This window comes from Pseudomonas sp. NY11955 (assembly GCF_048068035.1).
Taxonomy (GTDB): Bacteria; Pseudomonadota; Gammaproteobacteria; order Pseudomonadales; family Pseudomonadaceae; genus Aquipseudomonas.
This window is the reverse complement of the sequence record NZ_JBLUPS010000006.1, coordinates 1-230686: the sequence shown is the minus strand read 5'-3', so window position 1 is coordinate 230686 and position 230686 is coordinate 1. Positions and strand designations below refer to the sequence as shown.

At 63.1% G+C, this 230686-nt stretch carries 201 protein-coding genes, 1 pseudogene and 1 riboswitch (1 of these 203 cut by a window edge); of the genes and pseudogenes, 104 read left to right on the top strand and 98 right to left on the bottom strand.

What is annotated here, in order from left to right:
- From madL to mdcA, 8 genes are all read right to left on the bottom strand, one after another.
- Positions 1–146, bottom strand: partial view of a malonate transporter subunit MadL gene (gene madL / locus ACNFBR_RS13965; protein ID WP_416735443.1) — the 5' end (the start) only. 277 nt of this gene lie to the left of the window's left edge; the window shows 146 of its 423 coding nt (coding positions 1–146); its start codon is at positions 144–146; its stop codon lies off the left edge, out of view.
- A 65-nt stretch (positions 147–211) separates the two neighbouring features.
- Positions 212–1132: a malonate decarboxylase subunit epsilon gene (gene mdcH, locus ACNFBR_RS13960; RefSeq protein ID WP_416735442.1), complete on the bottom strand. Its 921-nt coding sequence runs from the start codon at positions 1130–1132 to the stop codon at positions 212–214.
- On the bottom strand, positions 1129–1743 hold the full coding sequence (locus tag ACNFBR_RS13955) for a malonate decarboxylase holo-ACP synthase (RefSeq protein WP_416735441.1): 615 nt from the start codon (positions 1741–1743) through the stop codon (positions 1129–1131). Before ACNFBR_RS13955 ends, mdcH begins: the two co-directional genes overlap by 4 nt.
- A 1-nt stretch (position 1744) precedes the next feature.
- Complete coding sequence (gene mdcE, locus ACNFBR_RS13950; RefSeq protein WP_416735440.1) at positions 1745–2536, bottom strand: biotin-independent malonate decarboxylase subunit gamma; 792 nt, start codon at positions 2534–2536, stop codon at positions 1745–1747.
- On the bottom strand, positions 2533–3381 hold the full coding sequence (locus tag ACNFBR_RS13945; protein WP_416735439.1) for a biotin-independent malonate decarboxylase subunit beta: 849 nt from the start codon (positions 3379–3381) through the stop codon (positions 2533–2535). Before ACNFBR_RS13945 ends, mdcE begins: the two co-directional genes overlap by 4 nt.
- Positions 3374–3673: a malonate decarboxylase subunit delta gene (locus ACNFBR_RS13940; protein WP_416735438.1), complete on the bottom strand. Its 300-nt coding sequence runs from the start codon at positions 3671–3673 to the stop codon at positions 3374–3376. Before ACNFBR_RS13940 ends, ACNFBR_RS13945 begins: the two co-directional genes overlap by 8 nt.
- A 1-nt stretch (position 3674) precedes the next feature.
- Positions 3675–4580 carry a triphosphoribosyl-dephospho-CoA synthase gene (locus ACNFBR_RS13935; RefSeq protein ID WP_416735437.1) on the bottom strand — a complete coding sequence of 302 codons (906 nt, stop codon included), beginning with the start codon at positions 4578–4580 and terminating at the stop codon, positions 3675–3677.
- Positions 4580–6241 (bottom strand): malonate decarboxylase subunit alpha, encoded by a 1662-nt coding sequence (mdcA, locus tag ACNFBR_RS13930; RefSeq protein WP_416735436.1) that lies wholly within the window; start codon positions 6239–6241, stop codon positions 4580–4582. Before mdcA ends, ACNFBR_RS13935 begins: the two co-directional genes overlap by 1 nt.
- 234 nt (positions 6242–6475) lie before the next feature.
- Between mdcA and ACNFBR_RS13925 the strand changes: the two genes are divergently transcribed.
- Entirely contained in the window at positions 6476–7546 is a 1071-nt protein-coding gene (locus ACNFBR_RS13925; protein WP_416735435.1) for an enoyl-CoA hydratase/isomerase family protein, read from the top strand.
- Positions 7547–7562: 16 nt separating this feature from the next.
- Positions 7563–8714, top strand: a complete 1152-nt coding sequence (locus ACNFBR_RS13920; RefSeq protein WP_416735434.1) for an acyl-CoA dehydrogenase family protein — start codon at positions 7563–7565, stop codon at positions 8712–8714.
- Positions 8715–8848: 134 nt separating this feature from the next.
- On the opposite strand, the gene ACNFBR_RS13915 is transcribed toward ACNFBR_RS13920, so the two are convergent.
- Positions 8849–9781, bottom strand: a complete 933-nt coding sequence (locus tag ACNFBR_RS13915) for a LysR family transcriptional regulator (RefSeq protein WP_416735433.1) — start codon at positions 9779–9781, stop codon at positions 8849–8851.
- A gap of 124 nt (positions 9782–9905) precedes the next feature.
- Here ACNFBR_RS13915 and ACNFBR_RS13910 point away from each other — a divergent pair, with 124 nt between their 5' ends.
- The gene (locus ACNFBR_RS13910) at positions 9906–10166 is read left to right on the top strand and encodes a DUF2790 domain-containing protein (RefSeq protein WP_416735432.1); all 261 of its coding nucleotides are present in this window, start codon (positions 9906–9908) and stop codon (positions 10164–10166) included.
- Between the two features lies 1 nt (position 10167).
- Here the strand turns inward: ACNFBR_RS13910 and ACNFBR_RS13905 are convergent, their stop codons facing one another.
- Positions 10168–10860 (bottom strand): tRNA (adenine(22)-N(1))-methyltransferase, encoded by a 693-nt coding sequence (locus tag ACNFBR_RS13905; protein WP_416735431.1) that lies wholly within the window; start codon positions 10858–10860, stop codon positions 10168–10170.
- A gap of 138 nt (positions 10861–10998) precedes the next feature.
- Here ACNFBR_RS13905 and ACNFBR_RS13900 point away from each other — a divergent pair, with 138 nt between their 5' ends.
- The 3 genes from ACNFBR_RS13900 (at position 10999) to ACNFBR_RS13890 (ending at position 14306) form a co-directional block, all read left to right on the top strand.
- Entirely contained in the window at positions 10999–11379 is a 381-nt protein-coding gene (locus ACNFBR_RS13900; RefSeq protein WP_416735430.1) for a RidA family protein, read from the top strand.
- A gap of 174 nt (positions 11380–11553) precedes the next feature.
- Positions 11554–13554: a peptidase U32 family protein gene (locus tag ACNFBR_RS13895; RefSeq protein WP_416735429.1), complete on the top strand. Its 2001-nt coding sequence runs from the start codon at positions 11554–11556 to the stop codon at positions 13552–13554.
- 194 nt (positions 13555–13748) lie between these two features.
- Entirely contained in the window at positions 13749–14306 is a 558-nt protein-coding gene (locus ACNFBR_RS13890; RefSeq protein ID WP_416735428.1) for a TetR/AcrR family transcriptional regulator, read from the top strand.
- A gap of 89 nt (positions 14307–14395) precedes the next feature.
- Here the strand turns inward: ACNFBR_RS13890 and ACNFBR_RS13885 are convergent, their stop codons facing one another.
- The 3 genes from ACNFBR_RS13885 to ACNFBR_RS13875 form a co-directional block, all read right to left on the bottom strand.
- Entirely contained in the window at positions 14396–17533 is a 3138-nt protein-coding gene (locus tag ACNFBR_RS13885) for a multidrug efflux RND transporter permease subunit (protein ID WP_416735427.1), read from the bottom strand.
- A 15-nt stretch (positions 17534–17548) separates the two neighbouring features.
- Positions 17549–18691: a MexC family multidrug efflux RND transporter periplasmic adaptor subunit gene (locus ACNFBR_RS13880; protein WP_416735426.1), complete on the bottom strand. Its 1143-nt coding sequence runs from the start codon at positions 18689–18691 to the stop codon at positions 17549–17551.
- A 621-nt stretch (positions 18692–19312) separates the two neighbouring features.
- On the bottom strand, positions 19313–20638 hold the full coding sequence (locus ACNFBR_RS13875) for a sigma 54-interacting transcriptional regulator (protein WP_416735425.1): 1326 nt from the start codon (positions 20636–20638) through the stop codon (positions 19313–19315).
- Between the two features lie 342 nt (positions 20639–20980).
- Between ACNFBR_RS13875 and ACNFBR_RS13870 the strand changes: the two genes are divergently transcribed.
- Positions 20981–21247, top strand: coding sequence for a hypothetical protein (locus ACNFBR_RS13870; RefSeq protein ID WP_013972506.1), 267 nt, complete (start codon positions 20981–20983; stop codon positions 21245–21247).
- Positions 21248–21352: 105 nt separating this feature from the next.
- On the opposite strand, the gene ACNFBR_RS13865 is transcribed toward ACNFBR_RS13870, so the two are convergent.
- The 4 genes from ACNFBR_RS13865 to cobW all read right to left on the bottom strand — a co-directional run bounded on the left by ACNFBR_RS13865 (position 21353) and on the right by cobW (position 27865).
- Positions 21353–21919 (bottom strand): vWA domain-containing protein, encoded by a 567-nt coding sequence (locus ACNFBR_RS13865; RefSeq protein ID WP_416735557.1) that lies wholly within the window; start codon positions 21917–21919, stop codon positions 21353–21355.
- Between the two features lie 101 nt (positions 21920–22020).
- Entirely contained in the window at positions 22021–23031 is a 1011-nt protein-coding gene (locus ACNFBR_RS13860; protein ID WP_416735424.1) for an ATP-binding protein, read from the bottom strand.
- 1 nt (position 23032) lies between these two features.
- Positions 23033–26794: a cobaltochelatase subunit CobN gene (cobN, locus tag ACNFBR_RS13855; protein WP_416735423.1), complete on the bottom strand. Its 3762-nt coding sequence runs from the start codon at positions 26792–26794 to the stop codon at positions 23033–23035.
- A 3-nt stretch (positions 26795–26797) separates the two neighbouring features.
- Positions 26798–27865, bottom strand: a complete 1068-nt coding sequence (gene cobW / locus ACNFBR_RS13850) for a cobalamin biosynthesis protein CobW (RefSeq protein WP_416735422.1) — start codon at positions 27863–27865, stop codon at positions 26798–26800.
- A 99-nt stretch (positions 27866–27964) separates the two neighbouring features.
- A riboswitch (cobalamin riboswitch) is annotated at positions 27965–28182 on the bottom strand.
- A 101-nt stretch (positions 28183–28283) separates the two neighbouring features.
- Between cobW and ACNFBR_RS13845 the strand changes: the two genes are divergently transcribed.
- The 3 genes from ACNFBR_RS13845 to ACNFBR_RS13835 all read left to right on the top strand — a co-directional run bounded on the left by ACNFBR_RS13845 (position 28284) and on the right by ACNFBR_RS13835 (position 30260).
- Positions 28284–28661: a glyoxalase superfamily protein gene (locus tag ACNFBR_RS13845; RefSeq protein WP_416735421.1), complete on the top strand. Its 378-nt coding sequence runs from the start codon at positions 28284–28286 to the stop codon at positions 28659–28661.
- Entirely contained in the window at positions 28658–29020 is a 363-nt protein-coding gene (locus ACNFBR_RS13840) for a hypothetical protein (protein WP_416735420.1), read from the top strand. Before ACNFBR_RS13845 ends, ACNFBR_RS13840 begins: the two co-directional genes overlap by 4 nt.
- Before the next feature lie 220 nt (positions 29021–29240).
- Positions 29241–30260: a branched-chain amino acid aminotransferase gene (locus tag ACNFBR_RS13835; RefSeq protein WP_012272061.1), complete on the top strand. Its 1020-nt coding sequence runs from the start codon at positions 29241–29243 to the stop codon at positions 30258–30260.
- A 157-nt stretch (positions 30261–30417) separates the two neighbouring features.
- On the opposite strand, the gene ACNFBR_RS13830 is transcribed toward ACNFBR_RS13835, so the two are convergent.
- Entirely contained in the window at positions 30418–30846 is a 429-nt protein-coding gene (locus ACNFBR_RS13830; protein WP_346645716.1) for a multidrug/biocide efflux PACE transporter, read from the bottom strand.
- A gap of 92 nt (positions 30847–30938) precedes the next feature.
- Here ACNFBR_RS13830 and ACNFBR_RS13825 point away from each other — a divergent pair, with 92 nt between their 5' ends.
- Complete coding sequence (locus ACNFBR_RS13825) at positions 30939–31790, top strand: LysR family transcriptional regulator (protein ID WP_416735419.1); 852 nt, start codon at positions 30939–30941, stop codon at positions 31788–31790.
- Between the two features lie 57 nt (positions 31791–31847).
- Here the strand turns inward: ACNFBR_RS13825 and ACNFBR_RS13820 are convergent, their stop codons facing one another.
- Complete coding sequence (locus ACNFBR_RS13820) at positions 31848–32867, bottom strand: RHS repeat-associated core domain-containing protein (RefSeq protein ID WP_416735418.1); 1020 nt, start codon at positions 32865–32867, stop codon at positions 31848–31850.
- Between the two features lie 202 nt (positions 32868–33069).
- Here ACNFBR_RS13820 and ACNFBR_RS13815 point away from each other — a divergent pair, with 202 nt between their 5' ends.
- The 3 genes from ACNFBR_RS13815 (at position 33070) to ACNFBR_RS13805 (ending at position 38018) form a co-directional block, all read left to right on the top strand.
- Complete coding sequence (locus ACNFBR_RS13815) at positions 33070–34815, top strand: hydantoinase B/oxoprolinase family protein (RefSeq protein WP_416735417.1); 1746 nt, start codon at positions 33070–33072, stop codon at positions 34813–34815.
- Positions 34816–34828: 13 nt separating this feature from the next.
- Entirely contained in the window at positions 34829–36913 is a 2085-nt protein-coding gene (locus ACNFBR_RS13810; RefSeq protein WP_416735416.1) for a hydantoinase/oxoprolinase family protein, read from the top strand.
- A 148-nt stretch (positions 36914–37061) separates the two neighbouring features.
- Complete coding sequence (locus tag ACNFBR_RS13805; RefSeq protein ID WP_416735415.1) at positions 37062–38018, top strand: helix-turn-helix domain-containing protein; 957 nt, start codon at positions 37062–37064, stop codon at positions 38016–38018.
- Positions 38019–38160: 142 nt separating this feature from the next.
- On the opposite strand, the gene ACNFBR_RS13800 is transcribed toward ACNFBR_RS13805, so the two are convergent.
- From ACNFBR_RS13800 to ACNFBR_RS13790, 3 genes are all read right to left on the bottom strand, one after another.
- Entirely contained in the window at positions 38161–39054 is an 894-nt protein-coding gene (locus tag ACNFBR_RS13800) for a DUF2950 domain-containing protein (RefSeq protein WP_416735414.1), read from the bottom strand.
- A complete protein-coding gene (locus tag ACNFBR_RS13795; protein WP_416735413.1) occupies positions 39051–40517 on the bottom strand; it encodes a DUF3300 domain-containing protein in 1467 nt (488 codons plus the stop codon). Before ACNFBR_RS13795 ends, ACNFBR_RS13800 begins: the two co-directional genes overlap by 4 nt.
- Positions 40518–40654: 137 nt before the next feature.
- Positions 40655–41314: a VIT1/CCC1 transporter family protein gene (locus ACNFBR_RS13790; protein WP_416735412.1), complete on the bottom strand. Its 660-nt coding sequence runs from the start codon at positions 41312–41314 to the stop codon at positions 40655–40657.
- Between the two features lie 129 nt (positions 41315–41443).
- Between ACNFBR_RS13790 and ACNFBR_RS13785 the strand changes: the two genes are divergently transcribed.
- Positions 41444–41695: a hypothetical protein gene (locus ACNFBR_RS13785; protein WP_416735411.1), complete on the top strand. Its 252-nt coding sequence runs from the start codon at positions 41444–41446 to the stop codon at positions 41693–41695.
- A gap of 155 nt (positions 41696–41850) precedes the next feature.
- Here ACNFBR_RS13785 and ACNFBR_RS13780 read toward each other — a convergent pair whose 3' ends face one another.
- Entirely contained in the window at positions 41851–42723 is an 873-nt protein-coding gene (locus ACNFBR_RS13780; protein ID WP_416735410.1) for a DMT family transporter, read from the bottom strand.
- Between the two features lie 109 nt (positions 42724–42832).
- On the bottom strand, positions 42833–43243 hold the full coding sequence (locus tag ACNFBR_RS13775; RefSeq protein ID WP_416735409.1) for a RidA family protein: 411 nt from the start codon (positions 43241–43243) through the stop codon (positions 42833–42835).
- A 189-nt stretch (positions 43244–43432) separates the two neighbouring features.
- Here ACNFBR_RS13775 and ACNFBR_RS13770 point away from each other — a divergent pair, with 189 nt between their 5' ends.
- A complete protein-coding gene (locus tag ACNFBR_RS13770; protein WP_416735408.1) occupies positions 43433–43759 on the top strand; it encodes a hypothetical protein in 327 nt (108 codons plus the stop codon).
- Positions 43760–43802: 43 nt separating this feature from the next.
- On the opposite strand, the gene ACNFBR_RS13765 is transcribed toward ACNFBR_RS13770, so the two are convergent.
- Positions 43803–44015 carry a PLD nuclease N-terminal domain-containing protein gene (locus ACNFBR_RS13765; protein ID WP_416735407.1) on the bottom strand — a complete coding sequence of 71 codons (213 nt, stop codon included), beginning with the start codon at positions 44013–44015 and terminating at the stop codon, positions 43803–43805.
- Between the two features lie 216 nt (positions 44016–44231).
- Between ACNFBR_RS13765 and ACNFBR_RS13760 the strand changes: the two genes are divergently transcribed.
- Positions 44232–45239, top strand: a complete 1008-nt coding sequence (locus tag ACNFBR_RS13760) for a GlxA family transcriptional regulator (RefSeq protein WP_416735406.1) — start codon at positions 44232–44234, stop codon at positions 45237–45239.
- A gap of 2 nt (positions 45240–45241) precedes the next feature.
- On the opposite strand, the gene ACNFBR_RS13755 is transcribed toward ACNFBR_RS13760, so the two are convergent.
- Together ACNFBR_RS13755 and ACNFBR_RS13750 are read right to left on the bottom strand one after the other, a co-directional pair.
- Positions 45242–45925, bottom strand: a complete 684-nt coding sequence (locus ACNFBR_RS13755; protein ID WP_416735405.1) for a TetR/AcrR family transcriptional regulator — start codon at positions 45923–45925, stop codon at positions 45242–45244.
- A 102-nt stretch (positions 45926–46027) separates the two neighbouring features.
- The gene (locus tag ACNFBR_RS13750; RefSeq protein WP_416735404.1) at positions 46028–46912 is read right to left on the bottom strand and encodes a hypothetical protein; all 885 of its coding nucleotides are present in this window, start codon (positions 46910–46912) and stop codon (positions 46028–46030) included.
- Between the two features lie 315 nt (positions 46913–47227).
- Here ACNFBR_RS13750 and ACNFBR_RS13745 point away from each other — a divergent pair, with 315 nt between their 5' ends.
- From ACNFBR_RS13745 to ACNFBR_RS13730, 4 genes are all read left to right on the top strand, one after another.
- Complete coding sequence (locus ACNFBR_RS13745; RefSeq protein WP_416735403.1) at positions 47228–48208, top strand: aliphatic sulfonate ABC transporter substrate-binding protein; 981 nt, start codon at positions 47228–47230, stop codon at positions 48206–48208.
- A gap of 16 nt (positions 48209–48224) precedes the next feature.
- Positions 48225–49616, top strand: a complete 1392-nt coding sequence (locus tag ACNFBR_RS13740; RefSeq protein ID WP_416735402.1) for an LLM class flavin-dependent oxidoreductase — start codon at positions 48225–48227, stop codon at positions 49614–49616.
- Positions 49617–49722: 106 nt separating this feature from the next.
- Positions 49723–50559: a bifunctional allantoicase/(S)-ureidoglycine aminohydrolase gene (locus tag ACNFBR_RS13735; protein ID WP_013972924.1), complete on the top strand. Its 837-nt coding sequence runs from the start codon at positions 49723–49725 to the stop codon at positions 50557–50559.
- An 88-nt stretch (positions 50560–50647) separates the two neighbouring features.
- Entirely contained in the window at positions 50648–51247 is a 600-nt protein-coding gene (locus ACNFBR_RS13730; protein WP_416735401.1) for an START domain-containing protein, read from the top strand.
- Positions 51248–51270: 23 nt separating this feature from the next.
- Here ACNFBR_RS13730 and ACNFBR_RS13725 read toward each other — a convergent pair whose 3' ends face one another.
- Entirely contained in the window at positions 51271–51474 is a 204-nt protein-coding gene (locus ACNFBR_RS13725) for a hypothetical protein (protein WP_416735400.1), read from the bottom strand.
- Between the two features lie 198 nt (positions 51475–51672).
- Entirely contained in the window at positions 51673–52095 is a 423-nt protein-coding gene (locus ACNFBR_RS13720; protein ID WP_416735399.1) for an Lrp/AsnC family transcriptional regulator, read from the bottom strand.
- A gap of 182 nt (positions 52096–52277) precedes the next feature.
- On the opposite strand from ACNFBR_RS13720, the gene ACNFBR_RS13715 reads away from it, so the two are divergent.
- The gene (locus ACNFBR_RS13715) at positions 52278–53330 is read left to right on the top strand and encodes an ornithine cyclodeaminase (protein ID WP_416735398.1); all 1053 of its coding nucleotides are present in this window, start codon (positions 52278–52280) and stop codon (positions 53328–53330) included.
- Positions 53331–53413: 83 nt separating this feature from the next.
- Here the strand turns inward: ACNFBR_RS13715 and ACNFBR_RS13710 are convergent, their stop codons facing one another.
- The 3 genes from ACNFBR_RS13710 to pobA all read right to left on the bottom strand — a co-directional run bounded on the left by ACNFBR_RS13710 (position 53414) and on the right by pobA (position 57420).
- The gene (locus ACNFBR_RS13710) at positions 53414–54295 is read right to left on the bottom strand and encodes a LysR substrate-binding domain-containing protein (RefSeq protein WP_416735397.1); all 882 of its coding nucleotides are present in this window, start codon (positions 54293–54295) and stop codon (positions 53414–53416) included.
- Between the two features lie 44 nt (positions 54296–54339).
- Positions 54340–56130, bottom strand: coding sequence for a gamma-glutamyltransferase (gene ggt / locus ACNFBR_RS13705; RefSeq protein ID WP_416735396.1), 1791 nt, complete (start codon positions 56128–56130; stop codon positions 54340–54342).
- A 102-nt stretch (positions 56131–56232) separates the two neighbouring features.
- Positions 56233–57420 carry a 4-hydroxybenzoate 3-monooxygenase gene (gene pobA, locus ACNFBR_RS13700; protein WP_416735395.1) on the bottom strand — a complete coding sequence of 396 codons (1188 nt, stop codon included), beginning with the start codon at positions 57418–57420 and terminating at the stop codon, positions 56233–56235.
- A gap of 172 nt (positions 57421–57592) precedes the next feature.
- On the opposite strand from pobA, the gene ACNFBR_RS13695 reads away from it, so the two are divergent.
- The 3 genes from ACNFBR_RS13695 (at position 57593) to ACNFBR_RS13685 (ending at position 59930) form a co-directional block, all read left to right on the top strand.
- The gene (locus tag ACNFBR_RS13695; protein ID WP_416735394.1) at positions 57593–58471 is read left to right on the top strand and encodes a helix-turn-helix domain-containing protein; all 879 of its coding nucleotides are present in this window, start codon (positions 57593–57595) and stop codon (positions 58469–58471) included.
- 141 nt (positions 58472–58612) lie between these two features.
- On the top strand, positions 58613–59011 hold the full coding sequence (locus ACNFBR_RS13690; RefSeq protein ID WP_003247847.1) for a MerR family transcriptional regulator: 399 nt from the start codon (positions 58613–58615) through the stop codon (positions 59009–59011).
- 19 nt (positions 59012–59030) lie between these two features.
- Positions 59031–59930, top strand: coding sequence for a hydroxymethylglutaryl-CoA lyase (locus tag ACNFBR_RS13685; protein WP_416735393.1), 900 nt, complete (start codon positions 59031–59033; stop codon positions 59928–59930).
- 532 nt (positions 59931–60462) lie between these two features.
- Here the strand turns inward: ACNFBR_RS13685 and ACNFBR_RS13680 are convergent.
- Positions 60463–60984, bottom strand: a complete 522-nt coding sequence (locus ACNFBR_RS13680) for an MgtC/SapB family protein (RefSeq protein ID WP_416735392.1) — start codon at positions 60982–60984, stop codon at positions 60463–60465.
- A gap of 156 nt (positions 60985–61140) precedes the next feature.
- Here ACNFBR_RS13680 and ACNFBR_RS13675 point away from each other — a divergent pair, with 156 nt between their 5' ends.
- The 5 genes from ACNFBR_RS13675 (at position 61141) to ACNFBR_RS13655 (ending at position 68208) form a co-directional block, all read left to right on the top strand.
- A complete protein-coding gene (locus tag ACNFBR_RS13675; protein ID WP_416735391.1) occupies positions 61141–61380 on the top strand; it encodes a DUF3203 family protein in 240 nt (79 codons plus the stop codon).
- A gap of 121 nt (positions 61381–61501) precedes the next feature.
- Positions 61502–62905: a cytochrome c oxidase accessory protein CcoG gene (gene ccoG, locus ACNFBR_RS13670; protein ID WP_416735390.1), complete on the top strand. Its 1404-nt coding sequence runs from the start codon at positions 61502–61504 to the stop codon at positions 62903–62905.
- A gap of 50 nt (positions 62906–62955) precedes the next feature.
- Positions 62956–64365, top strand: coding sequence for a GntR family transcriptional regulator MpaR (mapR, locus tag ACNFBR_RS13665; protein WP_416735389.1), 1410 nt, complete (start codon positions 62956–62958; stop codon positions 64363–64365).
- Positions 64366–64422: 57 nt separating this feature from the next.
- Positions 64423–66078 (top strand): ATP-binding protein, encoded by a 1656-nt coding sequence (locus tag ACNFBR_RS13660; RefSeq protein WP_416735388.1) that lies wholly within the window; start codon positions 64423–64425, stop codon positions 66076–66078.
- A 63-nt stretch (positions 66079–66141) separates the two neighbouring features.
- The gene (locus ACNFBR_RS13655; RefSeq protein ID WP_416735387.1) at positions 66142–68208 is read left to right on the top strand and encodes a PAS domain-containing protein; all 2067 of its coding nucleotides are present in this window, start codon (positions 66142–66144) and stop codon (positions 68206–68208) included.
- Between the two features lie 9 nt (positions 68209–68217).
- On the opposite strand, the gene ACNFBR_RS13650 is transcribed toward ACNFBR_RS13655, so the two are convergent.
- The 7 genes from ACNFBR_RS13650 to ACNFBR_RS13620 form a co-directional block, all read right to left on the bottom strand.
- Positions 68218–68964, bottom strand: coding sequence for an SDR family oxidoreductase (locus tag ACNFBR_RS13650; protein WP_416735386.1), 747 nt, complete (start codon positions 68962–68964; stop codon positions 68218–68220).
- 84 nt (positions 68965–69048) lie between these two features.
- Positions 69049–69243, bottom strand: a complete 195-nt coding sequence (locus ACNFBR_RS13645; RefSeq protein ID WP_416735385.1) for a hypothetical protein — start codon at positions 69241–69243, stop codon at positions 69049–69051.
- Between the two features lie 835 nt (positions 69244–70078).
- Positions 70079–71614, bottom strand: coding sequence for a DHA2 family efflux MFS transporter permease subunit (locus ACNFBR_RS13640; RefSeq protein ID WP_416735384.1), 1536 nt, complete (start codon positions 71612–71614; stop codon positions 70079–70081).
- Positions 71611–72804: an HlyD family efflux transporter periplasmic adaptor subunit gene (locus ACNFBR_RS13635; RefSeq protein ID WP_416735383.1), complete on the bottom strand. Its 1194-nt coding sequence runs from the start codon at positions 72802–72804 to the stop codon at positions 71611–71613. Before ACNFBR_RS13635 ends, ACNFBR_RS13640 begins: the two co-directional genes overlap by 4 nt.
- A gap of 30 nt (positions 72805–72834) precedes the next feature.
- Positions 72835–73308, bottom strand: coding sequence for a MarR family winged helix-turn-helix transcriptional regulator (locus ACNFBR_RS13630; RefSeq protein ID WP_051094854.1), 474 nt, complete (start codon positions 73306–73308; stop codon positions 72835–72837).
- Positions 73309–73545: 237 nt separating this feature from the next.
- Positions 73546–74187, bottom strand: coding sequence for a response regulator transcription factor (locus ACNFBR_RS13625; protein WP_416735382.1), 642 nt, complete (start codon positions 74185–74187; stop codon positions 73546–73548).
- 9 nt (positions 74188–74196) lie between these two features.
- Positions 74197–75603, bottom strand: a complete 1407-nt coding sequence (locus ACNFBR_RS13620) for a sensor histidine kinase (protein WP_416735381.1) — start codon at positions 75601–75603, stop codon at positions 74197–74199.
- A gap of 194 nt (positions 75604–75797) precedes the next feature.
- Between ACNFBR_RS13620 and ACNFBR_RS13615 the strand changes: the two genes are divergently transcribed.
- The 4 genes from ACNFBR_RS13615 to ACNFBR_RS13600 all read left to right on the top strand — a co-directional run bounded on the left by ACNFBR_RS13615 (position 75798) and on the right by ACNFBR_RS13600 (position 81380).
- Positions 75798–77420 (top strand): acyl-CoA synthetase, encoded by a 1623-nt coding sequence (locus ACNFBR_RS13615; protein ID WP_416735380.1) that lies wholly within the window; start codon positions 75798–75800, stop codon positions 77418–77420.
- A 156-nt stretch (positions 77421–77576) separates the two neighbouring features.
- On the top strand, positions 77577–79346 hold the full coding sequence (locus ACNFBR_RS13610) for an acyl-CoA dehydrogenase C-terminal domain-containing protein (protein WP_416735379.1): 1770 nt from the start codon (positions 77577–77579) through the stop codon (positions 79344–79346).
- 280 nt (positions 79347–79626) lie between these two features.
- A complete protein-coding gene (locus ACNFBR_RS13605; protein WP_416735378.1) occupies positions 79627–80634 on the top strand; it encodes a FecR family protein in 1008 nt (335 codons plus the stop codon).
- Positions 80635–80963: 329 nt separating this feature from the next.
- Complete coding sequence (locus ACNFBR_RS13600; RefSeq protein ID WP_416735377.1) at positions 80964–81380, top strand: hypothetical protein; 417 nt, start codon at positions 80964–80966, stop codon at positions 81378–81380.
- A 119-nt stretch (positions 81381–81499) separates the two neighbouring features.
- Here the strand turns inward: ACNFBR_RS13600 and ACNFBR_RS13595 are convergent, their stop codons facing one another.
- Positions 81500–82819: a Na+/H+ antiporter family protein gene (locus ACNFBR_RS13595; RefSeq protein ID WP_416735376.1), complete on the bottom strand. Its 1320-nt coding sequence runs from the start codon at positions 82817–82819 to the stop codon at positions 81500–81502.
- A 506-nt stretch (positions 82820–83325) separates the two neighbouring features.
- Here ACNFBR_RS13595 and ACNFBR_RS13590 point away from each other — a divergent pair.
- The 7 genes and pseudogenes from ACNFBR_RS13590 to ACNFBR_RS13560 form a co-directional block, all read left to right on the top strand.
- Positions 83326–84612 (top strand): annotated as a pseudogene (locus tag ACNFBR_RS13590) (HAMP domain-containing protein); the annotation flags it as partial.
- Between the two features lie 102 nt (positions 84613–84714).
- Positions 84715–85470, top strand: coding sequence for a methyl-accepting chemotaxis protein (locus ACNFBR_RS13585; protein ID WP_416735556.1), 756 nt, complete (start codon positions 84715–84717; stop codon positions 85468–85470).
- Between the two features lie 85 nt (positions 85471–85555).
- A complete protein-coding gene (locus ACNFBR_RS13580; RefSeq protein ID WP_416735375.1) occupies positions 85556–86572 on the top strand; it encodes an ABC transporter substrate-binding protein in 1017 nt (338 codons plus the stop codon).
- Positions 86569–87417 carry an ABC transporter permease gene (locus ACNFBR_RS13575; RefSeq protein ID WP_416735374.1) on the top strand — a complete coding sequence of 283 codons (849 nt, stop codon included), beginning with the start codon at positions 86569–86571 and terminating at the stop codon, positions 87415–87417. The genes ACNFBR_RS13580 and ACNFBR_RS13575 overlap by 4 nt, the downstream gene beginning before the upstream one ends.
- 73 nt (positions 87418–87490) lie before the next feature.
- On the top strand, positions 87491–88354 hold the full coding sequence (locus tag ACNFBR_RS13570) for a LysR family transcriptional regulator (protein WP_416735373.1): 864 nt from the start codon (positions 87491–87493) through the stop codon (positions 88352–88354).
- Positions 88355–88476: 122 nt separating this feature from the next.
- A complete protein-coding gene (locus ACNFBR_RS13565; protein WP_416735372.1) occupies positions 88477–89394 on the top strand; it encodes an AEC family transporter in 918 nt (305 codons plus the stop codon).
- Between the two features lie 34 nt (positions 89395–89428).
- Positions 89429–90040: a cell wall hydrolase gene (locus tag ACNFBR_RS13560; RefSeq protein WP_416735371.1), complete on the top strand. Its 612-nt coding sequence runs from the start codon at positions 89429–89431 to the stop codon at positions 90038–90040.
- A gap of 15 nt (positions 90041–90055) precedes the next feature.
- Here ACNFBR_RS13560 and ACNFBR_RS13555 read toward each other — a convergent pair whose 3' ends face one another.
- On the bottom strand, positions 90056–92224 hold the full coding sequence (locus ACNFBR_RS13555; protein WP_416735370.1) for a TonB-dependent receptor: 2169 nt from the start codon (positions 92222–92224) through the stop codon (positions 90056–90058).
- A 257-nt stretch (positions 92225–92481) separates the two neighbouring features.
- On the opposite strand from ACNFBR_RS13555, the gene ACNFBR_RS13550 reads away from it, so the two are divergent.
- Positions 92482–93333: a CAP domain-containing protein gene (locus ACNFBR_RS13550; RefSeq protein WP_416735369.1), complete on the top strand. Its 852-nt coding sequence runs from the start codon at positions 92482–92484 to the stop codon at positions 93331–93333.
- On the opposite strand, the gene ACNFBR_RS13545 is transcribed toward ACNFBR_RS13550, so the two are convergent.
- Positions 93300–94298, bottom strand: a complete 999-nt coding sequence (locus ACNFBR_RS13545; RefSeq protein WP_416735368.1) for a GlxA family transcriptional regulator — start codon at positions 94296–94298, stop codon at positions 93300–93302. The genes ACNFBR_RS13550 and ACNFBR_RS13545 overlap by 34 nt on opposite strands.
- A gap of 102 nt (positions 94299–94400) precedes the next feature.
- On the opposite strand from ACNFBR_RS13545, the gene ACNFBR_RS13540 reads away from it, so the two are divergent.
- Positions 94401–95012, top strand: a complete 612-nt coding sequence (locus tag ACNFBR_RS13540; protein ID WP_416735367.1) for a LysE family translocator — start codon at positions 94401–94403, stop codon at positions 95010–95012.
- Between the two features lie 45 nt (positions 95013–95057).
- On the opposite strand, the gene ACNFBR_RS13535 is transcribed toward ACNFBR_RS13540, so the two are convergent.
- Positions 95058–96257: an MFS transporter gene (locus tag ACNFBR_RS13535; RefSeq protein ID WP_416735366.1), complete on the bottom strand. Its 1200-nt coding sequence runs from the start codon at positions 96255–96257 to the stop codon at positions 95058–95060.
- 105 nt (positions 96258–96362) lie between these two features.
- On the bottom strand, positions 96363–97268 hold the full coding sequence (locus ACNFBR_RS13530; protein ID WP_416735365.1) for a LysR family transcriptional regulator: 906 nt from the start codon (positions 97266–97268) through the stop codon (positions 96363–96365).
- Between the two features lie 115 nt (positions 97269–97383).
- Between ACNFBR_RS13530 and ACNFBR_RS13525 the strand changes: the two genes are divergently transcribed.
- The 4 genes from ACNFBR_RS13525 to ACNFBR_RS13510 all read left to right on the top strand — a co-directional run bounded on the left by ACNFBR_RS13525 (position 97384) and on the right by ACNFBR_RS13510 (position 103586).
- A complete protein-coding gene (locus ACNFBR_RS13525) occupies positions 97384–97731 on the top strand; it encodes a cupin (protein ID WP_416735364.1) in 348 nt (115 codons plus the stop codon).
- Positions 97732–98037: 306 nt separating this feature from the next.
- Entirely contained in the window at positions 98038–100455 is a 2418-nt protein-coding gene (locus tag ACNFBR_RS13520) for a glucose/quinate/shikimate family membrane-bound PQQ-dependent dehydrogenase (protein WP_416735363.1), read from the top strand.
- Between the two features lie 108 nt (positions 100456–100563).
- Positions 100564–101832: a carbohydrate porin gene (locus ACNFBR_RS13515; RefSeq protein ID WP_416735362.1), complete on the top strand. Its 1269-nt coding sequence runs from the start codon at positions 100564–100566 to the stop codon at positions 101830–101832.
- Positions 101833–102083: 251 nt separating this feature from the next.
- A complete protein-coding gene (locus tag ACNFBR_RS13510; RefSeq protein ID WP_416735361.1) occupies positions 102084–103586 on the top strand; it encodes an amino acid permease in 1503 nt (500 codons plus the stop codon).
- A gap of 114 nt (positions 103587–103700) precedes the next feature.
- Here ACNFBR_RS13510 and argE read toward each other — a convergent pair whose 3' ends face one another.
- A complete protein-coding gene (gene argE, locus ACNFBR_RS13505) occupies positions 103701–104861 on the bottom strand; it encodes an acetylornithine deacetylase (RefSeq protein WP_416735360.1) in 1161 nt (386 codons plus the stop codon).
- The gene (locus ACNFBR_RS13500; RefSeq protein WP_416735359.1) at positions 104854–105531 is read right to left on the bottom strand and encodes a DUF1028 domain-containing protein; all 678 of its coding nucleotides are present in this window, start codon (positions 105529–105531) and stop codon (positions 104854–104856) included. The genes argE and ACNFBR_RS13500 overlap by 8 nt, the downstream gene beginning before the upstream one ends.
- Positions 105532–105870: 339 nt before the next feature.
- Between ACNFBR_RS13500 and ACNFBR_RS13495 the strand changes: the two genes are divergently transcribed.
- Both ACNFBR_RS13495 and ACNFBR_RS13490 read left to right on the top strand, forming a co-directional pair.
- Positions 105871–107190 carry a flavin-containing monooxygenase gene (locus ACNFBR_RS13495; protein ID WP_416735358.1) on the top strand — a complete coding sequence of 440 codons (1320 nt, stop codon included), beginning with the start codon at positions 105871–105873 and terminating at the stop codon, positions 107188–107190.
- Positions 107190–107606: a RidA family protein gene (locus ACNFBR_RS13490; protein ID WP_003247763.1), complete on the top strand. Its 417-nt coding sequence runs from the start codon at positions 107190–107192 to the stop codon at positions 107604–107606. The genes ACNFBR_RS13495 and ACNFBR_RS13490 overlap by 1 nt, the downstream gene beginning before the upstream one ends.
- A 52-nt stretch (positions 107607–107658) precedes the next feature.
- Here the strand turns inward: ACNFBR_RS13490 and ACNFBR_RS13485 are convergent, their stop codons facing one another.
- The 4 genes from ACNFBR_RS13485 to pgm form a co-directional block, all read right to left on the bottom strand.
- Entirely contained in the window at positions 107659–110064 is a 2406-nt protein-coding gene (locus ACNFBR_RS13485) for a TonB-dependent siderophore receptor (protein WP_416735357.1), read from the bottom strand.
- Between the two features lie 66 nt (positions 110065–110130).
- Entirely contained in the window at positions 110131–111075 is a 945-nt protein-coding gene (locus ACNFBR_RS13480; protein ID WP_416735356.1) for a FecR domain-containing protein, read from the bottom strand.
- On the bottom strand, positions 111072–111584 hold the full coding sequence (locus ACNFBR_RS13475; protein ID WP_416735355.1) for a sigma-70 family RNA polymerase sigma factor: 513 nt from the start codon (positions 111582–111584) through the stop codon (positions 111072–111074). Before ACNFBR_RS13475 ends, ACNFBR_RS13480 begins: the two co-directional genes overlap by 4 nt.
- 78 nt (positions 111585–111662) lie before the next feature.
- A complete protein-coding gene (gene pgm / locus ACNFBR_RS13470) occupies positions 111663–113300 on the bottom strand; it encodes a phosphoglucomutase (alpha-D-glucose-1,6-bisphosphate-dependent) (protein WP_416735354.1) in 1638 nt (545 codons plus the stop codon).
- A 256-nt stretch (positions 113301–113556) separates the two neighbouring features.
- On the opposite strand from pgm, the gene ACNFBR_RS13465 reads away from it, so the two are divergent.
- From ACNFBR_RS13465 to ACNFBR_RS13455, 3 genes are all read left to right on the top strand, one after another.
- Positions 113557–114204 carry a DUF1345 domain-containing protein gene (locus tag ACNFBR_RS13465; RefSeq protein ID WP_416735353.1) on the top strand — a complete coding sequence of 216 codons (648 nt, stop codon included), beginning with the start codon at positions 113557–113559 and terminating at the stop codon, positions 114202–114204.
- Positions 114205–114259: 55 nt separating this feature from the next.
- Entirely contained in the window at positions 114260–115222 is a 963-nt protein-coding gene (locus ACNFBR_RS13460) for an RHS repeat-associated core domain-containing protein (RefSeq protein ID WP_416735352.1), read from the top strand.
- 377 nt (positions 115223–115599) lie between these two features.
- Complete coding sequence (locus ACNFBR_RS13455) at positions 115600–115860, top strand: DUF1652 domain-containing protein (RefSeq protein ID WP_416735351.1); 261 nt, start codon at positions 115600–115602, stop codon at positions 115858–115860.
- Here the strand turns inward: ACNFBR_RS13455 and ACNFBR_RS13450 are convergent.
- From ACNFBR_RS13450 to ACNFBR_RS13410, 9 genes are all read right to left on the bottom strand, one after another.
- A complete protein-coding gene (locus ACNFBR_RS13450) occupies positions 115857–117944 on the bottom strand; it encodes a putative bifunctional diguanylate cyclase/phosphodiesterase (RefSeq protein WP_416735350.1) in 2088 nt (695 codons plus the stop codon). The genes ACNFBR_RS13455 and ACNFBR_RS13450 overlap by 4 nt on opposite strands.
- Before the next feature lie 230 nt (positions 117945–118174).
- The gene (locus tag ACNFBR_RS13445; protein WP_416735349.1) at positions 118175–119665 is read right to left on the bottom strand and encodes an efflux transporter outer membrane subunit; all 1491 of its coding nucleotides are present in this window, start codon (positions 119663–119665) and stop codon (positions 118175–118177) included.
- Positions 119662–122769, bottom strand: a complete 3108-nt coding sequence (locus tag ACNFBR_RS13440) for an efflux RND transporter permease subunit (protein WP_416735348.1) — start codon at positions 122767–122769, stop codon at positions 119662–119664. Before ACNFBR_RS13440 ends, ACNFBR_RS13445 begins: the two co-directional genes overlap by 4 nt.
- Complete coding sequence (locus tag ACNFBR_RS13435) at positions 122766–125864, bottom strand: MdtB/MuxB family multidrug efflux RND transporter permease subunit (RefSeq protein ID WP_416735347.1); 3099 nt, start codon at positions 125862–125864, stop codon at positions 122766–122768. Before ACNFBR_RS13435 ends, ACNFBR_RS13440 begins: the two co-directional genes overlap by 4 nt.
- Entirely contained in the window at positions 125861–127171 is a 1311-nt protein-coding gene (locus ACNFBR_RS13430; protein ID WP_416735346.1) for an MdtA/MuxA family multidrug efflux RND transporter periplasmic adaptor subunit, read from the bottom strand. Before ACNFBR_RS13430 ends, ACNFBR_RS13435 begins: the two co-directional genes overlap by 4 nt.
- A 377-nt stretch (positions 127172–127548) precedes the next feature.
- Positions 127549–128049 (bottom strand): thiol peroxidase, encoded by a 501-nt coding sequence (gene tpx, locus ACNFBR_RS13425; protein WP_012052082.1) that lies wholly within the window; start codon positions 128047–128049, stop codon positions 127549–127551.
- Positions 128050–128216: 167 nt separating this feature from the next.
- On the bottom strand, positions 128217–129497 hold the full coding sequence (locus tag ACNFBR_RS13420; protein WP_416735345.1) for a serine/threonine transporter: 1281 nt from the start codon (positions 129495–129497) through the stop codon (positions 128217–128219).
- A gap of 210 nt (positions 129498–129707) precedes the next feature.
- The gene (locus tag ACNFBR_RS13415; RefSeq protein ID WP_028698825.1) at positions 129708–130904 is read right to left on the bottom strand and encodes an aromatic amino acid transaminase; all 1197 of its coding nucleotides are present in this window, start codon (positions 130902–130904) and stop codon (positions 129708–129710) included.
- 129 nt (positions 130905–131033) lie between these two features.
- Positions 131034–132059: an Ldh family oxidoreductase gene (locus tag ACNFBR_RS13410; protein ID WP_416735344.1), complete on the bottom strand. Its 1026-nt coding sequence runs from the start codon at positions 132057–132059 to the stop codon at positions 131034–131036.
- Positions 132060–132202: 143 nt separating this feature from the next.
- Between ACNFBR_RS13410 and ACNFBR_RS13405 the strand changes: the two genes are divergently transcribed.
- The 11 genes from ACNFBR_RS13405 to ACNFBR_RS13355 all read left to right on the top strand — a co-directional run bounded on the left by ACNFBR_RS13405 (position 132203) and on the right by ACNFBR_RS13355 (position 144899).
- The gene (locus ACNFBR_RS13405; RefSeq protein ID WP_416735343.1) at positions 132203–133075 is read left to right on the top strand and encodes a MurR/RpiR family transcriptional regulator; all 873 of its coding nucleotides are present in this window, start codon (positions 132203–132205) and stop codon (positions 133073–133075) included.
- 22 nt (positions 133076–133097) lie between these two features.
- Positions 133098–133850: a transporter substrate-binding domain-containing protein gene (locus tag ACNFBR_RS13400; protein ID WP_416735342.1), complete on the top strand. Its 753-nt coding sequence runs from the start codon at positions 133098–133100 to the stop codon at positions 133848–133850.
- Positions 133851–133933: 83 nt separating this feature from the next.
- The gene (locus ACNFBR_RS13395) at positions 133934–134653 is read left to right on the top strand and encodes an ABC transporter permease (RefSeq protein ID WP_416735341.1); all 720 of its coding nucleotides are present in this window, start codon (positions 133934–133936) and stop codon (positions 134651–134653) included.
- Positions 134650–135360: an ABC transporter permease gene (locus ACNFBR_RS13390; protein WP_346646370.1), complete on the top strand. Its 711-nt coding sequence runs from the start codon at positions 134650–134652 to the stop codon at positions 135358–135360. Before ACNFBR_RS13395 ends, ACNFBR_RS13390 begins: the two co-directional genes overlap by 4 nt.
- Positions 135361–135376: 16 nt before the next feature.
- Positions 135377–136621 carry an NAD(P)/FAD-dependent oxidoreductase gene (locus ACNFBR_RS13385; protein ID WP_416735340.1) on the top strand — a complete coding sequence of 415 codons (1245 nt, stop codon included), beginning with the start codon at positions 135377–135379 and terminating at the stop codon, positions 136619–136621.
- Between the two features lie 22 nt (positions 136622–136643).
- Positions 136644–137426, top strand: a complete 783-nt coding sequence (locus ACNFBR_RS13380; RefSeq protein WP_416735339.1) for an amino acid ABC transporter ATP-binding protein — start codon at positions 136644–136646, stop codon at positions 137424–137426.
- 442 nt (positions 137427–137868) lie between these two features.
- A complete protein-coding gene (locus ACNFBR_RS13375; protein ID WP_416735338.1) occupies positions 137869–138678 on the top strand; it encodes a gamma-glutamyl-gamma-aminobutyrate hydrolase family protein in 810 nt (269 codons plus the stop codon).
- Between the two features lie 559 nt (positions 138679–139237).
- The gene (kdgD, locus tag ACNFBR_RS13370; protein ID WP_416735337.1) at positions 139238–140149 is read left to right on the top strand and encodes a 5-dehydro-4-deoxyglucarate dehydratase; all 912 of its coding nucleotides are present in this window, start codon (positions 139238–139240) and stop codon (positions 140147–140149) included.
- Between the two features lie 104 nt (positions 140150–140253).
- Positions 140254–141618 carry an MFS transporter gene (locus tag ACNFBR_RS13365; RefSeq protein ID WP_416735336.1) on the top strand — a complete coding sequence of 455 codons (1365 nt, stop codon included), beginning with the start codon at positions 140254–140256 and terminating at the stop codon, positions 141616–141618.
- Positions 141619–141695: 77 nt separating this feature from the next.
- Complete coding sequence (garD, locus tag ACNFBR_RS13360; protein ID WP_416735335.1) at positions 141696–143249, top strand: galactarate dehydratase; 1554 nt, start codon at positions 141696–141698, stop codon at positions 143247–143249.
- A gap of 69 nt (positions 143250–143318) precedes the next feature.
- Positions 143319–144899 (top strand): aldehyde dehydrogenase (NADP(+)), encoded by a 1581-nt coding sequence (locus ACNFBR_RS13355; protein ID WP_416735334.1) that lies wholly within the window; start codon positions 143319–143321, stop codon positions 144897–144899.
- 144 nt (positions 144900–145043) lie between these two features.
- Here ACNFBR_RS13355 and ACNFBR_RS13350 read toward each other — a convergent pair whose 3' ends face one another.
- Positions 145044–145793 carry a FadR/GntR family transcriptional regulator gene (locus ACNFBR_RS13350; RefSeq protein WP_416735333.1) on the bottom strand — a complete coding sequence of 250 codons (750 nt, stop codon included), beginning with the start codon at positions 145791–145793 and terminating at the stop codon, positions 145044–145046.
- A gap of 198 nt (positions 145794–145991) precedes the next feature.
- On the opposite strand from ACNFBR_RS13350, the gene ACNFBR_RS13345 reads away from it, so the two are divergent.
- Positions 145992–146642 (top strand): DUF998 domain-containing protein, encoded by a 651-nt coding sequence (locus tag ACNFBR_RS13345; RefSeq protein WP_416735332.1) that lies wholly within the window; start codon positions 145992–145994, stop codon positions 146640–146642.
- Between the two features lie 74 nt (positions 146643–146716).
- Complete coding sequence (locus tag ACNFBR_RS13340; protein WP_416735331.1) at positions 146717–147046, top strand: hypothetical protein; 330 nt, start codon at positions 146717–146719, stop codon at positions 147044–147046.
- Positions 147047–147190: 144 nt separating this feature from the next.
- Here ACNFBR_RS13340 and ACNFBR_RS13335 read toward each other — a convergent pair whose 3' ends face one another.
- The 3 genes from ACNFBR_RS13335 to ACNFBR_RS13325 all read right to left on the bottom strand — a co-directional run bounded on the left by ACNFBR_RS13335 (position 147191) and on the right by ACNFBR_RS13325 (position 150454).
- Positions 147191–148111, bottom strand: coding sequence for a LysR family transcriptional regulator (locus tag ACNFBR_RS13335; RefSeq protein WP_416735330.1), 921 nt, complete (start codon positions 148109–148111; stop codon positions 147191–147193).
- A gap of 40 nt (positions 148112–148151) precedes the next feature.
- Entirely contained in the window at positions 148152–149126 is a 975-nt protein-coding gene (locus ACNFBR_RS13330; protein WP_416735329.1) for a quinone oxidoreductase family protein, read from the bottom strand.
- A gap of 113 nt (positions 149127–149239) precedes the next feature.
- Complete coding sequence (locus tag ACNFBR_RS13325; RefSeq protein ID WP_416735328.1) at positions 149240–150454, bottom strand: YeeE/YedE family protein; 1215 nt, start codon at positions 150452–150454, stop codon at positions 149240–149242.
- Between the two features lie 138 nt (positions 150455–150592).
- Here ACNFBR_RS13325 and ACNFBR_RS13320 point away from each other — a divergent pair, with 138 nt between their 5' ends.
- Positions 150593–151501 carry a LysR family transcriptional regulator gene (locus tag ACNFBR_RS13320; RefSeq protein WP_416735327.1) on the top strand — a complete coding sequence of 303 codons (909 nt, stop codon included), beginning with the start codon at positions 150593–150595 and terminating at the stop codon, positions 151499–151501.
- Here the strand turns inward: ACNFBR_RS13320 and ACNFBR_RS13315 are convergent, their stop codons facing one another.
- Positions 151502–152020, bottom strand: coding sequence for a DMT family transporter (locus ACNFBR_RS13315; RefSeq protein WP_416735326.1), 519 nt, complete (start codon positions 152018–152020; stop codon positions 151502–151504).
- Positions 152021–152221: 201 nt separating this feature from the next.
- Between ACNFBR_RS13315 and ACNFBR_RS13310 the strand changes: the two genes are divergently transcribed.
- Positions 152222–152986 carry a hypothetical protein gene (locus tag ACNFBR_RS13310; RefSeq protein WP_416735325.1) on the top strand — a complete coding sequence of 255 codons (765 nt, stop codon included), beginning with the start codon at positions 152222–152224 and terminating at the stop codon, positions 152984–152986.
- Positions 152987–152990: 4 nt separating this feature from the next.
- Here the strand turns inward: ACNFBR_RS13310 and ACNFBR_RS13305 are convergent, their stop codons facing one another.
- Positions 152991–153572, bottom strand: a complete 582-nt coding sequence (locus ACNFBR_RS13305) for a hypothetical protein (RefSeq protein ID WP_416735324.1) — start codon at positions 153570–153572, stop codon at positions 152991–152993.
- Between the two features lie 225 nt (positions 153573–153797).
- Here ACNFBR_RS13305 and ACNFBR_RS13300 point away from each other — a divergent pair, with 225 nt between their 5' ends.
- The gene (locus ACNFBR_RS13300; protein WP_416735323.1) at positions 153798–155930 is read left to right on the top strand and encodes a TonB-dependent receptor; all 2133 of its coding nucleotides are present in this window, start codon (positions 153798–153800) and stop codon (positions 155928–155930) included.
- Between the two features lie 195 nt (positions 155931–156125).
- Here the strand turns inward: ACNFBR_RS13300 and ACNFBR_RS13295 are convergent, their stop codons facing one another.
- The gene (locus ACNFBR_RS13295; RefSeq protein WP_416735322.1) at positions 156126–157418 is read right to left on the bottom strand and encodes a PQQ-dependent sugar dehydrogenase; all 1293 of its coding nucleotides are present in this window, start codon (positions 157416–157418) and stop codon (positions 156126–156128) included.
- Positions 157415–157843 (bottom strand): DUF2231 domain-containing protein, encoded by a 429-nt coding sequence (locus ACNFBR_RS13290; protein ID WP_416735321.1) that lies wholly within the window; start codon positions 157841–157843, stop codon positions 157415–157417. Before ACNFBR_RS13290 ends, ACNFBR_RS13295 begins: the two co-directional genes overlap by 4 nt.
- 182 nt (positions 157844–158025) lie before the next feature.
- Between ACNFBR_RS13290 and ACNFBR_RS13285 the strand changes: the two genes are divergently transcribed.
- The 5 genes from ACNFBR_RS13285 (at position 158026) to ACNFBR_RS13265 (ending at position 163596) form a co-directional block, all read left to right on the top strand.
- Positions 158026–158325 carry a hypothetical protein gene (locus tag ACNFBR_RS13285; RefSeq protein WP_416735320.1) on the top strand — a complete coding sequence of 100 codons (300 nt, stop codon included), beginning with the start codon at positions 158026–158028 and terminating at the stop codon, positions 158323–158325.
- A 312-nt stretch (positions 158326–158637) separates the two neighbouring features.
- Positions 158638–161628 carry a T6SS effector BTH_I2691 family protein gene (locus ACNFBR_RS13280; RefSeq protein ID WP_416735319.1) on the top strand — a complete coding sequence of 997 codons (2991 nt, stop codon included), beginning with the start codon at positions 158638–158640 and terminating at the stop codon, positions 161626–161628.
- A 2-nt stretch (positions 161629–161630) separates the two neighbouring features.
- On the top strand, positions 161631–162524 hold the full coding sequence (locus ACNFBR_RS13275) for a DUF6708 domain-containing protein (protein WP_416735318.1): 894 nt from the start codon (positions 161631–161633) through the stop codon (positions 162522–162524).
- A complete protein-coding gene (locus ACNFBR_RS13270) occupies positions 162521–162712 on the top strand; it encodes a hypothetical protein (protein ID WP_416735564.1) in 192 nt (63 codons plus the stop codon). The genes ACNFBR_RS13275 and ACNFBR_RS13270 overlap by 4 nt, the downstream gene beginning before the upstream one ends.
- Before the next feature lie 2 nt (positions 162713–162714).
- Complete coding sequence (locus ACNFBR_RS13265) at positions 162715–163596, top strand: DUF6708 domain-containing protein (RefSeq protein ID WP_416735317.1); 882 nt, start codon at positions 162715–162717, stop codon at positions 163594–163596.
- Here the strand turns inward: ACNFBR_RS13265 and ACNFBR_RS13260 are convergent.
- Entirely contained in the window at positions 163580–164395 is an 816-nt protein-coding gene (locus ACNFBR_RS13260; protein ID WP_416735316.1) for a class I SAM-dependent methyltransferase, read from the bottom strand. The two genes, ACNFBR_RS13265 and ACNFBR_RS13260, sit on opposite strands and share 17 nt — an antisense overlap.
- Before the next feature lie 233 nt (positions 164396–164628).
- Positions 164629–166815, bottom strand: coding sequence for an OsmC domain/YcaO domain-containing protein (locus tag ACNFBR_RS13255; protein ID WP_416735315.1), 2187 nt, complete (start codon positions 166813–166815; stop codon positions 164629–164631).
- Between the two features lie 257 nt (positions 166816–167072).
- On the opposite strand from ACNFBR_RS13255, the gene ACNFBR_RS13250 reads away from it, so the two are divergent.
- Genes ACNFBR_RS13250 through ACNFBR_RS13240 form a run of 3 tightly spaced genes read left to right on the top strand, consistent with a single transcriptional unit; the run spans position 167073 to position 171139 of the window.
- Positions 167073–167528, top strand: a complete 456-nt coding sequence (locus ACNFBR_RS13250; protein WP_416735314.1) for a (2Fe-2S)-binding protein — start codon at positions 167073–167075, stop codon at positions 167526–167528.
- Positions 167528–169777 (top strand): molybdopterin cofactor-binding domain-containing protein, encoded by a 2250-nt coding sequence (locus tag ACNFBR_RS13245; RefSeq protein ID WP_416735313.1) that lies wholly within the window; start codon positions 167528–167530, stop codon positions 169775–169777. Before ACNFBR_RS13250 ends, ACNFBR_RS13245 begins: the two co-directional genes overlap by 1 nt.
- 18 nt (positions 169778–169795) lie before the next feature.
- Positions 169796–171139 carry a c-type cytochrome gene (locus ACNFBR_RS13240; RefSeq protein WP_416735312.1) on the top strand — a complete coding sequence of 448 codons (1344 nt, stop codon included), beginning with the start codon at positions 169796–169798 and terminating at the stop codon, positions 171137–171139.
- Between the two features lie 118 nt (positions 171140–171257).
- Here the strand turns inward: ACNFBR_RS13240 and ACNFBR_RS13235 are convergent, their stop codons facing one another.
- From ACNFBR_RS13235 to ACNFBR_RS13220, 4 genes are all read right to left on the bottom strand, one after another.
- Positions 171258–172046, bottom strand: coding sequence for a substrate-binding periplasmic protein (locus tag ACNFBR_RS13235; RefSeq protein ID WP_416735311.1), 789 nt, complete (start codon positions 172044–172046; stop codon positions 171258–171260).
- Positions 172047–172123: 77 nt separating this feature from the next.
- Positions 172124–172765 (bottom strand): LysE family translocator, encoded by a 642-nt coding sequence (locus tag ACNFBR_RS13230; protein WP_416735310.1) that lies wholly within the window; start codon positions 172763–172765, stop codon positions 172124–172126.
- A 49-nt stretch (positions 172766–172814) separates the two neighbouring features.
- Positions 172815–173015, bottom strand: a complete 201-nt coding sequence (locus ACNFBR_RS13225) for a DUF1289 domain-containing protein (protein ID WP_416735309.1) — start codon at positions 173013–173015, stop codon at positions 172815–172817.
- An 8-nt stretch (positions 173016–173023) separates the two neighbouring features.
- Positions 173024–173341, bottom strand: a complete 318-nt coding sequence (locus ACNFBR_RS13220) for a hypothetical protein (RefSeq protein ID WP_416735308.1) — start codon at positions 173339–173341, stop codon at positions 173024–173026.
- A 316-nt stretch (positions 173342–173657) separates the two neighbouring features.
- Here ACNFBR_RS13220 and ACNFBR_RS13215 point away from each other — a divergent pair, with 316 nt between their 5' ends.
- Complete coding sequence (locus tag ACNFBR_RS13215; RefSeq protein ID WP_416735307.1) at positions 173658–175403, top strand: BCCT family transporter; 1746 nt, start codon at positions 173658–173660, stop codon at positions 175401–175403.
- A 113-nt stretch (positions 175404–175516) separates the two neighbouring features.
- Here the strand turns inward: ACNFBR_RS13215 and ACNFBR_RS13210 are convergent, their stop codons facing one another.
- Together ACNFBR_RS13210 and ACNFBR_RS13205 are read right to left on the bottom strand one after the other, a co-directional pair.
- The gene (locus ACNFBR_RS13210; protein ID WP_416735306.1) at positions 175517–175996 is read right to left on the bottom strand and encodes a VOC family protein; all 480 of its coding nucleotides are present in this window, start codon (positions 175994–175996) and stop codon (positions 175517–175519) included.
- Between the two features lie 131 nt (positions 175997–176127).
- Positions 176128–177471, bottom strand: coding sequence for an OprD family porin (locus ACNFBR_RS13205; protein ID WP_416735305.1), 1344 nt, complete (start codon positions 177469–177471; stop codon positions 176128–176130).
- A 270-nt stretch (positions 177472–177741) separates the two neighbouring features.
- Between ACNFBR_RS13205 and ACNFBR_RS13200 the strand changes: the two genes are divergently transcribed.
- Positions 177742–178392 carry a TIGR04211 family SH3 domain-containing protein gene (locus ACNFBR_RS13200; RefSeq protein WP_416735304.1) on the top strand — a complete coding sequence of 217 codons (651 nt, stop codon included), beginning with the start codon at positions 177742–177744 and terminating at the stop codon, positions 178390–178392.
- Positions 178393–178540: 148 nt separating this feature from the next.
- Here ACNFBR_RS13200 and ACNFBR_RS13195 read toward each other — a convergent pair whose 3' ends face one another.
- Complete coding sequence (locus ACNFBR_RS13195; RefSeq protein ID WP_416735303.1) at positions 178541–178813, bottom strand: hypothetical protein; 273 nt, start codon at positions 178811–178813, stop codon at positions 178541–178543.
- Positions 178814–178907: 94 nt separating this feature from the next.
- Positions 178908–179828 (bottom strand): LysR family transcriptional regulator, encoded by a 921-nt coding sequence (locus ACNFBR_RS13190; RefSeq protein ID WP_416735302.1) that lies wholly within the window; start codon positions 179826–179828, stop codon positions 178908–178910.
- A gap of 124 nt (positions 179829–179952) precedes the next feature.
- Between ACNFBR_RS13190 and ACNFBR_RS13185 the strand changes: the two genes are divergently transcribed.
- Complete coding sequence (locus ACNFBR_RS13185) at positions 179953–180687, top strand: SDR family NAD(P)-dependent oxidoreductase (RefSeq protein WP_416735301.1); 735 nt, start codon at positions 179953–179955, stop codon at positions 180685–180687.
- Between the two features lie 18 nt (positions 180688–180705).
- Positions 180706–180912 (top strand): tautomerase family protein, encoded by a 207-nt coding sequence (locus ACNFBR_RS13180; RefSeq protein ID WP_416735300.1) that lies wholly within the window; start codon positions 180706–180708, stop codon positions 180910–180912.
- A 23-nt stretch (positions 180913–180935) separates the two neighbouring features.
- Here ACNFBR_RS13180 and ACNFBR_RS13175 read toward each other — a convergent pair whose 3' ends face one another.
- Entirely contained in the window at positions 180936–181817 is an 882-nt protein-coding gene (locus tag ACNFBR_RS13175; RefSeq protein ID WP_416735299.1) for a LysR family transcriptional regulator, read from the bottom strand.
- A 107-nt stretch (positions 181818–181924) separates the two neighbouring features.
- Here ACNFBR_RS13175 and argC point away from each other — a divergent pair, with 107 nt between their 5' ends.
- Positions 181925–182866, top strand: coding sequence for an N-acetyl-gamma-glutamyl-phosphate reductase (argC, locus tag ACNFBR_RS13170; protein ID WP_416735298.1), 942 nt, complete (start codon positions 181925–181927; stop codon positions 182864–182866).
- Positions 182867–182946: 80 nt separating this feature from the next.
- On the top strand, positions 182947–183633 hold the full coding sequence (locus ACNFBR_RS13165) for a GNAT family N-acetyltransferase (RefSeq protein ID WP_416735297.1): 687 nt from the start codon (positions 182947–182949) through the stop codon (positions 183631–183633).
- Positions 183634–183743: 110 nt separating this feature from the next.
- Here the strand turns inward: ACNFBR_RS13165 and ACNFBR_RS13160 are convergent, their stop codons facing one another.
- From ACNFBR_RS13160 to ACNFBR_RS13140, 5 genes are all read right to left on the bottom strand, one after another.
- Entirely contained in the window at positions 183744–184499 is a 756-nt protein-coding gene (locus ACNFBR_RS13160) for an ABC transporter permease (protein WP_416735296.1), read from the bottom strand.
- The gene (locus ACNFBR_RS13155) at positions 184499–185704 is read right to left on the bottom strand and encodes an ABC transporter substrate-binding protein (protein ID WP_416735295.1); all 1206 of its coding nucleotides are present in this window, start codon (positions 185702–185704) and stop codon (positions 184499–184501) included. The genes ACNFBR_RS13160 and ACNFBR_RS13155 overlap by 1 nt, the downstream gene beginning before the upstream one ends.
- Entirely contained in the window at positions 185691–186512 is an 822-nt protein-coding gene (locus ACNFBR_RS13150) for an ABC transporter ATP-binding protein (protein WP_416735294.1), read from the bottom strand. The genes ACNFBR_RS13155 and ACNFBR_RS13150 overlap by 14 nt, the downstream gene beginning before the upstream one ends.
- On the bottom strand, positions 186509–187573 hold the full coding sequence (locus ACNFBR_RS13145) for an acyl-CoA dehydrogenase family protein (RefSeq protein ID WP_416735293.1): 1065 nt from the start codon (positions 187571–187573) through the stop codon (positions 186509–186511). Before ACNFBR_RS13145 ends, ACNFBR_RS13150 begins: the two co-directional genes overlap by 4 nt.
- 76 nt (positions 187574–187649) lie before the next feature.
- On the bottom strand, positions 187650–188210 hold the full coding sequence (locus tag ACNFBR_RS13140; protein ID WP_416735292.1) for a carboxymuconolactone decarboxylase family protein: 561 nt from the start codon (positions 188208–188210) through the stop codon (positions 187650–187652).
- Between the two features lie 102 nt (positions 188211–188312).
- Here ACNFBR_RS13140 and ACNFBR_RS13135 point away from each other — a divergent pair, with 102 nt between their 5' ends.
- Positions 188313–189224, top strand: coding sequence for an AraC family transcriptional regulator (locus ACNFBR_RS13135; RefSeq protein ID WP_416735291.1), 912 nt, complete (start codon positions 188313–188315; stop codon positions 189222–189224).
- A 9-nt stretch (positions 189225–189233) separates the two neighbouring features.
- Here ACNFBR_RS13135 and ACNFBR_RS13130 read toward each other — a convergent pair whose 3' ends face one another.
- The 7 genes from ACNFBR_RS13130 to ACNFBR_RS13100 all read right to left on the bottom strand — a co-directional run bounded on the left by ACNFBR_RS13130 (position 189234) and on the right by ACNFBR_RS13100 (position 197555).
- Positions 189234–189773 (bottom strand): RrF2 family transcriptional regulator, encoded by a 540-nt coding sequence (locus tag ACNFBR_RS13130; RefSeq protein ID WP_416735290.1) that lies wholly within the window; start codon positions 189771–189773, stop codon positions 189234–189236.
- 94 nt (positions 189774–189867) lie between these two features.
- Positions 189868–190986 (bottom strand): succinylglutamate desuccinylase/aspartoacylase family protein, encoded by a 1119-nt coding sequence (locus ACNFBR_RS13125; protein WP_416735289.1) that lies wholly within the window; start codon positions 190984–190986, stop codon positions 189868–189870.
- Positions 190987–191166: 180 nt separating this feature from the next.
- Positions 191167–192420: an OprD family porin gene (locus ACNFBR_RS13120; protein ID WP_416735288.1), complete on the bottom strand. Its 1254-nt coding sequence runs from the start codon at positions 192418–192420 to the stop codon at positions 191167–191169.
- A gap of 107 nt (positions 192421–192527) precedes the next feature.
- Entirely contained in the window at positions 192528–194171 is a 1644-nt protein-coding gene (locus ACNFBR_RS13115) for an ABC transporter ATP-binding protein (protein ID WP_416735287.1), read from the bottom strand.
- Positions 194172–194173: 2 nt separating this feature from the next.
- A complete protein-coding gene (locus tag ACNFBR_RS13110) occupies positions 194174–195058 on the bottom strand; it encodes an ABC transporter permease (protein ID WP_416735286.1) in 885 nt (294 codons plus the stop codon).
- Positions 195055–195996: an ABC transporter permease gene (locus ACNFBR_RS13105; protein ID WP_416735285.1), complete on the bottom strand. Its 942-nt coding sequence runs from the start codon at positions 195994–195996 to the stop codon at positions 195055–195057. Before ACNFBR_RS13105 ends, ACNFBR_RS13110 begins: the two co-directional genes overlap by 4 nt.
- 2 nt (positions 195997–195998) lie before the next feature.
- Complete coding sequence (locus ACNFBR_RS13100) at positions 195999–197555, bottom strand: ABC transporter substrate-binding protein (RefSeq protein ID WP_416735284.1); 1557 nt, start codon at positions 197553–197555, stop codon at positions 195999–196001.
- Positions 197556–198005: 450 nt separating this feature from the next.
- Between ACNFBR_RS13100 and ACNFBR_RS13095 the strand changes: the two genes are divergently transcribed.
- The 6 genes from ACNFBR_RS13095 to ACNFBR_RS13070 all read left to right on the top strand — a co-directional run bounded on the left by ACNFBR_RS13095 (position 198006) and on the right by ACNFBR_RS13070 (position 207204).
- The gene (locus tag ACNFBR_RS13095; protein ID WP_416735283.1) at positions 198006–198923 is read left to right on the top strand and encodes a LysR substrate-binding domain-containing protein; all 918 of its coding nucleotides are present in this window, start codon (positions 198006–198008) and stop codon (positions 198921–198923) included.
- Positions 198924–198976: 53 nt separating this feature from the next.
- On the top strand, positions 198977–200455 hold the full coding sequence (locus ACNFBR_RS13090; protein ID WP_416735282.1) for a serine hydrolase domain-containing protein: 1479 nt from the start codon (positions 198977–198979) through the stop codon (positions 200453–200455).
- A 65-nt stretch (positions 200456–200520) separates the two neighbouring features.
- The gene (acnA, locus tag ACNFBR_RS13085; protein WP_416735281.1) at positions 200521–203238 is read left to right on the top strand and encodes an aconitate hydratase AcnA; all 2718 of its coding nucleotides are present in this window, start codon (positions 200521–200523) and stop codon (positions 203236–203238) included.
- A gap of 30 nt (positions 203239–203268) precedes the next feature.
- The gene (locus ACNFBR_RS13080; protein ID WP_416735280.1) at positions 203269–204003 is read left to right on the top strand and encodes a transporter substrate-binding domain-containing protein; all 735 of its coding nucleotides are present in this window, start codon (positions 203269–203271) and stop codon (positions 204001–204003) included.
- Positions 204004–204147: 144 nt separating this feature from the next.
- Complete coding sequence (locus ACNFBR_RS13075) at positions 204148–205347, top strand: NAD(P)/FAD-dependent oxidoreductase (RefSeq protein ID WP_416735279.1); 1200 nt, start codon at positions 204148–204150, stop codon at positions 205345–205347.
- A gap of 231 nt (positions 205348–205578) precedes the next feature.
- Complete coding sequence (locus ACNFBR_RS13070; RefSeq protein WP_416735278.1) at positions 205579–207204, top strand: methyl-accepting chemotaxis protein; 1626 nt, start codon at positions 205579–205581, stop codon at positions 207202–207204.
- A gap of 139 nt (positions 207205–207343) precedes the next feature.
- Here the strand turns inward: ACNFBR_RS13070 and ACNFBR_RS13065 are convergent, their stop codons facing one another.
- Positions 207344–208750: a purine-cytosine permease family protein gene (locus tag ACNFBR_RS13065; RefSeq protein WP_416735277.1), complete on the bottom strand. Its 1407-nt coding sequence runs from the start codon at positions 208748–208750 to the stop codon at positions 207344–207346.
- 316 nt (positions 208751–209066) lie between these two features.
- On the opposite strand from ACNFBR_RS13065, the gene ACNFBR_RS13060 reads away from it, so the two are divergent.
- From ACNFBR_RS13060 to ACNFBR_RS13010, 11 genes are all read left to right on the top strand, one after another.
- Positions 209067–209552, top strand: coding sequence for a flavin reductase family protein (locus ACNFBR_RS13060; protein WP_416735276.1), 486 nt, complete (start codon positions 209067–209069; stop codon positions 209550–209552).
- A gap of 75 nt (positions 209553–209627) precedes the next feature.
- On the top strand, positions 209628–210668 hold the full coding sequence (locus ACNFBR_RS13055; RefSeq protein WP_012271912.1) for an LLM class flavin-dependent oxidoreductase: 1041 nt from the start codon (positions 209628–209630) through the stop codon (positions 210666–210668).
- Positions 210669–210930: 262 nt separating this feature from the next.
- Positions 210931–211527 carry an amino acid synthesis family protein gene (locus tag ACNFBR_RS13050; RefSeq protein WP_003256068.1) on the top strand — a complete coding sequence of 199 codons (597 nt, stop codon included), beginning with the start codon at positions 210931–210933 and terminating at the stop codon, positions 211525–211527.
- Positions 211528–211595: 68 nt separating this feature from the next.
- Entirely contained in the window at positions 211596–212429 is an 834-nt protein-coding gene (locus tag ACNFBR_RS13045) for an alpha/beta fold hydrolase (RefSeq protein ID WP_416735275.1), read from the top strand.
- Positions 212426–213907, top strand: coding sequence for an aldehyde dehydrogenase (locus ACNFBR_RS13040; RefSeq protein ID WP_416735274.1), 1482 nt, complete (start codon positions 212426–212428; stop codon positions 213905–213907). The genes ACNFBR_RS13045 and ACNFBR_RS13040 overlap by 4 nt, the downstream gene beginning before the upstream one ends.
- A 13-nt stretch (positions 213908–213920) precedes the next feature.
- A complete protein-coding gene (locus ACNFBR_RS13035; protein ID WP_416735273.1) occupies positions 213921–214406 on the top strand; it encodes a flavin reductase family protein in 486 nt (161 codons plus the stop codon).
- Positions 214407–214557: 151 nt separating this feature from the next.
- Positions 214558–214947, top strand: a complete 390-nt coding sequence (locus tag ACNFBR_RS13030) for a carboxymuconolactone decarboxylase family protein (protein WP_023535056.1) — start codon at positions 214558–214560, stop codon at positions 214945–214947.
- Between the two features lie 88 nt (positions 214948–215035).
- The gene (locus tag ACNFBR_RS13025) at positions 215036–215788 is read left to right on the top strand and encodes a GntR family transcriptional regulator (protein ID WP_416735272.1); all 753 of its coding nucleotides are present in this window, start codon (positions 215036–215038) and stop codon (positions 215786–215788) included.
- Between the two features lie 2 nt (positions 215789–215790).
- Positions 215791–216354 carry an NUDIX hydrolase gene (locus ACNFBR_RS13020; protein WP_416735271.1) on the top strand — a complete coding sequence of 188 codons (564 nt, stop codon included), beginning with the start codon at positions 215791–215793 and terminating at the stop codon, positions 216352–216354.
- Positions 216355–216459: 105 nt separating this feature from the next.
- Complete coding sequence (locus tag ACNFBR_RS13015) at positions 216460–217647, top strand: M12 family metallo-peptidase (RefSeq protein ID WP_416735270.1); 1188 nt, start codon at positions 216460–216462, stop codon at positions 217645–217647.
- Positions 217648–217748: 101 nt separating this feature from the next.
- Complete coding sequence (locus tag ACNFBR_RS13010) at positions 217749–219932, top strand: ATP-binding protein (RefSeq protein WP_416735269.1); 2184 nt, start codon at positions 217749–217751, stop codon at positions 219930–219932.
- Between the two features lie 22 nt (positions 219933–219954).
- On the opposite strand, the gene ACNFBR_RS13005 is transcribed toward ACNFBR_RS13010, so the two are convergent.
- Positions 219955–220587 (bottom strand): LysE family translocator, encoded by a 633-nt coding sequence (locus tag ACNFBR_RS13005; RefSeq protein ID WP_416735268.1) that lies wholly within the window; start codon positions 220585–220587, stop codon positions 219955–219957.
- Positions 220588–220653: 66 nt separating this feature from the next.
- The gene (locus ACNFBR_RS13000) at positions 220654–221268 is read right to left on the bottom strand and encodes a LysE family translocator (RefSeq protein ID WP_416735267.1); all 615 of its coding nucleotides are present in this window, start codon (positions 221266–221268) and stop codon (positions 220654–220656) included.
- A gap of 111 nt (positions 221269–221379) precedes the next feature.
- Here ACNFBR_RS13000 and ACNFBR_RS12995 point away from each other — a divergent pair, with 111 nt between their 5' ends.
- Positions 221380–221832 carry an Lrp/AsnC family transcriptional regulator gene (locus tag ACNFBR_RS12995; RefSeq protein WP_416735266.1) on the top strand — a complete coding sequence of 151 codons (453 nt, stop codon included), beginning with the start codon at positions 221380–221382 and terminating at the stop codon, positions 221830–221832.
- Positions 221833–222243: 411 nt separating this feature from the next.
- Positions 222244–223656: a purine-cytosine permease family protein gene (locus ACNFBR_RS12990; RefSeq protein ID WP_416735265.1), complete on the top strand. Its 1413-nt coding sequence runs from the start codon at positions 222244–222246 to the stop codon at positions 223654–223656.
- A 110-nt stretch (positions 223657–223766) separates the two neighbouring features.
- Here the strand turns inward: ACNFBR_RS12990 and ACNFBR_RS12985 are convergent, their stop codons facing one another.
- The 4 genes from ACNFBR_RS12985 to glnT form a co-directional block, all read right to left on the bottom strand.
- Positions 223767–225086 (bottom strand): FMN-binding glutamate synthase family protein, encoded by a 1320-nt coding sequence (locus tag ACNFBR_RS12985; RefSeq protein WP_416735264.1) that lies wholly within the window; start codon positions 225084–225086, stop codon positions 223767–223769.
- A 15-nt stretch (positions 225087–225101) separates the two neighbouring features.
- Positions 225102–225776, bottom strand: coding sequence for a protein glxC (locus ACNFBR_RS12980; protein WP_416735263.1), 675 nt, complete (start codon positions 225774–225776; stop codon positions 225102–225104).
- Between the two features lie 27 nt (positions 225777–225803).
- Positions 225804–226709, bottom strand: a complete 906-nt coding sequence (locus ACNFBR_RS12975) for a class II glutamine amidotransferase (RefSeq protein WP_416735262.1) — start codon at positions 226707–226709, stop codon at positions 225804–225806.
- Between the two features lie 66 nt (positions 226710–226775).
- On the bottom strand, positions 226776–228110 hold the full coding sequence (gene glnT / locus ACNFBR_RS12970) for a type III glutamate--ammonia ligase (protein ID WP_416735261.1): 1335 nt from the start codon (positions 228108–228110) through the stop codon (positions 226776–226778).
- A 347-nt stretch (positions 228111–228457) separates the two neighbouring features.
- On the opposite strand from glnT, the gene ACNFBR_RS12965 reads away from it, so the two are divergent.
- Positions 228458–229051, top strand: coding sequence for a helix-turn-helix domain-containing protein (locus ACNFBR_RS12965; protein WP_416735260.1), 594 nt, complete (start codon positions 228458–228460; stop codon positions 229049–229051).
- Positions 229052–229346: 295 nt separating this feature from the next.
- Positions 229347–230276 (top strand): DMT family transporter, encoded by a 930-nt coding sequence (locus tag ACNFBR_RS12960; protein ID WP_416735259.1) that lies wholly within the window; start codon positions 229347–229349, stop codon positions 230274–230276.
- The last annotated feature ends 410 nt before the right edge of the window (positions 230277–230686 follow it).

Below are 230686 nucleotides of genomic sequence, written 5' to 3'. Positions count from 1 at the left end.
TACAGGCGGGCGCAGATCAGCAGGATCATGGCAATGCCAACCCCGCCCACATTGGATTTGACGCCCAGCAGCACGCCCAGGAAGTCGCCGACGATGACGCCGGCCAGCGTGCAGACCGCCAGCAGTGCCACACCATAAATAATCATTGTTGTTTCCTCAGGTAGTTGCCGAAGTTGCTTGTTGTTGTTCTTCGCCATCCGCAAAGCCGCCCTCATCGATCGTCGGCCACCTCCTGGCGCAGCAGCGCATCCAGGGTGTCCCAGCGGGTGCCTTCTACCGCCACCACCCTGCCCTGTTCGAACACCGTCCGGGCCAGCCCGCTGAGTACGCTGCCGGGGGGCATTTCAAGGTGCAGGCGTACGCCACGCTCATAGGCGTTGCGCAACGTAGCACGCCAGTCGACCACCCGCGCCATGTTGCCGGCCAAGTCATCACGCAGGTGCCGTGGGTCAAACACCGGGCGTGCGCGGCTGCCGCTGAGGTAGGTAATGCGTGGCCGCTGCAATTCGACCGTTGCGAAGGCACTCGCCAGTTCCGCCGCCGGGCCATCGAGCAATGGGCAGTGCGATGGCACACTGATCGCCAGACGCCTTGCCACGCCCTGCCCCATGCGCCGAGCTCTGGCAGCCACCTCAGCCATCGCCCTATCGCTGCCGGCAATGACGATCTGGTTATCACTGTTGAGGTTGGCGAGGTAAACCTCACCGCCCACTTCAATCAGCAAACGCTCGACACTGGCCAGGTCCAGGCCACTGAGCGCTGTCATCCCGTAGCCTTGCGGATAGGCCCCCTGCATCAGTTCGCCACGCAAGGCGACCAGGCGCACGGCATCGGCAAAGCCCAAGGCGCCCGCCACGACCGCAGCCGGATAGGCCCCGATCGACAAGCCAGCCACGTAATCCGGCGCTGGGCTGCGTTGCATCAGCCAGCGCGCCCAGGCCACGCCGCTCAGCAGCAGGCACAGCTGCACGGCGCGGGTACTTTGCAAGGCTTGCTGGCTGTCCATGCCCAGCACCTGCTGGCCAAGGGTATCGCTGGCCTCTTCCAACAGTTGCTCGCAACCTTCAGGCAGGCGTTGCAGCATGCCCACCTGCTGGGCGCCCTGGCCGGGGAAGGCGAACAGGCTGCTCATGCGGCACGCTCCAGCGCTGCCCAAGGGTCGCTGACCAGGCGCGGGCCATGGGGCGATTTGAGCAGCACGCGGCGGGCGAAACCGGCCCATTCACGCAGAGCGACCGCACCCAGCGGGGTTTCCAGCTGCACATCGATACGGCACGGCGCGCAGTCGAGGATATCCAGCAGCTCACGCGCCTGGGTGCGGGCCAGTGGTCGTGGTGTGCGCATCAGCAGGTCCAGGTCACTGCCGGCATGCACCACTTCAATGCCGGTCGCAAGCTGGTACCCCACCCCACCCGTCGGTCCCCAGGCCAAGCCGCTGGCCTGCATTACCGGGGCGACCGAGGCCAAAGCCTGCAACGCAGGCCATGGGCTTTGCACCTTCACGCGCAGCACCTCAGGGCTTTGCTGACGCTGGATGTCGGCTACGCGCATCAAGGCGCCCAAGCGCTGCGCCCGGCCCTGACCACGCAGCCCCACGGCCACCCAGCCCTCCTCGCAGGTGGAACGACGCACCACCACCGGTCGGCCGTTCGCCAACACCTCCAGCGCCCACTGCGGCGCATCCGTGGGCAAGGCCGTTGCAGGCATCCCCCACAGCAGGTCGTGCGGCCTTGGCGCGTTCATGTCAAACGCCCTGCCACTGGCGGCGCAGCTGTTCGCGAACCTGACGCGAGGCGCTGCGGTGTTCGCCCGCCAGCCGTGACGACAGGTCGGTCGAGCTGCCGATGTCACGCACCGCTTCCGCCAGGCAGGCCCGCACCTGCGCAATGTCAGCGCTGCTTGGCACCTCGGCGTTGTCCACGGTCAGGCGGCGCCACAGCAAACCCAGCGAGGCGTAGCTACCCAAGTCATAGGCCATGGGCGGCACTTCGGCGGCCAGGGCCTCCAGTTGCTCGATGCTGCGCAGGGTAATCCGCGCCGCCGCCGCCTTGCCCATGGCGTGCACCATCACCCCGGCATCGTCCAGGGCGATCAGCCGCTGGGCTTGATAGCCGTGGGCCAGGAAGGCACCGGACATGGCCTTGCCGACCAGCAGGCCGATCACCGGGTGCCCCGCCAACCGCGCCTGGGCATAGGCCTGCACGGCCGCGGCCAATGCCTGGTAAATGCCCAACGCCTCCTCACGGCGGCCATAGGCCTGGCTGGGTACGTCGATCAACGCAACAATGGCGCGCTTCTGGCCATTGCGATCAGCCTCCACCGCATCGCTGACGGCCTTGGCCAAGCCCCAGCCTTCCAGCAGGCCGACCTCGCCCGAGCGCGCCCGGGGGAATGGGTTGTCGGCATCCGGCACCACGGCGATGAAGCGTGCCAAGCGGTTGTCCAGTTCGCCATCGATGACCCGCAGCGAGGCGGGATAGCCCGGCAAGGCTTGCCCATCGGCCAGGCCCGGCAGCCAGTTCAAGGCTCGATTCATTGGGTTTCTCCTTGGTAAAGGGCGCGCACGGCAGCGGCATCCAGTTGCGGGCAGTCAGCTCCCAGCCGCGCCAGCCGTTCAAGGAACCAGGCGTGTTGGCCGGCGCGGTCCCTGGCAGGCTCGTCCAGCAGTTGCAGCAGGCGCTCGCGCAGGGCCTCGCTGTCGTCAGCCACGTAGGCGTCCACCAGCCCACTGGCATGGCGCTGCTCACCACCGCTAAGGCTCCAGATGAAGGGGCGGTCCTTGGCGTCGTACTCGCCAATGCCCGCCTCCTGTTCGATTACCTGCGGGCCATTGAGGCCCAGACGGGCTTCGCGGGTGACCAGCAAGTGGCTGCACAGGCCAGCGGCGATGGACATGCCGCCAAAACAGCCGACCGACCCTGCGATCAGCCCGACCACCGGCTGCCAGGCACGCAGCTCGACAATCGCCGCCTGGATTTCGGCAATCGCCGCCAGGCCCAGGTTGGCCTCCTGCAAGCGCACGCCGCCGGTTTCCAGTAGCAATACCGCGCAGGTGGGGATGCCGTTGCGGTTGTCTTCGATGGCCAGCTCCAATGCACCTGCGATCTTGGCGCCGCCCACCTCGCCCATGCTACCGCCCTGGAACCCCCCTTCGATGGCAGCGACCACGGCATTGCGCCCATTGAGCCGGCCCTTGGCGATAACCACGCCATCATCTGCCTGGGGCACGATGCCCTGGCGCGGCAGCCACGGCGACATCAGCCGGTCGAACGGGCCCAATAGTTCGCGGAAACTGCCCGGGTCGAGCACGGCGCGGGCGCGCTGGCGGGCGCCCAGTTCGACGAAACTGCGGCTGCGCAGCAAGCGTTCGGTGTCAGTCATGGGCAATCTCCTCAAAGCCTTGCTCCAGGCGCAGGCGCACCACGCCTGGGGTGGCGCCGAAATCATGGATGTCGATGTTCACAGCCGGCCAGGCGCGGCCCTCGAACAGGCGCTGGAACAGTTGCGCCCAGCGGGCAGCACTGCCGTTGACCGAGGTCACCACCTGGATCTGCAGGCTGCCCACAGTGCCGGGCTCGATCAGCACTTCGAGGTCGCCGGAGCTGACGCAGCCCACCAACGTGCGGCCACGCCCAGGTTCAGCGGCGGGGAAAGTAAAGGTCAGGGTTTCCATGTCACAGGCTCCCGGCTTTGTCGAGGAACAGGCAGGCGGCCAGCAAGTCGGCGGCGCCGCCCGGTGAGGCATTCAGGTGCAGCAGTTGCTGGTCCAGCCGGCGCAGTTGCCGGCGCCCTGCCAGGCTGGCGCTGCCGCCTTCGTCGAGTACGGCGCGGGCACCGTGCTGCACGGCGGCCAGCCCGGCTGGGCCGCTACGCCAGAGCACGCAGGTGTCACTGAGCACGGCCATGATCGCCAGCAACGCGTCGAGCCGGGCGTGCGGCTCGCTGGCCCCGGCTGCGCGGCTACGTTGCAGTTGTGGCAAGCCATGGCCGATGACGGCGGGGAAGCCTTGTTGCGCCTGCTCGCGGGCGCCGCCGGTGCCGTAGCGGTGACGCACCTGCAGGCCGTGGCTGTCTTGGCGCGACATGGCTGGGTCGTCGATCAGGGCGATGCGCCCGGCGCGGGCGGCCAAGGTGGTAGCGTTGGCCTGAGGGGCAAGGGCCTTGGCGGCTACCAGCAAGCCCAGCGCCCAGATCGCGCCACGGTGGGTGTTTACCCCGTGGGTGGTGGCCAGCATCGCGGCTTCACCTTCGCGGCCGAGCTGTCCCAGGGTGGCGCGCAGGGGCTGGCCGATTGTTCCGAGGGATTGGGCGGCTTCGGCCATGCTGCGCAGGCATGGCCACAAGGCCAGGGCCGAGGCGTGCATCAGGGCCAGCGTCATGTCGCGGTGGGCACCGTTGCTGCGGCGGTCGACCAGGCCGGGTTTGGGGGACAAGTCGGCTTCGTCGATCAGGGCTTCTACGGCCAGGTCGGCGAGGTGGTCTGGCAGTGAGATTTGCGTTGCCTGGGCTGGCCACTTCGCGGGCACGCCCGCTCCCACAAGGACCGAGGTGGCTTCAAGATTCAGGTTATGTGCCTTCATCACCAGCTCCTGAACCGTGCAGGCGGGTTGTAGAGGCCGCCGGACCACTCGACCAGGTCGGCGATGCTACGGGCGGCCAGCAGTTCGCGGCTGGCGTCGGTGCGGCGGATGCCGAGGTCTTCGGGCAAGGCGACCAGGCCTTGCTGGCGCAGGCGCAGGGTGTCTTTCGGGTCGTGGCGCAGGCCGATGGCGGTAACCCCGGCCACGGCGGCGATCATTTGCTGACGCTCCTCCAGGCTGCGGGCTTTGTAGAGGTAGGCTATGCCCTCCTCGGTCAGCAGATGGGTGACGTCGTCGCCGTAGATCATCACTGGCGCCAGCGGCATACCGGCCTTTTTCGCCACCTCCACGGCGTCGAGGGTTTCCACGAACGTGGGCTTACCGCCTTCCTGGTAGGTCTCGACCATCTGCACCACCAGCTTGCGGCCGCGCTCCAGCAGGGTTTCCGGCACGGTCATGTCGAGCCAGGCCGGGGTGGCGTGACGCCGCCCACGGGGGTCGTGGCCCATGTTCGGTGCGCCACCAAAGCCGGCCAGGCGACCGCGTGTCACGGTCGAGGAATGGCCATCACCGTCCACCTGCAACGTGGCACCAATGAACAGATCGACCGCGTACTGCCCGGCCAGCTGGCACATCATGCGGTTGGAGCGCAGCGAGCCGTCACGGCCCGTGAAGAACACGTCCGGGCGCTGGGCGATGTAGTCCTCCATGCCAAGCTCGGTGCCGAAGCAATGCACGCTTTGCACCCAGCCGGTCTCGATGGCCGGGATCAGCGTCGGGTGCGGGTTCAGCGTCCAGTTACGGCAAATCTTACCCTTGAGGCCCAATGACTCGCCGTAGGTGGGCAGGATCAGTTCGATGGCCGCAGTGTTGAAGCCAATGCCATGGTTCAGTGACTGCACCTGGTGTTTTTCGTAGATGCCGCGAATGGCCATCATCGCCATCAGCACATGCACCGGTTTGATATGGCGCGGGTCGCGGGTGAACAGCGGTTCTATATAGAAGGGCTGGTCGGCGACTACCACGAAATCGACCCAGGACGCCGGGATGTCGACCCGTGGCAGGTCGTCCACGCAATCCACCAACCGGTTGACCTGGGCGATGACGATGCCGTCGCTGAACGCGGCGGGCTCCACCAGTGCCGGGGTGTCTTCGGTGCTGGGGCCGGTGTACAGGTTGCCGTCGCGGTCGGCCATGAACCCCGCCACCAGGGTGACGTTGGGGATCAGGTCGACCAGCAGCCGCGAGTACAGCTCGATGTAGGTGTGGATGGCGCCGACTTCGAGCAGGCCGTCTTCCAGCAACTGACCGATGCGCAGGCTCTGCGGGCCAGCGAAGGAAAAGTCGAGCTTGCGGGCGATGCCGCGCTCGAACAGGTCCAGGTGCTCGGCGCGGCTGACGCTGGGCATGATCATGTGCAGGTCGTGCAGGCGCCCTGGGTCGACCTTGGCCAGCGAGCGCGAAAGGAAGTCTGCCTGCTTCTGGTTGTTGCCTTCGAGCACCACCCGGTCGCCGGGGGCCAGCAGCAGTTCGAGGGCTTCGACGATACGTTCGGTGGGTAGCACCACGCCGTCGGCGAGGTGGCGGACCCGGTCGAGGCGGCGCTGCTTTTCGGCGCGCCGCCGCGACCATTGCGGCGGTGGATTCTGAGTTATTGTCATGGTGACTCCACAGGTTCGCTGTCGTGGAGGTCACCTTAGGGCGGTGCTGCTTGGTGGATCAATCAAGCTCCTGGCGTGTTCATTACGGCCAGGTTAATGAACCACAGTAAAAATGCACGATGCCCCTGCATAATTGTCGATTGTGCAAGGTAAATTTGCATGACAGGATCACGAGATCCTCCAGCGAACTCCAGACTTCACTTGGAAAATCAATAACAAAGCAGGGAGAACGCAATGACTGCGCATGCTCAAACCCCGGCAACTGGTGCTGTATTGGCCGAGGTCCGCAACCAGATCGGCCACCTGACCCTGAACCGCCCTGCCGGCCTCAACGCCCTGACCCTGGACATGGTGCGCAGCTTGCGCCAACACCTGGACCAGTGGGCTGAAGACCCGCAAGTACGCGCCGTGGTCCTGCGTGGCGAAGGCCCCAAGGGGTTCTGCGCGGGTGGCGATATCCGCTCGCTGCACGACAGCTTCAAAGCCGGCGACACGCTGCATGAAACCTTCTTCGTCGAGGAATACGCCCTCGACCTGGTCATCCACCGCTACCGCAAGCCAACACTGGTGTTGATGGACGGCTACACCCTGGGTGGTGGCATGGGCCTGGCCCAAGGCTGCGACCTGCGCGTGGTTACCGAACGCAGCCGCCTGGGCATGCCCGAGGTCGGCATCGGCTACTTCCCTGATGTTGGCGGCAGCTATTTCCTGTCGCGCATCCCGGGTGAGCTGGGCATTTACCTGGGCGTCAGCGGCGCCCAGATCCAAGCGGCCGATGCCCTGTACTGTGGCCTGGCCGACTGGTACCTGGCCAGCGACCAACTCACCGCCCTCGACCGGGGCCTGGACCAACTGAGCTTCGGCGACAACCCGCTCAAGGACCTGCAAAGCCTGCTGGCCAAACTCGGCACCCAGGTGCTGGGCGATGCACCCTTGGAACAACTGCGCCCGGTCATCGACCACTTCTTCGCCCTGCCCGACCTGCCTGCCATCGTCGAGCAACTGCGCGCGGTGAGCATCGGCGACAGTCACGCCTGGGCCGTGGCCACCGCCGACCAGCTGGAAAGCCGCTCGCCATTGGCCATGGCGGTTACCCTGGAGATGCTGCGCCGAGGCCGTCAGCTGAGCCTTGACGACTGCTTTGCCATGGAGCTGCACCTGGACCGCCAGTGGTTCCAGCATGGCGATATCGTCGAAGGCGTGCGCGCCCTGATCATCGACAAGGACAAGCAACCGCGCTGGAACCCGCCGACCCTGGCCGCGCTGCATCGTCAGCGGGTCGACCAATTCTTCGAAGGCCTGTGAGCCCGGGAGTACACAGATGCAAGACCTGGAACTGAGCGAAGAACAGATCATGATCCGCGACATGGCCCGGGACTTCGCCCGTGGCGAAATTGCCCCGCATGCCCAGGCCTGGGAAAAGGCCGGCTGGATCGATGATGGCGTGGTGCGCAAGATGGGCGAACTGGGCCTGCTGGGCATGGTGGTACCGGAAGACTTCGGCGGCAGTTACACCGACTATGTCGCCTATGCCCTGGCGGTGGAAGAGATCGCCGCCGGCTGCGGCGCCACCGGGGCGATGATGAGCATCCACAACTCGGTAGGCTGCGGCCCGCTGCTGGCCTATGGCACTGCCGAACAGCAACAGCAATGGCTGCCACGGCTGGCCAGCGGCGAGGTCATCGGCTGTTTCTGCCTGACCGAACCGCAGGCCGGCTCCGAGGCGCACAACCTGCGCACCCGCGCCGAGCTGGTGAATGGCCAGTGGGTGATCAACGGCGCCAAGCAGTTCGTCAGCAACGCACGCCGTGCCGGCTTGGCCATCGTTTTCGCAGTGACCGACCCGGAGCTGGGCAAGAAAGGCCTGTCGGCGTTCCTGGTGCCCACCGACAACCCTGGGTTCAAGGTAGACCGCAGCGAGCACAAGATGGGCATCCGCGCCTCCGACACCTGCGCGGTCACCTTCGACAACTGCAGCATCCCTGCCGCCAACCTGCTGGGTGAACGTGGCAAGGGCCTGGCCATTGCCCTGTCCAACCTCGAAGGCGGCCGTATCGGCATTGCCGCCCAGGCCTTGGGCATCGCCCGCGCCGCATTCGAGGCTGCGCTGGTCTACTCACGTGACCGCGTGCAATTTGGCAAACCGATCAACGAACACCAGAGCATCGCCAACCTGCTGGCCGACATGCAGGTCCAGGTGAACGCTGCGCGCTTGCTGATCCTGCATGCCGCTCGCCTGCGCAGCGCCGGCAAGCCGTGCCTGTCAGAAGCGTCACAGGCCAAGCTGTTCGCTTCGGAAATGGCCGAGCGGGTGTGCTCGATGGCGATCCAGGTGCATGGCGGGTATGGCTACCTGGAAGACTACCCGGTGGAGCGCTATTACCGGGATGCGCGGATCACCCAGATCTATGAAGGGTCGAGCGAGATCCAGCGCATGCTGATTGCGCGGGAGCTAAAGCACTACCCCCTGTAACACCCTCCCCTGTAGGAGCAGCCTTGTGCTGCGAAGAGGCCGGTACTGGCAAAACACTACGTTGTCAGGACCGGCCTCTTCGCAGCACAAGGCTGCTCCTGCAGGCTACCGATGCAACCTGGTCGATACAGCTGTCAGCGCCAGTACCGCGTATCGTCCACCACCCTGGCATGCCCCTCGAACAACGCGGGCAACTGCTCCTTGAGGTAGTCGATCCAGGTCCGCACCTTGGCATCCAGGTAATGCCGCGACGGGTACATCGCGTACAGCGCACTTTCCCGCAGCCGGTACGGCGCCAGCAGCCGGCACAAGCGCCCTTGCTCGATCGCCTGGCTGGCGGTATAGAACGGCAGCAGGCCAATTCCCATGCCTAACTCACTGGCCACCAGCATGGCGTCGGCAACGTTGGTGGAGAAATTGTCGCTTGGCGTGATCACGCATTGGTCCACCCCCTGAGGGAACACCCAGTCGCCTTCATACATCGGGTAAGCCATGCGCAGGCAGCGATGCGCATGCAGGTCCTCGGGGCGCTCAGGCACGCCATTGCGGTCCAGGTAGCTGGGTGCTGCGCAGGGGATACTGAAGATATTGCCAAGCGGTACGGCAATCAGCTGTGAGTCCGGCAGCGCCCCATCCACGGTGATCACCACGTCATGCCCTTCAGCCAGCGGGTCAGGATTGCGCTGTGACAGCGTAAGCTCGATCACCACTTCCGGGCACAACGCGTTGTAGCCGGCCACTAGCGGCATCAGCAACAGCCCCAGGCCGTGCGGGCAATGCAAACGCAGATGGCCCCGAGGTGTAAGGTGCGCGCCTCGGGCTTCGCCCACCGCTTCTTCGGTCAGCAGCATGATCTGCCGTGCGCGCTCCAGAAACCGCTCGCCCGCCTCGCTCATGCGCAAGCGCCGGGTGGTGCGGTGCAGCAGTCGGGTCTGCAACTGGTTCTCAAGCTCCGCGACGATCCGCGAAACCTGCGCAGCAGAAATGTCCAGGGCATTGGCGGCTGCAGCGAAGCTGCCACATTCCACCACACGGGCGAAGGTACGCATGGCATGCAGCATGTCCATGAGGGAGTGCTCCTTGTTCGGCCTTATTCTTGCGTTACAGGCAGGAATCTATCACGGCTTAGCCCATTTATTGTGGATGACCAACGAATAGATCATTAGCCATACATTGAAAAAGGAGCCTGCCATGAAACGTTCGATCGCTGTCCTTGCCGTTGCCGCTACCTTCGCTACGTTCGGTGCCCTTGCCGACACGGCCAAGAACCCGCCAGTCGATAGCACCTATGAATACGGCATGCCGCTGGACGTGGCCAAAGTCATCTCCATCACCCCAGCCAGCAATGCCGCCGATTGCCAGGTGGGCACCGCACACATGGTGTACGTCGACCATCAGGGCCAGAAGCGCGAAGTCGACTACCGGGAAATGGGCAACTGCTCGCAGCAGTGAGTCAGGCCAGCACTTGGGTGATCCAGCCCACCTGCTGGTTGAAATCGTCGACTTTGCCCTGCGGCACCGCATCACGGGCCCGCTGGAAATTGACCAGGGTCTGCTGCTTCTGCCGTAGCATGCGCCGCCACTTGACCAGAAACGCCTCGCTTTTTTCCTGCATCAGCACAGGGCCGAAATACAGCTGTTCAGCGCTATAGACGCCCTTGCCCGGCTCGGCGACGATGATTTCGTAGTCGAAGCGGTTCTCCCGTAACAGCTCTTCGCTGACGATCTGGTAACCATTGCCCGCCAGCCACTGGCGCAACTCGCGCTCGCCGCCATTGGGCTGCAGTACCAGGCGCGTGACGCCGCCCAGGCGCTGCTTGCCGGCCTCGAGGATCTCGCACATGGTGTCGCCGCCCATACCGCAAATACTGACCACAGAGATACGGTCTTGCGGCTCGACCGCAGCCAGGCCGTCGGCCAGGCGCACGGTTACCCGTGCTTGCAGGCCGTTTCTGCGCACATTGCGCTGGGCCGAAGCGAACGGCGTCTGTGCCACTTCACCCGCCACGGCGGCCTCGAGCACGCCACGCAGCATCAGGGCCACAGGCAGGTAGCCGTGATCCGAGCCAATGTCGGCCAGGCGCGCGCCCTGCGGCACATGAGCGGCCACGCGTTCCAGGCGTTGGGACAAAGTCTGTTCGTTCAACATAAACCTCTGGGTTCAGCAATCGGCCGCGATTCTGACGGCGAACGCCGCACATTTCAAACACCGGGGTACCCTCGACCGAGCGGGTGCGCTCGCGTAGGCTTGCCGTTTTCCTTCCGTTGCAAGGCAAAACACACCATGGCAAATGCAGACATCATCTACACCCCGGACCCGGACGCCGAGTCGATTTCCTCCGACGTCGCCGAGTACAACGGCGTGCTGGTCACCACCCAGATCCCGACTCACGCCGATGGCAGCCTGGAGCTGGGCGACATCGTCGCGCAGAGCGAATGCACTTTGCAGGCACTGAAAGTGGCCCTGGAAAAGGCCGGCAGCGGCATGGACCGCGTGCTGCACCTGACCATCTACCTGACCGACATGGCCGACCGTGCCGCGTTCAACGAGGTGTACCAGCGCTTCTTCAGCAAGCCCTGGCCGGTGCGTGCCGCCGTGGGCGTGGCCTCGCTGGCGTTCGAAGGCATGCGCGTCGAAGTGACGGCGATGGCCGCCAAGCGCTGATCCACCGGTAAGGGCCCTATCGCCGGCAAACCCTGTGCAATCTTTATGGGAGCCCGGCTTGCCGGCGATAGGGCCGGTACAAGCAATACACCTCCCAGCACCCCGATGATGCCGTCAGCCCGTTTCGCCGCTACAATGCCCGCCTAAACCGTGACAGCCCGAAAATATAACGACATGTCCCTTCCAAAGAATCACCTGGAACTGCTCAGCCCTGCCCGTGACGTGGCCATCGCCCGTGAAGCGATCCTGCACGGCGCTGACGCCATCTATATCGGCGGCCCGAGCTTCGGCGCGCGCCATAACGCCTGCAACGAAGTCAGCGATATCGCCGAACTGGTCGAGTTCGCCCATCGCTACCATGCACGCGTGTTCACCACCATCAACACCATCCTCCACGACAACGAGCTGGAACCGGCGCGCAAGCTGATCCACCAGCTGTACGACGCGGGCGTCGACGCACTGATCGTGCAGGACCTTGGGGTAATGGAGCTGGACATCCCGCCCATCGAGCTGCACGCCAGTACCCAGACCGACATCCGTACCCTGGAGCGGGCCAAGTTCCTCGACCAGGCCGGCTTCTCGCAGCTGGTGCTGGCACGTGAGCTGAACCTACAGCAAATTCGCGCCATCGCTGCCGAAACTGATGCCGCCATCGAGTTTTTCATCCACGGCGCGCTGTGCGTGGCGTTCTCCGGCCAATGCAACATCTCCCACGCGCAAACCGGCCGCAGCGCCAACCGGGGCGACTGCTCGCAGGCCTGCCGCCTGCCCTACACCCTGAAAGATGACCAGGGCCGCGTGGTGGCGTTCGAGAAACACCTGCTGTCGATGAAGGACAACAACCAGACCGCCAACCTGGCTGATCTGGTGGATGCCGGCGTGCGCTCGTTCAAGATCGAGGGCCGCTACAAGGACATGGGCTATGTGAAGAACATCACCGCCCACTACCGCAAAGAGCTCGACGCCATTCTCGAAGGCCGCCCGGAGTATGCCCGTGCGTCCAGCGGCCGGACCCAGCACTTCTTCCTGCCCGACCCGGACAAGACTTTCCATCGCGGTAGCACCGACTACTTCGTCACCGACCGCAAGGTCGATATCGGCGCCTTCGACTCGCCAACCTTCACCGGCCTGCCAGTCGGCGTGGTGGAAAAGGTCGGCAAGCGTGACATGCAAGTGGTCACCGACGTACCGCTGACCAACGGCGACGGCCTCAATGTGCTGGTCAAACGCGAAGTGGTGGGTTTCCGCGCCAACATCGCCGAGCCGCGTGGCGAGTTCGAGGAAGACGGCAGCAAGCGCTACCGCTACCGCGTCGAGCCCAACGAAATGCCCGAAGGCCTGCACAAGCTGCGGCCCAACCACCCACTGTCGCGCAACCTCGACCACAACTGGCAGCAGGCCCTGCAACGCACCTCCTCCGAACGTCGGGTCGGCGTGGAATGGCACGCAGTACTGCGCGAGCAGCGCTTGATGCTGACCCTGAGCAGTGAAGAGGGCGTGAGCGTGCAAGTGGCTTTGGACGGCCCGTTCGGCACGGCCAACAAGCCGCAGCAGGCACTGGAGCAACTGCACGACCTGCTCGGCCAGCTGGGTACCACGCTGTACCATGCCGACAGCATCCAGCTGGATGCCCCGCAGGCGTTCTTCATCCCCAACTCGCAGCTCAAGGCCCTGCGCCGCGAAGCCATCGAGGCGCTGACCGAAGCACGTATCCAGGCGCACCCGCGCGGCGGGCGCAAGGCCGAGACCACGCCGCCGCCGGTGTACCCCGAGTCGCACCTGTCGTTCCTGGCCAACGTGTACAACCAGAAGGCTCGCGACTTCTACCACCGCCACGGCGTGCAACTGATCGACGCGGCCTACGAGGCCCATGAAGAGCACGGCGAAGTGCCGGTGATGATCACCAAGCACTGCCTGCGCTTCTCCTTCAACCTGTGCCCCAAGCAGGCCAAGGGCGTGACAGGCGTGCGCACCAAGGTGGCGCCGATGCAGCTGATTCAGGGGGACGAAGTGCTGACCCTGAAGTTCGACTGCAAACCGTGCGAAATGCATGTGATCGGCAAGATGAAGAACCACATCATCGACCTGCCGACGCCAGGTAGCGCGGTGGCACAGGTGGTGGGGCATATCAGCCCGGAAGATTTGCTGAAGACGATTCCGCGCGGGGCGCATTGATCGTTAACCGGTGACGGCCCTTTCGCAGCACAAGGCTGCTCCTACACGAATTCAACGCCGTACCTGTAGGAGCAGCCTTGCGCTGCGAAGCGGCCAGCAAAGACACAAAAAAGTCTCATACGAGACTCTAAAGCTTGATCCCCCACCCATTTTCTGCACAATAAATGCCCTGCGACCCCACGCGAGGCATGCCGATGCACCCCACTCCCCACGATGAACGCCTGCTCAAGGCCCTGGCCCACGCCATCGTGGTCCACCCCCGCGCCACGCTCAAGGAGCTGGCCGAAACCGCCGGCGTCAGCAAAGCCACCCTGCACCGCTTCTGCGGCACCCGCGACAACCTGGTGGCCATGCTCGAAAACCATGGCGAGCAAGTGCTTAACCAGGTCATCGAAAATGCTCACTTGCACACTGCCGAACCCCTGGCCGCTGTGCGCCACCTGATTGCCGAACACCTCAAGCACCGTGAAATGCTGGTGTTCCTGATGTTCCAGTACCGCCCCGATACGCTGCTGGGTGACAGCGACGACCGCCGCTGGTTGGCCTATACCCGGGCGATGGACGCGTTTTTCCTGCGTGCGCAACAAATGGGCGTGTTGCGCATCGACATCAGCGCAGCGGTGTTTACCGAAGTGTTCATCACCCAGATCTACGCCATGGTCGACGCCGAGCGACGCGGGCGTGCAGCCAGTGCCAACTCGGCGCAGGCCTTGGAGCAATTGTTCCTGCAAGGGGCGCTGGCCAGGGGCTAAGGCCATTAGTCTACACGCAAAAAAAAAGGCCCCTGGGCACAAGTCCCAAGGGCCGAAGTGGTTGGATCATCCAACCAAAGGAGCCTTTCTCAGCCGTGTGGCAGAACCTCGGCAGGTTGGGCCTGCGGCGCCGGCTTGCGCTTGAGCAGCGACAGCACCCAGACAAAGCAGATCGGCACGAACACCACGCCCAGCAACGTGGCGCTGAGCATGCCGCCGATTACCCCGGTACCAATCGCCCGCTGGCTGGCGGCACCGGCACCGCTGGCGATGGCCAGGGGCACCACACCGAGGATGAACGCCATCGAGGTCATCACGATGGGCCGGAAACGCAGGCGCGCGGCCTCGATGGCGGCGTCACGCAGGCTGTAGCCTTTCTCCCACAGCTCCTTGGCGAACTCGACGATGAGGATGGCGTTCTTTGCCGCCAGGCCAATGATGGTGATCAGACCCACTTTGAAGTACACATCGTTGGGCATGCCGGTGACCATCACCGCCAGTACCGCCCCCAACGCACCGATCGGCACGATCAGCATCACCGTCAGCGGGATCGCCCAGCTTTCGTACAACGCCACCAGCAGCAGGAACACCACCAGGATGGCCAGGGCGAACAGGCTGCTGGCCTGGCCGCTGGAGACCTTCTCCTGGTACGAAAGCCCCGTCCAGGCGTCGCCGATCCCTGGCGGCAGTTCGCTGACCAGGCGCTCCATTTCGGCCATCGCCTGGCCGGTGCTGTAGCCGGGCGCCGCGTCACCGGAGATACGGATCGACGGGTAGCCGTTGTAACGCACGATCTGTACCGGCCCTTCTTCCCAGCGGGTGGTGACGAAGCTGCTGAACGGCACCTGCTGGCCATCGGCGTTCGGCGCGTACAGGCGCAGCACGCTTTCCGGGGTCATGCGCTCGCCCTGTTCGGCCTGCACCACCACCCGCTGTTGCCGGCCGGCATTGGTGAAGTCGTTGATCACTGCCGAGCCAAAGGCGGTGGCCAGGGTGCTGTTGATGGTTTCGAAGGGCACGCCGAGGGCGCGGGCTTTTTCCCGGTCGATGTCGACCCGCAGTTGCGGCGCTTCGGCCAGGCCTTCCATCATCGCGTAGAGGATGATCGGGTTGCCATTGGCCTCACCCAGAATCCGGTCGCGTGCCGCCAGCAAGGCCTCACGGCCCAGGCCGCCACGGTCGAGCAGGCGCAGGGCGAAACCACCGGCATTGCCCAGGCCATCGATCGGCGGTGGGTTGACCGCCATGATCGTGCCGTCGCCATGGCTGGCAAATTGCGCATTGATCGCCTGGGTTTCGGCATCCACCGATTGCTCGGCGCCACGTACCGACCAGTCTTTGTAGGTAGGGAACGCCAGCGCGGCGTTCTCGCCCATGCCCGAGAAGCTGAAGCCGCTGACCATAAAGGCCGAAGCCAGCGCCTCGCGGGACATCAGGAACTGCTCCAGAGCCTGCCCGGTGGCGTCGGTGCGCACGCGGCTGGCGCCCGGCGGCAGCTGCACGTCGACAATCGCATAGCCCTGGTCTTCCACCGGCACGAAGGATTCCGGCAGACGCAGGTAGAAGTAGCCGAGCATCGCCAGAATGCCGGCATACACCAGCATGTAGCGGCCGGCCCGGCGCACCAGGGCATTGTTCAATGCCGAGTAGCGCTCGGTCAGCCGTGCAAAGCCACGGTTGAAGGCGCCGAAGAAACCGCGCTTTTCATGGTGCCCTGGGGCCACCGGCTTGAGCAGCGTGGCGCACAGCGCTGGGGTGAAGGTAAGCGCGAGGAAGCCCGAGAACAGGATCGACACCGCCAGTGACAGCGAGAACTGCTGGTAGATCACCCCCACCGAACCCGACATGAACGCCAGTGGCATGAACACGGCCGACAGCACCAGGGTGATGCCAATGATCGCGCCAGACACCTGGCCCATTGCCTTGATGGTGGCGTCGACGGGCGACAGCCCCTCTTCGGCCATGATCCGCTCGACGTTCTCGACCACCACGATGGCGTCGTCGACCAGGATGCCGATGGCCAGCACCATGCCGAACATGGTCATCATGTTCACCGAGAAGCCCAGCAGCTTCATCACCATCAACGTGCCCAGCAGGCACACCGGCACCACGATCGACGGAATCAGCGTGTAGCGGATGTTCTGCAGGAACAGGAACATCACCAGGAACACCAGCACCATGGCTTCGAGCAGGGTGTGGATGACCTTTTCGATGGCCACGTCGACAAACCGCGAGGTGTCGTAAGGTACCGAATACTCGACGCCCTCGGGGAAGAATGCGCTCAGTTCGTCCAGCCGCTGCTTGACCAGCTCGGCGGTTTTCAACGCATTGGCGCCCGGCGCCAGCTGCACCGCACCGGCCACTGCGGGTTTGCCATTCAGGCGCGAGGCAAAGTTGTAGCTTTCCATGCCGACTTCCAGGCGGGCGACATCGGCCAGGCGTACCAGCGACCCGTCCGGATTGGCACGCAGCACCACGCGCCCGAACGCCTGGGGATCGTCCAGGGTGCCTTGCACGGCCAGGGTGGCGGTCAGTTCCTGCTGGCTGCTGCCTGGCGCGCTGCCGAAGCTGCCGGCCGGCACCTGTACGTTCTGCCCGCGGATGGCGTTGCTCACGTCATCGATCGACAGCCCGTAGCCCACCAGCTTCTGCGGGTCGACCCACACACGCATGGCGGCTTCCGACGAGAAGAACTGCAACTTGCCCACGCCCGGTACCCGGCGCAGTTCATTGTTGATGTTGCGCGCGGCGTAGTCGCCCAGCGCCGTGGTATCGGCCTGGCCTGCGCCCTCCTTGTAGCTGAGGGCGTAGATCAGCAAGAAACCGGCACTGGTCTGCTCGACCTGAATGCCTTGGGTGATCACCGCCTGCGGCATGCGTGCTTCGGCCTTTTTCAGGCGGTTCTGCACATCCACCTGGGCCAGTTCCGGGTCGGTACCCGGCTCGAAGGTGACCACCACTTCGGCCATGCCGTTGGAGTTGTTGGTCGACTCGAAATACAGCAGGTTCTTGGCACCATTGAGCGACTCTTCGATGATGCTGGTGACCGAGTCCACCAGTACCTTGGCCGAAGCCCCTGGGTAGGTGGCGGTAATGGTGATTTGCGGCGGCGCCACGTTGGGGTACTGGGCCACCGGCAGCGTTGGTATCACCAACAACCCGGCCAGGGAAATGAACAACGCCACGACCCAGGCGAAGTTCGGCCGCTTGATGAAAAACTTGGACATCTCGTTACCCTCGCCTCAGCGCGCTGCGGCTTGTTGCGCCGGGGCCGGCGCCACTGGCATGCCCGGGGCCAGGCCGGCAGGGCTGCCGACGATCACCTGGTCACCTGGGCGCAGGCCCTCGGTGACCTGCCAACGGGCACCGTGCATGGCACCGGTGCGCACACTGCGCGCCTCAGCCACCCCGCCAATGCCCACCAGCATGACCCGCGCTTCGCCGTCGCTGCCACGTTGAATGGCGCGCTGCGGCACCAGGATGGCCTGGTTGTCGGTGCCTTGAGGGGTGCGCACGCGCACGTACATGCCCGGCAGCAGAATGCCATCGGCGTTGTCGAAGCGACCGCGCAGCGTGACCTGGCCCGTGCCACGGTCGACCGCGACGTCAGTGAACATCAGCGCGCCCTGGCGCTCATAGTCGGTGCCTTCCACCTGGGCGGTCAGGGCTTGCTGATCACCGGCGGCCAGCGCGCCGTCCTTGAGAGCCTGGCGCAGACGCAGGGCATCGGCGGCGGACTGGGTGAAATCGACATAGATGGGGTCGAGTTGTTGTACCCGGGCCATCAGCGTGGCATCGCCCTGCCCCACCAGCGCACCTTCGGTGACCAGGGCACGGCCGATGCGGCCAGAGATCGGCGCCTTGACCGTGGCGTAGCCCAGGTTCAGCCGAGCGGTTTCGACATCGGCCTGGGCCGAACGCACGGCGGCCTTGCCGCTGCGCAGTTCGGCGCTGGCGGTGTCGAAGTCCTGCTGGCTGACCGCCTCGATCTTCACCAGCGGCTCATAGCGGCGCACCCGTGCCTGGGCTTCGAGCATCACCGACTGGGCCCTGGCCAGGTCGGCCTCGGCACGTGCCAGTGCGGCTTTGAATGGCGCCGGGTCGATCTGGAACAACACATCGCCGGCTTTTACGTCGGCGCCCTCCTCAAAGCGCTTGTGCAGCACGATGCCGGCCACCCGGGCGCGCACCTCGGCCACGCGCATGGGTTCGACCCGGCCCGGTAAGGTTGCCGCCAGGGTAAGAGGTTCGCTGGCGACCGTGACGGTCTGGACCGCGAAGGCGCTCTGGGCCGTGGACGGCGGCGCTTCAGCTTCGCCACAGCCGGCCAGGGCAACCACTGCCGCCAGGCAGCTGGCCATTCCTATTGCACGCAAGTTGCTCATGATTCACCCGAGCTTTAGATGGAAAAACGGCCCGAATGATATGAGCGAAGACAAAATGAGTCAATTTTGTCTCATTTGATACTTTGTTAAGAATTGTGAATCTCGGCGTGGCATTTTCGCCGCCTGGTAGATCGAGCGCCGCCCGCGCGGCGCATCGCGAGCGAAGCTCGCTCCTACATTTGTTTCGGGCCAATCATTCCTGCGGGATTTGCGCGCGATCCCCTTGGCGCATGGCTGGATATTGCGTCGTATGAACAAGGCGGTCGCGCGTGTTGGCACAGGCGTTACTGGCCCGAAACAAACGTAGGAGCGAGCTTCGCTCGCGATGCGCCGCGCGGGCGGCGCTCGATCTGCCAGGCCCTGGAGATGCCACGTCAAGTGCATCGCGAGCGAAGCTCGCTCCTACATTTGTTTCGGGCCAATCATTCCTGCGGGATTTGCGCGCGATCCCTTTGGCGCATGGCTGGATATTGCGTCGTATGAACAAGGCGGTCGCGCGCGTTGGCACAGGCGTTACTGGCCCGAAATAAACGTAGGAGCGAGCTTCGCTCGCGATGCGCCGCGCGGGCGGTGCTCGATCTGCCAGGCCCTGAAGATGCCACGTCAAACCTGCAAGGGGAATCAACGAATCTGATGCTTGTGCAACAATCGATAAAAAGTCGGCCGCGAGATACCCAGCACCTTCGCCGCCACACTCAGGTTGTCACTGTGCCGGTTAAGCACATCGCACAGCGCCTGGCGCTCGGCGCGTTGCTTGTACTCCTCCAGCGTGCCCAGCGGCTGTTGCTCCTGGTCGAGCAGCTGCAGGCCCAAGTCCTGCGCCTCGATCTGCCGCCCTTCAGCCAGCACCAGCCCCCGGCGCACACGGTTGGCCAGTTCGCGCACATTGCCCGGCCAGTCGTGCCGGCCCATCGCCGCCAGGGCATGGTCGCTGAAAGAGCGCGGCCGGCGCCCGGTTTCCAGACTGTAGAAATGGGCAAAGTGGCTGGCCAGCATCGACAGGTCACCATGCCGATCGCGTAGCGGCGCGGTCACTACCTGCAGTACGTTCAGACGGTAATACAGGTCTTCGCGAAAGCGCCCTTGCTCGATGGCCCTCTCCAGGTCCACATGGGTGGCCGCCAGCACCCGCACATCCACCGGGATCGGCTGGCTGCCCCCCACCCGCTCGATGTGCTTCTCCTGCAGAAAGCGCAGCAGGTTGGCCTGCAACTCCAGCGGCAGGTCACCAATCTCGTCAAGAAACAACGTGCCGCCATGGGCCGCTTCGATGCGCCCAGCCTTGCGCTGATGCGCCCCGGTGAACGCACCCTTTTCATGGCCGAACAGTTCGGACTGGATCAGGTGCTCAGGGATCGCCCCACAGTTGATGGCGATGAACGGCTGCTCGCTGCGTTGCGATTGACGGTGCAGGGTGCGCGCCACCAGTTCCTTGCCGGTGCCGCTTTCACCACGGATCAGCACCGGCGATTCGGTAGGCGCCAGTTTTCCCAGCAACTTGCGCAATTCACGGATCGGGCGGCTTTCACCGAGCAACTCGTGGGTCGCCTCATCGACCTTGACCGCCCCCTTGCCCCGCAGGCGCGCCATGCCGAAAGCGCGGCCCAGGGTCACCTGCACGCGAGAGACGTCGAACGGCAAGGTATGGAAGTCGAAAAACCACTCACAAACAAAGTCTCCGAACGCCGGCATGCGCAACTGTTCGGCGCTAAGCACCGCGATCCATTCGGTATTGCTGCGCTTGATCATGTCCTTGACCGCGTCTGGATGCCTCAGGTGCGTGGCCTGCAAGCGCAGCAGGCCCACATCGCAAGGATGGTCCAACGCGGCGCCGAGCATACAGCTGTCTACATCCCAGCCGGCGTGGCGCAGGCCAGGCAATAAACGGTGGCAGTCGTCGCAGGGGTCGACGATGAGCAAACGGCGTTGAGCGGCAGGCTGTTGCATGACCGATCCTTGGCGCCAGTTTTTGGTTTTTTGAAGTAAAACAGCAAGTTGTGGCGCCTGTTTAACAGTAGCAACGAAGTTGACAGTGCCCAGTACCGTCTGTCTGCCGAAGCATTTTTTTACAAAGCGCCACGGGAATTTTCGCACTTTATCGACATCACATGGCGGCGTAGGTATGAACGGATTCAGCCCTGACAAAAAAATTTACAACCAATGTGTGACTTGCCCCCGGACCACGAGCATCAGTACACATAACCCCGCGCTGCACTTCGCGATCATTGAGGCGACTTTGAAGCAACGCGGACTTTACTTCGATGTTTGGGACCATAGAGAGACCGAACCATGAATGCCCCGCTCCGTGTCAACGAAGCACTGCTGATTGCCGACCACGCCTTCGAACCTTTCCAGTGCGTAGCCTGGGATGCACCCAACGGTACTGGTGAGCTGAGCCTGGCAGTGATCGACCGGACCAGCACCCGTATCGGCAGCAAGCAAGTGTCCTCTCGTATCTATTCGGATCCGGCCCAATGGGCCAGCCTGATCGAGGAAGTGCGCGCCGAATTGTGTGAAAAAGGTTATGACCTGCAACCGTGGTCGATGCCGAAATAATACCGCCCGGTAAACCAAGTGCGTGCTGCGCCACGCACTTGCGCCAATGCGAAGTTGCTGTCCTGGCAACTTTTCTATTGCGACATAGTGTCGCGCCCATACTGTTCAGTCCACGACCTTGAAATGTTGCAAGTGCTGGTAATCGGCCTGCAATTGTTCTGCCAGACGCTGAGCACGCCCCAGCCGAACCGGCGCCAATTCCATATCCACCAGCAACGTTGGACAGGGCATGGGTTGAACGGTGGTCCAGTGTTGCAGGCGACCGTCGGTAAACACCAGGCAGCGCACAGCTTCATGCGGATAAGCGCGCTGCCGAGCCTGTAGCCAGTGCCGTGCCTGTTCCAATGCGGCGATCAGCGGCGTGCCGCCACCTGCGCCCAAGCCTTGCAGCCAGGGTTGCAAGGCGGCCGAAGCCTTCAGGCCGTGGCGCTGCCACTGCGGCGAGCGCCCGCTGGCGGTAAGCAAGGCCAAGCGGGCGCGCTGACGATAGGCTTGGTCGAACAACGTCGCCAACAGCCCCTTGGTCTGCGCCAGCGCCTGATGCCGCCGGGTCGAGGCCGAGGCATCGACGATCACCAACCACAGCTCGGCAGGCTTGCCCTTGCGCTGCTGCCAGCACAGGTCCTGGCGCTGGCGTGGCCGCCCTTTGAGCAAGGTCGGCAACCAGGCCACTCGGCCATTGGCCGCCTTGCGCCCGCGGCCACGGCTGGCAACGTTGTGCTTGCCTGCGCCTGCTTTGGCATCCACCCCTTTGGCTGATGGCTGGGGGATGCTCAGGGCTTTTTTGCCCAGTTCGGCACCTCGCGGCGGGCACCGCTGGCAACGGGCTGTGCCGGCAATGCCCCCCAGTCGCCCTGCCCGCCCTGTTCGCCAGGATGGCCGCCGCCCTGCTGGTCGCGCTGTGGCGGCGCCGACGGCGGGTTGGCCTGGGGCGTGGCGCGGCGGCGATGGCGCAAGGCGAACTCGGCCACCGCTTCGACATCCACTTCTTCAATAGCCGCTCCACCACGCCAGGCGCAGTGGGCACGCGCCGCGCGCAGCCAGACCAGGTCGGCGCGCAGGCCGTCGACGCCGGCGGCGTAACAGCGCTCGGTAATCCAGGCCAGCGCCTGATCATCCAGGGCAATATCGGCCAAGGCCTGGCGCGCCGCCTGGCAGCGCTCACGCAGTTGCGCCTGGGCCGTTGCCCATTGTTCACAGAACAGCTGAGGGTCACTGTCGAACGCCAGGCGGCGGCGAATGATCTGCTGCCGGGCCTCGGGCTCGGGAACGCCGTCCAGCGCCACGTTCAGGCCAAAACGGTCCAGCAGTTGTGGGCGCAGCTCGCCCTCTTCCGGGTTCATGGTGCCAATCAGCACGAAGCGGGCGCTGTGCCGGTGCGAGATGCCGTCGCGCTCGATGCGGTTGGTGCCGCTGGCAGCCACATCGAGCAACAGGTCGACCAAGGTGTCGGGCAACAGGTTGACCTCATCGACATACAGCACACCGCCGTCGGCCTGGGCCAACACGCCCGGGGAAAACTGCGCCTTGCCCTGCCCCAACGCGGCATCCAGGTCGAGGGTGCCGACCAGCCGTTCTTCACTGGCACCCAAGGGCAAGGTCACGAAGGGGCCTTCGCCAAGCAGGTCGGCCAGGCCACGGGCCAGGGTGCTCTTGGCCATGCCACGCGGCCCTTCGATCAGCACGCCGCCGATCCTGGGGTCGATGGCGGTCAGGCACAGCGCCAGTTTCAGGTCGTCGGCAGCGACCACCGCCGCCAGCGGAAATTGTACGGGTTCACTCATTTCAAGCCTGTTCCTCGCCGTCGAGCAATTGTTCCTCGAGGGCTTCGCGATAGTCGCCCGGCGCCTGCCACAAGCCGCGCTGCTGGGCCTCCAACAGGCGCTCGGTGAGGTCGCGCAAGGCCTCGGGGTTGTGCTCGCGGATGAAATCGCGGGTCGCCGGGTCGAGCACGTAGGCATCGGCCAGCCCCTGGTAATGATGGTCGTCGATCAGGTGCGTGGTGGCATCGAAGGCGAACAGGTTGTCGACTGTCGCCGCCATTTCGAACGCGCCCTTGTAGCCGTGACGCTTGACCCCGTCGATCCATTTCGGGTTGAGCGCACGGGCACGGATCACCCGGTTCAGCTCTTCTTTGAGGGTACGGATGCGCGGCCGGTCGGCCTGGCTGTGGTCGCCGTGGTAGCTGGCCACAGCCACCCCGGACAAGGTTTCCGACGCCGCCAGCATGCCGCCCTGGAACTGGTAGTAATCGTTGGAGTCGAGCAGGTCGTGCTCGTGGTTGTCCTGGTTTTGCAGCACCGCCTGCACCCGGGCCAGGCGCTGGGCGAATTGCGCCCGGGCCGGGGTGCCGTCGTCGCTGGCGCCGTAGGCGTAGCCACCGTGATTGAGGTAAACCTCGGCCAGGTCGTCACGGCTGTGCCACAGGCGCCCATCGATGGCGTTCTGCACCCCGGCACCGTAAGCGCCGGGTTTGGCACCAAACACTCGCCAGCCGGCCTGCCGGGCGGCCTGCTCGGCGTCCATGCCCTGCGCCTGCAGCGCAGCCCGTTCGCTGCGCACGCGGGCAGCCAGGGGGTTGAGGTCGTCGGGTTCGTCCAGCGCGGCCACTGCTTGCACGGCGGCATCGAACAGGCGGATCAGGTTACCAAAGGCATCGCGGAAGAAGCCGGAAACACGCAGGGTCACATCCACACGCGGGCGGTCGAGCAGGCTCAGCGGCAGGATCTCGAAGTCGTCCACGCGCTGGCTGCCGGTGGCCCACACCGGGCGTACGCCCATCAGCGCCATGGCCTGGGCGATGTCGTCGCCGCCGGTGCGCATGGTCGCCGTGCCCCATACCGACAGGCCGAGCTGGCGCAGGTGATCGCCGTGGTCCTGCAGGTGGCGTTCGAGGATCAGGCTGGCCGAGGCGAAACCCAGGCGCCAGGCCGTGGTGGTGGGCAGGTTGCGCACGTCCACGGTATAGAAGTTGCGTCCGGTGGGCAGCACATCGAGGCGCCCACGGCTGGGTGCGCCGCTGGGGCCGGCGGGCACGAAACGCCCCGCCAGCGCCGCCAGCAAGCCATTCATTTCGGCGCTGCCACAGGCATCCAGGCTGGGAGCAACCCTTTCGCACAAGGCCTGCACCACGTCGTGCACCGGCTGCCACTCGCTCTGGGCGGGCAACTGTGCGCTGCCGTCCAGCGCCTGGCCGATCAGTTGCAGCGCCAGCAGCTCCAAGCGCTCGCGGGTATCCCCGCAGGTACGCCAGGGTTCACCGCTCATGGCCAGCAGTTGCTCAGGGCGTGCGCCCTGCCAGGCCTGCCCAAGCTCGCAATCGAGCGGGTCGAAACCTGGCACCAGGGCTTTGGCCAGGGCCCGCAGCAGGCTGGCATTGCCGCCGCGACCGTCGCCACGTTCAACCCGCAACAGCGCCAGCAGCGTATCCAGGCGCAGCCGCCCTTCTGGCGACTGGCCAAACACATGCAGGCCATCGCGAATCTGTGACTCCTTCAGGTCGCACAAGTAGGTGTCCAGGCGCGGCAGCCAGATAGCGGCATCGTCCAGTTGGCCTTCGAGCTGCAGCTCGCGGTCGATGTGGTTGGCCTTGACCAGCTCCAGGATGTCGCGCTGCAACTCGCGAGCACGTCGCGGGTCGAGCATCTGCGCTTCATAGAACTCGTCAGCCAGTTGCTCCAGGTGGCGCAGCGGGCCATAGGTTTCGGCACGGGTCAGCGGCGGCATCAGGTGGTCGATGATCACCGCCTGGGTACGGCGCTTGGCCTGGGCGCCCTCGCCCGGGTCATTGACGATGAATGGGTAGATGTTCGGCAACGGGCCAAGCAAGGCGTCTGGCCAGCACTGCGCCGACAGGCCAACGCCCTTGCCGGGCAGCCATTCCAGGTTACCGTGCTTGCCAACGTGGATCACCGCGTCGGCGGCAAAGGCATGACGCAGCCAGAAGTGAAACGCCAGGTAACCGTGCGGCGGCACCAGGTCTGGGTCGTGGTAGACCGCGCTCGGGTCCACCTGGTAGCCCCGCGCCGGCTGGATGCCAACGAACGTCAGGCCAAAGCGCAGGCCGGCGACCATCAGCCGGCCACCGCGGTACATCGGGTCTTGCTCTGGCGGCCCCCAGCGTTCCAGCACGGCCTGGCGGTTGGCCTCGGGCAAGCGTTCGAACGCGGCCTGGTAGTCGGCCAGGCTCAAGCTCTGCGCGCAGGGGCGCAGGTCGAGGTGGTCGAGGTCGTTGGTCACGCCGCCGAGCAACTGATGGATCAGTTGCGTGCCGCTGCCCGGCAGGTCGGCCAGCGGATAGCCTTCGGCCTGCAATGCCTTGAGAATGTTCAACGCTGCAGCGGGAGTGTCCAGGCCAACGCCGTTGCCAATGCGGCCATCCCGGGTCGGGTAGTTGGCCAGCACCAGGGCAACACGCTTCTGGGCATTGGGCAGACGCGCCAGCTCGACCCAGCGGCGGGCCAGCTCGGCGACGAAGTCCATGCGCTCGGGGTGAGCGCGGTAACACACCACGTCGGACTGGCTGCGCTCGCTGCGCCAGGCCATGTCCTTGAAACTGACCGGGCGGGTGATGATGCGCCCGTCCAGCTCAGGCAGGGCAATGTGCATGGCCAGGTCACGCGCGCCCAGGCCCTGCTCGCTGGCTTCCCAGCCGGGCTGGTTGTCTTGCGCGCAAATGGCCTGCAGCACCGGGATGTCGCGGCGCAACGGGCGCAGGTTGGGGCGTTCGGGGCTGGACAGGGCAAAGCCGGTGGTATTGACCAGCACTTCGGCGCCAACCTCGTCCAGCCAGGCTTCGACCTGTTCCAGGCAGGCGCTTTCCTTCAGGCTGGCAACGGCAATCGGCAGCGGGTTCAGCCCGGCAGCCCGCAGGCGCTGACAGAACACGTCGATGAACGCGGTATTGGCCGCCTGCAAGTGCGAGCGGTAGAACAGCAGCGGCGCCACCGGGTGCTCGGGGTGCCAGTGCGGGTACCAGTCTTCCAGCTCCGCACTGCCCTTGGCCGGGTGATAGACCGCCGTGCGCGGCAACGGCTGCGGCTCGTCCCAGGTGTAGTCGCGGCCTAGCCACTGGCTGGCCAGGCAGTTGAACAGGTTGCGGGCGTTGGCCTTGCCGCCCTGGCGCAGATAATGCCAGAGGCGCTCGGCCTGCTCGCCTGTGACATTGCCCAGGCCGGTCAATTCCGGGTCCGGGCGGTCGTCGCCCGGTACCAGGATCAGCTGCACGCCTCGGGCGGCCAGCTCGACCAATTGCTCCACGCCATAGCGCCAGTAACCAACGCCACCGTGCAGCGACACCAGAATGACCTTGGCGTGGCGCAGCACCTGGTCGACGTACAAGTCGACCGAGGCATGGTTCTGCACCTGCATGGGGTTGGCCAGGCGCAGGCTGGGGAAGTCTTCGGGCAAGTGCTCGGCGGTATCGGCGAGCAATGCCAGGTGCGAATCGCCGCTGCAGAGAATCACCAGCTCGGCGGGTGTCTGGCCAAGGTCGGCAATGCTGTCATCCGGCACGAAGCCGCCGGGCTGGGTCCGCAGCAGGTGCATGGGTCAGGCGCCCAGGGCCTGGCGCAGGCGCGCTTCCAGTTGAGTAGCGTCGAGGTCCTGTCCGATCAGCACCAAGCGGGTGATGCGTGGCTCGTCGGCGCGCCAGGCACGGTCGAAGTGTTTGTCGAAACGGGTACCCACGCCTTGCACCAGCAGGCGCATCGGCTTGCCCGGGATGGCGGCGAAGCCTTTGGCGCGCAGGATGCCGAACTCCACCACCAGTTGGGTCAGTGCGTCGAGCAGCAGGCTCTCGTCGGCTTCGGGCAGGTCGATGGAGATGGAATCGAAGGCGTCGTGGTCATGGTCGTCATGCTCGTCGCCGTCGTGGTGCGAATCGTGGTGGGTACGTCGGCCATCGATGTGCGCCTCGGACTCTGCCCCCACGCCCAGCAGCACCTCCAGTGGCAGCTTGCCGCTGCTGGCCTCGATCACTTTCACCGCCGGCGGCAGTTCTTCGGCCACTTCCGCCCGCACCTTGGCCAGGCCTTCGGCATCGATCAGGTCGGCCTTGTTCAGTACCACCAGGTCGGCGCTGGCCAACTGGTCGGCGAACAGCTCGTGCAGTGGCGATTCATGGTCCAGGTTGGGGTCGAGCTTGCGCTGGGCATCGACCTGGTCCGGGTAGGCGGCGAAGGTGCCAGCGGCCACAGCTGGGCTGTCGACCACGGTGATGACCGCATCGACGGTGCAGGCATTGCGGATTTCCGGCCATTGGAAGGCCTGCACCAGCGGCTTGGGCAGGGCCAGACCGCTGGTTTCGATGAGGATGTGGTCGAGGTCGCCACGGCGAGCCACCAGTTCGCGCATTACCGGGAAGAATTCTTCCTGCACGGTGCAGCACAGGCAGCCGTTGGCCAGCTCGTAGACGCGGCCGCTGGCTTCTTCCTCGGTGCACCCGATGCTGCACTGCTTGAGGATTTCGCCATCGATCCCCAGCTCGCCGAATTCGTTGACGATGACCGCGATGCGACGGCCCTGGGCGTTGTCGAGCATGTGGCGCAGCAAGGTGGTCTTGCCCGAGCCGAGGAAGCCGGTGACGATGGTGACGGGGAGCTTGGCCAGTGTTTTCATGTCGCATTGCCCTTGGCAGTGTGGCGCGGGCATGCAGGACGACAGCCGCGGGCCAGGTTGGCCGGGCTTGTTCGCCACCGGATCACCCCGCCCGGTTGAAAGTCGAAAACGTGACGAGGCAGGTCTCCTGGCTCGCACCGTTCCATTGCCCCGTTCAGTTGAACAGCGGGCTGGCGGGATGACGCCTTCCCGCGCGCTGGCGCAGTGGCAATGTCGATCCGTTGTCGGTGCTTACAGTTGCGGGGGCAGCCGCGGCTTGTACCGCGTTCCCATCTTAGCTTCGGCCTGGCCGAAGAACCTCGAAGTGGCAAGGCTACGCAGTGGCTGGCGGGTGGTCAACCATTGCGGCGGCGCCGGTCGACAACGCTGGGCGCAACTGCGTTACAGTGGCGGCTTCACCCACGGTCAAGGACGCCCCATGCCCCTCGCCCCCGCCATACCCGTACTGCGCATTTTCTCGGTCGACAAGGCCAAGGAGTTCTACGTCGATTTTCTAGGTTTTACCCTGGATTGGTCGCACCGCTTCAGCCCGGACTTGCCGTTGTACATGCAGATTCACCGCGATGGCCTGATCCTGCACCTATCCGAGCACCATGGCGATGCATGCCCCGGTTCAACCGTGTTCGCCCGCATCGACGACCTGCGCGCGCTGGAGCGCGAGCTGCAGGATAAACAGTACGGTTACGCCCGGCCCGAGGCCGAGCGCCTGGACTGGGGCCTGCAGATGCAGGTGTGGGACCCGTTCGGCAACCGCCTGCGCTTTTGCCAGCAGATCGATGACGAGGCCAACCCGTGAAGACGCTGGGCAAACGCGAAATGGCCCGCCTTGAGCGGGAGCTGGTGGCGTGCCTGACCGATGCCTGCGAAACCGCCAAGGCGCAGATCGTCGGCTTCAGCTGGCTTACCCATCGCCACGACCCCGAGGACTTTCCGGGCAGCCTGCGTATTACCTGGGTATTTGAGCAAGAGGCCGATAAAGCCGCTGCCGTGGCGAGCGAAGCGAAAGCGCGCATGCTGGCGCTGACCCGCCAGGCGCTGGAGCAAGCCGGCATAAAGCTGGACCATCCGGCCTGGCATGTGCGGTTTGACAGTGAAGAAGCCTGCGCGCAGAGCCACGCCGGAGACTGGGCCAAGCGCTTGCAGACGCAACGCTGAGGGCAGGCCGCTGTTTACACCGTGCAAGGTTGTGTCGCCAGTCCCGGCCTCTTCGCAGCACAAGGCTGCTCCTACAGCGCCAGTGGGCCGCGAAAAATGCATCGCAGGCTATCAATTCGTGACTGGCCGTTCCCGATCCGCCAAGGATGTATTAAGGTGGCATGGTGCGCATATAACAGCAGCCCGAGAGATCGGGCACTTGCAAGACAATGAGGGTGTCATGAGCAACGAAAGCATTAATTGGGACAAGCTGGGTTTCGACTACATCAAGACCGACAAACGCTACCTGTCCGTATGGCGCAATGGCGAGTGGGACAAAGGCACCCTGACCGAAGACAACGTACTGCACATCAGTGAAGGCTCCACGGCGCTGCACTACGGCCAGCAGTGCTTCGAAGGCCTCAAGGCCTACCGCTGCAAGGACGGCTCGATCAACCTGTTCCGCCCAGACCAGAACGCCGCCCGCATGCAGCGCAGCTGCGCCCGCCTGCTGATGCCGCACGTGCCGACCGATGTGTTCATCGAAGCGTGCAAGCAAGTGGTCAAGGCCAACGAAAAGTTCGTGCCACCGCACGGCAAAGGTGCCCTGTACCTGCGCCCGTTCGTGATCGGCACCGGCGACAACATTGGCGTGCGCACCGCCCCCGAGTTCATCTTCTCGGTGTTCGCCATCCCGGTTGGCTCGTACTTCAAAGGCGGCATGAAACCGCACAACTTCCAGATTTCCAGCTTCGACCGCGCTGCCCCGCAAGGCACCGGCGCAGCCAAGGTGGGTGGCAACTACGCTGCCAGCCTGCAGCCGGGCGCTGAAGCGAAGAAAGCCAACTTCGCCGACGCCATCTACCTCGACCCGCTGACCCACACCAAAATCGAGGAAGTCGGTTCGGCCAACTTCTTCGGCATCACCGCCAACAACGAATTCGTGACCCCGAAATCGGCTTCGGTGCTGCCTGGCATCACCCGCCTGTCGCTGATGGAACTGGCGCAATCGCGCCTGGGCCTGACCGTGATCGAAGGCGATGTCGAAATCAACAAGCTGGACCGCTTCATCGAAGCTGGTGCCTGCGGTACCGCTGCGGTGATCACCCCAATCGGCGGCATCGAGTACAACGGCAAGCTGCACGTGTTCCACGACCTGGAAAAGGTCGGCCCGGTCACCCAGAAGCTCTACAACGAGCTGACCGGCATCCAGAGCGGTGACGTTGAAGCACCGGCTGGCTGGATCGTCAAAGTCGCCTGAGGCACTTCAGCGGTTTGAAAAAGGGGCATGCCAGTTAATGGCATGCCCCTTTTTATTGGCTGTGGGAGCGGGCTTGCCCGCGAACACCGGCGAAGCCGGTGCCATTCACCGCGTTGGATTTTTCGCGGGCAAGCCCGCTCCCACAGGTACAGGTTGCTCATGCCAGGCGACGCTGCATCAGCAGATGCCGGGCTTTGTCGAACGCCCAGTTGTACAGCACGGTGTAGGGCAGAATGATCACGAAGAAGCCCAGCTCCACCATGAACGCCTGCAGCAACGAAATATCCAGCATCCACGCCGCCACCGGCAGGCACCACACCACCAGCCCGGCCTCGAAGCCCAGGCCATGCACGAAACGCGCACGGGCCTTCCAGTGGATACGCTCGGCCTGTACGTAGCGATCGACCAGCGCGTTGTATACCATGTTCCACAGCATGGCGATGACCGACAGGGTCACAGCCAGCGCGCCCGCCGTCGCCAGTGACTTGCCCATGATCCAGGACAGCAGCGGCGCACACAGCAACACCGCGAACACTTCGTAGCCAACGGCGTGAACCAGGCGTTCGGTAAAGGACACGTTTTTCATTGCAAATTCCATCCATTGCGTGAGTCGTACTTCCTATTTTCTTTGACAGAACTGATACTCGCGATATAGCTACCATCGGTTTTATCAATACCATGCGTTACTCACCTGAAGCACTGGTTGCCTTTGTCGAAGCCGCATCGCTGGGTTCGTTTTCCGCGGCGGCCCGCAAGCTGCGTAAAAGCCAGTCCACCATCAGCATCGCCATCGCCAATTTCGAAGCCGATATCGGCTGCCCGCTGTTTGATCGCGGTGGCCGCCACCCCACGCTCAATGAGGCCGGCCGGCAGGTGCTGATTCATGTCGAGGCGATTCTCGATGCCAGTGCCCAACTCGATGCGCTGGCGGTGCGCCTGGCGGAAAACGTCGAACCGCTGGTGTCGGTGGTGATGTCGGACAGCTACAGCGTCACCTTCCAAGGCGCCGTGATGGCCAGCTTCGCCCAACACTACCCGCACACCGAATTGCGCTGCGGCCCGGCGGAAGACGCTGATGTGATCGAGATGATCCAGCAGGGCCTGGCCCATGTCGGCATTCTTGCCGCGCAGCCCAGCTACCCCGCCGACGTGGCCGTGGCGCGCTTGCCGGAGCAGGCGGAATTTGGCGTTTACGTGGCCAGCGGGCACCCGTTGGCAAACCTCGCACAGGTACAGGCACAGCACCTGGAAAATGCACGGCAGCTGTATATCAAGACTTATGCTCCCAGCCTGCACCACGGGCGCGGCCAGGCCTGGTCGGCACCGGATTACCTCACCCTGCTGGAGTTCGCCGTGCGCGGGTTTGGTTGGGCTGAGCTGCCCAGGGCACTGGTGACACGGTTTGGCAATGGGCTGGTAGAGTTGCAGATAGCGGGCTACCCGCGCCGGGTGGACATGGATGTTGTCTGGTCGAGCCGGCGGGCGCTGGGGCCGGCGGGGCAGTGGCTGGTGGAACAGATGCTGGGATAGCCAGAAAGCCTTCTTTGACAGTGTCCAGCCAAACGGGCCGGAATACACTGGCAAGTATTATCTACCAGCCCGTATTCTCGACAATTTTTGCTTAACCACTTGGACTAGAGCTCTCACTCTAGGAGGTTCGACACCGTAATTCAAATCCCTGATACTTTGCTGCGGATTCGTACCTAACTCCAAAGCGTTGATTACTGCGCTGCGTACTATCCGGCTCTCCTCTAAATTCAACGGGGATAAAAGTTGATAATTTTGAGTATTCCATTTTTTAAGAGAAGACACCTCTTGCGAGGTGATAGGCTTTCGGGAATACTTATAAAAACCTACTCGCAGCCTGCCTGTTACGCCAAGCTCTGCAACTGATGCTATCCCAGTAATTTGCTGTGTTGGAGCATCGTTTAAGGGCAAACTGCGCTGAGAATTAGTTTGTGCTTGACTCCTCCAACCCGGCTGTGAATTCAATGCTTCCTGCACAATTTTTTCCTGGATCTCAATCGACGTTCTGCGCCCATTCCCGCCGCCTGTACTCCATGCAGGTTGGGAATTCAATACTTCCAATACTATTCGGTCCTGAGTCGCCGGCGACATTCTTCCAGTCGGACTGGGCGATCTCGAGCGCATCATGTGTCCACTGGGATCACTGAAATTGATCGGATCACTTGCACAATAGGCATAACAGCTTAACCCACCCTCAGCAAAGGGGCTAAGGCTGTCAGGGCTTAGAAAACGCATCAAGACAGGGCTGTAACCCCGATAGCCATTACCGAGTAGATACAAATCGCTCACTAACAAGTGGCCATTGAATGCTGGACGCTGCGGAACCATTTCATCTGGGCTGTGCAGGCCATAAGCACCGTATGTTGCCGATTCCGGCTGTGCCTGAGAATCGACTTGTATCACTGAGTTCCCACTGTCCACAGCCAGCATCGCTAAGTGGGCAGTTTCTTGCTCAAGCCTGCGCTCTGCCAGAATACCTGATTGCGTTCTTATGCAAACCACGGTTTCACTGCCTGTCAAGGCTATATGAACCCGATCCAGCTGTAAGAAAAAGCGCGTGATGTTCGCCAACTTGGTCATGTGATGGCTCCGGTCTATGAGTTGCCATTTTCTATACGCTGAAGCAGATTGAGCAACTGCCAAAAATGATGGGTGTGCACCCAAACACAACAACCCGTACACCCAACGACAATCCTTTCCCCCGCCCTCCCCGTAGCCTGTCACCACGCGCCGCCCCTCTGGCGGCACGCACCCAAAGCACAAGAACAAACGTTGGTGACCTATGCAGACAGTAGATCCGATCACCCTTGCGGTTGTACGGGGCGCGCTGGAAACAGCGCAACGGGAAATGACCTTGACCCTGGAAAAGACCGGCCGCTCTAGTGTGTTCAACCTGGCCCACGACTATTCCAACTCGCTGTTCGACCACTTGCCGGAAATGATCCTGCAAGGCCAGGACATCCCCATCCACCTGGGCTCACTGATCCCGGCCATGAAATGCGTGGCGGCGTATTTCGGCGACGACATCGCCGAAGGCGACGTGATCTACCACAACGACCCGGCCTACAAGGGCAGCCATATTCTCGACTGCTGCATGTACAAGCCGGTGTACTACCAGGGCGAACTGGTGTTCTGGACCGTGTGCAAAGGCCACCTGACCGACATTGGCGGCCCGGTGCCGGCTGGCTACAACCCCGACGCCAAGGAAATCTACGCCGAAGGCCTGCGCATTCCACCGGTCAAGCTGTGGGAGAAGGGCAAGCGCCGGGAGGACGTGATCAACTTCATGCTCACCAACATGCGCGCCCGCCCCTACCAGGAAGGCGACCTCAATGCCCAGTACGGTGCTTGCAAGGTCGGCGAGCGGCACCTGCTGGAACTGCTCGACAAGTACGGTGTGGCACAGGTACGCGCTTGCATCGCCGAGCTCAAGAACATGGCCGACCGGCACATGCGCGCGCTGTTGCGCGATGTGCCGGACGGTGACTACAGCGGCACCGCGGTGCTCGAAGATGCCGGCCACGGCCTGGGGGAACTGGCCATCACCGCCCATGTGCAGATCCGTGGCGAGCAGGCCCACGTGCGCATCGACAGCCCGCCACAGGTGCCGTACTTCATCAACTCCTACGAGGGCAACTCGGTGTCTGGCGTGTACCTGGGGCTGATGATGTTCGCCCAGGTCGCGCCGCCTTATAACGAAGGCCTGTACCGCTGCGTCACGGTCGATGTCGGGCCCAAAGGGACGCTGTGCAACGCCGAGGAACCCGCGCCCCACGTCAACTGTACCACCACCCCGATGGAGACCCTGGCCGATGCCGTACGCACCGCGCTGGAACAGGCCTCACCACAGCGGGTAACGGCCTCCTGGGGGCATACCAGCGGTATCAACATCGCCGGCCACGACCCACGCAACGGCAACAGTGAGTACGTGACCATGGTGTTGGCCTCGATCATTTCCGGTGCCGGCGCCAACAAGGTGATGGATGGCTGGCACGCCTGCGGCCCGCTGTGTTGTTTCGGGGCGCTGATGAGCGGCGACATCGAGCTGCTCGAACACGCCTACCCGGTGCTGATCCACCGCTACAGCCTGATGGCCGACAGTGGTGGCGCCGGTGAGTTTCGCGGTGGTTCCGGCACCCGCCTGGAGATCGAACCGCTGGACCACGCCATGACCGTGGTCGGCTTCGGCGAAGGCCGCCAGTTACCCACCGCCGGGGCCGCCGGGGCGCGCAATGCCCTGCTCGAACCCAAGCTGGGCCGGTTGATCCACCGCCACGCCGACGGCAGCGAAGACCATTACACGCAGAACCCTATGCTCACCCTGCAACCCGGCGAACGCATCATCAACGTCAACCCAGGTGGCGGTGGCTACGGCGACCCGCTGCGCCGCCCGATCGCCGCAGTACTGGAAGATGTGCGCAACGGCCTGGTCTCGCCACAAGGGGCAGCCCTGGAATATGGCGTGGTCCTCGATGACGAAGGACGCCTCGACGAAACCGCAACCCGCCTTGCCCGCACCCCACGCTGACCGGAGAACCATCATGCGTAACCAATATCGCCTGGGCATCGACGCCGGCGGCACTTTCACCGATTTCATCCTGGCCGACCGCGACGGCGGCGTGCAGCTGTTCAAGGCCCCCTCCACGCCGCAAGACGGCACCCTGGCCATTCGCGCCGGCCTGGCACAGATCGCCGACGCCACCGGGCGCAGCCCGAGCGAACTCATCGCCAACTGTGACCTGTGCATCAACGGCACCACCGTGGCCCTCAACGCGCTGATCGAGCGTACCGGGGTCAAGGTCGGCCTGTTGTGCACCGAGGGGCATGAGGACAGCCTTGAAATTCGCCTGGGCCACAAGGAAGAAGGCCACCGCTACGACGCCCATTACCCGCCGGCCCACATGCTTGCCCCACGCCATCTGCGCCGCCCGATCGGTGGCCGTATGCTCGGCGATGGCCGTGAGCACAGCCCGTTGGACGAAGCCGCTATCCAGGCCGCCATCGACTACTTCCGCGCCGAAGGCGTGCAGGCCGTGGCCATTTCCTTCCTGTGGTCGGTGCGCAACCCCAGCCACGAACAGCGGGCCGCCGCGCTGGTGCGGGCCGCCCTGCCCGGGGTATTCGTCTGCACCGGCTGCGAGGTGTTCCCGCAAATTCGCGAGTACACCCGCACCTCCACTACGGTGGTCAACGCCTACCTAAGCCCGGTCATGGCACGCTACGTGGCGCGCATCGACAGCCTGTTCCAGGAACTTGGCGCACAGCAGCCGGTGCGCTACTTCCAGTCCAACGGTGGCCTGGCGCCTGGGCACCTGATGCGTGAACGCGCCGTCAATGCGATCAACTCCGGCCCGGCCTCGGCGCCACAGGCCGGGCTGGCGGTAGCGAAGCCGTTCGGCATCGACAACGTCATTACCGTCGACATGGGCGGCACCTCGTTCGACATCACCCTGACCAACGCCGGGCGCACCAATTTCAGCAAAGACGTGGACTTTCTGCGCCAGCGTATCGGCGTGCCGATGATTCAGGTGGAGACCTTGGGCGCCGGTGGTGGCTCCATCGCCCATCTGGACGAGTTCGGCATGCTCCAGGTCGGCCCGCGCAGTGCAGGCGCCATGCCTGGGCCAGTGTGCTACGGCAAGGGTGGCCGCGAACCCACGGTCACCGACGCCAACCTGGCCTTGGGCTATCTGCCCGACGGCGCGCTGCTGGGCGGCAGCATTCGCCTGAACCGCCAGGCCGCGCTGGACGCCATTCGCAGCAAGATCGCCGAACCGCTGGGCATTAGCGTGGAACGCGCCGCATTCGGCATCACCACCCTGGTTAACTTGAACATGGTCAACGGCATTCGCCGGGTGTCGATCGAGCGCGGTCACGACCCGCGCGACTTCGCCCTGATTGGCGCAGGCGGTGCGGCGGGCATGCACGTGGTGCGCCTGGCCGAAGAAATCGGCATGCACACCGTGCTCATTCCCAAAGTGGCGTCAGGCCTGTGCGCGTTCGGCCAGATCCTTTCCGACGTGCGCTACGACCAGCTGACCAGCCTGTCGATGCGCCTGGACGCCGAGCACGTGGACCTGGCGCAGCTCAACCAGGCCCTTGCCGAGCTGCGCCAGCAAGGCTTGGCCAACCTGCGCGAAGACGGCTTTGGCGACCAGGCCAGCAGCTGCCACTACACCCTGGAAATGCGCTACCTGGGACAGATCCACGAATGCAGCGTGGAGCTGGAGCAGCATGCCCTGGATGACACAGGCCTGGCCGCGCTCATCAGCCGCTTCCACAGCCGCCACCAGACCCTGTACTCGTACAACGAACCCGACAGCCCGGTGGAGCTGGTGAACCTGGAGTGCTCGGTGATCGGCCACCTGCCACGCCCGCCGCAACCCGAACTGCAGGGCCCTGCCGAGCCGCCGGCGCCTGAGGCACAAAGCGTGCGCCCGATGCTGTTCAGTGCCGACGGCGAATGGCAGCCCACACCGGTGTTCAACGGCAACCATTTGCTGCCCGGGCAAACTGTGCATGGCCCCTGCGTGATCGAGGAAGACACCACCAACATCGTGCTGCCACCTGGCTGGCAAGCACGTCTGGAGCCTTCTGCCACCTACCGGGTGACACGCGGGGCTTGATCTGAAGGCCGGCGCACGCCGATCATGGGCCAGATAACCGCCCGGCAGCTTTGTGCTGCCGGGCGGTTTGTACAATAACAAGAGCTGCTTGAGTAGCTTGCCTGCAGTTCCTTTTTTCAATGCCGCCCTCTTTGAAAAAGGACCCACCATGCCCACAGAACTCTCGACCCACGGCTGGCCACAGCCCGAACGCCAGGCGCGCTGGGCCGAAGCCATCAGTGACACCTATTTCCCGTTGAACCTGGAATTTGCCGCCGCACAGCCGTTCAATGGCCACTTGCAGCGCTGGAGCACGCCAAGCACTCCGCTCAGCCTGTCGCGTCTGCGCTCCAGCCAGCTGGGCTACTCGCGCAGCAAGGCGCACATCGGCCAGGACCATGAAGCGTTCTACCTGGTGACCGTGCCGCATGGCAGCGAGGTGCACTTCGAGCAGGACGGCCACCAGATCAGTTGCAGCCCGGGTGGTTTCATCGTCGAACGCGGCGATGCGCCCTACCGCTTCCACTACGGCTCGCAGAACGACCTGTGGGTGCTCAAGCTGCCCGAACGCGCGCTCAAGGCCAATCTGCTGGGGCACAGGCGCTACACCCGGCATTGCTTCGATGCCAGCCAGGGCCTGGGGCGCATCTTCGTCGAACAGCTGGACCTGTGCGCCCGCCACTTCGACGCCAGCCCCGCAGCGGCCCGGCATCTTCTGCTGGAGCAAGCCTCGGCCACGCTGCTGCTGGCCCTGCAACAGGACGAGCGAGTGCTGGGCAGCGAAGGCAGCAACCTAAGTGCCCTGCACCTGACACGTGTCGAGCAATACGTGCAACAACACCTGGGCGACCCCGAACTGTCGCCGCAAGCCATCGCCAGTGCCTGTGGGCTGTCGCTGCGTTATTTGCACAAGCTGTTCGCGATCACGCCCTACACCCTGAGTGAGTGGGTACGTCATCAGCGCCTGGAGGCCGTGCACCGGCAATTGCGCGACCCGCATTGCCACCTGGCCATCGGCGAACTGGCATTCCGCTGGGGTTTTGCCGACCAGGCGCAGTTCACCCGGGCGTTTCGCCAGCGGTATGGGTGCACGGCGCGAGAGGTGCGGGCGGCGCTTACGCACTGAGCAAGCCGCATCACCCTGTAGGAGCAGCCTTGTGCTGCGAAGAGGCCAGCGATGGCGACACACCTGCTGTGCCTGGACTGGCCTCTTCGCAGCACAAGGCTGCTCCTACAGGGTGATGCGGTAGCCTGAGACATCGGCGGGCTCAATCCCCCGCCGGCACATCCACCACCTTCCAGCTGTCATCCGGGTCGAAGCGCTTCATCTCCTTGGCCAGCCTATCGCCGTGCGGCCCGAGGTCTTTCTCGAATACCTCGCCGTCATGGCTGATCATGAAGCTCATCACCCCAGTGTCGTCGTACTTGGCCGGCCAGGCGACCATGGCAAAGCCACGGCTCATCTGGTTGCCGATCAGGTAGCTGTAGGCGCCGCCGGGGGCGGACGGGCCTTGTGCGTCGAGGATGCGAAAGTGGTAGCCATACCAGTCGTCACCGACCACATCCTGGCCGAACAGCGGCCCCAATGGGCTGACCTGGCCATCGCCATCGTCATCCCAGTACAAACCGTCATGCTTGCCAGGGTCGCTGAAGATTTTCTGCGCGTACTCCAGCGCACCGTTGCCATTGTGGTCCTGGGTGGCGTAGTCCATTTGCGCATCGTGATAAGCCAGCAGCGACTGCAGCACGCCCAGCTCGTTGCGGCCGATACGCCGGGCGCGGATTTCGGCACTCCCGGCCTTCAGGTCGAAGCGCCAGCCCTGACTACTTTTGCTCAACGGGATGGGCAAGGTCCAGTGATCGCTGCCCACCGCCAGGATGGCCCTGCCCTCGCCTGCCATGTCGATACTGTGCTGTGCACGATACTGCTCCAGGAAGGTGTCCACGTCGCTGCGCTGCACACCGCCACGCGGTATATAGGTGCGCCAGTCATCGCCCAGCAGCTGGGCCAGGCGAGCCTCATCAGCTTTCTCAGTGCCCAGCGCCGCGACAAAGGATTCAACAGCTTTGTCTGGGGTCGGGAAAGCTTCCTGGGCAGTGGCCAGGGACGAGCAGGCCAAACCCACTGCAAGCAACATTGCCGCCAGTGCTGGACGTTTCATCGACGGCCTCCTCCACCACGACGCGCTGGCGCGCTAGGCCGAGAGATCTGGTGCCCGGCGGCACGCGATGCGCTGGGGCGCTGGGCGAACGCCTGGCTGGTGCGTCCACGGTTGGCCTGCGCGTTGGTGCGCGACGGCGAGCGTACGCCATCGAAGGCGTTGTTACGGGCACGACCGGCGCTGTTCGCAGGACGGTTAAGGCCTGCTTGCCGCACTTGCCCTTCCCCCTGCCGGCGTTGGCTCACCGGGTTGTCATGCAGCCGGCCCTGGGTGTTGCGTGCCTGCTGTTGCCGGTCGGCAGCTCTCGGATTGTCGCCGCGAGCCTGCATGCGGTTGCCCAGAGCGTTGTCGGACTTCGCTTCACGCATTTGTTGACGTGCCTGGATGTTGCTGGTGGCCGGGCGCTCGATACCCGCCCGGTCCATCGAGGCGCGCGCCTTGTCCCGCGCCTGAGCACGTTGGGCGTCGTCGCCGCGAAATGCGCTGCGCTGGCTGGCGCCGTCCAACTGGCGACCATACTGCTGGCGGCTGCGAGCGTCGCGGTAAGGCACACCGTCGCGGTTGGCGGCATTGTGCTGCCATTTGTTCTGGTTGTTGGTAATGCGGTTGTTGGCGTTGATGTTGTTGTAGCGGTTGACGTCGATGTCGATGTCATTGTTGCCCCAGTCACAATCGCCCCACAACGAGGCGACGATCGCCACGCCGGTACCGAAGGCCAGGCCGGCCACCAGCGCGGAGCCGGGGTAGTACATCGGCGGTGGCGGGTAATACACCGGCGGCGAGGCCGGGTAGGCCCAGGTGCCATAGGTGGTGGTGGGGTTGTAGCTGGGCACGTACACCACTTGTGGGTCGGCAGGCTCGATGACGATGGTGGTAGGTGGCACGCTGGCGGTCACGACCTGGGTGCCGCTGGCAGCGGGTGCGGGGGCCGCCGCAGGTGCGGTGGTGGTCTGCACGGTCACGTTCTGGTACTGGTTGCTCTGCAGGTTGCCAGCGGCCTGGGCCTGGTGGCGCAAACGCTGCACGCTGCCCATGACATCGTCGGGCTGGGCAAGAAAGGCATCACCTAGGCGCTGCACCCAGACCGGGTCTTGGCCCAGGGTTGCCAGCACCTGCGGGAAAGCCACCAAGGCTTGTACGCTCGGGTCCCAGGGCTGCTTGGCCACCTGCTTGACCGCATCGTCGCCGGTGGCCTTTGGGTTGGCCTTGGACCAGGTCACAGCTTCACTGACCTGCCCTGGGTAGGTCGACGCCATCAGCACCTGGGCCAACAGCGGGTCAGGGTACAGGGCAATGGGCGCGGTCATCTGGTCGAGCTGTTCCTGGGTGAAGACCGCGTCCTTGGCTGCGGCAGTGGCTGGCGGCGCAGGGTCCGGTGCCGGTACGTCTTCGGCCAGCACCAGGCCGGGGGCAGCGCTCAGGCACAGGAGTGCCGACAGGACAGCAAACAATGGCGTGCGCATCGCTTATCCCCATGAGGTCAGACCGCGTGGAATAAGGGTAGCAATGACGGTGGGTTTGGCCAGAGGCGGGGGGGCAAACTTTTCGCGCACCAAGGTTGCGAGCAACCCCGTGCCATCAAATACCGTTTGGCCGTGATTTAGCCGCCCAGGGCAATGATCGCCAGGATCAGTGACGCGCCAACAGCCACCATGGCCACGCCCGTCAATTGGGTGCGGCCGCCGGAATAGCGCGCCAGCAGCCAGCCCGCCAGGTACAGCATGGCCAGGGCAACGAGGTTCGATACGCGGATGGCCGTGCCGGTGGTGTCGATCAACAGGAACGGGATAACCATCGGGAACGTCGCCAGCACCACCAGCAGGAACGTGCCCAGGGCAGCCTTGAAATCTTCCAGGCCCAGGCGTGCCGGCAGCGGGCGAGCGGCATCGCGTTGCATCTGGCTGCGGAGCATTTCCAACCCCTCGTCATCCAATGCCAGGCCGATGCGTTCTGGCAGCGCATCGGCAATCAGCCTGCGTGCCTCGCCGCCCCCAGCAGCCTGCAAGCGGGTCAGCAAAGTACGTGCACGGGTGCGCTCGGTCCAGGTACGCAACAGATAGATGACCGCGTCGGCCAAGCCCCAGGCCAGGTTGCAGCCAAGCGCAGCGGCCAGCATCACCCGGGCTTCTTCGCGCCCTGCCGTCGCCACGCTGAGCGAGCCGATGAAGGTCATTGCCATCAACAGGCCGAAGATCACCTCGGTAATCCGATCGATCGGCTCCAGCACGCCCCATTTACGCGGTTGCTCACCCTGCCCCATCACGCCCTCCCGGCCCCTCAGGAACCATCGATAGTCACTATCGAGAATGGCAATTTCTACCGAACGCCGTGGCCACATAACCTAGCTCTACCCACTCGCCGCCCATGACCCGTCACTTGGAGCTACCTGATGAACATCCTGGCTCGCCTGCTGCCCGCCACCCTTGCCGTGCTTGCCATCGCCATCGCCAGCGGCTGTGCCAGCCACCCTGAGCTGCGCCCGTACACGGCTGGAGAAGCCCGCCAGTTGCAGCTGGAGGCGCTGCAGCGCCGAGGCTTGTCCCTGGACGACTACGAGCAGCAACGGCGGATCATCCAGCGAGCCGACAACTTGCCTGTCATGACCGAGGTCGCCGACGCCGACCGTTCGACCAAAGGTTGAACGGCCTAACCAGCGGTCCCCTCCCGCCGCTTGGCTACGAGGTGGGGTTGAACCATTATAGTCAGCCAAACATCGCAGGCCCCAACAGCTGTGACGCGTACTCTGGCATCAATACCTATTGCGACAGCGTGGTCACGCTCTAGGCGCAGCTTCTTTTAACGACGCGGAGCCAGCGCCAGTGCGATACCGCTCAGTACCACCACGCAGGCAATCAGCAAGCGCAACGATAACGGCTCACCGATCAGGGCAACCCCACCCAGTGCGGCAATCACCGGCACGCTCAGTTGCATGGTCGCCGCCTGCTGCGCATTGACCTGCCTGACCACGCCATACCACACGGCGTAACCGGCGCCAGAGGCTAAAACACCGGAGCCCAGGGCATACAGCACGCCAAGCGACGTAAGGTGCGGGCCGCTGCCCAGCAGCAGCATCGGAAGCAGCAGCACCAGGCAAGGTAGGCTGCGGCAGAAATTGCCGGCGGTGTCAGCCAGCGGCCTGGGCGAGCCTTTGCCCAGCAGTGTGTACACGCCCCAGGCCATGCCAGACAGGGCCATCAGCAGGGCACTGGCCAATGGCGGTGCCGAAGCCCCGGGCAACAGCAGTACCAGCAGGCCGGCAAAGGCGATCAACATGCCCAGCAACATGCGCGCAGTGATGCGTTCGCCCTTGTACCAGGCAAAACCGAACATGGTGATCTGCACGGCACCGAACAGCAGCAATGCGCCCGCACCAGCCCCCAGTTGCAGGTACGCCGCAGAAAACAGAAAGGCATACAGAAACAGAGCCAGGCCGCCCCGCCAATTGCCACCCACGGCCTGCGCGGGTTTGCGCAAGCGGACCAGCAACAGCAGGAACACCGCACCACTGGCCAGGCGCACCATGGTGAAGGATGCCGGGTCAATGGCCCCGTCTTTCAGCGCCAGGCGGCAGAACACCGAGTTGGCGGCGAAAGCCACCAGGCTGAACAGTGCAGGCCAGAGCCAGGCCCTGGCCTTGCGGTCGGTAAGCGTGGTGGTGCCGGTGCTCATGGTGTGGTCACCTCTGAGTGGAAATTGTTGTCATAGCGGCAATGCGGTTAGGGCCAGCACCGATATACAACAGAGTGATTCCTTGGCGCCACCTATGAATCGCCCGGTGCTACACCGCGGCGGCGGCCTCGATTTCCACCAGCATGCCGTCAAGCGCCAACCGGTGTACCGGTATCAGCGTACAGGTCGGCTTCATGTGCGGGCCCCAGGCTTTGTCGGCTTCGGCCACCCATTGGCGCAGGCGCGCCTCGGAGTGCTCGACAATCAGCAGGGTCAGCTTGAACACCTGGGCCAGGCTGGCGCCTTTCGAGGCCAGGGCCAGCTCCAGGTTAGCCAGTGCCTGGCGGGCCTGCTCGGCGAACAAGGGTGACAACTGGCCGTTGCTGTCCTCCCCGCCCTGGCCGGCGATGAACAGCAGACGGCTGCCAGCGCGCACTTCGGCGACATGGGAGTAGGCGTTGCCGCTAGGGTCGTACAAGCCTTCGGGGTTACTTAGCTGAAATGCGCTTGATGGGGTCACGGCAGGTTCTCACTCGGTTGAAGGAGTGGCGGAGTATCGGACCTGAAGTTAACTCTAGGTCAAGCGCAGCGTAGGGCGTTTCGCACAAAGCATGGCCCTGCTTGAACCACGCGTCTGTTTGCACAGTGGCCGTCAGGCGTTAGATTGCTGGACCCGGCATGGAGGCCTGCACAACACAAGGAAATGCTCATGAGTAAATTTGATTTTCAATTGGCCTATACCATTCAGCCGCACAACCCTGCCCGCGACGAAACCGATGCCGCGCAAGCGCGCCTTCATTTGCGGAGCAAACTGGGCCTGGACACCGTGGAGCACATTGAAACCACTCTGCTCGGGATGATCACGCTCAAGAGCGCCACGCTCGCAGAGCGTAAGCGGGAAGCTGAAAAGCTGCTTCACGACTACATCCATACAGCGCTCAAGCAACTGCGTGTGTTGTCGACCGTGGAGTTCTACGGCTGCCTGATGGTGGACGGGCTGGGCCCAGCCATACGCTTCGACATCCTGCCCAAATGAACATCCACGGCCTCAGGCCCCCCGCGCCCGAGGCCGAGAACCGTCATTTTTCCTGCAGTACCGCCCTGCCCTTCACCGCCCGTGGCCCACGCCAGGCCCAGAACAGCAACCCGGGAAATGGCGCGTAGACCACAAACACAATCCACAGCATCTTGCGCTCGGCGCGCCGATCACTGCCGATGATGTGCCAGATGGCCCAGATCTCCAGCAGGATGACCAAGGCCGCGGTAATGATCCAGATCGTACCGATTTCCATGAGCGCTCTCCCAATGGCATGTAATGGGTTGGGTTGCGGCAAGCGCTGAGGGTTCAGATTGATTTGCCGCTAGTGCTCTAACGCAGCTGCCACCTCTGCGCCTGGCCAGGCAGGTTGCCTGAACACGACCTGTAATACGACACCGCCACCGGGGAGATTGTCTTTCGTCCGGGCACCGGCCACACTCTGCGGGCCAGCCAGGAAGCGGAGTTCAGAGTGCCCACGCCACGCCAGTTCAGCAAGAAGACCAGCACCAGCAACATGCTGCGGCTCAAAACCAGCAGCGCCAATGCCCAGGCCCCCTACCGGGTCGACTTCGTCCTGCTCGAACACTTCTCGATGGCAAGTTTCACCGTGGCCATGGACGTGCTGGTCACGGCCAACCTGCTGCGCGCCAACAGCTTCCAGTTCACCCCGCTGTCGCTGGACGGCGATCGGGTGCTCAGTGACCTGGGGCTGGAACTGGTGGCCACCGAGTTGTCTGGCGAAGCGTTGAGGGAGCTGGACCTGCTGGTGATTTGTGGCGGCTTGCGCACACCGCTGAAATACCCGGAACTCGACCGCCTGCTGGACGACTGCGCCGCTCACGGCATGGCCCTGGGTGGCCTGTGGAACGGCGCCTGGTTTCTTGGCCGCGCCGGGGTGCTGGACGACTACGGATGCAGCATCCACCCCGAGCAGCGCGCCAGCCTGTCCGAGCGCAGCCCGCAAACACGCATTACTCCAGCCAGCTTTACCCTTGACCGCGACCGCCTCAGCGCCGCCAGCCCCAATGGCGCCATGGAGCTGATGCTGGGCCTGGTGCGCCGGCTGTATGGTGACGGCCTGGCCGAAGGCGTGGAAGAAATCCTGTCGTTCTCCGGCGCGCGCTACCGCCAGGTTGGCCCAGGGGCGAAGAAGTCCATGAGCTTGCACCTGCGCACCATCGTCGAACTCATGGAAAACAACCTAGAAGAAACCCTCAGCCTCGACCAGTTGGCCGCCTACAGCGGGCGCTCGCGCCGGCAGATCGACCGCCTGTTCCAGGCCCAGCTAGGCACGTCGCCACGCCGTTACTACATGGAACTGCGCATCACCAAGAGCCGCCGCCTGCTGCAGTATTCCGACCTGTCGGTGATGGAAGTGGCAGTGGCCTGCGGGTTTGTTTCGGTATCGCATTTCAGCAAGTGCTATGCGGCGTACTTTGGCTACCCGCCGTCGCGTGAGCAGCGGCTGGGTGAGTGAACTCAGCTACGGCGCGCGGTCTGGATGTAGCGCAGCACCGCATCACAGATCATGGCCTTGTGGCGCTGCTTGACCTCATCATCGGACAGGTCGATCTGGAAGATCTCGCCAAAGGTGTGGCGGTTCGACACCCGATAGAAGCAGAACGAGCTCATCAACATGTGCAGGTCGATGACCTCGATGCCGGGACGGAACACACCTTCCTGCACGCCACGGTGCAGGGTGTTGCCCAGGGCTTCGAGCACCAGGCTGCTCATTTCGCGAATCGCCGGCGACTGCTTGACGTACTCACCGTAGTGGATGTTTTCGGTGCAGATGATGCGCACGAAATCGACGTTGCGGTCGTGGTGGTCGAAGGTGAACTCCACCAGCCGGCGGATCGCCTGTTCAGCCGGTAACGACTCCAGGTCCAGGCTTTGCTCGGTCTTGCGGATATCCCCGTACAACTTCACCAGGCACTCGCAGTACAGCTGCTCCTTGCTGCCGAAGTAGTAGTAGATCATGCGCTTGGAGGTCGCAGTGCGCTCGGCGATGGCGTCCACGCGCGCGCCGGCCAGGCCTTGCTGGACGAACTCGTTGATGGCCGCCTGGAGGATATCCTCACGCGTTTTCTCGGGGTTGTTCTTGCGCGTTTTGCGCCCCCCTTCAATTTCAGGCTGGCCGAGGCCGACTACGGAATCACTCATACCCACTCACAGGCTATTTATTGGAATGTGGAGGGATTATCCGCGAGCGCGGCCACGCAGGGAAGCACGCTGTTGGTCGGGTAGCCAGGGAGCCGCGCGTAGTCAATCGCGCTGGGCAGTGGCAGGCGCCGGCGGCGGTGTCAGGTGCAGCACGCGGTTACGCCCACCCTCAGCCAGCAGATAACCACCCTTGCCATCGGCGACGATTGCCTGGGGGGCCTTGAGGAAGGTCAGCACGGTATGCTGACTGCCATCGGCATCGATGCGCAGCAGGCGCGCGCGGTGGGTGTTGTCTTCACTGATCCACAGGCCACGCTGGTCACAGTACAAGAACGTAGGGTTACGCAAGCCATCGACCACTACCGGGTCGCTGCCATCATCGGACAAGGCGCGGACCTTGCCATTGGCCTTTTCGGTGTACAGCAGGCGGCCGTCACTGCAGCGGGTGAGGCCTTCGGTCTCGGTCAGGCCAGAACGCAACACATCGAGCTGGCCGCTGTTCCAGTCATAGCGCATCAGGCGGCCATTGCCCTTGCGGTCTTCGATGGCGAACAAGTGGTCACCGTCGTTCCACAGGCCTTGCACGCTCTCGCCGTCGAACAGGTGGGTCACCTGGCCATCGCGAGACAGGCTGACGGGTGCCTGGCCACCTTCCTGGCTGAACACCCACCCCCCCTGGGCCGCGACCATGCCATCGGGCTTGGACAGGTTGTCGATAAGCACTACCCGCTCACCGGTTGCGGTGATCTTGAGGATGCTGCCCCGGCCGTCGTCCAGCTCACGGCTGACCAGCAGGCTGCCATCGGCCTGCGGCAACAGCGAGGCGGCCTTGGTCACGTCGCGATGCAACACCTCGACATCCCAGCCGGAAGCGGCCTGCACCGGGTAGAAACTCTGCCAGGCGAAGAAGCCCAGGGTGGCCACGAGCAGGCCGGCGGTGGCAGTCAAGGCGATGCGGGTGCTGCGCTTGCGCAGAATGTGCGGCATGTAGGGGCTCCTCGGGATTGCCGTGGATCCTAGCAAGCGAATGTGAAAAAAATGTCGAAAGCGCTGTACACCACCCTCTGTAGGAGCAGCCTTGTGCTGCGAAAGGGCCATTACGCTGGGCAGTGTTGAAGTGGCGCTGCCGGCCCTTTCGCAGCACAAGGCTGCTCCTACAGGGGTACGCGCCAGACCAACAAAAACAAAAGGATATAAAAAGAACAAAACAATCTAACAAACAGGAATATAAAAATTGAAAGCCACACGCCACCTCCTTAGTCTGGGCACATCGCTTCCCACCCAGTTCAAAGGACCAATCCCATGCCAATCCGCGCCTTCTCCCCGCTGCGCCGCCTGCTGATCGGCGGTTTGCTGGCCAGTGTCGCCAGCGCTTTGCTGCCCTGGTCAGAAGCCATTGCCGAAGACGCCAAAACCCTGCGCATCGGCTACCAGAAATTCAACAGCATCAACATCCTCAAAGGCAGCGGCGCGCTGGAAAAGGCCCTGGCACCCGAAGGGGTGAAGGTCAGCTGGCACGAATTTGCCGCTGGCCCGCAGTTGCTCGAAGCGCTGAGCACCGGTGCCATCGACCTCGGCCATGCCGCCGACGCCCCGTCGGTGTTCGCCCAGGCCGCAGGCAAGCCGGTGGTGTACCTGGCTGCCGAACAACCTTACCCACGCGGTATCGGCCTGGTGGTGCGCGAACAGGACCACTTGGCCAGCGTGCAGGACCTGAAAGGCAAGCGCGTGGCTACCGGCCGCGGCTGGAATGCCCAGTACCTGCTGGCCGTCGCGCTGGAACAAGCCGGCCTCAGCTACCAGGACATTACCCCCGCCTACGTCAACAATGCCGCCGATGCGGTAGCCGCGCTGCAATCGGGCAGCGTCCAGGCAGTCACCCTGTGGGACCCGTTCCTTGCCGCCGCAGAGAGCCAGCCAGGGCTCAAGAACCTGCGCGACGGTAGCGGCCTGTCCAACAACCGTACCTTCTACCTGTCCACTGCCAGCTATGCCGACCAGCACCGTGCGCTGCTGAAGACGTTCTTTGCCGAACTGGCCAAGGTCAGCCAGTGGGCCAACGCCAAGCCTGCCGAAGTCGCCGCGCTGCTGGCGCCGCAGTTGGGGATCAGCGCCAACGTGCTGGAAGTGGCCAGCGAGCGGCGCAACTATAACGCCGTGGCCATCACCCCGCAGATCGTTGCCGAGCAACAGAAGCTGGCCGACACCTTCCAGGGCCTGGGCCTGATTCCACGCAAGCTGCAGGTGGCCGACGCGGTCTACCCGGCTTCCGTGTTGCCTTGAGCGGAGCACGCCGACCATGCCTCGCCCGATTCGCTTCAACGCCTTCAGCATGAACGCTGCCAGCCACCAGTCCCCCGGCCTGTGGCGCCACCCGCGCAACACCAGCGTGGCGTTCAACCGCCTGAGTTACTGGACCGACCTGGCCCGCCTGCTCGAGCGCGGCCTGTTCGATGCCCTGTTCATCGCCGATGTGCTGGGCATCTACGACGTCTACCAGGGCGGCCCACAAGCGGCTCTGCGCGGCGGCGTGCAGGTACCGGTCAATGACCCGCTGCTGCTGGTACCGGCGATGGCCGGGGTCACCGAGCACCTGGGTTTCGGTGTTACCTTCTCGCTGACCTACGAACACCCCTACCCCTTCGCCCGGCGCATGTCCACGCTTGATCACCTGAGCAATGGCCGGGTCGGCTGGAACATCGTTACCGGCTACCTCGACAGCGCTGCGCGCAACCTCGGCCTGGCGCGTCAACTGGGCCACGACCAGCGCTACGACTTGGCCGAGGAGTACCTGCAGGTGCTGTACAAACTGTGGGAGAAGAGCTGGGAGGACGACGCCGTGCTGCTGGAGCGTGACAGCGGGCGCTATATCGAACCCTCGCGGGTACACCCCATCAACCATGTGGGCGAACACTTCCAGGTGCCCGGCATGCACTTGTGCCAACCGTCGCCACAACGCACACCTGTGTTGTTCCAGGCCGGCGCTTCGGCACGCGGGCAGCAGTTTGCCGCGCGGCATGCCGAATGCGTGTTCATCAGCGGCCCGACGCCGACGGTGTTGCGCCGCTACGCCGACGGCATCCGCCAGGCCAGCGAAGCGGCCGGACGTGGCCGCGACGACGTGCTGATTTACGCCCAGGCGCTATTGATCGTCGCCCCCACGCGGGAGGAAGCCGAGGCCCGGTTCACCGAGTACCGCAGCTATGTCGACCTGGACGCCGCCCTGGCGCTGCTGTCGGGCTGGACCGGTATCGACTTTGCCGGCCTCGACCCCGACGCGCCGATCGAATACGTCGAAAACGACGCAGGCCGCGCCGCCCTCGCCGCCTTCACGGCCGCCGACCCTGGCCGCCGCTGGACCGTGCGCGAGGCAGCCGAATTCGTTGGCTTGGGCGGTCGCGGCCCGGTGCTGGTCGGCGCGGCCAGCGAGGTGGCCGACCAGTTGGAGAACTGGCTGGACCAGACTGGCATCGATGGTTTCAACCTGACGTACGCCGTACAACCGGACGACCTGGCCAGTGTGGTCGAGTTGCTGGTGCCCGAGTTGCAACGCCGCGGCCGCTACCCGCTGGCCTACACCGAGGGCACCCTGCGCCACAAGCTGTTCGGTCAAGGCGACCAGTTGCGGGACCGGCACGTTGGACGCCAAATCGACATTCAGCGATCAAATACCGGGTATTCCAACATTTAATTTGTGGATGGCACACGCTCGACCCTATTCTGTCGCCACATCCCCTGCGCCGCACCGGCCGGTGCGGTTCAAGGCATGGGGAGAGAACAACAAGTCGAGATCGTCCATGTCGAATCATTCGTACTTCGCCCCCCACGGTGGGCACCCAGCTCAAACCGAGTTGCTGACTGACCGTGCCATGTTCACCGAAGCCTATGCAGTCATCCCTAAAGGCGTGATGCGTGACATCGTCACCAGCCACCTGCCGTTCTGGGACAAGATGCGCATGTGGGTCATCGCCCGCCCGCTGACCGGTTTTGCCGAAACCTTCTCCCAGTACATCGTCGAAGTCGCCCCTGAAGGCGGCAGCGAGCGCCCCGAACTGGACCCGAACGCGGAAGCCGTGGTGTTCATCGTCGAAGGCGAACTGGACATCACCGTGGAAGGCAAGCACCACACCCTGGTGCCAGGTGGCTATGCCTTCCTGGCCCCGGGCGCCGAGTGGAGCCTGCGCAACAACAGCAAGTCCAACGTCACCTTCCACTGGCTGCGCAAGCACTACCAGAAGGTGGAAGGCCTGGATGTACCTGAGTCCTTCGTGACCCACCGTGACAACGCTACCGTTATCGAAATGCCGGGCACCGAAGGCCGCTGGGTCACCACCCGCTTCGTCGACATGGCCGACATGCGCCACGACATGCACGTGAACATCGTCACCTTCCAACCAGGCGGCGTGATTCCCTTCGCAGAAACCCACGTGATGGAGCACGGCCTGTACGTGCTGGAAGGTAAAGCGGTATACCGCCTGAACCAGGATTGGGTCGAAGTGGAAGCCGGCGACTTCATGTGGCTGCGCGCCTTCTGCCCGCAAGCCTGCTACGCTGGCGGCCCTGGCAAGTTCAGCTACCTGCTGTACAAAGACGTGAACCGTCACGTGCACCTGACGCTGAACCCCAAGCGTTAAGTTCAGGCTGACACCCGCAAGCCCGCCAACCTGGCGGGCTTTCTGTTTGCGGCACATACTGAAACTCCCCCCTCGCGCGGTACCAGCCATGAACCGCTGCCTGCTGCTCACCGCCCTGCTGTTGTGCACCCCCGCCCTGGCCGCCGATGACTGGAACCTGGCCTATGACCGCGAAGGCATTCGCGTATACCTGAGCGGCGTGGCCGACTCGCCTTACCAGCAGTTTCGCGGCGTGAGCACCATGAAAGCCAGCGTGCGTACCCTTACCGATCTGCAAGAGAACCTGCGCGTAGCCTGCAAATGGCTGTACGCCTGTGATCAGATGCGTTTGCTGGACGTGGACGGCGCCAATACCTGGGTGTACCTGACCACCAACTTGCCTTGGCCGACGATGCCGCGAGATATCGTGCTGAAGGTGACCAGCGAACGCCTGGACGATGGCACCCTGCTGCGGCACTTGAGCGCCGAGCCCGACAGAATCCCCAAGGTTGACGGACTGATCCGGGTGCAGCACCTGAACGGTGAATGGCGGATGAAGCCACTGGGTGAGCGTGAAACCGAGGTGACTTATCAGTTGCAAGCCGACCCGGCCGGGGATGTGCCGGGTTGGCTTGCCAATCGGTTCGTAGTGGATGCCCCGGTGGTGACCCTCAGAACCTTGAGGGCCGTCGCCGAGCGTCAGCCCTGAAGGCCTCCGCCAGCGTTGCCACGTTATGAATCAAAGTCGAAGTCCGGGCTGCAACCACCGACTGGCGTCGGGAATGTACCTTCAGGGCAAGGCATTTCTGGCACGCCTACGCCATTGACTTCCCCACGACCCATTTGAAGCTGTTCGCTGGTGACGACATCGTTGCCATGGGCGACCTGAACCAGGCCTGCGGCGGCCAGCAGCGTAATGAATGCAATCTTTTTCATATCGGTTTCCTGAAGCTAAGTGAAGGGACCTGCCCGAAAGATCCTATGCTCCACACCGCCCAGAGGGCTTTAGCCAATAGCCTCCAGATCATTCAGAAACCCACTCCCGCATCGTGGGAAGCGTCAAAGCACCTGACAGATTTTTCGAGCCAGGTGACAATTTGTGCACTGCACCTGTCAGAAGGCTTGACCCGGCAGTCACATCTTGTAGGTCGACAGCAGAATGCTGGTCTCGGTGTTTTCAATGTGCGGTATCGAGCGGATGGTGTTCAACGCCCGGTCGAAGGCCTCGAGCGTGTCGGCGCGCAGCTCGGCCATGAGGTCCCAGCGACCATTGGTGGTATGGATTGCCACCACGTTGGGGTGGCCCCGCAGCGCGTGCTTGACCTCTGCGGCGTGGTGGCCGCTGATACCGATGCTGGTGATTGCGCGCACGCCCTGCTCCAGCGCGTCGGAGCGCAAACGTACTGTGTAGCCGATGATCACGCCCTGCTCTTCGAGCCGGGTGATGCGGTTTTGCACAGTTGCCCGGGCCAGCTTGAGCTTCTTCGCCAGGGTCAGCACGGGGATACGTGCATTGTCCCGCAACAGTGCAATCAGTTCCCGATCGATAGTATCCATAAACCTGCCAAATAATCAGATTGCTACTTTGCGGTGGCAGATTGTCTAGAACGTTGATGAAACTGGCAACCTGCATGGTTCCGATTGACGCAACCTTTCATCAAAATGTACGCGCCACTTCAACAATCTTAAGCGTGCATCCTGATGTCCGGGATAACAGCGCAATAACAAGGTGCAAAAACATGACGTATTTCATTGATGTCCCAACCATGTCGGACTTGGTGCATGACATCGGCGTAGCGCCATTTATAGGTGAACTGGCTGCGGCCATCCGCGAGGATTTCAAGCGCTGGCAGGAGTTTGACAAGTCCGCGCGCGTTGCCAGCCATTCTGAAGTGGGCGTGATCGAACTGATGCCGGTCGCCGACAACAGCCGCTATGCCTTCAAATACGTCAACGGCCACCCGGCCAACACGGCCCGCGACCTGCATACGGTGATGGCCTTCGGCGTGCTGGCCGATGTCGACACCGGTTACCCGGTGCTGCTGTCCGAGCTGACCATCGCCACCGCGCTGCGCACCGCCGCGACTTCGCTGATGGCAGCCCAGGCCCTGGCCCGGCCCAACTCGCGCAAGATGGCGTTGATTGGCAACGGCGCACAAAGCGAATTCCAGGCGCTGGCCTTCCACAAGCACCTGGGCATCGAAGAAATCGTAGCCTACGACACCGACCCGCTGGCCACCGCCAAGCTGATCGCCAACCTCAAGGAATACAGTGGCTTGACCATCCGCCGAGCCGGTTCGGTGGCCGAAGCGGTGAAAGGCGTGGACATCATCACCACGGTGACCGCCGACAAGGCATACGCCACCATCATCACCCCCGACATGCTCGAACCCGGCATGCACCTGAACGCCGTGGGTGGTGACTGCCCAGGCAAGACCGAACTGCACGCCGATGTGTTGCGCAGTGCACGGGTGTTCGTCGAGTACGAACCACAAACCCGTGTCGAAGGCGACATCCAGCAGCTGCCGGCTGACTTCCCGGTGGTCGACTTGTGGCGCGTGCTGCGCGGTGAAAGCGAGGGCCGCCAAAGTGACAGCCAGGTCACCGTGTTCGACTCGGTAGGCTTCGCCCTGGAAGACTACACCGTACTACGGTACGTACTACAGCAGGCCGAAAAACGCGGCATGGGCGCGAAGATCGACCTGGTGCCATGGGTAGAAGACGACCCGAAAGACCTGTTCAGCCATACTCGCGGCCGCGCGGGCAGAAGCCGCATCCGACGCGTTGCCTGACCCTGCTGCCAACCCGGAAACCACGGCACGGCCCAGTGGGAGCTGGCTTGCCTGCGATGGGCCGCACAGCGGCCCCAATAGCGTCAGATCCCACCACCGGCCAATAACTGCGTCATCACCTCGGCCAACGCCTTGACCATCACGTCTGCCGTCGGCCGGTGGACGATGACGATTTCATAACTGTCGACCTCCGGCAGCCCCTGCTCCGCGCCCAGCACTCGGTGTTCGCCGGTAGCCGCCCTTGGTGGCAGCAAGCTGACGCCCATACCATCGGCGACCGCGGCCTGGATGCCGCTGAGGCTTGAACTGGTGAAACTGATGCGCCAGCGTCGGCCCATGCCCTCGATGGCGTTGATCATGTCTTCGCGATACAGACCGCGTGGCGGGAAGGTGACCAGCGGGATCGGGTCCAGCTCGAAAGCAGGCGTATGCGCACTGTCGATCCACTGCAGGCGCTCTGGCCAACAGGCCACGCCCTCGCGGGTGTTGCGCCGCTGCTTGAGCAGCACCAGATCGAGCTCACCGTTGTCGTAGGCCTGGCTGAGGTCGCGGCATAGGCCACTGGTCACTTCCAGCTTCACCTGTGGGTGCAGCCGGCTGAATGCCGACAGCGCGTTGGTGGTGCGGCCGCCAACGAAGTCCTCGGGCACGCCAAGGCGCACGGTGGTGCCGACCATCGCCCCGGCCAGGGCTTCAAGCATCTGGTCGTTCAGCGCCAGCATGTGCCGGGCATAGCCGAGCAGGGTTTGCCCGGCATCTGTTGGCAGCACGTCACGGTTGCCCCGCACCAGCAGGCGATGGCCGACCATGTCCTCCAGGCGGCGTACTTTCTGGCTGATGGTCGACTGAGTCGAATGCAGGCGCGCGGCAGCGGTGGTGAAGCTGCCGCAATCGGCCACCACGACGATGGCGCGCAGGAGGTCGAGGTCGAACAGAGCCCTATTCGATTTCACGCTGATAGACATCTTGGTATTCAACTACTGAATGACAAGACTGCGTTCTATCACGGCTAATCGCCGAGGGCCACACCTTCGCGCCGAGGGTCGGCGCCACCTGACCACCCCGCCTCACTGCGCTGGATGATCTGCATGCCGCTGGTCATGGTCATCGGTGTCACCTCATGGCCCCAGGCCGCCAACTGGCGAATCAGCGCCGGGCTGGCCAGCCCGGCTTCCACTTCGGTGCCGGCATTGCGGCTGCCGAAGTTGGGCAGGCCGGCAGCCTGCTGTGGGTCGAGCTGCCAATCCAGCAGGCCGATCAGTGCCTTGTTCACGTAACCGATGATCTGCGAGCCGCCCGGCGAGCCGAGGCTGGCCACAAGCTCGCCAGAGGTACGCGAGAACACCAATGTCGGTGCCATCGCCGACAATGGCCGCTTGCCCGGCTGCACCCGATTGGCCACAGGCTTGCTGTGCTCCTGGGGGATGAACGAGAAGTCGGTCAAGTGGTTGTTGAGCAGGAAGCCCTTGACCATCAGGTGCGAACCGAATGCGGCCTCCACCGAGGTGGTCATGGCCAAAGCTTGGCCGCTGTCATCGACCGCACTGAGGTGCGAGGTGGAAATGCGCAATGGCGAGCGGTCAGGCGCCAGGGCCAGGTCCGCGCCTTCTGGCTGACCCGGGCGGGCACGCTTCATGCTGTATTCGCCGATCAACGCGGCGCGGCTGGCCAAGTAGGCGGAGTCCGTCAAGGCCTTGACCGGCACCGGCACATAATCGCTGTCTGCCAGGTACTGGGCACGGTCGGCATAAGCCAGGCGCTCGGCCTCGGCGATCAGGTGCACGGCCAGCGGCGGTGCTTCCAGGCCGGCTGGGGACGCGCTGGCTAGCGGGCGCAGCGCCGCCAAGTCGCGTTGCGGCGCGGCGCGCTGCACGGCTTCGAGCACGCCCAAGGTCTGCAGCACGGTCACCCCACCCGATGACGGCGGCGGCATGCCGCACACTTGCCAGGCCTTGTAAGGGCCGCATACCGGCTCGCGCTCCTTGGCCTGGTACTGCTGCAGGTCCTGCAACGACAGGTAACCGGCATTGGCATGGCTATGGACTTTGGCCACGATGGCTTCGGCAATCTCACCGATGTAGAAGGCGTCGGGGCCCTGTGCGGCGATCCGCTCGAAGGTAAGTGCCAATTCGGGATTGCGTAGGGTCGTGCCGACCGCCAGTGGCCTGCCCTGTTCATCCAGGAAGTAACGCGCCATTGCGGGTGAGCGGGCAATATAAGGGTCACCGGCCAGCAGAGTGTGAAGGCGCTCAGAAACCTTAAAGCCGTTGCGTGCCAGGGCGATGGCCGGGGCGAAAAGGTCGTGCCAGGGCAGCTTGCCGTGCTGATCGTGGGCCCGTTCAAGGGCGCGCAGTACACCCGGCACACCAACCGAACGCCCCCCGATCTGCGCCGCCCGGAACGGCATCGGTGAGCCATCGGCTTGCAGGAAGAGTTTTTCCGTCACCGCCGCCGGCGCAGCTTCGCGACCGTCGAACGCCTGCACACGCTTGCCATCCCAATACAGGATAAATGCCCCGCCGCCAATGCCACTCGATTGCGGTTCGACCAGTGTCAGCACCATCTGCATCGCGATGGCGGCGTCAATCGCGCTGCCACCCGCACGCAACATCGCCCGCCCCGCTTCACTGGCCAGCGGGTTGGCGGCGGCGGCCATGTGCCGGCTGGCATGCACTGGCTGCAGCCCACTGCGGTAACCAGAGGCCAGCTCCGGTGGCGCGGGCAGCACCTGGTCGGCACAGGCCCAGCCATTGACAGCCAGCAGGCACAGGGCGCCCATCAGTGGCGTAGAAAGTTTCATCGTCTTGCTTCCTGCCTTGAACTGTTCAGGCAGGCACTTTCGGTCATGGGCAGGCTTGACTTCAAGCCTTAAAGCGGTGCGTTGCAACCTGTGGGAGCGGCCTCAGGCTACCTCTTCGAACGGCAGCCCCACATAGTTTTCGGCGATGTTCACCAGCCCCGCTGGCGAGGTCAGGAAGTACTCGCGGTCTGCTTCCTGCATTTTCTGGTCCCAGGCATCCTTGTGGCTACCGAAGTCATGCAGCAGCTGAGTCATGAACCAGCTGAAACGTTCGCCCTTCCACACTCGGCGCAGGGCCAGCGGCGAATAATGCTCAAGCAGGTCGGTACGCCCTTCGCGGTACACCTTGACCAGAATGCGGTACAGGTAGTTGACGTCGGACGCCGCCAAGTTCAACCCTTTGGCACCGGTAGGTGGAACGATGTGCGCGGCATCCCCCACCAGGAACAAATGGCCATACTGCATCGGCTCTACCACCAGGCTGCGCAGTGGCGCGATACTTTTTTCCAGGGCAGGGCCAGTGACCAGGTCGGCCGCCACGTCGGCCGGCAAACGGGCTTTCAGTTCGTCCCAGAAACGCTCGTCGGACCACGCCTCAACCCGGTCCTGCAAAGGCACCTGCAGGTAGTAGCGGCTGCGTGTTTGCGAGCGTTGGCTGCACAGCGCAAAACCTCGCTCGTGGTGCGCATAGATCAGTTCGTGGTTGACCGGCGGCGTGTCGGACAGCAGGCCCAGCCAGCCAAACGGGTAAACCCGTTCGTACTGCTTCAGCACGCCGTCGGGGATGCTTTGCCGCGACACGCCGTGGAAGCCGTCACAGCCAGCGATATAGTCGCAGTCCACCCGGTGCGTCTGGCCGTCCTTTTCGAAGGTGAGGTACGGCTTCTCGCCCTTCAGTTCGTGCGGCTGGACATTGCTGGCTGAATAGATGATTGGCGCGCCACTGGCTTCACGGGCCTGCATCAGGTCACGGGTGACCTCGGTCTGCCCATAGACCATCACCGTCTTGCCACCGGTCAGGGCCTTGAGGTCCAGGCGCTGACGGCGCCCGCCGACCAGCAGCTCGACACCCTCATGCACCAGGCCTTCACGGTCCATGCGCTCTGCAACACCGGCTTCGCGCAGCAGGTCGACGGTGCCTTGCTCCAGCACCCCGGCGCGGATGCGGCCAAGTACGTAATCGGCCGTCTGGCGCTCGATGATGACGTTATCGATACCGGCCTTGTGCAGCAGCTGACCCAGCAGCAGGCCCGATGGACCTGCACCAATAATTGCAACCTGAGTTTTCATTGTTGTTGTCTCTTGTTCGGACGATGCCGGCCCAGGACTGGCAGTGGGGCGGCATCTGCTGTTAGGGTTTGCCCTTGCATTTTTACTGGCAAAAAACCCAGTTAAGTGTGCTATTCCATGCAAAACCTGCACTTTTACAAAAAACGTTCGATTAACGGACAGGCCAAGCCAGATGAAATCCACCCTCCCCGGTGTCCCGCTGTTCAAGCTGTATGGCGAAAACCAGGCGTGGCCCGGCACCGACCTGCTGCACTGCGAGTCGATCCCGGCGCGTAGCCGCCTGCACCACTGGGAGATCAAGCCGCACCAGCACGCCGAGCTGTTCCAGCTGCTGTATGTGCAGCGCGGCCAGGCCCAAGTGGAGATCGAGGGGGTGCGCAGTGTCATCGATGAGGCGGCGATCCAGGTGGTACCGCCCATGACCGTGCATGGTTTTCGCTTCAGCGCCGATATCCAGGGCTACGTGCTGACCTTCGGGACTGCGCTGGTGGCGAACCTGGAACAACGCCTGGGTGCGCCACTGACGGTGCTGGCACAACCGGTGAGTTATCCACTGGGGAATGACCGTGTGCATCTGCGCAGCCTGGTCGACACCTTGCAGCGGGAGTACCAGGGCAATGCTCCGGCGCGCGCGGCAATGCTCGAAGCGTTGGTGACCGCGCTAATGGTGTGGATCAGCCGCCGCCAGCAGCTGGGGCAAGCACCGCGTAACCGTGATGAGCGTGACCGCCTGTTGCTGGGGCAGTACTTGCGCCTGGTTGAAGCGCATTACCGCGAGCATCTGTCGGTAGAGGATTTTGCCGCACGACTGAATGTACCGAGCTTGCAGTTGAACCAGCTGTGCCGGGCGCTGAGTGGCCAGACCGCGCTGCAGGTGGTGCACCAGCGGTTGCTGCTGGAGGCGCGGCGAAACCTGATTTATACGCGGATGAGCATCGGGCAGTTGTCGGACAGCCTGGGGTTCACCGACCCGACTTACTTTGCGCGGTGGTTCAAGCGTTTAAGCGGGCAGACGCCCAATGGGTATCGGCGATCGGGGCAGCCGGACTGATTTGTGGTCGCCTGGACGGGCCTCTTCGCGGGCTTGCCCGCTCCCACAGATATTTCACCTCCCACAGATATTTCACCCCTTGCTTGACGTTTACGTCAACCTGCCTTCAGGATAGCCGCATACCCCACGCAGAGCCCCAGCATGAGCACCCAGACCTACAGCATCTCCGACCTGTCCCGCGAGCTGGACATCACCACCCGCGCTATCCGCTTCTACGAGGAGCAGGGCCTGCTGAGCCCGGAGCGCCGTGGCCTGGAGCGCATCTACTCGCCGCGCGACAAGGTTAGCCTGAAACTCATTCTGCGCGGCAAGCGCATCGGCTTTTCCCTGGCCGAATGCCGCGAACTGATCGAGCTGTACGACCCCACCAGCGGCAACCTCAAGCAGCTCAACAGCATGTTGGCGAAAATCGCCGAGCGCCGTGCCCAGCTGGAGCAGCAGATGCTCGACATTCACCAGATGCAACTGGAACTGGACACTGCCCAGGAGCGCTGCGAACAGGCCCTGGCCGCCACCCTGAACAACAAAGACAACCGCTGAACGCCACAGGAAACCCGCCATGTCCTTGCCCAAACACGTCCGCCTGGTCGAAGTAGGCCCCCGCGACGGCCTGCAGAACGAAGCCCAGCCCATCAGCGTCGCCGACAAGGTGCGCCTGGTTAACGACCTCACCGAAGCAGGCCTGGCCTATATAGAAGTGGGCAGTTTCGTCTCGCCCAAGTGGGTGCCGCAGATGGCCGGCTCTGCCGAAGTGTTCGCCGGCATCCAGCAACGCCCCGGTGTGACCTATGCAGCGCTAGCGCCGAACCTGCGGGGCTTCGAGGACGCCCTGGCTGCCGGGGTGAAGGAAGTGGCGGTATTCGCTGCCGCCTCCGAAGCGTTCTCGCAGCGCAACATCAACTGCTCGATCAGCGACAGCCTCAAACGCTTCGAGCCCATCATGGAAGCTGCGCGCAGCCACGGCGTGCGCGTGCGTGGGTATGTGTCATGCGTGCTCGGCTGCCCGTATGAGGGCAAGGTAAGCGCCGAGCAGGTGGCCCCGGTGGCCCGCGCCCTGCACGATATGGGCTGCTACGAGGTCTCGCTGGGCGACACCATTGGCACTGGCACCGCCGGCGATACCCGCCGCCTGTTCGAGGTGGTTTCGGCCCAGGTACGACGCGAGCAATTGGCTGGGCACTTCCATGACACGTACGGCCAGGCCCTGGCCAACGTCTATGCCAGCCTGCTCGAAGGCATCAGCGTGTTCGACAGCTCGGTGGCCGGGCTGGGCGGTTGCCCTTATGCCAAGGGCGCTACCGGCAATATCGCCAGTGAAGACGTGGTGTACCTGCTGCAGGGGCTGGGCATTGAAACCGGCATCGACCTGGGCCGCTTGATCGCCGCCGGCCAGCGCATCAGCAGCGTGCTGGGCCGCGACAATGGGTCACGGGTAGCACGGGCGCGTAGCGCACAATAAGTCATATGGGTGTCACACAGGTGTGGGTGAAGTGTTACCTCCCCCACATTTCACAGCAAAAAATCGGGTAACAGGGAAACAAATCGGCAAAATTTCAGGCCGAGCGTTTTGGGTGAAAAAAGCTAACCTATTGATTTTAAAGGGTTTTGAAAAGTTGGCACGCACCCTGCTATATCTCTGGTACAACAACAAAAAAAATGTGACACCCAATAAAAACAACAGGTAACGGCTCTGACATAACAAGAACAACACGGCAGAGGCGTAGCAAGCAGATTTTTTTGGAGTCGACACGCTTTTCAGGGGTACGCCCCGCGGTCTGGCACAGAACAATAAAACTACCTCAAGGTAGCGGTAGCCAGGTTCGGATCAGCAGTGATGAAAGCAGGTCAGCGCTCAAAAAAATACGTTTGCTCTTGACCCCGCATGGGGGTCGCCCGCAACACCAGGACAAGCCGACAAAAACAACAAAAGGCCGGTCCCAATAATAAAAAAAGAGCAGGCAACAACGCTTTGAGGGGAGCTTCGGCTCCCCTCAGTGCTTCCTGCCCTCTTCCTCCTCCTTCTGCTTTTCCTCATCCTGCCCTTCTATCTTCTCTACCAGCAACGGCATGGTGCCCAGTACCAGCAGGGCCAATACCGTGCTGATCAGCGCCGTGGCTTCGCGGCCCATACCTGCGGCTGTGCCGATGGCAGCCGTCATCCAGAGCCCGGCAGCGGTCGTCAAGCCTTTCACATGGCTGGTGTCCTGGCCGTTACCCTTGAGGATGGTGCCCGCACCGAGAAAGCCAATACCGGCGACGATGCCCTGAATTACCCTGCTCAGCGCCTGTTCATCGGCCCCGGCCATACTGGGTGCCAGCACGAACAAAGCGGCGCCCAGCGAGACCAGCATGTGGGTGCGCACCCCGGCAGACTTGCCTTTGTGCTCGCGCTCGAAGCCCAGCACAGCGCCCAGCACCGCAGCCATCAGCAGGCGCACGAGGATTTGCGTGACCTCACGCTCATCGGTGACATCGGCGAACTCGGCCTGTATTGCCTGCCAGATGACGTCCATCACGGTGGTCCTCGTGCCTGAGCACCCTGTTTTCAGGTCCGGCCTCTGTAAAAGGGTTGACCGCTGAACAGTCGGCAAAGTGCCGCTCAGCCTGTTGATGCAGCAACCGACCCTTCACCGCGGTCCACCCTCTAACCACACCCGGAGGACCGCCCCATGCCCATTGAAATCGACGAAACCACTCGCCGCTGCACGCTGATCGGCGAAGACCTGCGCATCGAAGGCGAAGGCCCGGACATCGAAATCATCACCGACGAACAGTTGCATATGTCGGTGGCCCTGCTCGCGGGCCAGCGTGTGCCGATCACCGAAGCCGAGGCCGACGCACTGACCGTGGCGGGTGCGGTGGATAGCCGCAGGCATCTGAAGGCTAGCGTGCCAGGCTCGGTAATCTAAGGCCTGGCGGGGCCAAGCGGTGAATCTGATATGGTTTTTATCGCAAAACCTGAACCTGTGCTGATAACAGGTTCGAGGCCATAGTGCTCATGCCTGATCGAGGCCTGATGAGCACCGAGCCATGAACGATAGAATCCCTTTTACAGAGATCGTCACCGCCCCAGCCAACCCTCAACCGCGACGCATCGACAGCGGCATCCATACCCGCAGCTTCACCGGGCTGTACCGTAACCTGCGCATCGGTTTTGCCGGCGCCCTGTTCGTGCTGTTCTTCGGCACCGCCTGGTTGAACTGGAACGGGCGCCAAGCCGTGCTGTGGGACCTGGGCAACAGTAAATTCCATATCTTCGGCGCCACTTTCTGGCCACAGGACTTCATCCTGCTGTCGGCGCTACTGATCATCTGCGCCTTTGGCCTGTTCGCCATCACCGTCTACGCCGGGCGTGTGTGGTGCGGTTACAGCTGCCCACAAAGCACCTGGACCTGGCTGTTCATGTGGTGCGAAAAGGTCACCGAGGGTGACCGCAACCAGCGCATCAAGCTGGCTGCCACGCCCTGGAACCTGAACAAACTGGCCCGCCGCACGCTAAAGCACAGCCTGTGGTTGGCCATTGGCGTGGTCACCGGGCTGACCTTTGTTGGCTACTTCACGCCGATTCGTCCATTGGCCGCAGAGCTGTTCACCTTGCAACTGGGCGGCGTGGCTTTGTTCTGGGTGTTGTTCTTCACTGCCGCCACATACATCAATGCCGGCCTGTTGCGCGAAGCCGTGTGCCTGCACATGTGCCCCTATGCGCGCTTCCAAAGCGTGATGTTCGACAAGGATACTCTGGCCGTCGCCTATGACCCGCGTCGCGGTGAGGCCCGTGGCCCGCGCAAGAAAGGCAGTGACGTTCAAGCCTTGGGTTTGGGCGACTGCATCGATTGCACCCTGTGCGTGCAGGTCTGCCCCACCGGCATCGACATTCGCGATGGTTTGCAGATGGCTTGCATCGGTTGTGCCGCGTGCATAGACGCCTGTGACGGGGTGATGGACAAGATGGGTTACGCCCGCGGCCTGATCGGCTACAAGTCCGAGCACAGCCTGCAAGGCGGCACCACTCACTGGTTGCGCCCTCGCCTGCTAGGCTACGCCGCCGCATTGCTGGTCATGATCGGGGCCCTGGTGATGGCCCTGCAGTTACGGCCGATGGTGTCGCTGGATGTGATCAAGGACCGCGGCCTGTTCCGCGAAAACGCCCTCGGCCAGATCGAGAACATCTACCTGCTCAAGGTCATCAACAAAACCGAACGCACCCAGCATTATGAACTGCGCCTGGTGGACGCCGAGGGCTTCACCTTGCAGGGCAATACCGCACTGGTCATCCCCGCAGGCGAAATGAGTGAACTGCCGGTATCGGTAGCGATGCTCGCCGAGCGCCCGACCAGCAGCTCGCAGACGCTGAGCTTCGAAATCAGCGAACGTGACGACCCCGCTATCCGCAGCGTGGCGCACAGCCGCTTCGTCGCCCCCATGAACCGTTGATCCCTTACACTGACGCCACCTTGCCTGCCAGGCTTCGATAGAAGGCCAGAATGAAACGCTACGAACGCTTCGCCGACGACATTGCCGAACTGATCCGCTCCGGGGTACTGGGCCCCGGCCAGCGCGTGCCCTCGGTGCGCTACGCCAGCCAGACCCATGGAGTCAGCCCATCCACCGTGTTCCAGGCCTACTACCTGCTGGAGCGGCGTGGGCTGATCCGCGCCCGACCGCGCTCGGGGTACTTCGTCAACGCCCACGCCCCGCGCCAGTTCAGCGAGCCGCAGGCGCTGCAGCCGGTCAGCGAATCTACCGACGTGGACGTCAGTGCCTTGGTGTTTTCGATCCTCGACTCGATCAAGGACCCTAACACCATACCGTTCGGCTCCGCCTTCCCCAGCCCCGAGCTGTTCCCGCTGCAACGCCTGTCGCGCTCGCTGGCCAGCGCCAGCCGCAACATGGACCCGCGCATGGTGGTGACCGACCTGTCGCCCGGCAACCCGCAACTGCGCCGGCAGATTGCTCTGCGCTACATGGTTGCCGGGCTGATGCTGCCGATGGAGGAGTTGCTGATTACCAACGGCGCACTGGAGGCCTTGAACCTGTGCTTGCAGGCCGTGACCCAGCCGGGCGACCTGGTGGCCATCGAAGCGCCGGCCTTCTATGCCTGCCTGCAGGTGCTGGAGCGGCTCAAGCTCAAGGCCGTGGAAATCCCCGTGCACCCGCGCGAGGGCATGGACCTGGGGGTACTGGCGCAAACCTTGGAGAAGCACCCGGTAAAGGCCGTGTGGTGCATGACCAACTTCCAGAACCCGGTGGGTGCGAGCATGCCGGAGGCCAAGAAGCAGGCGCTGGTGGAGTTGCTGACACGCCATCAGGTGCCGCTGATCGAAGACGACGTGTACGCCGAGCTGTACTACTCGCAACAGGCACCCAAACCCGCCAAGGCCTTCGACACCCAGGGTCTGGTCATGCACTGCGGCTCGTTCGCCAAAAGCCTGGCACCGGGCTATCGCATTGGCTGGGTGGCCGCCGGGCGCTTCGCGCAGAAGATCGAGCGGCTGAAACTGATGACGTCGCTGTGTGCCTCGATGCCGGCCCAGGCAGCTATCGCCGACTACCTGCAGCACGGCGGCTACGACCGCCACCTGCGCAAGCTGCGCTACGCCCTGGAAGGCCAGCAGGCCAACATGCTGGCGGCCATTGCCCGCCACTTCCCGGCGCAGACGCGGGTCAGCCAGCCCTCCGGCGGCTACTTCCTGTGGCTGGAGCTGCCCGAGCAGATGGACGCACTCAAGCTGTTCCACATGGCCCTGGCGCAGGGTATCAGCATCGCGCCCGGGCCGATCTTTTCACCTACCCGGCGCTTCGGCAATTGCATCCGCCTGAACTACGGCAGCCCTTGGCATGACGGTGCCGAACGGGCCATGGAAACCCTCGGGCGTATCATTCGCTCGTTTTGATGGCGACCGGCCTGGGGGGCGACTATAGTACTGCGATCCGCCCATCGGGCCATCGCCATGCAGCCGCCTCCGCCGCCGTCGATTACCCAGCTGCAAACGCGTGTCGCAGAGCTTGAGGCACGCTTGGCCGAGCGCGAAGACACCTCACAAGCGCACATCAAACTGCTAGGCGGGCTTCTCGACAGCAGCCTGGCCAATGTATTCGCTGCCGACCGCAAGATGCGGCTGGTGGCCATCAACCGCACGGCACGCGAAACCTTCGAACGTTACCGAGGTTTCGTGCCGCAGATTGGCGACTACGTACCGCAGTTTCTGACCCACCAGCCCGACATCATGGACCGCCTGGCCCCGGTATGGCCGCGCGTACTGGCCGGAGAGGCGTTCATCGACACCATCACCCTCGGGCCAGTTGACGCACCACGCCATTACGAAATCCGCTGCCACCCGTTGTTCGATACGCAGCAGCGCATCCAGGGCGGTTACCTGTTCGCCTATGACATCACCGAGCGCATGGCCGAGCAGGAACGCCTGCGCCAGGCCGAGGAAGCATTGCGTCAGTCGCAGAAAATGGAAGCGGTCGGCCAGTTGACCGGTGGCATTGCACACGACTTCAACAACCTGCTGGGCAGCCTGCTCGGAGCGCTGGAGCTGGCCGAGCAGCGCCTGGGCGAACAACGCCATGCCGATACAGCCCGCCTGCTAGAGCTGTGCCGCAGCAATACGTTACGCGCCGCCGCGCTGGTACAGCGCCTGCTGGCCTTCTCGCGCCAACAGACGCTGATGCCGCAACCCGTCGATGTGCAGTGCCTGGTAGCCGGCATGCACGACCTGATCGTCAGCTCTACCGGCCCGCACATTGATTTCCACGACCAGACACAAATCGGGCAATGGCCGATTCGCATCGATCCGCAGCAACTGGAAAATGCCTTGCTGAACCTGTGCATCAATGCGCGTGATGCCATGCCCCTGGGCGGCACGCTCAGCATCGCTAGTGCGGACAGTGACCTTGCCATGGCCGAGGCCGGCCACTTGGACCTGCCTGCGGGGCGGTATTTGCACATTTGCGTAGCCGATACCGGCATGGGCATGTCCCAGGAAGTGATGCAACGGGCCCTTGAGCCCTTCTTCACCACCAAACCGCTCGGCCAGGGTACTGGGTTGGGGTTGTCCATGGTCTATGGCTTTGTCCGTCAGTCCGGCGGGCAGTTGCGGATCGAAAGTGTGGCCGGGCAAGGCACTTGCATTCACTTGTACTTTCCCCAGGAAGAAAGTGACATTGCCTGCGGCCAGCCTGTGCCAGCCACACCCCCAATCGACCTTGCTGCCCCCCGTGTGCGGCGGATCATGCTGGTGGAGGACCAGCCAGCCATGCGCCTGGTGCTTGTCGAAGTACTGACTGAACTGGGCCATGAAGTACAGGCTTTCGACCTTGGCCGCACGGCGCTGGAGGCGCTGCATACGGGCCCACCACCGGACTTGCTGATCACTGATGTCGGCCTGCCCGGGGGTATCGACGGTTATCAGTTGGCGGATGCATTTCAAGGGCTTCTGGCCAATGCCCCGGTATTGCTGATTACCGGTTATGACGCTGCCGACCTCACCCCCATTCACCGTCCCGGCAAGCGTACCGAGGTGCTGCCCAAACCGTTCGACCTGAAGAGCCTCTGCCTGCGGGTGGACCGCTTGCTGGGTATTGCCCCGCCGCCCCCTTGACCGTCTATCCGCCAGCCAGTGAACACGCTAAAGTTTAGGCCTCTCCATCTGTCGGACGTCGGCATGCCATCGCGCGACCTGCTCTCACTGCGTCAACAAGTCGAAGCCCTGCAACGGCAGAACACGCTTTTGGAAGCACGACTCGCTAGCCTTCAAGACCAGGATCGGGACTTTTACCGGTCGTTGTTCGACACGATGGACGAAGGCTTTTGCATCATCGAGTTCTTCGACGGCCCGCACGGTCCGCTGAGTGACTATGTGCATGTGCTGGCCAACGCGGCCTATGCCAAGCACGCCGGCATCCCCAATGTGGTCGGGCAGAAGCTGCGCGAAATGGTGCCCGATGAGGCCGATGACTGGGTGGCCCGCTACGGCGCAGTACTTCGCACCGGCGAACCCCTGCACTTCGAGCAGGAACTGGTCGCCACTGGCCATGTGTTATCGGTGACCACATTCCGCGTAGAGCCTGCCGAGAAACGCCAGGTAGCGGTGTTGTTCAAGGACGTCACCGATCGCCGGCGTGCAGAGCAGGCCCTGCAGCGGCTGAACGAAGAACTGGAGCAGCGGGTGAATGCTGCGCTGGCAGAGCGGCGGCTGTTTGCCGAGCTGGTCGATCACAGCGTGGTCAATGTGCACGTGGTCGACAAAGGCATGCGCCTACTGGCGATCAACCAGCAAGCGAAGCGTGACTTTCAGTTGCTGTTCGGGCGAACGCCTGAAATCGGCGATTACTTGCCAGACCTGATAGGTGCTGGGTTCGACGATCGGACACTGAGCCTGTCCATGTGGAAGCGGGCCCTGGCGGGTGAGCAGTTCGTCGAGATCGGCACCTTTGGCAAACACCCTATGCAGCGTCATTACGAATTACGCTTCAACACCCTGCGCGACCATGAAGGCGAGATCCAGGGCGCGTTTCTGTTCGCCTATGACATCAGTGAGCGGGTGCAAGAGCAGGAACGCCTGGCCAAGGCCGAAGAAGCCCTGCGCCAGGCACAGAAAATGGAAGCCGTGGGCCAGCTCAGTGGCGGCATCGCTCACGACTTCAATAATTTGCTGGGCGGCATCCTCGGCGCTCAGGAGCTGATGCGCCAACGCCTGGGCCAGTCACGCTTCGACGCCCTGGAACCGTTGCTGGAGCTGTCCAGCGGCTCGGCGCAGCTGGCCTCTTCGCTGGTGCACCGGCTGCTGGCGTTCTCCCGCCAGCAGACCTTGCAGCCCTGCTCGACGCAGGTAGCCACACTGGTGGCCGGCATGGAGGAGCTGCTACGCCGCACCATTGGCCCATCGATTACCCTGAACAGCCAGTTCACCAGCCAGTTGTGGCCAACCTTCATCGACCCGCCGCAACTGGAAAGCGCCTTGCTCAACGTATGCATCAACGCCCGCGACGCCATGCCAGCAGGCGGTGTGATCGACATCGTCGGTGACAACCTGCAGCTTGACGAAGAGCAGGCCCAGGCACTGGAGATAGCAGCCGGCGAGTATGTACGGCTGAGCATCATCGACACTGGTAAAGGCATGTCGGCTGAGGTGGTGGAGCGCGCAGTCGATCCGTTCTTCACCACCAAACCGATGGGCCAGGGCACCGGCCTGGGGTTGTCGATGACTTACGGCTTCGTGCGCCAATCGGGAGGGCAACTGCGTGTGTTATCTGTGCTGGGTGAAGGTACACGCATCGAGCTGCTGCTGCCGCGACACCATGAGCAACCCGAAGCCGCGGTACCCAAGCAGCGGGGTTTGCCACTGACGAAGGGCAGCACCGCTGCGCAGCGCATCCTGCTGATCGAAGACCAGGCAGCGTTGCGCCTGGTGGTAGGCGAAGTGCTGGAAGAGCTGGGCTATCGGGTGGACGCCTTCGAAAATGGTCCGGCCGCCCTTGCCCACCTGCAAAGCGGCGAACGGCCAGACCTGCTGCTGAGCGACATCGGCCTGCCTGGTGGCCTGAATGGCCGCCAGGTAGCCGAACGCTGCCGTGAGCGTTACCCCGACCTCAAGGTGCTGTTCATCACTGGCTACGATGAGAGCGCGGCGCTCAGCGATGGCCAACTGCTGCAAGGTACGCTGGTGCTGACCAAGCCGTTCGAACTGGAAGTGCTGGCCGAGCGGGTACGCGAACTGCTGAAGGATTGATGGGCGTGTTCAGCGCCCACCGCTCAGGTCGATGAAGCTGCCGGTGGAATAGGACGCTTTGTCCGAGAGCAGCCAGAGTATGGCCTCGGCCACTTCCTCGGGGTGCCCACCGCGCCCCATGGGCAAGCTGGGTTCGAGTTTGCTGACGCGATCCGGGTCACCGGACAGCGCATGGAAGCCGGTGTGGATGTAGCCGGGCCGTACGCCATTGACCCGCACGCCCTCGCCTGCCACTTCTTTGGCCAGGCCAATGGTGAAGGTGTCGAGCGCGCCCTTTGAGGCTGCATAGTCGACATACTCGTTGGGTGAGCCAAGCCGTGCGGCCATGGACGACACATTGACGATGGCCCCGCCCTGCCCGCCATGCCGGTGGGCCATGCGCAGCAAGGCGTGCTTGGCGCAGAGCATGGGCCCGACGATGTTGGTCTTCATGATCTTGAGCAGGCGAAACTCGGACATGTCCTCAACGCGGCTCTGCTGGCCGATGGTGCCGGCGTTGTTGACCAGTGCGGTAACGGGGCCGAGCTCTTCGTCGACGCGTTGGAACAGTTGGATGATCTCATCCTCGACGCTGGCGTCGGCGCGCACGGCGATGGCCTCGGCGCCCAGGGCGCGGACTTGGCCGAGGATGTTTTCCGCGGCTTGGTCGTCGGCGTGATAGTTGATGCAGATGCGATAGCCCTGGCGGGCGGCCAGCAGCGCCGTGGCGGCGCCGATGCCGCGGCTGCCGCCGGTGATGACGATGACGTTCTCCATGAATGTGCCAGTCGTTCTAGTGAGGGAGAGCTGACGATAGGCGAAATGCCTGTGTATTGGAATGACCAAGGTCAGCTCAGACACTCATCTGCTCTTGCTCTTGCTCTTGCTCTTGCTCTTGATCTTGCTCTTGCTCTTGCTCTTGCTCTTGCTCTTGCTCTTGCTCTTGCTCTTGCTCTTGCTCTTGCTCTTGCTCTTGCTCTTGCTTTTGATCTTGATCTTGATCTTCGCGACTTCAGGAGGCCGAACGCAGGCCTTGCGGAGGGAGGTGACGGGCATGGATGCCCGTCAAGCGCTGGGCCCCAGGATGGGGCCTGCAGCGCGGTCCTCCCGGGAGCAAGGCCGGAGTGAGGGAACCCCGGAGCGCAGCGCAGGGGCCGGATGATGGGAGCGCAGCGTTTTTTGGTTACTTTTTGTCGCGTTTGACAAAAAGTGACTCGCCGTAAGGGCGAAAAGGTGACTCAGCGTCGCCATCGCAAATGGACTGTTCGCTGAGTCAAAACAGAAAAACTTGCTTCTTGCTTCTTGCTTCTTGCTTCTTGCTTCTTGCTTCTTGCTTCTTGCTTCTTGCTTCTTGCTTCTTGCTTCTTGCTTCTTGGATGTGGGCCTTCACACCGAGTAAACATTCATTCGCGCAGGTGGCGCTGAGTCACCTTTCCGCCCTTACGGCGGGTCACTTTTTGTCAAACGCGACAAAAAGTAACCAAAAAACGCTGCGCTCCTATCATCCGGCCCCTACGCTGCGCTCCGGGGTTCCCTCGCTACGGTCTTGCTCCCGGGAGTACGCGCTGCAGGCCCCATCCATGGGGCCTCAGCGCTTGACGGGCATCCATGCCCGTCACCTCCCTCCGCAAGCCCTTCGCTCGGCCTCCTGAAGTCGCAATCTGTGTTGCCTGAACTATCGCGCGCTTAGAAGCAAAAGCCAAAGCAAGAGCAAGAGCAAGAGCAAGAGCAAGAGCAAGAGCAAGAGCAAGAGCGTTTGATTCTAATCATGTACTTGCTTCTGTACCCAGGGCCGACGCCAGGTCGAAATGGAAACGGGATAGCGATAGCTGAGGACTCGGCTATCGCTATCCACGATGGAGCAGGCATCGCAAGGGACAGCCCCACTTGCTCAATGCCCCGCCGATGCCGGCCCCGCCTTGGCAGTAAACGGTGGCTTGGCAAACCACACCAACAGGATCAACCCAGCAAACACCCAGGTCATCAAGGTGAAGTAATCCACCGTCGACATCATGTAGGCCTGCCCATTGAGTATCTGCTCCAGCTTCGCATAACCCTGCGGGCTGGCCCCACCCAACTGTTCAAGCGTATGCCGCGTAGCCGGGTCGAACTGGCTGATGTTCTCGCTCAGGTAGGCATGATGCTGGTCTGCCCGACGAATCCAGATCCAGGTGGTCAACGAAGCCGCAAAACTCCCACCCAGGGTACGCAGGAAAGTCGCCAGCCCCGATCCATCGGCAATCTGGTGCGGTGGCAGGTCGGACAGCAGGATGCTCAAGGTCGGCATGAAGAACAGCGCCACGCCAATCCCCATGAACAGCTGCACCAAGGCCACATGCTGGAAGTCCACCTCGCTGGTGAATCCGGCACGCATGTAGCAGCTGGTACCAATCGCCAGGAACGCCAGCCCTGCCAGCACCCGCAGGTCGAACCGGTGCGCGTACTTGCCCACGAACGGCGACATGATCACCGGCAGCAAGCCGATCGGCGCCACCGCCAGGCCCGCCCAGGTAGCGGTATAGCCCATCTGCGTCTGCAACCACTGCGGCAGGATCAGGTTGATGCCGAAGAACCCGGCATACCCCCCGACCAGCACGATGGTGCCGACGCGAAAGTTGCGGTGCACGAACAGGCGCAGGTTGACCACCGGGTGGCGGTCGGTCAGTTCCCAGATCACGAACACCGCCAGGAACACTACCGAGATCAGGCTGCCGACGATGATGAACGACGACTCGAACCAGTCCAGGTCGTTGCCTTTGTCGAGTACGACCTGCAAGGCGCCAACGCCGATGATCAGCGTCAGCAGGCCGATGTAGTCCATCGGTTGGCGACTGGTGACCACCGGCCGCGTGCGCATCTGCTGACGCACCACAGCGGCCGCGAACAAACCGATCGGCACGTTGATGAAGAAAATCCACGGCCAGCTGTAGCTGTCGGTGATCCAGCCACCAAGAATCGGCCCGGCAATTGGCGCCACCACCGTGACCATCGCCAGCAGCGCCAGGGCCATCCCCCGTTTCGCCGGGGGGTACACAGCAATCAGCAGCGTCTGGGTCATCGGGTACAACGGCCCGGCAACCACACCCTGCAGCACGCGAAACCCGACCAGCTCGGGCATCGACTGGGCGATACCGCACAGGAACGAAGCCAGCACGAACAGCAGCGTGGCCCAGATGAACAGTTTCACCTCACCGAAGCGCCGGCTCAGCCAGCCGGTCAGCGGCAAGGCGATGGCGTTGCTCACTGCGAACGACGTGATGACCCAGGTGCCCTGCTCGTAACTCACCCCCAGGTTGCCGGAAATGGTCGGCAAGGCCACGTTGGCGATGGTGGTGTCGAGCACCTGCATGAACGTCGCCAGCGACAGGCCGATGGTGGTCAGCAGCAGGCTCGGCGGCGTGAACTGGGCAGCGGCGTTGTTGCTCATCGCTGCGCCGTCTTGCCAGGTGCGCTGTTTTCGTGAATCAGCTGGGCGATCAGGTTATCGGCTTCCACCAGCTGGCGGTCATACACCTGGGTGGTGTAGCTGGCCTGCTGCGGTGGCTGCTGGGCCAAGGTCGGGCCGCTCTGGTCGTGCAGGTCGACTTCCACCACGGTGGACAGGCCGATACGCAGTGGGTGGTCCTTGAGCTGGTCGGGGCTGAGGTGGATGCGCACGGGGACGCGCTGGACGATCTTGATCCAGTTGCCGGTAGCGTTCTGCGCCGGCAGCAAGGCAAAGGCACTGCCGGTGCCCGCGCCGAGGCTGTCGACCGTACCGCTGTACTTGACCTCGTTGCCGTACAGGTCAGCGCTGATTTCCACCGGCTGGCCGATGCGCATGTCACGCAACTGGGTTTCCTTGAAGTTGGCGTCGACCCACACCTGGTCCAGCGGGATCACCGCCATGGTCGCGGTGCCCGGCTGCAGGCGCTGGCCCAGCTGCACCGTGCGCTTGGCGACGTAGCCGGTAACCGGGGCCACCAGCGTGGTGCGGGCGTGGTCGAGGTAAGCCTGGCGCAGGTCGGCAGCGGCAGCCATTACCTCGGGGTGCGAGGAGACCACGGTGTCGTCGACCAACGCGCTGCTGGTGCTCAGTTGCTGGCGCGCGCTGTTGACAGCAGCCTGGGCCACGCTCAGGTCGTCGCGGGCGTGGGACAGCTCTTCCGCGGCAATCGCGCCGCTGTCGGCCAACACTTTGCGCCGATTGAAGTCCTGCTGCGCCTTGCGCAGTTCGGCCTGGCGCGTTTCCAGCTGAGCTTTGAGCGAATCGACGTTGCTGTACAGCCCGCGGACCTGGCGCACACTGCGCGCCAACTTGGCTTCGGCGGACTGCAAGGCCACTTCGCTGTCGGCCGGGTCGAATTGCAGCAACACCTGGCCGGCGTGCACCAGGTCACCGTCATCGGCACCGATGCTGGTGACGGTGCCGGTGACCAGCGGTGTGATCTCCACCACGTTGCCATTGACGTAGGCATCGTCGGTGCTTTCGTGCCAGCGGCCGACCAGGCTGTACCAGGCCCAGGTGCCGATACCGGCAAGGATCAGCAGCAACAGCAGGCCAAGCAGCCAGGCCTTGCGCTTGCGCGACGGCTCGGGCGTGGCGGAGGGAGTCGGGGTGTCTGCGGGAGTGGCCATGACAATACCTTGGAAAATTCGTGACAGGGTTCAACGATCGCCAAAGCGGCGGATCGTCAACGGGTCGCCAGCACCGAGCAGCACCTTGGCCAGCAGGCCTTCCAAGGTCTTGAGCTCTTCAGGTGCCAGCACGCCGCACAGCTCGTTCATGGCCGCGGCGCCAATTTCCGGCAGGCGGTCGGCCAAGCGCTGACCGTCGGCAGTGAGCGCCAGTCGCACCTGGCGGCGGTCATCGGCGCAACGGTTGCGCACGATCAGCTCCTTCTGCTCGAGGCGGTCGAGCATGCGGGTCATCGAACCGCTGTCCAGGCCCAGGTAGCGGCACAGCTCGGCCGGGGTATCCACCTGGTACTGGGTGACGATGATCAAAACCTTGAACTGCGCGGCGGTGACGCCCTCCGATTCGAGGTGCCAGTCGAGAATGCGGTCCTTCAGGATCGCCGCACGGCCAAGCAACATGCCGATGGCGCAGGTCTGGAAGTTTTCGGGAGAGAAATGGGCCATCGAAGACTGCTCGGGTAATTGTGTAAAAATATTACTGCCTAGGCAGTGAATGTCAAAGCTTTGATTAGCTCGCTATCAAAAATTTCATAATACTTGCCAGCGGCGCCGCCCTGTGTAGGAGCAGCCTTGTGCTGCGAAGGGGCCGCAACGGCCTATGGAGATGCCAGAGCTGATGGCCTCTTCGCAGCACAAGGCTGCTCCTACAAAGGGCGTGCAGGACACAGGATGTGGTTGAGGTCAGCTGGCGCCGAGCGCTCGCAGGCCCAGTGCCTCGACCGCACCGCAAGCGATGGCCATGCCCACCAGTTCCGCCAGGCTGGCCGCCTGCAACCGTTTCATCACCCGCCCCCGGTACAGGTCCACGGTTTTCACGCTGACGCCCAACTGCTCGGCGATCTCACGGTTGTTCAACCCCTGGGCCAACGGCACGAACACGTCACGCTCACGCGGCGTCAGGCCGTCGATGCGCGCCTGCACCAAGGCCAGCGCCTGGTCGCCCTGCCGGGCCCGCCCGGCGTGTTCAAGTGCAGCCTGCACACTGTCGAGCAGCAACTGGTCACTGTACGGTTTTTCGATAAAGTCGCAGGCACCGGCCTTGAACGCCCGCACCACGATCGGCACATCGGCATGGCCGCTGACGAAGATCACCGGCAACATCAAACCACGCTCGCGCATCGCCTGCTGCACGGCCAACCCGCCTAGCCCCGGCATGCGCACATCCAGCAGCACACAGGCGGGCCCATCGTCGACGCAGGCGTCGAGAAACGCCTGCCCGCCAGCGAACGGAAGGGCTTGCAGGCCCACCGACTGCAGCAGCCAGACCGTCGAGTCGCGCATACCCTGGTCGTCATCGACCACATACACTTTTGCTTGCAACACTGCCTCCCGTTATCCCCTGCTGACCGCCAACCGGCAGCAAAGTACCAAACCGCCGTTATCCCCCGCCCGTGCCCACAGGCTGCCACCAAAGCCCTCGATCAGGCTGCGGCTCATGCTCAGGCCCAGGCCCAGGCCGTCGGCCTTGCTGGTGGTGAACGGCGTGAAGATCTCATCCAGGCGCTCGGCCGCCACGCCCGGGCCCTGGTCGGCGACCTCGATCAGCACGCCATCGCCATCACGGGCGGCGCCAAGCAGGATACGTGACGGCCGCTCGCCCTGCTGCTCGCGATTGGCATCGATGGCATTGCGCAGCACGTTGAGCAGCACCTGCTCCAGCAGCACCCGGTCGGCATAAACCAAGGGCAGCTGCGCGCTCATGCGCAACTCGACCTGCACCTGGTCACGCGCCGCTTCCCAGGCGCACAGGCGCATGGCCTCGCCAGCCACCTCGACCACGTCCAGCGCCTGAAGCCGCCGTGGCCCCTTGCGCAGAAAAGCACGCAGGCGGCGGATCACTTCGGCGGCATGGGTGGCCTGCTCGCGGATGCGCTGCAGGCCTTGCCCTACCCGCTCACGGGCCATTGGGTCACGCTCCAGGCCCTGCAGGTAACGCAGGCTGGCGTTGGCGTAGTTGACCACCGCAGCCAGCGGCTGGTTGATCTCGTGAGCGATTCCCGAGGCCAGTTCGCCCAGGGTAGCCAGGCGGGCACCGTGGGCCAGGCTCTCCTGCGCCTCGATGCGCAAGGTGATGTCACGGGACACGCTGACCACTTCCACCACCGCGCCAGTGTAGGTCTCGCGAATCGCCCGGCTGGCGATTTCGAACCAGCGGTAGTTGCCTGTGGCCTGGCGGACTCGGCAGGTCATGGTGTGGTAGCCGTCCTGGTCCAGCGCCGCAGCGGCCTGGCGCAGCACCTGGCGCCGTTCGCGTGGGTGCAGCAGGGCGTGCACGGGCATACCGCGCAATTGCTCGGGCCACAGACCGAGCAGGCGGTAGGCTGCCGGCGAGGCATCGAGAAAGCGGCCATCGGGGCTGTGCCGGGAGATCAGGTCGGTGGTGTTTTCGATGATCAGCCTATACAGGCGGCGGGCGCGACTGGCTTCACGTGCGCCCAGGCGCTCTTCGCTGGCGTCACGGCAGCGGCCCAGCACCTGTTGGCCCTGGTCGTCCGGCATGAATGTCCACAGCACAACGCGCTCGCCAACCTGCACTTCGACATCGCTGATCGCCCGGTGCTGGCGCAGGCACGCACGCACCAGGGCGGCGCAGTTGGCTGGCAGCCACTGGGCCAGCGCCGGGCCTTCGGCAAGCCAGGCTTGCAGTGCCGGGTTGAGCGCCAGCGGGCTCGCATCGCTGGCCAGCAACAGGCTGGGCTGAGGGTCTTTGGCGAGCAAGGGGTAGGCAGGGTTATCCACGGTAGGTGGCTCGTTGTTATAGTAGTTTTACTATATTGCTATAGTCGATATTCCTACTACCATAGCGAATCGCGTAAAACTGCGACAGAGGGAGCGGCCCGCCGTCCGCCTCCCTGCACCCTGAACAGAGCTAACAATCAGCCATCGGGGGCCAAGCGCACAGGCTGCGCCTGCCTCCCTTACAGGATTACCGCATGTCGATCTATGCCCAGGGCCTGATGCCCGCTGCCGTCAACCATGTCGCCCTCACCCCGCTGAGTTTCATCGAACGCACCGCCGCCGTGTACGGCAATTACCCGGCAGTCATCCACGGCGCCATCCGCCGCAACTGGCAAGAAACCTACCAACGCTGTCGGCGCCTGGCCAGCGCCCTGGTCGGCCGCGGCATTGGCCGTGGCGACACCGTGGCGGTGATGCTGCCCAATACCCCGGCCATGCTCGAAGCACACTTCGGCGTACCGATGACCGGTGCCGTGCTCAATACCCTGAACGTGCGCCTGGACGCCGAGGCCATCGCCTTCATGCTGCAGCATGGCGAGGCCAAGGTGCTGATCACCGACCGCGAATTCCATGCGGTCATCGAAGCCGCCCTGGCGCTGCTCGAACACCCGCCTCTGGTGGTTGATGTGGATGACCCGGAGTACGGCGAAGGCCGTGCTGTCAGCGAGCTGGACTATGAAGCCCTGCTCGCCGAAGGCGACCCGGATTTTGCCTGGGAGTGGCCCGATGACGAGTGGCAGGCCATTTCGCTGAACTACACCTCCGGCACCACCGGCAACCCCAAGGGCGTGGTCTACCACCACCGTGGTGCTTACCTGAACGCGCTGGGCAACCAGATGACCTGGGCCATGGGCCACCGCCCGGTGTACCTGTGGACCTTGCCGATGTTCCACTGCAATGGCTGGTGCTACCCCTGGACCATCACCGCCCTGGCCGGCACCCACGTATTCCTGCGCCGGGTCGACCCGCAGAAAATCCTCACCCTGATCCGCGAACACCGGGTCAGCCACCTGTGCGGCGCGCCGATCGTGCTCAACGCCCTGGTCAACATGCCCGAGGCGGCCAAGGCAGCCATCGAGCACCCGGTGCAGGCCATGGTCGCCGGTGCCGCGCCACCGGCCAAGGTGATTGGCGCCGTGGAGCAAATGGGCATCAAGGTCACCCACACCTACGGCCTGACCGAAGTCTACGGCCCGGTGACCGTGTGTGCCTGGCATGACGAATGGGACGCGCTGTCGCTGGAGGAGCGTGCGCGGATCAAGTCACGCCAGGGCGTGCGCTACCCGACCCTCGACGGCCTGATGGTCGCCGACCCGCAAACGCTCCAGCCGGTGCCACGCGACGGCAATACCCTGGGCGAGATTTTCATGCGCGGCAACACGGTGATGAAGGGTTACCTGAAAAATCCTGAAGCCACCGCCGAGGCCTTCCGTGGCGGCTGGTTCCACACCGGTGACCTGGCCGTGTGGCATGCCGATGGCTATGTCGAGGTCAAGGATCGGCTCAAGGACATCATCATTTCCGGTGGTGAGAACATTTCCACCATCGAGGTCGAAGACGCCCTGTACAAGCACCCGGCGGTGCTGGAAGCCGCCGTGGTGGCACGCCCGGATGAAAAATGGGGCGAAACCCCTTGCGCCTTCGTTGCCCTCAAGCCTGGCCGGGAAGACACCCGCGAGACCGATATCACCAGTTGGTGCCGCGAGCACCTGGCCGGGTTCAAGGTGCCGAAGACCGTGGTGTTTGGCGAGCTACCCAAAACCTCCACCGGCAAGATCCAGAAGTACGTACTGCGCGACCGGGCTAAAGCCCTCTGATGCCTTGACGGCCACGTCGCCCCTGTAGGAGCAGCCTTGTGCTGCGAAGAGGCCGGTATGCCTGATACACATGCCGGCCCTTTCGCAGCACAAGGCTGCTCCTACACCAGTACAGCGCGCGCCTCACAGACTACCTCACCACTTCAAGAGCCCCTGATGACCACTTATTCCGCCCCCCTGCGCGACATGCGCTTCATCCTGCATGACGTTTTCAACGCCCCGGCCCTGTGGACCCGCCTGCCCGCCCTGGCCGAGCGCATCGATGCCGGTACCGCCGACGCCATCCTCGAGGAAGCCGCCAAAGTCACCGCCCAGCTGATTGCCCCGCTCAGCCGCAACGGTGACGAGCAAGGTGTGCACTTCGACGCAGGCCAGGTCACCACCCCCGACGGCTTCCGCGAGGCCTGGCACACCTACCGCGAAGGTGGCTGGGTCGGCCTGGGCGGCAACCCGGAATACGGCGGCATGGGCATGCCGAAGATGCTCGGTGTGCTGTTCGAAGAAATGCTCTACGCCGCCGACTGCAGCTTCAGCCTGTATTCGGCGCTGAGCGCCGGCAGTTGCCTGGCGATCGACGCTCACGCCAGCGAAACGCTCAAGGCCACTTACTTGCCGCCCCTGTACGAAGGCCGCTGGGCCGGCACCATGTGCCTGACAGAACCCCATGCCGGTACTGACCTGGGGCTGATCCGCACCCGCGCCGAACCCCAGGCCGATGGCAGCTACCGCATCAGCGGCAGCAAGATCTTCATCACCGGCGGCGAGCAGGACCTGACCGAAAACATCGTCCACCTGGTACTCGCCAAGCTGCCGGACGCGCCTGCAGGCGCCAAAGGCATCTCGCTGTTTCTGGTGCCCAAGTACCTGGTCGAGGCCGAAGGCCACCTGGGTGCACGCAACGCTGCCCACTGTGGCTCGATCGAGCACAAAATGGGCATCAAGGCCTCGGCGACCTGTGTCATGAACTTCGATGGTGCCATCGGTTACCTGGTGGGCGAGCCGAACAAGGGCCTGGCGGCGATGTTCACCATGATGAACTACGAGCGTCTGTCCATCGGTATACAGGGCATTGGCTGTGCCGAAGCCTCCTATCAGAGCGCCGCCCGCTACGCCAACGAGCGCCTGCAGAGCCGCGCCGCTACCGGCCCGCAGGCAAAAGACAAGGCTGCCGACCCGATCATCCACCACGGCGATGTACGGCGCATGCTGCTGACCATGCGCACGCTCACCGAAGGTGGTCGGGCGTTCGCCGCCTACGTTGGCCAGCAGTTGGACCTGGCGCGTTATGCCCAAGACGCCGGCGAGCGCGAGCACGCCCAGCGCTTGGTAGCGCTGTTGACACCGGTGGCCAAGGCATTTTTCACCGACAACGGCCTGGAAAGCTGCGTACTCGGCCAGCAGGTGTTTGGTGGCCATGGCTACATTCGTGAATGGGGCCAGGAGCAACGGGTACGCGACGTGCGCATCGCGCAGATCTATGAAGGCACCAACGGTATCCAGGCGCTCGACCTGCTGGGGCGCAAGGTGTTAGGTGACGGCGGCCAGGCACTGGCCAGTTTTGCCGCCGAAGTACGTGCCTTCAGCGTCGATGCGCCGCTGCACCGCGAGGCCTTGCAAGCGAGCCTGGCGCGGCTGGAGGCCACCAGTGCATGGCTGCGCTCGCGCAGCGCTGAGGACACCAACCTGGTCAGTGCGGTGGCCGTGGAGTACCTGCAACTGTTCGGGCTGACCGCCTATGCCTACATGTGGGCGCGGATGGCGGCGGTAGCGTTGGCCAAACGTGATGAGGATGACGCGTTTCATGGGGCGAAACTTGCCTGTGCAGCGTTCTTCTTCCAACGGGTATTGCCACGCGGGTTGGGGCTGGAGGCCAGCATTCGGGCGGGGAGCGGCAGCCTTTACGAGCTGGAGGCCGTGCAGTTCTAACCCGCGTGTCTCGGGCTCGCTTTTTGTAGGAGCAGCCTTGCGCTGCGAAGAGGCCAATACAGAAACCGCGAATCTGTGTTGTAAACACTGGCCTCTTCGCAGCACAAGGCTGCTCCTACAGGCGCGGCTGTGGCTGTCGCAGCTTGCGCGAAGGGTTCTCAAACGCTGAAAAACCGTTGCAAATCCGACGAAAAACCGGCACAACTGATAGTCATTCGCCATTACGTCGGTTCTCGGGAGCCCTCTAGCAAGGGTAGAATGCGCAAAACCCGGAGCCGCAATGAACCACGACCGCCTCAATCCCAGCCCAGACGATGCCATCACCGACGCCGCCGCGCACTGGTGCATGCGCCTGCACGCCGAAGATTGCACGGCGGCCGAGCGCGAGGCGTTCGCCCGCTGGCAGGCGGCCGACCCCCGGCATGCCGAGGAATACCAGGCGATGCTGGAAATCTGGCAAACCGCCGACTTGCTGCCGCGCAACGCCACCGTCATCGACTTCAACCCGCCCGCCAAACAAACCTCGCGCCCGCGCAACTGGCGGCCACTGGCGTCTGCTGCGGCGATTGCCCTGGCGGTGTTGCCGCTGGCAGGCTGGATGGGGTGGGAACAGGGTTGGTTGCCCAACCACTACCAGCACTTCGAAGCCAGTGACCGCATGCAAACCGTGGAGCTGAGCGACGGCAGCACGGTGCAGCTCAACCTCAACACCGAACTCACCTACCTCAACTACAAAGACCAGCGCCAGGTCACGCTCAAGCGCGGCGAGGCCTTCTTCAAGGTGCAGCACGACAGCAGCCACCCATTCATCGTGCGTGCCGGCCGTGGCCAGACCCGGGTCACCGGTACCCAGTTCAACGTGTGGAAGTACCAGGACCAGGTCAAGGTCACCCTGGTGGAAGGTTCGGTGCTGGTGTCCAGCGATGGCAGCGCCGGCGGCTATCGCCTTGGCCCTGGTATGCAGGCCAGCTACCACAAGGGCGATTTCGAGCCGCAGCTGGAGCAAAGCGGCGATTACGGCAACAGCCTGGCCTGGCGCAGTGGCAAGCTGGTGCTCGACAACTTGAGCCTGGAGCAAGCGCTGCCAGTGATCAACCGCTACCTCGACGCGCCGCTGCAGCTGGCCGATGCCAGTACCGGTCGCATTCGCATCAGCGGCATCTACAACACCCGTGAAGTGGGGCGCCTGGTCAACAACCTGCCCAAGGTGCTGCCGGTCTACCTGACCCGCAGCAAGGACGGCAGCACCGTGCTAAACCGCATCTCGCCGCCGCCCGACAAGGGTTGATGCCCTTCCTGTCCTAAGCGGGTATTTCATAATTACCGATGAAATTTCCCACCGCTTGGATTTCGCGCACATTAGGCATGTTGCCCCTCACAGCTTGCCGATTCAATTGCAACCAACCTAAATCGTGCGCCTTTTGGCCATTGGGGCATGGGCCAATGCTTTTCTTGGGACGGTCCCTAGCAAATCCAAGTAACGATCATTACAAACCGAACAGCGCCAGCAATTTTTAAGCCACGAACAATCCATAAAGACTAGCAATTATACCAGTCGACAACAGTTGAACTGAGCAATAGCCTTACAGGGCAACCTCACCCCTTGGGGATCTCTCAATGAAAAACCCAACTTCAAAACATGTTCTACCCAAACCTAATGGCACTGGCGATTTCAAAATGACCCTTATTGAAAACGGCATGCCGAAACTGGAGCATGATTTCAAACGCATTGTGTTCTCGCAGCGACTTATTGCCGGCGTGGACAATGGCCCCGACTTCGTCCTATCCCTTTTTGCGAATGATGGCACTCCAGACTTCAGGCAGGGCAAGTTCGATGTAGGTCCTAGCGCGCCTTGCCAATCACAGTTACATATTCAAAGCGAATTGAAAATTAATGCCGATGCAGACAGTGGGCATGTAGACTTTAAAGTAGTTAGCGACTCACGCATTACAGGCTCCTACTCATGCAGATACTCGGCCAATAACCTTACTTATGAAGCCCAAGGTGAATTTGATATCGCTTCAAGCAAATAGCGTTGGCAAAAAAAACTGCGTGGCGGTGGTCTAACCAGGTTAACGGGCGAGGAACGCTCGCTGGCAGACAGCCAACGGGCGTTCTTCGCCTTCGCCTCGCAAGCTCTGTACTGGAAAGCCTAAAGTGTCATGGCCGCCAGCCAACCAAACGCCAACAACGGCAGGTTGTAGTGGATGAAGGTCGGCACCACCGTGTCCCAGATATGGTGGTGCTGGCCATCCACGTTCAGGCCCGAGGTCGGGCCCAGGGTCGAGTCCGAGGCCGGTGAACCCGCATCGCCCAACGCACCGGCAGTACCCACGATGCACACCGTGGCCAGCGGGTCGAAGCCCAGTTGCACGCACAGCGGCACGAAGATCGCGGCCAGGATCGGCACGGTGGAAAACGACGAACCAATCCCCATCGTTACCAGCAGGCCCACCAACAGCATCAGCAAGGCACCGACGCCCTTGCTGTGGTCGATCCATTGCGCCGAGGTTTCCACCAGGCTCTTCACCTCACCGGTGGCCTTCATCACGTCGGCAAAGCCGGACGCTGCAATCATGATAAAACCGATCATGGCCATCATCTTCATGCCTTCAGTGAACAGGTCGTCGGTGTCCCTCCACTTGACGATGCCCGACAGCGAGAAGATCAGGAAGCCGACCATGGCACCGATAATCATCGAGTCCAGCAACAGCTGGACGATGAAGGCTGATGCAATTGCCAGCCCGGCCACCAGCAGAGTCAGCGGGTTGTACTGCACGCTCACCTGCTCCACCTGCTCGATGCGCGCCAGGTCGTAGTCCCGCTTCTTGCGGTAGCTGATGAACACCGCCAGCAAAAGGCCGACAAGCATACCGGCGGCCGGAATGGCCATGGCATGGGTGACATTGACGCCGCTCACATCGACACCCGCGCGGGCGACGTTGGCCAGCAGGATTTCGTTGAGGAAAATGTTGCCGAAGCCCACCGGTAGGAACATGTACGGGGTGATCAGGCCAAAGGTGATCACGCAGGCGATCAGCCGGCGGTCGATGCGCAGGCGGGTCAGCACGTACAGCAGCGGCGGCACCAGCAACGGGATAAAGGCAATGTGGATGGGCAGGATGTTCTGCGACGACACGGCCACCACCAGCATCAGGCCGATCATCAGCCATTTGACCTTGCCGCCATTGGCATGGCCTTGGCGATCGATCATGGCCAGGGCGCGGTCAGCCAAGGCATGGGCCAGCCCCGACTTGGCGATGGCCACGGCAAAAGCGCCCAGCAGTGCATAGGACAATGCAACCGTGGCCCCGCCACCGAGGCCGCCGTTGAAGGCCTTGAGCGTGCCTTCGATACCCAGGCCACCCACCAGCCCACCGGCAAGTGCGCCGATGATCAGGGCGATGACCACGTGCACACGGGACAGGCTAAGTATCAGCATGATGCCGACCGCGGCGATCACTGCATTCATGGTTGGCTTACCTCATTACGGCGGAAAAAAGCGCGAACTCTGAAGCAGTGGGCGACAGATGTCAAAAGTGCCATGTTGCGGCGCTTTACCCAGGGAGCAGAATTTAAATTGAATGTTTGAATAAAGAAAAAATGAAATGGGCCGATAAGGTGTGGGGTTGGGGTGCCTGGCTTGAGTTTTTTGTCGCTCGTGAGACCGAGCGCCGCCCGCGCGGCGCATCGCGAGCGAAGCTCGCTCCTACATTTGTTGCGGGCCAGTATCGCCTGATCCCACGCACGCGATCGCCTTGCCTGTTCGACAGGATATCGCGGGGAACGCCACAGGGCCGTGCCCCTTTGCCTCAGGAGAAACTGGCTCGAAACAAATGTAGGAGCGAGCTTCGCTCGCGATGCGCCGCGCGGGCGGCGCTCGGCCTCACAGGCGACACACTTCGCCCGTCAGGCCACTGTCAGCCCAACCCAGCCCCAAAGCCATAACCCTTACTGCCCAAAAAAGGGATCCGCCCCATGCCTTTGCGACAACTTTCCATCCAGTGGAAGATCACCCTGCTCGCCGGTCTCTGCCTGGCCGGCATCGTCACCTTGCTCGTCGGCCTGTCACTGTACCGCATGGACCACAGCTCAGACCTGGTCAAGGCCAGCAGCATGCAGATGCTGACCGAGGCGGCGCAGTCGCGCATCGAGTCGCAAGGTGAAGTGCAGGCGCTGAACATCCGCCGCCAATTCATGGATGCCTACCAGTACGGCGCCGGCTTCGCCCGCCAGGTGCTGTTCCTGCGCGAACAGGCCGAAAAGCGCTTTCTCGATGCCTTCGACCTGCGCGAAGACATGACCCGCCAGGTGCGCGCCGCACTGCAGGCCAACCCCGACCTCCTCGGCCTGTCGCTGGTGTTCGAGCCGAATGCCCTGGACAACAAGGACAGCCTGTTCGCCGACAAAGCCGAACTGGGCAGCAACGAAACCGGGCGCTTTGCCCTGTACTGGTCGCAGCCGCGTGCCGGCCAGCTGACCGCCATGGCGCTGCCTGAGCATGACATGGCCAACACCGAGATCGGCCCCAGCGGCCAGCCGGCCAACACCTGGTGGGTGTGCCCGCGCACCACCGGCAAAGTGTGCGTGGTAGAGCCCTACTTCTATGACATCGACGGCCAGCAGGTGCTGATGACCAGCATCGTCTTCCCGCTGGCGGTCAACGGCAAGATCATTGCCACCCTGTCCATCGACATCAACCTCAACAGCCTGCAGGCGCTGAGCCAGGAGGCCAGCCGCAGCCTCTACGAAGGCCGCACCACGGTCGGTATTCTCAGCCCGGTCGGCCTGTTGGCCGGCTACAGCGCCGATGCCAGCAAGCTGGCCCAGCGCTTCGACCAGGTGGACCCGACCAAGGGCGCCGAACTGGTGCGCAAGCTGGCCGATGGCAGGATGACCATCCTGCACGATCAGCAGCGCCTGAAAGTGCTGGCGGCATTCCGACCGATCCCGGACGCCCAGCCTTGGGGTGTGTTGCTGGATGTGCCGGAAAATGCCCTGACCGGGCCGGCCGAAACCCTGAAGCAGGAGCTGGACGCGCTGAACACCAGCGGCACCCTGCTGGAACTGGGCCTGGGCCTGGCCGCTGCCATTGCCGGCCTGCTCATGGTGTGGCTGATGGCCCGCGGCGTGACCCGGCCGATCCTCGGCGTGGCCGCCATGCTCAAGGACATTGCCAGCGGCGAAGGCGACCTGACCCGCCGCCTGACCTACCAGAAGCAGGACGAACTGGGCGAACTGGCCGGCTGGTTCAACCGCTTCCTCGACAAGCTGCAGCCAACCATCGCCGAGGTCAAACGCTCGGTGCAGGCCGCCCGAGGCACTGCCGACCAGTCCTCGGCGATTGCCACTGAAACCAGCGCTGGCATGGAACAGCAATACCGCCAGGTCGACCAGGTGGCTACCGCTTCGCATGAAATGAGCGCCACCGCCCAGGACGTCGCCCGCAGCGCCGCCCAGGCGGCGCAGGCTGCACGTGATGCCGACCAGGCCACCCGTGAGGGCCTGGCGGTGATCGACCGCACCACCACCAGCATCGACACCCTGGCCGCCAACATGAGCGACGCCATGGCCGAAGTCGAAGGCCTGGCGCAGAACAGCGAGAAGATCGGCTCGGTATTGGAGGTGATCCGCTCGATTGCCGAACAGACCAACCTGCTGGCGCTCAACGCCGCCATCGAGGCGGCCCGTGCCGGTGAAGCGGGCCGTGGCTTTGCCGTAGTCGCCGATGAGGTGCGCAACCTGGCCCAGCGCACCCAGGAGTCGGTGGAAGAAACCCGCCAGGTGATCGAAGCCTTGCAGAACGGCACCCGCGAAGTGGTCGGCGCCATGGACCACAGCCACCGCCAGGCGCAAAGTGGCGTTGCGCAGGTCGGCCAGGCCGTTACCGCATTGCAGCGCATTGGCCAGGCGGTGACGGTGATCACCGACATGAACCTGCAGATCGCCTCGGCCGCCGAAGAGCAAAGCGCGGTGGCCGAAGAAATCAACAGCAACGTGGCAACCATTCGTGATGTCACCGAATCGCTGTCGGGCCAGGCCAACGAATCGGCGCGGGTCAGCCAGTCGCTGAACAGCCTGGCCAACCAGCAGCAGGCGCTGATGGACCAGTTCCGCGTCTGAGGCACACGGGGCCACGCCAGTGGCCTTGAAACCTCGTCGTCTACACTTGCCCCACTGCCAAGGGGTGGCGAACGACGAGGTTTCCATGAAGAAAATTCCAGCGCTGCTGGCCGGGCTGCTATTGACAGTGGGCCTGGCCAGCACCGACAGCGCCGCATCGGCAGAACAACGTACACCTATCCACTTTGGGGCCATCGGCTGGGAAAGCGGCGCCCTCACCACCGAAATCCTGCGGCTGATCGTGGAGCGCGGCTACGGCTACCCCACCGACACCCTGCCCGGCAGCACGGTCAGCATGGAAGTGGCCCTGGCGCGCAATGACCTGCAAGTGATCGCCGAGGAATGGGCCGGGCGCAGCCCCGCCTGGGTCAAGGCCGAACAGGCCGGCCAGGTGTTCGCACTGGGCGATACGGTCAAGAACGCAGAGGAAGGCTGGTGGGTGCCGGCCTATGTGATCGAAGGCGATGCCGCACGCAACCTGAAACCCTTGGCACCGGAGCTGCGCAGTGTCGAGGACCTCAAGCGTTACCCGCAGGTGTTCCGCGACCCCGAGTCACCCGACAAGGGGCGTTTTCTCAACAGCCCCAGCGGCTGGACATCCGAGACCGTCAACAGCCAGAAGCTCAAAGCCTATGGCTTGAACGACCTCTATACCAATTTCCGCAGTGGCTCAGGCGCTGCGATGGACGCCGAGATCGGCTCGGCCATCCGTCGCGGCCAACCGGTTTTGTTCTACTACTGGAACCCAACGCCCTTGATGGGGCGCTACAAGCTTGTACGGCTGCAAGAGCCACCGTTCGATGCCCAGGCATGGGCCACCCTCACCGATGCCGGCAACCCCAACCCGAAGGGCAGCCGCTCGCTGCCGGCGAAGTTATCGATTGGCGTGTCCAAGGTCTTTCATGAAAGCTACCCAGACCTGGTCAGCGTGTTCGAACAGGTGGACCTGCCCATCGACCGCCTGAACCAAGCCCTGGCCACAATGAGCGAAAAACGCACGCCCCCGCGCGACGCCGCCCTCACCTTCCTGCGCAATAACCCTGAGGTGTGGAAAGCCTGGCTGCCGGCGGAGATTGCCGCCAAAGTCGAGGCCAGCCTGTGAGTGACGGCTTCCCGCAAACCCTGCAGTTTTCCTTTGCCGACAGCGTCAACCGCCTGGTCGACTGGCTGGTGATGAACCACGGCGACCACCTGCGCAGCGTTTCTGACCAGTTGCTGCAACTGCTGGTCGGCCTGGAGAACCTGCTGCGCCTGTTGCCCTGGTGGCTGTTGTTGCTGCTGGTCGGCCTGCTGGCCTGGCACGCCAGCCGCAGCCTGCTACGCAGCACAGTGCTGGTCGCGCTGTTGGCCTTGATCGGCATGCTCGGGCTTTGGGACAAGCTGCTACAAACCCTTGCCCTGGTGCTGGTCAGTACCGGCCTGTGCGTACTGGTGGGTGTGCCGCTGGGCATCCTGCTGGCCGCCCGACCGCTGGCCAGGCGGCTACTGTTGCCGGTACTGGATGTGATGCAGACGCTGCCGGCGTTCGTTTACCTGATCCCGGTGCTGATGCTGTTTGGCCTGGGCAAAGTGCCCGCCGTGTTCGCCACGCTGATCTACGCCCTGCCACCGCTGGTGCGCTTGACCCAACTGGGCTTGAGCCAGATCGACCCCTCGTTGTTGCAGGCCGCACACGGCCTGGGCGCCAACCGCTGGCAGCGGTTGCGGCGCATCGCGCTGCCCTTGGCGTTGCCAAGCATCATGGCCGGGCTCAACCAGTCGGTGATGATGGCCCTGTCGATGGTGGTGGTGGCGTCGATGATCGGCGCCCGTGGGCTGGGTGAGGATGTACTGGCGGGGATCCAGACCTTGAATGTTGGCCAGGGTGTGGAGGCCGGGCTGGCGATTGTCGCCCTGGCCATGGTGATCGACCGGATCAGCCAGGCGTATGGGCGAAGTGCTCGCTGAGCCGTGCCTTGTGCTGCAAAAGGGTCCGACCTGACAATACACCTCTGTCAGCTTGCCAACGGACCTGATCCGCATGTCCCTCAAAGCCCTGCGCACCCTGGTAACCATCGCCCGTCACGGCACCTTCGCCCGCGCCGCCGACCTGCTCAGCCTCACCCCCTCGGCGGTGAGCCTGCACATCAAAACCCTCGAAGACGAGCTACAGGTGGCCCTGTTCGACCGCAGCCGCCGGCAGGTGGTGCTGACCGAAGCTGGCCAGTTGGCGGTGGTCCGCGCCGAAAGCATTCTGGCCGCCTATGACGAACTGGCCGACGCCTTGGCCAGCGGCCCGAGCCTGCGCGGGCGGCTGCGCCTGGGGGCGATCCATACGGTGCTGGCGCGTCGTTTGCCCAAAGCGCTGGTGTGGATCAAGGCCCACCACCCGCAGTTGCACATCAGCGTGGCCTCGGGCATGTCGGCGGAGCTGGCGCGGCGCGTGGAAGACGGTGAGCTCGATGCGGCGATCACTACCGAACCGGTCAGCCCATACCCGCAAAACCTGGACTTCACCCCGTTGTTCGAGGACCGCTTCTGGGCCATTGCCAGCCCTGAACTGGCCGGGCACAGCGTGCCCCAATTACTGGCCAGTCAGCCATTCCTGCGCTTCGACAAGCGTGCCTGGGCTGGGCGGCAGATCGAGCAGGAACTGCGCCGCCAGCACTTGCAGGTGAGCGAGCAGATGGAGCTGGACAGCCAGGAAGCCCTGGCGCGCATGGCGGTGATGGGCCTGGGCGTGGCGATCATCCCCATGGCGGATGACGACCTGCAACGTTTGCCACCGGCCACATGCCTGCCGTTTGGCGAGCCACAACTGACCCGGCGGGTGGTGTTGCTGGAGCATGAGAAAAGCCAGCGGCGGCACTTGAGTGCAGTGTTGAAAACTGCGCTTGAGGCGTGAACATTCCCCCGCGCGCCCACAGACAATGCATTTTTTCTCAACAGTCAGTGCAGAAAACAACGTTTTTACAGATCATTGCGCACCCGTAATCTGTGCCCGTACCCGGCCACGGAACGCTGACCATGCTGCACTTGCTGCTAACCACCCTGCTACCGATCATCCTGCTGATTGCCCTGGGCACTTTCCTGCGTCTGCGCAGATTTCTTGATGAAAGCTTCTGGCCGGGCGCCGAGCGCCTGAGCTATTACGTGCTGCTGCCATCGCTGTTCCTTCACGGCCTGGCCACCGCCAACCTCGATGGCGTACCGGTGCTGGGCATGGTTGGCGCGCTGATGCTCTCGACCCTGGTCGGTGCCGTGCTGCTAGTGCTGTATCAGGGTGCGGTGAACCATGACGGCGCCGATTTCACTTCGGTGTTCCAGGGCGGTATCCGCTTCAACAACTACATCGGTGCCACCCTGGCCGCAGGTATCTACGGCAGCGCCGGGATTGCCCTGGCGGCGGTAGCCAACGCCGCCATCGTGCCCCTGGTCAACCTGCTCTGCGTACTGGTATTCGCCCGTTTCAGCGCCCGTCACAGTTCACCGCTCACCGTGCTTCGGGCCATCTTCGCCAACCCGCTGATCGTCGGCTGTGCGGGCGGGCTACTGCTACGGGTCACCGGGCTGGGTTTGCCAGCCGGTATCGAGCCCACGGTCAAGGCCTTGGGCCAGGCCGCCCTGCCACTGGGCCTGCTGTGCGTCGGTGCGGCACTGGGTGGCGCCAGCCTCGGCCAGCAGGTGCGCCCGCTGATGGCGGCGTCGGCGTTCAAGTTCCTGGTCATGCCACTGACCACATGGGGCTTGTGCCGTGTGCTCGGTTTGAGTGGCCAGGCGGCGGTGGTGGCGGTGTTGTTCCAGGCGCTGCCCACCGCTTCGTCCTCCTACGTGATGGCCCGACAAATGGGCGGCAATGCCCCATTGATGGCCACCATCATCGCTCTGCAGACCGTAGCGGCCGCCGCCACCCTGCCTTTGGTGCTAATGCTTACGCTTGGCTAGACTGACATTCAGCTCACCCTTCGGAAGCTTGCCCATGCGCCATTACTGGATGCTGATCGGCCTGGTCTCGGCCCTGCTCGCAGGCCCATCGAATGCAGCCGACCCAGCCAAGGCCGCCGTGGCCGAGGACAAGGCCGAAGTGCTTGAAGAAAAAGTGGTGGAAGATGCCCCTCCCCCCAAAAAAGCAGAAAAACTCACCCCAGGCGAAGCTCAGGCGGTAGACCCCGCCGGCAAGGCGCCGCTGGATGACAGCATCACCTGCCTGGCCCGCACTATCTACTGGGAAGCCAAAGGCGCCGACGCCGAAGACATGAGCGCCGTGGCCAGTGTGGTGCTCAACCGCCTGGGCCACGATGGCTTCCCCGATACCATCTGCGGCGTGGTCAAGCAGGGCGTGGAAACCAAGGCCTGCCAGTTTTCCTGGTGGTGCGACGGGCGCTCGGACCAGGTCGAGGAAGCTCAACGCTACGATGTTGCCAAGGAGATCGCACGCAAGGCGTTGAACCAGCAGTTGAAAGACCCCACCGGCGGTGCGCTGTACTTCCACGACCGCACGGTGCACCCCGATTGGGCCAAGGCTTATCGCAAGACAGCGCAGACTACCCATTTCCTCTTCTACAAGCCGAACCAGGCGTTGGCGCGTTGAGGCTGTACCGTGGCATCAGAAATCGAGGGTGCCCGAGAACTTGACTAGTCGTGGATCGCCCTGGGTCAGGTAGCCGCCATTGGCCGATGCCCAGTAGTTCTTGTCGGTCAGGTTTTCCACGTTCATGCGCAAGGTCACTGCCTTGTCTTGCACCTTGAAGCGGTATCGCGCACCCACATCGAAGCGGTTCCAGGTAGGCAGGCTAAGGGTATTGGACGGGTTGGCATATTGGCCGCCGGTGCGCAGCATGCGGGCATTCACGGCCAGCCCCTGCACACCCGGCACATCCCAGTCGACGCTGGCATTGAGCTGGAAGGTCGGTACACCGACCGCATGGTTGCCGTCGTCGGTACCGTTCTGGGTCTTCTTCAGCTCGGTGTCCATGCGTGTGCCACCGGCCATCAGGCGCAAGCCCTGTAACGGCTCGCCGAACACACTCAATTCGATGCCCTTGTTGACTTGCTCACCATCCTGAACGAACACATTGCCCTGGACAAAGCCGTCTGTGGGCCGCTCGATACGGAACACCGCCAGGTTGGCGCCGAAGCTCTGGTAGTCAAGCTTCACGCCCGCCTCCACTTGCTTGGTTTTGGCCGGCGGGAATACTTCACCCACATTGACGATACCCTGGCCCGAGGCTGTCGCCCCTTGGGCCAGCCCCTCGATACGGTTGGCATACAGCGAAATCGACGGGTTGAGCTTGTAAACGATGCCATACACCGGGGTGGTCACCGATTCGTCGTAGAACGCGTTGCGCCCCAGGTCCGGGCCTTCGCCATCGTAGGCATAGCCCTCCACGCGCAACTGCTGACGACGCACGCCGACGGTGACCAGCAAGGTGTCGTCGAACAGCCCGACGGTATCGGACACCGCAAGGCTGCGGTTGCGGGTTTTGCCGGTGACACCGGGGTCATCCAGTTTGCCGCCGGTAAAGGTCGGCGTGGTTGGCCTGGGCAACGGGTCGGTGTGGTAGATGTTGGTGTTTTGCGCGTTGTAGAAGACGAAGGCGTTTTCCTGCTGTGTCCAGATGCTGGCTGCGCCAAGGTTGAGCTGGTGGCTGATCGGGCCGGTCTGGAAACGGCCATTGATGCCGCCCATGACGGTAGTGTTGTCCTCGTTGTGAGGGATCTCGGACCCGGCGATGGTGGCATCGCCGCTGGTTGCATCGGTGAGAATCGGCGTGCCATAGAAACCGTTCTCGTGGGTGTGCTTGACGCCACCGGCCAGGTAGGCGCTCCAATTGTCGTTGAAGTCATAGTCGCCCCGGACCATGCCGAAGGTGTCCTCGGTCTCGGTCCACGACCAGTCCTGGCCGTAGTTGTGGTCGGCATCCGGTGCCCTCGGGATATCGGTCAGGCCGGCCCCCAGCCGCACGCTGTTGCGCATGTGGTTGACCCGTTGCTTCTGGTAGCCGAAGTCGGTCGAAAGGCGGAAATTGTCGCCGCGGTAATCGAGCCCGACAATGAACAGCTTGCTGCGCTGGTGCTGGTCATCCACAGCGGTTTCACCTTCGCGTTGCGACAGGTTCAAACGCACACCGAAGCGGTTGTCTTCGCCAAAGCGCTGGCCAAGGTCCAGGTGTTCGCCAAGCCTACCGTCGCTGCTGATGTCCTGGGTGTAACGGCGGGTGGGCGTGTCGCCGGCACGTTTGGGCTGCAGGTTGACGTTACCGCCCAGCCCGGTACCGGTGGGGCTGGCGCCGTTGAGAAAGGCGTTGGGGCCCTTCAGGACTTCGACACGCTCGATGGCATCGGTAGCAATCATCTGCCGTGGCAGCACGCCATACAAGCCATTGAAGGCCACATCATCGCCGTTGAGGGGCAGCCCGCGAATGACGAACACCTGCGACTGGTTGCCAAAACCGAACGACTGGCGCACGGACGGGTCATTGAGCAGCACGTCGCCGACATCCTCGGCCTGCTGGTCCTCGATCAGTTGCGAGGTGTAGCTGGTCATGGTGAACGGCACGTCCATCATGTCCTGGTTGCCCAGGATACCCATCTGCCCACCCCGGGCTACCTGGCCGCCGGCGAAGGGCTCCGGCGGCTCGCCCTTGGGCCTGGCTGCCTCGGCATTGACGGCGGTAGCGTCCAGTTCGATGACGCTATCGGCCGCCTGGGCATTGACGGCGACGGAACAGCAGACCGCGAGAAAGGTCGATTGATATGGACAGACACGTGCCATGCAGGCCTCCCGATCATGGGTGATGGCCTTCCTGGCAGTTTGGGAACAGTTTGCGTTTAGGTATTGTTTCTAGCCGATATTACGAATGATTACCAAGTGGTCGCACTTTTCCGCCGACCAGTGGTCTACTCCCTCTTTTGCCGCCCGCAACGATTGCCGGCGTTTTCATTGCATTGCACGAGCTAGGGCCAAAAGCCCCGGGCTTGTGTAGGATGAGCAGCGCATACCACGACGCTGCCAGTCATAGGGAGATCCACATGCGCGTCCTGTCATCCGTTGCCGCCTTGTCGCTGGGCCTGGTCGTTTCGACCGGGGCACTGGCTGTCACCGGCGAAGAGGCGCAACTGATCGATTCGATCAATGTCTACCGCAGCAAGGCCCAACCCTGTGGTGGCGAGGCGTCCCTGGAGCTGCCGCCGCTCAACAGCGACACCCGTCTGGCGCTGTCGCCAGAGGGCACCCGCGACTTGCAACAGGCCATGACCCGTGCGGCCTACCCCATGGTCAACGTCCAGGCCATCAGCCTGTCGGGGCCACGCGACGCGCGCGCCGCCATGCACGCCATCGAAGAAAGCTTCTGCCAGGTGGTGCTCGACCCGCAGTTCGTCGATATCGGCGTCAGCCAGGAGGGCCGCGATTGGCGCATTGTGCTGGCCCGGCCGCTGCTCAGCGGTCGCCTGGGTGACTGGCAAGCCGAGGGGCAGAAGGTGCTGCAGGAGATCAACGCGGCGCGCAAGGTGCCACGCCAATGCGGCGGCCAACCTTTCGCCGCCGCCCCTGCACTGAGCTGGAGCGCAGCCTTGGCCGGGGTTGCGGCCAATCATACGCGGGCCATGGCCAACCAGAACTTCTTCGATCACATCGACAAGGATGGCCGCACCCCGGGCGACCGCGCAGAACTGGCCGGGTACCTGTACCAGCAGATCGGCGAGAACATAGCCGCCGGGCGTGACACCGCGCACAAGGTGGTCGAGGGTTGGCTGGATAGCCCGGGGCACTGCGCCACGCTGATGAACCCGGACTTTCGTGAACTGGGGGCTGCCTATGCGGTAGACCCGAAGAGCGATGCGGGGATCTACTGGACGGGGTTGTTCGGCACGCCGCAATAAGTGCTGCCTGCGCGCAACTCCAGGGCCGTGCAACCAAACCGACGCCGCACGCATTTGCCCAGGTGGCTGGCATCCCCCAGGCCCACTTCATCGGCTATCTGCGCCAGGCTGTGGCTGGAGTTGAGCAAACGCCAGCGCGCCTGCTGCAAGCGCATCTCCAGCCACCAGGCCTTGGCGCTCATGCCCTGGCTGGCCTGGAACTGCCGGTCCAGTTGACGCCGGCTGATGCCCAGTTGCGTGGCCAGTTGCTCCACTGCCAGCGGCGTGCCCAGGTGATGGCGCATCAGCGCCTGCGCCCGCTGCACGTGTCGCCCCTGCCCACTGCCCAGCTCCAGCGAGCGCAAGGCATGGCGGCTGTCGCGGGTTTCGTCCACCAACATGTCTGCCAGCCCCTTGAGCGCACGGGTTCGCCCGCAAGTGCGCGATAGCAGCGCAACGGCCAGGTCGATGGCGGCGGTGCCGCCGGCGCACGTGATGCGATTGCCATCGATGCAATACAACTGCTCGTGCAGCAACTGCAACTGCGGAAACGCCGCACGAAACTCGGCCTCGTGGCGCCAGTGCACCACCACCTTGTGGCCCTGCAGCAGCCCACAAGCGGCCAGCAGGAAGGCACCGTTATCGACCCCCACCAGCTTGATGCCGGCTTTGCCGGCCTGGCGAAGCAGCGCCTTATAACGTGGCGCCAGCGCGGCAGTGGCCATGGCATTGCGACCGCCGAACACCACCAAGTAGTCGAAGCCGCTCAGGTCGAGCTGGCTGACAATCGCTTCGACCTGCAGCACCGCGCCACTGCTAGATGGCACCGGATCGAGGCTGAGCCCCGCCACCGTCCAACTGCAATAGCGCTGCTGGCTGTAGTCTTCGTCGTCGGCGCTGAAGCGGAGCTTGTCGAGAAAGGCGCCAAACGGCAGCAGGGCAAAATCCGGCAATGGCAGGATCAGCAGGCGGATGTCGGGCTGCATGGTAGCGTGTCCATAAACGACCATTGAATGTCCAAATCATACCCTATCAGCTTGAACGTCAGGCCCTAGACTGGCCCCCTCCAACTCATAAGGCATTTCAACATGGCCCTCGACACATGGCTCATTTACCTGTTGGCCAGCATCGGCCTGTCGCTGACCCCGGGGCCCAACAGCCTGTTGGCGCTGACGCATGGCGCCCTGTATGGCGCGCGGCGAACGTTGTTCACCATCGTGGGTGGGGTGTTCGGCTTCAGCGCCCTCATCGCCCTGGCCATGTTCGGCCTCAGCGCGTTGCTACAAACCTCCGCCTCGGTGCTGGGGGTTCTGAAGTGGGTGGGTGGCGCTTATCTGATCTGGCTAGGTGTTCAGCTGTGGCGCAGCCCGGGCCTGCAGCTGGAGCTGACCGAGCGCAGCGCGCGGCTTGGCAACGGCGGGCTGTTCCGCCAGGGCCTGCTGTCGGCCATGGCCAACCCCAAGGTGCTGCTGTTCTATGGTGCCTTCCTGCCACAGTTCATCGACCCACAACGTGGGCTGATGCTGCAGTTCGTGGTGATGGCCGCGACCTTTGCTAGCGTCGAGTTTCTGGTCGAGTACCTGTTGGCGCGCCTGGCGTTTCGCATTCGCCCTTGGCTGGCCAAGGGGGGTAAAGGTTTCAATCGCTGCTGCGGCAGCCTGTTTGCCTTGATTGGTGTGGCGCTGCCGCTTGGCCGGTAACTGCTGGCGCAGGTAGGCATGGTCATTGTGTGAGCACTTAACCGTTCAACCCCGGCGTGTCTTTAGCAGCAACACCACAAGCGCTATAGCCGGTAGCCCCGCCCCCACCAGCGCAACACCTTGCCAGCCAAACTGGCTGAACAACGCGCTGGCCACCGCCGACCCCAGCGCCCCGCCGAGGAAGATGCTGGTCATGTACACCGCATTCAGTCTCCCGCGGCTGGCCGGGTCCAGTGCATACACTTCGCGCTGGCCGATGACCATGTTCATCTGCACCGCAAAGTCCAACAGCACGCCGGTAAGGCCCAGGCCAATCACGCTGTAACCCGGTATTGTCAGCCCCAGCAACAAGGCCGCTGGCGCCAGCAGCAATGCCAGCAGCGAGCCGGTGTGGGTATGCCCGGCATCCGCCAGGCGGCCGGCCAGGGGCGCAGCAATGGCGCCCACCGCGCCGACCAGGGCGAACACGGCGATCTGGCTCTGCGACAAGCCATGCTCACCGGCCAGGGCCATCGGCACCGCCGTCCAGTACAGGCTGAACGCTGCAAACATCAATGCCTGGTACAGCGACCGTTGGCGCAACTGCGGATAACGGCGCAGCAGGGTGAGCAGCGACAACATCAGCCCGGCATAGCTGGCCTTGTGCTCGGGCCGCCGCTGCGGCAGGGTCAGGGCCAGTAACAAGATGATGGCCAGCATTACCCCGGCGGCGCCAATGAACACCGCACGCCAGCCGAAGTGGTCGGCCACCAGGCTCGACAGCGGGCGCGCCAGCAGGATACCCAGCAGCAGGCCCCCCATGATATTGCCCACCACCCGACCACGCTGCTGCTCCGGTGCCAGGTGCGCCGCCAGCGGGATAAGCATCTGTACCGACACCGAGCTGAAGCCGATCAGCAGTGCGTAACCCAGGAACAAAGGCCCCTGACCACTGCCGCTGGTGCCCGCGAGCAGCAGGCCGACGCAGGCCAGCACGGCGGTAGCCACCATCAAGCGGCGGTTTTCCAGCAGGTCGGCCAGCGGTACCAGTAACAACAGGCCCAGGGCATAGCCCAGCTGGGTGAGGGAGACGATCAGGCTGGCGTGCTCGGTGGACAGGCCCAGGTCCGGGGCGATCAACCCGACGATGGGTTGGGCATAGTAGATGTTGGCGACGATCGCGCCACAGCAGAACGCCAGCAGCACGACCAGAGCCCGGCTCAAGCTGGCGGTTGCCGGTTGCGCAGCCACAAGGGAGGGGTTCATGCGAGGTTCCTCGAAAATGGGTGAGATAGGCCGGCTACCTTACCCATGCACGTCGTAGCCGAGAATCCGGTGTTGGCGCAACGCGGCTTTGCGCGTTGCGCAACATTAAGCGCCGTGCTCCAGTATTTTTTCGCAAAAGTCGATGAAGGCGTTCACCCGCCTTGAGCCCCGATGGTTGGGCAGGTACAAGGCGTTGATGCTGTTGTTGGCCGTGCCAGGGCTGGCCTGCCAATCGGGGAACACCCGCTGCAGGCGCCCAGCCAGCACATCTTCGCGTACCAGCCAATCGGCCAGCAGCGCGATGCCGCTGCCTGCCAATGCCGTTTCGCGCAGCATGTCGGCATTGGCGCTGCGCAGTGGCCCGCTTACGTCCAGTTCCAGGCTCTCCTGGCCGCAGGCCAGGCGCCAGGATCGCGCTTTTTGCCCGTAGCGAAAACGCAGGCAGGCGTGCTCCAGCAACTGCCGGGGGTGTAGCAGTGGCTCACGCCCGGCCAGGTAGGCCGGGCTGGCTACCAGCCAACGCTGGAAGCGACCGAGCTGACGGCACACCAGTTCGTCATTGGGCGAAGGATCACCCAAGCGAATCGACAGATCGTAGCGCCCGTCGAGCAGGTCATCCAGGCGGTCGCTGAGGTCGATGTCCAGCTCCAGCGCCGGGTACCTTGCCAGAAACGGCCCCAGATGCGGGGCGACGACCCGCCTGCCGAACTCGACCGGCAAGCACAAGCGCAATACACCGACGGGCTCCTCACCGCGATCGGCGACGCTGGCATCGGCTTCATCCAGCGCTTCGAAAATGCCCCGTGCGCGCTCGTAGTAGCGCGCTCCGGCCTCGGTCAGGCTGACCTGTCGCGTCGAGCGGTTGAGCAAGGTGGCGCCCAACGCCGTTTCCAAGGCATCGACCAGGCGCGTCACCGACGAGGTCGCCAGCCCAAGCTTGCGCGCAGCCGCAGAAAAACCCTGGGCATCGACGGTGGCCACGAACATTTTCATCGCCAGGAGTTTGTCCATGTGCTGGCCGTCTTCCAAAACTCAGAAAGTTCTTACAATCAGCCGGGCGGGTCAAGGCGCGCGCAGTCCGGCAATTGCATCCATAGTGGAATCAACCCTTTCAAACGAGGTTGCCATGACACCGAACAACTTGCTGACTGCCCTGCCACCCTGCGATCCCACCAGTGCCGAACGTGTCGATCAACTGCTCAGCCGCCCTGGTGTGCGCGTCGAGCGCATCGTCTCCAGCGGCCAGGCCAGCCCACCCGGCTTCTGGTACGACCAGGCCGAAGGCGAGTGGATCGTTCTGCTCAGTGGCGCTGCCGGCCTGCGTTTCGAACACGAGCAGCACACCCGCCTGCTGGCGCCGGGCGATTGCCTGGACATTGCGCCGCACTACCGCCACCGCGTGGAGTGGACCGCCCCTGGCACTGCGACCATCTGGCTGGCGGTGTTCTACAGCAGCGCACAGTGGCCATTGTAGGAGCAGCCTTGTGCTGCGAAAGGGCCGTTACGCCAGGCAGTCATGCTGTGGTGCTAACGGCCCTTTCGCAGCGCAAGGCTGCTCCTACAAAGCGCACAACTCGCTCGACGAAAGTATGAGTGCAGCTTTTTAGGCGCCACGTGAAGACTGCATTTAATGCGCTTTTCAGTACCTGATCTAGAATTTTAGCCACACCTTAGCAAGTTCACCCCTGCGACAATCAGCCCCAGAAAATTATGTACCAACTTGTTAATTAGCAAGCTAAGGGCTTAGACTGCGCGCATTCCACCTGCTGAGATCCCTGGCATGAACGAAACACCGCGCGCCTCTGGCGCCACAAACATCATTCTGGTCGGCCTGGGCGTGATCATCGCCTTGCTCGGCCTCCTCCTGGCGGCTGGCGGCGTCAAGCTCGCCGGCCTGGGCGGTTCCTGGTACTTCCTCGTCGGCGGCCTGGCCATGGCCATCGCCGGTGTGCTCATCGCTCGCCGCAAGAAGGCTGGCGCCTGGCTGTATGCCCTGTTCCTGGTCGGCACTGCGGTCTGGGCACTGATCGACGCCGGCCTGGTGTTCTGGCCGCTGTTCTCGCGCCTGTTCATGTTCGGCGCAATCGGCATGCTGGTGGCACTGGTCTACCCGCTGCTGGCGCGTACCAACGGCGCCAGCACCGGTCGCGCTGCCTACGGCATCGCCGGGGTAATGGCCGTGGCGCTGGCGATCGCTGCCGGCAACATGTTCGTTGCCCACCCAAGCGTCGCCCCCACCGGCAAAGGCCCGGGCATGACCCCGGTGGAAACCGGCAAGGAGCAGAAGGACTGGGCCCACTACGGCAACACCGAAGGTGGCAGCCGCTTCGCCGCGCTGGACCAGGTCAACCGTGACAACGTCAACCAGCTGAAAGTGGCCTGGACCTACCACACCGGTGACGTCGCCATCAGCGACGGCAACGGTGCCGAAGACCAGCTGACTCCGCTGCAGGTCGGCAACAAGGTGTTCATCTGCACCCCGCACAACAACCTGATCGCCCTCGATGCCGACACCGGCAAAGAGCTGTGGAAGAACGCAATCAACGCCCAGTCCAAGGTCTGGCAGCGTTGCCGTGGCATGGCCTACTTCGACGCCACTGCCGCCATCGCCCAGCCAACCCAGCCGAACAGCTCGCCGATCGCTGGCGGTAGCGTAGCGGCCGGTGCCAACTGCCAGCGTCGCCTGCTGACCAACACCATCGACGGCCGCCTGATTGCCGTCGACGCCGACAATGGCGAGTTCTGCCAGGGTTTCGGCAACAATGGCCAGGTCAACCTCAAAACCGGCCTGGGCAATGTCCCGGACTCCTATTACCAGCTGTCCTCCGCACCGCTGATGGCCGGCACCACCGTGGTGGTCGGCGGCCGCGTGGCCGACAACGTCCAGACCGACATGCCAGGCGGCGTGATCCGTGGCTTCGACGTGATCACCGGTGAAATGCGCTGGGCCTTCGACCCGGGCAACCCGGAAGATCGCCAGGCACCGCAGGGCGACAGCACCTACGTGCGCAGCACCCCGAACAGCTGGGCACCGATGTCCTACGACCCGGCGATGAACACCGTGTTCCTGCCGATGGGCTCGTCGTCCACCGACATCTACGGCGTGGAGCGCAGCAAGCTGGACCACACCTACGGCGCTTCGGTGCTGGCCCTGGACGCCACCACCGGTAACCAGAAGTGGGTGTTCCAGACCGTGCACAACGACCTGTGGGACTTCGACCTGCCCATGCAGCCAAGCCTGATCGACTTCACCAAGGACGACGGCCAGTCGGTACCTGCGGTGGTGATCGGCACCAAGGCCGGGCAGATCTACGTGCTCGACCGCGCCACCGGCAAGCCGCTGACCCAGGTCGACGAGGTACCGGTCAAGCCAAGCAACATCCCCAACGAGCCGTATTCCCCAACCCAGCCGAAGTCGGTAGGCATGCCGCAGATCGGCGCGCAGACCCTGACCGAATCGGACATGTGGGGGGCGACCCCCTATGACCAGCTGCTGTGCCGTATCGACTTCAAGAAGATGCGCTACGACGGCCTGTACACCGCGCCAGGCACCGACCTGTCGCTGAGTTTCCCAGGTTCGCTGGGCGGCATGAACTGGGGCAGCATTTCCACCGACCCGGTGCATGGCTTCATCTTCGTCAACGACATGCGCCTGGGCCTGTGGATCCAGATGATCCCGTCGCAGAACAAAGGTGGCGCAGCTTCCGGTGGCGAAGCCCTGAACACTGGCATGGGCGCGGTACCGCTCAAGGGCACCCCCTATGCCGTGAACAAAAACCGCTTCCTGTCGGTAGCCGGCATTCCATGCCAGGCCCCGCCGTTCGGCACCCTGACCGCCATCGACATGAAGACTCGCCAGGTGGCCTGGCAGGTTCCGGTGGGCACCGTTGAAGACACCGGCCCGCTCGGTATCCGCATGCACCTGCCGATCAAGATCGGCCTGCCGACCCTCGGCGGTACCCTGTCGACTCAGGGCGGCCTGGTGTTCATCGCCGGCACCCAGGACTTCTACCTGCGCGCCTACGACAGCAGCAACGGTAACGAAATCTGGAAAGCTCGCCTGCCAGTGGGCAGCCAGGGCGGCCCGATGACCTACGTTTCGCCGAAGACCGGCAAGCAGTACGTGGTGATCACCGCTGGCGGCGCCCGCCAGTCGACCGACCGTGGCGACTACGTGATTTCTTACGCGCTGCCGTAAGACCGCGTCGCCTGCTTCGCGGGCACGCCCGCTCCCACAGGGCCGACACCGGCCATGTGGGAGCGGGCGTGCCCGCGAAAGGCCCCAAAGACAACCCGAGATTCAGCAATGCCATCCGCAATTCGCATCACCCCCACCTTGCTGCTGGCCCTGGCCAGCACCACCGCCCTGGCCGACGGCGACCTGATGACCCGCAGCACCCTGACCGGTGACTGGGGCGGCCTGCGTCACCAACTCGAAGAAGACGGCGTCAAGATCACTGGCGACTACAGTGGCGAAACCGCGTACAACGCCCACGGTGGTTTGCACCGCTCGGCGCGCTATTCACAGAACGTCAAGCTGGGCGTGCAGTTCGACCTGTCGAAACTGTACGGCCTGGACAACGGCGGCAAAGTCCAGCTGACCATCAACGACCGCCGCGGCAACAGCGCTTCCGAAGACCTGGTAGGCAACCGCCTGCCGATTCAGGAAAACTTCGGTGGCCTGTACACCCGCCTGACCGAGCTGAGCTACGAGCGTACCCTGTTCACCCCGGCTCTCAACGTCAAGCTCGGCTACATGGCCATGGGCAACGACCTCGGCGGCCTGGACAGCGGAATCCTGTGCAACTTCATGAGCGCCGGTTTCTGCGGCCACCCGCTGAACATGTCCGGTGGCAGCGGCTGGACCAACTACCCCAATGCCCACCTCGGCGTGCGGGTGAAGTACGACCTGTCGCCTGCCTGGCAACTGCGCGTGGCGGCGTTCAACGTCGACCCCGAGAGCAACGGCAACTCCAGCCGCGCCTGGCACCTGGGGCCCAAGCACACCACCGGCACCGTGGTCCCGGTGGAGCTGGTGTACAAGCTACAGGGTGAACTGCCGGGCGAGTACAAGTTGGGTTACTACTACGACAGCTCGGACGTGAAGCGCATTGGCAGCGATGATGAAGTGTCCGGCCGCGCTGGCCACTACCTGCTGGTCGACCAGGCGGTGTGGAACGACCAGGCTTCACCAGGCCGTAGCCTGCACGCCTTCGGCCAATACTCGGCGTCGAGCAAGGCCGCCTCACCGTTCACCAAGTGGTATGGCGCCGGTGTGGTGCTGTACAAGCCATTCGAAGGTCGCCCGAAGGATACCGTGGCACTGGGTTACGGCCGCGCCGTACCCAACCCGCGTAGCCGCGATGTGCTGGAAGAGGCCGCTTTCAACGCTGGCCAGCAGTTCCCAGACATCGACAGCGCCGAGCAGTTGATCGAACTGAGCTATGGCTACCAGGCCACACCGTGGCTGAACCTGCGCCCGGATGTGCAATACATCATCGAGCCGGGAGCGTTCTCCGGTAAGGACATCGACAACGCGCTGGTGGTTGGCCTGCAGGTCAAGGCCTCCTTCTAGATCGCTGGGGCCGCGTTGCGGCCCATTCGCGGGTGAACCCGCTCCCACAGATATGGACTGCCCCCAAGAAGTTGGACACCAATCCAACTTTTCGGGGGCAGTCCAGATACCTCACTGCCCTTGCGCCCGGCGCTGCCCCTGTGGGAGCGGGTTTACCCGCGAAAGGGCCGGTACTGAAAAAACACGGTCAACTGGCACACACCCTCCCCTCGGTCTTTACTCAACCCTTCACCGCAGGGAGAGCCAGGCCAATGAGCACTGCAACGGAAGGCAAACTGAACGTTTGGGCGCTCACTGCCCTGGTGGTGGGCTCCATGGTCGGCGCCGGGATCTTCTCGCTGCCTGCCACCTTCGGCCGTGCCACTGGCGGGCTCGGCGCGATCATCGCCTGGTGCATCGCCGGCCTCGGCATGCTGATGCTGGCCTTCGTGTTCCAGACCCTCGCCCGGCGCCGCCCGGACCTCGACTCGGGCATCTACGCCTACGCCAGCGCCGGTTTCGGCAGCTACCTTGGCTTTGCCTCGGCCTTCGGCTTCTGGGCCGGCACCTGCATCGGCAACGTGTCCTATTTCATCCTGATCAAGTCGACGCTGGGCGCTTTCTTCCCGGTGTTTGGCGACGGCAACACGGTCGCCGCCATCGCCGTGTCTTCGGTACTGCTTTGGGCCTTCCACTTTCTAGTAATGCGCGGCGTGCAGCAGGCAGCCGTCATCAACTCCATCGCCACGGTAGCCAAGATGATTCCGATCCTGGTGTTCATCGTGGTGATCATCGCCGCCTTCGACAGCGGCCTATTCAGCCAGAACTTCTGGGGCACCCCCATGCTCGGCCCGGCAGCGGACCTGGACCATCTCGACGACTACGGCCGTGTCGGGCATGCCGCCGCCGAATTACTGCCGCCGGGCGAATCACTGTTCGAACAGGTGCGCAGCACCATGCTGGTGACCGTGTTCGTGTTCCTCGGCATCGAAGGTGCCAGCGTTTACTCGCGTTACGCACGTAACCGCCGCGACGTCGGCATCGCCACGGTGCTCGGTTTTGTCGGCGTGCTGTGCTTGCTGGTGCTGATTACCCTGCTCAGCTATGGCGTGATGCTGCGCCCGGAGCTGGCCGGGTTGCGCCAGCCGTCGATGGCTGGGGTGCTGGAGGCGATTGTCGGGCGCTGGGGGGCGATCTTCATCAGCATCGGCCTGATCATCTCGGTGCTGGGCGCCTATCTGTCGTGGACCCTGCTGGCCGCCGAGGTGCTGTATTCGGCCGCCCACGACCAGGCCATGCCGGCCTTTCTCACCCGGCAGAATCCGCACCAGGTACCTTCGGCGGCCCTGTGGCTGACCACCTTGTTCGTGCAGCTGTTCCTGCTGCTGACCTGGTTTACCGAATACGCCTTTACCTTGGCACTGGAACTGACCAGTTCGCTGACCTTGATTCCTTATCTGTTGGTGGCAGCCTATGCCCTGAAGCTGGCAATCAGCCGGGAGACATACGAGCAGGATGCCGGCGAGCGTGGCAAGGACCTGCTGGTGGCCTTGCTGGCGACTGCCTATGCGGTGCTGATGGTGTGGGCAGGCGGGATGAAATACCTGCTGCTGTCGGCGGTGATCTATGGGCCGGGTACGCTGCTGTACATCAAGGCCAGGATGGAGCAGCAGCGGCAGGTGTTCAGCGGGTTCGAGCGGGTGGTGTTCGCGCTGGTGGTGCTGGGGGCGGTGATTGCTGTCTACGGGCTGGTCAGCGGGGCAATCGAGATCTGAAATTCAAGCTGATGGCCTCTTCGCGGGCTCGCCCGCTCCCACAGGTACTGCATAACCTTCGAGATCTGTGGGGTCCCTGTGGGAGCGGGCAGGCCCGCGAAGCAGCCAAAGCGGTCATTCCTGCTTGAGGTAATCCACCAGCCTGATCAGCATGGCATCACAGCCCTGCAACTGCTCGACACTGACGAACTCATCCGGCTTGTGCCCCTGGTCCATACTGCCAGGCCCACACACCACGGTCGGAATGCCCGCCTGGTCGAACAACCCGCCTTCGGTACCAAACGCCACCGTGCCGAATTCATCCGAACCGCTGAGCAACGCCACCAACCGCGCAGCTTCGCTGTCCTTCGCAGTAGCCAGCCCCGGGTACGCACTGAGCGGTTCCAGGCGAATGGCGCTGGCGGCATCGACCTTGCGCATGCGTGGCAACAACTCGGCCTCTGCATAAGTCTGTAGTTGGTCGGCCACCGCCTGCGCCTCGAAGCCTGGCAGCGCGCGCACTTCGAAATCGAATTCACATTCGGCCGGCACGATGTTCAGCGCCCTGCCCCCTTTGATCACTCCGGTCTGCACCGTGGAGAACGGCGGGTCGAAGCGCTCGTCGTGATGCTGCGGCAACGCCAGGGCATCGCCGATGTCGCCCAGCTTGCCAATCAGCTTCGCCGCGTATTCGATGGCATTCACCCCATACGGCGCATACGCCGAGTGACAGGCCGCACCCTGCACCTGGCAGCGCATTGCCAGCTTGCCCTTGTGCCCCAGCACCGGCTTGAGCTCGGTGGGTTCGCCAATCAGGCAAAGTCGCGGCTTGTGCGGGCGCTGCTCGAGTGCAGCCAGCATGGAGCGCACGCCCAGGCAGCCGACTTCTTCGTCATAGGAAAATGCCAGGTGCACCGGCATGCGCAGCGGCTGGGCGAGAAAAGCGGGCACTGCCGCCAGCACCGACGCGATAAAGCCTTTCATGTCGGCTGCGCCGCGACCATACAGGCGCCCATTACGCTCAGTCAGGACAAACGGCTCGACCGTCCAGGCCTGGCCGTCCGCCGGCACCACATCGGTATGCCCGGACAGCACCACGCCGCCAACGTCCTTGGGGCCGATGCTGGCGAACAGGTTGGCTTTGGTGCCCTCCGGGTTATGGAACAGTTCGCTTTCCACCCCCAGCTCGGCCAGGTAATCACGGATGAAGCCGATCAACGCCAGGTTGGAGTCGCGGCTGACAGTGGCAAAACCGATCAGCCGGGCCAGCAGCGCACGGCTGGCAAACTCACTCATCGCCTGGCACTCCGTAGCTTGGCGCGGCGGTCGGGTTGAGGGCGCGGGTGACGTAATCCTGCATTTGCGGGCGATAGGCCTGCCACAAGCCGTCGAGCACGCCGATCGGGTCGGCATCGGCCCAGTCGACGCGCAGGTCCACCAGCGGCCAGGTCAACTCGCCAGCAATCTTCAACGCCGCCGAGTGCACCGGCCCGGCTTCGCCACCGGCGGCCATCGCCGCGTGCATGGCCGCCAGCAGGCGGTCGGCCAAGTGCCCACCCGCCTGCTCGAAAGCCAGCACCATGGCGTCTATTACCTGAGTAGAAGACAGCAGGTTGCCCGCCGCTGCGCATTGTTCGCCGGCCACCGCATGGTGGGTACCCAGCGCTTCACGCCCCGTGAACAACGCCACTTGCCCCTGGCTGTCGATCACCGTGACTTGGCGATATTCACTCCAGCCATTGGCGCTCAACACCCGGTCCAGGGCTGCGGCGGGCGGCAACTGGCCCTGCTCCAGGGCATCGAGAATCTGCGGGCCCAACGCCGGCAGGGTGATGTTCTGGGTCGAGACTGCGCCGACACCTGCGCGCACCCACGGGCAACGGGCGCCCACGGCGATGCTCGACGAGCTGATGGCGATACCGACCTGGCCGGTTTCCTGGCAACGACCGATGATGGAGAAGGTCATGGTGAAGCTCCTGTTGTCCTGTGCGATGCAGGGCATTCTGGGCTCAACCTTCTGCCCCACGAAACCAACATTTTCCGAGGGGTTAGGCAGGAAAAAACTGTGCTGGGGCCGAGATCGAGCGCCGCCCGCGCGGCGCATCGCGAGCGAAGCTCGCTCCTACGTTTGTTTCGGGCCAGTCTCTCCTGGGCAAGGCCACAAGATTCGAGGCCTTCGCCGTTTTATCGGCAAGCACCAGCTAAATACTATTTTCGCCATTTGTGCGGCATCCCTAGTCTGGCCCCAGGTAACGGCGGTCCTCCAAACCGACCTGACAAAAACCGCCTGAACAAGGGCTCGGACATGACACTGAACAACCTCGAAATCGACACCCTCGTCGTCGGCGCCGGCCAGGCCGGCGTGGCCATGAGCGAACACCTGAGCAAGCTTGGCGTGCCGCACCTGGTGCTGGAACGCAACCGCATCGCCGAGGCCTGGCGCACCGGCCGCTGGGACTCGTTGGTCGCCAACGGCCCGGTCTGGCACGACCGTTTCCCAGGGCTGGAATTCAACCTCGATGCCGACGCCTTCGCCGGCAAGGACCAAGTGGCCGACTACTTCGAGCAGTACGTACGCAAGTACAACCTGCCCGTACGCACCGGCATTGAAGTAAAGCGCGTGGTGCGCAACAGCGACCGCCCAGGCTTCACCATCGAAACCAACGAAGGCGTGATTCGCGCCAACCGCGTAGTCGCCGCCACCGGCCCGTTCCAGAAACCGGTGATCCCGGCCATCGCGCCGAAAGACAGCAACTTGCACCAGATCCACTCCGCCGCCTACTTCAACCCCGAGCAACTGCCGGAAGGCGCAGTGCTGGTGGTAGGTGCCGGCTCCTCCGGCGTGCAGATCGCCGAAGAGTTGATGCGCGCCGGGCGCCAGGTGTACTTGTCGGTCGGCGCCCACGACCGCCCGCCGCGTGCCTACCGCAACCGCGATTTCTGCTGGTGGCTGGGCGTGCTGGGCGAGTGGGACGCGGAAATCGCCAAACCAGGTCGCGAGCACGTGACCATCGCCGTCAGCGGCGCCCGTGGTGGTCATACCGTGGACTTCCGCGCCCTCGCCCACCAAGGCATGACACTGGTCGGCCTGACCCAGTCGTTCGACAACGGCGTGGCGCGCTTCCAGGACAACCTGGTCGAGAACATCAACCGTGGCGACGACAACTACCTGGCCCTGCTGGATGCCGCCGATGCCTACATCGAACGCAACGGCCTGGACCTGCCGCAAGAGCCCGAAGCGCGTCAGCGCCTGGCCGACCCGGAGTGCATGCGCAACCCGCTGCAGCAGCTTGACCTGGCCAAGGCCGGCGTCAACAGCATCATCTGGGCCACCGGTTACGGCGTGGACTTCAGTTGGCTGCAGGTAGACACCTTCGATGCCAACGGCAAGCCCCAGCACCAACGCGGCGTGGCCCGCGAACCGGGCGTGTACTTCCTCGGCCTGCCGTGGCTGTCGCGCCGTGGCTCGTCGTTCATCTGGGGGGTGTGGCACGACGCCAAGCACGTCGCCGGCCACATCGCCACGCAACGCACCTATACCGCCTACCGCGACCGCGAGCAGCGCGCAGCGGATGAGCAACAACCCGCCAAGATCAGCAACGTCAGCACCCTCGGAGCCCACTGATGCCTACCCATACTCGCATTCGCATGTTCAACACCAAGGAAACCTACCCCAACCAGACCCTGGACAACGACCTGTGCCAGGCCGTGCGGGCAGGCAACACCATTTATGTGCGGGGCCAGGTCGGTACCGACTTCGAAGGCAAGCTGGTGGGCCTGGGTGACCCCCGCGCACAAACCGAGCAGGCGATGAAGAACGTCAAGCAGTTGCTTGAAGAGGCAGGCTCCGACCTGTCGCACATCGTCAAGACCACCACCTACATTACCGACCCGCGCTTCCGCGAGCCGGTGTACAAGGAAGTGGGCAAATGGCTCAAGGGCGTGTTCCCGATCTCCACCGGGCTGGTGGTGGCCGGGTTGGCCCAGGCCGAGTGGCTGATGGAGATCGACGTGATCGCCGTGGTACCGGATCAGGAATGACCTGCAGCCTGCACGGCGGGTGGCAACTGCCGCCTGCCGTGCAGGGCCACGCCTAGAAGCCGACGGTCGCAGACACCAGGTAGGTACGCGGCGTAGACAGTGTAAGCCCTGGCTCACTGTCATCCGATGCACCGGCCGAGCTCCAGTAGCGATCATCCAGCACGTTTTCGACACTGGCCCGCAGGGTGACCTCGGTGGCGTCCACCTTGAAGGCATAGCGCGCCCCTAGGTCGTAGCGTTCCCAACCCTCGATCTGTTTGCTGTTGTTCTGGTCCAGGTACTGCGAACTTGAATGGATACCCCGCGCCGTCAAGGTCAGGCCGTTCACCCCCGGCACATCCCATTCCGCGCCCAGGTTGACGTTGTACTCGGGTGTAGCCGGCGCACGGTTGCCATCGTAGGCACCACCGACGGTGTCGGTCAGCTCGCTGTCGATGTACATCACCCCACCCAGCACCCGCACGCCTTGCATTGGCTCGCCGAACACACTCAGCTCGATACCACGGTTGTCACGCTTGCCGTTGGGACCGAACACCCGTGAGGTGGCGTTGGTCTCGTAGGCGGGCTGGCGAATGCGGAAAGCGCTGGCGGTGAAGGCCACCTGACCCAGGTCGTACTTGGCCCCCACTTCGACCTGGCGGCTGGTGAACGGCGGGAAGATCTGGTCTTCGTTGATCGAGGTCGATGGCGCGATCTTGCCTTGGCTCAAGCCCTCCATGTAATTGGCGTACAACGACAGCTGGTCGGTGACCTTGAGCAGCAGGCCAGCCGAAGGCGAGACCTTTTCTTCGTCATAGGCCGTGTCGCCTTTGACGCCGTCGCTCCAGTCGTCCACCTGCACGCGTTGCCAGCGCGCGCCCAGGGTCAGCAGCAGGCGGTCATCGAAAAAGCCCAGGGTGTCGGCCAGGGCCACGCCGGAAAAGCGGTTTTCCGTATAGACCTCGGGGTCGATGCGGGTTGGCGTGCCGGGTGTCGGTGTGGCTACCGGGTTGTAGAGGTTGCTCGGCGCCGAAGCATAGCGTGCACCACCGTTGGTGAAATCCATGTAGAAATAGCTGGCGGCCAGGTTCAACTCATGGCTGACCGGCCCGGTATGCAACCAGCTGCGCAGGCCCGCCATGGCTGTGCGTACCGACTCATCTCGGGTGAAGTCGCGCGGCTGCACGGTGAAGTCGCCAGCGTCGTTGGTGATCGACACATTGTGGCGCAGGAAGTCATGGTTACTTTTGCGCGCGCCGACTGCGCCATAAGCCAGCAGCGATTCACTGATATCGTACTCGGCATTCAGCGCACCGAAGGTGTCGTTGGTGCGCGCCTTGCTCCAGGCTTGGGCGTAGTTGCGGCGCACATCGTTGGCATCCGGCACCTTGGCATTGGCGCCGACCAGCACGCGCTCCTGCGGGGCGTCGGTATCGCGCTCGGTATGGCCGAGGTCTGCCGACAGCCGCAGGCGCTCGCCACGAAAGTCCAGGCCCAGTACCGCCATCTCGCGGTCAACGCGCTGGTGGTCCCATTCGGTGTCACCGGCCTGCTTCACACCATTGAAGCGCACGCCAAACTGCTGGCCTTCACCAAAGCGTCGGCCAATGTCCACGGCACCGCCTGCCTGGCCAGCCGATGCATAGCTGCCGGTAAACTCGGTGATCGGCTTGTCGCCGGCCCGCTTGGGCTGCACATTGATCCCGCCGCCCACGCTGCCACGCGGCGAGATGCCATTGATCAGCTGGCTGGGGCCTTTGATGATGTCGACCCGGTCGGCCATTTCCATATCGATCGAGTAGGTCGGCAATATGCCGTACAGGCCGTTGTAGGCCACATCGCTGTTGAACAGGCTGAAGCCGCGAATGGTGAACTGCTCGAAGCGCCCGCCAGCCGGGTTGGTGGCGCGTACCGAGGGGTCAGTGGCAATCAGCTCGCCCAAGGTGCGCGCCTGCTGGTTCTTCACCAGTTCGCTGGTGTAGCTGGTAATGCTGAACGGGGTTTCCATGAAATCGCGCGAGCCCAGCAGGCCCTGAGCACCCTGGCGAGCCACCTGACCACCGGCGTATGGTTGCGTCTCGCTACCGGCAGCCAGGCCGCCGACGATGCTGGTCGGGGCAATTTCCAGCGCGCCGCTGGCCTGTGGCGCTGGCACCAGGGTGAAGGCGCCCTCACCCACCGGCATCAACTGCAGGCCGCTGTCGCGCAGCAGTTGCAGGAAGCCTTCTTCGACACTGTAGTTTCCGGACAGGCCGCTGCTATGCCGGCCTTGGACCAATGCGGGGTCCAGCGAAAGGCTGACACCGGCCTGGTCGGCGAAATGGGTCAACGCGGTGCCGAGGCTGGCTGGTGCTACCTGGTAGGTACGCCGGGCAGGTTCATCGGCCCAGGCCGGTGCACACAACAACAGGCCCATCGCGAACAACGGATGTGCTGCACGCGCCAGTGGGCGCAGGCGGCAAGACTTTACTGCAGGCATTGAACAAGGCTCCCCTTTATTTTCTCCTACCGGTAATGACCGGCGAGTGAAAAAAAGGGGACAGCTTCATGCGCGATTTTCTCGCGCGGCCAGGCTCACCCAATAACGCGTGCGGGTATGCACCTGCAACGGCAGGCTGGCGGCCAGCAAGGCCAGCACCCGGTCGGTATCGTCAAGGCGGAATGTGCCGGTAACACGCAGGCCCTCAAGCGCAGGTGCCCAACGCAACACGCCAGGGCGGTACCTGCGCAGCTCGTGCAGCAACTCCCCCAGTGGGCGGTCATCCAGCCGCAGCGCGCCTTCGCGCCAACCCAGTCGCCATGAATCGAACGCTGTTACCGGGCCGACGCTCGCCGCCTGCAAACTGGCCTGCTGCCCGGCTTGCAACATCACCGCCGGGCCACGTAACGGCTGCAGGCTGGCCATACCCTTGACCACCGACACCCGGCAGGCCTCATCGAACAGGCGCAGGCACACCTCACCCTCACTGAGCAGCACGCGGCCGTATGGCACCTGCAGCGTCAGGCCCTGGCCGCCAGGCACTTTGACTGCCACTTCACCGCGCAGCAGTGCCACGTGGCGTTTGTCCAGGTCGATATCGACCGCACTGTCGGTATTCAACTGCACGAATGTGCCGTCGCTTAGCAATACCTGCCGACGCTCACCCACCGAGGTGCGCAGGTCGGCGGTCCAGGCATCCAGCGGCAGCTCGCGGCTCACCAGCCAGGCCGTCGGCAGCAGTGCGGCCACGCCCAGGGCTTGTTTGAGCAGCGCCCGACGGCCGGCATCCGGGCGGTCCAGGGTGGCCATCGCCAACGCCCCGGGCAAGCCGGAAAAACGCGCGCGCAGCAGGGCTGCCTTTTGCCAGGCGTCTTCATGCAAGCTGCTGCTGGCGCGCCATTGCGCCAAGCGCCGCAACTCCGTCTCGCTGGCGTCGCCAGAATCCAGCAGCGCCAGCCAACGGGCCGCAGCACGCAGCGCTTCGCGCGTTTCGGGGGCATGGTGGGTCATTGCAGGTCGGCCAGCAGACAATGTTCGTATGCCTGCGCCATGTAGCGTTTGACGGAGCGTTCGCAAACACCCAGGCGCTTGCCAATTTCAGCGTAACCCAGGCCTTCCAGCTGGCTCCAGAGAAAGGCTTTGCGCACCGGCGCCTTCAGGCCGTCGAGCAATTCATCCAGTGCTTGCAGGGTTTCCAGCAACACCCAACGCTGCTCTGGCGAAGGCACATACTGCTCGGGCAGGTTGGCCAGGGCATCAAGGTAGGCTTGCTCCAGGCTGCGCCGCTGGTGGAAGTTGCTCAGCAGGCGCTTGCCCACGGTCAGCAGGTAGGCCCGTGGCTCACGAATGTCAGCCAATGACTGTGAACTGGCCAGTACCTTCAGAAAGGTATCCTGGCTGAGGTCGGCAGCATCCCAGGCATTGCCCAGGCGCCGGCGTAGCCAGGTTTCAAGCCAGCCGCGATGCTCCCGGTACAGGGCAGGCAGGCTAGGCTCCGGTGGCGGCGCGGCATCGATCATGGGGAAGGCCCTGCGGCGGCGTAAATAAGATTAATTCTAATTTACAGCACACCGCAGTACCAAGTGCTTTGTTACCGGTCAGGCAATTGCCGCATCTACCAGCACTTGAGCTTCCTGTACCAGGCGCTGCAAGTGCGCCTCGTCGATGAAGCTTTCGGCATAGATCTTGTAGATGTCTTCGGTACCCGACGGGCGTGCGGCGAACCAGCCGTTGGCGGTCATCACCTTCAACCCGCCAATGGCCTGGCCATTACCCGGAGCGTGACTGAGGATCTGCACGATCGGCTCGCCAGCCAGCTCGGTCGACTTCACCTGCTCCGGCGCCAGCTTGCTCAGCAGTGCTTTCTGCCGGGCGTCTGCCTTGGCCTCGACGCGGGTGGCGAACGGCTTGCCCAGCGCTTCGGTCAGGTCGGCGTAGGCCTGACTTGGGTTACGCCCGGTGCGGGCGGTCATTTCGGCGGCGAGCAAGGCCGGGATCAACCCGTCCTTGTCGGTGGCCCACACCGAACCATCGCGGCGCAGGAACGAAGCCCCTGCACTTTCTTCGCCACCAAAACCGAGCGAACCGTCGAACAGGCCCTGGGCGAAGAACTTGAAGCCAACCGGCACCTCATACAGCGCGCGGCCCAGGCGCTGGGTAACCCGGTCGATCAGGCCACTGGAGACCACGGTCTTGCCTACGGCGGCGTCGCTGCGCCATTGCGGGCGGTGGCGATACAGGTAGTCAATCGCCACGGCCAGGTAGTTGTTGGGCTGCAGCAGGCCGTCGGCGGTGACGATGCCGTGGCGGTCGTGGTCCGGGTCGCAGGCGAAGGCTACGTCGAAGCGCTCGCGCAGGCCGATCAAGCCCTGCATGGCATAGGGCGAGGAAGGGTCCATGCGGATCTGGCCGTCCCAGTCGACGGTCATGAAGCGGAAGGTCGGGTCGACCTCGGTGTTCACCACTTCCAGGTCCAGCTGATAGTGCTCGGCAATCGCCGACCAGTAGCGCACCCCTGCCCCGCCCAATGGGTCGACGCCCAGGCGCAGCTTGGCGCCACGGATGACGTCGAAGTCGATGACGTTTTCCAGGTCGGCCACATAGTTGCTCACGTAATCGTGGCGCTGGGTGGTCGGCGCCTGCAGGGCCTGGGCATGGTCCATGCGCTTGACGCCCGCCAGGTTCGCCGCCAGCAGTTCGTTGGCCTTGGCCTCGATCCACTTGGTCACGTCACTGTCGGCCGGGCCGCCATTGGGCGGGTTGTACTTGAAGCCACCGCTTTGCGGCGGGTTGTGCGACGGGGTGATGACGATGCCGTCGGCCAGCCCCTGCTGGCGGCCACGGTTGTAGCAAAGGATGGCGTGGGAAACGGCCGGCGTGGGCGTGTATTCGTCATCCTTGGACAGCATCACCTGCACGCCATTGGCGGCGAGCACCTCCAGGGCGCTGGCGGTGGCCGGTGCCGACAGGGCGTGGGTGTCGGCGCCGATGAACAGCGGGCCGTCGATACCCTTTTCCTGACGGTACAGGCAGATGGCCTGGGTAATGGCCAGGACATGGTACTCGTTGAAGCTCAATTCCAGCGAAGTGCCCCGGTGACCCGAGGTGCCGAAGGCCACCCGCTGGGCCGCCACGGCAGCGTCGGGGCGGCCGGTGTAGTAGGCGGTGAGCAGCCGGGGAATATCGACCAGCACGCTGGCCGGAGCCGGCTTGCCTGCCAAAGGACTGAGCGTCATGCAAAAACCTCGAGTTCAACGGATGTTGGTGTTGGAGCGTGCAGTGTACTGAGAGTTGCAGGGGCGTGCGATGGGGGGCAATGAAGAACAGACGACTCAGCCTGGGTAGGAGCAGCCTTGTGCTGCGAAGAGGCCGGCTTGGGCAACCCGCTTCTGCAATTTGGAGGGCCTCTTCGCAGCACAAGGCTGCTCCTACAAGGCCCTGCGCCAGTGTCTTGGTCTAGAGTACAAGCCATATCCCTGCAAAAGAGGCCCCATGGCTTTCCACCGCCTGACCCGTACCCACCCCCGCCTGAGCCTCGCCGCAGCAGTCGGCCTGGTTGGCGCCTGGCTGATCCCCGCCGGTGATACCGTGCAGCACATCCTCGCCGGCTGGAACCTGGGGGTGTGGCTGTACCTGTTGCTGGTGCTGTACCTGAGCTGGAACGCAAACCCCGACAAAGTCCGCAAGGTCGCCCGCGTCGAGGACGAAAACGCGGGCCTAGTCCTGCTTACCGTGTGCATCGCCGCCATCGCCAGCCTTGCTGCGGTCACCCTGCAACTGGTCTCCAGCCGTGGCCTGCAAGGCGCAGACCTGGCCCTGCACTACCTCTACACCGGCCTGACCGTGGCCGGTTCCTGGCTGCTGATTGGTTGCATCTTCAGCCTGCATTACGCCCGGCTGTTCTATACCGGGCAGAATCACGAGCCACCGCTGCGCTTCGCCGATGGCGAGCGCAACCCGGACTATTGGGACTTTCACTACTTCTCGTTCACCATCAGCGTGGCGGTGCAAACGTCAGATGTGGGGGTTGCAGGGAGAGGATTGCGGCGGGTGGTGCTGGCACATTCGCTGGTGGGGTTCGTGTTCAATACGGCGATTTTAGGTTTCACTATCAACATTGCTGCCGGACTCCTCGGTTGAGCCACTATCACCAATACCCTTACCTGCATAGCTAATATTTCTACCAGTAGACTCGATGAAAAAATCGGCTTACTTTTCTTGCGTCGTAAATAATTACAGCTATGAATACGGCCGACTTCTCATGAACAAAAACAGATATTTTTACAAAAGCGGGATGTTGATTACTGAAACAGGCACTTCATCGAAACAGTATTTACGTGCACGCGGAGTAACCTTCGGCCAGAGAAATTCGGGCTCCACCGCATGGCACCTGCCACACTGTGATAGTGCGACGACTGTGCTAGGCTTCTCGTCTGCACCCTCAAGATGCAGATACTCAGCCTATGGTTTTCGAGAAGCGAACCCGAATATGCCTGCCCTCGGTTTTACTGGCCAACGCCTCGAAAAGGTCACTGGATGCTACCCTTTGGGCAACGGGCATCGGTTCTATTCGCCATTACTGATGCGCTTCATTCAGGCAGATGCGTTATCACCGTTTTCCGCTGGCGGAATGAACGCATACGCTTACTGCCTGAACGACCCCATTAATCGCCACGATCCAAGCGGACGATTCTTCGAGTGGCTTAGGCAACGTGTATCCAGATTAAACCGCTGGCTTTCTCCGCAAACGCCGCCGCCATCCAGACGAAGCTCATTGAGCCAACAAGACACCACCATAGACATAGGCACGCCAACACCGCCGCCATCCAGACGAAACTCATTGACCCTAGAGCCAACACCCCAGATCGACAGGCTCCGCCAGGCCGCACTCGATTACACATACCATGTAATCGATAATGCTGTGGATGATTTGATGCGCGTCCCAAGCCTCATGGCACGGCAATGGGAGAGGCTTCCGCGACCAGTCCGATCAGCGATTATATTCATTGCCTACCCAAGAATCATTGGGCAACGATCTAACCAGTTCCCGGAAGACGTCCAGGTAGGGATTTTCTATGGCGGACGTTTTCTTCCTGCCCCGACTGCAGCGACGGACGTATCAGGCGATATAAGAACTGGCTCCTTTGTGCCTGTATAACCAGTCGCCTTCTATACTCGCAACCCGACGACCGAACAATCTCGCGCACTTAACCTGGACTGAATATTTTTATTCCCGGTGAACCCATTCACACAGGGCCACTACGACCGTTTGTCTGAAAGGCAGTAGTAATGATGTCGAGCACAGCGATCGGACCTCAAGGACATGCCCGCTCCGATTGTCCGAGGAACACGTTTGCCATGGGGACATCGGAGAAGCTGCACCCATGGCAAGAGTGTGAACGCTGTCATGCATTGGCACATTTGTCGTATTTGCAACCGAGAATCACGCGTGGCAGCTGCTATGTTTACATTCCCGGCAGCCGCATCAATGTGGCCATCCGCTCACCACGTCCAGGCACGGACAAGGAGGCAGGCATGAACAAGATGACATTCCCCAACGCCTGCCAGGTGATGCGCTGGCATTTCCACCCACTGGGCTTCGAGGCCAGCATGGATGCGCCGCGCAGCATGGTCGCGCGGTTGTTCGACCGCGCCAGCGGTGAAACCCTGCTGGCGATTGCCGGCATCCCTTGTGCGGCGATCATGGCCGCCGCCGATGTAGAGCGCATCATCGAGGCCGTCGAGGCGGAGATGGATGCCTTCCTACCCGCCTTTACCCTACGTGACGCCGTCTAGCCCGCGGCAGTGCTTTCCTCGCCCATGGCCTGCAACTTGCCCATGAACTGCTCGGCCGGCACAGGCTGGCCCAGCAGGTAGCCCTGCAGAGAATCACACCCCAGGCGCGTCAGGAAGTCCTGTTGCTTGTCGGTCTCCACCCCCTCGGCAACGATGCGCAGGCCCAACGCCTGGCCCAGTGCAACAATCGCGGATACGATCGCAGCGTCGTCGCTGTCCTGCTCCAGGTCGCGCACGAAGCCACGGTCGATTTTCAGCTCGTTGGCCGGCAGGCGCTTGAGGTACATCAGGCTGGAATAACCGGTGCCAAAGTCATCGATCGACAGGTCCACGCCCATGTCGGACAGGCGCTGCAGCACGGTCAGGCTGGCATCGGCGTCGTGCATGGCGGTGGTTTCGGTGATTTCCAGGGTGAGGCAATTGGCGGGCAAGCCGTTGTGCTGCAGGGCGCGGGCCACGCTCTCGACCAGTCCGGCGTGGCAGAACTGAATGGCCGACAGGTTCACCGCCATGCGCCAACCGTGGTGGCCTTGATCCAGCCATTGGCGCATCTGCCGGCATGCTTCATCCAGCACCCACTCACCGATAGGAATGATCAGGCCGGTCTTTTCCGCCAAACCGATGAAGCGGTCTGGCAGCAGCAGACCCTGCTGCGGGTGCTCCCAGCGCAGCAACGCCTCGGCCCCGATCGGCTGGCAGGCCTGGGCGTCGAACTTGGGCTGGTAATGCAGGCGGAACTGACGCTGCTCCAGGGCCTGGCGCAAGTCCTGCAGCAGCTGCAGTTGCTGGCGGGCGTTGCTGTTCATCGACACATCGAAGAAGCTATAGCCGTTTTTGCCGGCGCTCTTGGCGTGGTACATGGCCGCGTCGGCATTGCGCAGCAACTCATGCTGGTCCTGGCCGTTGCCCGGGTACAGAACGATGCCCAGGCTCGCCGACAGTTGCAGGTCATGTTCGGCCACGCGGAATGGCCGTGACACCAGGTTGACCTGTTTCACCGCCACATCCATGGCATCGTTCGGCTCCTGCAGCTCCACCAGCAGCACGAACTCGTCGCCGCCGATACGCGCCAGGGTGTCCTGGCTGTGCAAGTGGCCGCGCAGTCGTGTCGCCACTGCCTTGAGCAGCAGGTCGCCGATGTGATGACCGAAGGCATCGTTGACCGGTTTGAACCCGTCCAGGTCGATGAACATCAGGGCGAAACAGCCGCCCTGCTCCGCCACCTTGGCGATGGCCTGCTCGATGCGGTCGGCCAGCAAGGTGCGGTTGGGCAGGTCGGTGAGGGTGTCGTGCAGGGCCAGTTGGGTCAGTTCCTGGTTGGCCAAGGTCAGCGAACGGGCCAGCTCGGCGGTACGGGCCTCGAGGCGAGCATCCAGCACCGAGGTCAACAAGGCCACTGCCAGTACTGCCAGGGTGGTGATCAGTACCAGGTAGACCAGGCCCTCACCCTGCAGCCCGCCGCCCAGCGCACCACAGAAGCTGCCCTCGGGGAAATTCGCCGCCGCCATGCCGGTGTAATGCATGCCAACGATGGCAAAGCCCATCACCACCGCCGCCAGGCCGCGGATCTGCCGCACATAGGGGGTATGCCTGCGCAGGCGGAAGGCGATCCACAACGCCGCCGCCGAGGCGCCCACGGCAATCAGCAGCGAGGCACCGAACAGCGTCGGGTCGTAATCGATACCCGGCAGCATGCGCAGCGCGGCCATGCCGGTGTAGTGCATGCAAGCGATACCCGCGCCCATGATCAGCGCACCGAACCCCAGTTGCAGCCCCGGCAGGCTCGGCTGGCTGACCAGCCACAAGGCAAAGCCCGAGGACAGCACGGCGATCAGCAGCGAAAACGCGGTCAGGGCAAGGTCGTAACCCAGGTCGATGGGCAAGCTGAAGGCAAGCATGCCAATGAAGTGCATCGACCACACGCCAATGCCCATGGCCAGCGCACCACCGCCCATCCACAGGTAGGCCGCGCGGCCCTTGGCCGTGGCGATGCGGCCGGTCAGGTCAAGGGCGGTATAGGACGCCAGAATCGCCACGCACAGCGAAATCAACACCAGCGAAGAGGAGTAGCTACCGGTCAGCATTGGGAGTTCCAGCGCCGGGACAGGGGGCCCGGCAAAAGCTGACGATTGTACTCAAGCTTAAGCGAAACGCACGGGGTTTTTGCGAATGGGAATGGATCCAATGCGCCGTGTAGGAGCAGCCTTGTGCTGCGAATGGGCCGCGACGCGGCCCCCAGGTTGCAGCTTCGCAACAGATATTGCCGGGGCCGCGTCGCGGCCCATTCGCAGCACAAGGCTGCTCCTACACCGGGTCAGTCTTGCTCGGCAAACGCCTGCTCTGCATCCCAACCGCCGCCCAGCGCTGCCACCAACTGCACACTGGCCACCAGACGGCCTTGCAGCAGGTTCAACACGCTGCGCTCGTTGCTCAGCGCGGTGGTCTGCACGTTGACCACATCCAGATAGCCGATCAGCCCGGCGCGGTACTGGTTCTCGGTCAGGCGCAGCGACTCGCGGGCAGCATCCAGCGCCTCCTGGCGCACGACGGCTTCATCGCCATACACCTTCAACTGAACCAGCAGGTTCTCCACTTCCTTGAAGCCGTCCAGCACGGTCTGTCGGTACTGCGCCACGGTCTGGTCATACACCGCCACCGTGCGGTCGACCTCGGCGCTGCGTTTGCCGGCGTCGAACAGGGTCAGTGCCAGCTGTGGGCCTACCGACCAGTAGCGGTTAGGCAATTCGATCCAGTTGCTGAAGCTGCTGCTGGAGTAACCACCACTCATGCTCAGGCTGAGGTCCGGGAAATACGCTGCCCGCGACACGCCGATGTTGGCGTTGGCCGCCATCACGTTGCGTTCGGCTGCAGCGATGTCCGGGCGTCGCTCCAGCAACTGCGAAGGCAGCGAAACCGGAATCTGCGGGAGCGCCGGGATATCTTTGCTATCGGCCAAGGCAAAGTCGGCTGGGGTCTTGCCCAGCAGCACGGCAATGGCGTTCTCGAATTGCGCACGCTGCCAGATCAGGTCGATCAGGTCAGCCTGGGTGCTTTTGAGCTGAGTGCGGGCCTGGGCCACCGCATCCGGGCCGGCGACACCGGCGCGGTACTGGTTTTCGTTCATGCGAAGCGAGCGCTCATAAGCCGCCACGGTAGCTTCCAGCAAGCGCTTCTGCTCGTCGATAACCCGCAACTGCAGGTAGTTCTGCACTAGTTCCGACTGCTGGCTCAAGCGGATCGAAGCAAGGTCGGCGAAGCTGGCTTGGGCACTGGCCTCGTTGGCATTCATGGTTTCCCGCAGCTTGCCCCACAGGTCGATTTCCCAGCTCACGCCCAACTGCGCGTTGTAGGTGTTGCGAATGCCACTGCTGTTGTTCGACAGGCTGGAACTGGAGCTGCCGGTACCCTGCGCCGAGCGGTTCTTGCTGGTGCTAAGGTCCAGGCTGGGGAACAGCGCCGCTCGGCTGCTGCGCACCAGCGCCTGGGCCTGGCGATACTGGGCTTCTGATTGCGCCACGGTCTGGTTGCTGCGGTTAAGCTCCTCGACCAGCGCATTGAGCCCGGCGTCGCCGTAGATTTCCCACCAGGCGCCGCGGGCGATGGCGTCGGACGGCGTCGCCTGGGTCCAGCCTTCGGCGTGCTTGAACTGCGTCGCCGTGCTGTTCAGCTCGGGGCGGTGGTAGTCCGGGCTCAGGGTACAGGCACTGAGCAAGGCCACGCACAACCCGGCGCCGAGCAGGCGCGAGCCACGCCCACGGGTCAGCGCTTGCAGGGCACGGTGAAGTGGGGTCTGGGCAAAAGTCATAGCGGGGTTTCCAGGGCGGCGTCGGTGCGCACGCCGCGCCAACGGTTGAAACGGTGGCGCAGGCGGTCCAGGTACAGGTAGACCACCGGCGTCGTGTAAAGGGTGAGGACCTGGCTGAACACCAGGCCACCGATGATGGTCAGGCCCAGCGGCTGGCGCATTTCTGCGCCTTCGGCGTGGCTCAGCAGCAACGGCAAGGCGCCGAGGATGGCCGCCAGGGTGGTCATCAGGATCGGCCGCAGGCGCAGCAGGCAGGCCCTGCGGATCGACTCTTCCGGTGACAGGCCCTGGTGGCGTTCCAATTGCAAGGCCAGGTCGATCATCAGGATGGCGTTCTTCTTCACCACGCCGATCAGCAGGAACAACCCCAGTAGCGAGATCAGGCTGAACTCGCCACCGGTGACGTACAGCGCCAGCAAGGCACCAACGCCAGCCGAGGGCAGTGTCGAGAGAATGGTCAGCGGGTGGATGTAGCTTTCATAAAGAATGCCCAGCACCAGGTACACCAGCAGCAGTGCGCCAAGGATCATGAAGGGCTGGCCCTGCTGGGTCTTGGCAAAGGCATCGGCAGTACCGCCGAGCTTGGCAATCACCTCCTCGGGCAAACCCAGCTTGGCCACCGCACGTTCCAGCGCCGCCATGGCCTGGTCGGGGCTGTAACCTTCGGCGACGTCGAAGGCGATGTCTTCCGAGGCGAACTGGCCTTCGTGGCTGACCCGGTCGTTAGCCAGGCTGTTTTCGTAGCGGGCGATGGTCGACAGCGGCACGCGGGCGCCGTCGGCGGTGATCACCTGCACTTGTTCGAGGGTACTCGGGTCCCAGGCGTATCTCGGGTTGATCTCCAGCACCACCTGGTACTGATTGAGGCTGTCGTAGATGGTGGAGATCTGCCGCTGACTGTAGGCGTTGTTCAGAACCGTGGTCACCATGTCCATGTCGATGCCCAGGCGCTTGGCCTGGTCACGGTCGACCACCAACGTCACCTGTTGGGTGCCGGCACCGTCGCGGGCGTCGATGGCGGTCAGCTCCGGCAGTGCACGCAGCGCCGCGACCACCTTGGGGAACCACTGGCGCAACGCCGCCAGGTCGCCGCTCTGCAGGGTATACAGGTACTGCGACGAGGTCTGGTCACGCCCACCGCCACCCAGCTGCAAGTCCTGGTCGGCCATCAGGAACAGCCGCCCGCCGGGCACCTTGGGCATTTCCTTGCGCAGGCGCTCGATCACTTTCTGCGCATCGATCTTGCGCTCGCTGATCGGTTTCAGGCGCACCAGCACCATGGCGTTGTTGGTGCCGCTGTTGCCACCGATGAAACCGGCAACGCTCTGCACGGCCGGGTCGGCGAGCAAGGCACGGCGGTAAATTTCCATCTTCGGCTGCATCACGCTGAACGACAGGCCGTCGTCGCCGCGAATGAAGCCCATCAACTGGCCGGTGTCCTGCTGCGGCATCAGCGTCTTGGGCACCACCACGTACAGGGCGATGTTGAGGCCAATGGTGGCCAGCAGACTGAACAGGGTCAGGCGCTTGTGGCGAATGGCCCAGCCCAGGCTGCGGTCATAGGCATTGACCATGCGCTGGTGCAGCTTGTCGCTCCAGCGCTGCAGGCGGGTCTGCTCGGCCTGGTGCGGCTTGAGCCACCGGGCACAGAGCATCGGCGTGAGGGTAAGCGACACCACCAGCGAGACGATGATCGCCGCCGCCAGGGTAATGGAAAACTCCTGGAACAGGTTGCGCACAATCCCGCCCATGAACAGGATGGAGACAAACACCGCCACCAACGACACGTTCATCGACAGCAAGGTGAAACCCACTTCCTTGGCGCCGAGGAAGGCTGCCTTCATGGGCGGTTGGCCATCCTCGATGTGCCTGGAGATGTTTTCCAGCACCACGATGGCGTCGTCCACCACCAGCCCGGTGGCGAGAATCAGCGCCATCAGCGACAGGTTGTTGAGCGAGAACCCGCACAGGTACATCACCGCGAATGTACCCACCAGCGATACCGGCACCGCCAGGCTGGGAATCAGCGAGGCGCGCAGGCTACCGAGGAACAGGTAGACCACCAGGATAACCAGCACGACCGCGATCAACAGGGTGTGCTCGGCCTCTTTCAGGGTGGCCTTGATCACCGGCGAGCGGTCCATGGCCACGTTCAGTTGCACGCTGGCTGGCAGCAACGACTGCAGGGCTGGCAACTGCGCCTTGATCTGGTCGACCGTTTCGATGATGTTGGCGCCGGTCTGGCGGTTGACCACCAGCAGCACTGCTGCCTGGTCATTGAAGAAGCCACTGTTGTAGCGGTTTTCGACCCCGTCGGTAATGGTCGCCACGTCGGACAGACGCAGGATAGTGCCGTTCTGCTGGCGAATCACCACCGGCTCGTAGTCCTTGGCGCTTTCCAGCTGGTCGTTGGCGCGCACCTGCCAATTGCGCTCGGCGTCCTCGACAAAGCCCATGGGCCGACGCTGGTTGGCGTTGGACACCGCCGTGCGCACCTCGTCCAACGACAGGTTGTACTGGTTGAGCAACTGCGGCTCGACGGCAATGCGCACGGCGGGCAGCGAACTGCCACCGATCTGCACCTCCCCTACCCCCGACACCTGGGCCAGGCTCTGCGACAGGATGGTGTCGGCCAAGTCATACAGCTGGCCCTTCTGCAGCACATCCGAGGTCAGCGACAGCACCATGATCGGCGCCTGTGACGGGTTGATCTTCTTGTAGGTGGGCATGCTGCGCATGCCGCTGGGCAGCAGGTTGCGGGTGGCGTTGATCGCCGCCTGCACCTCGCGCGCCGCGCCGTCGATATCACGGCCCATCTCGAAGCCGATCACCACCCGCATGGAGCCTTGGTTGGAGCTGCTGGTGAGGGTGGTGACGCCAGCGATGCTACCCAGCTTGCGCTCCAGCGGCGTGGCCACGGTGGAGGCCATGACCTCGGGGCTGGCGCCGGACAGGTTGGCCGACACCACGATCACCGGGAAGTCCATTTGTGGCAGTGGCGCCACCGGCAGCAAGCCGAAGCTGACGCCACCCAGCAGCATGATCGCCAGGCTCAACAGCATGGTCGCCACCGGGCGACGGATGAAAGGACCGGACAGGTTCATGCCTCGGCCTGCTTCACGTCAGTGGCCGGGCGCCAGCGGCGGGCCAGGCGATCGAAGTACAGGTAGATGACCGGGGTGGTGAACAGCGTCAGCACCTGGCTGACCAGCAGCCCACCGACCATCACCAGGCCCAGCGGCTGGCGAAGCTCAGCGCCGGAACCCGTGGCGAGCATCAGCGGCACCGCACCGAACAGCGCGGCCAGGGTGGTCATCAGGATCGGCCGGAAGCGCAGCAGCGCCGCCTGATAGATGGCATCGCGCGGGCTCATGCCCTGATGGCGTTCGGCTTCCAGGGCGAAGTCGATCATCATGATCGCGTTTTTCTTGACGATGCCGATCAGCAGGATGATGCCGATGATGGCGATCATGCCCAGGTCGTTGCCACTGATCAGCAAGGCCAGCAAGGCCCCCACCGCGGCCGATGGCAAGGTCGAAAGGATGGTCACCGGGTGGATGTAGCTTTCGTACAACACGCCCAGCACGATGTACATGGTCACCACCGCCGCCAGGATCAGCAGCAAGGTGCTCGACAGCGACGCCTGGAAGGCCTCCGCCGCGCCCTGGAAGCGGGTTTGCACTCCCAGCGGCATGCCGATGTCCTTCTGCACCTGCTCGATCACCTGCACCGCCTCGCCCAGCGATGCACCGTGGGCCAGGTTGAACGACAGGGTAACCGCCGGGAACTGGCCGATATGGGAAATGGCCAGCTGCGCCTGGCGCTGCTCGATGCGCGCCAGCGCCGACAGGCGCACCTGGCCGCCATCGGTGGCCTTGACGTGGATCGACTCCAGCGCCTGCGGGCCGATCACGGCGGCATCCTGCGACTGCAGCACCACGCGGTACTGGCTGGCCTGGGTGTAGATGGTCGAGATCTGCCGCTGGCCAAAAGCGTCATACAGGGCGTTGGTGATCTGCGCCACGGTAATGCCCAGGCGGCTGGCCATGTCACGGTCGATCACCAGGTACACCTGCAGGCCCTTGTCCTGCAGGTCGCTGGCCACATCGGCCAGCTCCGGGCGCTGCTGCAGCGCCTGCACCAGTTTGCCGCTCCACTGTGCCAGCAGGTCGGCGTCCGGCGACGACAGGCTGAACTGGTACTGGGTACGGCTGACCCGGTCCTCGATGCTCAGGTCCTGCACCGGCTGCATGAACAGGCGGATGCCCACCAGCCGGTCGACTTGCGGCTGCAGGCGGCTGATCACTTCGCTGGCGGTGACATCGCGCTCGCCGTGGGGCTTGAGGTTGATCAGCAGGCGGCCGCTGTTGAGCGTGGCATTGTCGCCATCGACGCCGATGTAGGACGACAGGCTTTGCACGGCGGGGTCTTGCAGGATCACCTTGCTCAGCGCCTGCTGGCGCTCGCTCATGGCGGCGAACGAGGTGGACTGGGGCGCTTCGGAAATACCCTGGATCACCCCGGTGTCCTGCACCGGGAAGAAGCCCTTGGGCACCACCATGTACAGCAACACCGTCAACGCCAGGCTGGCCACCGCCACCAGCAGGGTCAGCGGCTGGTGCTTGAGCACCCACTGCAGGGCACTGCCGTAATGCTTGATCAACCAGTCGATCCAGGCGCCGCTGGCGCGGTAGAAGCGGCCTTGTTCTTCTTCCCTGGGCTCGCGCTTGAGCAGGCGCGCGCACATCATCGGCGTCAGGGTCAGAGACACCACCAGGGAAATCAGGATAGCCACCGCCAGGGTGATGGCGAACTCGCGGAACAAGCGGCCGACCACGTCAGCCATGAACAGCAGCGGGATCAGTACCGCAATCAGCGAGAACGTCAGCGAAATCAGGGTGAAGCCGATCTGCCGGGCGCCCTTGAGCGCCGCCTGCATCGGCGTCTCGCCCTCTTCGATATGCCGGGAGATGTTCTCCAGCATGACGATGGCATCATCGACCACGAAGCCGGTGGCGATGGTCAGGGCCATCAGTGTCAGGTTGTTGACCGAGAAACCGGCCAGGTACATCACCCCGAAGGTGCCGATCAGCGACAGAGGCACGGCAATCGACGGAATGAGGGTGGCGCTGAAGCGGCGCAGGAAGACGAAGGTGACCATCACCACCAGCACGATGGCGATCAGCAGTTCGTGCTGCACGTCCTTGACCGCGGCGCGGATGGTTTGGGTGCGGTCGGTCAGCACCGATACATCGAGGCCGGCCGGCAGGTTGTCGGTGATCGACGGAAGCAGGTCCTTGATGCGGTCGACCACTTCGATGACGTTGGCACCTGGCTGGCGCTGGATGTTCAGCAGCACCGCATGGTTCTCGTTGGCCCAAGCGGCCAGGCGTTCGTTTTCGGCACCGTCGACGATTTCGGCCACGTCTTTCAGGCGCAGCGGCGCACCGTTGTTGTAGGCCAGGATCAGGTTGGCGTATTCCTCGGGGGAACGCAGCTGGTCGTTGGCATCGAGCATCGACACCCGGGTCGGGCCGTCGAAGTTGCCTTTGGGCTGGTTGACGTTCGAAGCGCCGATCAGGGTACGCACGTCGTCCAGGTTCAGGCCGTTGGCCGCCAGGGCGTCGACGTTGACCTTGATCCGCACCGCCTGACGCTGGCCGCCGGCAATGCTGACCATGCCCACGCCGCTGATCTGCGCAAGCTTTTGCGCCACGCGTGTATCGACCAGGTCGTTGAGCTTGGGCAGCGGCATGGTCTTGCTGGAGATGGCCAGGGTCAGCACCGGGGTGTCGGCCGGGTTGACCTTGTTGTACACCGGCGGTGCCGGCAAGTCGCTGGGCAGCAAGTTGCTGGCGGCGTTGATCGCGGCCTGCACCTGTTGCTCGGCAACGTCCATGTTCATGTCGAGGTTGAAACGCAGGGTCAGCACCGATGCGCCACCGGAGCTGGTCGAGGCCATCTGCTCCAGGCCTGGCATCTGGCCGAACTGGCGCTCCAGGGGTGCGGTGACGGCGCTGGTCATCACCTGTGGGCTGGCGCCGGGGTACAAGGTCATGACGCGGATGGTCGGGTAATCCACCTGCGGCAAGGCGGAAACCGGCAGCAGTTTGTAGGCGATCAGGCCGGCCAGGACGATGGCCAGCATGCTCAGCGTGGTGGCGACTGGCCGCAGGATGAACAGGCGCGAGAGGTTCATGCGCCCGCCTTGCCCGCTGCGTGATCGGGCTGTGTTTCACCTGTGTGCGCCGAGCCCTTGGCTTCCTGCCCTTGCAAGTGCTGGCCGGGCGTGGTTGGCACTTGCGAGCTGTCTTCCACCACTTCCACCTTGGTACCTTCGCGCAGGCGGTCGGTGCCTTCCAGCACCAGGCGGTCGCCGGCTTTCAGGCCGTCGAGGATAACGCTGTTCTCGCCATCGCTGGCGCCAACCTTGAGCTTGCGCACGTTCACGGTGCTTTCGGCGTTGACCACATAGGCAAAGGTGCCGTCGTTGCCGAACTGGATAGCTGCAGCCGGGGCCATGACCACTTGTTTGAGGGTGTCGGCCAGCAGGCGCACATTGACGAACTGGTTGGGGAACAGGGCCAGGTCTTTGTTCTCGAAACGGCCCTTGAACTTCAGGGTGCCAGTGGCGGTGTCGATCTGGTTGTCGATGCTGCCCAGCACACCAGTGGACTGCAGCTTGCTGTCACTGCGGTCCCAGGCCTCGACCGGCAGGCTGGCGCCACTGCGGTAGCGCTCCAGTACGGTGCTCAGCTCGGTTTCCGGCAGAGTAAAGGCGACGCTGATCGGCTCGGTCTGGGTAATCACCACCAGTGCGGTGGCGTCGTTGGCGGCCACCAGGTTGCCCAGGTCGAGTTGGCGCAGGCCCACACGGCCGTTGATCGGCGAACGAATCTGGGTGAAATCGAGGTTCAGGCGAGCGTCGTTGACCTGTGCCTGATTGGTCTTGACCAGCCCCTGGAACTGCGCCACCTGCGCTTCGGCGGTGTCGAGGGTTTGCTTGGCGATACTGTCTTCGGCGTACAAGCCTTTATAGCGGGCCAGGTCGACCTGGGCGTTCTTCAGCTGCGCCTGGTTCTGCGCCAAGGTGCCCTCGGCTTGCTGCAGAGCGATGCGGTACGAACGTGGGTCGATTTCGGCGAGCAGGTCGCCGGCCTTGACCTGCTGACCTTCCTTGAAGTGAATTTTCACCAGTTCGCCAGCCACGCGGCTACGCACATTGACTGTGTTGGTCGCTGTAACCGTGCCCAAGGCCTTGTAGTACAGCGGGAAGTCACCCACCCGCACCGGCTCGACGCGCACTGGCACCGGGTCGCTGGAGCCGCCGAAGCCTGGGCGGCCACCCATCATGCCCATGCCCTTGCCGCCGCGCCCGCCGCCGCCGGCTTCTTTATGCGCAGGCGTTGCTGCAGGCCACAGCCACCAGGCCAGGGCAGCCACCAGCAGCAGGATCAGCAGGCCGACGAGCCAGCGACGAGGGGAACGGGAATTGGACGCTTGCATGGGTTGAACGAACCTTGTTCGGAATGACGACTTTGGGAGGGTGAACGATAAGCACTGGCATCGTTTTAGCAAAGGGCCTTTACCAGAGGTTTACCTTTGCCTGACGTTGCCAAGAGTTTGAACTTTAAATGAAAACGGCCCGGAACGCGTTCCGGGCCGTTACAGGGTGTTGCTTGGAGCGAAGGCGGGCTAAAAGGTTTGCGTTGCCTGTACCGGCTGCTTCCCCAGGACAGTACAGCCCCTTGTAGGAGCAGCCTTGTGCTGCGAAGGGGCCAGTACAGCCCATGCATCTCTACTGGGTTTACCGGCCTCTTCGCAGCACAAGGCTGCTCCTACAGGACCGGTGAAGGGCTGGTGCCCGCCCTGCCCCACAACCCTTACTTCAGGACAGCCAGCGCTGCATCGTAGTTCGGCTCGTCGGCAATTTCGCCCACCAGCTCGCTGTGCAGCACCTTGTCGTTCTCGTCCAGTACCACCACAGCGCGGGCGGCCAGGCCGGCCAGTGGGCCGTCGGCGATGGCGACGCCGTAGTTTTCGAGGAATTCGCGACCACGCAGGGTCGACAGGTTCTTCACGTTGTCCAGGCCTTCAGCACCGCAGAAGCGAGCCTGGGCGAATGGCAGGTCGGCGGAGATGCACAGCACCACGGTGTTGGCCACATCGTTGGCCTGGGCGTTGAACTTGCGCACGGAGGTGGCGCAGGTGGGAGTGTCGACGCTTGGGAAGATGTTCAACACTTTGCGCTTGCCTGCGTAGTCCTTCAGCGACTTGTCAGCCAGGCCTTCACCCACCAGGGAGAAAGCCGGAGCCTGGGCGCCGGCCTGTGGCAGGTTGCCGTTGACCTGAACCGGGTTGCCTTTGAGAGTCACTTGAGCCATGACGAAATCCTTATGCGGGGTTTGAAAAGGACACTGAGTTAAGCATGAAGGCGACCGGGTGCCTATGGGGGCAGGTAAAATTGTTCTATTGCCGGACAATTCTTGTGGACAAAAAAATGCCCGGATGGCAACAAGCGCCCCGGGCATTCTTTGTTAAAGGCAGCGAATCAGCTCAGCAGGCCGTACACCACCGAGGTCAGTGCAACCAGGCCAACCACCACGACGAACACGTTGGACGCCGCGCCACTGTACTTGCGCATCGACGGTACACGGTGAATGGCGTACATCGGCATCAGGAACAGCAGCACCGCGAGGATCGGGCCGCCGAGCGACTCGATCATGCCCAGGATGCTCGGGTTGAGGGTGGCGACGATCCAGCACACCACCAGCATCAGCGCGGCAACCACGCGGTCCAGGGTTTTGGCACCCGGGCGCGCGCCGGTCTTGACGATGATGCCCTTCAGGCCTTCGCTGGCACCGATATAGTGGCCAAGGAACGACTTGGCGATGGCCACGAAGGCGATCAGGGGCGCTGCGAACGCGATGGTCGGGTTGCTGAAGTGGTTGGCCAGGTACGACAGGATCGACAGGTTCTGTGCCTTGGCTTCGGCCAGCTGGGCGCTGCTCAGGGTGAGCACGCAGCTGAACACGAAGAACAGCACCATCACCACCATCAGCAGATGCGCACGGCGCAGGATCTGGCCGCTGCGCTCATCGGCGTGCTCGCCGTAGCGGCGCTTCTGGTCAACGGCAAAGGCCGAGATGATCGGCGAGTGGTTGAACGAGAACACCATCACCGGAATGGCCAGCCACAGGGTGTGCAGGAAGGCCGAGGCCGGCGGCACCTGGGTGGCGCTGTCGAGGATGCCACCGGTCCAGTGCGGCACCAGGTACAGGCCCAGCAAGGCGAGGGCGACGATGAACGGGTACACAAGCAGGCTCATGACCTTGACCGTGGCCTGCTCGCCGCAGCGCACAATGGCCAGCAGGCCGAGGATCAGCACGAACGACAGGATGGCCCGCGGCGGCGGCTGCATGTGCAACTGGTGCTCCATGAAGCTGGACACGGTGTTGGTCAGCGCCACGCTATAGATAAGCAGGATGGGGAAGATGGCGAAGAAGTACAGCACGGTGATCGAGGCACCGGCGGTGCTGCCGAAGTGCTCCTTGACCACTTCGGTGATGTCGCCACCGTTGCGCCCCGACAGGACGAAACGGGTCAACCCACGGTGGGCAAAGTACGTCATCGGGAAGGCCAGGATGGCCAGGATCAGCAGCGGCCAGAAGCCGCCAAGGCCGGCGTTGATCGGCAGGAACAGGGTTCCCGCGCCAATGGCTGTGCCGAACAGGCCCAGCATCCAGGTGGTGTCGTGACGCGCCCAGCTGCCAAGGGTGGCGGGGGTCGATTCTGCAAAGCGTTGTTCAACGCTTGGGGCCTGCTCATTCATTCCGGGTGAAGCTCCACTCGCAAGACTGCAACAGGCTGAGAATGGCGAAATAGACGTTTCGCCCAACTCAACCGGGGAAGAGGGGCGCGATTGTGCACGGAAAGGTTGCACTTGCGAAGCCCTTTTCCGAGGAGCGGTTGCACTTGTCTTTACAAGCAGGGTGTACGGGCAGCGATGGGAGAGCGGGCCGCAAGGCGGCCCGCTACCGTTTTACTTCTGAACGGCGGCGAACGCTTCGGCAACCCGTTGCAGGTTGGCCGGGCGCAGGCCGGACATGCACACGCGGCCGCTGTCGATCAGGTACACGCCGAACTCGTCACGCAGGCGACGCACCTGCTCGACGCTGAAGCCGGTGTAGCTGAACATGCCACGCTGGCGCAGGAAGAACTGGAAGTCCTGGCCTGGCAGCAAAACGGCCAGGGCATCGACCAGCGCCTGGCGCATGTCGAGGATACGCTTGCGCATCACTTCCACTTCTTCGGCCCACTGGGCATTGAGGCCTGCATCGCTCAGTACGCCAGCCACCAGCTGGGCACCGAAGTTGGGCGGGCTGGAGTAGTTGCGGCGCACGGTGGCCTTCAATTGGCCAAGCACGCTCTGGGCCGTGGCGTCGTCATCGCACACCACCGACAGGCCGCCTACCCGCTCGCCGTACAGCGAGAAGATTTTCGAGAACGAGTTGCTGACCAGGCACGGCACACCGGCACGGGCCATTTCACGGATGGCGTAGGCGTCTTCCACCAGGCCTTCGGCGAAGCCCTGGTAGGCGATGTCGAGGAACGGGATCAGCTGGCGCGCCTTGACCACTTCCACCACTTGTTGCCACTGGTGCTGTTCCAGGTCGGCGCCGGTAGGGTTGTGGCAGCACGGGTGCAGCAGCACCACGCTGTTGGCCGGCAGGGTCTGCAGGGTGGCCAGCATGCCGTCGAAGTCCACGCCACGGGTGGCTTGGTCGAAGTACGGGTAGGTGTGCACCTTGAAGCCTGCGCCTTCGAAGATGGCGCGGTGGTTGTCCCAGGTTGGGTTGCTGACCCAGACTTCGGACTGCGGGAAGTAGCGCTTGAGGAAGTCAGCACCGACTTTCAGGGCGCCGGAGCCACCTACGGTCTGCACAGTGGCCACGCGGCCGCCCGTCACGGCGGGGTGATCGGCACCGAACAGCAGCGCCTGAATCGCCTGGCGGTAGCTGGCCAAGCCTTCCATGGGCAGGTACAGGGAGGCTTCGTGGTCCTGGCCGGCAATGCGCTTTTCCACCGCATCCACAGCCGCCAGTTGCGGCACCACGCCGGCCTCATCGTAGTACAGGCCGATACTCAGGTTGACCTTGTCGGCGCGCGGGTCGGCCTTGAAGGTTTCCATCAACGAGAGGATCGGGTCGCCGGCATAGGCATCGACATGTTTGAACACAGCGTGCAGCTCCTTGGATCAGGACAGTTCGAAAAGGCAGACCTGAGCATACCCGGAGAGTGGGCTCAGGAACATCCACTAATGTGCAAGGTTGTCTATGCAACATTGCATGGCCGGACGATGGAGCGGTCAGCCAAGCAGCGCTTTCAGGCCCTGCAACTCTTGCTCTGTCACCGCCACCCCCTCCTCCTCGGCCACCTCGCGCTCGCGGTAACGCCGTTCGCCCGGCATGCGCGTCAGCCCCACCGCCTGCATCTGCTCCACCAGTTCGCGGCTGCGTTGGGCAAACCGCTCGCCCTCGGCCTTGCTTGGATCGATGACGATGATCAGTTGCCCGGTCCACGGCGTCTTCGCCCCCGGGTGCCCCGACCAGTCGAACTCCCAGGAGAAGTGCCCACCAGTCAGCGCCGCAGCCAGCAACTCGACCATCATCGACAGGGCCGAGCCCTTGTGCCCGCCAAACGGCAGCAAGGCGCCGCCTTCCAGAATCGCCTTGGGCTCTGTGGTCGGTGCGCCATTGGCATCCACGCCCATGCCTTCAGGCAACTGCTGGCCCGCCCGCGCAGCGATCTGCACGTCGCCATGGGCCATGGCACTGGTAGCCATGTCGAAGACGATCGGGTCATGTTCGGCGCAAGGCGCGGCAAAAGCGATGGGGTTGGTGCCGAACAGTGGCTTGCGCGCACCATGGGGCACCACGCAGGTCATGCTGTTGACCACGCTGAGGGCAACCAGGCCCTCTTCGGCGAACGGCTCTACATCCGGCCACAGCGCGGCGAAGTGGTGCGAGTTGTGGATCGCCAGCACGGCAATGCCTGCGTTGCGCGCCTTGGCCACCAGCAGCTCACGGGCCGCCGCCAGGGCCGGCTGGGCAAAACCGCCCGCGGCATCGACACGTACATAGCCGGCCGCCACGTCGCTGACCTTTGGCGTGGCCTGGCCATCGACCCAACCGCTGGCCAGGGTCGACACATAACCGGGCATGCGGAACACCCCATGGCTATGTGCGCCATCACGCTGGGCGCTGGCGCAGTTGTGGGCCAGCACCCGGGCCACGGCCTCGCTGCAACCATGACGCTGGAAGATGGCCTGCAACAAACCCTGCAGCTCGGTAAATGGCACGCGCACGACAGTGCTGGTGGAAGGTGCGGACATCTGAAGCTCCTTGTTGATTTTGGAATGGCTACAGCGTTGCAACGACAAAAACTTTCCTGCATGTGACAGCAATCTGTCAAATATTGACTTGATGACAGAAAACATTCATTTTCTCCCCAAGCCTGACCCCCTGGAGCCGCAGCATGAGCCAACCGATCAAGCAACGCCTGGAAAACAGCCTCGAAGGGGCCGCTGCCTCGGGCCGCAAGATCGCCACCTACATGCTCGCCAACCTGCATGAACTGCCGTTCCAGACGTCGGCCAGCATTGCCGCCAAGCTGGGCGTCAGCGAATCGAGCGTTGGGCGTTTCTGCCGCTCCTTGGGTTATGCCCACCTCAAGGCGCTTAAGCAAGACCTGCAGAACGATCTGGGCGATGGCCCGTGGCTGGTGGGTGATCGCTTGCAAGATTACCGCCAGAACCAGGACGCCAGCGACAACGCCGGCAGCCTGGAGCTGGAAATCACCGCGCTGGTGCGCGTGCACGAATACCGCCAGAGCCCAGCCTGGCACAACGTGGCGCAACGCCTGGCAAGCCAGCCGCGGGTGTTCATCGCCGGTTTTCAAACCGAGCGAGGCATCGCCATGTGCATGAGCCACTTGCTGCAATACCTGCGCGATGGCGTGCAACTGGTCGACATCAGCGCCGGGCACTTCGGTGAAGTGCTGCTGGGCCGCGCCGAAGACAGCGCCCTGGTGGTGTTCGAGGCCCGCCGTTATTCCCGCCACGCCCTGATGCTGTGCCAGAAGGCGCGCGAGGCTGGCATTGCGGTCACCTTGGTGACCGACACCTTCTGTGACTGGGCCGATGCCAATGCCGACGAGGTGTTCCGCATCCCCACCGAGTTCAATCTGTTCTGGGAATCCACCTCGACGATGCTGTCGTGGGTGCACCTGATGGTCAACGAGGTCTGCAAGAAGCTCGGACCGGATGTTGAAAAACGCTTGGAAGCGACTGCCGCTCTACATAACGAATTCGTCGGCTACACCTCGTGGTCGACGGGCAAACAACAATAGCAAGAGTGCAATGAGGTGCGAGATGAACAAGTCCATGGCCTTGGTGGGTGCGTGCGCCCTGCTGCTGGCGGGTGCCGCCAGTGCCGAAACCCTGCGCTTCGCCACGGAGGGTGCCTACCCACCCTTCAACTATGTAGACGCCGATAACAAGCTGCATGGCTTCGATATCGACATCACCCACGCCCTGTGCGAACAGATGAAGGTCGAGTGCACGTTGGTGGCCCAGGACTGGGAAGGCATCATCCCCGCCCTGATGGCGCGCAAGTACGACGCAGTGGTGGCGTCGATGATCGACACCGAAGAGCGGCGCAAGAAAATCGCCTTCACCGACCACTACTACCGCACGCCACTGACCGTTGCGGTGGCCAAGGACAGCAAGATCGACAGCGCCCAGACCGACTTCGTCGGCTACACCGTCGGTGCCCAGTCGTCCTCCACCCAGGCTATCTACGCCGAAGACGTGTATGGCAAGGCCGGTGCCGACGTGAAACTGTACCCGACCATGGACGAGGCCAACGCGGACCTTGCCGCCGGCCGCCTGGACGGCGTGATCGCCGACAAATTCCCGCTGCACGAGTGGATGACCAAGAATGGCGGGGACTGCTGCAAGATCCTCGGCGACGTGGCAAACACCAAGGCCGACGCCGCCATTGCCGTGCGCAAGGACGACGAAGCCCTGCGCCAGCGCCTGAACACCGCGCTGCAACAGATCGTGGCCAACGGCACCTATCAGAAGATCGCCAGCAAATATTTCGCTTTCGATATCTACAACTGACCACTGGCTGCCTTACCTGTTCTGTGGGTGCGGGCTAGCCCGTTCCCACAGGGATTGGTGCGCGCCCATGTGAGGGGTTCGTCATGCTCGATCAATTGTCCTTGCTGTCCTTCGCCAGCGGAGGCTGGGGCCAGGCGTTGCTGGCCGGCGCGCTGGTTACCGTGTCCCTGGCCCTGGCCTGCCTGCCCATCGGCCTGCCACTGGGCCTGGTGGTCGCACTGGCGGCGCGCTCGCGCAAACGCCTGCCACGGGCCTGGGCGACTACTTTCTCCACCGTATTCCGCGGCCTACCCGAACTGCTGACACTGCTGATCATCTACTACGGCTGCCAAATCGCCGCACAGAAAATCCTCGTCGCCATGGGCTACCAGGGTGAGTTCCTGATCAACACCTTCCTTGCCGCGATGATCGCCTTCAGCCTGGTGTTCGCCGCGTTTTCCAGCGAGATCTGGCTTGCAGCCTTCAAGACCCTGCCCAAGGGCCAGCTCGAAGCCTGCTCGGCCTTGGGCCTGAGCAAGCGCACCGGTTTCTTCAAGGTGCTGCTGCCACAACTGACCCGCATCGCCCTGCCCGGCTTGTCCAACAACTGGCTGTCGCTGCTCAAGGACACCTCGCTGGTATCGACCATCTCGCTGGTCGACCTGATGCGCCAGACCAACCTGGCGGTCAGCGTGACCAAGGAGCCAATGTTCTTCTACGGCGTCGCCTGCCTGGGTTACCTGCTGTTCGCCGCATTGTCCGGGCGCGTGTTCGCCTACATCGAACGGCGCAGCAACCGCCACCTGCAAGGAGCACGCGCATGAGCTTCGATCAACTGCTGGCACTGGTGCTCGACCCCGACCTGCTGGAGCGCTACGGCCCGCGTTTCCTCGACGGCCTGCTGGTAACGGCCAAGCTGGTGGCCATTTCCTTCAGCCTGGGCGCCGTGCTCGGCCTGCTGCTGGCCCTGGCACGCATGTCGCGCAGCCTGTTGTTGCAGCGCATGGCCGCCGGTTATGTGTACTTCTTCCGCGGCTCACCGCTGCTGGCGCAGCTGTTCCTGCTGTATTACGGCCTGGGCTCGCTCAAGGGCTTCTGGCAGGACGTCGGCTTGTGGTGGTTCTTCCGCGAGGCGTGGTTCTGCACCTTGCTGGCGTTCACCCTGAACACCGCCGCCTATCAGGCCGAGATCTTCCGCGGCAGCCTGATGGCCGTTGCGCCTGGCCAGCATGAGGCGGCACGGGCACTGAACCTGAAACGCTCGACCACCTTCTTCAAAGTGATCCTGCCGCAGTCGCTACTGGTGGCCATCGGCCCACTGGGCAACGAGCTGATCCTGATGATCAAGGCCAGCGCAATTGCCTCGCTGGTGACCATCTACGACCTGATGGGCGTGACCAAACTGGCCTTCTCGCGCAGTTTCGACTTCCAGATCTACCTGTGGGCCGCCGTGCTCTACCTGGTGATCGTCGAACTGGTGCGACGCCTGCTGAAACACCTGGAAGCCCGCCTGGGCCGCCACCTGAACTGACCGAAGGATACGTTCCATGCATTGCCAGACCCTTGTCCTCGGCGCCGGCATTGTCGGCGTCAGCACCGCGCTGCACCTGCAGGCCCGCGGGCGCCAGGTGATTCTGATCGACCGCGACGAACCGGGCAGCGGCACCAGCCACGGCAACGCCGGGCTGATCGAGCGCTCCAGCGTCATCCCTTACGCCTTCCCACGGCAGGTGGGCGCGCTGCTTCGCTACGGCCTGAACCGCCAGCCCGATGTGCGCTACAGCCTGGCGCACCTGCCCAAAGTCGCACCTTGGCTGTGGCGCTACTGGCGCCAGTCCGCACCTGGGCGCTTGGCTGGTGCTGCCGCCGACATGTTGCCGCTGGTGCAGCGCTGCGTCGATGAGCATGACGCGTTGATTGGCGCCGCCGGCCTTGAAGGCTTGGTGCAGGCCAAAGGCTGGATCGAAGTGTTTCGTGACCCGGCGTTGTTCGAACAGGCCAAAACCGATGCAAAGGGCCTGAGCCGCTACGGCTTGCAGTTCGAAATCCTCGAATGCGGGCAACTGCAAGCTCGTGAGCACCAGTTGGACGCCACCGTGGTTGGAGGCATTCACTGGCTCGACCCAAAGACCGTGAACAATCCCGGTGCCCTCACCCGCGGCTATGCGGCGTTGTTCCTGCAACGCGGCGGGCAGTTTCTGCATGGCGATGCGCGCAGCCTGCGCCAGGACAACGGTCAGTGGCGGGTAGAGAGCCGCCGTGGCCCGATTACCGCCGACGAGGTGGTGGCCTGCCTCGGCCCGCAGTCGGCGGACCTGTTCAGCGGCCTGGGCTACCAGTTCCCGCTGGCGATCAAGCGTGGCTACCACATGCACTACAGCACCCGTGACGGCGCACAGCTGGAGCACTCGATCTGCGATACCCAGGGCGGCTATGTGCTGGCGCCGATGGCGCGCGGCGTGCGCCTGACCACCGGCATCGAGTTCGACGCGGCCGGTGCGCCTGGCAACCAGATCCAGTTGGGCCGCTGCGAGGCCTTGGCGCGCAAGCTGTTTCCGGCCCTCGGCGAACGCCTGGACGACACCCCTTGGCTGGGCCGCCGCCCTTGCCTGCCCGACATGCGCCCGGTGATCGGCCCGGCGCCGCGCCATCCGGGGCTGTGGTTCAACTTCGGCCACGCCCACCACGGCCTTACCCTAGGCCCGGTCAGCGGCCGGCTACTGGCCGAGTTGCTCACCGGCGAGCGCCCCTTCACCGACCCCGCGCCCTACAGCGCGACCCGTTTCGACTGAACCCACGCGGGAGAACAACAAGATGACCGCACCACTGAGCCTTGCCACCCTTGCCCCCGAGCCCGACCCACGCCCGGTGCTGATCCGCATCGAAGGCCTGAACAAGCATTACGGCGCATTCCACGTGCTGCGCGACATCGACCTACAGGTGCGCGAAGGCGAACGCATCGTGCTGTGCGGGCCGTCCGGCTCGGGCAAGTCGACCCTGATCCGCTGCATCAACCGCCTGGAAGTGGCCCAGCAAGGCAGCATCCAGGTCGACGGCATCGACCTGTCGGCCACCACGCGCGAAGCAGCGCAGGTGCGCAGCGACATCGGCATGGTGTTCCAGCACTTCAACCTGTTCCCGCACATGAGCGTGCTCGACAACTGCCTGCTGGCCCCCACCAGCGTGCGCGGGCTGTCGCGCAAGGACGCCGAGGAGCGGGCGCGCATGTACCTGAGCAAGGTCGGCATCGAAAGCCAGGCGCACAAGTACCCCAGCCAGTTGTCCGGCGGGCAGCAGCAGCGCGTGGCGATCGCCCGGGCGCTGTGCATGAAGCCACGGATCATGCTGTTCGACGAGCCAACTTCGGCGCTGGACCCAGAGATGGTCGCCGAGGTGCTGGATGTGCTGGTGCAACTGGCCGGTACCGGCATGACCATGCTGTGCGTCACCCATGAAATGGGCTTTGCCCGCCAGGTGGCCGAGCGGGTGTTGTTCCTGGAGGGTGGGCAGATCATCGAAGACAGCCCGCCGCAGGTGTTCTTCAACCAGCCGCGTACCGAGCGGGCCAAGGGGTTCCTGGCGCAGATACTGCACTAAGAACCCGTGTGCGAGTCCCTGTGGGAGCAGCCTTGTGCTGCGAAAGGGCCGGTATGACCATTACAAATGTGTTGGTCTTGCTGGCCCCTTCGCAGCACAAGGCTGCTCCTACTGGTACCGGCGGCGGTCTGGGGCACCTAATTCATTGCACCGCTGCAAAGACCCAACTGCATCGTTAAATATTATTGACCGCCACCCCCGCCAAACCCACGCCGCCACAGGCCCGCATCGGTTTAAGCCCCCAAAAACCGGTGCATTCCGCGCGTTAAAGCCCTCTTCCGTCGTTTGACATATCGAACGGCTCTGGCAAGCTATCTACAAGCCCCGACCGGAATCGTCGCCTCTGACGAGCCGGCAGTGCTCGGGGCTACAGGCAGCACCCAGAGCCCCGCGCCGTGCGCCTGCACAACAACGACAGGTTGAACCTGTCCCAAGGTGACATATGTCCAACAGCAACATTGGCAACAAGCAACCTTCCCTGCGCAAACCCGTCGTCCTCATGACCATGGGCAGCCAAGAGCGCAAAGGCCATGACTACCAGGTCATGACCCACAAATACATTACCCCGCTGGTCGAGTTTTCCGATTGCGTCCCGGTACTGGTGCCCACCTGCTGCGGCACTGAAGACCTCGAGACCTACCTGGACATGGCCGACGGCGTGTACCTGACTGGCGCAGGCAGCAACATCGACCCTGCACTGTATGGCCAGGAAAACCAGACCCCAGGCAAAGGCCAGGACCAGAACCGCGACCTGTTCGACATCCCGCTGGTCAAAGCGGCGATCAAGCGCGGCCTGCCGATCTTCGGCATCTGCCGTGGCATGCAGGAAATCAACGTGGCCCTGGGTGGCGACATCTATCAGAAGGTGTACGCCGAGCCTGGCTTCAACGATCACCGGGAAAACCCGGAAGACCCGGTTGAAGTGCAATACGCCCAGGTGCATGGGGTGAAGATTCAGCCGGGCAGCTGGCTGCGTGACACCCTGGGTACTGACGAGATTCGCGTCAACTCGCTGCATGGCCAGGGCCTGCACAAGCTGGGCGCCGGCATCGAAGCTATCGCCCATGCCGAAGACGGTCTGGTCGAAGCGATTCACGCGCCAAGCATCTCGCCGTTCCTGTTCGCCGTGCAGTGGCACCCGGAGTGGCAAGCGGCGAAGAACCCTGATTCGATCAAGATCTTCCAGGCTTTCGGCGATGCCTGCCGGGCCCAGGTACGCAAGGCGCAGATCAAGCGCCAGCACGCTGCCTGACCTTCAGTTTCCTCTGCTTTGATCGCGGGGCGGCGCAAGGTCGCCCCCGTTTTCCCGGTCACCCTCTGCTGGTCCCAGAACACTTCCCGTGGAATCGGGCGGCGGGCTTGTGCCTGTCTCCGCGATCGTTTTTTAACCCCTTCCCATCTAAGAGATACGATGACCAACATGCGGTCGCCGTGTCATTTTTAGCGCCTGCGAGATCGAGCGCCGCCCGCGCGGCGCATCGCGAGCAAGCTCGCTCCTACATTTGTTTCGGGCCAATCATTCCTGTGAGGACGCGCGCGACCCCCTTGTTCGTACCCTTCGATATCGAGCCATGCGCCAAAGCGGTCGCGTGTGGCGGCGCAGGAAGAACCGGCCCGAAACAAATGTAGGAGCGAGCTTGCTCGCGATGCGCCGCGCGGGCGGCGCTCGATAGGTGCCCCACCACAACTCCCCAGACCGGCCCACACAAATTTTTCTGCAAGGAGGGCTAGTCATCGCCTAAGTTGTACGATAACTTACCTCTAACGCAGAACAACACCCTTCACCCAAGCGCCACAGGATGCCAACAACAATGAATCCACAAGAACTTAAATCCATCCTCTCCCACGGCCTGCTGTCTTTCCCGGTCACCGACTTCAACGCCCAGGGCGACTTCAACCCGGCTGGCTACATCAAGCGCCTGGAGTGGCTGGCCCCGTACGGCGCCAGCGCCCTGTTCGCCGCTGGCGGCACCGGTGAGTTCTTCTCCTTGGCCGCCAGCGAATACAGCCAGGTGATCAAGACCGCCGTCGACACCTGCGCCACCTCGGTACCTATTCTCGCCGGCGTCGGTGGCTCCACCCGCCAGGCCATCGAATACGCACAAGAAGCAGAGCGCCTGGGCGCCAAGGGCCTGTTGCTGCTGCCGCACTACCTGACCGAAGCCAGCCAGGACGGCGTTGCCGCACACGTCGAAGCGGTATGCAAATCGGTGAACATCGGCGTGGTGGTGTACAACCGCAACGTCTGCCGCCTGAACGCTGACCTGCTGGAGAAACTGGCCGAGCGCTGCCCGAACCTGATCGGCTACAAGGACGGCCTGGGTGATATCGAGCTGATGGTTTCCATCCGTCGCCGCCTGGGTGACCGCTTCAGCTACCTGGGAGGCCTGCCGACCGCCGAAGTGTATGCTGCTGCCTACAAGGCCTTGGGCGTGCCGGTGTACTCCTCCGCGGTATTCAACTTCGTGCCGAAAACCGCCATGGACTTCTACAACGCCATCGCCCGCGACGACCACGCCACCGTGGCCAAGCTGATCGACGATTTCTTCCTGCCGTACCTGGACATCCGCAACCGCAAGGCTGGGTATGCCGTGAGCATCGTCAAGGCCGGCGCCAGAATTGCCGGTTACGACGCAGGCCCGGTGCGTACCCCACTGACCGACCTGACCGCCGAAGAGTACGAAAAACTCGCCGCACTGATGGACAAGATGGGCCCGCAGTAAGCGCTGCCCGCGGCCTGCCAGATGCCGCGCCCGGAGTGGGCATGCCCCACTCCGGTTACAATTCGTGAGCCCGCACAAAAATAACTAGTGGGAGTATTACCAGCATGCAAGCGACTAAAAAGACGCATGTGCGCTACCTGATCCTGTTCATGCTGTTTCTGGTGACCACGATCAACTATGCCGACCGCGCTACCATCGCCATCGCAGGCTCCAGCCTGCAGAAAGACCTCGGCATTGACGCCGTAACCCTCGGTTATATCTTCTCCGCCTTCGGATGGGCTTACGTGGCTGGCCAGATTCCTGGTGGCTGGCTGCTCGATCGCTTCGGTTCCAAGAACGTCTACGCCTTCAGCATCTTTACCTGGTCGCTGTTCACCCTGCTGCAGGGTTTTGTCGGCGGCCTGCCGGTTGCCTGGGCCGTCGTCACCCTCTTCACCCTGCGTTTTCTGGTCGGTTTCGCCGAAGCCCCGTCTTTCCCAGGCAACGCTCGCATCGTCGCCGCCTGGTTCCCAACCCAGGAACGCGGCACGGCCTCGGCCATCTTCAACTCGGCACAGTACTTCGCCACTGCACTGTTCGCCCCGATCATGGGCTGGATTGTGTTCAGTTTCGGCTGGGAACACGTGTTCGTGGTCATGGGCGCACTGGGCATCGTGTTCTCCATGGTGTGGCTGAAGACCATCCACAACCCGCGCCAGCACCCACGCATCAGCCAAAGCGAGCTTGAACACATCGAGCAGAACGGCGGCCTGGTGGATATGGACCAGAAGCGCGGCAACGACGGCCCGAAATGGGGCTACATCAAGCAGCTGCTGACCAGCCGCATGCTGCTGGGCGTGTACCTGGGCCAGTACTGCATCAACGCCATCACCTACTTCTTCCTGACCTGGTTCCCGGTGTACCTGGTACAGGAACGCGGCATGACCATCCTCAAGGCCGGCTTCATCGCCTCGCTGCCGGCCGTATGCGGCTTCATCGGTGGCGTGCTGGGCGGCGTGATCTCGGACTGGCTGCTGCGTCGCGGCAACTCGCTGACCTTCTCGCGCAAATTGCCGATCGTCTGCGGCCTGTTGCTGTCGACCACCATGGTGTTCTGCAACTACGTCGATGCCGAGTGGATGGTGGTCGGCTTCATGACCCTGGCGTTCTTCGGCAAAGGCATCGGCGCGCTGGGTTGGGCGGTGGTGGCCGACACCTCGCCAAAGCAGATCGCCGGGCTGTCCGGTGGCCTGTTCAACACCTTCGGCAACATTGCCTCGATCACCACCCCGATCGTGATCGGCTACATCATCAGCGCCACCGGCTCGTTCAAGTGGGCACTGGTGTACGTGGGTGCCAACGCCCTGGTGGCGGTATTCAGCTACCTGGTGATCGTCGGCCCGATCAAGCGTATCGAGCTGCGTGACGATGCCCCCAAGCCACAGGCTGAGCCTGCCGCCAACGGCGCGCTGGCCAGCACGCGTCACTGAGTGAACACGCCCACGCCGGGCCAGCCGGCGTGGGCGGATGTACAAAAGCCTGAGAACCTGACAAGTAGGGCCCCAACATGCAGTTGATCGAACATTCCGACTCGCCCCGCTACGTCCGCCTGCACGATGACGACAATGTCGTGGTGGTCGTCAACGACGGTGGCCTGGGCGAAGGCGCCCGTTTCGCCGACGGCCTGACCTTGGTCGAAGGTGTGCCGCAAAGCCACAAGGTCGCTACCGTGACCATCGCCAAGGGCGAGCCGGTGCGCCGCTACGGGCAAATCATCGGCTACGCGCTGGAAGACTTGCGCCAGGGCAGCTGGGTACAGGAAAGCCAGCTGGCCATGCCCGCCGCCCCGGCGCTGGACAGCCTGCCGCGCTGCGATGCTGTGCCACAACCACTGGCGCCGCTCGAGGGTTTCACCTTCGAGGGCTACCGCAACGCCGACGGCACTGTCGGCACCCGCAATATCCTCGGCATCACCACGACCGTGCAGTGCGTGGCCGGCGTGCTGGAGCATGCGGTAAAGCGCATTCGCAGCGAACTGCTGCCCAAGTACCCCAACGTCGATGACGTGGTGGCCATTACCCACAGCTATGGCTGCGGCGTGGCGATCAACGCCCGTGACGCTTACATCCCGATTCGCACCGTGCGCAACCTGGCGCGCAACCCCAACCTCGGCGGCGAAGCCCTGGTGATCAGCCTGGGCTGCGAGAAACTGCAAGCCGGCCAGGTGATGCACGACGACGACCCGTCAGTGGACCTCAGCGACCCGTGGCTGTACCGCCTGCAAGACGCCAGCCTGGGCTTTATGGAAATGATCGAGCAGATCATGGACCTGGCCGAAACCCGCTTGAAGAAACTCGACCTGCGTCGCCGCGAAACCGTACCGGCCAGCGAACTGATCCTCGGCATGCAGTGCGGTGGCAGCGACGCCTTCTCGGGTATCACCGCCAACCCGGCACTGGGCTACGCCGCCGACCTGCTGGTACGCGCCGGTGCCACCGTGCTGTTCTCGGAAGTGACCGAAGTGCGCGATGCCATCTACATGCTGACCTCACGCGCGCAAAATCAGGACGTTGCCGATGCCTTGGTGCGCGAGATGGACTGGTACGACCGCTACCTGCAGCAAGGCGCCGCCGACCGCAGCGCCAACACGACACCGGGCAACAAGAAAGGCGGGCTGTCGAATATCGTCGAGAAGTCGCTGGGTTCCATCGTCAAGTCGGGCAGCGGCGCCATCCAGGGCGTGCTCGGCCCAGGCGAGCGGGTCAACCGCAAAGGCCTGATCTTCTGTGCCACACCCGCCAGCGATTTTGTCTGCGGCACCTTGCAGCTGGCTGCCGGCATGAACCTGCATGTATTCACTACCGGCCGCGGTACCCCGTATGGGCTGGCCATGGCGCCGGTGGTCAAGGTATGCACCCGCAGCGAACTGGCCCAGCGCTGGCCCGACCTGATCGACATCGACGCCGGGCGCATCGCCACAGGCCGCTCGACCATCGAGGAGTTGGGTTGGGAGCTATTCCATTACTACCTGGACGTGGCCAGCGGCCGCAAGCAGACCTGGGCCGAACAGCACCGGCTGCACAACGACATCACCCTGTTCAACCCGGCACCGATTACCTGATGCCACTGCCCGCTCCCGCAGGCCATGCGGCAACCCGCCATATTTTCTTTCAATTTACAGGAGCACCCCATGCCTGAAATCCTCGGCCACAACTTCATCGCCGGTCAGCGCAGCGCCGCTGGCCCACAGCGCCTGCAGAGCCTGGACGCCAGCACTGGCGAAGCCCTGCCCTACAGCTTCGCCCAAGCCACCGAGGCCGAAGTGGATCAGGCCGCCAAGGCCGCCGCTGCCGCCTTCGCCGAATTCCGCCAACTGGCCCCGGCACGTCGTGCCGAGTTCCTCGATGCCATTGCCGCTGAACTTGACGAACTGGACGACGCCTTCGTCGCCATCGTCTGCCGCGAAACCGCCTTGCCCGCCGCCCGCATCCAGGGCGAGCGTGGCCGCACCAGCGGGCAGATGCGCTTGTTTGCCCAGGTGCTGCGCCGCGGCGACTTCCTGGGTGCGCGCATCGACCTGGCGCTGCCCGAGCGCCAGCCGCTGCCGCGCGTAGACCTGCGCCAGATGCGCATCGGCGTCGGCCCGGTCGCCGTGTTTGGCGCCAGCAACTTCCCGCTGGCCTTCTCCACCGCCGGCGGTGACACCGCCGCCGCCCTGGCCGCCGGCTGCCCGGTGGTATTCAAGGCGCACAGTGGCCACATGGCCACCGCCGACCTGGTCAGCTGCGCCATCCTGCGCGCCGCCGAGCGAACCGGCATGCCCAAGGGTGTGTTCAACATGGTATTCGGAGGTGGCGTGGGCGAATGGCTGGTCAAGCACCCGGCCATCCAGGCCGTTGGCTTTACCGGTTCGCTGAAAGGCGGCGACGCCCTGTGCCGCATGGCCGCCGAGCGCCCGCAGCCAATCCCGGTGTTCGCCGAGATGTCCAGTATCAACCCGGTCATCATCCTGCCGGGTGCGCTGGCCAAGCGTGGCGAGGCCATCGCACGCGAACTGGCTGGCTCCGTGTGCATGGGTGCCGGGCAGTTCTGCACCAACCCAGGCCTGGTGATCGGCCTGCAGTCGCCACAGTACAGCCAGTTGCTCGCCGACCTGGGCCAACACCTGGACCAGCAAGCCGGCCAGACCATGCTCAACGCGGGTGGCCTGCGCAGCTACGTCGGCGGCGTTGAGCACTTGCATGCCCACGCCGGAATCGAGCACCTGGCCGGCCAGCCACAAGCAGGCAACCAAGCGCGCGCCCAGTTGTTCAAAGCCGATGCACGCCTGCTGGTCGAGTCCGACCCACTGCTGCAAGAGGAGGTGTTCGGCCCTACCACCGTGGCGGTGGAGGTTCGGGACAACGACCAACTGCGCGCCGCCCTGCTCGGCCTGCGCGGCCAACTGACCGCGACGCTGATTGGCGAGGCGCAAGACTTCGAAGCCTTCGCCTGGCTGGTGCCGCTGCTAGAGGAAAAAGTCGGGCGAATCCTGGTCAACGGCTACCCAACGGGTGTCGAAGTGTGTGATGCAATGGTGCACGGCGGGCCGTACCCGGCGACATCCGATGCCCGTGGCACCTCGGTCGGCACCTTGGCCATCGACCGCTTCCTGCGCCCAGTGTGCTACCAGAACTATCCGCAGGCATTGCTGCCCGAGGCTCTGCGCGACGGCAACCCGCTGGGGCTACGCCGGCTGGTGAATGGGCAATGGCGTGACGAGGCGATCTGATCGATTGCCTGATACAAGAAAGCCCCGCACTTGACGGGGCTTTCTTTTGGCTGCAACGGCCTCTTCGCGGGCTTGCCCGCTCCCACAGGGCCATCACAACGTCTGAAAACTACGCAAAACCTGTAGGAGCGGGCAGCAGATAGCTCAGACCCCTTGTGCTTCAGCCTCCTCGTGAGCCTGACGCAAGCGCTCGCGGCTGTTGCTCAGGTGCATGCGCATGGCCATCTTCGCCCCTTCGCTGTCACGCCGGGCAATCGCTTCGTAAATCGCCTCGTGCTCATGCATCAACCGGCTCATGTAGTGCGCCTGGTCATCATGGGCCAGCCGCGCCGAATTCAGCCGGGTGCGCGGGATGATGCTGGTGCCCAGGTGGTTGATGATATCGGCGAAGTAGTGGTTACCGCTGGCCTGGGCAATGCGCAGGTGGAACTGGAAGTCCGCCGACACCGCATCCGTGGCATGGGCCGCCCCTTCGTTGAGTTCATCCAGCGCCGCCCGCATGCCGGACAGTTCTTCATCGCTGCGCCGCTGGGCCGCCAGCCCGGCTGACTCGATCTCCAGGGCAATGCGCAATTCCAGCACCGCCAGCACTTCGCGCAGGGTGACCACAGTGGCCGGGTCGATGCGAAAGCCCCCGGTGGCCGGCGCATCCAGCACGAAGGTACCGATACCGTGACGGGTCTCGACCTGCCCGGCGGCCTGCAGCCGCGAGATCGCCTCGCGCACCACCGTGCGGCTGACGCCCTCTTCGGCCATGATCTGCGATTCGGTCGGCAGCTTGTCGCCGCGCTTGAGCTGGCCGCTGCGAATGCGCTCGGTCAGCACCGTGACCAGTTCCTGGGCCAGACTGCGCGGCTTGCGCCGGGTCCTTGCCTGTACCTGCTGCTCTGTCATTGCCCTGTATTTCACCTTGAAAGACAGCGCTCATCATAGCGCAAGCAGTTGTACGATCACATACTCCCGGTGCGGTATTTATTGCCCACCTTTACAGGCCCCAGCCCAGGAAAAACCCGTAGAAGCACTGGCCCAAGGCCCGCGCAAGCCTGTACTGTGCGCCTTCACGCTCACTCATCCAAGGAAGGAAACCGCAGCATGAAAACCCTCGACCGCCTGTTGCTCGGCAGCGGCTTGCTGATACCCCTCTGGCTGCTGGCAGGGGTATGGCTCACCGCCCACGCCTACCCCGGCTACGACCATCTGCAACAGGCCATGAGCCAACTCGGTGCGGCAGGTTCACCCACCCAGCACTGGTCGCCATGGGTCAACAACTTCCCTCTAGCGGTACTGTTTGCCCTGTTTGCCTGGGGCCTGGCACGGCGTTGGCGCGGCTCGAAGTTGGCACTGTTGAGTGCAGGCCTGGTGTTGCTGCATGGCATCGGCAGCCTGGGTACGGGCTGGTTCCCCTGCGACCAGGGGTGCGCACCGGCGCAACCCTCCACTTCTCAACAGCTGCACAATCTGTCCGGCCTGCTGATGTTCCTCTCACTGACCTTGGCCAACGGCCTCTGGGCATGGCTGGGCAGCCGCCTTGCCGGCTCCCGCGCCCTGGCGCTGTTCTCCCTGGGCTGCGTGGTGCTGGCTATCGCCACCGTCGCATTGATGGGCCAGGCAGCGCAAAGCGGCCAGTTGTTCGGCCTGTATCAACGCCTGAACTACGGTGTGTCGGTGCTCTGGATTGCCAGCCTGGCCTGGACAAGCCTGCGCAAGCCAGCCGCACCTGCGCTACGTATGGCTGTGATCTGACGGCAAACTGCTGGCCCCCCGCCTTGCAAAGCGAAGGCAAACTCCGTTTTCCTTCAGATGCTTAGGACAGCAACATGCGAGTACTTCTAGCAGCAACGACCGGCTGCCTGATGGCCACGCTGGCTTTCGGCGCCCAGGCCCGGGCACTGAGCCAGAACGATCGCCAAACCTGCGGCTGGGGTGCGCAGATAGCTGCCGAAGCCCAGCAGGCCAAGCTTTCCGGGGTGACGCTGTACGCCACGCGCAAGAAGCTGCAGGTACGCAAATTCCCCAAACCGTGGATGCGCATGACCGCCTTCGGCATTACCGAGCAGACCTACAACAGCCGCTCGCGGCTCAAGCCTGCAGCGATCAAGCAGACCTACTACGAACAGTGTGTTCAGCATGCCGTAGCAAAGCGATAATTCTTTATTTATCAATAAATTATGCGGCAAACATAAAGCCCTGTAGGAGCAGCCTTGTGCTGCGAAGAGGCCGGTACAGCCAGTAGAGATGTGTGGGCTGTACCGGCCTCTTCGCAGCACAAGGCTGCTCCTACAATGACCGTGTCAGGGCCGCCAAGGGGCACCGGCCTTGAAGCGTTCCTCCAACCAGAGCTTGAAGGCACCCAACGCCGCTGTGTTCAGGCGCGCGGTCGGCCGCACCAGGTAAATGCCCGCCGCCACGTCCAGTTGCCATTGCGGCAACACCCTGACCAGGCGGCCGCTGGCCAGGTCCTCGCCCATCAGCCAGTCACCCCCGGCCAAAATCCCCACACCGCGCCGCGCCGCCTCCAGCAGCGCTTCGTTGTCATTGCTGCGCAGGTTGCCGGCAACCTTGACACTTACCAGCTGCGTTCCACTCATCAGGCGCCATTCAGGAAATGAACGCAAGCCACTGAAACCTAAGCAATTGTGACCGGACAAATGCGCGGGCTGTGAAGGTACGCCATGGCGGGCGAGGTACTGGGGCGAAGCGCACAGGATGCGCACGTGGTCACACAGCTTCCTCGCCACCAGGCGATTGTCCGCCAGTTCCCCAATACGGATCGCGGCGTCGAACCCCTCGCCAATCAGGTCGACGAAACGGTCGGCATATTCGGCTTCCACCGTTACCTGGGGGTAGGCCAGCACAAAGTCGGCGAGCATCCCGCTCAACCAGCGCCGGCCCATGGCCGCCGGCAATGCCAGGCGCAGGCGCCCACGCACCGTCGCCGCGCCCTCGGCAGCCTCCTGTTCCGCCTCGGCAATCAGCCGGCTGGCCTCGCGCACCTTGGCTACCAGCCGCTCGCCCTCATCGGTAAAGCGCAGCTGCCGCGTGCTGCGCTCCACCAAGCGAATGCCCAGCCGCGCCTCAAGTGCGCTCAGGCGTTTCGACAGCACCGTGGGGTGGCGCTCCAGCTGCCGCCCGGCAGCGGCAAACGAGCCCTGCTCATGCAAGGCCAGCAAGGTGGCAAGTTCATCGGCGCGGCGGCTGTCGAAGGCATCCATGGCAGGCTCGGTTCAGGGCAGTGAGGTCAGGAATCGGGCATCAGGCAGTCAGCACCAGCGCGCCCTCCGACCGCCCTTGCTCCAGGTCCTCGTGGGCCTTGGCAGCATCGGCCAGTGGGTAGCGACGCCAGACCCGAGGCTGGATGATACCCTCGTCAACCGCTGCGAGCACATCGGCCGCGCGCTGCTGGTACTCCTCGATTGTACGCGTGTGTGCCGCCAGCGACGGCCGGGTCAGGTACAGCGAACCCTTGGCATTGAGCGTGGCCACCTCAATGGCCGCCGGTGCACCGGAGGTGCCGCCGAACGATACCAACAGGCCACGCAACCGGAGGCTGTCCAGCGAGGCCTCCAGCGACACCTTACCCACGCAGTCATACACCACGTCCACCCCTTGTCCTTGGGTCAACTCGCGCACCTGGCCGGCCAAGGTCGCCGCGTCGAACACCAGCACATGATGGCAGCCTGCCGCTTGTGCCCTCGCCACACTTTGCGGGCGCGACACCACACCAATCACCGTCGCCCCCAGGTACCGCGCCCAAGGCGCCATCAACTGGCCCAAGGCACCGGCCGCGCCGTACAGCAGCACCTGTGTACCCGGCCCAACGGCAAAGGTGGTTTTCAACAGGTATTGCGCAGTGATGCCTTTGAACAGCACTGCAGCGGCAGCCTCGTCCTCCAGCCGCGGCGGCAGCTTGACCAGCCGTTCGGCCGGAAACAGCCGGCCGCTGGCATAAGCGCCGACCGGCCCCATCGCATAGGCAACCCGGTCGCCTACCTGCACGTTGTGCACCCCATCGCCGATGGCCGTGACCCTGCCCGCACCTTCCAGGCCCAGGCCTGACGGCAATGTCAGCGCTGCGCCGCCCTTGCGCTGCAATACGTCCAGCGGGTTCACACCCATGGCTGTCTGTTCCAGCCAGACCTGCCCAGGCCCTGGAGTGTGCACCGCCATGTGTTCGAGCTGCATGACATCGGCATTGCCGGTGCCAGTGAGGATGATGCGAGTAACCATGATCGAATCCTGTTGAATGGGTGTTCGAGTCAGGCTAATCAGGTAGGCAAAGTTGAACAATCAGGTGGGATGCAGATGATTTCTGCACCCCTTGCAGCAATTGAATGTGCGCTTCAGCACCCGCTCAGTACTGCGGGTCGGCGCTCACCGGCGAAGAACAGCGGGCGCAGGCGCACACCGATCAGGTTGCCGGCATAGGCCGCCACCAGCCACAGCCAGCCATGCACGCTGCCCGAGGCGATACCGCTGAAATACGCACCGATGTTGCAGCCATACGCCAGGCGCGAACCGTAACCCAGCAGCAGGCCGCCAATCACTGCGGCCACCAGCGACGGCAGCGGGATCTTCAGGCTTGGCGCAAAGCGCCCGGCCAGGCCAGCCGCCAGCAGTGCACCCAGCACGATGCCCAGGTCCATCACCGTGGTGATGTCCTGCCACAGCGGTGCCGCCAGGGCCTTGGCATTGGCCGGCGTCTGCCAGAACACCCAACTGCCAACGTCCACACCCAGCCCGTTGAGCACCTTGGCGCCCCACAGGGCGAACGCCGAGGTAATGCCCCATGGCCGCCCCGCCAGCGCCAAGGTCGCGTAGTTCAACAAGGCCAGGGCGATAGCGCCCCACAGCAATGGCCAAGGACCGCGCAGGAAGCGACGCAGGCCCTGGTGTTCGCTGGCAACCGGCGCCTCAAGCGCGCCATGCCGACGCTTTTCCAGCACCACGGTGGCCCAGGCGATCAGCCCGAACACGGCCAAGCTAACCAGCAGCGCAGGCCCTACCCCCCAGGCTTGCACGATCGAGGTGGCCGGGAACGACGGCAAGGCGAACCACCAATCGGCATGATGGGTAGCGCTGACCGAGCCGATGATGAAAAACAGCAAGGTCACCAGCATGCGCGCATTACCGCCCCCCACGGTGAACAGCGTGCCCGATGCGCAGCCGCCCCCCAGCTGCATGCCGATGCCGAAAATGAACGCACCGAACACCACAGAGACACCCGCCGGGGCTACCAGGCCGGTGACCGGGTTGCCGAACAGGCTACCTGCCGAAAGCGCCGGGAAAAACAGCAGCACGGCCAGGGTCAGCATGACCATCTGCGCGCGCAGGCCTGCGCCACGTCGCTCGTTGATGAACACTCGCCAGGCCGAAGTGAAACCGAAGGCAGCATGGTACAGCGTCAGGCCAAGCGCGGCGCCGACCAGCAGCAACAAAACCTGCTTGAAGCCGGCATTGAGGTTGAGGAACCAGGCGCCAGCCAGCAGCAAGGCCAAGGCGATGATTGGTGCGCCAAGGCGACGCGATTCGGGTGTGGCAGTTGCGGAAAGACCCATCGGAATACTCGGATAACAGTGAAACGGACGGGGAGTATAACGCTAGACAGGTCGGCGCAGTCTTTTGCGGGGGCAATGTGGCCGCATCATTTGTTAAGCTGATTCAAACCGTCTAATTTTCCCCGGACCATTCACCCTATGGATGAGCTGCGCAAGATCGACCTCAACCTGCTGCTCGCCTTGCACGCTTTGCTCAGCGAAAAGCATGTGACCCGTGCCGCGCTGCGCCTGCACCGCAGTCAACCGGCGGTCAGCCACGCCCTGGCGCAACTGCGCAAGCACTTCGACGACCCTTTGCTGGTACGCCAGGGCGGCGGCATGGCCCTCAGCGCCCGCGCCCAGTCGCTGGCCCAGCCCCTGCAAGATGCCCTGGGCAACCTCAACGGTCTGCTAGCTACTCCGCTGTTCGAACCAGCCAGGGCCCAGCGCCGTTTCCGGCTGTCGCTATCCGACTACTCCTCGCGCCTTGTTCTGCCGCCACTGCTGCGCCATTTGCGCCAGGTAGCTCCCGGAGTGGACCTGGCCATCAGCCAGGCCAGCCGCGAAACCATGTTGGCCCAACTGCTCGACGGCGAACTGGACTTGGCCCTGGGCCTGTTCCCCGAACTGCCTCAGGACATCACTGCCCAGCCCCTGTTTGCCGACCGTTTCATCAGCGTTGCTGATCGCCAGGTGTTGCCCGCCAGCGGTGGCCTGGACCTGGAAGACTGGCTGGCGCGCCCGCATGTGTTGATGGCCATGCGCCCGGATGCCTTCGATGAAATCGAGCGCGCACTGGCCGCCCAGGGCCTGCGCCGCCGTATTGCCTTGGCCCTGCCACATTGGAGCGCCGCGGTCGAAGTGCTGGCCGGCACCGACCTGATCCTCACGGTAGCCAGCCGCGCCGTAGGGTCGCTGCGCCAGCACAAGACACTGCGCCAGTTCACTCCGCCGCTGGCCATTCCCTCGTTCGACTACCAGCAGGCCTGGCACAGCCGCAAGGACAGCGACCCCGGGCACCGCTGGCTGCGCGAAACCGTGTGGGCCTGCAGCCAGCCAGGGCGCTGATCAGTTTTCATGCTGATTGACAGCCACCGAGGCCTTGGCCGGCGACGCCTTCGCCCAAGTGCCCTGTACCAGCAGCACGCCACACAGGATCAGCGCTACACCTGCCAGCCTGGCCAGGCTGAGCGGCTTGCCGCTCAGCCCCATCAGCCCGAAGTGGTCGGCAAGCACCGCCGTGATGATCTGCCCTGCCACCACCAGCACCAGAAACCCCGCCGCGCCCAGCTTGGGAGTAAGCGCGGCGGCACCGGCCACATACATCGCCCCCAGCACACCCCCGACCCACAGCCACCATGGCCCCTGCAACGCCTTGCCCAAATCTGGCACGGGCACCCTGAGGATCAGCAGCGCAGCGATTACCACCAGCGAACTCACCGTCAACGACGTGAATGCCCCCCACAACCAATGCCCAAGCGCCCGGCCGACGGCGGCATTACCCGCGGCCTGAAACGGCAGTACCGCCCCGGCAAGCAACGCCAAGGCAAAGGGAAGCACCAGCAGGCACAGGGTTTTACTGAACATGGCAATCCTCATTGCTGAACGGTAGCCAGGCCATGATCGAAAATTCCCCATGCTTATGGAAATCGAAAGTATGCACGCACACTATTCGCCACACGCATGAATGGATACGTTTTCCGCCAATTGAGCTAGGCTCCTGTGCCGTCGCGAAACCCCAAGGGCCTCGCTACACGCAAACCAACCTGATGTGATGGAACACATTCGATGACAGATGAACGCAAAACCCTGATTGATCGGGGGCAGTTGCCAACCCGCAACCTCGCCGAATGCCTGGCAGTGGATCAGAGAACCTTGGTCGGCTCATTGGCCAATCTGCTGCCAGCTACACTCATCGACCATTTGACCGCCTGCGCTGAAGACACAGCCTCGCTGGGCCTGTCGAAGAAAATCGCAGCCATCGGGCTGGCTCTGGGGCAATGGTTGGAGCAGGCGTCCTCGCCGATGGGCGAGCAAGTGTTGGCGCAATGCAGCTCGCATGCTTCCGATACCGTGCGCAGTTGGGCGGCCTTTGCCCAGGCGCATTTATCGCGCACGCAGTTGCTGGAGCCTGCACTGCTGGCTCAATTGCGATTCGCTCGCGATGAGCATTTTGGCGTGCGCGAGTGGGCCTGGATGGCCCTGCGCCCGCGACTGGCCCGGGAACTGGACGCAGCCCTTGCACTGCTCGAGCCGTATGCGGGCGATAGGGACCCACTGGTAAGGCGCTTCTGCATCGAAGTGCTGCGCCCACGCGGGGTGTGGTGCGAGCACATCGGCGCTCTCAAGCAAACGCCGGAAGTGGCTGAGCCGCTGCTGGTACCGCGGCTGGCAGAAGCTGATAAGTACGCTCAGGACTCGGTCGCCAATTGGCTCAATGACGCCAGCAAGACCCGCCCGGACTGGGTGGTCCAGCTGTTCGCGCGCCATCCGCCGTCATGCAAGGCATCACGACGGATCCATACACGGGCGACCCGCAGCCTACCTCGATGAATGCTCAGCGCGAGGTTTCAACCCGCAGCACTTCGGTGTGGATCGCATCGACCGTCTGGCCAACCTTGAGGTTCTTCATGCGCGCCTGCAGGTCCGGGCTCTCGACCTTGACCACCTGCAGCTTGCCCTCTGGCGGCAGCAGGCTCACCTCATGTTGCTTCAGGTCGATCTTCTTGATCTGCGAGGTGACCCTGACCTGGCGGAATGCCTCGCCGCCCGGGTTGGGGTTTTGCGCAGTGGCGCGAATGGTGCCGGACTCCTCGCTGGCCTTCGGCGCCCCACCCACATCAGTGTTGAGCACATAAGCCACGGCGCGGGTGACGAAGATGTCGACCTGGTCGCCCACCTTGAGATTCGGCAAGGCCTTGGCCTTTTCCGTGAGCTGGAAGGTCACATCCTTCTTGTTATCAGGGCCCTTCACCGTCACCTGGCGGTTGGCCAGGTCGATGGCCGTAACCTGCGTGGTGACGTGGCTTTCCAGCGCCTCGCTGGCAATCGGGATATCAGCAGCGTACGCCGAGAGGCTGGCAGCGGATACCAATGTGGCCAGGGCAACTGCACGAGCGAGAGAACGAATCGGGTTCATAGGCCTGCTTCCATGTGATCAAGACCAAAAAAGGGTGCGAAAGACTCACGCGCCAACAAGCATAGACGTTGCCCACCACCCTGCCCGCACACACCCGCTGCGACCTATTTCGTCTGCTTCACGCCGCCGCATGCTTGTAATAGCAAATGCGAACTCTTTACACTTGCTTTACATTTACAAATCATTACTATTCGTGACCTCCAAAACAACAAAGAGTCACCTGTAATGGCAAAAAGGTCTGTTGCCCCGGCATCCATTTCCATGCTGGGCCTACTGGTTGTACCTGCTGTTCACGCTGCCGTTCAAACCCCAGCGCAGGGTAGCCTCGCCCTGCCCGCCACCGCCGTCACCAGCGCCTATGAGCAGCAAAGCTACAAGGCCAGTGAAAGCCGCAGCGCCATGAAGATCGACGCCCCGCTGCGCGATATCCCGCAAACCGTCAACGTCGTGCCCGAGAGCGTGATCAAGGATCAGGGCGCGCAGTCCATGGAAGACGTGCTGAAGAACGTGCCCGGCATCGGCCTGTCCAACGGCGACGGCCAACGCGACCAGGTGACCATCCGCGGCTTCAGCGCCATTGGCGACATGTACATCGACGGCGTGCGCGACGACGCCCTGTACTTCCGTGACCTGTCCAACGTCGAGCGTGTCGAGGTGATCAAGGGCCCAGCCGCCGTGCTGTATGGCCGTGGTTCTTCGGGCGGGCTGATCAACAGCATCAGCAAAAAGCCAAGCTTCACGCCCAAACGCGAAGTGGGCATGAGCTTCGACAGCGAAGGCAAACGCCGCACCCAGTTCGACACCGGTTGGGCCGACCCGCAAAGTAACCAGGCCTACCGCGTGACCGGCGCCTTCGAAGACAGTGACACCTTCCGCGATGATGGCTACATCGACCGCAAGGCCATCGCGCCTTCAGCCTACTTCCGCCTTTCGGACGACCTGGAACTGAACCTGGGCGCCACCTACCTGTATGACAAGCGCCTGATCGACTTCGGCATCCCGGCCTTGGGTAACCGCCCGGTGGATGTAGACCGCGACAAGCGCTTCGGCTCTGGCGATGCCGACCAGGACTACGCCCGCAGCGAGGTGTTCTCGCTGACCGCCAGCCTGGACTATCGCATCAACGACAGCTTCACCCTGACCAACACCAGCCGTTACTACCGCTACGACCTGGACCGCAACAACACCTTGGCCGACAGCAGCCCGACACGCTTCGTCACCGCGCCCAATGGCGAACTGCTGGTCAAGCTCAACCGTGGCAACGTTGCCCGTGACGAGTACGGGGTGTTCAACCAGACCGAACTCAAGCAACAGGCGCAATTGGCCGGTATGCAGCACAACCTGCTGTATGGCGTGGAAGTGGGCTTCCAGGACAAGTACCAGCGCGTACTGAGCCAGAACAATGTGGCCCAGGTGCCGGTCTATCGCGATGCCCTGGTGCCTGTACCCGACCACGCTGCCAACCTGTCGTCCAAGGGCACCAACTTCCAGCAAACCACCGGCCTGTACCTGCAGGACATGATCGAACTGAACGAGCACTGGAAGGCGTTGGTGGGTGTGCGCTATGACATCTTTGGCCAGGAATACGACGACGACCGCGTGCAGAACGTCGACCTCGACCGCACCGACAAGACCTGGAGCCCGCGTGCCGGCCTGGTCTACCAGCCGGACGCCATCCAGTCCTACTACGTGTCGGTCAGCCGCAGCTACCAGCCGTCGGGCGAAGTGTTCGCGGTCAGCCCGACCAACCAGCACCTGGAGCCGGAAGAAACCACCAACTACGAAATCGGCGCCAAATGGGACCTGCTGGACAGCCGCCTGTCGCTGACCGCCGCGGTGTTCCGCCTTGAGCGCACCAACATGAAGACTGCCGACCCGGCCAACCCCAACCTGACCGTACTGGCTGGCGAGCAACGTACCGATGGCTTCGAAGCCACGGTCAGCGGGCAGCTCACCGACAAGTGGCAGATCTACGCCGGCTACGCCTACCTGGATGCCGAAATCACCAAGTCCAACAGCAAGACCAATGGCGTGGCAAACGAAGGCCAGACGCCTACGCTGACGCCACGCAACAGCGCCAACGTCTGGCTGGTGCGCACCTTGAGCCCAGAGTGGCGCGTGGCCGCAGGTGCCAACTATGTCGACGAACGCTACACCGCGCTCGACAACGTGGTGGTGATGCCGGGCTACACCACCCTCGACGCCGCGCTGCTGTACAGCGTGCCGCAGTGGGATGCCGCGCTGCGCCTGAAAAACGTGTTCGACCGTGACTACTATGCCTCGGCGCACGGCTCGGTAGACCTGGTTACCCCAGGGGCACCACGCACGCTGGAAGCCAGCTTCAACTACCGCTTCTGATGCCTGGTGCAGGAACCGGCCTGCGCGGCGTCGCCTAGCCCTGTAGGAGCAGCCTTGTGCTGCGAAGAGGCCATCCCAGCCGAAGATAATCTTCCGGCTTACCGGCCTCTTCGCAACACAAGGTGCTGCGGTAGCCCGAATGATGGTGCAAGACAGATGCTCCGGCACGGTAGCGGATTTAAGCCAGCACAGCATTCAACGGTTACGTGTCACCCGCCAAACCGTATTCGCCAGGTCATCGGCAATGATCAACGCCCCACCTGGGTCCACCGTCACCCCCACCGGCCGCCCACGGGTCTTGCCATCTTCCCCGCGAAAGCCCGTAGCGAAGTCGATCGGCTCCCCTGCCGGCTTGCCATTGCTGAACGGCACGAAAATGACCTTGTAGCCCACCGGGTTGGGCCGGTTCCAGCTGCCGTGCTCGCCCACGAATACGCCGTCGGCAAAACCCTCGCCCATGGCCGGCACCGAGAAGTCGACACCCAGTGCAGCCACATGCGAGCCCAGGCTGTAATCCGGCTTGATCGCCGCCGCCACCTTGTCCGGGTTCTGCGGCCGCACCCGCTCATCCACGTTCTGCCCCCAGTAGCTGTAAGGCCAACCATAGAAGCCGCCTTCACGCACCGAAGTGAGGTAGTCCGGCACCAGGTCGGGGCCCAGTTCATCCCGCTCGTTGACCACCGCCCATAACTGCCCGGTCTGCGGCTGAATGGTCAATGCCGTCGGGTTGCGCAAACCGGTGGCGTAGGGCCGGTGCGCGCCGCTATCGGCATCGACCTGCCAGACCATGGCCCGGTCGATCTCCACCTCCAGGCCACGCTCGGTGATATTGCTGTTCGAGCCTATGCCCACATACAGGTAGCGGCCATCCGGGCTGATGGTCAGCGCCTTGGTCCAGTGGTGATTGATCTCGGCCGGCAGGTCGGTGACCTTGGTGGGCGGGCCTTCGGCCTGGGTCTGTCCATCCTTGTAGGCAAAACGCACCAGCGCATCCTGGTTGGCCACATACAGCTTGCCGTCGACATAAGCCAGGCCATACGGGGCGTTGAGGTTTTCCGCGAACACGGTCTGCACCTCGTAGGTGCCATCACCGTCGGCATCACGCAGCAAGGTCAGGCGGTTACCGCCCTTTACCTGCGTGTTGCCCTTGGCCTTGATTTGGCTGGCAATCACGTCCTTGGGCTTGAGCTTGGCCGCGCTCCCTCCCCTGCCCTCGGCTACCAGGATGTCACCATTGGGCAGCACCAGGCTCTGCCGCGGAATCTTCAGGTCAGTGGCAATGGCCGTAACACTGAAGCCCTCCGGCACGGTCGGTTTCTGCTCGCCCCAGGCAACCGGCTGCGCAATCTTCATGCTCGGCAGCAACCCGCGCTGCGGCTCCGGCAGCTTCGGGTTCGGGCCGTGGGCCTGAGTCGGCTCGCCGTCGCCACCACAGGCGCCGAGCAACAGCGCCAAGCTCAACAGGCTCGATGCATGTAAAGGCTTCATGCCACACCTCCCGAACGCAGGTTGCTCAGTCCGGTCCAGGCGGCTGCCAGCGCAAGCACAGTGACGATCCCCGACAACACCAGCCCAGCCGGCATCACCGCCCAGGCGTCCTTGGCATGTTCGAAGGCATTGATCAGCCCAAGCAGCCAGGTCACCAGCAGCAGCACGAAATACCACGTAGGGCGCCCACCCTTGCGTTCGGCGCGGATCAGGTTGGCCAGCGCGAACAGCAGTGCCAGCCCGCAGAACACCAGGGCCCCGGCGATCAGCCAGGCGGCAAAGTTGCTCCACTGGATCTGGTAGCTGTTGTAGTAGGCGATATCGCTCAGCATTGCACCAAGGAACAACGGCACACTGCCTGCCAGCAACAAGGCATGCAATGGACTGGGGGTAGAACGGTAGAAGATTTGGTCGGATACGGTCACGGTGCCTCCTTTTCATTCAGTGACCCAAAGCTGATGGGCTTGTGCCACCAGCTGAGCGCAGGGTGCGCTTAGCAAAGGAGCCTCTTGACGCCGCGATAGTTCACCGCTTGGCTTGAATGAAATACCCTGCAAGGTATTGGATGCAAAGGCAGTAGCGTCCCACTGCTATCAAGGAGACAACGATGAGCAAACAACCGAATGGCCCATATACGTCCTGGGCGCTGGCCACCCTGCTCGCCCTCAGCCTGGCGCTCACCACAGGCTGCTCCAGCAAATCCAGCAAGGCCCGCTACGCCACACCTGCGGTAGGCTCCAATTGCTTCGCCAAAGCAGTACCCACGACTGGCGAAGGCGGCCTGGCCTGGGGCAATACCCTGAGCATTGCCCGTCAGAAGTCAATGAACAATTGCATACGCTATGCCAGCCGCTCAGGGGGCACACCCAGAACTTGCCAAGTAGTGATGGCCAAGTGCAAGAACTGAAAATTTATAGAAAACTTTTTATGTAGGACATTTCCCACAAGCAGCGCTAACTTTCCGCTTACAAAACCACATTCACGAAATACAAATACATTCAAATAAAATATTACACTTTCAACCTCGACCAGGAAGTAGAACTCGAGGCATTGTCTTTCGCTCAGCTCTTAAAAAGCCAACCACTGCTAACTTCTGAAAACAAGTAAGAAACTTCCTACAGCATAAGCATCAGCCAACCATAGTTCAGTCTTTTCTTTACTGGAAAAGGCCGTTCTACGCCTATGGCCTGAAAATTTGATCTCTGAGCAAGGAGCTCGCATGAGTAATGCTTCCGTAAGCAGTGCCACTTCCGGCCCTGCCTGCAGTGCACGCATCCCCATCCTCCCCGTGCGCTATGCCATCGTGCCGCGTACCGGCGACACCCCCGCCTGCCGCTATGCCGATGCAGGCTTCAACCTGGAACAAGGCTTCGCCCCGCTGCAGCACTCGGCCTATACCCTCCGCGCCCTGCGCCAAGGTTATGTCTATGTGTTCATGAAAGGCTCCCTGGGCGAAAAGCTGGTCATTCATGAATACGTTGGCGCAGGCCTGTACAAGGAACTGCGCTATCAAGGGCTGGAGGGCTACCACCTGCGTGAGCGCTACCTGTCCAGCCGCACCCTGGGCTGGGTATGGGCCGATACCTGCCCCGATACCGCCAAGGAGGTGTGGATCGGCTACAGCCCGCACCTGTGGACCAACGCCATGACCGCCCGCATCACCGGTTCGCCTGCCCTGCGCAAGCGGCACATGCGCCAGCTGGACATGGCCGAGCTGGTGAGCGGCAACAAAGCCCCGTCCACCCAGCCCCATGTGTTGCCGGTTAGCGCCCTGACAACCTGGGTCGAAGACTTCAAACCACTTCACCGGCGCATGCCGCTGACATGGAGCAGCGACCCGATCAGCGAAATCCTGCCCATCGGCAACCTCGTCGCCATGGCGCGGCACTACCCCTACACCCAGCCGAAAGTGCCGGTGGTGGTCGCGCTTGCCGACGCCGAAGGCATGGCCCTGGACCTGAGCCTGTCGGTCTCGGCCTATCAGCATCAACTGCGCGACCTGATACCCGCCGAGCAACTGGCACACACCCAACCCGCGCCACCGCCCGAACAGGAACGCGTGCCGGCGTGCTACCGGCTGGATGCCGAACAGCTGAGCGTGCAAAGCCGTGATTTCCACCATCGCAACCTGGTGGCCATGCTGCTGAACAAGACGCTGGAAAGCATGTACCCGGCGGACGCCCCCTCGCCGGAACTGGCCGCGTTCCGGCTTGGCCTGGAACGCCGGGGCCCCGACCTGTCGCCAGCCGAGTCGCATTTTCACGCCCTCACCCACAAGAACTACTCGCCCCACGGCGCACGCCTGGCACAGCGCCTCGATGTCGGCAAATACCAGCGCTTCCTCGCCGAGCGCGATGAACTGGAACGGCGTATTGCCGCCCTGCGCAGCCAGGCCTTGCAAGCCAGCCACGATCATGACGCCTGGCTGGCGACGGCCGAACCCCAACACATCGATAACCCCTACAGCCTGGCCGCCGCCTTGGCCTGTTACGACCGTGACGAAATCACTTCCGCCCGCGGCCTGGAAATTTCCTTGGCGTTGCTGATTCAGCCGATGGGCCAGCCGGCCCCTGGCACCGAGGAGCAGGATCGGCGCTTCAAACGGCTCGAACAGTGGATCGATCAACACGACAGCCCGCTGTACACCGCCCTGGCGCCGTTCAACCCGTTCAAGGACAAGGCCGACTCGGTCGGCAGTTTGCTCGGCGCTAGCGACAACGTGGTCGAAGGCTTGGCCGGCCGCTTCCCGGCCATGGCCGGCATCACTGACCTCACCGCCCAGACGGTCAATACCGTGGTGCTCAAGCGCCTGCGCGGGCAGACCCGCTGGGATGCCAGCCATGGCCTGCGTCAGCAGGTGTTGATGGCGGCGCGTGAAGGCAATGCCGAGAAAGCGCTGGGGCTGTTGGCAGCGCGCTATCGGATCACCAGCCAGGCCATCACGGAAAATCCGTTCAGCCAGGAGGTACAGAAGTACTTGAAGAGCGGCATGGCGCAGGTCGAAGAACTGAAAGAGCTGCGCATCTCGGGTAGCCGGAACGTGTTGATCGAACTGACGACCACTGCGCGAGTGAAACCCACTTTTCTCGGCTTGCTTACCTCGGGAGGTGGCGGTGGCTTGAACGCGGGGATGCTGTGGTTCAACGTGCTGTCGCTCAAGACGGCCTACAACAGCCTGCAGAAGAGCAATGCACCGGAATACACCCTGGGGTTTGCTTCATCGATATTCGGTGTGATCGGTGCAGCAGCAGCAACATTGGTCAGCGTGCGAGCAACGCAGAAGGCGGTGATGCTGCGGTTAAGCTCAACAGCACCGGGCATGGCCTTTGGCAACGGAATTGTCAAGTTCCTGAGCAGTAATTTGTTTGCGCGTTTAGCCGGATACCCAGCGATTGTATTCAGCCTGCTCTCTGACTTCGCCAAGGCATGGCGTCAGAACGAGAATGGGAACGAAGCTGCCGCCGCATACACGGTGACAGGTGGCCTAACCATGGCTATCGGCTCCGCTGTCGTCCTTGAAGCAGGCCTTGCCGTTGCGGGTGCCACGTCGTTTGTACCCTTCGCCGGATGGGCCGCAGCGGCCCTTGTCCTCGTCGGCGTAGCCATCATTGCAGGAGGCCTCTACCTCCATGCCAAGGCACATGAGCACCTTCACAGCCCAATTGAGTTGTGGGCAGCACGCAGTATCTTCGGCAATCGCAATAATGATGGAGAGGAGCGTCCTGGCATCACTTTGGATTATGAAAAGAAACTGCCTGCTTTCGCCTCGCTACAGAGCGAAATCAAAGCCTGGCACAATGAGCATTACGGACCCAAGTTACTATCCGCCGAGCAGGCCCAATCACTCGGCGTAACTCATGTCAACACCAGGTGGCATCAGAACAATCATTGGTCTCCGCCAAACTGGACAGCGATCACACATAACGAAGTTTCCACACCTCAACCAACCGCTGAGTTCACAGTGCTGCTACCTGGCTTTGTGCTTGGGGTAAGCGAATGGTCAGGACGCTTAAATGCCCTCCGTGATGACCATGGAACGGACGTGCTTCCAGTTACCCCGACTGGCTACATCGTAGGTGCGGGTTTAGTTCTGCACTTCGAAAACACGCTGGCTAGCCAAAAACATGTCTCACTGCATCTAGCTTACAGTGCCAACCAAGGATTGGACGAAGACAATGAGACTCTTTCAATTTTTCGTCTGGAGCGCTAAGCATGGCGATCATCTGGCTATTCAATTCAACCACAGACTCAGGGCATAAGCCCGCCATTGGCGGGCAGCTATTAAACCTATCAAAAAATACTTTATGCCTGAGAAACCCCTGGGTAACAGACTCTGTCTTCATGGGGAAACTGTACTGCGCAATGACTATCGCGCTGATGATCGGCCTCTACCCGGTCCTACTATCCGACAACGCCTGGAACCCATTTACATTCAACCCTATCTTGATCATAGGAACAATAATTGGCCCTTTCATCTTCACCCCATTCTTAGCTTATCGAATATATTTTATAAAAAATTTGTCAAGCGTATGCTTTAATCGCTCGACCCAAAAAATATACTACCGCCGTTTAAGCAAGGTCTTAGTCTTTGAGTGGGCCAACACCGGAGGGGGCCTTTTCAAACGCACCGAATTTGGCGGCTCATCATTCAGCACCAGCTATGCCCTCGCCTTCGCCCCTCGCCGAGCGGATGGCAGCCTCCACCAAAAAGACTGCCTCTGGGTCGACAGCAACGAACCCACCGAACCCGGGGTAAAGCACGTCGCCGAAGTCTGGGAATACCTCCGCCATTTCATGGACCACGGCCCAGACAAGCTCCCCCCACCTAACGAAGCCAACTGGTGGCACAAGCCACTGCACGCCATCTGCCTGACCCCGGCAGAAGCTTGGCGCCACTACGCCCCCTGGCGAACCGGTGAGCCCGGTGAAATGCAGGGCAAAAAGAACTGGCAATTGCCGTTCTGGGCCGTGCTGTTCCCCTACAACCTCACGGTTGCTATCTGTTGGTACTTCATCTGTAAGCTCTTCAACGTCCGCGCAGCGCCACCGCCCCCAGAAGCGTTCGAGGAAGCTCCAGCGCGTTCAACCAAAAGGAAACGTGCATGAGCGACGCCAAAGAACTTACGTGTTTTCAATCATCCCGGACCAGCCACATCGTAGGTGCTGGTTTAGTTCTGCACTTCGAAAACACGCTAACCAACCAAAGTCATGTCTCACTGCATCTAGCCTACAGTGCCAACCAAGGATTGGACGAAGACAATGAGACTCTTTCAATTTTTCGTCTGGAGCGCTGAGCATGGCGACCATCTGGCTATTCAATTCAACCACAGACTCAGGGCATAAGCCTGCCATTGGCGGACAGTTATTAAGCCATTCCAACAATACTTTGTGCCTCAGAAACCCTTGGGTAACAGACTCTGTCTTCATGGGAAAACTGTACTGTGCAATGATTATCGGATCAATGATTGTCTTCTATCCTGACTTGCTAACCGACGAAGCTTGGAGCCCATACACTTTCAGCCCCATCTTGATCATAGGGACAGTAATTGGCCCTTTTATTTTTCTTCCTTTCCTCATTTATCGAATCTACTTTATAAAAAACCTATCAAGCTTTTGCCTCAACCGCTCAACCCAAAAAATCTACTACCAACGCTTGAGCAAGGTATTGGTCTTTGAATGGAGCAATACCGGAGGTGGCCTTTTCAAACGCACCGAATTTGGCGGTTCATCGTTCAGCACCAGCTATGCCCTCGCCTTCGCCCCTCGCCGAGCAGATGGCAGCCTCCACCAAAAAGACTGCCTCTGGGTCGACAGCAACGAACCCACCGAACCCGGCGTAAAGCACGTCGCCGAAGTCTGGGAATACCTCCGCCATTTCATGGCCCACGGCCCAGACAAGCTCCCTCCGCCCGGCGAACCCAACTGGTGGCACAAGCCGCTGCACGCCATCTGCCTGACCCCAGCGCAAGCCTGGCAACACTATGCGCCTTGGCGAACCGGCGAACCCGGTGAAATGCAGGGCAAAAAGAACTGGCAGTTGCCATTCTGGGCCGTGCTGTTCCCCTACAACCTCACGGTCGCCATCTGTTGGTACTTCATCTGCAAGCTCTTCAACGTCCGTGCAGCGCCACCCCCTGCCGAGGCCTTTGCAGGCGTGTCCGCTAACGCCCTCGAATGATCACCACTTCAAGGTACTCACTCGGCACCACCAACGACGACGAACCACCCACGTTGCACTCATCCAGCAACTGGGTCAGATCCCGCTCCAGCGCGCTGGCCGCCTCCGGTTCCAAGGAGGCAAACGCCTTGTGCACCGGCCCATACCAGGTGCGGAACACTTCGATGAAATGCGCTGCCGAGCGATAGCGGAAGTTGAACTGCTGGCGGCCGACGTTCAGTTCGCCAAGCGCCCCTTCGAACATTAAGCGCAACTGCTCCTCATCACCCCAGCGCGATGGTGGCAAAGCGCCGACAGGTGGTGGCACATGCCGCCCGAGGGTCTTGAACATCTGCCCGACGAAGCCTTGCCGGGTCCAGTTGGCCAGGCCGATACGACCACCGGGACGGCAAACCCGAGCCAGCTCGCGGGCGGCCTGGGCCTGGTCGGGGGCAAACATCACACCGAAGGTGGAAAGCACCGCATCGAATGTGCCATCGGCAAACGGCAATGCTTCGGCATCGGCAGTTTGAAACACCACATTCAAGTGTTCGGCGCGCGCCCGCTCCTCACCGCGCTTGAGCAGTTCGGGCACATAATCGGTGGAGGTAACGCGACAACCACGCCGGGCGGCAGCCAGAGTAGCGTTGCCGTTGCCGGCGGCGACATCCAGCACCTGTTCGTCCCAGCGCAAATCGCAGGCCTCGGCCAGGCGTTCGCCAACCAACTGCAACGTGGTGCCAATTACCGCGTAGTCACCACTGGCCCAAGCGGCTTGCTGGCGGGTTTTCAGGGCATTGGTATCCAAAGGAGTACTCATGGTCTGCGCCTTCTTGTAGTGCGCGGCCGAGGTCCTTCTGGCGGTTTACGCGCCATGCAGTCAAGGGATGGGAACAAAACGCTACGCCCAGGCAGGCGCATCGGCAAGACCAAATGGAAATACAGTCAAGAACAGAGTGCTATATAAAGCGGCTGCCTTCATCGCCGGCAAGCCAGTTCCCCCAGGTACAGCGCCCCTTTGGATCAGCGCCGTACCTGTAGGAGCAGCAGCTATCAGGCGAACTTAGCCCGGGCTGCATGCAGCTTCTTGTAGCTCTCGATCAGGCGCAGGTGGCGATCAAGGCCTTCGAGCTTCATGCTGGTCGGGGTCAGGCCGTGGAAACGCACGCTGCCGTCCACCGAGCCCAATACCGCGTCCATGCGCGCGTTGCCGAACATGCGGCGGAAGTTGGCCTCGTAGTCGTCCATCTCCAGCTCGTCATCCAGCTGCACTTCCAGCACCACGTTCAGCGCCTGATAGAACAGGCCGCGCTCGACCGTGTTGTCGTTGAACTGCAAGAACGCCTCGACCAGTTCCTTGGCATCCTCGAAACGCTGCACCGCCAGGCAAATCAGCAGTTTCAGCTCAAGAATGGTCAACTGGCCCCACACGGTGTTCTCGTCGAACTCCACCCCGATCAACGTGGTGATGGTGGTGTAGTCATCCACATCGCAGTTGTCCAGGCGTTTGAGCAGCAGCTTCAGCGAGCGGCTGTCGAGGCTGTGCAGGTTGAGGATGTCGGCACGGAACGCCAAGGCTCGGTTGGTGTTGTCCCAGATCAGGTCCTCGACCGGGTAGATTTCCGAATAACCCGGCACCAGGATGCGGCAAGCGGTGGCGCCAAGGTTGTCGTACACCGCCATATACACTTCCTTGCCCAGGTCTTCGAGGATGCTGAACAGCGTCGCGGCCTCCTGTTGGTTGGAATCCTCGCCGTGCCCGGAGAAGTCCCACTCGACGAATTCGAAGTCGGCCTTGGCGCTGAAGAAGCGCCACGACACCACACCGCTGGAGTCGATGAAGTGCTCGACGAAGTTGTTCGGCTCGGTCAGCGCATGGCTTTCGAAGGTCGGTTGCGGCAGGTCGTTCAGGCCTTCGAAGCTGCGGCCCTGCAGCAGTTCGGTAAGGCTGCGCTCCAGCGCCACTTCCAGGCTCGGGTGGGCACCGAACGAAGCAAACACACCGCCAGTGCGCGGGTTCATCAAGGTCACGCACATGACCGGGAACTCGCCACCCAGCGACGCATCCTTCACCAGCACGGGGAAGCCCTGCTCTTCCAGGCCCTGAATGCCGGCGACGATCGCCGGGTACTTGGCCAGCACCTCCTGTGGCACGTCCGGCAGGCACAACTCACCTTCCAGGATTTCGCGCTTCACCGCACGCTCGAAGATTTCCGACAGGCACTGCACCTGCGCCTCGGCCAAGGTGTTGCCAGCGCTCATGCCGTTGCTGAGGAACAGGTTTTCGATCAGGTTGGACGGGAAATACACCACCTGCTGGTCGGACTGGCGCACGAACGGAAGCGAACAGATGCCCCGCGCCTTGTTGCCCGAGTTGGTGTCGTACAGGTGCGAACCCCGCAGCTCACCGTCCGGGTTGTAGATTTCCAGGCAATGCTCGTCGAGGATCTCGGCCGGCAGTGCGTCGCGTGGGCCCGGCTTGAACCACTGCTCGTTCGGGTAATGCACGAACGGCGCGTTGGCCAGGTCCTCGCCCCAAAACTGGTCGTTGTAGAAGAAGTTGCAGTTCAGGCGCTCGATGAACTCGCCCAACGCCGAGGCCAACGCAGCCTCCTTGGTAGCACCCTTGCCGTTGGTGAAGCACATCGGCGACTGCGCGTCGCGCACGTGCAGCGACCAGACGTTGGGCACGATGTTGCGCCACGAAGCGATCTCGATCTTCATCCCCAGCCCGGCGAGGATGCCCGACATATTGGCGATGGTCTGCTCCAGCGGCAGGTCCTTGCCGGGTATGTAAGTGCTGGTGTCCGACACCGGCATCAGCAAGCCCTGGGCATCGGCATCGAGGTTGTCGACCACTTCGATCACGAACTCGGGGCCGGTCTGCACCACTTTTTTCACCGTGCAGCGGTCGATGGAGCGCAGGATACCCTGACGGTCCTTGTCGGAGATGTCCTCGGGTAGTTCGACCTGGATCTTGAAAATCTGGTTGTAGCGGTTTTCCGGGTCGACGATGTTGTTCTGCGACAGGCGGATGTTTTCGGTGGGGATGTCGCGGGTCTGACAGTACAACTTGACGAAGTAAGCCGCGCACAAGGCCGAAGACGCCAGGAAATAGTCGAACGGGCCTGGGGCCGAACCATCGCCTTTGTAGCGGATCGGTTGGTCGGCGATCACCGTGAAGTCGTCGAACTTGGCTTCGAGACGGAGATTGTCGAGAAAATTGACCTTGATTTCCATGCGGGATTACCGTGATTTAAGCGTGCAAAACGAAATTGGCCGGCATTATCCGGGTTTTCACAGCGGAAGTCCTGTTTACCTGCCCCCCTGCGCCTCCCTTGCGCATTCCACCGGATTGCTTGCCTGATCCTCTGAACCTGCCACCGCCACCAGACCAGCGGTCAGGTCTCTGTGCTAGCGTTTCTTCACTGGGGAACAACGCATTCCCCGCACAGAATAAAAGAAAGCGACAGCAACCGATGACTGGCAGGTGAACCATGGAACTACGCATCAACCAGAAGACCTACCAGGTCGAGGCGGACGCTGACACGCCCCTGCTGTGGGTGATCCGCGATGACCTGGGGCTGACCGGTACCAAATATGGCTGTGGCCTGGCCCAGTGTGGCGCCTGTTCGGTGCTGGTGGACGGCAACGTGGTGCGCGCCTGCGTCACTCCGGTGGCCGGGGTGGTCGGGCGCGAAATCACCACCATCGAGGCAATCGAAGCAGATGCCATTGGCAAACGAGTGGTCGCCGCCTGGGTCGAGCACCAGGTAGCTCAATGCGGCTACTGCCAGTCTGGTCAGGTGATGGCGGCCACGGCGCTGCTCAAGCACACGCCCCAGCCCAGCGATGCGCAGATCGATGCAGCCATGGTCAACCTGTGCCGCTGCGGCACCTACAATGCCATCCATGCCGCGGTGCATGCCCTGGCCCAAGGGGAACAGGCCTGATGAACACGCCAGTCGACACCCCAGCCGAACTGCTTAGGTTGCAACTGGGCGAAACGATCAACCTGTCACGTCGGCGCTTTCTTGCCGGCACCGCTGTCGGTGCCCTGGTGCTGGGCTTTGGCCTGCCCATGGGCTCGGCCCGCGTGCAGGCCGCCGCCACGGCAACCGCGGAACGCGGCACCCAGGTACCAGCGTTCCTGGAGATTCGCCCAGACGGTACAGTGCGCCTGCTCAGCCCCTTCATGGAGGGTGGGCAAGGTCCCTTCACCGCCATGGCGCAAATCGTCGGTGAGGAACTGGATGTCGACCCGGCCCATTTCGTGGTCGATAGTGCGCCGCCCGGCGAAGCCTACGTGGTGATGGAAAACGGCATGCGCATCACCGGCGGCAGCATGTCGGTGCGCATGAGCTACCCGACCATGCGCCGCCTGGGCGCCCTCGCTCGGGCCATGCTGCTGCAGGCGGGGGCCGAACACCTGGGTGTAGCGGTCGATGAGCTTTCCACCACGCCGGGGAACGTAGTACATACCACGTCTGGCCGCACCGTACCTTACGGTGAACTGGCCGGGCGCGCCATGGACCTGCCGGTGCCCGACCCGGCCAGCATCAAGCTGCGCGACCCCAGCCAGTTTCGCTGGATCGGCAAGCCCGTGCGACGCCTGGATGCCTACGACAAATCCACCGGCAAGGCCCAGTACTGCATCGACATCAAGGTGGACGACATGCTCCACGCCGCCGTGCAACATGCGCCACGTCTGGGCATGACCGTCGGCACCCTGCGCAACGAAGACCAGGTCAAGGCCATGAAAGGCGTGCATTCGGTGCATCAGCTACCGGGCGCCGTGGCCGTGGTCGCGGAGCGCTGGTGGCACGCCAAGCGCGCGGTGGAGGCGCTTCAGGTGGACTGGAAAGAGCCAACCGCCGACAGCAAGGTACGGCCGATGCCGGCGGATTTCTCCAGCGATGCCTGGCGCGAACACCTGGCCACGGTTCAAGGTCCCGCCCGTGATGAAGAAAACGAAGGCGATATTGCCGGCGCCTTGAGCAAGGCCAAGACCCAGGTACAGGCCAGCTACCACAACCAGTACCTGAACCATGCCCAGCTCGAACCGCCGTCCGCCCTGGCCCGCTTCAACCCGGACGGCACCCTGGACGTCTGGCTGCCCAACCAAGCCCCGGACATGTTCCGCGACGACATTGCCAAGCGCACCGGCCTGGCGCCTGGGCAAATCAACCTGCACTCGCCGCTGCTGGGTGGTTTCTTTGGCCGCCACTTCTTGTACGACTCGGCCAACCCCTACCCGCAGGCCATTGCCCTGGCCAAAGCGGTTGGTCGGCCGGTGAAGCTTATCTGGAGTCGCGAAGAGGAATTCCTGCGCGATGTGCTGCGCCCAGTCGCTGTGGTGAAGTTCCGCGCCGGGCTGGATGCCGACGGCATGCCCGTGGCCCTCGAGGCGGTAAGCGCCACCGAAGGCCCAACCGAGGCCATTGCTGGCAAGCAAGGGGAAAAGATCGACCCCACCGCCCTTGAAGGGCTTTCAGGCAAGTCCTACGCCATCGCCAACAAACGCATCGCCCAGATCTACGTCAAAGGCCCGGCGATGCTCGGGTACTGGCGCTCGGTCGGCAATTCGCTGAACGACTTCTTCTACGAGTCATTCCTTGACGAACTGGCTGACAAAGGCGGCAAGGACCCCTTCGAACTGCGCCTGCACCTGCTGCGCGACAACCCGCGCCTGACCAACCTGCTGAACGCGGTCGCCGACTTGTCCGGTGGTTGGAAGCGCGGGCCGTTCACTGCCGAGGACGGCAGCAAGCGGGCACGCGGTGTGGCCATGGCCTCACCGTTCGGCTCGGAGGCAGCGGTCATTGCCGAAGTGTCCATCGACAACGGCCAGGTCAAGGTGCACGACATCTGGCAGGCCATCGACCCAGGCAGCATCGTCAACCCGGCAATCATCGAGCACCAGGTCAACGGCGCCGTCGCGTTGGGCCTGTCGCAGACACTGGTGGAAGAAGCGGTGTACGTGGATGGCAAGCCGCGCGCGCGCAATTACGACCTGTACCCGATCCTGCCGCCTTCGCGCATGGCCCGAGTGCATGTGCGCATTGTCGAAAGCGGGGCGAAGATGGGCGGCATCGGCGAGCCACCGCTGCCTGCCGTGGCCCCGGCGGTGGCCAACGCGGTCGCGCAGCTCACCGGCCAGCGCGTGCGCAGCTTGCCATTGAGCCGCCATACCTTCAGCTGATCGCACAAGGGATGCCCCATGACCCATCGTTTCGCAAGAACCGCTGGTTGGCTGGCGCTGCCGTGCCTGGTCGCGGCGGGCCTGTTGGCCTGGTATGTCAGCCGTGAGCCAGCCTCGCCGTTCGCCGACGCGCAGGCCATTGCCGCCGACCCGGCGCTGGTCAGCCGCGGCGAGTACGTGGCCCGGCTCAGCGACTGCGTGGCCTGCCACAGCCTGCCAGACGGCAAACCCTTCGCCGGTGGGCTGGAGATGGCCACACCGCTGGGGGCGATCCATGCAACCAACATCACCCCTGACCCTGACAAGGGGATCGGCAACTACAGCCTGGCCGACTTCGACCGTGCGGTGCGCCAGGGCGTCGCGCCCGGTGGCCGGCGGCTGTACCCGGCGATGCCCTACCCGTCCTACGCCAAGCTCAGCGATGACGATGTAAAGGCGCTGTACGCGTTCTTCATGCACGGCGTGCAACCGGTGCCACAGGCCAACCTGGCCAGCGACATCCCTTGGCCGCTGAACCTGCGCTGGCCAATCGCCCTGTGGAATGGCCTGTTCGCAGCTACCACGCCTTACGCGGACAAGGCCGGGCAAAATGCGCAGTGGAACCGTGGCGCCTACATCGTCCAGGGCCCCGGCCATTGCGGCAGCTGCCATACGCCACGCGGCCTGGCCTTCAATGAAAAGGCGCTGGATGACAGCGGCAAGCCGTTTCTGGCTGGTGCCCTGCTCGACGGCTGGTACGCACCCAGCCTGCGCGCCGATCACAACACCGGGCTAGGGCGCTGGAGCGAGGCGGAGATCGCGCAGTTCCTGAAATCCGGGCGCAACCGGCATGCCGTGGTATTCGGTTCGATGACCGAGGCGTTCAACAACTCCACGCAGTTCATGAATGACGACGACCTGGCCGCCATTGCCCACTACCTCAAGTCGCTGCCCGGCGACCCACAGCGAGACGGCGCGCCGTGGCAGTACCGGGCCGAATCAGCGGCTACACGGCTCGACAGCCCCGGGGCGCATACCTATGTCACGCGCTGCGCGTCGTGCCATGGCCTGGACGGCAAAGGCCAGGCCGAATGGATGCCGCCATTGGCCGGAGCGACCTCGGCACTGGCCAGCGAGGATGCCTCGGCTATCAATATCACCCTCAACGGTTCGCAGCGGGTAGTGGCTGCCGGGGTGCCGGATGCCTATCGCATGCCGGCTTTTCGCGAGCAACTGGGTGATCAGGAGATTGCCGAGGTGCTGAGCTTCGTGCGCACGGCCTGGGGCAACCAAGGTGGCGCGGTGGCTGCACAGGCGGTGGGCAAGCTGCGTGGGCATACCGATCCTGCCAGCAGCAGCCCGATCATACTGCACATGCGCTGAGCTGCCGTTGCTCAAGCCCTCTTCGCGGGCACGCCCGCTCCCACAGGATCCCCGACACGTTCGCCCTCGTGCAGTACTTGTGGGAGCGGGCGAGCCCGCGAAGAGGCCATCTGCGCTGTCACTGCCACCGCTCCAGGTTCTGCTTCAGCAATTGCTCGGGCAACGGCCCGGCAACGATCTTCGCCATCTCCCGCGCCAGCGCCTCACGCAGTTGCGGCTGGTTGCAAGGCGAAAAATGCGAAATCGCCAGGTACAACCCTTCGCTGGATACCGGAGGCTGCAAAACCTGCACTGCGGCTGCAATGCCCAATGTGCGCGCCAGCGCCATGCCAGGGTACTGCTCGTACACCACGTAATCGGTGCGCTTGAGCATCAGTTTCTCGAACGCCTGCCGGGCGCTGGGCACCGCTTCAAGGGTGAGGTTGGCCTGGGCATATTCATCAAACTGCTGGCCATGGCTGTTGTTGACCAATGTGCCGCCCTTGCGGCCCTTGAGGTCTGCCCATTGCCGGTAGGCAAAGGCAGTGTCCTGGCGCACCCAGACCGCACTTGGGGTGTGCAGGAATGGTGGGGCGATGAAGTCCATCTGTTGCCGGCGCGCCTCGGTCAGGAAATACCCGGCCAGCAAATCGATCCGTCCGGTGCGCACTTCCTCCTGGGCCCGCGACCACGGCCCACCGTAAACCACCTCGATGTCCAACCCCAACTGCTTGCCCAGGTACTTGAGCAAGTCGGCATTGGCACCGATCAATTGCTGAGGGTTTTGCGGGTCGCGCCACAGGTAGGGGGGGTATTCCGGGTTGCCGGTGGCGGTCAGACGCCGGCATGCATCATCCGCTACCGCGACCAGGGGCAGCAGCAACGGACACAACAGTAGCAAGGCGCGGTGAAAGCAACGCTCGATCATCTACGACCCTCGTTACATGAAACACGCTGCGGGCGCGGTAGACAGTCTGGACCATCAACGGCCAGCAGATGGCCTTTTCAGCCCCCCTGCCGCCGCATTGCCAGAATCGCCGCGCCAAAGCCGATGAAGGTGGTGCCCACCACTCGGCTCACCCAGCGCGACAGTGACGGCCGGGTCAGCACACCCTTGGCCCGCGCAGCCAATGCGGCATACAAGCTCAGTGAAGTCAGCGACAAGGCCACGAAAATCCCGGTCAAGGTCAGGAATTGCGGTAACAACGCCGCCCCCTGGTCGATGAACTGCGGGAACAGCGCGGTGAAAAACATGGTCGCCTTGGGGTTGGTCACCGCCGTGAGGAAAGCCGATTTGAACAGTTTCAGCGGTGTGGGCCTTACCTTGACTGCCCCCTCTGCAGTGTTTTGCTCCAGCATCGGGCTTTTCTTCAACAACTGCCGCGCCCCCAGGTAGAACAGGTAGCCCGCCCCCAGGATTTTCACGGCATTGAAAAGCACTTCGGAACTGGCCAGCAACGCGCCCAGCCCCAGCATGGCTGCAGCCGACAAACAGAACAGGCCGGTACCATTGCCCAGCGACGACCAGATCGCGCTGCGCTGGCCATGGGCCAGGCTATTGTTGATGGCCATCAAGGTGGCCGGGCCGGGGCTGGCGATCGCGATAGCGGCGACCAGGGTAAACGCAAGTAGCGAGTGAGAATCCATTTCAGGCTCGACAAACAATCAGGAGAGGTTGCGTGAATGGCACGTAGGCTCAGTCGGCATTCTGCCGCTTGGCCGCCTTCTTGGCGATAGCTTTCATGCGCGTCGACGCCCGTTGCACAGTGGCCATTTTCTCGGGGCGTTTCATGCCCCGCCACTTGCGAATTTCATCACGGGTGCGGCCGCAGCTCACGCACAGCTCGCTGTTGAGCTGGCATAACGAAACGCAGGGGTTGTCGATGTCTTTGGCCATGCCACCCTTCAGCCGAGCATTTCTGCCCGAGCACGTTCGGCGGCGCTGTGGAACACCTGGCGTACTTCTTCGGCCTTGGCTTTGCTGACCGACCTCGCAGCCAGCAGCTCATCGAGCACACGAATGCACTGATCCAGGGCGGTGTCCAGTTGCTCAGGGTCGGAGGCGTCAGCGATATCACCCAGATAAGGAGCGATGAGGTACACGTAACGGTCCTGCAGCTTGAGCGCAGCCAGCGCGTCGAGGGCTTTCTGGAACCGATCGGCAGCGGCAGGGCTCATGCTCAATTTATCGAAATGAATCAGGCTCACACGGTCAGTGGCCATTATGACGAATCTCCGTTTCCTGGTACGGCCAGGCCCGCAAGCAGCAGCGCGTCTACGGTGCTCGTGTGTGCGGGCCCGGGTGATGCCCATCAGGTTACCAGAAGCCGAGGCAGAAAGGGCCACTGCCTCCAGAACTAAAAGTATTTGCCAAGTCGCGCAATGGACGCCCCACGGCGTTATGGGGACATGAGCCGCCGTTTCCTGCGCAGGATAATCGCGCCAGCACTCCACCCCGCCGAGACCGTCAGCGAGCTCGGTAGCCCACACAACAAAAAGCCTGCGCGCGCAGGTAAACCACAAAGGGGCCTCATCATTCATGGCAAAGGAACACATCAGCGAAACACTCGATCTTGGCGTGACAGACCCCTCGAAAACCGCGGAAGCCCGCCAGGACCGGCATTTCGAGGGCAAGCTCGACTGGATCGTCTTTGGTTTCACCAGCCTCCTGGCCATCGCCTTCGTGCTCTGGGGCTTCCTCAACCAGGCCAGCCTGGCCAGCAGCGCCTCCAGCGCGCAATCCTGGGTCATTCTCAATTTCGGCTGGTTTTTCGTGCTCACCTCTACCCTGTTCGTGGTGTTCGTACTGTGGCTGGCCGCCAGTCGTTACGGGCGGGTGCCGCTGGGCCGTGATGGCGAACAGCCAGAGTTTCGCACGGTGTCCTGGGTAGCAATGATGTTCAGTGCCGGCATGGGCATCGGCCTGATGTTCTTCGGCGTTGCCGAGCCACTGTCGCACTACGTATCGCCGCCGCCCGGCTCGGCCAGCGGGCAGACCAGCGAAGCGATGCAAGTGGCGATGGCCACCACCCTGTTCCACTGGACCCTGCACCCCTGGGCCATGTACGCCATCGTCGGCCTGGTGATTGCCTACGGCACCTTCCGCCGTGGCCGTTCGCAGTTGATTTCCGCCGCCTTCCGACCACTGATCGGCAAGCACGCCAACGGCCCACTCGGCCGCCTGATCGACATGATGGCGATTTTCGCCACGCTGTTCGGCTCGGCCGCCTCGCTCGGCCTGGGGGCGCTGCAGATTGCCGGCGGCCTGGAGTACAACGGCTGGGTCGAAAGCCCCGGCAAGCTGTTCTACATCTCGATCATCACCCTGCTGACCATTGCCTTCGTCACCTCGGCGGTGTCGGGCATCGGCAAGGGCATCCAGTGGCTGTCCAACACCAACATGGTGCTGGCGCTGGTGCTGGCGGTGTTCGTGTTCATGGTCGGGCCGACCCTGCTGATGCTCAACCTGCTGCCGACCTCGCTCGGCATCTACATCAAGATGCTGCCGGAAATGATGGCCCGCACCAACGCCAGCGGCGGCGAGCAGATGAACAGCTGGCTGGCCGGCTGGACGGTGTTCTACTGGGCCTGGTGGATTTCCTGGACACCGTTCGTAGGCATGTTCATTGCCCGCATCAGCCGCGGCCGCACCATCCGCCAATTCGTCACCGGGGTGCTGCTGGTGCCGAGCCTGGTCAGCCTGGTGTGGTTCACCATCTTCGGCGGCGCCGCCATCGATGCCGTGCGCGAAGGCGCCTTGCAGCTGGCCAACGGCGCGGTCAACAGCAACCACGCGCTGTACCAGTTGCTGGACAGCTACCCGCTGGCCTCGGCAACCTCGGTACTGGTGATGATCCTGGTGGGCATCTTCTTCGTCTCCGGTGCCGACGCCGCCTCGCTGGTGATGGGCACGCTGTCGGAGCACGGCACCACCTCCCCCTCGCGGCGCACGGTGATTTTCTGGGGCGCGCTGACCGGTACGGTGGCGGCGATCATGCTGGCGATCGGCGACCCGCGTGATCCTGGCGAGGCGCTGACCGGGCTGCAGAACCTGACCATCGTCGTGGCCTTGCCGTTCGTGGTGGTGATGGTGCTGCTGTGCCTGGCGCTGTACCGCGACCTGCGCAAGGACCCGATGATGCTGCGTCATCTGCGCGGCAACGAACTGATCGAAAAAGCCGTGCTGTATGGGGCGGTGAAGCATGGCGAGGAGTTCTACATCGTGGTGCAGGAGAAGAAGGCATCGGTGAAGGCAGCGGCAGAGGCCGAAGTTGCCGGCAACTGACCCAACGCGGCAAATCTGCGAAGAGGCCGGCAGGGCTAAAGATCATCTTTGGCTGCAATGGCCTCTTCGCAGCGCAAGGCTGCTCCTACAGATTCCGCGCGTGCCTTGCTGCATCAGCCCTTCAATGCCGCTTCTATCTTGGCCACATCGATCTTGCCCATCTGCATCATGGCCTCGAACGCCCGTTTGGCCGCCGCCCGGTCGGGGTGGCCGATGGCTTCGATGAGGATGCGGGGCGTGATCTGCCACGATATCCCCCATTTGTCCTTGCACCAGCCACACACGCTGGCCTCGCCACCATTGTCGACAATGGCATCCCACAAGCGGTCGGTCTCGGCCTGGTCCGCCGTACTCACCTGGAACGAAAACGCCTCGCAATGCTTGAAGGTCGAACCACCGTTGAGCCCGACGCAAGGTATGCCCATGACCGTGAACTCCACGGTGATCACATCGCCCTGCTTGCCTGAAGGGTAATCGCCGGGCGCCTGATGCACCGCGACCACCCGGCTGTCGGGGAACGTTTGGGCATAGAAGTTCGCCGCCTCTTCGGCATCGTGGTCATACCACAGGCAGATGGTGTTCTTGGCAGTCATGGTCCTGGCTCCATGAAAGGGTGTGAACCCTTGAGTCTAGCCGTAACCTTGAGCCGAAAAAAAAAGCGCCCCCTGCGGAGCGCCAAAACATCCACCCAAACCAAAGGAGCAATAAAGCTGCCAAGGTGAATTCACAGGATCGACAACGGGTACTCCACGATCAGCCGCACTTCGTCCAGGTCCGACTCGAACGCTGTGGCCCGGGTGGTGGCCTGACGCACGCGCAATGACAGGTCTTTGGCCGCACCGGTCTGCACCACGTACTTGACCTCGATGTCACGTTCCCAGCGTTTCTGGTCGGTCAGCGGGTTGCCGTCGCCGTCGCGGCGCATGTAAGTGGCGTTGGCGTTGGTGTAATCGGCGTCGGTACCCTTGCCGTAACGCGTCATGAACGACAGCCCAGGCACGCCGTAAGCGGCCATGTTCAGGTCATAACGCAGCATCCACGAACGCTCCTTGGGCGAGTTGAAGTCGCTGTACTGGATGGAGTTGTCGAGGAAGATCGAGTCGGATTGGCGCAGGTAGTCGAAGTCATCGTCGCCGTTGTTGCGCTGGTGAGTCAGAGCCAGGGTGTGCGCACCAAAACGCACGCCGACCTTGGCGCTCCAGATGTCATTGTCGAAGGCGCCCAGCCGCTGCTGCCCTTCGTCAACCGCCTTGTAATAGTTGAAACCGCCAAGCAGAGCCAGCTCATCGCTCAACGGCCAGCTCAGGCTGGTGCCGGCGTAGTACTGGTTCCACACATCCTTGAGCCGGCTGCTGAACAGGCTGACGCTGACGTGTTCATTGAGCGTGTAGTCACCACCGCCATAGGCGATCCACGGCGAATCGACCGGGCCGCCGTAGAAGGTCACGAAGTTTTCCCGCAGGTCGCTGGACATCGGTTGGCTCATGGCGTGCAAACGCCCGGCCTGCAAGGTCAGGTCCTTGATGCTGGTGTTCTCCAGGGTCACGCCACGGAAGCTTTCCGGCAGTAGCCGCGAGTCGCCTGCCGCCACCACCGGGTTGGCCGGGAACACATCGCCCACCTTCAGTACCGTGTCGAACAGGCGCACCTTGGCCGCGCCACCTACCTTGGTGTATTCGTCACGGGCCTGGCCGTCACGGTCAACCGGCATTACATCGAAAGAGCTGCGCCCGCCATTGCGCCCGCCGCCGGTGTCGAGCTTGAGGCCAAGCATGGCGAACGCATCCAGGCCGACACCGACAGTACCCTGGGTGAAGCCCGACTCGAAGCGGGTAATCACGGCGTGAGCCCAAGCTTCGGAGTAGCCGTTGTCAGGTTGCTTGTTGGGGTTGTGCGTGGGGGCGGCGGAATCGCGGTTGTCGCGGTTGAAGTAGAAATTGCGGTTGAGCACGCTGAGGGTACTGCCCTCGATAAAGCCCTCAGCGCTTTCTTCTGCGGCCATGGCCTGGTTGCCAACGCTGGCCAGTGCCAGGCAAGCCGCCAGTTTCAGGGGTGATCTGCAGGTCATCCGATGCTCCTTGAACGTCGCATTTGTTGTTATGTCGGCGGGCCGAGATTGACGGCCGGCAGATAACGCCAAGGTGATCGGCGCATTACAATTGCGTCATCGGCAACCCAGCGCTCTGGAGTGGCTCCTGCAACATCCTGCAGACATTTCCGACATGAGGTAGTGAACCTGCCTACAAAAAAGCGGTCTTTCGCTGACGGTCAACTCACCGACCGGTTCATCGGCCCAGTCACCGGGCCTACTTTTGTCCTGTTTCAGCGAAGACCCAACATGCCCGATTCCCGCCCAATTGCTTCCGCCCTCCCTGCCCTGCGCGGTGGCCTGATTGCCGCCCTGGTGGCGCTTGCCGCACCGGCGCACGCCGAAGAGCCTGCCAGCGATGCACGCTGGGTCAGCGACAGCCTGAGCACCTACGTGCGCAGCGGCCCGACCGATGGCCACCGCATTGTCGGCACGCTCAAGTCTGGGCAGAAACTGACCTTGATCGGTAGCCAGGGCAACTACAGCCAAGTGCGCGGGCAAAACGGCGATGTGGTGTGGATCCTCAGCAACGACCTGCAGGCGGTACCCGGGCAAAACGAGCGACTGCCAATGCTCGATGCCCAGGTGACGGAGCTGACCGGGCAGTTGAAGACCATCGACGACAGCTGGAAAAGCCGCGTGCAGGGCATGCAGGAAACGCTTGATTCGCGCAAGCAACTGATCGACGAGCTGGAGGCGCGCAACAAGGCACTGAACGAGCAGTTGGACCAGAGCCAGTCGCAGCTGCGCGATACCCAGGCACGCCTGGGGGATGAGAACAAACAGGTGATGATGCGCTACATGGTGTATGGCGGCAGCATTGCCGGCGCAGGCTTGCTGGCGGGGCTGATCCTGCCGGCGCTGACCCGTGGGCGCAAGAAGAACGATCGCTGGTTCTAACCAGTGGCGATGCCAAGGCAAGCGCAGGACCTGTAGGAGCAGCCTTGTGCTGCGAAGAGGCCGGTAGGGCAAACGATCATCTTCGGCTGCAAGGGCCTCTTCGCAGCACAAGGCTGCTCCTACCGGGCGATGCGGTAGCCTGAAGGCATTACTTGCTACGCGCCTTGTTGTAGATGGTCTTGGCTTGGTCCGCTGAGGCCTGGCACTGAGCCATATCGCCCTTGCTCTGAGCATCCTTGGCATTTTGCAGGTGGACTTTGAAGTCGTGGGCCATGCCGCCATGCATCGCCTGACCACTGGCTTTGTGGAAATCCTCAAGCTCTTTGATCTTGGCCGCACAATTGCCCGCAGGGTCTGCGTGTGCGGCAAAACTGAGGATGGAGGCAATCACCAGCAAGGGTACGCATTTAATGGGTTTCATGGAGCGTTCTCCTGGAAAACCGTAAGGTTCGTCGAGGCCTATTCGGCTCGGCGCAGCCAAAAGCATAGTCGGCCCATGCCCGCCCCGCACCCACTCAGCCCAGTGGTAGCCCGGCCTCGGCGAACAGGAAATCGATGAACACCCGCACCCGCAACGGCATGTGCCGGGCCTGCGGGTAGATCAACATGAATGGCCGGGAGGTGCCGCCAAACGCCGTGAGCACCTCCACCAGTTCGCCGCTGGCCAGTGCGTCTTGCACCGTAAAGCGGTAAGCCTGCATCAATCCGCCGCCATGGCGCACCAGCGTGGCCGTGGCCAGAAAGTCGCCCAGGCAGGTGAGCGCTCCCTGCGTTTCGACTTCCACCTGACGGCCATCCTGGCGAAAGCTCCACGGCGGACGGCGGCCACTGCTGGGCATTTCGAACTGGATACACTCGTGCTGCTGCAAGTCCTGCGGCACCTGCGGCATGCCGGCACGGGCCAGGTAGCCAGGCGTGGCCACCACCACCAGTTCGGCATCCTCCAGGCGGCGTGCCACCAGCCGCGAATCGGCCGGCTCGCGGCCACGAATGGCCAGGTCGAACGGCTCTTCGGAAAAATCCACATTGCGGTTGCTGACATGCACATCCACCCGCACCTGCGGGTAGCGCTGGCGAAAGCGCGGTAGCAGCGGCAATAACCGGTGATGGGCATAGGGCGTGGGCGCGCTGATGCGCAATAGGCCACTCGGTTCAACCTGCCCGCCCGTCACCTGGCGTTCGGCTTCCACCAGTTGCCCCAACGCCTGCCGGCATTGCAGGTAATACGCCTGCCCCGCCGCGGACAGGCGCATCTGCCGCGTGGTACGGACGAACAAGCGTACCCCGAGGCGTTCCTCCAGGCGCGCCACGCTGCGGCTGACCGCCGCCGGGGTGACACCGGCTTGCGTGGCGGCAGCTGTGAAGCTGCCGCAGTCGGCAGCCAGGCAGAACAATTCCAGGCTACCCAACTGCAAGTCATCGAAGTGGCGGATCATGACGGCTCTATTGATTACATGATGTATCGATTGAAATGCCTTACGCCTTATTTTTCAAGCGCTGGTAGCGGCCTACAGTGTCGTCACACCGAGCCGATGGCTCATTTCACTGGGGACCAAGCACATGAACAAGCCACGTACCGTCATCATCACCGGGGCCTCCAGCGGCCTGGGTTTCGCGCTGGCCGAGGCATTCCTCGAGCGCGGCGACAACGTCGTCGGTAATGCCCGCAGCCAGGCTCGCCTGGAGCAGGCAGCCGCCCGTCTCGGCAACCCATCGCGCTTCATTGCCGTAGCCGGTGACATCGCTGAGCCGGAAACAGCACGGCAGCTGTTCGCCAGCGCTGTACAAGCCTTTGGCGGCGTCGACATCCTGGTCAACAACGCCGGCATTTTCATTGCCAAACCGTTTGCCGAATACACCCCGACCGATGTCGACGCGCTGGTCGCCACCAACCTCAAGGGCTTCTTCTACCCAGCCCAGGAAGCGGCGCGGATCATGACCAGCCAAGGGCACGGGCACATCATCGCCATCACGGCCTCCATCGCCCTGCAACCGGATACCCGCGTGCCCGCCCTGTTGCCGGTGTTGGTCAAAGGGGGCCTGAACCAGGCGGTCAAAGGCCTGGCGCTGGAGCTGGCGGCCAGCGGTGTGCAGGTGAATGCCGTGGCGCCAGGGATCATAGAAACACCGCTGCATGGCGGCAATGTGCAGGGGATGGGCGCGCTGTCGCCAAGTGGCCGCACCGGCTCGCCGCAGGACGTGGTGGACTCGGTGCTGTACCTGGCCGACTCACGCTTCGTCAGCGGCGTGATCCTACCCGTGGATGGCGGTAGCACCGCTGGCACATGGCACTGATCTGGGGAGCGAGCAACCATGCCTTATGTTCATATTCGTGTGACCGATGAAGGGGTAACCGCCGAACACAAGCGGCAGTTGATCGAGCAGACCACCCGCATGCTGCAGCAGGTGCTGGGCAAGCCACCGGCCAGTACCTTCGTAGTGATCGAGGAGGTACCGACCGATAACTGGGGTGTAGGTGGGGAAACAGTGACCGCAGTCCGGGCGCAAGCACGCAGGTGAAACCTGGGGCTGCACAGCAGCCCCTATTGCCGCAACCGTTCCAACGCGTGCAACACATACCCCGTGGCCCGTTCCACCTGCCCTTCCCGGAAGGCAATTCCCAACTGCCGCCACAAGCCCGGCCGCAACGGCCGGCGGGCAATGCGCCGGTCCAGCTCGGCGGCCTCCCCCTCCTGCGGCAACAGCGTCGCCCCGTACCCGGCACCGACCAGGCTCTTGATCGCGTCGTTGTAGTTCAGCTCGATGCGCGGCTCGGGGTATAACCCCGCTGCCGCGAACCACTCACCAGTCACCCGCGACAGCTGGGTAGTGCTGTCGTTGAGAATCAGCGCCCGTTGCGCCAGCCAGGCCGGCGTGACCCTGGCCGGTGGCTGCCAGTCGACCGGCACATAGGCCAGAATCGGGTCGCGCCGCCAGGGGGTGACCATCAGCCCTTTGCCGGCGACCTGCGGCAAGGCCACCAGGCCGATATCCAGCGTGCCCTCACGCAGGCGCATGAGCGACGCATGGGAGGTCAGCACCTGAACCTGCACGTCGATACCCGGGTGCTCCACGCGCAGACGCTCCAGTGCCTGTGGCAGCAAATGGGCGATGGCACCGGTGGAGGCGCCCAGGCGCACCCGCCCAGTCAACCCTTCGACCTGCCGGCGTACCTCGTCCAGCGCCAGGTCGGCGTCCGCCAGCAGGCGGCGGGCACGCGCCAGCAGTGTTTCGCCAATGGCCGTAGGCCGCACCTGGCCGCGAGTGCGGGTGAGCAACGGGGCGCCGATACGCGCCTCCAGCTCGGCCACGTGCAGGCTGATGGTGGGCGGCGCCAGGTTGAGCTGGCGGGCGGCCTCGGCAAAAGAACCCAGGTCGGTGATGACCACCAACGTGCGCAGGCGGTCGAGGCTAATTTCGCGCATGGTCAGAATCATTCAGAAAAAATGAACATGTTGGTCATCATATTCAAATTTTCATTAGCAACGCCACAGGCGAGCATAGGCCATCCTTCCCCGACCGGACTCCAACCATGCACACCCCTGTTGTCTTTATCGACGGCGACCAAGGCACCACTGGCCTGCAGATCCATGCCCGCCTGCAAGGTCGCAGCGACCTGCGCCTGCTGACGCTGCCCGAGGCCGAGCGCAAAGACCCGCAACGCCGCCGCGAGGCGATCAACAGTGCCGATATCGCGCTGCTGTGCCTGCCCGACGATGCCGCACGTGAGGCCGTGGCGACAATCCACAATCGGCAAGTGCGGGTGATCGACGCCAGCTCCGCACACCGCACCACACCTCGCTGGGACTATGGCCTGCCGGAACTTGACGAGCAGCAAGCCGAGCGTATCGCCAACAGCAAGCGGGTCAGCAACCCTGGTTGTTACCCCACCGGCGCCATCGCCTTGCTACGACCGCTGGTCAAGGCTGGCCTGCTACCTGCAGATTACCCGCTGAACATCCATGCCATCTCCGGCTACTCCGGCGGTGGTCGAGCAGCCGTCGAGCGGCATGAACAGCCAGGCGCAGGCAAAGCCCCTGCCCTGCAGCTGTATGGCCTGGAACTGGCGCACAAGCACGTGCCGGAGATCCAGCGGTACGCGGGGCTGACGACGCGGCCGATGTTCATGCCCGGCTACGGCGCCTACCGCCAAGGTATCGTGCTGAGCATTCCATTGCAGTTACGCCTGTTGCCTGGGCAAATCAGTGCGCAGCAACTGCAAGACTGCCTGGAGCAGCATTACCAAGGGGCCCGCCACGTTCAGGTAATGCCCCTGCATCAGCAGGGCCCTGCGGCAAACCTCGACCCCGAAGCACTGAACGACAGCAACGACCTGCGCTTGGCGCTGTACGCCAACCCCGAACATGGCCAGGTCCTGCTGACCGCGGTGTTCGACAACCTGGGCAAAGGCGCCTCGGGAGCGGCGGTGCAAAACCTCGACCTGATGCTCGGTGCATTTCAGGCACAAGGCTGATAGCGCAAAACCGGTTAGACTGTACAACCCGCGCCAATACGGCACGGGTTGTATTCCCACCCGCCGGAGCCCGCCCCCCGATGTTCATCCTGAGCCGCCTAGACAGCGTGCCGCCCGAATCATTCCAGAACCAGATCCGCGAGCTGGTCATCCATAATGTCGGCGATTTGAGCAGTGTCGCCATCACGGCCGACAACCCGCTGTACCCGCTGTACCAGTACGGTGTCGGCATGGAGGTGCACCAGTACCTGCAAGCGCTGGACGGTACTCGCGGCCTGGCCGTGGCACTGACCCTGGCGCTGGATGCCGAAGCGCCGGACCAGTTGCTGGGCTTCGCCTTGTCGCTGCCGGCCGAGGACGATGTACAGGCCTGTGCACTGGCATTCCTGGCCGTGCGCGCCAGCCATCGCCGGCAGGGCATCGCCCGCGCCCTGCTGGGCGACCTGCAGGCACGCCATGCCTGTGTGGAACTGGATGCGTTTGCCAGCCAGGTGCCGTGGTTCGAGGCCATGGGCATGCAGGTGGTGGCCGCCAATGGCCCGCAGGTGCTGATGAGCAGCACCGGGCAGGCCAGCGGCGCCTTGATCGGGCGGTTGGACATTGCGCCGATTTATCAGACGACTGAGGTGCTGCAGATACATACCTACCTGCTTAATCAGCAGGGAGAGGATGCGATGATCGAGGCGGAACAGATGCGCGACGAGCGGCTGGACGAGTTGGCCGTTCAAGCCCAGGAATGCGTGCGACAGCGCAAGACGGTGCATTGATTTGAGGGCTTCTTCGCGGGCTTGCCCGCTCCCACAGGAATACTAAAAGGCCCGAGGGCGGTGAATTACCTGTGGGAGTGGGCAAGCCCGCGAAGAGGCCTCATTGGCCGTCAACCATGCACCCAGCGCCGATGCAGCCCACGCGCCAGAGCATCCAGCACGAACCCCAGCACGCCGATCAGCAGCACCATCGCCATCAGTTCGGAGTACGCCAGCCGGTCGCGGGTATCAAGAATGAAATAGCCAAGCCCCGCACTCACGCCCAGCATTTCGCACGGCACCAGCACGATCCACAGTATGCCGATGGCCAGACGCACCCCGGTCAGCACATGGCCAATCACCCCCGGCACGATCACCTTGCACAAGGTTTCCCAGCGCGTGGCGCTCAGGCTGCGGCTCAGTTGCAGCCAGCGTGGGTCCAGTTGCCGCACCCCTGCCGCCGTGTTGAGCAAGATCGGCCACAACGCGGCAAACGCCAGCAGGAAGTAGATTGGCTGGTCCCCCACGCCCATCAGCATCACCACCACCGGCATCCATGACAATGGCGAGATCATGCGCAGGAACTGGAACGCCGGCGTGGTCGCCGCCTCCAGGTGCCGGTAGCTGCCCACCAGCAAGCCCAACGGTACACCGATGAGCAACGCCAGCAGCAGGCCGACCAGAATACGCTTCAGGCTTACCCAGATATGCCCATAGACCTCGCCCTGCCCCAGCAGCTCGACCAGACTGGCGAGGGTTGCAGCCGGCGAAAAACGCGCCGACAGGCCATCGGCCTGACCAAACACTGCAACACCGGCCCACCACAACAGCAACAAGGCCAACAAACCCGCCAGCCCAAGGCCGGCATGTACGACATGCGTGCGCATCAGACCGCAAACTCCTCGCTACGCTCGAAGTTGTCGGCAATGCCGAACACCGACGGGCCACCCAGCGCAGCGATGGCATTGCGCACGAAACGATCGTCGACCAGGTCGCGAGCGGTCTGGGCCGGGTCCAACCCGGCAAGGAAGGCGTTGTCACCTTCGATCAGGGTGGTTTTCAGGCGCTTGACCAGCTCTTCGGTGTAACTCGGGAACGGGTATGGCTGGAAGTCGATGCGCTTTTCGTCCCACTGCTGATGGCGAATGGCGCCACTGGCAATGTAGCCGGCACGGTCTTCGGCGCCCGGCGCCAGCACCTTGGTCAGTACCGCAGGCTCGTGCGGGGTGTACTTGTTGGGGCCAGCCTTGGACAACAGAGCGGCGGCTTCGGCGCGGTGCTCGCGGGTCCAGTGCTGGGCCTTGACGATGGCGTTGACCACCTTTTGCGACCACTCCGGGCGGTTGTTCAGGTCATGTTCGTGCATGAACACCACACAGCAGGCGTGGTTGCGCCAGACATCGCCGGTAAAGCGCTGCACGCGGCCAACCTTGAGGTTCTCGGCCAGGGCGTTGAACGGCTCGGCGACGATGTAACCGGCAATGCGCTTGCTGGCCAGGGCGGGTGGCATATCGGACGGCGGCAGCACCAGCAGGTTGACTTCGTGGGCAGCCAGCTGCGCATTGGCCGGTTTTGCAACCGGCGTCAGGCCGTTGTCGTTGAGCATCTGTTGCAACACCACATTGTGGATCGAGTACCAGAATGGGATGGCCACGGTCTTGCCACCGAGCTGCTTCATGTCGGTGATATCGGGCGCCACGGTCAGGCCCGAACCGCCCACGTGGTTCCAGGCCACCACTTTGGCCGGCACCTTGCTGCCGTAGCGCGCCCATACGGTCATCGGCGACAGCAGGTGAATGACGTTGACCTGGCCGGAGATGAACGCTTCGATCACCTGCGCCCAGCTGCGCAGCAGCACCGGGCGTTCGGCCTTGATCCCTTCGGCTTCGAACAAACCGTTGTTATGCGCCACCAGCAGCGGCGTGGCGTCGGTAATCGGCAGGTAGCCGATACGCACCGGCGCGTCCGGTTCGGCAGCGGCACGGGCCTGCAAGCTCGCCAGCATTGGCAACGCACCGGCCGCCGTGAGCATGGCGCCGAGTTTGAGAAAATCACGACGCGAAGAAGAGGAACAGCAGTCATCCATGCACATGGACAGCCTCCGAGGGCAACGAGGTTGGGGTAGGTTCGACTGTGCGGCTTGCCCGCCGAAGGGTTTTGAGAATTTCGATGCGCAGGGCGCCCAGCTCTTCGACCCGCTGCGCGCGTGGTTGCGGCAGGCCAATGTGCCACTGGCCAAGGACATGCGCTGGGTGGTTGCCCAGTAGCAGGACCCGGTCGGACAGCAGCAGGGCTTCGTCGATATCGTGGGTGATCAGTACCGCCGCCGTGTTATGGGTGGCGATCAGTTGCAGCAGCAATTGCTGCATGTCGGCCCGGGTCACTTCATCCAGCGCGCCGAAGGGTTCGTCCAGCAACAGGACTTCAGGCTGGCGAGCCAGGCAGCGGGCCAACGCGGTACGCTGGGCCATGCCGCCAGACAACTGCGCCGGGTACTGGCCACGGGCGTGGGTCAGGCCCACGGCGGCAATCGCATGCTCGATACGGGCACGTCGCTCGGCAGCAGCCAGCTTGGGCTGGCGGGCGAAGTCCAGGCCGAATGCGACGTTTTTTTCCAGGCTCAGCCAGGGCAGCAGGCTGGGGTCCTGAAAGGCCACCGCCAGGCGCGGATGCGGCCCCTGCAGCGGCTGGCCGTGCAGCCTTACGCTGCCGCCACGGGGCTGTTGCAGGCCTGCCAGCACCCGCAGCAGGCTGGACTTGCCGACGCCACTAGGGCCAAGGATGCTCACCACTTCACCCGGCGCCAGCTGCAGGTCGAACTGCGCCAGTACCTGTTGCCAACCACCCTCGCGCGGGTAGCCCAGGCTGATGTCGCAGGCTTCCAGCAACACTGCGCTCATGCAGCGCCCGCCTGACGTTGCAGCTCGGCGCGCAGCTGCACCAGGCTGGGCGTGACGATCGGCACGAACGCCGATTCACGCCAGCGGCGGGCAAACCCTTCGCCAAATTCACTGAGGTAAGCCTTGCCGCCGCTGGCCTGCAATTCCAGCTGCACCGCGTCTGCGGCACTTTCGGCCAAGGTGATGCGCAGTTTGAACAAAGCCGCTGGCTGCTGCTGGAAGCGGCCTTCGAGCAGGCCCTGCTTGAGTTCGCTGACGGTATTCTCCAGGCGCTCGCTGAGCACCTGGCGGGCCTCGTCGAGGAACGAGGCGCGGCCATGCAGGTGCGCCTGAACTTCTTCCAGCGCCCGTCGCGCCAGGCCGATGGCCATGCCGCACTGCAACGCCAGGAATGCCGGGCGTACCCGTGGCAGGAATTCGCGGGCATTTTCATGCAGCAGCCAGTCACGCGCCAGCGGCACCTGGTGAAAAGCCAGTGCTGCCGTGTTGCTTGACTGCAACCCCATCAGTTGCAAATCGTCAGAGCGCTCCAGGCCCTGGGCGTCGGAAGGAATGGCCAGCACGAACGGCGAGCCACCGGCTTCATCTTCGATGGCCGCCGCCACCACGAAGCCGCTTTTGCGCAGGTTGGTCACCCAGTGCAGGCGGCCTTCCAGGTGCCAGCCGTCGGCTGCCGGACGGCCACGCACCTGCAGGGCTTCGATGCCAGACAAGAACTTCATGGCATTGGACAACCCGGTGGCGCCGGCCAGTTCGCCAGTCAACAGACGCGGCAGCAGGCGCTCGCGCAGGGCTTGGTTGGGGCTTTGCAACAGGTATTCGATGAAGGCACGCTGGCCCCAGCAGACGAAAGCCGCAGCCAACGAGCGGCTGGCAATGGCGGCAATGGCCTCGACCGCGTCGGTTACCTGCCCGCCCGTGCCACCCAGCGACGGGTCGACACCGATGCGCAACAGCTGCGACTCGGCGATTTGCGCCAACACCTGCTGTGGTTCGCACAGGCCCCGGTCGATGGCCTCGGCATTGGCATCCAGCCAGTGTCGAAATGCACAATCTTGCATGGTCTTGCTCCTTTGAGTACGCCGGGGCCGCTCTGCGGCCCATTCGCGGCACGAGGCCGCTCCTACAACGACCGCTTTACGCAGAAGGCTGCCAGCGGTATTTGCCAAGCTCGTCGTTGAGTGGCGTCTGGGCAAAGACATTAGCAAAGTTGCACAGGGTTGCGAGGCTTACGCCAAGAATCACCTCCAGCGCGTTGCCTTCGCTAAAGCCCGCTTCGCGGAAGGCCTGGTAGGTGCCTTCGCCGACATTGCCGCGGGTGGCGATCACTTCGCGGGCAAAGGCGGCCAGGGTTTCGTAACGGGCGTCGGGCAGTTCACCACGGGCCCGCAGGGCATCGACCACCTCCTGCGGCAGCTTGGCCTTGTTCAGCGCCACAGCCGTGTGGCCGGCCACGCAGAAATCACAACCATGCTGGGTGGCGGCAATCAGTTGCACCACTTCGCGCTCGGCCAGGCTCAAGTCGGATTTGCCATTGAGCGCCGAGACGGTCACGTAGGTTTCCAGCGCTGCCGGGGCGTTGGCCAGCACGCCCAGCAGGTTGGGGATGAAGCCGGAATTCTTCTGGGCATTCTCGAGGAACGGGCGTGCGGCTTCCGGGGCGCTCTGCAGGGTGTGTAAAGTAATGCGCGAGGACATGAAGTGGTCTCCTTTGATGAGGGTCACTACAGTCTGTTGGTTATAAGAATTACCCTCCATATTCATCAGTCGCCTTTCCTTGCTCCTGAGTCTTTGCATTAGATGATTTCGTCCAGCCACCTTGTCGATTGGTTATTAGAAAGCCTGGAGCTCGATGCCAGCCTGTTCCACGTGGGCCGCTACTGTGGCGGCTGGCATGCCAGCACCCAGGGCATGGGCCGGGCCAGCTTCCACCTGGTGGTGCAGGGGCAGTGCTGGCTGCACATCGATGGCCAGGCGCAACCGGTGCGGCTGGAACAGGGCGATGCGGTGTTCTTGTTGCGCGACCTGGCCTATCGCTTGTCCAGCGACCAGGACCCGGTCGACGCCTGCGCCCAACCGCGCCAGGTCATGCAGGCACTGGACAGCGAGGCCAACGACGGCGTTGGGCTGGTCTGTGGCTTCTTCCATTTTCAACCAGGCCTGTCTTCGCTGATTGTCGAGGGCCTGGCGGACTGGATATTGCTGCGCGCCGAAGACCCCGCCGGCAGTGCGGCACGGGCGCTGTTCGGGCTGATCCTGGACGAGTGCCGGCGCGACGCCGGCCCCTCACAGCCGCTACTGGAGCGTCTGACCCACCTGCTGTTTCTGTATGTACTCCGCCAACAAGTGCACGCCGGCCAGTCGCTGGGCGGGCTGGTTGCCCTCGCCCGTCAGCCGGCGTTTGCCGGGTTGCTGGAGCAATTGATCGAACAGCCGGGGCAAGCCTGGACATTGGAAAGCATGGCCGCGTGCACTGGCTTGTCTCGGTCGGCGTTTTTCAAGCGTTTCAGCGAACTGGCCGGGCAGTCGCCGGGGCAAGTGCTGCTGGCGTTGCGCATGCGCCATGCCAGCCAGTTGCTGCAGGCGGGGCATACCGTGGAGCAGGTGGGCGCGCAGGTGGGGTATCAGTCGGTGGCGGCGTTTACCCGGGCGTTCGCCAAGGCAGTGGGGATTCAGCCTGGGGCGTATCGCCGGCAGCATGAGGGGCGCTGATCGCCAGGCTTAGACCTGATTGACTGGTATATCCCCTGCCCCTTTACCCTCACGCCGCTCACCCATCCAGGCATCGACCTGCTGCCCGAACTCGGCCGGAGCCTTGCGCCCGAAGCGCATCGCCAACGCCAGAACCGTCTGCTGCGCCAATGCCTCTTCCATACGCTTCTGCGCGTTCAGCATCACGGCATGGATCGCACAGGTGCCTTCGGTCGCCCAACCCGGCGGCGAGCCGTCGAAGAGGCTGCAACGCTCACGCACCTCGCGGCAATCGAAGATTTTCTTCGGCCCGTCGATGGCTTTGACGATATCCAGCACGGTGATTTCAGCCGCCGGCCGCGCCAGCCGGAAACCGCCACGCACGCCTTCGGTGGCGACCACCAGCCCGGCACGGGCCAGCTTGGTGAAGACCTTGGCCAGGTATTCCTGCGGCACGCCCTGCAACTCGGCCAGGTCGCGCACGCTGGAATCCCGGGATTCACCGCGTTCATCCACCAGGAACAGCAGGCAATGGATGCCGTATTCGACGCCAGCACTGTACAGCGACATATCAATCTCCGACCAATCTTGTCGCAAATTCTACGCTGTTCGCTCAGCCCTTGCAAAACCAGGCCCCACTTGTCACGAACCGTTGGCGTGCCTTTCAGGCCCCCAGAAGCTTGCCGGTGCGGATCGGCACCGGGCCGGAAACCCGCCCGAGGGGATCACCCGGTTTGACATAGCGAATCTCGCGACGCATGTAGAGCACGCCAGTGGTGTTGCTGTTGAGCGTGGTCGTTTCACCGCTCAGAGGGTCGACGATGTCGAACAGCGCCTGGCCGCTTTGCACGTGGCTGCCCACGGCAACACGGTGCACCAAAATGCCGGCCGACCGGGCAAAGAACTGCTCACTGCCGGACAGTGGTGTCGCCGGGTTGAGCAAAGGCGGCAGAGGTGACGGCGTCCCTTCGATGGCACCGCGATGGGTCAGGTACTCGATGATCGCGGCGGCATCGCGCTCGGCAACCTCATAGGAGACATCGCGCTGCCCGCGATGCTCTACCGTTACCGCGACCGTGCCATTGGGAATCGGGAACAGGTCACCGAAACGTCGTTGCAGATGGGTCCACAGCAGGCACAGCGCTTCGTCGAAGGAGTAACCCTGGGAGTCGTTGGCCAACAGGGAAACCTGCGCCCCCAGGTAGCGCGACAACGGCTCCACTTCACTCCATACCTCTTCGCCGGTATACAGGTGCATCGTCGCTTCGCGGGAGCAATGCAGATCGAGCACCACATCGGCATCGTGGGCCAGCAACATCAACCTGCGTTGCAGCGAGGTGTATTCATCCACCGGGTCCCAGGCCGTCAGGCACTCGCCCCAGGCGCTGCGAACCACCTCGCGGTTGCGGTCGATGTCCTGCCCCAGAGCACCTTCGATCTTCTGTGCGATCTCCAGGTGATGAACCGGGAAATTGCGGTTGTAGTTACGTCCACTGCCCAGCTCGAAACGGCCACTCAGCGCGCCCATGACGTACTGGCTCAGCCCCGGCGGATTGGCCACGGCCACCAGAACGATTTCGTCCTTGAGCCGATTGGCCGTTTCCAAGGCGGCCAGGTGCCGACGCAAAAGCGTGGCTACCAGCATGGCCGGCGTCTCGTCAGCGTGCAGCGCTGCCTGGATGTAAACCTTGCGACCTTGCCCGATCGGTCCGTAATGTTCGCTGACGATGTGTCGATTGCTGCCGTGTGTCGCTTGAAGCAATACGTGTTCACGATGTTCCATAGGTAAAGCTCTCAAATTCAAGAGTGAGACGGCCACTGGGGCAATCATAAAGAGACGCTCTGATTCGCCGTAAGGGCGGCCCCGGCGATCTCGATCGGTGAAACCGATCAGCAAGCGCCCATGGCGGTACCACCATCAGCCAGGCGCGAAACACCCGGGTGACGGTGGCATCGGCAGCGACTACCAGAGGGCCAGGGTGTAACCGAGGATGAAGCGGTTTTCGTTGGTGTCGTTGTAGTAGTTGCCCTTGTTCTGCGCGTTACGCCAACGCACCGAAACACCTTTCAACGGTCCGCTCTGCACGACATAGGAAATATCGAGATCCCGTTCCCACTCGCGTCCCTCGCCGTCGAAGCCGATGATCTCGGCCTGATCGCCTTTGGCGTAACGCGTGGAGAAGAGCAAACCCGGCACACCAAGCGCTGCGAAGTCATAGTCATAACGCGCATGCCACGCGCGCTCTTTGGTCTGCGAAAAGTTACCCAGCTGGTATTCGGTGAACAGGTACGTGACCGCGCCGTCGACGTAGGTAAACGGTGTGCTGCCCAGTTGTTTCTGGTAGCCGCCGCCAATGCTGTGTCCGCCCCAGCTCCAGGTCAGCCGGGTACTCAATGCGCGGTTGTCGACCTTGCCGGCCAGGCCGGAGCCATCTTCATCGGCATCGAAATAGCGCACGTCGGTTTTCACCGTTCCGGCACCGAGGGCAAAGCTGTTTTTCAGGCCGACATAATGCTGACCGTAAATGTCTTCCAACTGCGCGTAGTGGTAGCTCACGAGAGTGTTGGGGGTGAGTTTGTAATCGCCGCCACCGTAGCGGAACCGATCACTGGACGCGGTACTCTTGTAGGCCTTGTTCTGCGCCGTCAGGCGCATGTCTTCGTAGTCGGTGGAGTCCCGATCCTTGAACTGATCGAGCTGACCCAGGCTCAAGGTCAGATCCTTGAGGTCGTTGGAAATGAGCTGCGTACCGCTGAACGACTGCGGGAACAACCGGCTGGTATTGGGCTGCAGCGTCGGCAAGTTGGGCACCAGGTACCCCACTCGCAGTTCACTCTTGGCAAGGCGTGCCTTGCCGGTCACGCCAAGCTTGGAGTACTCATCGTAAGCACGCTTGTCACTGCCACGGTTAAGCAAACCGGTACCCGAACGATCGGGGCTGGAGTCGAGCTTTATTCCCAGCATGCCGACAGTGTCCACACCAAAACCCACGACGCCTTCGGTGTACCCGGACTTCACGTCGAGGATGAAACCTTGCGCCCACTCTTCACGCTTGGACTGCGTAGCGTCTTCGCGGTAATCACGGTTGAAGTAATAGTTCTTCATGTCCAGCGACGCGCTGCTGTCCTTGAAGAACTCGGCCTGGGCCATGCCCGGGATACAGCCGGTACCGACAACGCTAAGGCCGGTCATTAATTGAGTCAGGGATTTTTTCATATTGTTGGCTCCTGGCAGATCAATGGGTTGAAGAATGTTGTTTTTTGGGCATGGCTTCGCCGTTCGCGCAAATCATCGATTTGCGCGATGCGGTCACTGTTGTCGGGTTACATCACGGCAACGGCGGGCCTTGGCCGAATGCGATAACCACCGCCGGCCAGCTTTTCCAGAGGGCTGGCCGCAGCCAGTAGTTTTCGTGTGTAAGGGTGTTGCGGGCGATCGAAGATTTCCTCGCGGGTGCCCACCTCGACGACCTTCCCCTGGCTCATGACCGCGACCCGATGGGCAATGCGCTCGACCGCTGCCAGGTCGTGGGAGATGAACAGGCAGGCAAAGCCATACTGCGCCTGCAGCCGCTCGAACAACTCCAGGATCTGCTTCTGGATGGTCATGTCCAGCGCCGAAATCGGCTCGTCGGCGATCACCAACCGAGGGTGGCGCACCAGCGCACGGCCGATTGCTACGCGCTGGCGTTGACCGCCCGAAAGTTGATGCGGGAAGCGGTCGACGAAATGCTCGGCCAGGCCCACGTCGATCAAGGTCTTGCGAACGCGTTCGTGCCGTTGCTGCGCGTCGAGGCGGTGCTCGTGACGCAGGGGCTCGGCGAGGATTTCGCCGATTTTCATTCGTGGGTCCAGGGAAGAAAACGGGTCCTGGAAAATCATCTGGCATTGCAGACGGTGTTCGCGGTTGCCCGCCTTGAGAATATCGACCCCTTCGAAACGAATGGCCCCTTCGCAAGGGCGCACCAGCCCGACCACCGCGCGCCCGAGGGTGGTCTTGCCCGACCCGCTGCCCCCCACCAGCGCCAGGGTCTCACCCGGTGCGATGGTCAAGCTGGCTGAATGCACCACCCGCTTGTATTGGCTACGGCCCCAGAAATTGCGCGGCCCTGGATGTTCGATGCAAACGCCCTCTACTTCCAGCAGCGGGCGCTCGCTCGGTGGCAGCGGCACCAGGTCGCCGCGTCGAGGCAAGGCCTCCAGCAACTGTCGGGTGTACTCGGCCTGCGGGGCCAGCAAAATGCGTTCGATGCTGCCCTGCTCCACTGCCCGACCGTCGCGCATGACCACCACCTTGTGGGCATAGCGCGCGACCAGCGACAGATCGTGGCTGATGAACAGAATCGCCGTGGATTGCTCGCGGGTCAGGTCCAGCATCAGCTTGAGCACGTCCAGCTGTGCCAGGCAATCGAGCGCAGTGGTCGGTTCATCGGCAATCAGCAGCGCCGGGCGCAGCAACATCACCGAAGCCAGCATGATGCGTTGGCGCATGCCGCCTGAGAATTCATGGGGGTAAGCCGCCAGGCAGCGCTCGGCGTCGGCGATGCCAATATGGCCAAGCATCTTCAGGGAGCGCTGGCGGATTTCTTCTTCGCACAGGTCGGTGTGCAAGCGCAAACCTTCCGCCATTTGCTGGCCGATGGTCAGCGATGGATTCAGCGAGACCATCGGCTCCTGAAACACCATGCCAATCTTCGCTCCGCGGATCTTGCGCAATGCTTCGGGCGTCAATGCATTGAGGTCCTGGCCCTGGAAGCGCACCGCGCCACCGCACTGTTCCAGCGGTGGCGGCAGCAAGCCGATAGCCGCGCGTGCCGCCATGGTCTTGCCACTGCCGGACTCACCCACCAACGCAACGATTTCACCGGGGGCGATGGTGAAACTCAGATCGTCCACGGCCAGCGAGCCTTCCGGGCCAACCCGAATCTTCAGGTTTTCCACGGCCAACAAATTATCGGTTGCCGCCATGATCATTTCCTCATCCGCGGGTCGAGGCGATCGCGCAGCGCATCGCCAGAAAGGTTGAAGGCCAACAACGACAGGGCAATCAAAACGCCGGGAAACAACCCGAGCCAGCTGGCGGTGGCGATGTAAGGGCGGCTCGCTGCAAGCATGTTGCCCCAGGTTGCGGCCGGTGGCGGGACACCGAGGCCGAGGAAGCTCAAGGCGCTTTCAGCGAGAATGGCCCAGCCGAACATGCTGGTGGCGAGCACGCAGATTGGCGCCACGCAATTGGGCGCGATGTGCCGCAGCATGGTGTAAAGCTCCGAGTTACCGATCACGCGGGAGGCTTCAACGAACTCTTTCTCACGCAGCGACAACACGCTGCCGCGCACCACACGAACCACCGACGGTGTGTACGCCAGGCTCAACGCGAGCACGATGCCATACAGGCTCGGGCCGATGATCGCCATCAAGCCAAGCGCCAGCAGGATGCCGGGGAATGCCAGCAAGGCATCGTTGATCATCATCAGGATGCGGTCGACCCAGCCGCGCATGAACCCCGCGAGCAGCCCCAGGAAAGTACCGGCGATGACGGCCAGGCTGACCGTGAGCCAGCTGATCCAGAGGCTGGTGTGCGCACCGATCATCAAGCGGCTGAGCACATCGCGGCCGTATTCGTCGGTGCCCAGCCAATGCTGAAATGAAGGCGCCTGCAAACGTGCCATCAGGTTCAGCGCCAAAGGGTCGGACGGAGTCCACACCAGCCCCAGCAGCGCCATGGCGATCAACAGTACGAGCAGCCCGCCACCGATCATGCCGTTCAAGGGCATCCGGCTGCGTGAGCGCCGACGCGGTGTGGCGACTGGCGGTACAGGCACGAAACAAGGAGGAGAAGAAACGGGCTTGTTCATAGCTTGACCCTGGGATCGAAGAGCGGATAAAGGAGATCGACCAACAAGTTGACGAGCACGTAGACGAAGGTCACCAGCAGCAGACAGCCCTGCAACACTGGGTAATCCCGTGCATAGATCGAGTCGACCATCAGGCGGCCGAGGCCCGGCAAGGTGAACACGGTTTCCAGGACCGCAATGCCGCCTAGCAGGTTGCCGAGGATCAAGCCGATCAACGTCAGCGTGGGGGCAAAGGCATTGCGCAAGGCGTGGCGCCACAACACCGCACGCTCGGAAAGGCCCTTGGCCCGAGCATGGGTGATGTACTCCAACCGCAGCACTTCGACGGCGCTGGCGCGCGCCATGCGGGTAATCGCGCCAAGTTCGACCAGGGTCAAGGTGACGATGGGCAAGACGATGTAACTGAGCGCCTGCCACGGGTTATCGCTGAACGCGACATAACCCACCACCGGCAACCAACCCAGCTTGATGCCAAAGCCATACAACAGCAGTAGCCCCAACCAGAAGCTGGGGATCGATAGCAGCAAAGTCGCGCCCGCCACGACACCCAAGTCCAGCCCGCTGTTCTGCTTCCAGGCCGCCAACAAACCCAACGGCACGGCGATCAGGGCCGCGATCAATACCGACACCAGCACGATGCTGGCACTGACGCTGAAGCGATCGAGGAGCAATGGCAACACAGCCTGATTGGTGGTGATGGAGAAACCCAGGTCACCACTGAACACTGCTTTTAGCCAGATCACGAACTGCATCACCATGGGCTGGTCCAGCCCAAGTGCCTCACGGGTTGCCGCCAGGCTCTGGGCGTCGGCCATATCACCCAGCATGAGCAGTGCCGGATCACCTGGGACCATGCGAATGATCGCGAATACCATCAAGGAGATGAGTAACAGCGTCGGCAGCGACATGGCCAACCGTTGCAGAATGAACCGCATCATGATCAGGATTTCCCCGCTTGAAGATTGACGGTCCACAACCGAGGTTTCGAGACCGGCCACGGACGAAGCCCTTGTACATAATCGCGGTGCGCCGAGATCGAGTTGCCGTTGTACATCACGATCAGCGGCACATCCTCGATCATCTGCCGATGCAGTTGATCGAACAGCACCTGGCGCTTGGCCGGGTCCGATTCACGCATGGCCTCGGCCAGCCACTCCCGGGCTTTCGGGTTATCCCAGACTTTGCGCGGCTCCTTGTCCTTGTCACCGGTGACCGAGTCAAAACTCAGTGCCGGGTCCAGTCGCTCGGAGTAAGGAAACGCCATCATCTGGTAGTTACCGGTCTGGTAACGCTCCAACTGAGTACCCCACTCCAGCGTCTCCAGTTCGAGATTGATCCCGCTCTCCTTGGCCATGGCCTGCGCGAATACGCCCATGTCGAAGATCGAGGGATAGCGTTTATTCACCAGCAGCTTGATCGGCTGACCTTTGTACCCGGCCTCGGCAAGCAGGCGACGGGCCTTCACCGGGTCATAGCCATACCCCTGGTCCTCCACTGCCTGATGGTATTCGCTGCCCACGGCGACCATCGACGGATTGGCCTTCGAACGGTTGTCGGTGAGCGCAGCGACAATTTGCGTGGTGTCCAGCGAGTAGGCGATCGCTTCGCGCAAACGCACATCCTTGAGGAGCGGGTCCCGGGTCTGGAACAACAACGCGCTGATCGACATGGTGCCACTGGAGGAAATCTTCACACGCGGGATCGACGCCAACTCGTTGGCATCCATCGGCGTGACATCCACCAGCATGTCGACATTTTTCGACAACAGCGCAGCCTTGGCTGCCGCAGGGTCGGGGATGACCATGAACTTGATTCGATCGAGCATGGTCGATTTGTTGCCGGTATAGCCATCGGGGCCGGCATCTTCACGCGGGGTGTAACCGGCAAAACGCAGCAGCTCGATCGATTGAGCCGGTTTCCACTCCCCCAGTTCGAACGGCCCAGTACCGATCGGTGCTTTCCAGGCACCGGCCACCACCGAGTCAGGGTGCAGGATGCCGCTGCCTCCACACTCCGGCAACGCCGAGCTGGCCAGGAAAAGCCCGCTAGGCTTGTCGAGCGTGAACACCACGGTCAAAGGATCGGGGGCCGAGATATCGACCACCTTGGTACCACCGCTGCCATCGAATGCACCGATGCAACGCCACTGGGTTTTCGGGTCCAGATAGCGGCGCCAGGTCCACAGTACCTCTGCGGCGGTCAACGGCGCACCATTTTGAAACTTCACGCCTTCACGCAAATGGAAGGTGTAGCGCAAGCCGTCTTCGGACACCTGTACATCCTTCGCCAGCATGGGCCCGACGCTGGCATCCTCGCGAAAGGCCACCAGGCCTTCGGTCAAGTGCAGCATCACCGCGTCCGAGTTGGTATCACGGTTGACACCAGGCTCGGTACTGCGAATGTCGGCGTTCAAGGCCACGGTCAACGTGTTATCCGCCCAAGCGTTGGCTGTCAGTGCGGCTGAGAGGCCGCCGGCCAGAAGAAAAGCTTTGTTCATATCAGGAACCTTTGGCTGTGGGCCCGGACGTTGGCAGGGCCTCAAGACGAAGGCGCGGCCGGGCACAGGATGATTGTTCTTGTTTTAACTCCGCCAGGCGTATGCCAGTGGAGGTGTCGTCGTTGTTGCTGTTGTTGTGGGGCGGGTTAAAGGCCCTTGATGCATCGGTCCGACGTGGTTCGCCGTGATGGAGGCAGATCTTAGAGGCGCGGTTAGCGGCTTGAGAAGAACGCACCAGCCGATCATGTTCGGTATTTCCGGCCACCCCTGTGGCCAGTCATCGACTATGCGAACCAAGTGCCCGCCGTTCGGGGGTTTGCGCAGTGACGAGGGGGGGTGATGGTTCATATTTACCGATCACGATCACCTGGAATGATAGGTTCGACAGGTATTCGTTCGGATAAGCTTCGATCAAATCGATCACCACTTTGCCCTAGAGGTCGCTGCTCCATGACGCTGGTTCATCTCCGTGCCTTTTGCTCGGTCGTCGAGAAAGGCAGCTTTCGTTCGGCGGCACGGCAACTGGGTGTTGCCCAGAGCACATTGACTCAATCGATACAAAGCCTGGAAAAAGAACTCGGGGTCATTCTACTGACACGCTCGAACCAAGGGATCACCCTGACGCCGGCAGGCGAAAGTTTCCTGATCAGGGCGCGGTCAATCACCTTGGACTGCGATCGGGCGCTGCAAGACATTCAGCAATGGAAAGGCGAACCTGAGGGGCAGATCGCCCTGGGCGTCACCTCCGAACCGTTGGCCGAGCTACTGATGCCTGTCTTCAGCAGCTTCACACGCAAGTTTCCAAAAGTGCAGGTTCACGTCGCCACGGGTTCGACGAAAATGCTGATCGAGAAGATCCGCGACGGCCGCCTCGATTTCGTCATGTGCCCACTGGCCCCCAACGTCACCGATATCGACCTGACGATCGAGCGCCTCTACCGTTCCGATGCCAGCATCATCGCCCGCAAGGGCCACCCTCAGGCACACGCCCGTTCGGTACGCGAGTTGACCGATTGTCAGTGGATTAGCGTACGGCCGGCAGGCGTGGTGGGCGGGGCCGAAAACCGCTTGATCGAATTGTTCAGGGCCGAAGGCCTGCCACCCCCGAAGATCGCCATCACCGCCGACTCGTTGCTGGAAATCCTGCACATCGTGTCCGAATCGGATTACCTGACCATCGAACCGCGCATGCTGCCCGGCATGAAACTGTTTTCTTCGTCGCTGATCACCATCCCGATCCGCGAGCCGTTGGCCTCGCGCGATGTTTGCCTGATCAGCCGTCGCAGCTCGCCGTTCACCCAGGTCACACAGGAGCTGACCAGCATGCTGATTTCTTATTCGCGCCTGGTCCACCGAGCCAAAGGCTGACCTGCGCAATTAGCTGTCGATCGCCTCATCCACCCTACAAGAGACTTGCCTTCATGCTTGCGCGCCCTACGCCGTTGTCCGCCGTTCCCCTCTCAACAGCCCATGACGGGCTGCCCCGCGCGACGGCCAGCGAGAGCGGGATCGACCCTGATCGCATCATCGCCTTTCTCGATGACGTCGAAAACGCCGGGCTGGATCTGCACGGTATGATCCTGCACCGTAACGGCCGAGTAGCGGCTGAGGGCTGGAAGTGGCCTTATACCCCTGAACGGCCAAGAATTCTGCACTCGGTGGCGAAAAGCTTCACGGCGTGCGCCATTGGCCTTGCCCGTGACGAAGGCTTGTTGCAACTGAGCGATACGGTGATCTCGTTCTTTCCGGAACACATCCCCGCCAACATCGACCCACGCTTGCCGAGCATGACCGTCGAACACTTGCTGACAATGCGCACCGGCCATCAAGCCAACACCTCTGGTTCGGTCTGGCGTGCCATCGACAGCAGTTGGATCACCGAGTTCTTCAAGATTCCACTGGCGTTCGAGCCTGGCAGCCAGTACGTCTATACGAGCGCTGCCAGCTACATGCTGTCGGCCATCGTGACCAAGGTCACCGGCCAAACCCTGCACGACTACCTGCGCCCTCGGCTGTTCGAACCCCTGGGCATCGCCGGCGAACACTGGGCCGTTGGCCCGGACGGGATCAACCCGGGCGGCAACGGCTTGACGGCCACCCCGGCGTCCATGCTCAAGCTGGGCATCCTCCACGCTCAGGGAGGCCTCTGGGAAGGTCGACGCATCTTGTCGAATGAATGGGTGCAAGCCGCGACTCGCCCACAGGGTGCCCCCGACAGCAAGTACGGGTATCACTGGGCGATCAAACCCCTGGGCGCTTACTGCGCTGTCGGCGTCTTCGTGCAAATGGCGATCGTCTTTCCAGGCAGTGGTGCGACGCTGGCGCTGGTTGGCGCCATGAAGAACTCGGCGCAAATCATCCCCTACATCGAGCGGCACTTCCCGGCCGCTTTTGTCGATACCACTGAACCTGCAAACGACGCAGACAAACGCCTGCAGCAACGTCTCGACGCCATGCGTCAGGTGCCTGACCTACGCTCCGAGGCGCCCTCGCCTTTCAGCACGCCAGCCACCTTCGACGTTGATATCGAGGCCAACGACCTGGGCATTACAGGGCTCAGGTTCGCCTTCGATGCAGACACGGTGATCATCGACCTGGCCGATAGCGCGGGCACTCACCGGATTGCCACTGGGTTGAACCGTTGGCACCAAGGCACCACCGATATGCCGGGTAGCGAGTTGCACCATGGCTACACCTTCAAGGACGAGGCGGTGATTGCCGGTGCTCGCTGGGTGACCCCGACAACGCTGGAAATGCAGTGGATCTACGTCGCCAGCGCTTTCCGCGACACCGTGCGCTGCACCTTTGAAGAAGACCAGGTGACCTGGGAGCGCTCGGTCAACGTGAACAGTGGTGCGCGTGCTCACCCAGTGCTACGCGGTCGTAGACGCAAAGCCTGAACAAGGCAGCCGATTCAAGGACTTCCACTCTCGCTACGACCTCACCTGCCTGGAGCTTGCAAAGCATGACCGAGCCTGTACCTGACTTCCTCAATCATCTTGTCATCGGCAACGAGGTTTTCGCCTACGTCGACCTGCACAAGATGCTGCAGCCTTCACAGGTAGAGAAGCTGCCCTACTCGATACGCATCCTGCTGGAAAACGTCGCGCGTTGTTCACCTGCAGCACTCCCCTCGGTGCTGAAGCGAGCCGTAGGCGAAGGCCCGGACTGCGAGGTGCCCTTCCAGCCCAACCGCCTGATGTTCCACGACACTACCTGCCTGCCGGCACTGGCCGACTTCGCCGGTATGCGGGATGTGGTAGCAGAGCTGGGCGGCGACCCGAATGCGATGAACCCGCTGATCCCCGCGGTCCTGACGATCGACCACTCGGTTATCGTCGAGCATTTCGCAGAAGCGGATGCGGTCGAGCAGAACCTGAGCATCGATTTTCGCCGCAATACTGAGCGTTATCGCTTCATCAAGTGGGCGCAAAAGAGCCTGGACAACTTCAGCGTGATCCCGCCAGGTACAGGCATCATCCACCAGATGAACATGGAAGCGCTGGCGCAGGTGGTGTGGGAAACACCCATGGAAAATGGCCAACGGATGCTCCACCCGGACGACATGGTCGCGACCGACAGCCATACCCCCATGATCAATGCCATCGGCGTGTTGGGCTGGGGCGTGGGAGGGCTTGAAGGCCAGGCGGCGATGGTCGGCGAAGCGGTTACCCTGCGTTTTCCCCAAGTGATCGGCATTCGTGTGGTCAACAGCCTGCGTCCGGGCGTCACGGCTACGGACCTGTCGCTGCACGTGGCCGAACGCCTGCGCAAACGTTCGCTGGTAGGCAAATTCGTCGAGTTCACCGGGCCGGGCCTTGCCGCTTTGAGCTGGGCGGCGCGGGGAACGGTTGCCAACATGGCGCCTGAATACGGCGCCACGGTTGTGTTCTTTCCGTTTGACGCTGAAACACTGTCGTACCTGGAGCTGACTTCACGCCCGCCAGCGCTGCGTGAAAAAGTCGTGCACTACATGAACGCACAACCGTTATGGCGGCGTGACGAGATCGCCGAGCCGCAGTTCGACGAATTGATCGAGCTGGACCTTGCCAGTATCGAGCCCAGCGTCGCGGGGCCTTTCCAACCCCATCAGCGGCGCAGCCTGGCCAATGCCGGTGCATCCTTTTGCAGCGACGTCATGGGCGGGGAACAGCTGATCGTGGGGCCTGCCGAGCGACGCTTCTACGAACCGGCGTTTCACCAACCGATCACCCACGGCGCCGTGGTAATGGCGGCCATTACCAGCTGCACCAACACCGCCAACCCCGCGCTGATGATCCAGGCCGGCCTGCTTGCCCGCAATGCTCACGCGCTGGGGCTCAAACGCAAACCCTGGGTGAAGACGTCATTGTCACCTGGCTCACGCGTGGTGGCTGATTATCTGACCGAGGCCGGTTTACTCGAAGCCTTCTCGGCACTTGGGTTCGACCTTGCGGGGTTCGGCTGCATGACCTGCATCGGCAACTCGGGGAAGCTCGAAGAACATGTCGAAGTGTTCGTCGATCAAGGTTTGAAGGGCGTGGTGGTGCTGTCCGGCAACCGAAATTTCGAAGGCCGGGTCAACCCGAAAGTGTCGGCGGGCTATCTGGCCTCTCCGGCGCTGTGCGTCGCCTATGCCATCGCGGGGACCATCGACATCGACCTTGAAACCCAAGCCTTGGGCCAAAGCCGCAACGGCGAGCCGGTTTACCTGCGGGACCTGATGCCCAGCGATGCCGAGATCGCCGCTCAGGTCAGCGAAGTGGTCAAGCCAGCGTTTTTCCAGCAACGCCTCGCGACGATCTGGGACGGCTCCCACCACTGGCAAGCGTTATCCGCAGACGGAAGCGTGCATTTTCCCTGGTGCGCCGATTCGACCTATTTGCGTCGTCCTGAATACCTCGCTGGGGTGGCGGCCCAAGTCAATGCCAGCCTGGCAATCAAAGGCGCACGCACATTGCTGGTGCTGGGCGACAACATCACCACCGACCATATTTCCCCGGCCGGCGCCATCCCAGCGAGAAGCCTGGCGGGCCAGTGGTTGTTGGAGCATGGGCAGGCCGCCCAAGACCTCAATCAGTACTCCACACGGCGCAGCAACCATGAAGTGATGCTGCGCGGGGCATTCACCAACGCAACCGTCAGGAACCTGTTGTTGGGCGATGAACAACCGGGCGAAGGCGCCTGGGCCTGGAACGCCGATCACAGCGAATGCCTGCCTGTGTATGAGGCAGCGAAAAGCTACGCGGGCCGGCAGACGCCGCTGGTGATATTCGCCGGGGTCAACTATGGCGCGGGGTCGAGCCGAGACTGGGCCGCCAAGGCTCAAGCACTGCTAGGCGTCAAGGCGGTCATCGCCCGAAGCATCGAGCGCATCCATCGCAGCAATTTGATCGGAATGGGCGTCCTTGCGCTGCTGTTCAAATCCACGACGAAAGCCGAGGACTTGCAGCTGCAAGGCAATGAACGCCTCGAGTTCAGGGGACTGGACGACCTCAAGGTCGGCGATAACACAGTTACCTTGATCATCGACAGAGTGACGGGCGCTCGCCAGGAAGTCGAGTTGGTTGCACGTATCGATTCGCTTCAGGAAATTCGCTATCTGGTCAACGGCGGTGTTCTGCCGTTCGTCATTCGCAAAGTGGTGGCACGTACCCGTCCACCGCTAGCTGGCGTGGTCAATGCGCGTGAAGCGCTCCATTGAAAAAGAACATCCCCCTTGCGTGAGATTGTCATGACCGAGAACGAACCCATCACACCACAGGTCATCGATGATCTGGCCCCGACCGGCGTCCTTCGCGCGGCAATCAATTTCGGTAACCCGGTACTGGCCCGGCAAGGTCCGGACGGTTCGCCGGAGGGCGTGTCGGTAACCCTGGCGAAGGCCTTGGCCAACGAATTGGGCGTACCGTTGGCAATGATCACGTTCGATGCGGCGGGCAAAGTATTCGCCGCCCTGGAAAGCGGGGCCTGGGACATCGCTTTCCTGGCCATCGAGCCTGCACGCGAGGCGCTGATCGCGTTCAGCGAGCCCTACGTGATCATCGAAGGCACTTATCTCGTCGCAACCGACTCCCCATACAGGCGTGTGGTCGATCTCGATCAGCCAGGCCTGAAGCTCGCAGTCGGCCAGGGCGCCGCGTACGACCTGTACCTGACACGCACGCTCAAGCATGCACAGTTGGTACGGGCGGAAACCTCAGCCGCAGCAGTGGATGCATTCCATGCCTTGGCACTGGATGCGGCGGCGGGTGTCAGGCAGCCCCTGCAGAGCATCGCCGATGCTGACAGTCGTTATCGGGTGCTGGCCGACGCTTTCACGTCCATCCGCCAGGCGATGGCGGTCCCCCGGGGTCGTCAAGCGGCCGCAGCCTATGTCAGGCACTTCGTGAAGCGTATGAAAACCCAAGGGGTCGTCCAGGCAGCATTGACGGCTAACGGTCAGAAAGACGTCTCTGCCGCACCCTAGTGGTTGCTGCAGGCCCTGGCTCGCATTCGTCGCCCCGCCATCGGAAGGGCTTGTGAAAATAAACTACGACCGATATAGTCGTAGTTATTCGAAGGCCACACAACTGGCCCTCGAAGCCCTCTTCGAACCTTGCGGAGCACCTTCATGAAATCGAACATCCTGATCATCGGTGCCGGCTTTGCCGGTGTCTGGAGCGCCCTGAGCGCCGCCCGCCTGCTCGACCAAGCCCAGCGCGACGACCTGAGCATCAGCGTGCTCGCCCCGCAAGCGGAGCTGCGCATTCGCCCGCGCTTCTACGAGGCCAACGCACACACCTTGAAGGCCCCCGTGGGTGAACTGTTCGAGGCCGTGGGCGTACGCTTCATCACCGGCAACGCCGAAGCCATCGACGCCGATGCGCGCAGCGTCAGCTACACCGACAGCCAAGGCCAGCGTCAGCAGATCAGCTACGACCGCCTTATCCTTGCAGCGGGCAGCCAGGTCGCACGCCCAGCAGTGCCGGGCCTTGCCGAGCACACCTTCGACGTCGACCAGATGGAGTCGGCCGTGCGCCTTGAGCAGCACCTGACGGGCCTGGCCGCCCTGCCCGCTTCGCCTGCCCGCAATACCGTAGTGGTCTGCGGCGGCGGTTTCACCGGCATCGAAACGGCCACCGAAATGCCCGCCCGGCTGCGCGCCATCCTCGGTGACGACGATGTGCGGGTGCTGCTGGTAGACCGTGGCGCCAGCATCGGCGCGGCGCTTGGCGCGGGCATCAAGCCGTCGATCGTTGCCGCCTCGCAACTGGCTGGCGTGGAGTGGCTGACTGGCACCTCGGTGGTGGCCGTGGATGCAGGCGGGGTCACCCTCGACAACGGCGACTACATCGCCAGCAACACCGTGATCTGGACCGTCGGCGTCAAGGCCAGCCCGCTGACGGCACAGGTTGCCGGCGAACGTGACAACTTTGGCCGGCTCAAGGTCGACGATCACCTCAAGGTGATTGGCCAGCAGCACATCTATGCCACCGGTGATACCGCCTGGGCGGCCGTGGATGAAATCGGCAACCACGCCCTGATGACCTGCCAGCACGCCATCCCCATGGGCCGCCACAGCGGCAACAACGCCATGGCCGACCTGCTTGGAGTGGCGCCGGTGGTGTACCGCCAGCCCAAGTACGTGACCTGCCTGGACCTGGGTGAATGGGGCGCGGCGTACAGCGAAGGTTGGGAGCGCGAGTTGAAACTGCAGGGCCAGGAAGGCAAGGAACTCAAGCGTCAGATCAACTCGGTGTGGATCTACCCGCCAGCAGCAGATCGGGCCTTGGCCCTGGCCGCTGCCGACCCGATGATTGCGATCGTTTAACAGCAGAACCTGACAAAACCGTCAAAAAGTGACGGTTTTGTCAATTATGTCGTTACGTTGAATGGCTGTTCAGTAATGATGGCAATATGGCATCATTGAAATCAAAAAGTATTCACGAGGGTGAGGCACACAATTCAATCCGCAGCGCATCAAGAGCCTGGCGCCATACCGGTGTTCCGGCTTTTCCGTCCAAGCTCCTGAGGCCTGCACGCCACCGTCAAGGAGCATTCCATGCAGTTACGGAATATGAAGATCGGCATTCGCGCTGCCAGCGTATTCGCCCTGTTGGGCATCCTGGTCCTGTTCATGGGCCTTATCGCACTCTACGAAACCCGCCAGATGGACAAGGCCACCGACGAGATTCGGGTCACCTGGATGCCCGCCGTGGTGGCGTTGGGTGACATCAGCAGCAACCTCGGGCGCTCCCGCGCCGTCACCCTGCGTGCAGCGCTGGACGACAACCCCGCCGAACGCACGCGCAACCTGCAGTTGCTCGAAGGCGTCAATGCCGAGCTCAAGGATGGGCTGAACGACTACGCCGATACCATCATCGAGGCCGAAGACCGCGCCCTGTTCAATACTTTCAACCACGCCTACCAGCAGTACTTCGAGCTGCAGGTGAAGGTGCTGCAGGACATTGCTGCCGGCAGCATGAGCGAGGCCAAGCAGCAAATCGGCGGCCCACTCACCCAGCGTGCCGACAGCATGATGAAAGCCTTGACGGCGCTGATCGCCTACAACAGCAAGGGTGCCGACGATGCCTCGCAGCGCAGCAGCGATGTGGCCGACGAGGCATTTACTGCCATGATCCTCTCGTTACTGCTGATCATGCTTGCCCTGGCCGCCATTGCCACCGTGCTTACCCGCAGTATCGTGGTGCCGCTGGCCGATGCCGTGGCTGTCGCCGAGCGTGTGGCCACCGGCGACCTCACGCGGGAAATCCGGGTCACCGGCCGTGACGAGCCAGCCTTGCTGCTGCGTGCCTTGGGCCGCATGCAGGACAGCCTTCGCGACACCCTGCGCAAGATCGCGGCTTCGTCCGACCAACTGGCCTCGGCCTCGGAAGAACTGCACACCGTCACCGAGGACACCAGCCGTGGCCTTCACCAGCAGAGCGCGGAAATCGACCAGGCGGCCACGGCCGTCAACCAGATGACCGCAGCGGTCGAGGAAGTGGCGAACAATGCGGTCAGCACGGCCGACGCCTCGAAAGGCGCCGACCAGACTACCCGCGATGGCCGCGACCGGGTCAACCAGGCACTGGCGTCCATCCAGCACCTGGTGGCTGACGTGACCGGCACTTCGGCCGAGATCGAACAGTTGGCCAGCAATGCCAACGAAATCAGCCGCGTGCTGGATGTGATTGGCGCGATTGCCGGGCAGACCAACTTGCTGGCGCTGAACGCCGCCATCGAAGCGGCTCGCGCTGGCGAGGCGGGCCGTGGCTTTGCCGTGGTGGCCGACGAGGTCCGCGCCCTCGCCCACCGCACCCAGCAGTCGACGGCAGAGATCGAGCAGATGATCGCAGGCATCCAGAACGGTACCGAGCGTGCGGTGATGGCGATGCATAGCAGCCAGGGACGCGCCACGGGGACGCTGGAAGTGGCGCAAGGCGCAGGCCAAGCGTTGGAAGTGATTGCCGAAGCGATTGCATCGATCAATCAGCGCAACCTGGTGATTGCCAGTGCGTCCGAGGAACAGGCACAGGTGGCGCGGGAGGTGGACCGCAACCTGGTGAACATTCGTGATCTGGCGATGCAGACGTCGGCGGGGGCCAACCAGACCAGTGCGGCGGCACAGGATTTGTCGCGGTTGGCGGTGGACCTGAATGGCATGGTGGCGCAGTTCAAGGTTTGATCTGCAAGCGCTGGGGCCGCTTTGCGGCCCGTTCGCAGCACAAGGCTGCTCCTACAGGAGCAGAACGCTACCCCTGTAGGAGCAGCCTTGTGCTGCGAATGGGCTGCAAAGCAGCCCCCGTTACAGCAACGACGCCCTATCAGTCATTGACACTCACAACCCGCCCCGCCTTCTCACCCGCCTTGCCACGGGTCGCCAGGCAGTAATACAGCGGCACCGTGACGATCAGCCCGAACAGCCAGGACAAGTCGGCACCTTCGACGATGTTGGAATACGGCCCCACATACAGCGACGTATTGGCAAACGGCAACTGCACCAGGATGCCGCAGGCATAGGCAATGATTGCGTGGTGGTTGAAGCGGCCATAGATGCCACCATCCGCACTGAAGATCGAGGCGATGTCGTACTGGCCCTTCTTGATCAGGTAGAAGTCGATCAGGTTGATCGAAGCCCACGGCACCAGCACCAACAGCAGTGCCAGGATCAGCCCGATGAAGTGGCCGATGAAGTCCGCCGAAGCGTTCAGCGCAACCATACCGCAGCCAACCAGAATCACCGACGCCAGGATCACCCGCACCTTTATGCTCGGCGTCCACTCGGCCATGAAGGTCTGGATCGCGGTGACGATCGACAGCACCGCGCCATACAGGTTGAGGGCGTTGTGGCTGATGATGTTGAGCAGGAACAGCACCATCAGGATCGGGCCCAGCCAGCCGGTGGCCTGCTTGACCGCGTCCATCGCGTCGGTACCTTGCGGCACGCACAACACCGCCACCGCACCAAAGCTGAAGCACAGGATGGTGCCCAGTGTGGCGCCGAAGTAGGTGGCCCAGAACGGCTTGGCAATACCCACTTCACGCGGCAGGTAGCGCGAGTAGTCGGAGGTGTACGGCGAGAAGCTGATCTGCCAGATGGTGCCCAACGACACGGTGGCGATGAAGCCCGACAGGTTGAACGCGCCACGGCTGAAGAAGTCGGCCGGCAGCTCCTGGGCGAACATCATGATGAAGCCTGCCAGCAGCGCCGACCCCATCACCCAGGTACCGATGCGGTTGAGGATATGAATGAAGCGGTAGCCGATCACGCCTATGGCCGTGGCGCTCAGGGCACCGATCACGATCGCCCCAGGCATCGGCACGCTCGGGGCGATGCCGTGGATGGTCTTGCCCGCCAGGACGATGTTGGAAATGAAGAAGCCGACATAGATCAGCGCGGTGAAGAACACGATCAGCAAGGCACCGTAGCGGCCGAACTGGCCACGGCTCTGCACCATCTGCGGAATGCCCAGCTGCGGTCCCTGCGCAGAGGCCAGGGCGATGACCACGCCGCCGACCAGATGGCCCAGCACGATGGCGATCAGCCCCCACAACAGGTTCAGGTGGAATACCTGAACCACCATGGCGCCGGTGACGATGGGCAGTGGCGCAATGTTGGTGCTGAACCAGAGGGTGAACAGGTCGCGCGCCTTCCCGTGGCGCTCGGCAGGTGGAACGTAATCGACCGTGTGATTCTCGACAAACTGGTGTTGCGACGACGGTTGGGACATGGTTTTCAGCTCGAAAGGTCGTTTTTATCTTTGTAAGGAAACCGCATCTAGGCGGCCTCTCAGCTGCGGACCATATTATGGTATTCCAAACTTTTGACAACACTGATCCGCAGTAAAAAACGCCCGCTGATCCGCTTGGCAAACCCCTGCGACAAACCGCCTCACCGCTCAAAGCCACGATATACGTGGCTTTGAGCCGTTCATCGTGAAAACCCGGGCTTGAAAATTCCGCTTGCAAAATAGGTATTACGGTATACCATCAGACACATCAACGATAAAAACCGCGGACCACCGCAGCCTTTTAGAGGTACACCCGATGATCGACGCAACCGTCTACAAAAACGTCCTGGGCTCCTTCCCGTCCGGCGTTACCGTCATCACCACCCTGGACGACGACGGCTCGGTCGTCGGTCTTACCGCCAGCGCCTTTTCCTCCCTGTCGATGGACCCGCCACTGGTGCTGTTCTGCCCTAACTACAGCTCCGACTCCTACCCTGTGCTGATCAAGCAGAAGCGCTTTGCCATTCACCTGCTCTCGGGTGAACAGCAGGCCGAAGCTTATGCATTCGCCAAGAAGGGCAAGGACAAGGCCAGCGGCATCGAATGGTCCCTGAGCGAACTGGGCAACCCGATCCTGGCTGGCGCTACCGCCGTCATCGAATGCGAACTGTGGCGCGAGTATGAAGGTGGCGACCACGCCATCATGGTCGGCAAGGTGCACAACCTGATCGTCCCTGAACAAGCGCCACGGCCGATGGTGTACTGCCGCGGCAAGATGGCCAGCCTGCCGGCCTTTGCCTGAAGCCTATCCTGAATCGATACCCCTGGCGCCTCCCCTGCCCGGCGCCGGACCCTTTCAAGCGTTGAGGAAAGCCCCATGAAATTTTCGTTGTTCGTACACATGGAACGTTGGGATGAACAGGTCAGCCACCGCCAGCTGTTCGAAGACCTGACCGAACTGACCCTGATGGCCGAAAACGGCGGTTTCAGCACCGTGTGGATCGGCGAACACCACGCCATGGAGTACACCATTTCGCCAAGCCCGATGCCGCTGCTGGCCTACCTGGCCGCACGTACCGACAAGATCCGCCTGGGCGCCGGCACCATTATCGCGCCGTTCTGGAACCCGATCCGCGTTGCCGGCGAATGCGCCCTTCTAGACGTGATCAGCAACGGTCGTATGGAAGTGGGCCTGGCCCGTGGCGCCTACCAGTTCGAGTTCGACCGCATGGCCAATGGCATGCCGGCTACCGACGGCGGCAAGGCGCTGCGCGAGATGGTGCCTGTGGTACGCAAGCTGTGGGAAGGCGACTACGCCCATGACGGCGAAGTCTACAAGTTCCCCACCTCTACCAGCGTGCCGAAACCGTTTAACGCGACGCCACCGATGTGGATTGCCGCTCGCGACCCGGATTCGCACAACTTCGCCGTGGCCAATGGCTGCAACGTCATGGTCACCCCGTTGATGAAGGGTGACGAAGAAGTGCTGGACCTGAAGAACAAGTTCCAGGCTGCCCTGGACAACAACCCGGACGTGCCGCGCCCACAATTGATGGTACTGCGCCACACCCACGTGCACAGCCCGGCCGAGCCGGATGGCTGGAAGGTCGGCGCCCAGGCGATCTCGCGCTTCTATCGCACCTTCGATGCCTGGTTCGGCAACAAGACCACGCCGGTCAACGGTTTCCTGGAGCCGAGCCCAGAGTCCAAATTTGCCGAAGTGCCGGCGTTCCAGCTGGAGAACATCCGCAAGAACACCATGATCGGCACCCCGGAGGAAATCATCGCGCGCATCAAGTACTACCAGGAACTCGGCGTCGACGAGTTCAGCTTCTGGTGCGACAACAGCCTGCCCCACGCCGAGAAGAAGAAGTCGCTGGAGCTCTTCATCAAAGAAGTGGTGCCCGCTTTCGCCTGAATTCCCATTGCCTGAACCTTTGCGGGACGCGCCCGCTCCCGTGGGCCCTTGCGGCCTGCGTGAGCGGGCTTTTTTAGGCCTGCGCTGTATCTGTGGGAGCGGGCTTGCCCCGCGAAGAGGCCGGTACAGACAGCACAAAATTCAACGCATCAGCCCACCTTTTGTCCCCCCGCAAGAGAAATTTCCAGCCACCTCTTGCACAACAAATATTATGGTATACCATCAGACAACAAGAGCTGATAACCCTCACCAGGAGCGACCCATGAGTTTCGAAATCCGCAAGATCGTCACCTACTCCGAAGAAACCCGCATCGAAGGCGGCAAGGCCACCGACAAGCCGGTGACCATGGTCGGCCTGGCCGTCGTGATCAAGAACCCATGGGCCGGTCGCGGTTTCGTTGAAGATCTGAAGCCGGAAATCCGCGCCAACTGCTCGGAACTGGGTGCCCTGATGGTCGAGCGCCTGACGGCCGCCATCGGCGGTGCCGACAAGATCGAGGCCTACGGTAAAGCCGCAGTGGTGGGCGCCGACGGCGAAATCGAGCACGCCTCGGCGGTGATCCACACCCTGCGCTTTGGCAACCACTACCGCGAAGCGGTACAGGCCAAGAGCTACCTGAGCTTCACCAACAAGCGCGGCGGCCCAGGCACCTCGATCCAGATCCCGATGATGCAGAAGGACGACGAAGGCCTGCGCTCGCACTACATCACCCTGGAAATGCAGATCGAAGACGCCCCGCGCGCCGATGAAATCGTCGTGGTCCTGGGCGCAGCCGACGGTGGCCGCCTGCACCCGCGCATCGGCAACCGCTACATCGACCTGGAAGAACTGGCTGCCGAAAAAGCCAACGCTCAATAACAACAACCAAGACGGGCCGGGGCGTGGCGTGCTAACCCGCCGCGCCCGACCTTCAAGGAGCGCCCTCCATGATTCAGCCTGTCGCTGAACGCACACCTGCCGGCACCAGCTACCTGGCTGTCGGCCAGGGCCAGCCCGTGGTTCTGATCCACGGCGTGGGCCTGAACAAGGAAATGTGGGGCGGTCAGTTCGTTGGCCTGGCCAACGACTACCGCGTCATCGCCTACGACATGCTCGGCCACGGTCAAAGCCGCGTACCGGCTGCCGACACGCCGCTGGAAGGCTATGCCGACCAGCTCGCCGAACTGCTGGACCACCTGCAAATTGCCCAGGCCACCGTGATTGGCTTCTCCATGGGCGGCCTGGTTGCCCGTGCATTCGCCCTCAACTATCCGCAGCGCCTGGCTGCACTGGTCGTGCTCAACAGCGTGTTCAACCGCACCCCAGAGCAAAGTGCCGGCGTGATCGCCCGCGCAGCCCAGGCGGCGCAACTGGGCCCCGACGCCAACGTCGATGCAGCCCTGGACCGTTGGTTCAGCCGTGAATACAAGGCTGCCAACCCGGCGCAAGTCGCCGCCATTCGCCAAGTACTGGCGAGCAATGACCCGCAGGGCTACCACACCACTTACTCACTGTTCGCCACCCAGGACATGTACCGCGCCGGCGACCTGGGCAGCATCCAGGTACCGACACTGATCGCCACCGGCGAACTCGATTCAGGCTCCACCCCGGCCATGACCCGCCAGCTTGCCGCCAGCATTCCCGGCGCGCTCAGTGTGGTCCTCGCCGAGCAACGGCATATGATGCCGGTGGAAGCACCCCGTGAAGTCAACAAGATGCTGCTGGACTTCCTCGCGCAAGCCCGCACCCTCACCGAATCCGCCAAGGGGATTGTTGCATGACCCTCGTTCGTTTCCAGATGTGCATCGACGGCCAATGGCGCGATGCCCAGAGCGGCAAGACCTTCGACAGCCTCAACCCGGCCACTGCCCAAGCCTGGGCGCAACTGCCCGACGCCGACGAAGCCGATGTGGAACTGGCCGTACAGGCCGCCCAACGTGCTTTCGACAGCAAAGCGTGGCGCAGCATCACCGCCACCGCGCGCGGCAAGCTGCTGCGTCGCCTGGGCGACCTGATTGCCGAGAACAAAGAACACCTGGCCCAACTGGAAAGCCGTGACAACGGCAAGCTGATCCGCGAAACCCGCGGCCAGGTCGGCTACCTGCCAGAGTTCTTCCACTACACCGCAGGCCTGGCCGACAAGCTCGAAGGCGGCACCCTGCCGCTGGACAAGCCCGACCTGTTCGCCTACACCGTGCACGAGCCGATCGGCGTGGTGGCCGGGATCATCCCGTGGAACAGCCCGCTGTACCTCACCGCGATCAAGCTGGCCCCGGCCCTGGCCGCTGGCAACACCATCGTGCTCAAACCGTCCGAGCACGCCTCGGCGACCATCCTCGAACTGGCCCGCCTCGCCCTTGAGGCGGGTTTCCCGGCCGGGGTGGTCAACGTGGTCACCGGTTACGGCCCAAGCACTGGCGCAGCGCTCACCCGCCACCCGCTGGTGCGCAAGATCGCCTTCACCGGCGGCGCAGCCACCGCGCGCCACGTGGTGCGCAGCAGCGCCGAGAACTTCGCCAAGCTGTCGCTGGAGTTGGGCGGCAAGTCGCCGAACATCATCTTCGCCGACGCCGACCTGGACAGCGCCATCAACGGCGCCGTGGCGGGTATCTATGCGGCCTCCGGGCAAAGCTGCGTGGCCGGTTCGCGCCTGCTGGTGCAGGACGAGATCTTTGACGAGTTCGTCGAGCGCCTGATTGCCCGTGCCAAGCGCATCCGCATCGGCAACCCGCAGGACGACGCCAGTGAAATGGGCCCGATGGCCACCGCCCAGCAGTTGGCCGTGGTCGAGGGCTTGGTGGCTGCGGCCAAGGCCGAGGGCGCCAAACTGCACATGGGCGGCAAACGGGCCGAGGTCGAAGGCGACGGCTGGTTCTACGAGCCGACCCTGTTCGAGTGCGACAGCAACGCGATGACCATCATGCAGGAAGAAGTGTTCGGCCCGGTCGCCGCGGTGATCCGCTTCAAGACCGAAGAAGAAGCCCTGGCCATCGCCAACGACTCGCAATTCGGCCTGGCCGCCGGCATCTGGACCCGCGACCTGGGCCGTGCCCACCGCCTGGCCCGCGATGTGCGTTCGGGGATCATCTGGGTCAACACCTACCGCGCGGTGTCGGCCATGGCGCCGATCGGTGGTTTCAAGAACAGCGGCTACGGCCGCGAGAGCGGCATCGATTCGGTGCTGGCCTATACCGAGCTGAAGACCGTGTGGATCAACCTGTCCACCGCGCCGATGCCCGACCCGTTTGTGATGCGTTAAGAGGTAGCACGAGATGATCGAACCCGGCATCTACAAAGACGTGATGGGCTCCTTCCCGTCCGGTGTCACGGTAGTCACCACCCTGGACGCCGACGGCGCCATCGTCGGCATCACCGCCAGCGCGTTCAGCGCACTGTCGATCGACCCGGCGCTGGTGTTGTTCTGCCCCAACTACGCCTCCGACACCTACCCGATCCTGCGTGACAGCAAGCAGTTCGCGATTCACCTGCTGTCTGCCGATCAGACCGCCGAGGCCTATGCCTTCGCCGGCAAAGGCAAGGACAAGGCCAAAGGCGTCGAGTGGCACCTGAGCGAGCTGGGCAACCCCCTGCTGGCCAGGGCCACGGCGATCATCGAGTGCGAGCTGTGGCGCGAGTATGACGGTGGTGACCACGCGATCATCGTGGGGGCGGTGAAGAACCTTGTGCTGCCTGAACAGCCGGTGACGCCGATGGTGTACCACAAGGGCAAGCTGGGCGCCCTACCGCCACTCGGCTGATGGATCTTGAAGTCGGCGTTGGCTTCTTCGCGGGCTTGCCCGCTCCCACAGGTATCGCACTGATGCTGGAACCTGTGCAGTACCTGCGGGAGCGGGCAGGCCCGCGAAGAAGCCGACACCGATGACGCTGTTTTATTCCGGAGTACGGCACGTGAGCAACGAAAAGTACGAAAAAGGCCTGCAGATCCGCACCCAGGTGCTGGGCGAGGACTACGTCAACCGCTCGATCCAGAACGCCGACGCGTTCACCCAGCCGTTGCAGGAGCTGGTCACCGAATACTGCTGGGGCCACGTATGGGGCCGCGAAGGCTTGTCGCTGAAAGAGCGCAGCATGATAAACTTGGCCATGATTTCCGCGCTCAACCGGCCCCACGAGCTCAAGCTGCACATTCGCGGCGCATTGCGTAATGGCCTGAGCCGAGAACAGATTCGCGAGATCCTGCTCCAGGTCGGCATTTATTGCGGCGTACCCGCGGCGGTGGACAGTTTCCGCCTGGCCCGTGAAGCGTTTGCCGAAGCCGATGCGGAGTCAACCCGTTAACAACGGGCTGTTCGAACCACTGCATGGAAAGCCTCGGTTCGGGGCGTTCCGCGATGTTGGCGCAACAGCCTCATAAAGAGCGCACCTGATGAAACGCCAGCCACTCGACGACAGCTTCAAGGTCAACCGCAACCCCGTTACCCTGCGCGAAATCGTGCTCGACAAGCTGCGCGCCGCGATCATGAACTTCCACCTGCTGCCAGGCGACCGCCTGGTCGAGCGCGACCTCTGCGACCGCCTGGGCGTCAGCCGCACGTCCGTGCGTGAAGCCCTGCGCCACCTGGAATCCGAAGGCCTGGTGGAATTCGCCGACGCCAAAGGCCCGCGCGTAGCCATCATCACCCTGGAAGACGCCCGCGACATCTACGAGCTGCGCTGTGTGCTCGAAGGCCTGATCGTGCAGCTTTTCACCCTCAACGCCAAAGCCAAGGACATTCGTGCCCTGGAGCGCGCGCTGGAGGTCAACCGCGAGGCCCTGGAAGACGGCGAGCTGCAACAGGTGCTGGATTCGGTGCAAGGCTTCTACGATGTGCTGCTCGAAGGCTCCGGCAACCAGGTGGCGGCCCAGCAGTTGCGCCAGTTGCAGGCCCGCATCAGCTACCTGCGCGCAACCTCGGTTTCGCAGGAAAACCGCCGTGGCGCCAGCAACCGCGAAATGGAAAAGATCGTCGAGGCGATCAAGGGCGGCGACCCACTGGTGGCCCACCAGGCCTCGGTCGACCACGTCCGCGCCGCCGCCAAGGTGGCCCTGGACTACCTGCGCCAAAAGCAGGATGACAACGCCAAGGTGCGCGACATCGTCGAACCCCTGGCCCTGAAGGAACCCCGCATAGGCCGCTGATCATGCCCAACGCCCCGCGCTACTGCCCGCACTGCACCACGGAACTGGCCCGGGGCGTTCCCACAGGCGACACCCACGAGCGCCTGCACTGCACCCGCTGCGGCTTCGTCCACTACATCAACCCGAAGATCATCGCCGGCTGCATCATCGAGCGCGATGGCAAGTACCTGCTGTGCCAACGCGCCATCCCGCCACGGCCCGGCACCTGGACCTTGCCGGCCGGGTTCATGGAGGCCGGCGAAACCACCGAGCAGGCTGCACTGCGCGAGGTTTGGGAAGAAAGCGGCGTGCGTGCCGACATCGTCTCGCCCTACTCCATCTTCAGCGTGCCGAAAATCAGCGAGGTGTACATCATCTTCCGCGCCATCGCCACCGAGGAAACCGGGCAGTACGGGCCGGAAACACTGGCATACCGGTTTTTCGAGCCCGACGAAATTCCATGGGACGAAATCTATTACCCGGCCATCCGGCAGATCCTCGAGCGCTACATCCTCGAGCGACAGGCCGGGGTGTATGGCATATACATGGGTAACGACGACAGCGGAAAGGTGCACTTCATTCGCTGAGCCATCCACCACCTACCTGGTAAATTTGCCAGGTTTCAACGCCACACCCCCTACGTAAACTTTCCTGCATCCGATGCATCTGCCTCGGCAAGCAAGGGACTCACCATGCGTCAATGGGTTGTGTCAGTTGGTTTACTGGCTCTCACGGTCGTACTCGGGCTGATCACGCTGCTGCTTCCCCCCTTCCTCACTGCAGAACCTGTCGAAAACCATGCAAAAGCGGCCTGGGTCGACAGGCAGTGGTCGGTGCAGGTGGCCGTCGACAAGCTTGCACCCACAGCTGAGCACTTACAGCTGAACATCATGGGGGTGGGGCATCTGCAGGCGCACAAACAACGAACTCGCACACTTGATGACGGTACCCTGGTGTGGCAGGGCTCCTTGAGCCAAAGTGGCGAACCCCCTGCTGCAAACACCTGGCAGGCAGCGATGAATACGCTGCTACTGATCAGCAGCGACCGTGGTATTACTGGGTCATTGCGCTGGGAAGGCCATGTCTTTCGGCTCTACCACACCGGCACTCGAACCGTACTGGAAGAAGTGAATCCAGCGAAGCTGCCAGCCGATGAGCCAGCAGACTCACCGAGTACATCGATCCGCCCCCAAAAAGGCCAAACAGGGAACCTTCAACCCGGCGATGCCACAATCCGCGTGCTGGTTTTCGCCAGCAAGAATGCGGCCCAAGCCCATGAAGACATCGAGGCGCTGGCACAGCTGGCCATCGAGGAGTCCAACCAGACGTTCAACTTGAGCGCTATCGGATTGTCGTTCGAGCTGGCAGGCTTCGAGCCTCTGGACTACGTGCAGTCCGGTGCGGGCAACAGCCTGGAGTTGTTGCGCCTTTGGAGGGCAGACGACGGCTATATGGATGAAGTCCACCTGCAGCGTGACGCGCTCGCAGCCGATGTGGTGGTTCTGCTTGTCGATACCACGAACCCGGACAGTTGTGGAGTTGCAGCAGGCATAACCGAAGAACAGGCGTTCGCTGTCGTGAACATCGCGTGTATCGGTGTGTCACGCTACACGTTCCCCCATGAAATCGGCCATATCATAGGGGCCGCGCATGATGGAGGCGACGGCTTGTTCACCTATGGCCATGGCTACGCTCATGAACCTGCAGCAGGCCCGAGATTGTATACCGTCATGGCCGCGGGCAGACCGGGTATGGTCCGCCTACCTTACTGGTCAGACCCACAGCGTGAGGTCGACGGCATTCGATTGGGTGATAAGGACACTGCCGATAACCGCCGTTTGCTTGAAGAACGCAAAGGGATCGTCGCGGGATTTCGCTGACAGCTCGCCAGGCAATGGGCTGACCGCTACAAAACACTCGCAAATCACGCCAGCTCAGTGCATCTTTTTAGCTTCTCAAGCAAAAGGATCGGCACCAGGCCATGGCGAAATGGTTAGACGGCGGCGGCTTGATGGCCGAACGCATCCGCAACCACGACTGGGCACGGACCAGCCTCGGCCCGCTCGAGGCCTGGCCAGATGCACTCAAGACCACCGTGGCGCTGTGCCTGGCCTCGCGCTTTCCACAGGCCGTGTTGTGGGGGCCCGACTTGTTTACCCTGCACAACGACGCGTTCCTGCCGATCCTGGGTCAGAAACCCGAGGCCTTGGGCATCCCATTCCGCGAAGTCTGGCAAGAGGCCTGGGCCGACATCAGCAGCTTGGCCGAGCGCGCGCTGGCTGGCGAAGCGGTGTATATCGAAGACTTCCCGTTGACGATCGACCGTAACGGCGGCCCCGAGCGGGCCTATTTCACCTTCTGCTACAGCCCGATTCGCGGCCATGATGGCGAGGTACTGGGCATGCTCGACACGGTCACCGAAACCACCGCCAGCGTGGTCACCAACCAACGCCTGAACTTTCTCGACAACCTCGGGCGCGCCGTGACCGAGGCCACTGACCCGGACCAGATCATGGCCATCACCACGCGCATGCTGGTCGAGCACCTTGGCCTGTCCAGCTGCGCCTATGCGGTAATGGAGCCGGACCAGGACGGTTTCACCATCTGCGGCGATGCGGTGGCCCCCGGTTCACCACGCCTGGTGGGCCAATATCACCTGCGTGACTTTGGTCGGCTGGCGGTCAGCCGCCTGCGCAGCGGCCTGGCCTTGGTGATCAATGACAATCTTCGCGAACTGGACGCTGATGAGGCGGCGACATTCCAAGCCATCGGGATTACCGCCACTATCTGTATGCCGCTGATAAAGGGTGGCAGGCTGACCGCGCTGATGGCCATACACGATCGTGTACCTCGGGTTTGGACCGACTACGAGCAAGCGCTGATCAACGAGGTGACCGAACGTTGCTGGGCGCATATTCAGCGGGTACAGGCCAATGCCGAAGTGCGCGAGGCGATGGCGGCACTGGAAGCGCTCAACGCTACCCTGGAGCACCGTGTCGAAGAGCGCACTACCCAACTGCTGCACACCGAGGCCGTGCTGCGTCAGACGCAAAAGCTGGAGGCCATTGGCCAACTGACGGGTGGCGTGGCCCATGACTTCAACAACCTGCTGACCATTATCCGCTCGTCGCTGCACTTCCTGCAGCGCCCCGACCTTGATGTGAAACGCCGCGAACGCTACCTCAAGACCATGTCCGACACCGTGGACCGCGGCGCCAAGCTGACCGGCCAACTGCTTGCCTTCGCCCGCCGCCAGGCCCTCAGCCCACAAGTGTTCGAGGCCGGGCCACGGCTGGAAGCCATGGCCGACATGCTCGACACCGCCACCGGCGCACGCATCCAGGTCGAGCTGAAGCTGCCGCAGGCGCCCTGCCATATCCGCGCCGACCTCAGCCAACTGGAAACGGCAGTGATCAACCTGATGCTCAACGGCCGTGATGCCATGGCCGGCGAAGGCGTCTTGCAGTTGCGCCTGCAAGCCGACCAGCGTCTGCCCGCCCTGCGCGGCCAGGCATCACAACCAGGCCCGTTCGCTGCAATATCGGTAAGCGACAGTGGTGTCGGTATTGCCAGCGAGTTGCTCGAACGCATCTTCGACCCGTTCTTCACCACCAAGGCCCCAGGTGAAGGTACCGGGCTTGGCTTGTCACAGGTGTTCGGTTTTGCCAAGCAGTCCGGGGGCGATGTTCAGGTGCATAGCACACCCGGTAAGGGCACCACCTTTACCTTGTACCTACCGCAGGAGGATCCGCCTGCGGCCTCGCCCGAAAACGCCTCGGCCAGCGGCCAGCCGCAGGCACAGGGCGAGCGTCGACGAATACTGGTGGTAGAAGACAACCCCGACCTGTGCAGTTTCACGGCGCAGATCCTCGAGGACCATGGTTACCGGATCAGCTATGCGCGCTCGGCAGAAGAAGCGCTAGCGCAGCTGACCGGCCCGGCGGGTCATTTTGATGCGGTGTTTTCCGATGTGGTGATGCCCGGCATGGGCGGGCTGGCGCTGGCCCGTGAGCTGCGTCGCCAGCGCCCACAGTTGCCAGTGATCCTGACGTCGGGTTACAGCGAGGCGATCGCTGAAGGCGGGCATCAGGGGTTCACTTTCCTGGCCAAGCCCTATTCGGCAGAACAGGTGTGCCAGATACTCGGGAAAGTACTGGGCAACTGAACCCTTGCATCGTCAAGGGCGCTCAACGGCGCCCTTCTGCCAACATGCGCACGGCAAGGCCCGCCAGCACCGTCCCCATCAACCAACGCTGAACCTGCTGCCACAGTGGGCGCCCAGCCAGGAACACAGCGATGGAACCGGCCATGATCGCGATCATGGCATTGACCGTGACGCTGATGGCAATCTGTGTCGAACCCAGTACCAGCGACTGCAGCAGCACGCTGCCATGACCCGGCTCGATGAACTGCGGCATCAGCGACAAGTACATGACGGCAATCTTGGGGTTGAGCAGGCTGGTGGCAAAGCCCATGGTGAACAGCCGCCGTGGGCTGTCAGCGGGCAGCTCACGCACTTGGAAGGGTGAACGGCCACCGGGCCGCAGCGCCTGCCAGGCCAGGTACAACAGGTACAGCGCGCCGCCGATGCGCAGCGCGTCGTAGGCAAAGGGAACGGCCATTACCAGCGCCGTGATACCCAATGCGGCGCAGAACATGTAGATGACGAAGCCCAAGGCCACACCGCCAAGGGAAATCAACCCGGCCTTGCGGCCCTGGCAGATCGAGCGGGAGATCAGGTAGATCATGTTCGGCCCTGGGGTCAGGACCATGCCGAGGCAAATCAGGGCGAAGGTGAGCAGTTGCGTGATGTCAGGCATTGAGCACATCCTGGTTGTGCGTTGGGGTGTGGCGAGTGTATCCGAAGCCATTTGCAACGGGTGAAATCAGTTGATTTGCCCAGCAATCAAGCCCAGGGCCACGGCAATCATCGCCACCCCCGACACCCGCCCGACCAGCTTCGCCGCCTCCGGCCGGGTGCTCAGCACTGCTTTGGCGCCATAGCCGACCAGCGAGTAGATCACCAGCGAGCTGCACAGGTGCACCAGCCCCAGCAGCAAGATCTGCAACGGCACCGGCCAACTCGACTGCGGGTCGGTGAACTGTGGCAACAAGGCCAGGAACAGCAGGAAAACTTTAGGGTTCAGGCCGCTGACGCAAAACCCCTTCAACGCCCAGCGCGAGCCAGACTCCCCTGTACCGCCCTGCCCGGCTGCCGGCAGTGCCGGGCTCAGCAACAAATTAGCGCCCAGCCACAGCAGGTAGCTGCACCCCGCCAGGGTCAACAAGGTCAGCGCCAACGGGTGGCCCGCCAGCAGGCTGCCGACCCCGGCAGCCACCACCAGCGTGGCCAGGAAATGCCCCGACAACATCCCCGCCACCGCTGGCATCACCCAGCGCCCGCGCATACCTGCCGAGATGGCATAGGCCCAATCCGCACCCGGGGTGATCACGAACAGCATCGACACGGCCCAAAATGCCGTCAGCACACTGATAGCCACTTGAATCTTCCTTATCTACTGCGTTGGGATGTCGAAAGATTACGGATTCCGCCCGGGGATTTTCTTTCGTATATTCCCTGTCAGCATTCATTTACTGGAAGATTCTCCCCCATGGACCGAACAGATCGAAAAATCCTTGCCCAGCTGCAAAAAGATGGGCGGCTGTCGGTAACCGAACTGGCCGACCGCGTAGGGCTCAGCCTGTCGCCCTGCCACCGGCGCTTGAAGGCACTGGAAGAGTCCGGGGCGATCCTTGGCTATCACGCCCGCCTGGCACCCAGTGCCCTGGGGCTGAACTTCGCGGCGCTGGTGTTCGTGACCCTGCGCGAGGTGACCCGCCAGCCGGTGGCGGATTTCGAAGCAGCGTTGGCGGAGGTCCCGCAGATTGTCGAAGCGCAGCGGCTGTTTGGCGACCCGGATTATCTGCTGCATGTGGTGGCCAAGGACCTGCCAGCGTTTCAGAAACTGTATGACGAGCAACTGACCAGCATTCCCAATGTGAAACGCCTGAGTTCGACCCTGGTGATGAAAGAGGTGATCCAAGACCGGTTGTTGCCGATGTAGCTGTTTGCTGCTGTGCTGGCCCTTTCGCGGGCTCCCCGCTCCCACAGGTTCACCACCGGTGCTGAAGCTGCGCCATACCTGTGGGAGCGGGCGAGCCCGCGAAAGGGCCGGCACAGGCAACCATTCAGCTGCCCTGTAAATGAGCACGATGCACCGCCAAAGCCCACCACAGGCTACCGGCAAACAGCTCACCCCCTCTATCCCAGGCCTTTCCGTCAGCTGGCACCCTCCTTGCTTCCGTCACCCGCTTAAGCTTTTGTCAGCCTTAGGTTTTTTAAGGCCTATGGGTACATATTTACTAATTTCTCGTTATCCCCGCGCCCCGCATCATCGCTCCAACAAGAACGCGTCGCCCATCGCCGGCACGCCCCCGGGCAGCTCCCGATGCCCTACCTTGCCTTGGAGTCAGTCATGACCAGTGCAGCCAATTCGGCACCCCTGATAGAAAAACACACAATCGGCTACGTGCCCCCGCAAGACCGCCATGGAAAGGTAAGGGATCTGTTCACACTGTGGTTCGGCGGCAACATCGCGCCGCTGCCTATCGTCACCGGCGCGCTGGGTGTGCAGCTTTTCCACTTGAACCTGGTGTGGGGCGTCATCGCCATCCTGGTCGGTCACCTGGTCGGCGGCGTGCTGATGGCGCTGCACTCGGCCCAGGGCCCGCAAATGGGCATCCCGCAGATGATCCAGAGCCGTGCACAGTTCGGCACCCTCGGTGCGCTGCTGGTGGTGGTGATCGCCGGCGTCATGTACATCGGTTTCTTCGCTTCCAACATCGTCCTCGCCGGCAAGTCACTGCATGGCGTGGTCGATGCCGTTCCGGTACCTGTGGGCATCGTCATCGGTGCGCTGGGCTCGGGCATCATCGGCATCATCGGCTACCGCTTCATCCACGTGCTCAACCGCATCGGCACCTGGGTGCTGGGCATTGGCATCGTGGTTGGCTTCGGCTACATCTTCACCCATGTGCAGAGTGACGATTTCCTCACCCGCGGCGGCTTCAACCTGGCCGGCTGGCTGGCCACCGTGTCGCTGGCGGCACTCTGGCAGATCGCCTTTGCGCCCTACGTGTCGGACTACTCGCGCTACCTGCCGGCGGATGTGAAAGTCAGCTCGACGTTCTGGACCACCTACCTGGGCTCGGCCCTGGGTTCGAGCCTGTCGTTCATCTTCGGCGCCGTGGCGGTGCTGGCGATCCCGGCGGGCATGGACACCATGGACGCGGTCAAGCTGGCCACCGGCACCCTGGGCCCGATCATGCTGGTGCTGTTCCTGCTCAGCGTGATCAGCCACAACGCCCTCAACCTGTATGGTGCGGTGCTGTCGATCATCACCCTGGTTCAGACCTTCGCCTACCGCTGGATCCCCACCGCCAAGAGCCGCGCGGTGCTGTCATTGATCGTGCTGGCGGCCTGCAGCGTGGTAGCGGTGTTCGCCTCGGCAGACTTCATCGGCCACTTCGTCGACATGGTGCTGGTGCTGCTGGTCGTGCTGGTGCCGTGGACGGCGATCAACCTGATCGACTTCTATGCCATTCACAAAGGCGACTACGACATCCAGTCGATCTTCCAGGTCGATGGCGGTATCTACGGCCGTTACAACCCGCAGGCGCTGATCGCTTACGCCGTAGGTATTGTGGTGCAGATCCCGTTCATGAACACGCCGCTGTATGTCGGCCCAATTTCCGAACACATCAACGGGGCTGACTTGTCGTGGCTGGTGGGGCTGGCGATCACCTCGCCGCTGTACTGGTGGCTGGCCAGCCGTGACAGTGCCTACCGTCGTCGGCAGATGAGCGCCAAGTTGGCAGCCGTGGCTTAACCTGCACTGGCCGTTTCGCAGCACAAGGCTGCTCCTACACAAGCACCGCGCCCCCTGTAGGAGCGGCCTTGTGCCGCGAATGGGCCGCACCGCGGCCCCCGCTGTTCAACTCAATACTGCCCCGGCACCCAGCCAGTCCCCGCCAACGGCACCCGCGCCATCGCCGCCGCCTCCACGGTCAACGCCACCAGGTCTTCCGGGTCAAGGTTGTGCAGGTGCGACTTGCCACACGCCCGCGCCATGGTCTGCGCCTCCAGCACCAACACGCGCAGGTAGTTCGCCAGTCGCCGCCCCGCCTCTTCCGGATTCAGGCGCATGGCCAGCGCCGGGTCCTGGGTCGTAATGCCAGCTGGATCGCGACCGTTTTGCCAGTCGTCATAGAAACCAGCGGCCGAGCCAATCCTCTTCAGCTCACTGTCCAGACGTGGATGGTTGTCCCCCAGGGCGATCAGTGCCGCAGTGCCAATAGCCACCGCATCAGCCCCCAACGCCATGGCCTTGGCTACGTCGGCGCCGTTGCGAATCCCCCCCGAAACAATCAACTGCACCTTGCGGTGCATGCCCATTTCCTGCAGCGCCTGCACCGCCTGCGGGATGGCCGGCAGAATAGGAATGCCGACATGCTCGATGAACACTTCCTGTGTCGCTGCAGTACCGCCCTGCATGCCGTCGAGCACGATCACGTCAGCACCGGCCTTCACCGCCAGCTTGACGTCGTAGTACGGGCGGCTAGCACCGATTTTCACGTAGATCGGCTTTTCCCAATCGGTGATCTCGCGAATCTCGGCAATCTTGATCGCCAGGTCGTCCGGGCCGGTCCAGTCCGGATGGCGGCAGGCGCTGCGCTGGTCGACGCCGACCGGCAAGGTGCGCATGCCGGCCACTCGCTCGGTCACTTTCATGCCCAGCAGCATGCCGCCACCGCCCGGTTTGGCGCCCTGGCCGAGGACGATCTCGATGGCGTCGGCCTTGCGCAGGTCGTCGGGGTTCATGCCGTAGCGCGATGGCAGGTACTGATACACCAGGTGCTGCGACTGGCCGCGCTCTTCCGGGGTCATGCCGCCGTCGCCAGTGGTGGTGCTGGTGCCGGCGATGGTCGCACCACGGCCCAGCGCTTCCTTGGCATTGGCCGACAGCGCACCGAAGCTCATGCCGGCGATGGTCACAGGGATTTTCAGGTGGATCGGCTTTTTCGCAAAGCGGTTGCCCAGCACCACGTCGGTGCCGCACTTCTCGCGGTAGCCTTCCAGTGGGTAGCGCGACACGCTGGCGCCCAGCAGCAGCAAGTCGTCGAAGTGCGGCACGCGGCGTTTGGTGCCGCCACCGCGAATGTCGTAAATGCCGGTTTCGGCCGCACGCTGGATTTCCTGGATGGTCAGGCGATCGAAGGTGGCCGACTCACGCAGTACCAGGGGGAATTGCTCGCTCATGGGAATGCTCCTGGCTCAGTACGCGCTAGCGTTGTCGACTTTGAAGTTGTACAGCTGGCGGGCCGAGCCGTAGCGTTTGAAATCGGCGGCCTCATGGTCGAGGCCGGCTTTTTTCAGCAGGTCCTGCAGCTCTTGCAGGTGTTCGGCGCGCATCTCTTTTTCAATGCAGTCCGAGCCCAGCGACTGCACCGTGCCCTTGACGTAGATGCGCACCTCGTACAACGAATCGCCCAGCGCATCGCCGGCGTCGCCGCATACCACCAGGCGCCCGGCCTGGCCCATGAAGCAGCTCATGTGGCCGATGCTGCCGCCCACCACGATGTCCACGCCCTTCATGGAAATACCGCAACGGGCACCGGCGTCCCCCTCGATCACCAGCAACCCGCCATGGGCAGTGGCACCTGCCGCCTGGGAAGCACTGCCCTTGACCCGTACCGAACCGGACATCATGTTCTCGGCCACCCCCACACCGACGTTGCCATGCACGGTGACACTGGCCTGCTGGTTCATGCCGGCGCAGTAGTAGCCGGCGTGGCCTTCGATATCCACGGCCACGGCGGCGTTGATGCCCACGGCCAGGTTGTGCTTGCCATCAGGATGGGTCACCCGCCATGGGTGGTCTTGCACCTCGCCGTGCAGGGACTGGTTGAGCATACGCACCGAAGTGCTGGAAAGGTCGATCGTCTTCATAAGGTTCTCCAGGGAGTCGGTGACAGGTCAGGCGCTTTCGCGCTCCCAGACGTACAGCGTGGCCGGCGCCGGCTCCCAGACCTTGGCGTGCTCGATGCCCGGCAAGCTGGCCAGCGCCTGGTATTCCGATGCCATGGCCACGTAGTCGTCGGTTTCGGCCAGTACTGCCGGCTTGCAGGCGATCGGGTCGCGAATCACGGCAAAGCCGTTGCGGGTGCCGATGGCGAAGGTGAAGAAGCCGTCCAGGTCTTCCAGCGCGCCATCCAGGGCCTGGGCCAGGCTGTCGCCCTGCTGCAGGCGCCAGGTCAGGTAGCCGGCGGCCACTTCGCTGTCGTTGTCGGTCTCGAAGTTGATGCCTTCGCGCTTGAGCGCCTGGCGCAGGCGGAAATGGTTGGACAGCGAGCCGTTGTGCACCAGGCACAGGTCGGCACCGGTGGAGAATGGGTGGCTGCCTTCCAGGGTCACGGCGCTTTCGGTGGCCATGCGGGTATGGCCGATGATGTGGCTGCCTTTCATGCCGGCCAAGCCGAAGCGCCTGGAAATTTGTGCTGGCAGGCCCATGCCCTTGAGAATTTCGATGCGCTGCCCGGCGCTCATGATGCGCACATCGGGGGCCAGTTCGGCCAATGCGGCGCGAGCAACGGCTTCTTCGGTATGCACCTTGAGCACGGCGGCACTGGCGTTCTGGAACCCGTCCAGCGAACAGCCCAGGCGGCCTTCGAGTTGGCCCATCAGGGTGGCCCAGGGGTAGTTGATGTCAGTGGCTTGCAGGGTCAGCTTGACCCAGCCGTCGGCCACTTCATCGCCGTAGATGGCAAAGCCCGCGCTGTCCGGGCCACGGTCGGTCATGGCTTCGAGCATGGGTTCGAAGAGCTTGCCGAGCTGGGCTTGAAGCTCGGGCTTTTTCAGGTACAGGCCTACGATTCCACACATGGTGATGCTCCTTACTAGGCAGTGGGCGAGCGCTTTGGTGCTGACCGCCCAAGGGATTGGGGGCAGTCAGAAAAACTCGGTGTAGCGCTGAACTTCCCAGTCGGAAACGTGACGGCAGTACTCCACCCACTCCATGCGCTTGAGCTTGATGAACTCGTCGACGATCTCGGTGCCCAGCACCTCGCGGAACAATGGGTCGGCTTCGAGCGCGTCGACCGCTTCCTTCAGCGATTGCGGCAAGGTCTGGATGCCGCGTGCGGCAATTTCTTCCAGGCTGAGGTTGTAGAGGTTCTCGTTGCACATCTCGCCCGGTTCCAGTTGGCGGTCGATGCCATCGAGGCCGGCGGCGATGATCGCGGCGGTGACCAGGTACGGGTTGCAGCCAGCGTCTGGCAGGCGGAACTCCAGCCGGCCATAGGGGATGCGTACCATCGCCGAGCGGTTGTTGGCACCGTAAGCGACAAATGCCGGGGCCCAGGTGGCGCCGGACAGCGAGCGGCCAACCACCAGGCGCTTGTACGAGTTGACCGTAGGCGCGGCGAAGGCGCACAGCGCCGGGCCATGGGCCAGCAGGCCTGCGGCAAAGTGATAGGCCAGCTTCGACAGGCCCATGCCACTGCTGTCGGACGGGTCGTGAAACAGGTTCTTGTTGGTGCTGCTGGCCAGCGACAGGTGAAAGTGCATGCCATTGCCGGCGCGCTTGGGGTCGGGCTTGGGCATGAACGAGCAGATCATCCCCAGGTCGTTGGCAATCTCGCCAGCGGCCATGCGGAAGAAGGTGAAACGGTCGGCCGACTCCATGGCGTCGCTGTAGGTGTAGTTGATCTCGAACTGGCCGTTGGCGTCTTCATGGTCGATCTGGTAGATGTCGAAACCCACCGGTTGCAGCGCCTCGGTCAGGCGTTCAAGGAACAACCGCGAGCGCGACAGGCCCTTGTAGTCGTAGCACGGCTTGTCGAGGTTGTCGGAGGTGTCCACCAGTTGCAGCTTGCCGCCCTCGTCGCGGCGGAACAGGCTGAACTCGGGCTCAAGGCCGGTGTTCAGGGTCCAGCCGTTGTCGGCCAGGCGCTGCACCTGCCGCTGCAACACGTAGCGGCTGTCGTAGGGCCACGGCTGGCCGTTCACATGGCCCACGCATACCACACGGCCATAACCGGGCTGCCACGGCACCGGAATCAAGGTGGCCAGGTCGCCACGGGCCATGAAGTCCGGGCCGTGTGGTTCCATGCCCATGCCGCAGATGGCGAACCCGGCAAAACCGGCGCCCTCCTCGGCCACCATCTTCAGGCCCGAGACCGGCACCGATTTGGTCTTCGCCGAGCCATGGATATCGACGAACTGCGCCAGCACGTACTTGATGCCGTGCTGATCAAGGGTGCGCTGGGTTTCTGCTGGCAACATGGGTTGAACACTCCTGGGCGAGGGGCAATGATTCCGCATGAGAAATTTAATTTCCTCACAGGAATGCAATGCGCTTGCCAACTCTTCCAGGACGCTCGTTGTGGGTGGCCTGTACGGGCCTCATCGCGGGCAAGCCCGCTCCTACAGGGTACGGCGCGAAGCCCATGTAGGAGCGAGCTTGCCCGCGATGAGGCCAGCACAGCTCACGCCAAACCCAGCCAGCTTTTTGTGCTCTATTTATGGGAAACTAGTTTTCGTCTGAGGAAAGACGCGCTCAACGCAGCTGCATTTCGCACTTACCCAGTGCGAAAATTTTATTCTTGAACTGAAACCGTGCAGGACATTCGATGCCGACCGAAACCCAACCGCGCCTTCGCCTGGAGCAATACCTGGGCCTGCAGATCAAGCGCCAGCGCCAGGCCCAGTCCCTCAAGCTCGCCGACGTGGCGCGCATCGCCGGCATCAGCCAGGGCATGCTGAGCAAGATCGAGAACGCCCAGGTGTCCACCAGCCTCGACACCCTCAGCCGCCTGTGCGATGTGCTGGGCATGCCGATGGCCAAGCTGTTCAGCCAATATGACCAGCCCGACGGCAATGCCCTGCTGGTAAAAGCCGGTGAAGGGCTGGAGGTGGTGCGCCGTGGTACCGAGAAGGGCCACACCTACCATTTGCTCAATCACGCCAGAGGGCCGAAGAAGCACTTCGAGGCCTACATGGTGAGCATGGACGACGCCAGCGAAGAGTTCCCGACCTTCGCCCACCCAGGCACCGAGTTCCTTCATTTGCTGGAGGGCGAACTGGTGTACCGCCACGGCAACCAGCTCTATCACATGCACGCCGGCGACAGCCTGACCTTCGACGGTGAAACCCCGCACGGCCCGGAGCAACTGGTGCAGGTGCCGATTCGCCTGCTGTCGATCATGAACTACGGCGACGAGTAAGGCGGCGCTGCAAGGCAACGACCGATGTCGCGATCAGACAAGCACACGTCGCCCGCAATCGGCTGCAAAACCCTGTATACAAAAATAATACACACATCGACCAGCCCCGCGCCGTGGGCTGGACGATGTGGTAACCGCGAGTAAAACAGCCTCGCTTCACAATTCCAACGCTGTGGCGCCTTTTTGCACCGGGCAATTCGTCCGGGCTCATAACGATAAAACTCCCAGTACTAGAGACCCGCGCCGCGCCAGCCGGGAGTGTTTGCGCGCGCCACATTGTGAAGACTTGACTGCCATGATCGCGACTTCAATCCCTGTAGCCGGTGCTGCCACCGGCCACCGTAACGCCCTGTGCGTTGCCCATATCGCCGCTGTGCTGTTCGGCCTGACCGGTATCCTCGGTCACCTGATCGAAGCCGACGCCAGCATCATCACCTTCGGCCGCGCCACCTTTGCCTTCATTGCCCTGGGCTTCGTCGCCGGTCTCAAGGGGACACGCCTGCTCGATGCACTGACCCTGCGCAACCTGCCGGTACTGGGCCTGACCGGCGCCCTGCTGGCGACCCATTGGGTGACCTTCTTCATTGCCGTCAAGGTCGGTGGTGTAGCGGTTGCCACTTTGGGCTTTGCCAGCTTTCCGGCGTTCATCGCCATGGTCGAACGCGGCGTGTTCGGCCAGCGCATCGGTGCGGTGCAAGGCGTGCTGTTGCTGATGGTCACAGCCGGCCTGGTGCTGGTAGTACCCACCTTCGACCTGCTCGACAAAGGCACCCTCGGCCTGCTTTGGGGGTTGGGCTCGGGCCTGGCGTTCGCCTTGCTGACCGTGGCCAACCGCCGCAATGCATCGAGCATGAATGCCATGCAGGTCGCCTTCTGGCAGAACGTGGTGGTGGCCGCACTGGTGGCGCCGTTTGCCTTCACTCACCTGGGCAGCACCAGCCTGGGCGGCAGCGACTGGGTCAACCTGGCATTGCTGGGCGTATTCTGCACCGGGCTGTCGCAGTTCCTGTTCGTCAAAAGCCTTGAAGGTCTGGAGGCACGCACGGCCGGCATGATCATCGCGCTGGAGCCGGTGTACGCGATCATCGGGGCGTGGTGGTTGTTTGGAGACCAGCCGAGCCTGCGCATGGCGGCGGGGGCTGCCCTGATCGTGCTGGCGACCCTTCTGGCGGCAGCGCGCAAAGCGCCGGCAGAGCAAGGGGATACCAGCCGCTGCGCGCATTGAAGGATTGCCCTCGGGGCAGCTCAACGCATGCTGCAACTGCTCAGCGAATAGGAGAACGCTTGGCCCCTAGGTTAAAACGGCCTGGGCGCTGTTGGGGGAGCGGGTGAATCATTGTGTTCAGGCTTCTGGTCATTACGCACCCCTCTAGCGACTACGCTCCATGCTGAATCTTCCAGCTTCGCTCGATTGTGCAGAGCAGGGGGAAAATAGTCGCGCTCTAAATCAGCTTCGGTCACTTTATAAGCTTGGTAATTCCTGACCCCACGGGCGGGCTGATAATCTTCGATGCCTAATATAAAGGGCGGCGGCGAAAACTGAGTGCAACACCTGACCTTTCCGGTACGGTGCTGTCCCTATGTCTTATTCCGAACTCAGCGTTGAAGAGCGCGCCACCATTCAAATCGGTCATG

Bases quoted from the DNA above. Each gene is read 5' to 3' on its own strand.
- mdcH (WP_416735442.1), bottom strand. From the start codon at position 1,132: ATGAGCAGCCTGTTCGCCTTCCCCGGCCAGGGCGCCCAGCAGGTGGGC.
- ACNFBR_RS13955 (WP_416735441.1), bottom strand. From the start codon at position 1,743: ATGAACGCGCCAAGGCCGCACGACCTGCTGTGGGGGATGCCTGCAACG.
- mdcE (WP_416735440.1), bottom strand. From the start codon at position 2,536: ATGAATCGAGCCTTGAACTGGCTGCCGGGCCTGGCCGATGGGCAAGCC.
- ACNFBR_RS13945 (WP_416735439.1), bottom strand. From the start codon at position 3,381: ATGACTGACACCGAACGCTTGCTGCGCAGCCGCAGTTTCGTCGAACTG.
- ACNFBR_RS13940 (WP_416735438.1), bottom strand. From the start codon at position 3,673: ATGGAAACCCTGACCTTTACTTTCCCCGCCGCTGAACCTGGGCGTGGC.
- ACNFBR_RS13935 (WP_416735437.1), bottom strand. From the start codon at position 4,580: ATGAAGGCACATAACCTGAATCTTGAAGCCACCTCGGTCCTTGTGGGA.
- mdcA (WP_416735436.1), bottom strand. From the start codon at position 6,241: ATGACAATAACTCAGAATCCACCGCCGCAATGGTCGCGGCGGCGCGCC.
- ACNFBR_RS13925 (WP_416735435.1), top strand. From the start codon at position 6,476: ATGACTGCGCATGCTCAAACCCCGGCAACTGGTGCTGTATTGGCCGAG.
- ACNFBR_RS13920 (WP_416735434.1), top strand. From the start codon at position 7,563: ATGCAAGACCTGGAACTGAGCGAAGAACAGATCATGATCCGCGACATG.
- ACNFBR_RS13915 (WP_416735433.1), bottom strand. From the start codon at position 9,781: ATGGACATGCTGCATGCCATGCGTACCTTCGCCCGTGTGGTGGAATGT.
- ACNFBR_RS13910 (WP_416735432.1), top strand. From the start codon at position 9,906: ATGAAACGTTCGATCGCTGTCCTTGCCGTTGCCGCTACCTTCGCTACG.
- ACNFBR_RS13900 (WP_416735430.1), top strand. From the start codon at position 10,999: ATGGCAAATGCAGACATCATCTACACCCCGGACCCGGACGCCGAGTCG.
- ACNFBR_RS13895 (WP_416735429.1), top strand. From the start codon at position 11,554: ATGTCCCTTCCAAAGAATCACCTGGAACTGCTCAGCCCTGCCCGTGAC.
- ACNFBR_RS13890 (WP_416735428.1), top strand. From the start codon at position 13,749: ATGCACCCCACTCCCCACGATGAACGCCTGCTCAAGGCCCTGGCCCAC.
- ACNFBR_RS13885 (WP_416735427.1), bottom strand. From the start codon at position 17,533: ATGTCCAAGTTTTTCATCAAGCGGCCGAACTTCGCCTGGGTCGTGGCG.
- ACNFBR_RS13880 (WP_416735426.1), bottom strand. From the start codon at position 18,691: ATGAGCAACTTGCGTGCAATAGGAATGGCCAGCTGCCTGGCGGCAGTG.
- ACNFBR_RS13875 (WP_416735425.1), bottom strand. From the start codon at position 20,638: ATGCAACAGCCTGCCGCTCAACGCCGTTTGCTCATCGTCGACCCCTGC.
- ACNFBR_RS13870 (WP_013972506.1), top strand. From the start codon at position 20,981: ATGAATGCCCCGCTCCGTGTCAACGAAGCACTGCTGATTGCCGACCAC.
- ACNFBR_RS13860 (WP_416735424.1), bottom strand. From the start codon at position 23,031: ATGAGTGAACCCGTACAATTTCCGCTGGCGGCGGTGGTCGCTGCCGAC.
- cobN (WP_416735423.1), bottom strand. From the start codon at position 26,794: ATGCACCTGCTGCGGACCCAGCCCGGCGGCTTCGTGCCGGATGACAGC.
- cobW (WP_416735422.1), bottom strand. From the start codon at position 27,865: ATGAAAACACTGGCCAAGCTCCCCGTCACCATCGTCACCGGCTTCCTC.
- ACNFBR_RS13845 (WP_416735421.1), top strand. From the start codon at position 28,284: ATGCCCCTCGCCCCCGCCATACCCGTACTGCGCATTTTCTCGGTCGAC.
- ACNFBR_RS13835 (WP_012272061.1), top strand. From the start codon at position 29,241: ATGAGCAACGAAAGCATTAATTGGGACAAGCTGGGTTTCGACTACATC.
- ACNFBR_RS13830 (WP_346645716.1), bottom strand. From the start codon at position 30,846: ATGAAAAACGTGTCCTTTACCGAACGCCTGGTTCACGCCGTTGGCTAC.
- ACNFBR_RS13825 (WP_416735419.1), top strand. From the start codon at position 30,939: ATGCGTTACTCACCTGAAGCACTGGTTGCCTTTGTCGAAGCCGCATCG.
- ACNFBR_RS13820 (WP_416735418.1), bottom strand. From the start codon at position 32,867: ATGACCAAGTTGGCGAACATCACGCGCTTTTTCTTACAGCTGGATCGG.
- ACNFBR_RS13815 (WP_416735417.1), top strand. From the start codon at position 33,070: ATGCAGACAGTAGATCCGATCACCCTTGCGGTTGTACGGGGCGCGCTG.
- ACNFBR_RS13810 (WP_416735416.1), top strand. From the start codon at position 34,829: ATGCGTAACCAATATCGCCTGGGCATCGACGCCGGCGGCACTTTCACC.
- ACNFBR_RS13805 (WP_416735415.1), top strand. From the start codon at position 37,062: ATGCCCACAGAACTCTCGACCCACGGCTGGCCACAGCCCGAACGCCAG.
- ACNFBR_RS13800 (WP_416735414.1), bottom strand. From the start codon at position 39,054: ATGAAACGTCCAGCACTGGCGGCAATGTTGCTTGCAGTGGGTTTGGCC.
- ACNFBR_RS13795 (WP_416735413.1), bottom strand. From the start codon at position 40,517: ATGCGCACGCCATTGTTTGCTGTCCTGTCGGCACTCCTGTGCCTGAGC.
- ACNFBR_RS13790 (WP_416735412.1), bottom strand. From the start codon at position 41,314: ATGGGGCAGGGTGAGCAACCGCGTAAATGGGGCGTGCTGGAGCCGATC.
- ACNFBR_RS13785 (WP_416735411.1), top strand. From the start codon at position 41,444: ATGAACATCCTGGCTCGCCTGCTGCCCGCCACCCTTGCCGTGCTTGCC.
- ACNFBR_RS13780 (WP_416735410.1), bottom strand. From the start codon at position 42,723: ATGAGCACCGGCACCACCACGCTTACCGACCGCAAGGCCAGGGCCTGG.
- ACNFBR_RS13770 (WP_416735408.1), top strand. From the start codon at position 43,433: ATGAGTAAATTTGATTTTCAATTGGCCTATACCATTCAGCCGCACAAC.
- ACNFBR_RS13765 (WP_416735407.1), bottom strand. From the start codon at position 44,015: ATGGAAATCGGTACGATCTGGATCATTACCGCGGCCTTGGTCATCCTG.
- ACNFBR_RS13755 (WP_416735405.1), bottom strand. From the start codon at position 45,925: ATGAGTGATTCCGTAGTCGGCCTCGGCCAGCCTGAAATTGAAGGGGGG.
- ACNFBR_RS13750 (WP_416735404.1), bottom strand. From the start codon at position 46,912: ATGCCGCACATTCTGCGCAAGCGCAGCACCCGCATCGCCTTGACTGCC.
- ACNFBR_RS13745 (WP_416735403.1), top strand. From the start codon at position 47,228: ATGCCAATCCGCGCCTTCTCCCCGCTGCGCCGCCTGCTGATCGGCGGT.
- ACNFBR_RS13740 (WP_416735402.1), top strand. From the start codon at position 48,225: ATGCCTCGCCCGATTCGCTTCAACGCCTTCAGCATGAACGCTGCCAGC.
- ACNFBR_RS13735 (WP_013972924.1), top strand. From the start codon at position 49,723: ATGTCGAATCATTCGTACTTCGCCCCCCACGGTGGGCACCCAGCTCAA.
- ACNFBR_RS13730 (WP_416735401.1), top strand. From the start codon at position 50,648: ATGAACCGCTGCCTGCTGCTCACCGCCCTGCTGTTGTGCACCCCCGCC.
- ACNFBR_RS13725 (WP_416735400.1), bottom strand. From the start codon at position 51,474: ATGAAAAAGATTGCATTCATTACGCTGCTGGCCGCCGCAGGCCTGGTT.
- ACNFBR_RS13720 (WP_416735399.1), bottom strand. From the start codon at position 52,095: ATGGATACTATCGATCGGGAACTGATTGCACTGTTGCGGGACAATGCA.
- ACNFBR_RS13715 (WP_416735398.1), top strand. From the start codon at position 52,278: ATGACGTATTTCATTGATGTCCCAACCATGTCGGACTTGGTGCATGAC.
- ACNFBR_RS13710 (WP_416735397.1), bottom strand. From the start codon at position 54,295: ATGTCTATCAGCGTGAAATCGAATAGGGCTCTGTTCGACCTCGACCTC.
- ggt (WP_416735396.1), bottom strand. From the start codon at position 56,130: ATGAAACTTTCTACGCCACTGATGGGCGCCCTGTGCCTGCTGGCTGTC.
- pobA (WP_416735395.1), bottom strand. From the start codon at position 57,420: ATGAAAACTCAGGTTGCAATTATTGGTGCAGGTCCATCGGGCCTGCTG.
- ACNFBR_RS13695 (WP_416735394.1), top strand. From the start codon at position 57,593: ATGAAATCCACCCTCCCCGGTGTCCCGCTGTTCAAGCTGTATGGCGAA.
- ACNFBR_RS13690 (WP_003247847.1), top strand. From the start codon at position 58,613: ATGAGCACCCAGACCTACAGCATCTCCGACCTGTCCCGCGAGCTGGAC.
- ACNFBR_RS13685 (WP_416735393.1), top strand. From the start codon at position 59,031: ATGTCCTTGCCCAAACACGTCCGCCTGGTCGAAGTAGGCCCCCGCGAC.
- ACNFBR_RS13680 (WP_416735392.1), bottom strand. From the start codon at position 60,984: ATGGACGTCATCTGGCAGGCAATACAGGCCGAGTTCGCCGATGTCACC.
- ACNFBR_RS13675 (WP_416735391.1), top strand. From the start codon at position 61,141: ATGCCCATTGAAATCGACGAAACCACTCGCCGCTGCACGCTGATCGGC.
- ccoG (WP_416735390.1), top strand. From the start codon at position 61,502: ATGAACGATAGAATCCCTTTTACAGAGATCGTCACCGCCCCAGCCAAC.
- mapR (WP_416735389.1), top strand. From the start codon at position 62,956: ATGAAACGCTACGAACGCTTCGCCGACGACATTGCCGAACTGATCCGC.
- ACNFBR_RS13660 (WP_416735388.1), top strand. From the start codon at position 64,423: ATGCAGCCGCCTCCGCCGCCGTCGATTACCCAGCTGCAAACGCGTGTC.
- ACNFBR_RS13655 (WP_416735387.1), top strand. From the start codon at position 66,142: ATGCCATCGCGCGACCTGCTCTCACTGCGTCAACAAGTCGAAGCCCTG.
- ACNFBR_RS13650 (WP_416735386.1), bottom strand. From the start codon at position 68,964: ATGGAGAACGTCATCGTCATCACCGGCGGCAGCCGCGGCATCGGCGCC.
- ACNFBR_RS13645 (WP_416735385.1), bottom strand. From the start codon at position 69,243: ATGCCCGTCACCTCCCTCCGCAAGGCCTGCGTTCGGCCTCCTGAAGTC.
- ACNFBR_RS13640 (WP_416735384.1), bottom strand. From the start codon at position 71,614: ATGAGCAACAACGCCGCTGCCCAGTTCACGCCGCCGAGCCTGCTGCTG.
- ACNFBR_RS13635 (WP_416735383.1), bottom strand. From the start codon at position 72,804: ATGGCCACTCCCGCAGACACCCCGACTCCCTCCGCCACGCCCGAGCCG.
- ACNFBR_RS13630 (WP_051094854.1), bottom strand. From the start codon at position 73,308: ATGGCCCATTTCTCTCCCGAAAACTTCCAGACCTGCGCCATCGGCATG.
- ACNFBR_RS13615 (WP_416735380.1), top strand. From the start codon at position 75,798: ATGTCGATCTATGCCCAGGGCCTGATGCCCGCTGCCGTCAACCATGTC.
- ACNFBR_RS13610 (WP_416735379.1), top strand. From the start codon at position 77,577: ATGACCACTTATTCCGCCCCCCTGCGCGACATGCGCTTCATCCTGCAT.
- ACNFBR_RS13605 (WP_416735378.1), top strand. From the start codon at position 79,627: ATGAACCACGACCGCCTCAATCCCAGCCCAGACGATGCCATCACCGAC.
- ACNFBR_RS13600 (WP_416735377.1), top strand. From the start codon at position 80,964: ATGAAAAACCCAACTTCAAAACATGTTCTACCCAAACCTAATGGCACT.
- ACNFBR_RS13595 (WP_416735376.1), bottom strand. From the start codon at position 82,819: ATGAATGCAGTGATCGCCGCGGTCGGCATCATGCTGATACTTAGCCTG.
- ACNFBR_RS13585 (WP_416735556.1), top strand. From the start codon at position 84,715: ATGGAACAGCAATACCGCCAGGTCGACCAGGTGGCTACCGCTTCGCAT.
- ACNFBR_RS13580 (WP_416735375.1), top strand. From the start codon at position 85,556: ATGAAGAAAATTCCAGCGCTGCTGGCCGGGCTGCTATTGACAGTGGGC.
- ACNFBR_RS13570 (WP_416735373.1), top strand. From the start codon at position 87,491: ATGTCCCTCAAAGCCCTGCGCACCCTGGTAACCATCGCCCGTCACGGC.
- ACNFBR_RS13565 (WP_416735372.1), top strand. From the start codon at position 88,477: ATGCTGCACTTGCTGCTAACCACCCTGCTACCGATCATCCTGCTGATT.
- ACNFBR_RS13560 (WP_416735371.1), top strand. From the start codon at position 89,429: ATGCGCCATTACTGGATGCTGATCGGCCTGGTCTCGGCCCTGCTCGCA.
- ACNFBR_RS13555 (WP_416735370.1), bottom strand. From the start codon at position 92,224: ATGGCACGTGTCTGTCCATATCAATCGACCTTTCTCGCGGTCTGCTGT.
- ACNFBR_RS13550 (WP_416735369.1), top strand. From the start codon at position 92,482: ATGCGCGTCCTGTCATCCGTTGCCGCCTTGTCGCTGGGCCTGGTCGTT.
- ACNFBR_RS13545 (WP_416735368.1), bottom strand. From the start codon at position 94,298: ATGCAGCCCGACATCCGCCTGCTGATCCTGCCATTGCCGGATTTTGCC.
- ACNFBR_RS13540 (WP_416735367.1), top strand. From the start codon at position 94,401: ATGGCCCTCGACACATGGCTCATTTACCTGTTGGCCAGCATCGGCCTG.
- ACNFBR_RS13535 (WP_416735366.1), bottom strand. From the start codon at position 96,257: ATGAACCCCTCCCTTGTGGCTGCGCAACCGGCAACCGCCAGCTTGAGC.
- ACNFBR_RS13530 (WP_416735365.1), bottom strand. From the start codon at position 97,268: ATGGACAAACTCCTGGCGATGAAAATGTTCGTGGCCACCGTCGATGCC.
- ACNFBR_RS13525 (WP_416735364.1), top strand. From the start codon at position 97,384: ATGACACCGAACAACTTGCTGACTGCCCTGCCACCCTGCGATCCCACC.
- ACNFBR_RS13520 (WP_416735363.1), top strand. From the start codon at position 98,038: ATGAACGAAACACCGCGCGCCTCTGGCGCCACAAACATCATTCTGGTC.
- ACNFBR_RS13515 (WP_416735362.1), top strand. From the start codon at position 100,564: ATGCCATCCGCAATTCGCATCACCCCCACCTTGCTGCTGGCCCTGGCC.
- ACNFBR_RS13510 (WP_416735361.1), top strand. From the start codon at position 102,084: ATGAGCACTGCAACGGAAGGCAAACTGAACGTTTGGGCGCTCACTGCC.
- argE (WP_416735360.1), bottom strand. From the start codon at position 104,861: ATGAGTGAGTTTGCCAGCCGTGCGCTGCTGGCCCGGCTGATCGGTTTT.
- ACNFBR_RS13500 (WP_416735359.1), bottom strand. From the start codon at position 105,531: ATGACCTTCTCCATCATCGGTCGTTGCCAGGAAACCGGCCAGGTCGGT.
- ACNFBR_RS13495 (WP_416735358.1), top strand. From the start codon at position 105,871: ATGACACTGAACAACCTCGAAATCGACACCCTCGTCGTCGGCGCCGGC.
- ACNFBR_RS13490 (WP_003247763.1), top strand. From the start codon at position 107,190: ATGCCTACCCATACTCGCATTCGCATGTTCAACACCAAGGAAACCTAC.
- ACNFBR_RS13485 (WP_416735357.1), bottom strand. From the start codon at position 110,064: ATGCCTGCAGTAAAGTCTTGCCGCCTGCGCCCACTGGCGCGTGCAGCA.
- ACNFBR_RS13480 (WP_416735356.1), bottom strand. From the start codon at position 111,075: ATGACCCACCATGCCCCCGAAACGCGCGAAGCGCTGCGTGCTGCGGCC.
- ACNFBR_RS13475 (WP_416735355.1), bottom strand. From the start codon at position 111,584: ATGATCGATGCCGCGCCGCCACCGGAGCCTAGCCTGCCTGCCCTGTAC.
- pgm (WP_416735354.1), bottom strand. From the start codon at position 113,300: ATGACGCTCAGTCCTTTGGCAGGCAAGCCGGCTCCGGCCAGCGTGCTG.
- ACNFBR_RS13465 (WP_416735353.1), top strand. From the start codon at position 113,557: ATGGCTTTCCACCGCCTGACCCGTACCCACCCCCGCCTGAGCCTCGCC.
- ACNFBR_RS13460 (WP_416735352.1), top strand. From the start codon at position 114,260: ATGAAAAAATCGGCTTACTTTTCTTGCGTCGTAAATAATTACAGCTAT.
- ACNFBR_RS13455 (WP_416735351.1), top strand. From the start codon at position 115,600: ATGAACAAGATGACATTCCCCAACGCCTGCCAGGTGATGCGCTGGCAT.
- ACNFBR_RS13450 (WP_416735350.1), bottom strand. From the start codon at position 117,944: ATGCTGACCGGTAGCTACTCCTCTTCGCTGGTGTTGATTTCGCTGTGC.
- ACNFBR_RS13445 (WP_416735349.1), bottom strand. From the start codon at position 119,665: ATGACTTTTGCCCAGACCCCACTTCACCGTGCCCTGCAAGCGCTGACC.
- ACNFBR_RS13440 (WP_416735348.1), bottom strand. From the start codon at position 122,769: ATGAACCTGTCCGGTCCTTTCATCCGTCGCCCGGTGGCGACCATGCTG.
- ACNFBR_RS13435 (WP_416735347.1), bottom strand. From the start codon at position 125,864: ATGAACCTCTCGCGCCTGTTCATCCTGCGGCCAGTCGCCACCACGCTG.
- ACNFBR_RS13430 (WP_416735346.1), bottom strand. From the start codon at position 127,171: ATGCAAGCGTCCAATTCCCGTTCCCCTCGTCGCTGGCTCGTCGGCCTG.
- tpx (WP_012052082.1), bottom strand. From the start codon at position 128,049: ATGGCTCAAGTGACTCTCAAAGGCAACCCGGTTCAGGTCAACGGCAAC.
- ACNFBR_RS13420 (WP_416735345.1), bottom strand. From the start codon at position 129,497: ATGAATGAGCAGGCCCCAAGCGTTGAACAACGCTTTGCAGAATCGACC.
- ACNFBR_RS13410 (WP_416735344.1), bottom strand. From the start codon at position 132,059: ATGTCCGCACCTTCCACCAGCACTGTCGTGCGCGTGCCATTTACCGAG.
- ACNFBR_RS13405 (WP_416735343.1), top strand. From the start codon at position 132,203: ATGAGCCAACCGATCAAGCAACGCCTGGAAAACAGCCTCGAAGGGGCC.
- ACNFBR_RS13400 (WP_416735342.1), top strand. From the start codon at position 133,098: ATGAACAAGTCCATGGCCTTGGTGGGTGCGTGCGCCCTGCTGCTGGCG.
- ACNFBR_RS13395 (WP_416735341.1), top strand. From the start codon at position 133,934: ATGCTCGATCAATTGTCCTTGCTGTCCTTCGCCAGCGGAGGCTGGGGC.
- ACNFBR_RS13390 (WP_346646370.1), top strand. From the start codon at position 134,650: ATGAGCTTCGATCAACTGCTGGCACTGGTGCTCGACCCCGACCTGCTG.
- ACNFBR_RS13385 (WP_416735340.1), top strand. From the start codon at position 135,377: ATGCATTGCCAGACCCTTGTCCTCGGCGCCGGCATTGTCGGCGTCAGC.
- ACNFBR_RS13380 (WP_416735339.1), top strand. From the start codon at position 136,644: ATGACCGCACCACTGAGCCTTGCCACCCTTGCCCCCGAGCCCGACCCA.
- ACNFBR_RS13375 (WP_416735338.1), top strand. From the start codon at position 137,869: ATGTCCAACAGCAACATTGGCAACAAGCAACCTTCCCTGCGCAAACCC.
- kdgD (WP_416735337.1), top strand. From the start codon at position 139,238: ATGAATCCACAAGAACTTAAATCCATCCTCTCCCACGGCCTGCTGTCT.
- ACNFBR_RS13365 (WP_416735336.1), top strand. From the start codon at position 140,254: ATGCAAGCGACTAAAAAGACGCATGTGCGCTACCTGATCCTGTTCATG.
- garD (WP_416735335.1), top strand. From the start codon at position 141,696: ATGCAGTTGATCGAACATTCCGACTCGCCCCGCTACGTCCGCCTGCAC.
- ACNFBR_RS13355 (WP_416735334.1), top strand. From the start codon at position 143,319: ATGCCTGAAATCCTCGGCCACAACTTCATCGCCGGTCAGCGCAGCGCC.
- ACNFBR_RS13350 (WP_416735333.1), bottom strand. From the start codon at position 145,793: ATGACAGAGCAGCAGGTACAGGCAAGGACCCGGCGCAAGCCGCGCAGT.
- ACNFBR_RS13345 (WP_416735332.1), top strand. From the start codon at position 145,992: ATGAAAACCCTCGACCGCCTGTTGCTCGGCAGCGGCTTGCTGATACCC.
- ACNFBR_RS13340 (WP_416735331.1), top strand. From the start codon at position 146,717: ATGCGAGTACTTCTAGCAGCAACGACCGGCTGCCTGATGGCCACGCTG.
- ACNFBR_RS13335 (WP_416735330.1), bottom strand. From the start codon at position 148,111: ATGGATGCCTTCGACAGCCGCCGCGCCGATGAACTTGCCACCTTGCTG.
- ACNFBR_RS13330 (WP_416735329.1), bottom strand. From the start codon at position 149,126: ATGGTTACTCGCATCATCCTCACTGGCACCGGCAATGCCGATGTCATG.
- ACNFBR_RS13325 (WP_416735328.1), bottom strand. From the start codon at position 150,454: ATGGGTCTTTCCGCAACTGCCACACCCGAATCGCGTCGCCTTGGCGCA.
- ACNFBR_RS13320 (WP_416735327.1), top strand. From the start codon at position 150,593: ATGGATGAGCTGCGCAAGATCGACCTCAACCTGCTGCTCGCCTTGCAC.
- ACNFBR_RS13315 (WP_416735326.1), bottom strand. From the start codon at position 152,020: ATGTTCAGTAAAACCCTGTGCCTGCTGGTGCTTCCCTTTGCCTTGGCG.
- ACNFBR_RS13310 (WP_416735325.1), top strand. From the start codon at position 152,222: ATGACAGATGAACGCAAAACCCTGATTGATCGGGGGCAGTTGCCAACC.
- ACNFBR_RS13305 (WP_416735324.1), bottom strand. From the start codon at position 153,572: ATGAACCCGATTCGTTCTCTCGCTCGTGCAGTTGCCCTGGCCACATTG.
- ACNFBR_RS13300 (WP_416735323.1), top strand. From the start codon at position 153,798: ATGGCAAAAAGGTCTGTTGCCCCGGCATCCATTTCCATGCTGGGCCTA.
- ACNFBR_RS13295 (WP_416735322.1), bottom strand. From the start codon at position 157,418: ATGAAGCCTTTACATGCATCGAGCCTGTTGAGCTTGGCGCTGTTGCTC.
- ACNFBR_RS13285 (WP_416735320.1), top strand. From the start codon at position 158,026: ATGAGCAAACAACCGAATGGCCCATATACGTCCTGGGCGCTGGCCACC.
- ACNFBR_RS13280 (WP_416735319.1), top strand. From the start codon at position 158,638: ATGAGTAATGCTTCCGTAAGCAGTGCCACTTCCGGCCCTGCCTGCAGT.
- ACNFBR_RS13275 (WP_416735318.1), top strand. From the start codon at position 161,631: ATGGCGATCATCTGGCTATTCAATTCAACCACAGACTCAGGGCATAAG.
- ACNFBR_RS13270 (WP_416735564.1), top strand. From the start codon at position 162,521: ATGAGCGACGCCAAAGAACTTACGTGTTTTCAATCATCCCGGACCAGC.
- ACNFBR_RS13265 (WP_416735317.1), top strand. From the start codon at position 162,715: ATGGCGACCATCTGGCTATTCAATTCAACCACAGACTCAGGGCATAAG.
- ACNFBR_RS13260 (WP_416735316.1), bottom strand. From the start codon at position 164,395: ATGAGTACTCCTTTGGATACCAATGCCCTGAAAACCCGCCAGCAAGCC.
- ACNFBR_RS13255 (WP_416735315.1), bottom strand. From the start codon at position 166,815: ATGGAAATCAAGGTCAATTTTCTCGACAATCTCCGTCTCGAAGCCAAG.
- ACNFBR_RS13250 (WP_416735314.1), top strand. From the start codon at position 167,073: ATGGAACTACGCATCAACCAGAAGACCTACCAGGTCGAGGCGGACGCT.
- ACNFBR_RS13245 (WP_416735313.1), top strand. From the start codon at position 167,528: ATGAACACGCCAGTCGACACCCCAGCCGAACTGCTTAGGTTGCAACTG.
- ACNFBR_RS13240 (WP_416735312.1), top strand. From the start codon at position 169,796: ATGACCCATCGTTTCGCAAGAACCGCTGGTTGGCTGGCGCTGCCGTGC.
- ACNFBR_RS13235 (WP_416735311.1), bottom strand. From the start codon at position 172,046: ATGATCGAGCGTTGCTTTCACCGCGCCTTGCTACTGTTGTGTCCGTTG.
- ACNFBR_RS13230 (WP_416735310.1), bottom strand. From the start codon at position 172,765: ATGGATTCTCACTCGCTACTTGCGTTTACCCTGGTCGCCGCTATCGCG.
- ACNFBR_RS13225 (WP_416735309.1), bottom strand. From the start codon at position 173,015: ATGGCCAAAGACATCGACAACCCCTGCGTTTCGTTATGCCAGCTCAAC.
- ACNFBR_RS13220 (WP_416735308.1), bottom strand. From the start codon at position 173,341: ATGGCCACTGACCGTGTGAGCCTGATTCATTTCGATAAATTGAGCATG.
- ACNFBR_RS13215 (WP_416735307.1), top strand. From the start codon at position 173,658: ATGGCAAAGGAACACATCAGCGAAACACTCGATCTTGGCGTGACAGAC.
- ACNFBR_RS13210 (WP_416735306.1), bottom strand. From the start codon at position 175,996: ATGACTGCCAAGAACACCATCTGCCTGTGGTATGACCACGATGCCGAA.
- ACNFBR_RS13205 (WP_416735305.1), bottom strand. From the start codon at position 177,471: ATGACCTGCAGATCACCCCTGAAACTGGCGGCTTGCCTGGCACTGGCC.
- ACNFBR_RS13200 (WP_416735304.1), top strand. From the start codon at position 177,742: ATGCCCGATTCCCGCCCAATTGCTTCCGCCCTCCCTGCCCTGCGCGGT.
- ACNFBR_RS13195 (WP_416735303.1), bottom strand. From the start codon at position 178,813: ATGAAACCCATTAAATGCGTACCCTTGCTGGTGATTGCCTCCATCCTC.
- ACNFBR_RS13190 (WP_416735302.1), bottom strand. From the start codon at position 179,828: ATGATCCGCCACTTCGATGACTTGCAGTTGGGTAGCCTGGAATTGTTC.
- ACNFBR_RS13185 (WP_416735301.1), top strand. From the start codon at position 179,953: ATGAACAAGCCACGTACCGTCATCATCACCGGGGCCTCCAGCGGCCTG.
- ACNFBR_RS13180 (WP_416735300.1), top strand. From the start codon at position 180,706: ATGCCTTATGTTCATATTCGTGTGACCGATGAAGGGGTAACCGCCGAA.
- ACNFBR_RS13175 (WP_416735299.1), bottom strand. From the start codon at position 181,817: ATGCGCGAAATTAGCCTCGACCGCCTGCGCACGTTGGTGGTCATCACC.
- argC (WP_416735298.1), top strand. From the start codon at position 181,925: ATGCACACCCCTGTTGTCTTTATCGACGGCGACCAAGGCACCACTGGC.
- ACNFBR_RS13165 (WP_416735297.1), top strand. From the start codon at position 182,947: ATGTTCATCCTGAGCCGCCTAGACAGCGTGCCGCCCGAATCATTCCAG.
- ACNFBR_RS13160 (WP_416735296.1), bottom strand. From the start codon at position 184,499: ATGCGCACGCATGTCGTACATGCCGGCCTTGGGCTGGCGGGTTTGTTG.
- ACNFBR_RS13155 (WP_416735295.1), bottom strand. From the start codon at position 185,704: ATGTGCATGGATGACTGCTGTTCCTCTTCTTCGCGTCGTGATTTTCTC.
- ACNFBR_RS13150 (WP_416735294.1), bottom strand. From the start codon at position 186,512: ATGAGCGCAGTGTTGCTGGAAGCCTGCGACATCAGCCTGGGCTACCCG.
- ACNFBR_RS13145 (WP_416735293.1), bottom strand. From the start codon at position 187,573: ATGCAAGATTGTGCATTTCGACACTGGCTGGATGCCAATGCCGAGGCC.
- ACNFBR_RS13140 (WP_416735292.1), bottom strand. From the start codon at position 188,210: ATGTCCTCGCGCATTACTTTACACACCCTGCAGAGCGCCCCGGAAGCC.
- ACNFBR_RS13135 (WP_416735291.1), top strand. From the start codon at position 188,313: ATGATTTCGTCCAGCCACCTTGTCGATTGGTTATTAGAAAGCCTGGAG.
- ACNFBR_RS13130 (WP_416735290.1), bottom strand. From the start codon at position 189,773: ATGTCGCTGTACAGTGCTGGCGTCGAATACGGCATCCATTGCCTGCTG.
- ACNFBR_RS13125 (WP_416735289.1), bottom strand. From the start codon at position 190,986: ATGGAACATCGTGAACACGTATTGCTTCAAGCGACACACGGCAGCAAT.
- ACNFBR_RS13120 (WP_416735288.1), bottom strand. From the start codon at position 192,420: ATGAAAAAATCCCTGACTCAATTAATGACCGGCCTTAGCGTTGTCGGT.
- ACNFBR_RS13115 (WP_416735287.1), bottom strand. From the start codon at position 194,171: ATGGCGGCAACCGATAATTTGTTGGCCGTGGAAAACCTGAAGATTCGG.
- ACNFBR_RS13110 (WP_416735286.1), bottom strand. From the start codon at position 195,058: ATGAACAAGCCCGTTTCTTCTCCTCCTTGTTTCGTGCCTGTACCGCCA.
- ACNFBR_RS13105 (WP_416735285.1), bottom strand. From the start codon at position 195,996: ATGATGCGGTTCATTCTGCAACGGTTGGCCATGTCGCTGCCGACGCTG.
- ACNFBR_RS13100 (WP_416735284.1), bottom strand. From the start codon at position 197,555: ATGAACAAAGCTTTTCTTCTGGCCGGCGGCCTCTCAGCCGCACTGACA.
- ACNFBR_RS13095 (WP_416735283.1), top strand. From the start codon at position 198,006: ATGACGCTGGTTCATCTCCGTGCCTTTTGCTCGGTCGTCGAGAAAGGC.
- ACNFBR_RS13090 (WP_416735282.1), top strand. From the start codon at position 198,977: ATGCTTGCGCGCCCTACGCCGTTGTCCGCCGTTCCCCTCTCAACAGCC.
- acnA (WP_416735281.1), top strand. From the start codon at position 200,521: ATGACCGAGCCTGTACCTGACTTCCTCAATCATCTTGTCATCGGCAAC.
- ACNFBR_RS13080 (WP_416735280.1), top strand. From the start codon at position 203,269: ATGACCGAGAACGAACCCATCACACCACAGGTCATCGATGATCTGGCC.
- ACNFBR_RS13075 (WP_416735279.1), top strand. From the start codon at position 204,148: ATGAAATCGAACATCCTGATCATCGGTGCCGGCTTTGCCGGTGTCTGG.
- ACNFBR_RS13070 (WP_416735278.1), top strand. From the start codon at position 205,579: ATGCAGTTACGGAATATGAAGATCGGCATTCGCGCTGCCAGCGTATTC.
- ACNFBR_RS13065 (WP_416735277.1), bottom strand. From the start codon at position 208,750: ATGTCCCAACCGTCGTCGCAACACCAGTTTGTCGAGAATCACACGGTC.
- ACNFBR_RS13060 (WP_416735276.1), top strand. From the start codon at position 209,067: ATGATCGACGCAACCGTCTACAAAAACGTCCTGGGCTCCTTCCCGTCC.
- ACNFBR_RS13055 (WP_012271912.1), top strand. From the start codon at position 209,628: ATGAAATTTTCGTTGTTCGTACACATGGAACGTTGGGATGAACAGGTC.
- ACNFBR_RS13050 (WP_003256068.1), top strand. From the start codon at position 210,931: ATGAGTTTCGAAATCCGCAAGATCGTCACCTACTCCGAAGAAACCCGC.
- ACNFBR_RS13045 (WP_416735275.1), top strand. From the start codon at position 211,596: ATGATTCAGCCTGTCGCTGAACGCACACCTGCCGGCACCAGCTACCTG.
- ACNFBR_RS13040 (WP_416735274.1), top strand. From the start codon at position 212,426: ATGACCCTCGTTCGTTTCCAGATGTGCATCGACGGCCAATGGCGCGAT.
- ACNFBR_RS13035 (WP_416735273.1), top strand. From the start codon at position 213,921: ATGATCGAACCCGGCATCTACAAAGACGTGATGGGCTCCTTCCCGTCC.
- ACNFBR_RS13025 (WP_416735272.1), top strand. From the start codon at position 215,036: ATGAAACGCCAGCCACTCGACGACAGCTTCAAGGTCAACCGCAACCCC.
- ACNFBR_RS13020 (WP_416735271.1), top strand. From the start codon at position 215,791: ATGCCCAACGCCCCGCGCTACTGCCCGCACTGCACCACGGAACTGGCC.
- ACNFBR_RS13015 (WP_416735270.1), top strand. From the start codon at position 216,460: ATGCGTCAATGGGTTGTGTCAGTTGGTTTACTGGCTCTCACGGTCGTA.
- ACNFBR_RS13010 (WP_416735269.1), top strand. From the start codon at position 217,749: ATGGCGAAATGGTTAGACGGCGGCGGCTTGATGGCCGAACGCATCCGC.
- ACNFBR_RS13005 (WP_416735268.1), bottom strand. From the start codon at position 220,587: ATGCCTGACATCACGCAACTGCTCACCTTCGCCCTGATTTGCCTCGGC.
- ACNFBR_RS12995 (WP_416735266.1), top strand. From the start codon at position 221,380: ATGGACCGAACAGATCGAAAAATCCTTGCCCAGCTGCAAAAAGATGGG.
- ACNFBR_RS12990 (WP_416735265.1), top strand. From the start codon at position 222,244: ATGACCAGTGCAGCCAATTCGGCACCCCTGATAGAAAAACACACAATC.
- ACNFBR_RS12985 (WP_416735264.1), bottom strand. From the start codon at position 225,086: ATGAGCGAGCAATTCCCCCTGGTACTGCGTGAGTCGGCCACCTTCGAT.
- ACNFBR_RS12980 (WP_416735263.1), bottom strand. From the start codon at position 225,776: ATGAAGACGATCGACCTTTCCAGCACTTCGGTGCGTATGCTCAACCAG.
- ACNFBR_RS12975 (WP_416735262.1), bottom strand. From the start codon at position 226,709: ATGTGTGGAATCGTAGGCCTGTACCTGAAAAAGCCCGAGCTTCAAGCC.
- glnT (WP_416735261.1), bottom strand. From the start codon at position 228,110: ATGTTGCCAGCAGAAACCCAGCGCACCCTTGATCAGCACGGCATCAAG.
- ACNFBR_RS12965 (WP_416735260.1), top strand. From the start codon at position 228,458: ATGCCGACCGAAACCCAACCGCGCCTTCGCCTGGAGCAATACCTGGGC.
- ACNFBR_RS12960 (WP_416735259.1), top strand. From the start codon at position 229,347: ATGATCGCGACTTCAATCCCTGTAGCCGGTGCTGCCACCGGCCACCGT.